The sequence below is a fragment of the Azospirillum endophyticum genome (genome assembly GCF_016595245.1).
Classification (GTDB): domain Bacteria; phylum Pseudomonadota; class Alphaproteobacteria; order Azospirillales; family Azospirillaceae; genus Azospirillum; species Azospirillum endophyticum.
Genome location: NZ_JAENHM010000058.1, coordinates 113,229 through 340,582, shown reverse-complemented (window position 1 = coordinate 340,582; position 227,354 = coordinate 113,229). Strand labels below are relative to the sequence as shown.

Here is a 227,354-nt window from a genome sequence, read left to right as displayed (position 1 = left end):
GGTTTCTCCCGGAGTGGGGCGGCCGTGGCTGCGCGCCCGGTTCCACAGGTCCCAGGCGGGGTCGCGGTGCAACTCCTCGAAGCGCTTGCCGCTCCAGGCGCCGAGGTCGAGTTCGTTCAGCGCCGGTTCGATGGTCAGAGGCAGGCCTTGCCGCTCCGCGATGGGGGTGGCGGTCTCGACCGCCCGCTCCAGCGGGCTGGACAGAACGGCGCTCAGGCGCCGCCCCGACAAGCCTTGCAACGCCAGCCGCTCGGCCAGCGCATCGGCCTCCGCCCGGCCCTGGGCGCTCAGCGTCACGCCGGCCATGCGGCCGCACAGGACCGACCCCAGCCGGTCATGCGAGCCGTGGCGCACCAGGATGAAGATGGTTTCCATGCCGACGCTCACATCAGGCGGGTCGGCTTGGTCCCAGGAGGTTCGCCGGCGATGAAACGCAGCGTGCGCTCCCGCGCCTCGTGGTCGGTGAACTGTTCGGGCGGCGACTTCATGAAATAGCTGGAGGGGCCGACCAGCGGGCCGGCGATGCCGCGGTCGAGCGCCAGCTTGGCGCAGCGCACCGCGTCGATGACGATGCCGGCGGAATTGGGGCTGTCCCAGACCTCCAGCTTCAACTCCACGTTCAGCGGCACGCCGCCGAAGGTCGTGCCTTCCAGCCGGATATGCGCCCATTTGCGGTCGGTCAGCCACGGCACATGGTCGCTGGGGCCGACATGGACGTCGTCGGGGTCGAGCGGAACGTCGAGCTGGCTGGTGACGGCCTGGGTCTTGGAGATCTTCTTCGATTCCAGGCGTTCGCGTTCCAGCATGTTCTTGAAGTCGGTGTTGCCGCCGAAATTCAGCTGATAGGTGCGGTCGAGCCGGACCCCGCGCTCGCGGAACAGGTTGGCGAGCATGCGGTGGACGATGGTGGCGCCGACTTGGCTCTTGATGTCGTCGCCGATGATCGGCAGCCCGCGTTCGGCGAAGCGCCGCGCCCAGACCGGGTTGGAGGCGATGAAGACCGGGATGCAGTTGACGAAGGCGCAGCCGGCCTCCAGCGCCTGTTCGGCGTAGAATTCGGTGGCCTGCTGCGATCCGACCGGCAGGTAAGAGACCAGGATATCGGTACCGCTGCGGCGTAGGCTTTCCGCAACGTTCACAACTGTTCGTTCCGACTCGGCGATGTCGCCGGCAAGATATTTGCCGATGCCGTCCAGCGTCGGGCCACGCTCCACCTGCACGCCGAAGTGCGGCGGCTTGGCAAACCGGAAGGTATTATTGGGAGGAGCGAAGATGGCCTCCCCGACGTCGGTTCCTACTTTCGACGCCGCAACATCGAAGGCGGCAGAAATTTCGATGTCCCCAACGTGATACCCACCGAGATCGACGGTCATAAGTCCCGGGGGTGGCTCATTGGCCTTAGCGCCGGCGTAATAGCATATCCCCTGCACAAAAGATGATGCACAATTTCCGACCCCAGCGATTGCTACCCGGAGCTTTTTCCCAGTCACCGAGATCTCCCATCCTTAAATGCACGTCGATTAACGGAACTCTTATATTTGTAGGCTTGAAATCGATTCATCGGAAGATCTGTCGTAAGGTACTTACCTTTTGGGCAAGGTGCGAAATTTTCCATAGCGGTGTTAAGGTCGACGGTGTAGCTATCGTAGCTGTTCCATTTGGTTGTGCTTTGACTCAGGAATAAAACCGCACAGGGTGCTCTGGGCAGCTTGCGGAGACGGGTGGGCAGTTCGCGGCTTCGAAAGGCCGCGACGGCGCTGCCGCATGTCTTCCGCAGGTCAACGTCAAAAATCTTCAAACTTCTCGGAGGGACTTGTGGGAGAGACCGTTCTCGTCACCGGAGGTGCCGGCTTCATCGGCCGCCACGTCGCCAAGGCCCTGCTCGCCCGTGGCGACCGCGTCCGGGTTCTGGACAGCCTGATCGAACAGGTGCATCCGACGCAGCAGCGTCCCGATGAACTGGATGCGGATGTGGAGTTGCTGGCCGGCGACGTGCGGGACGACGAGATGGTCGCCCGTGCGCTGGAGGGGGTCGATTCGGTGATCCACCTCGCGGCCGAGGTCGGCGTCGGCCAGAGCATGTATGCGGTCGACCGCTACACTTCGGTGAACGATTACGGCACCGCGGTGCTGTTCCAGCGCCTGATCGAGAAGCCGGTCCGCCGGGTCGTCGTCGCGTCGTCCATGAGCATCTATGGCGAGGGGCTTTACCGCACCGCCGACGGCACGCTGATGGAGGATGTCGTCCGCGGCCCCCGCAATCCCGATGGCAGCTGGGATCCGCTCGACCAGCAGGGGCGGCCGCTGGTGCCGGTGCGAACGCCGGAAAGCAAGCGTCCGGCGCTGAAGTCGGTCTATGCCATCGGCAAATATGTGCAGGAACGGCTGACCCTGACGCTGACCGCGCAATATGGGATGGAAGGCTCGGCGCTGCGGCTGTGGAATGCCTATGGGCCGGGACAGGCGCTGTCCAACCCCTACACCGGGGTGCTGGCGATCTTCGCCTCGCGCATCGCCAACGGCCAGCGCCCGATGATCTTCGAGGACGGCCAGCAGCGCCGCGACTTCGTCCATGTCCGCGACGTCGCCCGCGCCTTCCTGCTGGCGCTGGACAACCCGGCCGCCAACGGCGAGGTGTTCAACATCGGTTCCGGCGAGGAGCGCACGGTGGAGGAGGTGGCGCTGATGCAGGCCGCCTCGATGGGCCGGCCGGACCTGACGCCGGAGATCACCGGCAAGGCGCGGGCCGGCGACATCCGCCACAACATCCCCGACCTGACCAAGGCGCGCACCGTGCTCGGCTACGACCGCAAGGAGGACTTCGCCGAGGGTCTGGCCGAGCTGGCGGAGTGGGTCGCCCGGCAGGAGGCGCAGGACCGCGTCGCCGACGCCCGCCGCGAACTGGAAGAGCGGGGTCTGGTGGCATGAGCACGACCAAGAACCCGGTTCTGATCACCGGCGGCGCCGGCTTCATCGGCTCGAATCTTGCCGACCGGCTGGCGTCGGACGGGCATGACGTGCTGATCTTCGACGCGCTGCGCCGTCCGGGGGTGGAGCGGAACCTGCGCTGGCTGCAGGCCCGTCATCCGTCGCGCATCAGCGCCGTCACCGCCGATTTGCGGGACGAACGGGCGCTGGCCGAAGCGGCCAGGGATGCCAAGGCGGTGTTCCATCTGGCCGCCCAGGTCGCGGTGACCACCAGCATGGTCGACCCGGTCGAGGATTTCGAGGTGAACATCCGCGGCACGCTGGCCCTGCTGGAGGCGGTACGCCGCCGGGGCCGGCGGACGCCGGTGATCTTCGCCAGCACCAACAAGGTCTATGGCGACCTCGCCGACGTGCCGCTGGAACTGGTGGACGACGCCTATGCGCCGGTGGACCCGGCCATCCGCGCTCAGGGCGTATCGGAGGCGCGGCCGCTCGACTTCCACACCCCCTATGGCTGTTCGAAAGGGGCGGCGGACCAGTATGTGCTGGATTACGCCCGCAGCTTCGACCTGCCGACGGCAGTCTTGCGGATGAGCTGCATCTATGGCCCGCGCCAGATGGGGACGGAGGATCAGGGCTGGGTCGCCCATTTCCTGATCCGTGCGCTGAACGGCGAACCGATCACAATCTACGGCGACGGCCGGCAGGTGCGCGACGTGCTGTTCGTTGCCGACACGGTGCAGGCCTACGTCTCCGCCTGGGAGCGGATCGAGCAGGTGAAGGGCCGGGCCTTCAATCTCGGCGGCGGGGCGGCGAACGCCATCAGCCTGCGCCAGCTGGTCGCCCACATCGAGCATCTGATCGGCCGCAAGGTGGAGGTGAGCTACGGCGACTGGCGGGCCGGCGACCAGCGCTACTACGTGTCGGATACCCGTGCGGCACGCCAGACCTTGGGTCTGGCCGAGCCGACCGGCTGGAAGCGCGGCGTGGCCCTGCTGGCCGACTGGCTGCGGGCGGAAAAGGGCGGCCTGCCGGAAGCCGCCGAAACGCCTTCGGTGGAGGCGGCCTGATGAGGGTTGCGCTGGTCAATCCGGCCTGGAGCTTCGACCACAGCATCTATTTCGGATGCCGCGAAGCGCATCTGCCGCTGGAGCTGGGATACAGCAAAGCGCTGCTGGAGCGGGCCGGGCATGAGGTGCTGCTGCTCGACGGCGGACTGGCAGGCCTGTCGAACGTGGAGATGGCGGAGCGGGTCGCCGCCTTCGCGGCCGGAATGACCGTGCTGACCACGGCGCCGACCTATCTGTTCTGGCGCTGCGCCCAGCCGGAATTGCGGGTGCCGAAGGAGTTTCTGGCGGCGCTGGACGGCCGGGGCGGGCATACCGTCGCGGTCGGGCCGCATGGCTCCACCACCCCGGCGCCGACCCTGGGCAAGCTCGGCGTCGATCTGGTGGTGCGCGGCGAGTGCGAGGAGATCGTCGCTGAACTGGCTGGCAAGCTGGCGGATGATGGGGCGCTGGACGAGGTGCCGGCGCTGGCCTTCCACCGGGACGGCGATCTGGTGGTGACGGGTCCGCCGCATGCCGCCCGCTTCACCGACCTGCCGGCGCTGTCCTGGCCGGCGGAGTGGCTGCAGCGCCATCCGCACCACCACCACCGCTACGGCACCGAGCCGGTCGGGCCGGGGGCGGAGGTCGAGGCCTCGCGCGGCTGCCCCTACAACTGCAGCTTCTGCGCCAAGATCGATTTCCGCGACCAGTACCGACGGCGCGACACCGCCGTCATCCTGGAGGAGATCGACGGGCTGATCGCCGCCGGCGTGCGCTATGTCTATTTCATCGACGAGATCTTCCTGCCCCGGCGCGACCTGCTGGAAGCGCTGGTGGAGCGGCCGGTCGAGTTCGGCGTGCAGACCCGCATCGATCTGTGGAAGCCGGAGATGCTCGACCTGCTGGGCGCGGCCGGCTGCGTGTCGATCGAAGCCGGGGTGGAAAGCCTGACCGAGGAGGGCCGCGCCTCGCTCGACAAGAAATGCCGGATGAGTACCGACGATCTGGCCGACCGGCTGATCCATGCCCGGCGCAGCGTGCCCTTCGTCCAGGCCAACCTGATCGCCGTGGCTGGCGACGATGCCGGGATGGTCAAGGCTTGGCGCGAAAAGCTGCTGGCCGCCGGGGTGTGGGCCAACGACCCGGTGCCGCTCTATCCCTATCCGGCCTCGCCCGATTACCGCCGCCTATGGGGCGAGCCGGACGACCGTGCCTGGGAGCGGGCGCACGAGCATTATCTCGGCCAGTTCGAACGGCTGAGCGATATCCAGGAGGACGAGCCCTTGCCGCTGACGGAGCTGGAGGCGGCATGCTCCTGCCGCTGACGGGTGCCCAAAAGAAGCCAGTGCCTGCAGAACCGCCTTATGTGCTGATGACGGCCGACAGCGTCGGCGGGGTGTGGACCTATGCGCTGGATCTGGCCCGCGAACTGGCGGGGCAGGGGACGCGGGTGACGCTGGCGGTGCTGGGGCCGTCGCCCCACCCCGATCAGAGCGCCGCCGCCGCGGCGGTGGACGGGCTGGAGCTGATCGACACCGGTCAGGCGCTCGACTGGACCGCGCCCGACGAGGCGGCGGTTCGCCGCACGGCGGAGGCGCTGGGCGATCTGGCCGCAAGGCTCGGCCCGGACGTCGTCCATCTGAACAGCCCGGCCCTTGCCGCCGACGCCGGCTTCACCATGCCGGTCGTCGGCGTCTGCCATTCCTGCATGGCGAGCTGGTGGACGGCGGTGCGCGGCGGCGACATGCCGGAGGATTTCCGCTGGCGGACGGAGCTGCTGCGCCGCGGCTACCAGGCCTGCGACGTGCTGGTGGCGCCCAGCGCCGCCTTCGCCGAGGTGACCGCGATGCTCTATGCGGTAGCGCCGCCGGTGGTGGTGCGCAATGGCCGCTATGCCCGCGAAGCGGGAGGGCGCCGTGCCGTGCCGGCGCGGGAGCGGTTCGTCTTCACCGCCGGCCGGCTGTGGGATTCGGGCAAGAACGTCGAACTGCTGGATGCGGCGGCGAAGCTGCTGGAGGTGCCGGTCTTCGCCGCCGGGCCGCTGGAAAGCCCGACCGGGCACCGGGTGGCGCTGTCCCATGCCCGGGCGCTGGGACGGCTGGACGGCGCCTCGGTCGCCGGATGGATGGAGCGGGCGCCGGTCTTCGCCTCGCTGCCGCTCTACGAGCCGTTCGGGCTGACGGTGCTGGAGGCGGCGCAGGCCGGCTGCGCGCTGGTGCTGTCGGACATCGCCAGTTTCCGCGAGCTGTGGGACGGCGCCGCCCTCTTCGCCGATCCGGGCGATGCCGCGGCGCTGGCCGCGACCCTGTGCCGGCTGCTCGACGACCCGCTGGAGGCGCGGCGGCTGGGCACCGCCGCCCGCCGCCGTTCCGCCCTCTATGACATGGACCGGCTCACTGCCGGGATGCTCGACGTCTACCAGTCGGTGACGCAGCCGGCGCGTTCGGAGGTGATCGCGTGAGGATCGTCTATTTCACCCATTCGCTGGCTTCCTGCTGGAACCACGGCAACGCCCATTTCCTGCGCGGGGTGCTGCGCGACCTGATCGCCCGCGGCCACGACGTGCGGGTGCTGGAACCGGAAGGGGCCTGGAGCCTGGAGAACCTGCTGGCCGACCATGGCGACGCCGGGCTGGACGCCTATCGCAGCGCCTACCCGGAGCTGTCGTCGCGGGTGGTGCCCAAGGGCTTTGATGTGGAAGCTGCCTGCGACGGGGCCGATCTGGTGATCGTCCATGAATGGAACGACCCGGCGCTGGTCGCGGCGGTGGGGGAGGCGCGCCGGCGTGGCGGGCGCTTCACCTTGCTGTTCCATGACACCCATCACCGCGCGGTCAGCGAGCCCGAGGCGATCAATGCCTTCGACCTGTCCGGCTATGACGGGGTGCTGGCCTTCGGCGAGGCGCTGGCGGCAGTCTATCGTCGTTGGGGCTGGGAAGGCCGCGTCTTCGTCTGGCACGAGGCCGCCGACACCCGGCTGTTCCGTCCGCCGGCGGAAGAAGGGCCACGCGCTGGTGCGGTGTGGATCGGCAATTGGGGCGACGGCGAGCGGACGGAGGAGCTGGAACGCTTCCTCTTCGCCCCTGCCAGGGATGCCGGTCTGCCGCTGGAGATCTACGGCGTGCGTTATCCGGCCGACGCGCTGGCGATGTTGAAGCGCTACGGCATCGCCTACCGGGGCTGGCTGCCGAACGCGCGGGCGCCGGAGCTCTTCGCCCGCCACCGCGTTACCGTCCATGTGCCGCGCCGCTTCTACGTCGACCTGCTGCCGGGCATCCCGACCATCCGCGTCTTCGAGGCGCTGGCCTGCGGAATCCCGTTGGTCAGCGCGCCGTGGAGCGATGCGGAAGGGCTGTTCCGGACCGGCCGCGACTTCCTGTTCGCCCGCAACGGCGCGGAGATGGCCCACCATCTGCGCGCCGTCGACCGGGACGAGGGGCTGCGTGCCGAACTGGTCCGCAACGGGCTGGAGACGATCCGCGCCCGCCACACCTGCGCCCACCGCGTGACCGAGCTGCTGTCCATCGTCGGCAGCCTGCGCGGCGATGAAAAAGAACCGGCCCTCGAGGAGTCCGCCCGATGAAGATGGCCTTTTACGGGTCCAGCCTGCTGTCCTCCTACTGGAACGGCGCCGCCACCTATTACCGCGGCATGCTGAGCGAGCTGGCCAGGCATGGCTGGGACATCACCTTCTACGAGCCGGATGCCTTCGACCGCCAGAAGCACCGCGACATCGAACCGCCGGACTATGCCAAGGTCGTCGTCTATGACGCGACGCCCGAGGCCTGCCGCGCGGTGATCGCCGAGGCGGTCAAGGCCGACGTGGTGGTGAAGGCCAACGGCGTCGGCGTCTTCGACGACGAGCTGCTGGACGGCGTGATGGACGCCGCCGACCCGCGGGCGCTGCGCCTCTATTGGGATGTCGACGCCCCGGCGACGCTGGCGGAGTTGCGGCAGGCGCCCGACCATGTGCTGCGCCGTCGCCTGCCGGAGCTGGACTTCGTGCTGACCTATGGCGGCGGGCCGCCGGTGGTCTCGGCCTACGAGGCGATGGGGGCGCCGGTCTGCCGGCCGGTCTACAATGCCCTGGATCCGTCCACCCACCATCCGGTGCCGCCGCAGGAGCGCTTCAAGGCCGACCTGAACTTCCTCGGCAACCGGCTGCCCGACCGCGAGGCGCGGGTCGAGCGCTTCTTCCTGGAGCCGGCGGCGCGCAACCCGCAGGCGCGCTACATCATCGGCGGCAGCGGCTGGGAGACCAAGGGCCTGCCGGGCAACGTCAGCCACATCGGCCATGTCGGCACCGCCGACCACAACGCCTTCAACACCTCGGCCAAGGCGGTGCTGAACATCGCCCGCGACAGCATGGCGGAGGTCGGCTTCTCCCCCGCCACCCGCGTGTTCGAGGCGGCCGGCGCCGGAGCCTGCCTGATCACCGACGCCTGGGAGGGGGTCGAGCTGTTCCTGGCCCCCGACGAGGAGGTGCTGGTCGCCCGCGACGGGCAGGACGTGACCGAGCATCTGCGCACGCTGACCCCGGACCGCGCCCGTGCCATCGGCGAGGCGGCGCGCCGCCGCATCCTGGCCGGCCACACCTATGCCCGCCGGGCGGTCGAGGTGGACCGGCTGTTGCGCGGCGCCTTGGCCGCCCGCCGGGAACGGAGCGCGGCATGAAGCTGGTCGTCCTGGGGCTCAGCCTGTCCTCCTCCTGGGGCAACGGGCATGCCACCACCTTCCGGGCGCTGCTGAAGTCCTTCGCGGCGCGCGGGCATGAGATCCTGTTCCTGGAACGGGACGTTCCCTGGTACGCGAACCACCGCGACCTGCCGAACCCGGGCTGGTGCGAGCTGGCCTTCTACAGCGACCTGGAGGATCTGAAGCGCTTCACCGCCGATGTCGCCGGGGCGGATGCGGTGCTGGTCGGCTCCTATGTGCCGGAGGGGGTCGCGGTCGGGCGCTGGGCGCAGGAGACGGCGCGGGGCGTCGTCGCCTTCTACGACATCGACACGCCGGTGACGCTGGCGAAGCTGGAGCGCGGCGATTACGAGTATCTGGCGCCGGAGGTCATCCCCGGCTACGACGTGTATTTCTCCTTCACCGGCGGGCCGACGCTCGACCGGCTGATGGAGCAATACGGCTCGCCGGCGGCCCGCGCGCTCTACTGCTCGGTGGATGCGGAGGCCTATGCGCCGTTGCCGGTGCCCAAGCGCTGGGACCTCAGCTATCTCGGCACCTACAGCATCGACCGCCAGCCGACCTTGGACCGGCTGCTGCTGGAGCCGGCACGCCGCACGCCGGAGCTGCGCTTCGTCGTCGCCGGGCCGCAATACCCGGACGACATCGCTTGGCCGGCGAATGTCGAGCGGCTGCACCATGTGCCGCCGGCCGACCACCCGGCCTTCTATGCGGCGAGCCGCTTCACCCTGAACGTGACGCGCGAGGACATGATCCGCGCCGGCTACAGCCCCAGCGTCCGCCTGTTCGAGGCGGCGGCCTGCGCCACCCCGATCATCTCCGACATCTGGGACGGCATCGACACGCTGCTGGAGCCGGGTCGCGAGATCATCCTGGCGGAAAGCGCCGACGAGGTGCTGCAGGTGCTGAAGCGCCCGGCGGCGGAGGGCGAGATCGGCGAGCAGGCGCGGCGGCGGATCCTGGCGGCGCATACCGCGGCGCACCGGGCCGAGACGCTGGAGCGCGAACTGGGCGCGGCGATGGAGCGGAGGCTTGCCCCCACCCCAACCCTCCCCCGCTCTTAGCGGACCTACGGTCCGCCTGCCGCGTCAGCACAAAGCGAAGCTTTGTGCGAGAGCTGGGCGGGGGAGGGGGCAGGCGCTTGAACGGGAGAGTGGCGGCAGTCCCTCCCCCGCCCAGCGGGGGAGGTTAGGTGGGGGGCTAACTTCCCTCCACCCCGCAACTTACTTGCTGTAGTCGTAGAAGCCGCGGCCGGTCTTGCGGCCGAGATAGCCGGCGTCGACCATCTCCTTCAGCAGCGGGGCCGGGCGGTACTTCGGATCGTTGAAGCCTTCATAGAAGACCTCCATCACCGACAGCATGGTGTCGAGACCGATCAGGTCGGCCAGCGCGAGCGGGCCGATCGGGTGGTTGCAGCCCGCCTTCATGCCGGCGTCGATGTCCTCGGCGGTGGCGATGCCTTCCTGCAGAGCGAAGATCGCCTCGTTGATCATCGGGCAGAGGATGCGGTTGACGGCGAAGCCGGGGCTGTTCTTGGCGGTGATCGGCGACTTACCGACGCGCTTGGCGAAGGCCATCGCCTTGGCATGGGTGTCGTCGCTGGTCTGGATGCCGCGGATGATCTCCAACAGCGCCATCAGCGGCACCGGGTTGAAGAAATGCAGGCCGATGAAACGGTCCGGACGGTCGGTGGCCGTCGCCAGCTTGGTGATGGAGATCGACGAGGTGTTGGTGGCGACCAGCGCCTCCGGCTTCAGGATCGCGCAGAGATCCTTCAGGATCTTGACCTTCAGATCCTCGTTCTCGGTCGCGGCCTCGATCACCAGATCGCAGGCGGCCAGCTTCGACTTGTCGGTGGTGGCGGTGATGCGCGCGACGGCGGCCTCGCGGTTGGCGGCGGTCATCTTCTCCTTCTTGACCAGGCGGTCCAGGCTGCCGCCGACGGTCGACAGGCCGCGCTGCACCGCGTCCTCGGAGATGTCGGTCATCACCACCGTCAGGCCGGCGACGGCGCAGACCTGGGCGATGCCGTTGCCCATCTGTCCGGCGCCGATGACGCCGATCGTTTCGATCCCCATGCTCTCGGCCATTGTTTCTCGTCCCTATTGGTTGGCTGGTGACTGGTTGGTCGGTGCGTTGGTTCGCAGGTGCAGCATCTTCTACACGGATTTTCGTTGCGCTGCGATGGCTTGTCGTATGCGGCAGGGAGGGCTTTCGCATGGCGCGTCGTCCTGCCGCAGGCCAGCCATCGGCGGAAATCCGCCGATGGCCATGGACGGTCTGGCGGAAATCCGCCGACGCCGCGGGCCACGCGACAGGCTGGATCCAGGGTTTTCAATTGTTTGCGCGGCGAACTGATTATGGCACGCCCCTTGCTCTTCCCAAGCCAACCGCGGCAACGGGCCGCGGACCAAGCCCCAGGGAGAGAAGAGATGCTCCGGAAAAGCCTGCTCGCCGCCACCGCCTTCGCCGCCGCGGCACTCGCCGCCCAGGCCGCCTCGGCCGCCGATCTGGTCCGACTCGGCAATCTGAAATTCGCCCATTACGGCGCGGTCTCCTACATGAAGGAGATCGCCGGCAAATACGACCTGAAGATCGAGGAACGGGTCTTCCCCAAGGGCATCGACATCCTGCCGGCCATCGTGGCGGGTGAGATCGACGTCGCCGCCAGCGCGGTGGACGCCGCCATCGCCGGCCGCGCGTCGGGCGTGCCGATCTATGCGGTGGCCGGCTTCGCCAAGGGTGGCGCCCGCATCGTCGCCAAGCCCAATGCCGGCATCAAGAGCATCGCCGACCTGAAGGGCAAGAAGGTCGCCACCCCGCGCGGCGGCGCGCAGGAGCTGATCCTGCTGGCCGAACTGGCCAAGCATGGGCTGAGCTGGTCCGATCGTTCGGGCAAGGACGTGCAGATCGTCTACATGGCCTACGCCGACATGAATCAGGCCCTGCTGGCCGGCAGCATCGACGCGATGTCGCAGTCCGAGCCGCAGTCGAGCCAGGCGATCAACAAGGGCTTCGGCGTCGAGGTGATCAAGCCCTACGACACCGAGCTGGGCGAGCCGGTGCGGTCGCTGGTCATCACCGAGGATTTCTACAACAAGAAGCATGACGTGGCCGAACGGCTGATCCGCTGCTTCGTCGAGGCGACGGCGACCTTCATCGCCAATCCCGATCTGGCCGAGAAATACGTCCGCGAGCAGATGTTCAAGGGCCAGATCAGCAGCCAGGACTTCCGGGATGCGATCGGCAACTCGCCCTACAGCTACGACATCTCGATCCATCATGTGCAGGTGACGACCGACATGATGCAGAAGTTCGGCGTCGGCCGCATGGAGACCCCGCCGAAGGCCGCCGACTGGGTGAAGCTGGATCTGCTGGAGAAGGCGAAGGCCACCAAGGCCGCCGCAAGCGATGCCGGGGCCGGTGCCGGCACCGTGAAGGCGAACTGAGCCCCACCCAGCGGAAGGAGGACGCCCGATGTCCCAAGCCAATCCCCGTTTCTCGCCCGCCGCTTTGCTGCGCGGCGCCCTGGTGCCGGTCCTGGCCGTCGTTCTGTGGCAGATCCTGTCGACGTCCGGCCTGATCAACCCGGTGGTCCTGCCGTCGCCCGTCGCGGTGGTGGAGCGCTGGTGGGCCTATCTGCTGCCGACCGAGCCCTATGATCCGGCGCAGTCGAGCTGGATCCTGTGGGCGCTGTCGGGCGAAATGCTGTTCGACGCTTGGTCCAGCCTGTACCGCGTGGTGCTGGGCTTCGCCGTCGGCGCCGGGCTGGCGCTTCCGCTGGGTCTCGCCATGGGCGGAAACCCGCGCATCTACGCGCTGTTCGACCCGCTGATGCAGGTGCTGCGGCCGATCCCGCCCATCGCCTACATCCCGCTGGCGATCCTGTGGTTCGGGTTGGGCAACCCGCCGGCCGTCTTCCTGATCGCCATCGGCGCCTTCTTCCCGGTGCTGATGAACACCATCGCCGGGGTGCGCCATGTCGACGGCATCTATCTGCGCGCCGCCCGCAACCTGGGTGCCGGCAAGCTGACCATGTTCCTGCGCGTCATCCTGCCGGCCGCCACCCCCTACATCCTGGCCGGCGCCCGGATCGGCATCGGCACCGCCTTCATCGTCGTGATCGTGTCGGAGATGATCGCCGTCAATTCCGGCCTCGGCTTCCGCATCCTGGAGGCGCGCGAGTTCATGTGGTCCGACAAGATTATCGCCGGGATGTTCACCATCGGCCTGCTCGGCCTCGCCATCGACATCGGCATGAACCGCCTGAACAACCACCTGCTGCGCTGGCACCGCGGGCTCGAGAACTGAGCACCAAAAGATTGACAGGGAGGGGATGGAGATGACGCCCATGCTGAAGACCGTTGCCGACGCCACGCCCGCCGCCGACGCGGCCCCCGTGCAGATCCGCATCCGCGGGGTGGAGAAGACCTTCGCCGTCGGGTCGCAGAAGATCGTCGCCCTGCAGGACATCGACCTCGACATCCGCAAGGGCGAGTTCGTCTGCCTGCTGGGGCCGTCGGGCTGCGGCAAGTCCACGCTGCTGAACGCGGTGGCCGGGTTCCAGCCGCCGACGAAGGGCACCGTCGCCGTCGACGGCCGCACCATCACCGAACCCGGCCCCGACCGCGGCATGGTGTTCCAGGAATATGCCCTGTTCCCCTGGATGACGGTGGCCCAGAACGTCGCCTTCGGCCTGGAGATCAAGGGGATGTCCAAGGCCGACATCGCCGCGCGGGTCGAGTGGCTGCTGCAGAAGCTGCATCTGCAGGATTTCCGCAACCGCTTCCCGAAGGATCTGTCCGGTGGCATGCGCCAGCGCGTCGCCATCGCCCGCGTGCTGGCGCTCGACAGCCCGATCCTGCTGATGGACGAGCCGTTCGGCGCGCTCGACGCCCTGACCCGCCGCACCCTTCAGGACGAGCTGCTGCGCATCTGGGAGGAGGTCGGCAAGACCATCCTGTTCGTTACCCACTCCATCGAGGAGAGCATCTATCTGGCCGACCGCATCGTCGTGATGACTTACCGGCCGGGCACCATCAAGCGCGACGTCGTCGTCGACATGCCCCGTCCGCGCGACGGCTCAGCCCCGGAGTTCAACCGCCTGAAGCGCGAGCTGTCGCAGATGGTGATGGAGGAGCAGCAGCGCTTCAGCCAGGACGAGATCCGGTCGGTCACCGCGGACTAACGAAGGGCTTGGGCGAACGGGAAGGGGCGCCCCGCCGTGGGCGCCCCTTCACGCATCAAAGCTTCGCCGCCTCCTCGCCCATGCGCTGGCGCAGCCAGCCATGGGAGGGGGAGCCGGTGTTGCGACGGTGCCAGATCATCGACACCTCGTAGTCGCCGATGTCGAAGGGAAGCGGGCTGGTGGCGAGGCCGAGCGCATCGGCGCAGAGCCGGGCCAGACGGGCGGGCAGCGAGGTCAGCATCGGCGCCCGCATCAGGATCATCGGGATCGCCAGGAACTGGGTGGTGGAGGCGGCGACGTGCCGGCTCGTGCCGAGCGCCGCCAGCTCGTCGTCGATGAAGCTGGTCAGTCCGCCGCGCAGCGACGGCATCACATGCGGATAGCGGGTGTAATCTTCGAGCCCGATCGGCGGGGTGACCGCGACGAGGTCGGGGTTGAACAGGCAGACATGGGTTTCCCGGTAGAGAACCTGCCGGTCGTGCCAGCGCCGCAGCTCCGGCAGATAGCCGATGGCGAGGTCCAGCGTGCCGTCGTCGAGCGCGTTCAGCATGGCGTCGGGGTCGAGGTTGAGCAGCGAGACCGAGACGCGCAGGTCACCCTCCGCCGCGTCGCGCAGGATGCCGGTCAGCAGCACCGCCTGCATCGAATCGGGGGTGGAGATGGTGAAGTTCCGCTCCTCCCGCTGGGGGTCGAAATCCTCCTCCGCCGACAGGGCGCGGGCGGCGCCGACCAGCAGGTCGCGCAAGGGTTCGGCCAAGCGCTGGGCGCGCGGCGTCGGCTCCATCCGGTTGCCGGTGCGCACGAACAGCGGGTCGCCGACCAGGGTGCGCAGCCGGCCCAGCGCATGGCTGACCGCCGACTGGCTGACCCCCAGCGCGTCGGCGGCGCGGGAGACGTTGCGGGTTTCCAGCAGCGCGTCGAACACCTTGATCAAGTTGAGGTCGAGCGCCGGATTATGAATTGCCTTCATGGCGATATGAACCAAAGTAGCCTAGTTCATTGTGCACTGGACGGTGTATTCTGTCGAGCTAGAGCTGTTCCGGCAGCCGACAATCAAAAAAACAAATCCGTAGTTCCAATTCGTAGCCAAGGCCCGCGACCGGGCAGCGGACCTGTCGTCGTCATCGAGGACCGGCGGTTCCGTTCAGGGAGAAAGAGGCAAGAGCCATGGTTCGCATCAACGTCAACGGCGAGGAGCGTCAGGTCGACGTTCCCGAGGACATGCCGCTCCTGTGGGTTCTGCGGGACGAGCTGAACATGACCGGCACCAAGTTCGGCTGCGGCATCGCCCAGTGCGGCGCCTGCACCGTCCATGTCGACGGCACGCCGACCCGCGCCTGCCAGACCCCGGTCGGCATGCTGACGCCCGACAGCAAGGTCACCACCATCGAAGGCGTGAAGGGCAAGGCCGCCCAGGCCGTCCAGGCGGCGTGGCAGAAGCTGGACGTCGTCCAGTGCGGCTATTGCCAGTCGGGCCAGATCATGAGCGCCATCGCGCTGCTGACCGACAACCAGACCCCGACCGACCAGGACATCGACGCGGCGATGGACGGCAATGTCTGCCGCTGCGCCACCTATGTCCGCATCCGCGCGGCGATCAAGGATGCCGCACAGACGATGAGGGCCTGATCCATGCTGCATCATCTGATCCGCCAAGCCGCCCAGAATGGGTTCGGCGACGGGATGTCGCTCGCGCCGCTGTCCGCCCCCTCGCGCCGCGGCTTCCTGAAGGCCATCGGCGCCGGTGCCGGCGCGCTGGTGATCGGCGCGCATCTGCCGATGCCGGCGCTGGCCGCCGAAGCGGCACCCAAGATCATCGGCCCGGCCGATCCGCGTCCGCACGCCTTCGTCATCGTGGCGCCGGACAACACGGTCACCGTGCTGGCCAAGCATCTCGACAAGGGCCAGGGCATCGTCACCGGCCTCGCCACCATCGTGGCCGAGGAACTGGACGCCGACTGGGCCCAGGTGCGCGGCGCCTTCGCCCCGGCCGACCAGAAGCTCTACGCCAACCACTTCTTCGGCATGCAGGGCACCGGCGGCTCCACCGCCGTCGCCAACAGCTGGGACGAGCTGCGCATGGCCGGCGCCGCCGCCCGCGCCATGCTGGTCGCCGCAGCCTCCGCCCGCTGGAGCGTGCCGGCCGGCGAAGTGACGGTGGCGAAGGGCGTGGTCCGCCATGCCGCCAGCAACCGCAGCGCCACCTTCGGCGAGCTGGCGGAGGAGGCGGCGAAGCTGCCGGTGCCGCAGCAGGTCAAGCTGAAGGACCCGAAGGACTATGTGCTGATCGGCAAGGCCGACCTGCACCGGCTCGACCACGTCAGCAAGACCAACGGCACCGCCATCTTCTCGATGGACATCCGCCGCCCGGGTCAGGTGACGGCGGTGCTGGCCCGCAGCCCGCGTTTCGGCGGCACAGTCAAGAGCGTCGACGATGCCGCCGCCCGCAAGGTGCCGGGCGTCATCGAGGTGGTGAGCCTGCTGGTCGGCGTCGCGGTGATCGCCAGGAACACCTGGGCCGCCATCAAGGGCCGCGAGGCGCTGACGGTCACCTGGGACGATGCCAAGGCCGAGACCCGCGGCACCGACGCCATGCTGGCCGACTACCGCAAGGCGGCGGAGAAGCCGGGGTCGGTCGCGGCGAACAAGGGCGACGCCGACAAGGCCATCGCCGACGCCAAGGCCAAGGGCGGCCATGCGGTGGACGGCGAGTTCGTCTTCCCCTACCTCGCCCATGCGCCGATGGAGCCGCTGAACGCCGTGGTGGCGCTGAACCCGGAAGGTGGCTGCACCATCTGGGCCGGCTCGCAGTTCCAGACGGTCGAGCAGATGGTCGCCGCCCACATCCTGGGCTGCAAGCCGGAGCAGGTGAAGATCGACACCCAATGGGCCGGCGGCAGCTTCGGCCGGCGCGCCACCACCAACGCCGACTACATCGCCGAGGCGGTGATGATCGCCAAGGCCTATCCCAAGGCCCCGGTGCATCTGGTCTGGACGCGCGAGGACGACATCAAGGGCGGCCGCTACCGCCCGCTGTTCCTGCACAAGATCACCGCGGCGGTCGACGCCAAGGGCGAGCTGGTCGGCTGGAAGCAGCGCATCGTCGGCCAGAGCTTCATGGCCGGCACGCCGTTCGAGGCAGTGATGGTCAAGGACGGCGTCGATGCGACGATGGTCGAGGGCGCGTCGGATATGGCCTATCCGGTGGCGAACCTCGCGGTCGACGCCCACACCCTCGCCTCGCCGGTCACCACCCTGTGGTGGCGCTCGGTCGGGCACACCCACACCGCCTATGCCAAGGAGGTGATGATCGACCGCCTCGCCAAGGCGGCCGGCAAGGACCCGGTGGCCTTCCGCATGGGCATGCTGAAGGACCATCCGCGTCTGGCCGGCGTGCTGAAGCTGGCGGCGGAGAAGGCCGGCTGGGGCCAGCCCTTGCCGCAGGGCAAGGGCCGCGGCGTCGCCGTGCATGAGAGCTTCAACACCTATGTCGCCCATGTCGCCGACGTGACGGTCGACGCCAAGGGGCAGATCAAGGTGGACCGGGTGGTGGTCGCCGTCGACTGCGGCGAGGTCGTCAACCCCGACATCGTCAAGGCGCAGATGGAGGGCGGCGCCGGCTGGGGCATCGGCCATGCGCTGCGCGGCGAGATCACCATGACCGACGGCGTCGTCGACCAAGCCAACTTCGACAGCTATCTGCCGCTGCGGATGTCGGACATGCCGGTGGTGGAGGTCCACATCGTGCCGTCGCACGAACGGCCGACCGGCGCCGGCGAACCGGGAGTCCCGACCGTGGCGCCGGCGGTGGCGAATGCCGTCTTCTCGGTGACCGGCCAGCCGCTGCAGACGCTGCCCTTCAGCCGCGGCGGCATCGTCAGCTAAGCGGGGTCAGCCAGCGGGGCGGTCAGGGCGAGCCCTTTTGCGCGGGTGCGACGATCCCCGCCGTCCGCGTGGCGGCGGGGATCGCCGCCAGCGGGCGACCGGGCCAGCCCTGGTCCACCAGCAGCCTCACCGCGGGATCCACCCGCGACGCACCGGCGGGGGCAAGAGTCTCTGCCGGCTCTTTTTTGCGCGGCGCATCCAGGTGCAGAAGCCGGGCGACTCGCCAGGACCGGACGGCCGGAAGGGACGGTGCGGGGAACTGCGGTCCCCAAAGATCGGCTGCTGCGGTCGTGGTTGCCGTCGTCCGCGTCAGCACCGTGAGACGGCAGGCGGCGTACAGCACCCCGGCCAGCAGCAGGACGGCCGATGCCAACACCATCCAATGGCAGCGGCGCAGCCGCCGGGCAACAGGATCGGTCTTCGGCGCGGGTGGTCGATCGTTTTGGATGATGTTGCGGTCCGTGGCGGTCATGCGGCGCACAGCATGGCTCAAGCCGGTCCCGGCATCCCGGCCTTTCCCGGCGAACCGCCGGGGCAGCGGGGTTGCCCCCCGCGTTCCGCCGGGACCGGCCGGGATTCCCCGTCCGGACGGTTATCTCTACCGCCTCCCCAGGAATTGCAGGGCGGCTGCTTCAACGCTCCGCCGATCTCCCGCCGGGCCGCCGCCGCTCGATCTCCGCCCGCACCGTGCGGAACCAGTGCAGCTTTTCCTCGAAGGGCAGGCGGGCGAGGCCGCTCGGCGAGGGCACCACCACGTCGGCGACGCCGTCGAACAGGCTGCGCTGCTGAAGGCCCCAGGGAGCGTCGGGCAGGCCGGTCGCCGCCAGATAGACGCCCTTGCCGGTATAGGCCAGTACCCGCGGCCGGACGAAACCGACGATCCGCGCCAACCGCGGCACGCCGCCGCGCAGTTCGGCCCGCGACAGCTCGGCGGCGCTGGCGGTGGCGCGGGCGACGAGGTTGGTGGAGCCGAGTCCGATGGCCGGCAGGGTCACGTCCTCCTCCGGCCGGTAGAGCCGCGGGGTCAGCCGGGCTTCATGCAGCAGGCGCCAGAACTGGTTGCCGCGCCCGGCATAATGATGGCCGAGCGCCCCCGAGCGCAGGCCGGGATTGAAGCCGACGAACAGGCAGTCGAGCCCCGGCGCCACGATGTCCGGCAACGGCCCGGCGGGCGGCGGCAAACCGTCCGGCGGGGGGGCCGGAACATCGTCGAACAGGTCCATGGCGAACTCCTCTCCGGGGGGGAGAGGAATATAGGACGCCGCGGCCCCGCTCACAGCGAGGCGGCAACCGCGGGGGCTGGCGGGCTGTTCCGTTCGTCCTGCAGCAGGGCGAGGATGCGGTCGGTCATCCGCAGGGCCAGCGCCACGATGGTCATGGTCGGGTGGTCGGCCCCCATGGTCGGGAAGACGGAGCTGCCGGCGACGTAGAGGTTGCCCACGCCATGGACGCGGCCATCGGGATCGACCACGCCATGGCGCGGCGAGTCATGCATGCGGGTGGTGCCCATATGGTGCCAGCACCAGCCGACATCGGCCATCGTCGCCTCGGCCGTGTTCTCCTCGCCTTCTACCGTGATGAGGCCACGGCGCAGCAGGTCTTCGCGCAACAGCCGCTGCGTCTCGGTCGCCCCCCGGCGGTCCTGATCGGTCAGCCGCCAGTCCACCTTCGGCAGGTTGCGGCCGAACGGGTCGGTGGCATGGTCCAGCGTCACCCGGCTGTCCGGGTTGGGCACCGGTTCCAGCACGGTTTCCAGGGTGAAGCGGCGGGGCAGCCAGCCCGGATCGATGGTGCTGTCGAACAGGGCGTGGGCCAGCTGCGGCAGGCTGCGCAGGATGCGCGGTCCGGCGTTGCGCAGCAGGCTCGCCGCCTCGTCCTCCGATACGCCGAAGCGGCGGCAGCGATGGCGGGACGGCAGGAGCCGCAGGTCGCGCATCGCCTTGAAGGCGTCCAGCGCCCCGGAATGGTAGGAGGCGACCAGATAGGTTCGGGAATTCGGCAGCCCGTGGCTTTCCTGGAGATCGGCCGTCGGCGACAGCGCCAGCGCGATCGACGGGTGCGGACGGCGCAGGCGCCGCCGGGCCAGGCACAGGCTGACGTCGTAGAGCCTGCGGTGGTGGCCCTGCCGGGTCAGGCGGATCGGCGAGGTCTTGAAGCGCGGATGGTCGGCGAAATAGCGGCCGACCAGATCGTTGCCGTTGCCCAGCCCCGCCGCCTGCACCTTGTTGGACAGCAGCAGGATGCGCGCATTCTCGATGCCGCCGCAGCCCAGCACGAACAGCCGGGCGCCGACGGTGAAGCCGGGGCCGTCCAGCGTGCGGACCTGCACCCGCTCCACCGCGGTGGCGGACGCATTGGTGTCCAGCCCGGTGACGTTGGCGTTGAGGAAGGCGGTGATGTTGGCGGCCCGCCCGATCTCGGCGCGGTAGGCCTCGCCCATGCGGATCGGCGGGCTGAGCTGGGCGACGCGGTTCTCGAAAGCGCCGCTGCCGCCGCTCCCGGTCTCCACCGGGATCAGCTCGGTCTTCGTTCCACCGATCCGCTCCATCCAATAGTCGTTGTCGTATTCGAAGGGTCCCAGGCCGAGAACGTCGTGGGAGCGCTCGTAATAGGACATCATCGTATCGCGCGGGATCGGCCAGCCGCTGCCGGGCATCCAGGGCCGCTCGGCGAAATCCGTCGGTTCCAGCGGGCGGGAGAAGCCGCCCCAGCAATTGGTGCTGCCGCCGAGATAACGGCTGCGCGCGGTGGTCAGCCGCTCGTAGGGCAGGCCGACGTTGCGGCCGGCATACAGTGCCTGGGAGATGCCGTCGACCTCCAGCCCGCCGCCTTCCAGCAGGACGACGCTCAGGCTGCCGCCTGCGAGTTCGCGGGCGATGGTCAAGCCGGCGGCACCGCCACCGATCACGCACAGATCGCAATCGATATGCGTGCCGTTCAGGACATGGCGGGCGTCACGAAGCAAGCGGGCCTCCGTACCGGGGTCATAAGCCCACCTTTCTGCCCCGGACGCGTGGCGTAGGCCGAGCGCTCATTCGGATATACCCCCGGCGAGGGCGCATCGGCCATTCCGGCACACAAGCGCGGCACCCCGGACGAACCGGATGGCGACGGCGGGCCGGTCGACCCACCAAATCGGCATGACCGTCCGATAGGGAACGACCACCGCGCTCGGCGGTTGAAAAGGCCAAGAACGGTGCTTCGGCCCGGCCGCGGAGTTGGCCGGCGAAGACCGAAAACCATGCAATTCCCCTTGTAGTTCGAGGAGCCGCCGCCATGAAACGTCATCATCTTCTCGCGACCGCCGCCATGATCCTGTTCACGGCCCCCGCATTGTCGCTGGCCCAGACGCCGGCGCCGGCCAAGACGGTGACCGAGAAGGGCCAGCTGGCGCAGCAGGACATGACCTTCGCCCAGAAGGCGGCGGTCAGCGACATGTTCGAAATCCAGGCGGGCAAGCTGGCGCAGGATCAGGCGAAGGACCAGGGCGTCAAGCAGTTCGGCAGCCAGATGGTATCCGACCACACCAAGACCTCCGAAGCCATGAAGGCGATGGCCCAGGAGAAGTCGATGACGCTGCCGACCAAGCTCGATTCCGAGCACCAGCAGAAGCTGGACAAGCTGCGCGGGCTGAAGGGCGACCAGTTCGACTCCGCCTATCTCCAGGGCCAGACGGACGCCCACCAGACCGCCGTCACCCTGTTCCGCCAGCAGGCGGAAAACGGCAAGGACGCCGACCTCAAGCGGTTCGCCGAGCAGACCCTGCCGACGCTGGAACAGCATCTGCGCCATGTCCGCGACATGCGCCCGGGAGTCGCGTCCGCTGCCGGCGGTACCGCCCAGCAGGGCACCAGCTTCGAGAAGATGATTGGCAAGGACGTCTATGGCGAGAACGGCAAGAAGCTGGGCGACGTCGCCGACATCATCCTCGACGCCCAGTCCGGCAAGGCGACCCAGGTGATCCTGAACCGCGGCGGCATTCTGGGGATCGGCGCCAAGCATGTGGCGCTCGACTACAACCTGCTGCGGGCCGACGGCGACCGCGTCGTCGCCCGTCAGGTGACCGAGGACCAGGTCAAGCAGATGGCCGAGTTCAAGTATGACGACAACACCGTTTCGCTGGGCAAGCGCCACGGCGGCACCGCCGACCACAGCGGCATGTCCACCACGGGCGGCACCCAGCCGCGCAATCCCCAGTGATTTCGAGCGGGATCGGGCTTGATCGCCGATCCCGACACCCTGCCCCCGGCGCCGGGGAGTCCTTATCGCGGCGCTGCGGGGCCAACCGACGGAGAACACGCGATGGCGAATGCCAGCAAGAAGCACATGAGCGCCAGCGGGCAGGGCAAGGGCACCGGGGCGGGCGCCACCACCGACCTGCCGGCCGGTTCCATCGGCGACAACGCGGTGCTGTCGAACCGCGACAAGTCCCGTCATTCCGACGCCCGCGGCCTGGACAGCAAGGCCGTGCAGACCGAGCAGATGCAGGATCACGTCGCCAACCACAATCCGGATGACGAGCGTCCCACCGAATAATCACCGGCAACGCTGCAACTTCAGTGCGTCCCGAACGGGACCGGCTTCGCCCGGTCCCGTTTTTTGCTGCCCCGTCTTCGTTTCACAGCACCGCCGGAAGCGCGAGTGCCGGCGCCCGTCAGAATTGCTTTAGCAACCGGTCGATGTAGTTGCGCTCCTCCTGCGGGCGGCCGTATTGCCCGGAGCGGCGGCGGAGTTCGTCGAGGATTTCGCGGGCGCGCTGGAGTTCCGACTGTTCCGGGATCTTCACGTCGTTGGAGTCCTGCATGCCGTAGCCGGACGGCCGGCGGCCCAGCGGGTCGCGGCCGCGGCCCGGGCGGGGCATCTGGCCCTGCTGGCCCATCATCGCCGGGCCCTGGCCCATCATCATCTGCTGGGCCATCTGTTCGGCCATGCCCTGCATGCCCTGCTGGAGCTGTTCCATCGCTTCGGTCTGCGACGGCACGGCGGCTCCGGGGGCGCCCTGCTGCAGCGCCTGTGCGGCGTCGCGCATCGCACGCTCGGCGCGGCCCAGCGGCTGCGGGATCTCGCCGCCCTGCTGCTCGCCCATCCGGCGCATCAGCTCGCCCAGCTGGCGGCGCAGCGCCTCCTGCTGTTCGGCCTGCTTCTGCAGGGTCGGGCTGCCCGGATTCTGCTGCCCGTTCTGTTGCTGGCCGTTCTGGTTGCGGCGCTGGTTGGGCTGGCGGCCGCGGGGCTGCTCGCCCTGCTGTCCCTGCTGGTCCATCGACTCCTGCGACTGGCGGAAGCTCTGGTCGAGGAGCTGCTGCTGCTGCTGGGCCAGCTTCTGCAGCTGCTGCATCATCTCCCAGGACTGGTTCTGCTGCTGCTGGCCGTTCTGCTGGTTCATCTGGGCCATCGCGCCGGAGCGCATGTTCTCCAGCATCTGCTGGAGCTGCGACAGCATCTGGCGGGCGGCATCGCGCGACCCCGTCTGCGCCATCTCGCGCATCTGGTCGAGCATCTGCTGCAGGTCGTTGCGGTCGGTCATCCGGTCGGCCATCTCCGGCGGGACCATCGGGATCTGCTCGCCCCGCTGCAGGGCCTCCATCATCCGCTGTTCCATGGCGTCCATGAACTTGTCGAGCGCCGCCTGCAACTCGTCCATCAGCCGGTTCAGCTCCTCGTCGGAGGCGTTCTTGTCCAGGGCCTCGGACAGCCGTTTCTCGGCGTCGCGCAGATCCTTTTCGGCCAGCGACAACCCGCCGTCCTCGATGCGCAGCGCGGTCTCCCACAACAGCTGCTGGAGGGCGGGGACGGAGTCGGCGCCCTGGTCCAGCATCAGCCGGGCCATGGCGGTGCGCAGCGACAGGAAGGCGACGATATCGTCGCCATAGGTGCCGGGACGCGAGGAAATCTCCGCCAGCGCGCGGGCGACCTGGACCCGCGATCCCTGCGGATTGCGGGTCAGGACCTTGCGCTGGTCGATGATGGCGCGGGCGACGGGATGATTGAAGGTCCGTTCAGGCAGGATGATGGCCGCATCCTCCGACCGGCCGGTCTGGCCGGCGCCGTCGGTCGCGGTCAGCCGCACCGTCACCGGCATGCCGGCCCAGGGATGGGCGGTCAAATCCTGGAAGGCGGTGCCGTGCGCCTCCTTCGGGCGGACGCCGGGCAGCGACAGCGGGAATTCCAGCATCGCGTCGGCTTCGGCCTGTTGCGGGGCTTTCGGCGCAGCCTCGGCTTTTCCCGCGCCGCTGCTCCCCGGGACGGCGGCGGGGGGAACCTCCGGCGCCAGGCGGACCTGCGCCTTCACTTCGGTCAGGCCGTAATCGTCGCGGGCGGCATAGTCCAGCTTCAGCGCGCCGCGTTCGCCGGCGGCGGGCGGCGTGGCGTGGGCGATGATGGGGGTGCGGTCGGGCACCACCTGGATCGGCCAGGAGCCCAGCGTGCGGCCACCCTGGGTGACGGAAATCCGGGTGCCGCCGGTCACCGGCTTCTGCACCTGGAAATTGGCGGAATCCACCGCCTCGAACGGGTCGGTCCGGTCGCTGGCCTCCAGGCTGGGGGTGCCGCTGCCGCCGGTGACGCGGGCCAGGACGAGGCTGCCCTGCGGCACCTGCACCGGCTGGTCGGCGGGTGGCTGCGCGGGGGCGGCGGCAGAACCGGCGGTCTGCTGGGTGGAGGCCTGCTGCGCGGCGGGCCTGGCGGTGGAGCCGGATTTGAGGAAGACCGGCGGCAGGCCGGTGTAGTCGGGCGGGTTGATCCAGAGATCGAGCGTCGCCGCGGCGGTGGCGGTGCCGCCGGCGAATTGCGGGGTCAGGGCGGCGGCGATCCGGGGCCGCCAGTCGCCCCAGGCGGCGGCACCGGCGACCACCAGCGTCAGGATCACCAGCGCGCGCAGGGCGTAGCGGTCGTGCGACGGCACCTCGGTGCCCGGCCAGGCGACGCGCAGGCCGCGCATGGCGGCGCGGGTGCGTTCCTGGTGCAGGCGCCACAGCGCCTGGGCGGTCGGGTCGTTGCCGGCGGGGCGGTCGCGCAGGGTGTGCAGGGGGCGATGGGCAAGTCCGCTGTCCCGCTCCAGCCGGCGGCGGGCCTCGTCCTGCGCCGGGGCGCGGAAGCGGCGGATTCCGATGACGAGCGACAGCAGGAAGGCGGCGGCGAGCACCAGCAGGGCCAGTCCGTGCAGCCAGCCCGGCAGCAGGACCAGCAGGTTCAGCAGCGCGAGCGCCAGGAAGGCGCCCAGCACCGACAGCGGCGCCCACAGCGCCGGCCCCAGCCGTTCCCACGTCAGCGCCGCGCGGGCCTGGGCAAGGCGGACATGGGGTTCCGTCACCCCCGCCGCTCCGTCCTCGGCCGGATCCGCGTCATGACCCTCGTCAGGTCCAGCGCCGCGTCGCTCGTTCTGTTTCATGCCGCCCCCTCCGCGCCGGACTGCAGCCGGTCCGGCGGTTCACCTGCCGCGGCCCGGTCATGCTGCGCGAACCAATCATATAGGCGCCGCCGGCGGCTTTTGCCCACCGACTCCTCACCCGCCCGCCAACTCGTCTCCGGCGGGATGGTACAGCCCATCATCACGCGATGGCGAAACTATGACGTGCGGCGGCAGGCTGAAATTTCGGATGGGAGCGACCGGGTGTCGTCAGTCGTCGCCGTCCCCGGCCGGGAGCGGCTGGGTCACGGTGGTGCGGCGCCGGGTCTCGCGGTGCAGGATGTAGAGGCCGCTCGCCATCACCACGGCGGCACCGGCCGCCATGGTGGCGGTCGGCACCTCTCCCCACAGGAACCAGCCGAAGACGACCGCCAGCAGCAGCGAGGTGTAGTTCAGCGGCGCCACCACGGCGGCCGGCGCCAAGGAATAGGCGCGCGTCAGCATCAACTGGCCGCAGCCGCCGAACAGTCCGGTCGCCAGCAGCATGAGCCAACCGATCGGATCCGGCGTGACCCAGGAGAAGGGCAGGGACAGGCCCAGCAGAAGGGTGGTCAGCAAGGTGAAGTAGAAGACGATGGTGTCCGGCGGCTCGGTCCGGCTCAGCTGGCGGATGGCGATCATCGCCAACGCGTTGGTCAGCGCGCCGAACAGGGCGATGACGGCACCCAGGTTCAGCACGTCGCCGCTGGGGCGGACGATGATGAGCACGCCGACGAAGCCGACCAGGACGGCGCTCCAGCGGTGGATGCCGACCTTCTCGCTCAGCAGCGGCACTGACAGGGCGGTGAGGAACAGCGGGGCGGCGAAGTTCAGCGCGATGGCGTCGCCCAGCGGCAGCAGATGGAAGGACCAGAACATGGCGATCATGGTGGTCAGCCCGATCAGCGACCGCCCCATATGGCCCCAGGGATAGCGGGTGCGCAGCGTCGTCGCGAAGCCCTTGCCGAGATGGATCGCGAGGCAGACCGGGATCAGCGCGAACAGGCTGCGGAAGAACATGACCTCGGTCACCGGGAAGCGGTCCATCAGGAGCTTCGCCAGGACGTTCATCAGCGAGAAGAACAGCACGGATATCAGCATCGATCCGATGCCGAGCGGAGTGTCGTCGACGCGCTTGTGAGGCTTGGGGAGGGGGGGCGGCGGGACGGTCACGATGTACCGACCCTACCAAGCGTTGCCGCCCGCGTCACGGGATCGCGACGCGGGCGGTCATGCCGATGCGGTATGGCGGTGTTGCGTAAACCTTTCCGGGGCCGGACGCCGAGCTGTCGCTTAGACCTTGAACAGGCCGGAGATTTCGGATTCGGCGCGCAGCCAGTGTTCCTGTCCGCGGCCTTCGGGACGGCCGTCCTCTTCCCAGATCTGATAGGCTCGTTCCTGGATCATGCGGTTGCGCTGGCCGCTCAGCAGGCCCTCGGCGATGTTCATGTTCAGGCGGGCGAGCGAGACCAGCTTGCGCGTCTCGATCGTACCCTGGGTCGCCAGCATGGTGGTGGAGACGACGAACTGCGCCAGATTGCGCAGGTTGGCCTTCACCTCGGGCTCGACCGGGCAGTCCTCGTTCAGCAGGACCGCCTTGATGGCGATCCACAGCTTCAGGTTCTGGTCCAGCGCGATGTTGACCTTCTCCGGCGCATCCGACTCCAGCAGGGTGCTGGCCGCCTGCAGCAGGACGATGCTGTCCTGTTCCACCGACGCGAAGTTGGTGCGCAGGATGGTGTCGGCCCAGCTCTCCGCCGGAGCCTCGAACACGGGCGCGGCTGCGGCAGGCGCGGTTGCGGGAGCGGCGGAGGCGGCGGTCTTGCGCTTGGTGGCCATGGTGGATTCCCCGGAGAGCGTTCGGTCCGCGTCCACTTGAGCCAATCATGTTTAAGATGCGGTTAAGGCGCCGCCGTCACGCGCGCATCGCCCGGGCAAGACGCCGCGACACGATGTCCCGACCCTGGTCTTCGTCCGGCGATCGACGTCACGGCCCGCCGAAGGGCAGGCGGTAGTAGAGACCGAAGACGTTGTTGGTGCCGGCCGCCGGATCGCCGGCCGCGGCGTCGTTGACGATGCGGCTGTAACCCAGGCTGAAGCGGGACTTGTTGTCGAACTCGTATCCCAACTCCAGCTGCGAGCGGAACTCGGTGGTGGGGCCTCCTTCGCGCCGGGCGGAAGGCAGGGTGCCGGCGCCGACGCTGGGGGTGAAGACGAAGGAGCCGAGCGGCACGTCGACCAGCACGCCGCCGCTCAACCCTCCGCCCAGTCCGCTGCCCAGCCCGGCACCCAACCCGTTCACCGCCCCGCGCGGGGTCAGGCTGCTGCCCGTGCCCGGCCCGATCCAGGGCTGGATGTTGGCATAGGGTTCGATCTGCGGGAGCAGCGACGAGCCGATCCGGACCTTGCTGTTCAGGACGGTGAGGTTGCTTTCCGCCGGTGGCTGCAGGCTGTAGGCGAGGCCGCCCAACGCCCAGCCGCCGAAACGGCCGTCGGCGTCGATGGACTCCGCCCGCGCCGTTCCGCTTCCCGCCACGGCAAGCCCGATCAGGCCGGCGGCCAGAGCGGCTGGCAGGGAACTCCTCCGGGAACTCCCCCGGGACCTCCTCTGGCGGCTCAACAGGCGGTTCACGGGCACCCCCTCCCGGCGACACGTCGGACCGGACCCATGCGGTCCGGCCACTATAACGATGGGGCGTGGCAACCGACCCATGGCGTATCCGCACTAACCCTATGATGTCGCCATCGCCATCTGCGTTTCAACCATGAAAGCAGAAGCGCTGCGGCGCCCTCCTCTGTTATTCTATGGTCATGACCGCGCATCCCGCCGAACCGTCTCCCGGCCGGTGTTCCGGCCCGGGCCAGCAGGAGGAGGCGATCGCCTTCCTCGGTGATCCGCGCACCCACGGCGGGCGGGCGGTGGAGCGGATCGATACCCATGCCGCGCTTGTGTTCCTGGTCGGCGAGCGGGCGCTGAAGCTGAAGCGCGCGGTGCGCTATCCCTATCTCGACTATTCGACGGTGGAGAAGCGCCATGCCGCCTGCCGGGCCGAGCTGGCGGTCAACCGCCGCACCGCACCGGCGCTCTATCGCGGGGTGGTCGCCATCCGCCGCGGGGACGACGGCCGACTGCGGCTGGACGAGGATGAAAGCGCGGGGGAAGCTGTCGACTGGCTGGTGTCGATGGCGCGCTTCCCGGACGAGGCGCTGTTCGACCGGATGGCGGAGCGGCAGGCTCTGACTCCCGACCTGATGCGACGCCTCGCCGAGCGGATCGCCGCCTTCCATCGTGAGGCCGCCCGGCGGCCGGATGGCGGTGGGGCGGCGGCGATGCGGGCGGTGGCCGCCGGCAATTTCGAGGATCTGCGCGCCACGCCGGATTTGTTCCCCGCGGCGGCGGTGGCGCGGCTGGCGGAGCGCACGGGCGACGCGCTCGACCGGCTGGCGCCGTTGCTGGAGGAGCGGCGACGGACCGGGTTCGTCCGTCACGGCCATGGCGACCTGCATCTGCGCAACATCGTCCTGCTGGACGGCGAGCCGACGCTGTTCGACGCCATCGAGTTCGACGAGGCGCTGGCGGTGGCCGACGTCCTCTACGACCTCGCCTTCCTGCTGATGGATCTGGATCACCGAGGGCTGCGGCCGCTGGGCAACCTGGTGCTGAACCGCTACCTGGAGGAGACGGGGGATTACGCTGGGCTGGCGGCGCTGCCGCTTTTCCTGTCGCTGCGCGCCGCGGTGCGGGCCAAGGTGTCGGCCGCGGCGCTGCGGTTGGGTGGGAAGGCGGAGGGGCTGGCCGACGAAGCGCGACGCTACCTGGACCAGGCCCTCGCCGCGCTGGAGCCGGCGCCGGCGCGGCTGGTCGCGGTCGGCGGGCTTTCGGGTAGTGGCAAGACCCGGCTTGCGCTGGGGATCGCGCCGGGACTGGGGCCGGCGCCCGGTGCGGTGGTGCTGCGCAGCGACGTGCTGCGCAAGCGGCTGTGCGGAGCGGCCGACACCGACCGGTTGCCCTCCGGGGGGTATGCGCCGGCGGTCACGGAGCGGGTCTATGCCGAGCTGTGCCGGCGGGCGGCGGCGGTGCTGGGAGCCGGCCAAGCCGTGGTGGTCGATGCGGTCAGCGCCCGGCCGGACGAGCGCCGCCGGATCGAAGCGGTTGCGGCGGCGGCCGGGTTGCGGTTCGACGGCATCTGGATGGAGGCGCCGCTGTCGGAGCGGATGGAACGTGTGACCAATCGTCGCAATGATGCCTCCGACGCCACCGCCGATGTGGCGGAACGGCAGGAATCCTATGATTTGGGGACCATCGGCTGGACGCGCCTGGATTCTGGCAGGGTTGCGTCGGATGTGCTGGACGACGCCCGGGCAAGCTTGGCCTAATTCCGGGAAGCGACACCATCTTATCAAGGGCTGCGGCCTCCCGTCCCGGGCCGTGGACCGCAGCGACGATGGGGCGAATGAGACGGTACGGTGAAGAATCGTCCGCCGCCCCGGCGGACGGGCCGCCACCGTCGAGGAAGGGCCGCTCGAACGGTCCGGGAGGAGTCCATGACCTACAAGACCATCCTTGTGCCGCTGTGCGGCAGTGACAACGATCCGGTGGCCCTGAAGGGGGCGGTTGCGGTGGCGCGGGACTTCGACGCCCATCTCGTCGGCTTGTTCGTCAGCCTCGACCCGCGCGATGCCGTGCCGATGCTGGGCGAAGGCATGTCCGGCGCCATGGTGGACGAGATCATGCGTGCGGCCGAGACGGAGTCGAACAACCATCGCGCCGCCGCCCGCCGCTCTTTCGACGCCGCCGTCGCCGCGGCCGGGATCGAGATTCGCGAGGTCCCCGGCGGGGTCGAGGCGCCGTCCGCCTCCTGGCGCGAGGTCGTCGGCCGGATCGAGGACGTGGTGCCCGCCGAAGGCCGCCTGTCCGACCTGATCGTCTGCGCCCACACCTCCATCGAGGCGGACACGCAGGGATACACCACCATGGAGACGGCGCTTCTCGGCTCCGCCCGGCCGGTGCTGCTGGTGCCGAAAACCCTGCCGGCGGAGATCGGCCACACCGTCGCCGTCGCCTGGAACGGCAAGACGGAAGCCACGCGCGCCGTCGCCGCGGCCCTGCCCTTCCTGCGCAGTGCCGACCGCGTCCATGTCCTGACCGCCGAAACTTCGGTGACGGACGGCGCGACAGGACGTCGCATTGCCCAATATCTCGCTTGGCAGGGGGTTAACCCTGAGTTAACTATATTGCAACCGGGATCGGAACCCGTCGGGGAGACGGTCACCAAGAAAGCCGTGGAGCTGGGCGCCGACCTGCTTGTCATGGGCGGCTACGGCCACAGCCGGATGCGGGAAATGATCCTGGGCGGTGTCACGCGCTACGTGCTGAACCATGCCGGGCTGCCGGTTCTGATGGCTCACTGATTTTCGCCGGTTTTCGGCCGCGCGGTTTCCCCGTCGCCTTGACTTGGCGGGGTGCCGTGCGGCGTCGGCATTGGCAGGATGGCCGTCTCAGCAGGACCGTCTTCGCATCCTGCCCGCAGGGCAGTCCGGCCGTTCCCGGGAGGAACGCGCCATGTTGACGATCAAGGACTGCATCGCGCTGAGCGATCTCACCGAAGCCGAGATCGACGCGATCGCCGAACACGAGCATCTGCCGGAAATGGTGGCGGTGGAGATGGGCCATTGCCTTGCCCATTGCCCCGGCGGACCCAACCGCATCGCCCACATCATTGCCGACGATATCGCGGAGGCCTGTGCCCATGGGCAGGTCGCCCATGCGGTGGACCTGATGCACACGCTGCGGGAATTCGTGGAAACGCATCCGCAGGGGTGAGGGCGCGGGGCCGGGAACAGTCCGGCCGCGGCGGGGTTCTATTGGCAACCGTTCGACGACTGTCCACGATGACAGCTCCCCCTGACAATTGCCAAGGACCCCGACGATGGCCAGCAAGACCACCGGTACCCAGGCCGACATCTTCGCCCGCATCAAGACCGACCACGACACCATCCGCGGCCTTCTCGACAAGACCGAGAAAGCCAATGGCAGCGGCCGCGCCGTGTTCGAGGAATTGCAGCGCGAGCTGTGGGCCCATTCGAAGGTGGAGGAGGGCGTCTTCTACGCGTCGCTGAAGAAGGCCAAGGAAGCGAAGTCCGAAACCATTGAGGGGTTGAACGAGCATCACCTCATCAACGGCCTGCTGGATGAGTTGAACGCGATGAAGACCACGGACAGCGGCTGGAAGGAAAAGCTCCAGGTGCTGGGCGAACTGGTCCGCCACCACCTGGACGAGGAGGAGGAGGAGCTGTTCGAGGAGGCCAAGGAGGTGCTGGACGACGACCGCGCCGCCGAACTGGGCAGCGCCTACGCCGACCGCAAGACGCACATCATGGCGGGTCTGGCGCCGCTGTAAGGGGATCTCCCTCTCCCGCCCCGGGAGAGGGCCTGCATAGTCCCGTTCGGTTGCCGCCGGCTGGGAAAGGGGCCATATCTGGGGCTTCCTGGAACTGGCCGGCGGTGTCGATGTTCAAGCGTGCAAGCGTCAAGCGGGGGCTTCCCCGGCGAGCCGGGCTGTTCGCCCGCGCCGCGCTGGCGGTGGCGGCCCTTGGGATATCCGCCCTGATGACCTCCGCCGTCGCTGCCCCGGCCCCACCGGCGAAGGACCTGGCACAGAAGACCTGCGCCACGCTTGCGGCGCGTGTCGACGAGGTGTCCGGGCGCGGGCCGCTGTTCCTGCGCAGCTACGACAATTCCTATGCGCCCGGCCCGACCTCGGAGCCGGCGCTGTCGAACGCCGCCTTCACCTATGACAATGCGCTGGCGATCATGGCGCTGACCGCCTGCGGCCAGCGCGACAAGGCCCTGCGCATCGGCGAGGCGCTGCTCGACGCCGTCTCGCTCGACCGCGCCGGCTGGAAGGGGCGGCTGCGCAATGCCTACCGGGCCGGGGCGCAGAAGCAGCGGCCGATCCCGCCCAACGGCTGGTGGGATGCCGTCGGCAACCATTGGGGCGAGGACCCCTATCAGGTCGGCACCGCCACCGGCAACGTCGCCTGGGCCGGGTTGGCGCTGCTGACTCTGGCCGACACCACCGGCGAGACCCGTTTCCGCGACGGTGCGGCGGAACTGGCGCGGTGGGTGGTCGAGCATACCCGCGACCCGCGCGGCCCCGGCGGCTTCAATGGCGGTGTGCAGGGTTTCGACGACGCGCCGCAGCCGCTGACCTGGAAATCGACCGAGCACAACACCGATCTCGTCGCCCTGTTCGGCTGGCTGGCCAGGGATGCGGGTGATGACTTCGCCGGATCGGAGCGCGAGGCGCGCGCCTTCCTCGACACGCTGTGGACGGCGGGCGGCGACCATTTCCCCATCGGCACCGGGCCGGACGGGGTGACGATCAGCACCTCCACCTCCGGCCTCGACGCCCAGCTCTGGCCGCTGCTGCTGCCGAAGGCGCCGGAGGCCTGGCGCGCCGCCCTGTCCTATGCGGAGCGGGCGCATGGCGCCGACGGCGGGTTCGATTTCAACGACGACCGCGACGGCATGTGGGTGGAGGGCACGGCGCAGGCGGCGCTGGCCTACCGCGCCGTCGGCCGCCGCGGCGATGCCGACCGGCTGTTCGGCGAGCTGTTGAAGGAGATCAGCCCCGGCGGCTATCTCTACGCCACCCGGCCGCAGGTCCTGACCACCGGGCTCGCCATCGGGCCGGACAGCAAGACCGACGACTTCCTCTATTACCGCCGCCCCCATCTGGGCGCCACCGCCTGGGCGGCGCTGGCGGCGCTCGGATGGAACCCGTTCACGGGGAAAGCGGTGCCGTAACCAACCGTCTTCCGCGCCTCATCCGGCGCGGATGTGCGAGAGGAAGCCCTCCACTTCGGTATGCATCGCCTCCGACTGCCGGGACAGGTCGCGGGCGGCGGACAGCACCTGGTTGCCGGCATCGCCGGTCTGCGCCGCGACCTCCGTCAGCTCCGACAAGCTGGCCGACACGCTGGCGGTGGCGTGGGAAGCCTGCTGGATGGCGCGGCTGATCTCCTCGGTCGTCGCGTTCTGCTGGGTGATGGCGCCGGAAATGGCGGTGGCGATCTCGTTCATGCGGGCGATGGTGACGCCGATGCCGCGGATCGCCGTCACCGCGGTGCCGGTCACCGTCTGCATCGCCTGGATCTGGGATGAGATTTCCTCGGTGGCGCGGGCGGTCTGGCTGGCGAGGCTTTTGACCTCGGACGCCACGACGGCGAAGCCCTTGCCGGCCTCTCCCGCACGGGCCGCCTCGATGGTGGCGTTCAGCGCCAGCAGGTTGGTCTGGCTGGCGATGTCGTTGATCAACTGCACCACCTCGCCGATCCGCTGCGCGGTCTGGGCGAGGTCGCCGACGACGGCGTTGGTCTGCTCGGCCTCGCGCATCGCCGCACCGGCGACGTCGGTGCTCTGGCTCACCTGACGGGCGATCTCGGCGATGGAGGCGTTCATCTCCTCCGTCGCGGCGGCGACCGCCTGGACGTTGGAGGAGGTCTGTTCCGACGCGGCGGCGGAGCCGGTGGCCTGCTGCATGGATTTCTGGGCGATGCCGCTCATGCTGCGGGCGGTGCTTTCCAGCTCGGTCGCAGCGGAGGCGACGCCGCGCAGGATGCCGGAGATGGCGCTGTCGAAGGCGCGCAGCAGCCCCTCGCGCCGGCTGGCGACGGCGAGCGCCTGTTCGCGCTGGCGGTCGACCTCGGCCTGGACCTCGCGGCCCTTGACCAGATCCTGGCGGAAGCCCTCCACCGAGCGGGCCAGTTCGCCGATCTCGTCCTTGCGGCCGGTGCCTTCCACACTCTTGTCGAGCGCGCCGCCGGCCATCCGCCGGACCTCCTCGATCAGGGCGCGGAGCGGCAGCACCAGCCCGGCGCGCGAGATCATGATGGAGATCAGCAGGCCGACGGCGAGCGCCAGCGCCGCCGCCACCGCCAACGTCATCTTCAGCGTCTCCGCCAGCGTCAGAGCCTCCTGTACGGCAGCCCCGGTACGCTTCGACACATCGCCGTTGTAGGCCTTCACCGCGTCTGTCAGCGCCATCTGTCCGTCACGGCTGGCCTTCAACCCGCCCAGCACCAGCCCGCGGCCTTCGTCGCCGCCCTTGGCCGCCGCCGTCTTCGCGGTGTCGAGCATGGCGTGGACGTTCTTCTCGTAGCTGCCGAAGCTGGAGCGGATGGCGTCGACCTTCCCCATCTGGTCGTTGTCGGACCGCGAACGCAGCGCCGTCAGCCGGTCCTTGATCTCGGCGATCCGCTTGTCGGCCTGTGCAGCGAAGCCCGCTGCCTGGGCGGGATCGTTGCCCAGCTCATATTCCATCCGGCTCAGCGCGATGATGTCGATGCGCATGTCGAAGGCGTCGAGCTGTTCCTTCTGGGTGCGGACCAGATCGCCGACGGCCTGTTCGGTGCGATCCAGCGCGTAGAAGCCGGCTGCGGCCGTCACCACGGAGAAGAGCCCGACGACGGCGGCCGCGGCGGCCATCTTGGTTTGAATGTGCCAGTCGGCCAGCATGGTCCTTCACCTCGATTGGGAGCTGAGCGGGAGGGGGCGGTTCGCACAAGGCGTGATCAGGAAGGGACGGGTGGTTTGGGAACGGCAATCCGGGACACCCGCCGAAACATTATCCCATCACGGTATTATTTAATTTTCTTAAATGCGTGGATCGATGTTTGCGGGGGTCATGGTTTTGTAATGGCAGATTACAAATTTATGACGCTGCCCTTGTGTGCGAAGCTTTCGATATTCACGCGATCCGCAATCGTGCCCGCGCCGTGTTCCGCAGCTTATCCATGGAAATGCTCGTAGAGCTTTCGCGCGATGGCCTCGCTGATGCCGGGGGCGGCCTCCAGATCCTTCAGTCCGGCGGAGGCGACGGCGGTGGCGCTGCCGAAATGATGGAGCAGCGCCTTCTTGCGGGTCGGGCCGATGCCGGGGATGCCGTCGATGCGGCTGTGCGACATCGCCTTCATGCGGCGGGCGCGGTGGCTGTCGATGGCGGTGCGGTGGGCCTCGTCGCGCAGCCTTTGCAGGAAATGCAGGACCGGATCGTTGGGCGCCAGGGTCAGCGGCGGCCGGCCGGGCTGGAAGAAGCGCTCGCGCCCGGCATTGCGGTCCGGCCCCTTGGCGATGGCGACCAGCGGGATGTCGGTGATCTGCAGCATCGCCAGCTCGTCCTTCACCGCGTTCAGCTGGCCCAGCCCGCCGTCGATCAGCACGAGGTCGGGCCACTGCCCCGAATCGCGGCCGGACTCGCTGCTGCGGTGGAAACGGCGGGTGAAGGTCTCGCGCAGCATGGCGTAATCGTTGCCGGCGGCGTCGGGATCGCGGATGTAGAAGCGGCGGTAGGCGTTGCGCTGGAACCCGTCGGGCCCGGCCACCACCATGGCGCCGACCGGGAAGGAGCCCTGGATGTGCGAGGTGTCGTAGATCTCGACACGGCGTGGGGGAGCGGGCAGGCCGAAGACGCGGGCCACCCCCTCCAGCAGGGTCGCCTGGGTGGAGCGCTCGGCCAGCCGGCGGCCCAGCGCGTCGCGGGCGTTGGTCTGCGCATGCTCGACGGCGCGGCGCTTCGGCCCGCGCTTGGGGCATTCCACGGCGACGCGGTGGCCGGCGGACAGGCCCAGCGCCTCCTCCAGCAACTCCGGGGCTTCCACCGGGTCGCTCAACAGCAGCAGGGCCGGTGGCGGGGTGTCGGCATAGAGCTGGGCGGCGAAGGCGGTCAGGATGTCTCCGGGCTCCTCCTCCGCATCGACGCGGGGGAAGAAGGCGCGGGTGCCCTGGTTGCGGCCGCCGCGGAAGAAGAAGGCCTGGACGCAGGCGGCGCCGCCCTCGCGGTGCAGGGCCAGCACGTCGGCGTCGCCCAGCGTGTCCTCCAGATTGATGTCCTGGCGGCTCTGCAAGGCGGTGAGCGCGCGGATGCGGTCGCGCCAGCGGGCGGCGTCCTCGTATTCCAGCCGGTCGGAACTGTCGAGCATGTGGCGGGCGAATTCCGCCTGGACCTCGGCGCTGCGGCCGGACAGCACGTCGCGCACGCCCTGGACCTGGGCGGCATACTCCTCCTCGTCGACGCGGCCGACGCAGGGAGCCGAGCAGCGCTTGATCTGGTGTTGCAGGCAGGGCCGGGTGCGCGAGGCGAAGACGCCATCGTCGCAGGTCCGCAGCAGGAAGGCGCGCTGCAGGGCGGCGATGGTCATGCCGACCAGATGCGGCGAGGCGTAGGGGCCGAACAGGTCGGAGTCCCGGCGGTTGCCCTTTCCCGGAGTGCCGCGCCGTTCGGCGCTGCCGCGATGCTGCATCAGGCGGGGGAAGTCGTGACCTTTCCCGATCACGATGTAGGAGAAGGACCGGTCGTCCTTCACCAGGATGTTGAAGGGCGGCAGCAGGCTGCGGATCAGGTTCGCTTCCAGCAGAAGCGCCTCGGCCTCGGTGTGGGTGGTGACGAACTCCATCGAACGAGTGAGCGCCACCATCCGCCGGGTGCGGTTGGGCAGCCCGTCGGTCCGGGTGTAGCTGGCCACCCGCCGTTTCAGGTACTTCGCCTTGCCGACATAAAGCACCGACCCGTCGGCCGCCAGCATCCGATAGACGCCTGGCGTGTCCGGCAGGGTCGGCAACTGGGCGCGGATCACGTCCGCTCCGCTGCCGGGCACCCCGTCCATGTGCACTCTCGTTCCCGCAAAGCTCCGATTCGCCGTTCACCCAATCAGTAGAACGGAACGGGACCAAGAGACAAGAATCGGACGGGGTCGCCGGCAGGGATCTGCCATGCGGCAGGGGCGGAAGGTCAGCCCCCGAACACCGTGTTCAGCTGGGCGCCGACGCGGACGAAGGTGGTGCGTTTCGGCACTTCCTTCAGCCGAGTGGCGCCGATGTAGGTCATCATGCTGCGCACGCCGCCCATGATCTCCTGCATCGTGTTCTCCACCGGGCCGCGATAGGGGAGTTCCACCGTCTTGCCTTCCGAGGCGCGATAGGAGGCGACGCCGCCGGCATACTTGTGCATCGCGGTGTCCGACGACATGCCGTAGAAGGTCATGGCGACGGGGACCCGGCTGCCGTCGCGGTCCTCGTAGCGGATGTCACCCTCGCACTCGTCATGGCCGGCCAGCATCCCGCCCAGCATGACGAAGTCGGCCCCGGCGCCGTAGGCCTTGGAGATGTCGCCCGGCACGGTGCAGCCGCCGTCGCCGCAGACCTGTCCCTTCAGCCCATGGGCGGCGTCGGCGCATTCGATGATGGCGGAGAGCTGGGGATAGCCGACGCCGGTCATTTTGCGGGTGGTGCAGACCGATCCCGGTCCGATGCCGACCTTGACGATGTCGGCGCCGGCCAGCAGCAGCGCCTCCGTCATGTCGCCGGTGACGACGTTGCCGGCCATGATGACGGCATCCGGGTTTTCCAGGCGCAGGCGGGCGATCACCTCGACGAAGCGTTCGGTATAGCCGTTGGCGACGTCCAGGCAGATCTTTCCAACCGGCGCCTTCGCCTTCACCGCCTGGAACTTGTCATGGTCGGCGTCGGCGATGCCCATCGAATAGAAGACGTTGGAGAGTGCGGCGGACTCCTCTTCCGCCCGGAAGAAGGCGACCAGCTCCTCCGTTTTGTAATGCTTGTGCAGGGCGGTCATCGCGCCGAAGCGCGACAGCGCGCGGGCCATGCCCATGCTGCCGGTGACGTCCATGTTGGCGGCGATCAGCGGGAAGCCGGTCCAGTCGCGCTGGGTGTGCAGGAAGGTGAAGGTCCGGTTGACGTCCACGTCGTTGCGGCTCTGCAGCGTGCTGCGTTTCGGCCGGATCAGCACATCCTTGAAGTCGAGCTTGAGGTCGCTTTCGATGATCACCGCACACCTGTCCCATCTGTTTGCCGGGCCAACCATATGCGCAAGGCCCGACTTCACAGAGTGGAGGCGATGTCCCGGTTCGGCAAGCGACATCGGGGCCGCAGCCAGGGCCGCGGCGGGGGTGCCGCGTTTGAAACTGTTTCGCCGAATCCAGTCCCTCGGCCCTATTCCTCCGCATCCTCCCCGTCGCCGTTGACCGCTTCGCTGCCGTCGGCAACATGGACCTGGCAGTCGGCGTTGCCCAGCACCTCCATCAGTTCCGGCGGCGGCAGGCGGTCGGTGAAGAGCGCGTCCAGCACGCGGACGTCGGCCATGCGGATCATCGCGTTGCGGCCGAACTTGGTGTGGTCGGTGACCAGGAAGACCCGGCGCGAGCTTTCGATGATGGCGCGGGCGACGCGGACCTCCTGCTCGTCGTAGTCCAGCAGGTCGCCTTCGGAATCGATGCCACTGATGCCGATGATCCCGATGTCGACCTTGTAGCGGCGGATGAACTCCACCGTCGCCTCGCCGATGATGCCGCCGTCGCGCTCGCGCACCAGACCGCCGGCGATCGACAGGGCGAAGTTGGTGTTCTTGTGCAGGATGGTGGCGACGTTCAGGTTGTTGGTCAGCACCCGCAGCCGCTTGTGGCCGAGCAGGGCCTGGGCCACCGCCTCCGTCGTCGTGCCGATGTTCAGGAACAGCGAGGCGTCCTCCGGCACATGGCGGGCGACCATGTCGGCGATGCGGCGCTTCTCTTCCGCCATCAGGGTCTGGCGGGTGGAATAGGCGATGTTCTCGACGCTGGACGGGACGGTGACGCCGCCGCGGAAGCGGCGGACGGCGGACTGGCCGGCCAGATGTTCGATGTCGCGGCGGATGGTCTGGGGCGTGACGTCGAAATGCTCGGCCAGCCATTGGATCTGCACCATGCCCTTGGCATGGACCAGGGCCACGATCTCCTGCTGGCGGCGTTCGGCGTCCAGGCGCGCATCCATCGGGGGGCTGTCTCCGGTCGGTAAGGGCGGGGCGGCAGTGAATCAGATGCGCGGAATGGGTCAAAGCGAAAAGCGGCCGACGGGAGTTCGGATGCGGTGCGCGCCAGCCCGTCAAGTCGGAACGGCGAATGATAGGGCGGCAACCTGATTGATGGCAACACAAACATGTATCAATGCGAAAGTCCGTTGGTTCTATCGAATGATCGAACAGGGCGATCAGGCGAACAATCGGACCACCATGACCGCCGCAGCGATGAAAAGCGCGGTCTTCAGCACCATGCGGACGACCTCGTCGCGGCGGCGCTTTCTCCAATAGCTTTCGCATCGCCGTTCGAATTCCTCAACCAGCGAGATGCATTCCCGTTCGCTTTCCGCGATTTCGGCAAGGTCCATGGTCGGTTTGGGCTGCATCACCACCGCCGGCGTCTCTTCGTAACCGTGGACGGTGCAGGTGTAATTGCCCCGGTGTGCCTTACCTTTGACGTAACGCGCGCCAAGGACGGCGGTAGCGCCAAGGCTGTGAGCCAAATCGGCCAAAGCGGCCCGTGCCTCGTCCGGAGAGGATTTGCCTTCCACGTCGATCAGACTGCCGAGGGCGATAGCCTTGCAGACTCTCACCTCCATGTCCTTGAGGAACAGGAAGCGGTCTGGTCGAACCCACCGGATCCCTTGCTTCTCTTCGTATCTGACCTGACGCGCCGCCAAGCCCTTCGGCGTTGGATGAGGCGTAAAGGTGACGAGCGCACCTTCGACCAGCGCGTCTTGTGGGGGCGGGCTGACGAAACTGTTCAAATGGACGAAATAGCTCTTTCCGTCACGCCCATCTGCGAAGCCGAACCGCTTCTCCTGAACAAAGGAGCGTATCGTTCCCTCGATCCGCATAGCGACATTCTATCCATACATGAATGGCCTGGAAGGATGGCCCGCAAGGTGTAGATAGCATGGCTCACCTGACCAGTCACGTGCAGCACCCGACCAGCCTCCTTCGTTTCGTCGGTCGTGCAAGGCAGATTTCCCCCCTTTTCAGTGCGGGAGGCCGGTCAGCGATCGCACGATCTGTTCAGAGAGGCACTCCTTCGTGACGTGCCATCATTTTCCATAGGCGAGAAGCCGAATCCGGCGTAGCCTCCAAAACATGGTCCGCTGAACAAACATTTTCCTTTTCAGACGCGAACGAACATTCTATGTTCCGAAACGAAAGCGGCTGGGTTCGCAAGGAACCGCCGCGGTACGGAGAGGAACCCATGGCAAACGAGTCCGCGGTGACCGACCTTCTGATCGTCGGCGGCGGCGTGAACGGGGCGGGGATCGCTCGCGACGCGGTCGGGCGTGGGATGTCGGTGGTGCTGTGCGAACAGGGCGACCTTGCGGGCGCCACCTCGTCGGCCAGCACCAAGCTGATCCACGGCGGCCTGCGCTATCTCGAATATTACGAATTCCGTCTGGTGCGCGAGGCTCTGCAGGAGCGCGAGGTCCTGCTGCGCGCCGCTCCGCACATCATCTGGCCGCTGCGTTTCGTCCTGCCGCACGACCACAACCAGCGTCCGGCCTGGATGGTGCGCATCGGCCTGTTCCTTTACGATCATCTGGGAAAGCGCAAGCTGCTGCCCGGCTCGCACGGGGTCGACCTGACCAGGTCGCCGGCCGGAAAGCCGCTGGCGGGCGGCTTCACCAAGGCGTTCGAATATTCGGACTGCTGGGTCGAGGACAGCCGGCTGGTCGTGCTGAACGCGATGGATGCGCGGGCGCGCGGGGCGGAGATCCTGACCCGCACCCGCTGCGACAAGGCGGAAAGGCGGGACGGGCTGTGGGAAGCGACGCTGGTCGACGTGTACACCGGCGCGACGCGCACCGTCCGCGCCCGCGCGCTGGTCAATGCCGCCGGTCCCTGGGTGCGCGAGATGATCGCCAAGCGTACCGGCGTCACCGTCGACAAGTCGGTCCGTCTGGTCAAGGGCAGCCACATCGTCGTGCCGAAGATGTTCGAAGGCGACCATGCCTACATCTTCCAGAACGACGACCGCCGCATCGTCTTCGCCATCCCCTACGAGCGTAATTTCACCCTGATCGGCACCACCGACCTCGATTATTCGGGCGATCCCGGCGCGGTGGCGATCAGCCCGGAGGAAATCGCCTATCTGTGCCGGGCGGTATCGCGCTACTTCGCCAAGCCGGTGCGCGAAAGCGACGTGGTGTGGACCTATAGCGGCGTCCGGCCGCTGTTCGACGATGCCAGCGGCAACGCCTCGGCCGTAACCCGCGACTATGTGCTGGAGATGGACGAGCCGGCCGGCGACGCGCCGATGCTGTCGATCTTCGGCGGCAAGATCACCACCTTCCGTCGGCTAGCGGAGGAGGCGACCGAGAAGCTGGGCAAGGCGCTCGGCAAGGGCGGCGTCACCTGGACCGCCGACGTGGCGCTGCCCGGCGGCGACATCGCCGGCGCCGATTTCGCCAGCTTCCTGGCGGGCCTGAAGCGCAGCCGGCCCTGGCTGCCCGATGCGCTGGCCCTGCGGCTGGCGCGGGCCTACGGCACTCGGGTCGAGCGGCTGCTGGGCGACGCCGAGGGGCTGGGCGATCTGGGCATCGATTTCGGGGGCGGCGTTTACGAGGCCGAGCTCGATTATGCCGCGCGGGAGGAGTTCGCCGTGACCGGCGACGACTTCCTGTGGCGGCGCTCCAAACTTGGGCTGCACCTGGACGCAAATGTCCGGGAGGCCATCGGCGGCTGGTTCGACCGGCGCCGCGAAGCAACGGCCAACAGGGATTCGAGCGGCGATACCGCCACCCTGCGGTCGATGGGAGGAACGCGGTGACACTCACACTGGAAGGCGTGGCGAAGCGCGTCGGCGCCGAGCAGCATCTCCACCCGCTGTCGCTGGAGCTGCAACCCGGCAGCTTCAACGTCCTGCTGGGGCGGACGCTGGCCGGCAAGACGACGCTGATGCGGCTGATGGCCGGGCTGGACGCGCCGACCGCCGGGCGCGTGCTGGAGAACGGCCAGGACGTCACCGGCAAGTCGGTGCGCCATCGCGACGTGGCGATGGTCTATCAGCAGTTCATCAACTACCCGGCGATGACGGTCTACGAGAACATCGCCTCGCCGCTGCGCCGCCAGGGCAAGGACAAGGCGGAGACCGACGCCAAGGTGCGGCGGACCGCCGCCATGCTGCGGATCGAGCCCTATCTCGACCGCCTGCCGGCCGAACTGTCGGGCGGCCAGCAGCAGCGCTGCGCCATCGCCCGCGCGCTGGTCAAGGGCGCCGGCCTGCTTCTGCTCGACGAGCCGCTGGTCAACCTCGACTACAAGCTGCGTGAGGAGCTGCGCGCCGAGCTGCGGGAGATCTTCGCCGACGGCAAGACCACCGTCGTCTACGCCACCACCGAACCGCAGGAGGCGCTGATCCTCGGTGGCAACGTCACGGTGCTGCATGAGGGGCGGATGCTGCAGACCGGGCCGACCGGCGCGGTGTTCCACACGCCGGCCTCGCTGGAATGCGCACAGGTGTTCAGCGACCCGCCGATGAACGTGGTGGACGCGATCCTGACCAACGACCGCGTCGCCCTGTCCGACGGCACCGGCCTGCCGCTGTCGGCCCATGACCGCAACCTGCCGGCCGGCCCCTGCAAGGTCGGCATCCGCGCCAACCACCTGACGGTGCTGCGGCGGAACGAGCGGCTGGTGCCGATCCGGGGAAAGGTCGCCCTGTCGGAGATCAGCGGGTCGGAGACCTTCGTCCATCTGCGCCACGGCGACACCACGCTGATCGCGCGCGAGGAGGGGGTGCACAGCCATCCGATCGGCAGCGACATCCAGGTCTATGCCGATCCCGACCGCATCTTCGTCTTCTCCGCCGCCGGGCAACTGGTGGCGGCTCCCAACTGGCGGCGCGGCGCGCTGCGCAACATCGCTTAAGGGGGCGGGAGCGATGGCGACCATCCAATTCGACAATCTCGGCCACTCCTACCACCCGCACCCGAACAGGCCTGAGGACTACGCGCTGCGCCGCCTGTCGCAGGAGTGGGAGGACGGCAAGGCCTATGCGCTGCTCGGTCCGTCGGGCTGCGGCAAGTCCACGCTGCTGAACATCATCTCCGGCCTGCTGGTGCCCAGCGAGGGGCGGGTGCTGTTCGACGGGCTGGACGTCACCCGCTGCACGCCGGAAGAGCGCAACATCGCCCAGGTGTTCCAGTTCCCGGTCATCTACGACACCATGACGGTGTACGAGAACCTCGCCTTCCCCCTGCGCAACCGCAAGGTTCCGGCCGCCGACGTCGATCGCCGCGTGCGGCAGGTGGCCGAGGCGCTGGACCTGACCGCCGATCTGAAGAAGCGCGCCCAGCGGCTGACGCCGGACGCCAAGCAGAAGATCTCCATGGGCCGCGGATTGGTACGGTCGGACGTGGCGGCCATCCTGTTCGACGAGCCGCTGACCGTCATCGACCCGCACACCAAGTGGATCCTGCGCCGCAAGCTGCGCCAGATCCATGAGGAATACCGCCTGACCATGATCTACGTGACCCACGACCAGGTGGAGGCGCTGACCTTCGCCGACAAGGTCGCGGTGATGTACGAAGGCGCCATGGTCCAGCTCGGCACCCCGCAGGAGCTGTTCGAGAACCCGCAGCACACCTTCGTCGGCTACTTCATCGGCAGCCCCGGCATCAACCTGATGCCCTGCACGCTGGGCAACGACCATGCGCTGGTCGACGGCATCGCTATCCCACTGCCCGACCGTGCCGTGCCTTCGGTCGGCGGCAAGTTCGAGCTGGGCATCCGCCCGGAATTCCTGGAACTGACCCGCAGCGGCAGCGCCGGAGCCATTCCGGTGCAGGTTACCGGCGTCGACGATCTCGGCACCTCGAAGCTGGCGACGGTGCGTCTGAACAACCACACCTTGAAGGTGCGGCTGAGCGAAGAGCAGGAAATCCCGGCGCTGGACGCCGCCATCCATTTCCCCACGCGGTGGACCAAGCTCTACCGCGACAGCCATCTGGTCGGTTGAAGGAGGCACGAAGCCATGGATAAGGTCCAGGACAACCGGGCTTGGTTCCTGATCATCCCGGTCTTTCTGATCGTCGCCTTCAGCGCCGTGATCCCGCTGATGACGGTGGTCAATTATTCGGTGCAGGAGATCTTCGGCCCCGGCCAGACCTTCTTCGTCGGTACCGAATGGTTCGAGGCGGTGCTGAAGGACGACCGTCTGCACGACGCGCTGGTCCGCCAGATCATCTATTCGCTGGCGGTGCTGGCGATCGAGATCCCTTTGGGCATCGTGATCGCGCTCGGCATGCCCGGCGGTCGCAGCGCTAAGACGTCGCTGACGCTGGTGCTGCTGGCCCTGCCGCTGCTGATCCCGTTCAACGTGGTCGGCACCATCTGGCAGATCTTCGGCCGCGGCGACATCGGCCTTCTGGGTGCCACCTTCCGCGCCATCGGCATCGACTACAACTACACCAACAATTCGGCCCATGCCTGGCTGACCGTGCTGGTGATGGATGTCTGGCACTGGACCAGCCTGGTAGCGCTGCTGTGCTACGCCGGCCTGCAGTCGATCCCGCCGGCCTTCTATCAGGCGGCCAAGATCGACGGCGCCTCGAAATGGGCGGTGTTCCGCTACATCCAGCTGCCGAAGATGCGCGGCGTCCTGATCATCGCGGTCCTGCTGCGCTTCATGGACAGCTTCATGATCTACACCGAGCCGTTCGTGCTGACCGGCGGCGGCCCCGGCAACTCGACCACCTTCCTCAGCCAGTATCTGACGCAGATGGCGGTGGGCCAGTTCGACATCGGCAAGGCCGCGGCCTTCTCCATCGTCTACTTCCTGATCGTGCTGCTGTTCAGCTTCATCTTCTACACGATCATCACCCGCACCGGCGAGGGAGAGAAGAAATGAGCAAGGCCGCGGTTCTCGCTCCCGGTGCGCTGGCGGCGCCGGCCAACATCCGCCGCTCCTCGGCACGGGTGTCGAACAGGACGATCGTTCTCGTCTGCTACATCGTCTTCCTCATGCTGCCCATCTACTGGATGGTCAACATGTCGTTCAAGACGAACGAGGAGATCCTGTCGGGCCTGACGCTGTACCCACACAATCCGACGCTGCGCAACTACGCCGTCATCTTCACCGATCCCAGCTGGTACAGCGGCTACATCAACTCGATCTACTATGTGACGCTGAACACCATCATCTCGCTGACGGTGGCGCTGCCGGCGGCCTACGCCTTCTCGCGCTACCGATTCATCGGCGACAAGCACGTCTTCTTCTGGCTGCTGACCAACAAGATGGCGCCGCCGGCGGTGTTCCTGCTGCCCTTCTTCCAGCTCTACCAGACGGTCGGGCTGTTCGACACGCACATCGCGGTGGCGCTGGCCCACTGCCTGTTCAACGTGCCGCTGGCGGTCTGGATCCTGGAAGGCTTCATGTCGGGCGTGCCGCGCGAGATCGACGAGATGGCCTACATCGACGGCTACAGTTTCCCGCGCTTCTTCGGCACGGTGTTCCTGCCGATGATTCGGGCCGGCGTCGGCGTCACCGCCTTCTTCTGCTTCATGTTCAGCTGGGTCGAGCTGCTGCTGGCCCGCACGCTGACCTCGGTCGACGCCAAGCCGATCGCCGCAACCATGACCCGCACCGTCAGCGCGTCGGGCATGGACTGGGGCCTGCTGGCCGCCGCCGGCGTGCTGACCATCCTGCCGGGCGCGCTCGTGATCTGGTTCGTCCGCAACTACATCGCCAAGGGCTTTGCCCTGGGCCGGGTCTGAGGAGATCGCCTCATGGATATGGACTGGATGGCGTGGACCGCGCCGACCGCGATCTTCTTCCTCTGCATCGCCCTGATGCTGGCCGGCATGACGGTGTGGGAGGTGGTGTCGCCGACGGTGGAGGCCAAGGGCCTCCTGCCGATGCGCACCACTCGCGGCGACCGCCTGTTCATCGGCCTGCTCGGCAGCGCCTTCATCCATCTGGGCTGGCTCGCCGCGACCGACGCGTCGCTGTGGGGCGCCTCCGCGGTCTCGCTGGTCTGGATCGCCCTGGTCATCCGCTTCGGCTGATCCGGTCCGGGTGGGGAGAAGACAAGGTTTTCAAGGAATCCGTTCCCCCGCGGGGCTGCGGGGACGACGGGAAGAGCGGTGGTTTCCGCTGGTAAGGGCAATACGAAACGTCAACCCGACACCAAGTCGATCAAGTGGGAGGAAACATGCTTCAGCACCAGACTTCGCGTCGCTCTCTGCGGCGCCGCCTGACCGGGGCCGTGATGGCCGGCGGCATCGGCGTCCTGCTGGCGATGGCCTCGGCCGGCCCGTCCGCCGCCATGACGCCGGACCAGGAAGCGGTCGCCAAGCGCATCATCGAGGAACTCCAGCCCTCCACGCTGTCCAAGGACGAGCAGATGAAGGAGCTGGAGTGGTTCGTGAAGGCCGCCGAGCCCTACAAGGGCATGGACATCAACGTCGTTTCCGAAACGCTGACGACGCACGAGTTCGAATCGAAGACGCTGGCCAAGCTGTTCAGCGACCTGACCGGGATCAAGCTCAAGCACGACCTGATCCAGGAAGGCGACGTCATCGAGAAGTTGCAGACCCAGATGCAGTCGGGCCGCAACGTCTACGACGCCTACATCAACGACAGCGACCTGATCGGCACCCATGTCCGCTACGGGCAGGCCATCGCGCTGTCCGACTACATGGCCGGCGAGGGCAAGGACGTCACCCTGCCGACGCTGGACGTGAAGGACTTCATCGGCACCAGCTTCACCACCGGTCCGGACGGCAAGCTGTACCAGCTTCCCGACCAGCAGTTCGCCAACCTCTACTGGTTCCGCGCCGACTGGTTCGCCCGTCCCGACCTCAAGGAGAAGTTCAAGGCCAAGTACGGCTATGATCTGGGCGTCCCGCTCGACTGGTCGGCCTACGAGGACATCGCCGAGTTCTTCAGCAACGACGTCAAGGAGATCGACGGCGTCCGCGTCTACGGCCATATGGATTACGGCAAGAAGGACCCGTCGCTCGGCTGGCGCTTCACCGACGCCTGGCTGTCGATGGCCGGCGCCGGCGACAAGGGCCTGCCGAACGGCCTGCCGGTCGACGAGTGGGGCATCCGCGTCGAGGGCTGCCGCCCGGCGGGCGCGTCCGTCGCGCGCGGCGGCGACACCAACGGCCCGGCGGCGGTCTATTCGCTGACCAAATACATCGACTGGCTGAAGAAATACGCGCCGCCGGAAGCCGCCGGCATGACCTTCTCCGAATCCGGCCCGGTGCCGGCGCAGGGCGCCGTCGCCCAGCAGATCTTCTGGTACACCGCCTTCACCGCCGACATGACCAAGCCCGGCCTGCCGGTGGTCAACGCCGACGGCACGCCGAAGTGGCGCATGGCCCCCTCGCCGCACGGGCCCTACTGGGAGCAGGGCATGAAGCTCGGCTACCAGGACGTGGGGTCGTGGACGCTGCTGAAGTCTACCCCGGCGGAGCGCCGCAAGGCCGCGTGGCTCTACGCCCAGTTCACCGTGTCGAAGACCGCGTCCTTGAAGAAGACGCTGGTCGGCCTGACCCCGATCCGCGAAAGCGACATCAAGTCCGACGCGATGACGCAAGCGGCGCCCAAGCTCGGCGGTCTGGTCGAGTTCTACCGCAGCCCGGCCCGCGTGGCGTGGTCGCCGACCGGCACCAACGTGCCGGACTACCCGAAGCTGGCGCCGCTGTGGTGGCAGAACATCGCCGAGGCGGTGACGGGTGAGCGCACCCCGCAGCAGGCGATGGACAACCTCGCCGAACAGATGGAGCAGGTGATGGCCCGCATGGAGCGCGCCAACATCGGCGGCGACTGCGCGCCCAAGCTGAACCCGAAGAAGGACCCCAAGGAGTGGTTCGACGCGCCCGGCGCCCCGAAGGCCAAGCTGGCCAACGAGAAGCCCAAGGGCCAGACCATCGCCTATGACGACCTGCTGAAGGCCTGGAAGGAAGGCCGCGCCCAGTAACGACGGGTTCGGTCGTCGGGTCAGCCTCCGGCATCTGTCCTGGTTGTGCCGGAGGTGAGCCTGGGGCGGCGGCATGGTTTCGAAAGACTGGCGCCGCCCCATTTTTATTTTTCTGAAGGTTCCCTCTCCCGTCCCGGGAGAGGGAAGGGGCCCAAGCAAGGCTTGGGAAGGGTGAGGGGCGATCCAAGGAACAGGCGTATCGATCCTTGCCCGACCCCTCACCCTCCCGCCTTCGGCGGGTCCCTCCCTCTCCCGGGACGGGAGAGGGTATTAAGCCCAAGACTCCATGAGGGAACGCTTCCATGAGCAAGGCCGGCCATATCCTCGCCATCGACCAGGGCACCACCTCGTCGCGGGCGATCCTGTTCGACGGCCGGGGGACGCCGCTAGCCGAAGCCCGCCGCGAGTTTCCCCAGCATTATCCCGGCGACGGCTGGGTCGAGCATGATCCGGCCGACATCCTGCGCGACGTCCGCACCGTGGCGCGCGAGGCGGTGGAGAAGGCCGGGATCGACGTCTCCGCCATCGCCGCCATCGGCATCACCAACCAGCGCGAGACCACCGTGGTGTGGGACCGCGCCACCGGCGAGCCGATCCACCGCGCCATCGTCTGGCAGGACCGTCGTACCGCCGCGCTCTGCCAGGAGCTGGTGGCGGCCGGCAATGCCGAGCTGGTGCGGTCCAGGACCGGCCTGCTGATCGACGCCTATTTCTCCGCCACCAAGATCGCCTGGATCCTCGACCATGTGCCGGGCGCCCGGGCGCGGGCGGAGCGGGGCGAGCTGTGCTTCGGCACCATCGACAGTTTCCTGATCCATCACCTGACCGGGCGGCAGGTGCATGCGACCGACGCGACCAACGCCTCGCGCACCATGCTGTTCGACATCCATGCCCAGGACTGGGACGACGAGCTGCTGGCGCTGTTCCGGGTGCCGCGCGCCATGCTGCCGCGGGTGCTCGACAGCTCCGACGATTTCGGCGTCACCGAGCCGGAGCTGCTCGGCCGGCCGGTCCCGATCGCCGGGGTGGCGGGCGACCAGCAGGCGGCGGCCTTCGGACAGGCCTGCCTGACGCCGGGCATGGCGAAATCGACCTACGGCACCGGCTGCTTCGCGCTGATCAACACCGGCGAGACGCCGGTGGTGTCGAAGAACCGGCTGCTGACCACCGTCGCCTACCGGCTGAACGGCAGGACGTCCTACGCACAGGAAGGCTCGATCTTCGTCGCCGGCGCCGCCATCAAGTGGCTGCGCGACGGCATCGGCATCATCACCCATGCCAGCCAGACCGACGACATGGCGACCCGCGTGCCCGACAGCCATGGCGTCTATTTCGTTCCGGCCTTCGTGGGCTTGGGCGCGCCGCATTGGGATTCGGCCGCCCGCGCCGCGATCTTCGGCATGACCCTGGACGTTGGCCCGGCTCACATCGCCCGCGCCGCGCTGGAGGCGGTCGCCTTCCAGACCCGCGACCTGATGGAGGCGATGGCCGGCGATTGGGGCGGGACCATCAACGCCCTGCGCATCGACGGCGGCATGGCCGCCAACGACTGGCTCTGCCAGTTCCTGGCCGACCTGCTGAACATGCCGGTCGAACGCCCGAAGGTGATCGAGACCACGGCGCTCGGCGCCGCCTGCCTCGCGGCGCTGAAGGTCGGCGTATTCGACGGGCTGGAGTCGGTGTCCGATGCCTGGCGCAGCGAGCGCCGCTTCGAACCGCGCATGGAGCAGGACAAGCGCGACCGCCTCTATGGTGGCTGGCGCGACGCCGTGGCGCGGGTGCGGTCGGAGCGTTGAGGATTTCGATGGCGGAAATTCGCAGATAGTCCGGCGCAGACGGGCAAGTCGGCCCGATCGTCTGCCGGTACTCTGATTTCGGTTGCGCGCTCCTCCCTCGGGTGCGTCGTCCTCGCCGGTTCAGCGGGGACACTGGGCCGGATGGTCGATACCGTCCGGCCCGCTTCTTTTTTCCGCACCAACGAATGCACAGGCTTGCGTGCCGGGCGTCGGCATGGAATGAGAGAACAGGGCCGGCGCAAGACAATCTGGTTGTCTATTGACAACCAGGCGCGCTGCCCGATACTCATGCGTCGGAGACGGGCGTGACGCGGAGCAGACACCCGAAAAAGGAAATCGAGGAGGCCGTCCTCTACGCGGAGAGCCGCGGCTGGACCTGCTTCAAGGGACACAGCCATTGTTGGGGCTTGCTGCGCTGTCCGTACAACGAATCCGACTGCCGGTGCGGGGAGTTCTGCCAACTCTCAGTCTGGAGCACGCCGAGAGTGCCGGAGAACGAGGCGCGCAAGATCCGCAGGGCAGTCGACGGTTGTATCTATGCGGACCACGAAGGCCCAGGCAAGCCGTAGGGAGTGGATGCAAGATGTGGGAGTTCGTCCTGAAATTCCGCCTGCCGCTTGGACAAGAAGAGCCGACGGCGTGGCTGGATGCGCTGTTCGAAGCCGGCTGCGATGATGCCACCGTCGGCACGGGGCGACGCGGGTCCATCGCGTTGGACTTCTCGCGAGAAGCGGTTTCGGCTGAAACGGCGGTCCGCTCCGCCATCGCCGATGTGCTGAAAGCAATTCCAGGTGCGCTGTTGATCGAGATTGCGCCGGATCTGGTCAATCTCGCCGATCTGGCGGAGATCGTCGGCTGCTCGCGACAGAACATCCGGAAATACGCGGCCGGCGAAATCAGGGCGGTGGCGGCCGCTTTTCCCGATCCTGTCTATACCGGCAATCCCAGCCTGTGGCGCTTGGTCGAGGCGCTGATCTGGCTCGAGCGCAACACCGACATTCACCCCGATCCGAGGTCGGTCGAGCTTGCCCGCGTCGCGTCGGAGGTCGGGGCCGATATTCAGCATCGGCGGCTGACCGGGTTGATCGCCGCCGAGTGAACGCGCCGGGGACGGAAGAGCACCGCCCCCGGCCTTGTGCGGTTACACCTCTTCGCGGTCGGCCAGCATGTGGCGGATCTCGCTCTTCAGCAGCTTGCCGGTGGCGGTGTGGGGCAGGCTGTCGACGAAGCGGACGTCGTCGGGGATGCACCATTTCGCCACCTTGCCGTCGAAGACACCCAGCAGATCCTCGCGGGTGACGGCGGCGCCGGGCTTGCGGACGACCACCAGCACCGGGCGCTCGCCCCATTTCTCATCCGGCACGGCGACGGCGGCGGCCTCCTGGACGCCCGGATGGCCGATGGCAATATTCTCCAGGTCGATGGAGCTGATCCACTCCCCGCCCGACTTGATGACGTCCTTGGTGCGGTCGACGATCTGGATATAGCCGTCGGCATCCATCGTCACCACGTCGCCGGTCTCGAACCAGCCCGGCACCGCCTGATGGGCGGCGCTGTCCTCGACGCCGAAATAGCCGGAGCAGACGGTCGGGCCGCGCACCAGCAGCCGGCCGAAGCTGGTTCCGTCCTGCGGCACGTCGTTGCCCGATCCGTCGACCACGCGGAACTGCACGCCGCAGATCGGCCGCCCCTGCTTGGAGGCGAGGGCCAGCGCCGTCTCGGCATCCATGCCGCGATGCTTGCCCTTCGGCGTGTTGGCGAGGCCGAGCGGGCTGGTCTCCGTCATGCCCCAGGCATGCAGCACCTCGACCCCCATCTCCTGGAAGCGCTGGATCATCACCGGCGGGCAGGCGGAGCCGCCGATGGCGATGCGGCGCATGGTGGTCAGTTTCCTGCCATTGGCGTCCAGCCAGTTCAGCAGGGCGAGCCATACGGTGGGCACGCCGGCGGTGTTGGTGACCTTTTCGCCCTCGAACAGCTCGTAGAGGCTGGCGCCGTCCAGCTTGCCGCCGGGGAAGACCAGCTTGGCGCCGACCATCGGCGCCGCATAGGGAGTGCCCCAGGCATTGACGTGGAACATCGGCACCACCGGCAGCACCACGTCCGACGCCGACAGGCCCAGCACGTCCGGCAGGCAGGCGGCCAGGGCATGCAGATAGGAGGAGCGGTGGCTGTAGAGCACGCCCTTCGGGTTGCCGGTGGTGCCGGAGGTATAGCACATGCCGCAGGCCGTGTTCTCGTCGAGATCCGGCCAGTCGAAGCTGCCGGGCTGGTCGGCCAGCAGATCCTCGTAGCACAGCAGGTTCGGCAGGCTGGAGGCCGGCATGTTGGCGCGGTCGGTCAGCACGACGATGCCCTTCAGCCCGGTCAGCTCCCCGGCGATGCCCTCCAGCAGCGGCACGAAGGTCAGGTCGGTGAACAGCAGCCGGTCTTCGGCGTGGTTGACGATGTAGGCGATCTGTTCCGGAAACAGGCGCGGGTTGATGGTGTGGCAAACCATGCCGGAGCCGCCGATGCCGTAATAGCATTCCAGATGGCGGTAGCCGTTCCAGGCCAGCGTGCCGACGCGGTCACCCGGCTGCATGCCCAGCGCCGCCAGCGCATTGGCCAGCTTCTGTGCCCGGACCCAGGCGTCGGCATAGGTGTAGCGGTGGATCGGCCCCTCGGTGGTGCGCGACACGATCTCGGTATCGGCATGGTAGAGCGCCGCGTGACGCAGGATCGACGTCACCAGCAGGGGGCCATTCATCATCATTCCGCGCAGCATCGCTTCACTCCCGGTTCGGTCGCTTCTGGTTTTGGGCGGTCTGGTTTCAGGTCGTCGTCATGCATGCAGGTGGCGAGCCGCTCTTCGGCGTCGGCCTCCATGGCTTTCAACGCGCCGATCACCTCGGCGATTTCGGACTGCATCCGTTCAAGCTCGCCGAGGCGGGCGCGGATCTTGCGCAGACCGTCGCGGTACTGCCCGGCGCTGGACCGGCCGGAGCGGTAATGGGCGAGGTATTCCGCGATCTGCTCCAGCGTGAAGCCGACCCGGCGGAATTTCAGGATCAGCATCAGCCGCGCGCGGTCGCGGTGGGTGAACACGCGGCGCCCACCGGCCCGCTGCGGTTCGAGCAGTCCTTTCTCCTCGTAATAGCGCAACGCCTGTGGCGTGAGATCGAACTCCGCCGCCAGTTCCGTCACGCCATACACGTGTTTCCGTTCAGCCATGGACAATCCCCTGAGCCGACGATTTCGCCATGGAGCGAGGGGGGAAGTCAACGTCAGTGAGCTAAAGCAGGCTTTATGTCGCGCCGGATCTTTCTTCCGCCTGTTCGACCGCCGGACTACGGACGGCGCGGTGCGACCGTGGCAGAGATTTCACATGACAAGCCGGGGCTGCCGGTGCTTCCTGCGGTCGGACCACGGGGTATGTTCGGACGGCAAGCGGGGGATCGGGTGGGGGGAGCGACCAGCGTTTTGCGCCGGCTGATCGGTGAGCCGTGGGACCTTGCCGCGGCGTTGGGAATGCTGGTGTTGCCGGTGCTGGTCGCGGTCACCTTCCGGCACTACGGCATCTCCAACGACGAGGAGGTGCAGCATGTCTATGGCGCCAAGCTGATCGACTGGTACCGCAGCGGTTTCGTCGACGAGTCCGCCTTCAGCTACAAGAACCTCTATCTCTATGGCGGGCTGTTCGACATGGCGGCGGTGGCGCTGGCACCGCTGTTGCCCTTCGACCCCTATGAGACGCGGCATCTGTTGTGCGCCCTGATCGGGGTGGCGGGGATCGCCGTGGCCTGGGGCGTCGGCCGCCGGTTGGCCGGGCCGCGGGCCGGTTTCCTCGCCGGGGCGCTGCTGGCGCTGTGCGGCCCCTGGTATGGCGGGCTGTTCAACCACACCAAGGACGTGCCCTTCGCCGTGCTGATGATGGCTGCGGTGGGGCTGCTGATCCGGCTGGCAGGACAGATGCCGCGGCCGCGCTGGGGAACGGTGCTCGGATTCGGCGCCGTCGCCGGATTGGCGCTGGGGATCCGGGTCGGGGCGCTGCTGCTGGCCGGATACATGGCGGCGATGCTGGTCGGGTGGGTGCTGGTGCAGGGCTTTTCCGGCGCCCGGCTGCGCGAGGCCGGCCGGGGAGCGCTGCGCCTGCTGCCGGCGCTGCCGGTGGCCTATGGGTTGATGGCGGTCTTCTGGCCCTGGGCGGTGCTGGAGCCGCTGAACCCGCTGCGGGCGCTGGCCGATTTCTCGCATTTCCACTATCCGATCCGCACCATGCTGGGCGGCACCGAATATTGGATGTACGAGGTGCCGCGCGGCTATCTGGCCCGGTATCTGGCGGTCAAGCTGCCGCTGGTGATGCTGGCCGGAGCGATCCTGGGGCTGATGGGGCTGCCGGCGATCCTGCGCCGCGATGGGCTGGCGGACGGGGAGGGGAGGACCCGTGCGGTCGGCTGCGGGCTGGTGGCGCTGGCGGCGCTGTTCCCGGTCGTCTGGTTCACCGTCACCCATGCCCCCGGCTACACGGCGATCCGCCATTTCCTGTTCGTGCTGCCGCCTTTGGCGGTGCTGGGCGGCATCGGGCTCGACCGGCTGCTCGGCTGGGCCGGCGCCTGGAGGTTCGGCGTGTCGCAGCGAAGCGGGCGGGGATTGTCGGCCGCCGCGTTCGCCGGCGTCGCGCTGGCGCTGGCGCTGGGCCGCGAGGCGGCGGTCCTGGAGTCGCTGCACCCCGACGAATATGTCTATTTCAACGAATTGGTCGGCGGCGTCGCCGGCGCGGTGCGCAAATACGATGTCGATTACTGGGCCAACAGCCTGCCGGAAGCGGTGGAGGACCTGTCGGAGGTGATCGCCGCCGAGGAGGCCCGCACCCACCGTCACCGCAGCTACAGCGTCGCCGTCTGCGCCGAGCCGCTGGCCTTCGAGAAGCTGGCGCCGGCCAATCTGCATTGGGTCACCGATTGGACCCGCGCCGACTTCTTCATCGCGCCGACGCAGGAGGATTGCGACGCGCTGATGACCGGCCCGACGGTGGCGGAGGTCGAGCGCGACGGCGCCCTGCTGGCGGTGGTGAAGGATCTGCGCAAGCCGGTGGAGCCGGCCGAAATGGTCGAGGTCGCCCGCCTGCGCACCGGCCGCCAGCAGCGTCACTGGTGGTGAGCGGCGGTCAGCCGCGGGGCAGGAAGCGCGTGCGGTCCAGCCCGTGGCGCGCCATCTTCTCGTTCAGGGTCCGGCGCGGGATGTCCAGCAGGTCCATCACCGACTTGATATCGCCCTTGCAGCGCTCCAGCGCCTGTTCGATCGCCCGTTTCTCGAAGGCATCGACCTGATCGGCGAGCGCGCGCGGCGGCGATGCCGCCTCCCCGCCCAGGGTGCGGCGGCGCAGCAGGCCGGCGACGCCGCTGCGTCCCACCGACAGGACATGGCGTTCGGCGAGGTTGCGCAGTTCCCGCACATTGCCGAGCCAGTCATGGGCCAGCAGCGCATCGAGGTCGGCGGGCTCCAGCGGCCGCGACTCGCGGCCGTGGCGGGCGGCGAAGTCGGCGGCGAAATAGTCGAACAGCAGCGGAATGTCCTCCACCCGTGCCCGCAGCGGCGGGATATGCAGCTCCGCCACGTTCAGCCGGTAATAGAGGTCGGCGCGGAAGCGCCCCTCCTCGCTGAGGTCGAGCAGGTCGATCTTGGTCGCCGCCACCAGCCGCAGGTCGACCGGCACCTGCTTGTTGGAGCCCAGCCGTTCGATGGTGCGTTCCTGCAAGGCCCGCAGCAGCTTGACCTGGATGGCCATCGGCATGCTCTCGATCTCGTCGAGGAACAGGGTGCCGCCGCTGGAATGTTCCAGCTTGCCGGCGCGGCGCTGGGTGGCGCCGGTGAAGGCGCCGGGCTCGTGCCCGAACAGCTCGCTTTCCGCCATGCTGTCGGGAATGGCGCCGCAATTGACGGCGACGAAGGCGCCCTTCTCCCCGCCCCTTGAGCCTCTGGCGCCGAAATCATGCAGGCAGCGGGCGACCAGCTCCTTGCCCGTGCCGGTCTCGCCATGGATCAGCACGCTGGCGCTGGTGGCGGCGAGGTCGAGCAGGTCGCGCCGCAATTCGGCGATGCCGGGGGAGGTCCCGATCAGCCGGGTCTCGATCCCGCCGCTGCCGGCAAGGCGGCGCAGGCCGCGGTTCTCCAGCACCAGGCGGCGCTTCTCGGCCGCGCGGCGGAGGACGGTGACCAGATGGTCGGGTTCGAAGGGCTTTTCGATGAAGTCGTAGGCGCCGCGCCGCATCGCCTCGACCGCCAGCGCCACGTCGCCATGGCCGGTCACCAGGATCACCGGCAGGTCGGCGTCGCGTTCCAGCGCCCGTTCCAGCACCGCCATGCCGTCCATCCGCGGCATCCGCACATCGGTGACCAGCACGCCGGGAAAATCGGGAGACAGCAGGTCGAGCGCCGGCTGCGGCGTCTCAAAGCCCTGCGCGGCGAAGCCGGCCAGTTGCAGCCATTGCGTCACCGACACGCGCATCGCCAGCTCGTCGTCGATGAACAGGACGGGTGTGGCAAGCGGATCGGTCTTCATCTCGGTCCTCGCTCTGCATCAGGGGATAAGCAGGTTTTCCGAACTCCGCCCACAGATGGGCGGGCTCGGAAAACCTGCAAAACCATAGAGTCCGCAGGTTTCTCCAGGCCGGGCCTGTAGCCCGATCTGGAGAAACCTGCTTAGGCGTCCGGCAGCTGGATGACGAAACAGGCGCCGCCGTCGACATTGTTCTCCGCCCGCAGCATGCCGCCGAAATCCCGCACGATGCCATAGGACAGCGACAGCCCGAGCCCGAGCCCCTGCCCGACCTCCTTGGTGGTGAAGAAGGGATCGAACAGCTGGAACTGGTGCGCCTCGGCGATGCCGGTGCCGGTGTCGCGGATGCGGATCTCCCAGCCCCCGGCATTGCGGGCGGCGGTCAGCGTCAGGCGCCGATCCTCGCAGCCGGCCATGGCATCGGCGGCATTGCGCAGCAGGTTGACGAAGACCTGTTCCAGCCGGACCGCGTCGCCGCGCACGCGGGCGTCGGGCGGAATCGCCTGTTCGACCCGCACCTCCTCCTCGCGCAGGCGGGGGACCAGCAGGGAGAGCGCGCGGTCCATGGCGCGGGCGACCGGCACAGCCTCCACCCGCGCCGGCCCCTTGCGCGCGAACTCCTTCAGATGGCCGGACAGCATCGACATCCGCTCCGCCAGATCGCCGATCATAGCGAGGTTGTCGCGGACCATCGCCGTTTCCCCCCGTTCGGCCAGCAGCCGGGTGGAGGCGACGAAGGTGCGGATGGCGGCCAGCGGCTGGTTGATCTCATGGGCCAGCGCCGCCGACATCTGGCCGAGCGCCGCCAGCTTGCCGGCCTGCACCAGCTCCTCCTGCGCCTCGCGCAGGACGCGGTTGGCGGTCACCAGCTCGGCCGTGCGCTCCTCCACCCGGCGTTCCAGCGTCACCCGCGCCTCGCGCTGGAGCCGCAGGGTCTGGCGCCGCTGCCAGCCCAGCGCCAGGGCGGCGACGAGCAGCAGGATGCCCATCGCGGTCAGCACCGCCGCACCGGCCGCCTGGGCCTTCACCGGCTCCAGTTCGGAGAGGAAGCGGATGGTCCAGCCGAATTCGGGAAGACTGAGTTCCTGCATCAGGTAGGCGCGACGGGCGCCGGGGGAGAGCGGATCGGGCAGGCTGATCCGCCGGGCGCCGTTCTCCGCCACCGGGGCGTCATGCAGGCCGAGCGGTGTCGGGTCGCTGCGGTCGTACTGACGGGTCAGCGCCAGCCGGGCCTTCACCGCATCGGGCAGCGGGCGCAGCGCGCGGTACTTCCAGTCGGCATGGCTGGACAGGAAGACGATGCCGTTCTCGTCGGTCACCAGCACCCGCTCGCCGCCCGCCGCCCAGTCGCGCTGCAGCGGTTCCAGGTCGATCTTGACCACGGCGACGCCGATCAGCCTCTCCCCCAGCCGCACCGCATGCGACAGGAAGAAGCCGGGCAGGCCGGTGGTGACGCCGATGCCGAAGTAGCGGCCGCTGCCGGCTTCCACCGCCTGACGGAAATAGGGACGAAAGTCGTAGGTATGGCCGACGAAACTCTGTGCCGGATCGGCCCAGTTGCTGGACGCCAGCGCCAAGCCCGAACGGTCCACCACATAGAGCGCCGCCGATCCGGCCGCCGCATTCGCCGTCTCCAGCCGCCGGTTCACGGCATCGCGCCGCAGATCCGATGGCGCGTTCAGCAGATCCAGCACCTCATGGTCGCGGGCCATCAGGAAGGGCAGGTAATCGTAGCGGCCGACCGCGTTGCGGATGCTGCTGGCGTAGAGGCCGAGCCGCTGGTCGCCGTTCAGGATCAGCGCCGCCCGCGCCTCGGCCTCCGCCCAGAAATAGGCGCCCCAGGACGCCAGCGCCGTCACCGCAGCCAGCGCCGCGAGGAGGATCGCCAGCCTGCGGCGGCGCAGCGGACGGGGGAAAGCGGGATCGGCCATCGCCTGTCTATGGAGCCGGGGGAGCGAGGCTGTCCAGCCTGTTTTGCGGCCGATGGCTTCTACGTCCGAATGACGCCCGTTCTTAAATGAACGTTCAATCAAAAAACAAATGGAAAATATCCAAACAAATCATCCCTTCGGCTATGCCAAATGAATGGACGCGACCAGAGTGATATTGTCCGGTGTCTGTTGTTTGCGTCACTTTCATGACGTGCGAAAGCCGGTTATGGTGCGCCGCCGCCGGCTTTGGCTTGGCCTTTTGGTACCTGCCGGAAACGGGATCGAGAAGGGGGAACAGGATCATGGATGCCGAATCCATTCGCGCCGCTTACCGCCGCTATGCCGGATTCTACGACCGCGTGTTCGGGGTGCTTCTGGCCTCCGGCCGGCATGCGGCGGTGGAGTGGCTGAACCGCCGCGGCGGCCTGCGAATCCTGGAAGTCGGCGTCGGCACCGGCCTCTCCTTGTCCGACTACCGCAAGGACAACCGCGTCGTCGGCATCGACCTGTCCACCGACATGCTGAAGGTCGCGCAGGACCGGGTGGAGCGCGAAAAGCTCGACCATGTCGAAGGGCTGCTGGAGATGGATGCCGGCAAGCTGGCCTTTGCCGACGGCAGTTTCGACGTGGTGGTCGCCATGTATGTGATGACGGTCGTCCCCGACCCCCAGGGCACGATGGCGGAGCTGGAGCGGGTCTGCAAACCCGGCGGCGACATCGTCATCGTCAACCATTTCGCCGCCCCCCGGCCCGGCGTCCGCCGCGCGGTGGAGGGCTGGCTGTCGCCCCTGTCGAAGAAGCTCGGCTGGCGGCCCGACTTCACGCTGGACGCGATGATGGCCGGATCGCGGCTGGCGGTGGAAAGCATCCGCACCCTGCCGCCCTTCGGGCTGTTCAGCCTGCTGCACTGCCGGCGGGGTCAAAGGGTGTGAGAGGGGGACGGAGGTCGCAATGAGTCAGGCTGGGACACGGCGGGTGCGGGCAGCCTGACGGAGGGCGCGGCTCCGCCTGCCGAACAGGATCGCCGGTCGCTCGACCGTGAGGTGGACGAGACTGGCGACCGCCAGGACCAGGACGCCGGCGCCCGCAAGGATCAGGACGTAGAGCGGCTCCTCCTCTCCGATGACGGCGCGCAGCGGGGCGTTGGCGGTGATCACTGTCCAGATCACGATGCCGTGCAGCAGATAGACGCCGTAGCTGATCTCGCCCAGCCAGAGGACCGGTTGCCGGGTCAGGACGCCGCGGAAATCCTGCCCTGCCGCGACGACGACGAAGAACAGGCCGAGCCCGAGGACGGGCAACGGCGCGTAGGCGCCGGAAAAGCCGGCCACGGTCGCCGACAGGGCTGCAAGCGCCAGGAGCAGCCCGCGGTCCGACCGGGCGAAACGGACGAACCCAGGGCGGCGGATGGCATAGGCGCCGGCGATGCCGCCCAGGAAACACTCCAGCACCGCAAGGCTGAAATTGCGGAAATAGAGCAGCAGCGCCAGCGTGAGGGCGAGGGAGACGAGTGCCGGCCGCAGCTTCCGCGTCGGTAGGAGCGAGAAAGCCAGCGCGGGCAGCGCCGCGTAGAAGAGCAGTTCGTAGGGCAGGGACCAGGTGGCGTAGGCGACGATCTGCCCGGCATTCTCCATGCCGTTGATCGGCGGCGCCTTGAAGCTGGCCCAGCCGATCAGCCGATCAGCCGGCGCAGCAGGTCGAGCGGTCCGGTCCTGAGTTCGAAGCCCGTCGCCGCGAGCGTCAGGACAACGGTCAGGACGACGGCGACCGCATAGACCGGATAGACGCGGTAGAAGCGGGACGAGACGAATTCGCGCCAGTCCATCCCCGGCCCGGCCTTCAGCAGCTTGTCCCAGAACAGGAAGGCCGTAACCATGAAGAACAGCGCGACGCTGCTCTGGCCCAGATGGGTGTAGAGCCGGGACGGCGGCAGCGCCCAGAGGCCGCTGTGCAGATATTGCCAGGTGATGACGCCATGGTGGATGAACACGGCATAGGCCAGCAATCCGCGCATCCCGTCGATGGCGGCGTAGCGGCCGTCGGAACCGGCCTGCGGGCGCAACGGCAGGGGAACGAAGCGCAGAATCGCCCATGATGCGCAGGCCGCCGCCGCATAGAGGAGGATTACCAGGAGCGCAGACGCGACCATACCGTCATTCCAGCCATCGCCAGGGGACAGGAGCAAGCCGGGGGACGGGAGACTTTGTCGTCAAGCTTGTCAAGGTCGTTCGGAGGGGCGCCGGGGCAATCGCATTTGGGAAATTCGATCCTACACAGGGAAACTTGTCATTCTGCGGCGGCGGGAATCCAGCCATTTCGGCAATTTTCCACCGGAGTTTCCCGGATCCTCGCCTTCGCGCTGTGCGATGCGTTGGTCCCATGCCTGCCTCTCTATGCCAAAGGCACAGGATACCGACGGCAAATCAGCGGGTTTCCGGAGGGAAATCATCAAATGAGGGCTCTGGACACCGCCTCCACAGCGCCATGCGTTTCATATCAAACGCATGGCGCTGTGGGCTTATGTTTGACAATCGGATTCACGCGTCAAATCGCTTCCGATTTTACGTGATCCGATCTGATGTCGACTTCGGGATGGAAGCACGCCGCCGCATCCGGCTCCTTCAAGGCGCCGAGCGAGGCCGCAGGAACCAGTCAAAGTGTTTTACAATCAACGGGCTCACAACGAAGACGATGAGAAATACTGTGATCGGCGTCAAAATCAGTGTTTGATGCCAAATAGCCCAGTTACCGGCCAGAGGGTTCAGAGTGTAGGGCAGAAACGTTACAATGGGGTAAACGAATATAATCATGATGATTGCCACTCTAAATTTTGATGTTTTGATAGGAACGACGATAGAGCCGTCGCATGGCTCCATATTATTCGAATCGCAGGCCGTAGCCTTAAGCTTTTTCAAGTCACCAGCCTCTTAGTATTCGGCACTTGGCCGCTGACGAAACTTCTTGTACCAGACGTCAAGGCGCGGATGAGCGGAGCCGAAGGCTTGGTCGAACCTCTCCCGGCATGTTTGAAAAATTGGGAATACCGTGCAGTCTGCAATCGTAGGCCTGTCTCCTGCCAGGAACTCGTGATCTCCGATCGTCGCCTCCAGGACATCCAGTATTTCAGTGACGTACCCAAAGAGCTTGGTAGCGGTGTCCGGCGAAGGCGACGGCTCCTTGGCGGAAAAGGATTGGGTGACATTCCAAAGCCAAAGCTGAGACCGAACCACCAGATCGGTTCCCAGGCGCTCAAGCGAGCGTATTTTCGCACGAGAAATGGCATCCGTCCCGATCATTGGCTTCTCGGGATAGAGTTCCTCCAGATACTCGACAATGGCGGCCGATTCTGTAATCGCCACACCTTCATCCGTGACAAGTGTCGGCGCTCGTCCGCTGGGATTGATTGCAAGGTATTCGCGCGACTTGTGCTCTCCTCCCGCGTAATCGAGTTCATATCGCGGAACGTCGATACCTTTTTCATTCAGGTAGATGATAACGCGCCGCGGATTCGTTCCCTTTTGAAACTGGTATAGCAGCATTCCGTTTAACCTTCCGTTCTCGGCATTTGATCACTGGGTATGTCCCAACGGTCTACCGACAAGTTATCGTGTTACAATGGAGTTTTTATGCTATTACTAAAGCGATGCCTTGCGAGGTGAGAAATGGCGTCTGATCGTTTGACGCGCGTACCGGCCAGACAGGCGCTGGCGGATTTCATCCGCCAATGTCGTGAACGCATTTCTCCAGAATCGCTTGGTTTGCCGCAGGTGCGCCGTCGTCGAACCAGAGGCCTTCGCCGTGAGGAAGTCGCCGCGTTGGCTGGTGTCGGTTTGACGTGGTACACTTGGTTCGAGCAGGGACGCGATATAGCGGTATCCGATGATTTCCTTCATCGATTGGCGCGAGGACTTCGGCTCGACCGAGCCGAGCGGGAGCACCTTTTTGCACTGGCCGGCCGCGAGACATTGGCGGATGGAGATGAAAGTGTCGAGCTTCCTCAGTCGCTCGTAAGAATGATCAATGCTCTCGATCAAGCCGCCTACATAATGAACAGCTCTTGGGATGTCCTGGCCCATAACGAGGCGGCCAGGATCCTGTTTGAGGACTTCAAGTTACCGCAGCCGAACTTGATCCGCATTGTCTTCTTCTCCGACCACTATCGACAGAGTATTCAAGATTGGCAGTTCGCCGCGAGGCTTGTCCTGCTCAAGGCACGCCATGACTATCTGACGGGCGGAAAGAGCCCGGTTTTAAGGTCCATCCTCAACGAGGTCCTTCAAACCTTTCCACAAACTATGGAATGGTGGGATGACCCCGAAATCCTCCCGATCGGTGATACGGACATTACGTTCTGCGATGCACAGGGTCTTTGGCGAAGCTATCGCCTCAATATCCTCGTCTCCAAAGATAGGCCCGGACTTCGCATCGCCTTCTATGATGAAAAACTACGTGCTTGAGGTAGTTCCGGCATTCATCAGGCGTATAGAGGTTGCAGATTGAGCCGACGGATCCCCACGACTCTTCAATGGTTTGGGCACCAATGCGCCGGAGATGGGCCTTGAGCTTGGCGAAAGCTATCTCGATGGCATTGAGGTCGCCGGAGTAGAACAGCACGCGCTTGCCGCCGTCGCCGGACGGGGCGCCGGAGAGCAGAGGCGCCTTGAGATGGTTGAACGCCTTCACGACGCGCGCGCCAGACACCAGATCGGCCACCAACTCCGACGAGGACCGTTCGCCAGGGGTACGGGCTTGAACAGCGGCGCCTCGATCGGGTTGTTGGCGTCGATGACGATGCGCCCCGCCCAATCGGGGAAGCCGGCGAGGAGCGCTGTCGCGACGGTGCGGCCGATGTTGTCGGCGCCGATGATGTTGATGCTGGTCATGGACCATGCTCCTGCCCGGAAGGGAAGGGGGATCGGGCGATCCGGCCGCCGTCCACAGTGAGGACCGTGCCGGTGACCATACGCGAGGCGGCGCTGCCTGGGCTGGGCATCACGCTGCTGGCGGCGCCGGACGTGCTCTCGCATCTCGAACGGGGCGACCTGCAGGCGTTCCGCCGCAACTGTCTCGCCGAACGTTTCGCCGGCAGCTTGGGATGAGGTGCGGGGTGGAGGGTGGCCGCAGCCCTACCGGGGCTGCGCCCTTGGTTCAGGATCGGATCCACGCTTCAAATCGATTCCGGTTTGATGCGATCCCATCTAGTGTCGGATGCCGCCGGTCCGGCCGTGGCCGCGGCGGCGCAACCAGGGGAGCGGGATATGTCTGAAAAGACGGTCGGGATGGGCGGCGATCTGGCGGGAAAGCGGATTCTGGTGCCGGAAAGCCGGGACCTCGACCTGTTCGCCGGCATGATGGAACAGCATGGGGCCGAGACGATCCGTTGCCCGTTGGTGAAGATCCTCGACCTCGACGATCCGGCACCGGCACGGGCCTGGCTGGAGCGGCTGCTGACCGAGGGTTTCGACGACATCGTGCTGCTGACCGGCGAGGGGCTGCGGCGCCTGATGACCGTCGCCCGAGCCATGGAACGGGAGGCCGACGTGGTCGCCGCCATCGGCCGCGCGCGTGTCTTCGTCCGCGGTCCGAAACCGGTGAAGGCCCTGCGCGAGATCGGCTGCGCCCCCTACAAATCCGCCCCCGCCCCGACCACCGACGGCGTCATCGCCATGCTGGCGGAAGAGGATCTGACCGGCCGCCGCGTCGGCGTCCAGCTCTACCCCGACAACCCGAACGAACCGCTGCTGGAGGCGGTGCGGGCGCGGGGCGGCCTGCCGGCGGCGGTGACCCCCTACCGCTACGCCAACGATTCGGAGACCGGATCGGTCCAGACGGCGATCCGCGACATGGCGGACGGCCGCATCGACTTCGTCGCCTTCACCGCCTCACCCCAGGTGCGGCGCCTGCAGGAGGTGGCGGAGGCCTGCGGCCTCGGCGACGCCTTCCGCCAGGGCTTCGCCAGGACGCGCATCGCCGCCGTCGGCCCGGTGGTTGCCGAGGCGGTGGAGGCGGCCGGCGGCACCGTCGCGGTTTCCCCGGAATCGACGTTCCACATGAAGCCGTTGGTCAACGCCATCCGCCGGCTGTTGACGGAGGGAGAAGGGCAGGGAGCCGGCCCGACAACCTGACGGGCCAGCGACCTTTCGCCCCACCCTCCTTTCGCGCGGGCCGATTGATAACAATTCTCACTCTCGATTAACCTCTGACGCTCAGTGTCGGAGCCGGCCACCGGGCGCATCCCCGGGTGGCCGTCCGTCGTCAGGAGCGTCATCATGCCCGTCAGCCTTTCCTCCCTGTCCCGCCGCCTGCTTGCGCCGACGTTTCTGTCGGCCGGCATCGTCGTCGGCGGCTCCGTCCTTGCCGCGGATCTGTCGACCAAGGAGAAGCTGGGAGAGGCGCTGTTTTCCGACCCCGCCCTGTCGGCCAACCGTAGCCAGTCCTGCGCCGATTGCCACAATCCGGACTTCGGCTTCGCCGATCCGCGCACCGGTGGGGCGGGCGGGGCGGCTTCGGTCGGCGACAACGGCAAGTCGGTGGGCGACCGCAACGCGCCGACGGCAAGCTATGCGGCCTTCACGCCGTCCTTCCACATCAAGGCGGATGGCAAGGTGGTCGGCGGCCAGTTCTGGGACGGCCGCGCCGCGACCCTGAAGGACCAGGCCGGCGGCCCGCCGCTGAACCCGGCGGAGATGGGGCTGACCTCCAAGGAACAGGCGCGTGGGAGGCTGGCGGAGAATCCCGACTATGCCCGTGCCTTCGTGGCACTCTACGGCGCCGGCGTGCTCGACGATGCGGAGCGTGCCTACGACGCGATGAGCGACAGCATCGCCGCCTTCGAGAAGACCGACCGCTTCGCGCCCTTCGATTCGAAATACGACCGCTCTCTGCGCGGCGAGTACAAGATGACGCCGGAGGAGGACCTGGGCATGACCCTGTTCTTCTCCACCCAGTTCACCAACTGCAACCAGTGCCACAAGTTGAAGGCGATGCCGGCCGCCGCCGGCGAGATGTTCACCAACTACGAACATCACAACATCGGCGTGCCGGCCAATCCGGCCTTGCGCGAAGCCGCCGGCAAGCCGGGCTTCGCCGACCGCGGGCTGCACGACAATCCGGCCGCCGCCAAGCCCGCTTACGAGGGGAAGTTCAAGACGCCGACCCTGCGCAACGTCGCGGTGACCGGTCCCTACATGCACAACGGCGTCTTCAAGGATCTGGAGACCGTCGTCCGCTTCTACGACCACTACAACAACCGGACGGAAAAGGCGGCGCTGAACCCGGAAACCGGCAAGCCCTGGGGTCCGCCGGAAGTGGCGGCGAACCTGTCGTCGAAGGAACTGGAATCGGCTCCGGCACTGGACAGCCGGCGCGTCAAGGCGCTGGTCGCCTTCATGAAGACGCTGACCGACGCGCGGTATGAGCACCTGCTGAAATAGGACTGAGCATCGGCCTGACCGATGACCTGGTCAGTGGCCGATGTCGATGCGGAAGAGTTCCAGATCCAGCAGTTCCATCGATAGGCGGCGGCCTTTGCCAGACTTGCGGGAAGCCAGCTTTCGAGTCAACGGCCGGCTGAGCCAAGCAGTGCGGGCGCGGTCGAACAGGGCGGTGCAGCGGTGGGACAATGTGGCGTTCATGGCTGGTCGGGCTCTCTTGCGCAGGGGGAATGGGTCGGCGGCAGCATGGCTCCTGTGAGCAGTTGCAATAAGAATGTCCTGGCACTGTGACAGTTTCCACCGCCCTAACGTCTAGTCCCTAGGCCATAGGGCCAAGTTTCGGGCCGATTTTCCCACCGATTCGACGAAAGGAGGACACGATCAAAGCACCACGCCCACCAGCCGCCGCAACGCGTCGCGCGCCTCGCCGTCCAGAACGGGCACGCCGTTGCGGGCCTCCAGCATATAGGCGCCGGGGTCGGACAGGGTGCGCATGGCGAAGCCGACCACCACGGGTGGTTCGGTGCTGAGCGGCGGCTGTTCGTAAACGGGGGTGAAACTGCAGCCGCCGAGCAGCGCGCGGATCATCAGCGCCTCGTCCGAGGTGGCGCCGGCCGCCGGCGTGTTGATGCCGAACAGCAGGCGCTCCGCCTCCGCCTCGGTCACCAGCCCGCGTTCCAGCAGGATGTCGACCATGGCGGAACTGGTCATCACCGGCGCCGCCCGGCCCTTCCAGCAGAAGCGGCCATCGTCCCAGCCGACGTCGAGGCTGCGGAAGACCATGTGCGGCTCGCCGCCGCCGGGAGCCCCGGCGACGATGTAATTGACCCGCAGAAGCCCGTTCCATGCGCCGGCCGGGGCGACGATGCAGGACAGTCCGCTGCGTGTCAGGCGGAGATAGGTGTCGTTGATGCCCGACGGTTCGAAATCGAAAAGCATGGCGCCTTCACCTCTCTGCCGACCGGCGGGGGCGGCATCGCCGTTGCCCAGCCTTCGTTCCGTTGAGTCAGGTGAGTGGCATCCGGGCTCGCGCAAACTGTCCATGCGGGTGCTCCCCCTTTGCGCAGACGCACGAAAGGCGGTAGGCCGATCCGCCGGCCACCGCCTTTCGTTCCGCTGCCAAGGGCGCAGGGACGATCAGTTCGCCGGCCCCAGGAACACGCTGTCGTGGCTGTTCTTCTCGCTCGTTCCGGTGTCGGACAGCCGGAAAGTCAGCGGCAGCGAGGTGGCGGTGACCGCCGCGCGCGGGGCCGTCACATAGACGCGGTAGGTGGCGACGCTGTCCGGCTCGGCCGAGAGGGTGGCGGTGTGGGCGGCCGATTCGTCCTCCGCTTCGCCGATCACCTTGATCTCGGCATTGGGCAGGCCGGCGAGGCTGAGGGTATAGGAACGGTTCTGCCGCGTCTTGTTGGCGACCTTGAAGGTGTAGGCGTTGCGGATCGAGCCGTCCGACAGCGTCACGAACAGTGGGGCGCGGTCGCGCAGGACGGTGATGTTCAGGCTGGGGCGCAGTGCGAAGCTCCAGGCCATGGCACCGCCGATGACCAGCATCAGCAGCGCATAGACGATCACGCGCGGGCGGACCAGGCGCCATTGATAGCTCTTGCCGGAGGCGCGGGTATCCTGGGCAGCCAGGCTGTCGAAGGCGATCAGGCGGGTGGGCAGCCCCTGCTGGATCATGATGCTGTCGCAGGCGTCGACGCACAGGCCGCAATTGATGCAGTCGGCCTGCTCGCCGGTGCGCACGTCGATGCCCATCGGGCAGACCTGGACGCATTGGCCGCAGTCGATGCAGTCGCCGAAGCCTTGGGCGCGCCGCTCGTCCCAACTCTGGGACTTGCGCTTCGGGCCGCGGTTGTCGCCACGGTCGGCCTGATAGGTGACGACCAGCGAATGCTCGTCCAGCATGGCGGTCTGGATGCGCGGCCAGGGGCACATGTACATGCACATCTGCTCGCGGGCCCAGCCGGCCATCACATAGGTCATGCCGGCGAAGATGGCGAAGAAGGACACCGCCTCGTAGCTGGCCTGGAAGGTAACCAAGTCGTGCAGCAGCACGGGGGCGTCGGTGAAATAGGCGAGGAAGCCGAAACCGGTCACCAGGCTGAGCGCCAGCCAGCCGGCATGCTTGCCGGCCTTGCGCAGGATCTTGCGCGCCGTCCAGGGCTGTTTTTCCATGCGGATGCGTTCCGCCCGGTCGCCTTCGAAGATGCGCTCGATCCAGACGAACAGGTCGGTCCACACCGTGTGCGGACAGGTGAAGCCGCACCAGACGCGGCCGGCCAGCGCCGTCGCCAGGAACAGACCGAGCGCCGCCACGATCAGGATGCCGGTGAGGTAGTAGATTTCCTGCGGCCAGATCTCGATCCAGAACAGGAAGAATCGCGGCGTGGTCAGGTCGAACAGAACCGCCTGCGCCGGGGCGTCGGGTCCGCGCTCCCACCGGATCCAGGGAGCGATGAAGAACAATGCCAGAAGAACGGAGAAGGTGATGGTCTTCAGACGGCGATAGAGACCCTTGACCGCCTTCGGATGAATCGTTTTCTGGCTTTCATACAGCGGGACCTTGGCGGTTTGGGCTGCGCCCTGCTGTACGATGCTTCCGTCTGGCATGTCGATGCGCCTGATTTCCGGTTCCACGTTGGCGCGGAGCATAGTCGACCACCGGTGCGGCGTGTTTGACCTCTGTCAAACATCGTCGATATTCCAAAAAGCCCTTTTGGATTCGAGGCTTTTCACGGGTTCGAGGGGTCCGCGTTCCAGAGTCGGTAATACTGTGACGGATGCCGGATCCACAAGATCATTATTGTTCAATGAACGGCAGTATCACGCACAATACTGAAACTATACTGCATTATATTGCTACAATCAGCATAACGTATCGTCCCAGCTTGCCGACCGTCACCAGCAGCAGGAACAGGCGCAGGTCGACGCGCAGGATGCCGGCCACCAGGGTCAGCGGATCGCCGATCACCGGCATCCAGGCCATCAGGAGCGACCAGACGCCGAAGCGCTGGTACCAGCCGGTCGCCCGCTCCACCAGCCGGCGCGAGATGGGGAACCAACGGCGATCCTGGAAATGCATCAGGTAGCGGCCGAGCGCCCAATTGATCGTGGAGCCCGCGACGTTCCCGGTGGTCGCCACCAGAATCAGCAGTCCATCGTGATAGTTGCCGGACGCATGCAGCCCGGCGAGAAGGATCTCGGACTGGGCGGGAAAAATCGTCGCTGCGGCCAATGCTACCAGGAAAAGGCTGCCATAGGCCGCCGCATCCGTCATCGTGCAAATCCTTTCTGGGACGCCTAAGCAGGTTTCTCCAGATCGGGCCACAGGCCCGGCCTGGAGAAACCTGCGGACTCTATGGTTTTGCAGGTTTTCCGAGCCCGCCCATCTGTGGGCGGAGTTCGGAAAACCTGCTTAGCGCCCTGAAATCCTTTCCTCCACAACGGCTTGACCATCGCGGCCCCGGGCAGGCGCAGGATTAGGCTTCGCTGCGGCGTAAAATCAAGAGGCGCGCCGGCTGAAATCGGGGCGGCCGGCCGTGCAAAGGCGCTTGCCCGTCAACCGCCGAGAGACAAGAATGTGACGCGCGGTTCACGCAGCGTGTCCGAAGGCCGGGTCCTTCCCATCCGGCCGCGCGCCGGCCGTCGGACGCAGATGCGTTCGGCCGTGGAAGCGTCCACCGGGTCAGCGGAGGGAGTAGGCACGGGCATGGGAGAAACCGGGTTCGCCCGCTTCGACGCCGACGAACGTCTGGTCTGGGCCAACGACGCCTTCGCGGCCCGGTTTGCCGTGCCTGCCGATGCGACGCTGGACGCACTGTTCGGCAGCCTGCTGGGCGCCGCGGCGGTCGCCGAACTGCGCCATGGATGTGCCACGACGCGGAGGCTTCCCGACGGCAGCGCCGTGACCTTGGCGCTGGGCTCCGGCGGACCGGGCGAATGCCTGCTGATGGCGGTCGACGCGGTCGCCGTGGCGGGGGGACCGACGGAGCGGGATCCCTGGGCGAAAACCAGTTCGGTGCTCGACTGCCTCAGCCAGGGGGTGATGGCCTTCGACCATGAGTTGCGCCTGGTCGCCTGGAACCGGCGCGTCCTGGAACTGCTCTACATCGATCCGCGGTTCCCGCGCTATGGCCAGCCCTATGAGGCGGTGGTCCGCCACATCGCGGAGCAGGGCGGCTATGGCGGCGGCGGCATCGACGATCTGGTGGCGCAGAGGCTGGACTATATCCGCAAGGCCTCCTGGCCCTTCTACAACGAGCGGGTGCGGCCCGACGGCGTCGTCGTCGAAACGGTGACCCTGCCGCTGCCCGACGGCGGCTTCGTCACCACCTACACCGACATCACGCAGCGCAAGCGGGCGGAACGGGAACTGGCTTCCAGCCGGGAGCTGTTCGAACTGGCGATCCGGGCGGCGCGCGAAGGCATCTCGCAATGGGATCTGCGCACCGGGGAGGTGTGGTTCTCCCCGCAATGGTGGGGTTTGCTGGGCTATTCCGAAGCGGAGATGGACAACAGCCGCCGCCGCTGGGAAGAACTGATCCACGCCGAAGACCTCGACGCCGCACTGGAGATGGTCGAGGAGCTGGCGACCGGCCGGCGGTCGGAGGGCCGGCTGCTGCAGCGTTTCCACCATCGCTCCGGCGAGACCATCCTTTTGGAAACCCGCGTGCTCGCCGTGGCCGGCAGTGACGGGTGGATCTTCCGCATCGTCGGTTCCCACACCGACGTCACCGAAAGCGTGCGCGCCGCCGAAGCCATCCGTGCCGCCAAGGAGGAGGCCGAACATGCCCTGCAGGATCTGAAGGAGGCGCAGGTCCAGCTGATCCAGGCGGAGAAGATGGCGGCACTGGGATCGCTGGTGGCGGGTGTGACGCATGAAATCAACACACCCGTCAGCATCGCCCTGACCGGCGCCTCGCTGCTGGCGGAGAAGACCCGCGCCCTGCGCCACCTGTTCGAGACGGGCGCCCTGCGGCGCGGCGATTTCGCCGAGTTCATCGACATCGCCGACGAGGCGACGCAGTTGATGCTGCTGAACGTCGAGCGCGCCACCCGCCTGATCCAGAGTTTCAAGCAGATCGCCGTCGATCAGGCCAGCGAGGAACGCCGTGTCTTCGAACTGAATCATTACATCCACGAGATTCTGCGCAGCCTGGGCATGCGCCTTCGCCGCAGCGGGCATTCGATCGCCATCCATTGCCCGGACGACCTGACGCTCGACAGCTATCCCGGGGTCTTCGGCCAGATCCTGACCAATTTCGTCATCAACTCCCTCCTGCACGGCTACGGTCCCGGCGTGCGCGGAAGGCTGACGGTCACGGTCACGGTGGCGGGCGGAGAGGTGGAACTCGTCTATGCCGACGATGGGCGCGGCATCCCGGCCGACATGCACGGCAAGGTCTTCGAGCCCTTCTTCACCACCAGCCGCGACCGCGGCGGCAGTGGGCTGGGGCTGAGCATCGTCTACGCGCTGGTCACGCGGACGCTGCGCGGCCGGCTGCGGCTGGACAGCGCGCCGGGGGCGGGAACCGCCTTCACGCTGCGCTTTCCGCGCGTGACCCCGGCCGATCCGCTGCCGCTCTAAGCAGGTTTGTCCGGATCGGGCCACAGATGGCCCGGCCCGGACAAACCTGCGGACTCTATAGTTTTGCAGGATTTCCGAGCCCGTCCATCTGTGGGCGGAGTTCGGAAATCCTGCTTGGACGGAGCGCTCGGATCGATCCGATCTGCCGGCGGCGCCATCCAGTCCGCCGGCAAGGTTTCGCGCAACGCCTGCCGGATGATCGCCGCGAGATGATCGCCGATCGGATTCGGTCCCTTGCCGGACTGCAGAAGCCTGAGGCCGAGCGAGGGAAGTTGCGGCAGGCCATGGGCCATGGGGTCCAGCATGCGCACCGCGGACGGCCGGCCCATCGGCGTCCGCAGGGCGATGCCGAGGCCCGCGGCCGTCGCTGCCCAGAGGCCGCCCAGGCTCGGGCTGACGAAGGCGATGCGCCAGGCAAGCCCCTGCCGGTCCAGATGGTCGCAGGCGATGGAGCGCAGGAGGCAGGGAGCCTCCAACGCGGCAAGCGGCAGAGGCTCGCGTCCCTCGGCCCGCCAGATCGGCGGCCCCTCCGCCGGGCCCAGCCAGCACAGCGGCAGCGAGGCGATCCGGTCGCTGGATGGCGCGGTGCCGTCATCCCATGCCAGGGCCAGATCGAGATGGCCGGAAGCGATCTTCTCGGACAATTCGCCGTTGCGGGCGATGCGTCCCTCGACCCGGACCTTCGGGTGGGCGCGGGCGAAGCGACCGAGCACCTGCGGCAGCACGGTCTCGCCGAAATCCTCCTGGATGCCAAGACGGATCCAGCCCTCCAGCTCGGCTCCGCGAACAGCGCTCATCGCCTCGTCATTGAGGGTCAACAGGCGTCTGGCATAGGACAGCAGCACTTCGCCGCCATCGGTGAGCGTCAATCCGCGTCCCGATTTGCGGACCAGCGCCGTTCCGGCCTGATCCTCCAGCTTCTTGAGCTGGGCGCTGACCGCCGAGGTCGAACGCCCAAGCCGGTCGGCGGCCCGGGCGAAAGATCCGGCGTCGATGCCGGTCACGAAACTGCGTAGCGCATCCATGTCGAAATTGGTCAGACGCATCGCTACCATCCCATAAATCAGGATCAAATATTTCAAATAATCTGATTATCGGGACGATGGTGCCGGTCCATACTGGCTCCTGTCAAACGTTTTCATAGGAGCGGCACGCCATGCCCTTCACGCGGATTTCCTTGCTCGCGGGCAAATCCACCCCCTATCTCGCCGCCGTTTCCGACAGCCTCGACCGCGCATTGGTCGCGTGTTTCGATGTCCCGGAAAATGACCGCTTCGCCGCGATCCACCAGCACCAGCCGGAGGAATTGATCTTCGATCGGACCTATCGCGGCGGTCCCCGCTCGGACGATTTCATCGTCTTCCACATCACGACGGGAAAGGCGCGGTCGCCGGATACCAAGGCCCGCTTCTATCGGCGGCTGGTCGAGAATCTCGCGGTATCTCCGGGCGTCCGGCCCGAGGACGTCATGGTCGTGATCGCCAACTCGACCTTCGAGGATTGGTCTTTCGCATCCGGTGTTTCCGCTGCGGACTTGCCGGCGGCGGAGGCCTCCCGATGACCGGTTCCTTCGAGATGCAATCGTCCTGCCCCTCGGCCATGACCATCCGACGCGCCGGAGACGGCATCGCCGCGGCGCCCGCGGGGGTTTCCAACGGTTCCTTTCTGGTCCAGATGCTGCTGTCGAGCCGGACCGACGGCGAGATGACGGCGATGCGCACCTTCATCCCGCCGGGGGTGGTGACCAATTGGCACAGCCATCCCTGCGGGCAGCTTCTGTTCGTGCTGGATGGCGTCGGCATCGTCCAGCGCGACGGCGGCGATCCGGTCGAGGTCCGCAGCGGGGACTCCGTCTGGTTCGCACCCGGCGAACGCCACTGGCATGGCGCGGCACCGTCCAGCCCGTTCGGCTATCTCAGCGTCCAGCCGGTCCGGCTCGGGACCGCCGTCCATTGGATGGAAGCCGTCGACCAGGGAGATCTTTCGCGATGATCGCGATGCAATACAGTTTCGTCCTGCCGGCCGACTACGACATGACGGTCATCGATCGCCGCATCCAAGAGAAGGGCCCCCTGCTCGACGGCTTTCCACGCCTGCGTTTCAAAGCCTATCTAGCCGCCAGAAAGGCGGATGCCGGCTTTGGCGGCGCCGAGAATCTCTATGCGCCCTTCTATCTGTGGGATGAAGCGGGCGGGGTGGACGGCTTTCTTTCCAGCCCCGGCTTCTCAGCGGTGACGCGTGATTTCGGCTGGCCGTCGGTGCAGACCTGGCTGGTCTGGCATGCGGAGCTGACGGCGGACCTGAAGGCCGCGACGCACGCCACCCGCAAGATCCAGCCGATCGCGGCCTATTCGGATCTGGCGGCGCAGCGGGACGGCGCCATTGCGGATGCGGGGGCGGCGGTCGCGGCCGGCGCGTTGGCCGCCGTTGCCGCCTTCGATCCGACGAGATGGTCGATGGTGCATTTCACGCTTTGGCCGAAACTGCCGACCCTGTCGACGGAGGCGATGCAAATCTACACCGTCGGGCATGTCTCGTTGCCGAAGGAGCGATAAAACCGCCGAGCGGCGGTACGGGACCGTTCCGAGCGAGGGCGACGCACCGAGTTGCGGCGAAGTCTGCGACGCCGCGTTTCTCGGAACCACTATTTTCGTGGGATTGGTGGAAGGGGCTGGATTCGAACCAGCGTACGCTAACGCGGGCAGATTTACAGTCTGCTGCCTTTAACCACTCGGCCACCCTTCCATCGGGGCGCAGAGGATTAGCCTTTCGATCGGGGGTGCGTCAAGCCCCTTTTGCGCGGGATCTTTTGCCGGCGGTGCAAGCGAGGCCTCGACAATGAAAAACCTCCGTTCCCGGCCGGGAACGGAGGTTTTTCAAAGAGGATTTTTCAAACCCGCTTTTTCAAAGCCCGCTCAGTTCGGGCGGCGCGACGCGCGATGCGCGGGGATCGGGATCGGACGGATCGCCTGCTCCTCGCGACGGCTGGCCGACATGTCGATCTCCACGCGGGCGAGCGCCTTGCGCAGTTCATGAACGGTGTCGGACAGGGCCTGGATCGCCGCCTCGCTGGGTTGCTGACGCCAGCCGCGATAGGCGGAAATGCAGGCCTTGGCGGTGTCGCGCAGGCGGCCTTCCACCGCATCCACCGGCAGTGACGGCTGTCCTGCCGCACGCGGGGCCTCCGGTGCGGCCGGCGCCGGCGTGGCAGCCGGGGCCGGGGCGGGAGCCGGCTCCTGCCGGTTCAGGCGCAGCGTTTCCGTCGGTGCCGGAGCGGGTGCCGGTGCCGCAGCGGGCGTATCGGCAGGGACCTGCTCGGCCGCCGGTTCCGTCCGCGGGGCACGGGTCAGCGTGGTCCGGCCGGTGCGGCCGGCTGCACGGCGGGGTTCCACCGGGGCTTCGGAGGCCGCCGGAGCGGCCGCCGGCGCTTCGGGTGCGGCCGGTGTCACGGGTGCGGACTCGTCGCCGGCCGCAACCTGTGAGGCGGGGGCCGGCGAAGCGGGGATGTCTGCCGCCTGCACCTCGTTCTGCGCCGCTCCGCCCTGGTCATCGTCGGCATGGCCGGCATCGCCCCGGCTCGCCTCGCCCTGATCGGCCTCGGCCTGGCCGCTCGCGGCCTCGGCCTTCTTGATGATGTAGGAGATCGCGCTGGGCGTGCATTCGAATTCGCGCGCGATGGCCGAAAGCGTTGCTCCGCTGCGGTAACGTTCAAGAATTTGGGGCCATGCCGACTGCGGAATGCGCCCACGCTTCTTGGGAGACTCCGGTTCGCTCCCGGTTTCTGCGTTCATTATATCGCTCGGTTGCCAAAGTGAATTTTCAGTCATTCGTCAGCATGTCCACCCGGACCGCACGCTTCCGACGCGGGACCACGCGGGCGCGTGCGTCAGCAGCATCGAGGCTTCACGCTGGCGGGCGATGTTTTCGGTACGGACGACTATCGGAAACTCTTCTCAAAAATGCCAGCATAACTTTGCGTGGAATCGTGATTTTGTACCCGGTGTCACAACAAGGCACGATGCTTGGTGGAAGCCCGTGCTTTTAAAAACCGCAGTCGGCAGCAAACCAATGGTGGTGGACCTTTTTCGTCACCGCCTTTTAAAAACATGCCATGGACCCCGGACGGGGGTTCCGGTGTTTCCAGTTGCAGAACAATCCCGGCCAGGGCCTTGCACCCGCCGCCGGGAGCCGTCGCCTGGGGGTTGGCCGCTGGTCCGGCCAGCATCTGCCCATTCTGTCCTGGCCCAACCGTTTTTTGCGGAGACCGTCCATGCCGCATGCGTCCGTGCCGCGTTCGTATCCTCCCCTCCGGCGCCTTCCGGCCGCGGCGCTGTGCGCGCTGCTGTCCGGAGCAGTCCTTTTGCCGGTATCGCCGGCAGCCGCACAGGACGCCGCACAAAACACCGTCGCCGCGGGTTCTCAGCCGGGAGCCAGCAGGACCTACTCGCCGCCATCCTTCCGCGACCTTGCCCGGACGCAGATCGACACGGTCGTCAACATCTCCAGCACCCAGGCGCCGCAGGCGTCGGCCGGCGGCCGTTTGCCGGAAGGGATGGACGTCCCGCCCGGCTCGCCGCTGGAGGAATTCTTCCGGGAATTCCGCAAGAGGCAGAGAGGCGGGCAAGAAAATGGTCCGGGCAGCGGTCAGGAGGGAGCCTCGCCCGACGCACCGCAGGGCTTGCCGAGCATGGCTCTCGGCTCCGGCTTCATCATCGATCCCGCGGGTCTGATCGTCACCAACAACCATGTCGTCGCCGACGCGGCCGAGATCGCCGTCACCCTGCATGACGGCACCAAGCTGCCGGCCAAGCTGCTGGGATCCGACGCGCCGACCGATCTCGCGCTGTTGAAGGTCGAGAGCGCGAAGCCGCTGGCCGCCACCCATTGGGGCGACAGCGAATCGGTGGAGGTCGGCGACTGGGTGGTCGCCATCGGCAATCCCTTCGGGCTCGGGGGGTCGGTGACCGCCGGCATCCTGTCGGCCCGCGCCCGCGACATCCAGCAGGGCCCCTACGACGAATATCTGCAGACCGACGCCGCCATCAACCGCGGCAATTCCGGCGGCCCGCTCTATGACGCCGGCGGTGCGGTGATCGGCATCAACACCGCGATCTATTCGCCGACAGGCGGATCGGTGGGCATCGGCTTCGCCATTCCGTCGTCGCTCGCCAAGCCGATCATCGACCAGTTGAAGGACGGCGGGAAAGTGCGGCGCGGCTGGCTGGGCGTCCAGGTCCAGCGGGTGACGCCCGACATCGCCGAAAGCCTGGGGGCGGACGGCACCGGCGGCGCGCTGGTCACCAGCATCTCGCCCGACAGCCCGGCCGCCTCCGCCGGCCTGCGCCAGGGCGACGTCATCACCGCCTTCAACGGCGACCCGCTGGAACAGATGCGCCAGCTCCCCCGCCTGGTCGCCTCCACCGAGATCGGCCGGACCGTCCCGATGACCTTGCTGCGCGGCGGCAAGGAGCAGTCGATCCAGGTGACGGTCGGCGAGCTGCGCGACGAGCCGCAGCAGCTGGCGATGTCCGGGTCGAGCGGCGCCCCCCGCTCGGCCCAGCCGGAGGAGAGCAAATCGTCGCTCGGGCTCAAGCTGGCACCGCTGACCCCGGGTCTGCGCCAGACCTTCTCGATTGCCGAGGACATCGACGGGTTGGTGGTGACCGAGGTCGATCGCGACAGCGCCGCGTCGCAGCGCGGGCTCGACCTCGGCGACGTCATCGTCGAGGCGGGACAGGAGCCGGTGGCGACCGCCGCCGATCTGGAAACCCGCATCGCCAAGGCGAAGGAGCAGGGACGCAAGACCCTGCTGATGCTGGTCAGCCGTGGCGGCGACCTGCGCTACGTCCCGCTTCCGCTGGACGGGCGGAAGGGGTAATCCCGCCACCCAAGCACCGGATGGGACGGAAGCGGGGATCTGCCCCGCTTCCGTCCCATCCTTTTCCGCTACCGTTCGCCGCGCCGCGAGAGTAATTTGCCGCCCGTTTGGCGAATGGGATGGCAAACCGTGAGCATTTATCCGGAGAGCGGCCAGCCGGTGCGGCTGTCGGTCGTTGTCCCCGTTTTCAACGAGGCCGAGAATGTGCTGCCGCTGCTCGAAGAGATCGAGCGGGCGCTGGTTCCGGTCGGCGGTTTCGAGATCATCTTCGTCGACGACCAGTCGGAGGACGACACGCAGGCGCGTCTCGTTCCCGCGGTGGAGGCCGGCCGTCTGCGCGTGCTGCGCCACCTCCGCCGCTCCGGCCAGAGCGCGGCGGTGCGCAGCGGCGTCAAGGCGGCGCACGGCGAATTCGTCGTGACGCTCGACGGCGACGGCCAGAACGACCCGGCCGACATTCCGGCGCTCTATGCCCTGGTGTCGGCGGGAGAGGCCGGGGCGCCGGTGCTGGTCGGCGGCCTGCGCCGGAAGCGGCAGGACACCCTGTCCAAGCGCTGGGCCTCCAGGATCGCCAATGCCGTGCGCCAGTCCTTCCTGCAGGACGGCTGCACCGACAGCGGCTGCGGGCTGAAGCTGTTCCGCCGCGACGCCTTCCTGGACCTGCCCTTCTTCGGGGCGATGCACCGGTTCCTGCCGGCGCTGTTCCGCGCCCATGGCCATCCGGTGGCCTATGTGCCGGTGAACCATCGCCCACGCGAGCGCGGCGTGTCAAAATACAACAACTGGCGGCGCGGGCTGATCGGCGTCGTCGATCTGCTGGGCGTCTACTGGCTGAAGCGGCGGACCAAGCTATCGCCGGTTTCCGAACGCCTCTGACCGACCTTTAGCGACCCAATTCGGGATAGGATTTCAAGATGCTTGAGCGCGCCGCAGCGTGGTTCCAGGGGCAAAGCACCACCGACCTGATCTGGGTCGGCATCGGCTTCTTCGCCCAGATCATGTTCACCATGCGCTTCCTGGTGCAGTGGATCGCCAGCGAAAAGGCGCGCCGCAGCGTGGTGCCGGAGATGTTCTGGTACTTCTCGCTGGGCGGCGGCGTCCTGCTGTTCGCCTATGCCTTCTACCGTTTCGACCCGGTCTTCATGCTGGGGCAGGGCATGGGTCTGGTGATCTATGCCCGCAACGTCTATTTCGTCTGGTCCCACAAGCGGTCGCAGGCCGCCGGCGACGCGGTGCCGAGCAAATCGTGACCGTGCCTTCCCTGCCGCGGAGCCGCCTTCCGATCTGGGCCTATGCGCTGCTGGCGCTGATCGCCGCGGTGCTGTTCCTGCCGGGCTTCACCGTCCTGCCGCCCTTCGACCGGGACGAGGCGCGCTTCGCCCAGGCGTCCTCCCAGATGCTGGACAGCGGCAATTTCGTCGACATCCGCTTCCAGGACGAGACGCGCTACAAGAAGCCAGTCGGCATCTACTGGCTGCAGACCGCGGCGACCGCCGCGGCCGATGCGCTGCGCGGGGTTCCGGTCGGGGCCGAGAAGGTCATCTGGACCTACCGCATCCCGTCCTTCCTTGGGGCGATCCTCGCCGTGCTGGCCAGCGCCTGGACGGCGGCGCGGCTGTTCGGCGGCCCGGCCGGCTTCGTGGCCGGGCTGATGATGGCGTCCTGCGTCGTGCTGGGGGTCGAGGCGCGGATGGGCAAGACCGATGCCGTCCTGCTCGCCACCGTGGTGGTCGGGCAGGCGGCGCTCGCCCATCTCTATCTCGGCCGCCGCGACCCTGCCCCCGCCGGGCGTGCCGCCTGGACCATCCCTCTGGTCTTCTGGATCGCCGCCGGCATCGGCGTGCTGGTCAAGGGGCCGATGGTCCTGCTGGTCTCCGGCAGCACCGCGCTGGTCCTGGCCCTTTGGGACCGCGAGGCCGGGTGGCTGAAGCGGCTGAAGCCGCTGGCCGGGCTCGGCATCGTCGCCGCCATCGCCGCCCCCTGGCTGATCGCCATCGCCATCAAGAGCAAGGGCGCCTTCTTCGCCGAATCCGTCGGCCACGACATGCTGGGCAAGGTGTCGGGCGGGCAGGAGGGCAAGGGGCTGCCGCCCGGTTATTATCTCGGCACCTTCTGGGTGACCTTCGCCCCCTGGTCGCTGCTGGCCCTGCTGGCGGTTCCCTGGGTCTGGGCGCGGCGCCGGCTGGATGCCGTCCGCTTCTGCATCGCCTGGATCGTCCCGAGCTGGCTGGTGTTCGAGGCGGTGCCGACCAAGCTCCTCCATTACACCCTGCCGGTCTTCCCGGCCGTCGCCGCCGTCGCCGCGGCGGCCCTGCTCGACGGTTTCGACCGCAGCCGCGAAAAGCCGCGCCGCTGGCTGGTCGCGGCGGCGGTGGCGCTCGGCGTGATCGGCTTCGGCGCCCTGACGCTGGCGGTAGCGGTGATCCCCTGGCTGGTCGACCGCCGGATCGATCCGGTTGGGGTGGCGCTGGTGCCGGCGGTGGGCGGCCTCTTCGCCCTTTCCCTGCGCTCGCTGCTGCGCGGCGAGCGGCGGACCGGCCTCGCGGCCGGGGTCGGCGCCGCGGCGCTGCTCTATGCCGGAACCTATGCCGCCGTGCTGCCGAACATCGACGGCGTGTGGATCAGCCGGCAGGCCGCCCGTGCGGCGGCGCAGGTCCGTCCCTGTCCGGACAGCGTTGTGGCCGCTGCCGGATATTCGGAACCGAGCCTGGTCTTCCTCCTCGGCACGCCGACCAAGCTTGTCCATGGAGCGGGTGCCGCGGCGCATCTGACGGCGGACCGGGCCTGCGGGCTGGCCCTGGTGGAGGACCGGGAGGCACCGGCCTTCCTCGACGGCCTGGGCGTCGCCACGCCGCTGCCGCTGGCCGAACTGTCCGGCTTCAACTACAACACCGGCAAGCGCCTCCACCTGACGCTCTACCGTCTGCCTGCCCCATGACCATGCCCGACGTTCGGCCTGTTCCCCGGCCTGTATCATAAGGACCCGGGCATGCCCCGCTTGGGGATGTGGCGACCGGGGTGGGTAACGCGCCTCCGCATTGGACGGCGCGGGCGCTTTCCGCTCGACTGAGCCTTCGGATCCGTTTTCCCGGACGAAAGGTGTCTGTTCGATGACCCGCGTTGCCTTCTCTGCCCAGACCATCGCCAGGACCGCCGTCGCTGCCGTCGCCTCTGCCCTGGCGATGGTAGCCCTGTCGCTGCCTGCCCATGCCCAGAAGCAGGAATATGCACCCTGGGTGTACGATCAGATGGTTCCGACCGGGCCCCTCCTGCGCAATCTGGATCAGGCCCAGCCGCTTCCCGGTCCGGCGCCGTCCCACTGGGGGGCGACCAAGGCGGGCAAGGACCGCGCCGGCATGACGCGCTACGGCACCGACGTGAAGAAGACGAGCCAGCATTATTCGGCCTCCCATTCGCTGACTCCGCCGCCGGTCGATCCCGCCGCGGCCAAGCGGGGAGCGGCAGCGCCGCGCAGCGCCGATGCCCCGCCGGCTCCGCGGACGGCGCGGCCCGAATAGGGCAGCGTCGCCCTTCCGCTCGTCAGCTTGCGTTCGGCAACTCTCCCGGCAGCTCCCCGGGGCGCCACAGCCACGCGGCGCCGCGCACGCCACTGGAATCGCCGTGGCGGGCGCGGCGCACCGGCGTGTCCAGCCGGTCGCTGAAGGCCCAGGGCTGCATCGCCGCCGGCAGCCGCTGGTAGAGCAGTTCCGCGTTCGACAATCCGCCGCCCAGCACGATGACGTCGGGATCCAGCAGGTTGGCGACGGCGGCCAGACCGCGGGCGAGCCGGCCGACCAGCCGGTCCGCCGTCGCCCGGCATCCGGCGTCGCCCGACGGATCGGCGGCGCGGGCCAGGATCGTCGCGGCGTCCAGCCTCTCGCCGGTGTTCGCGAGATGGTCCGCGGCGACCGCCGGCCCGGACACGAAGGTCTCCAGGCAGCCATACCTGCCGCAATAGCAGGAGGGTCCCGGCCGCTCCGCGTCGGTCGGCCAGGGCAGCGGATTGTGTCCCCATTCACCGGCGATGGCGTTGCGTCCGCCCAGCACCCGGCCATGCACGACGATGCCGGCGCCGCAGCCGGTGCCGAGGATCGCCGCGAACACCACGCCGCATCCGGCCCCGGCGCCGTCGGTCGCCTCGGACACCGCCAGGCAGTTGGCGTCGTTCTCGATCCGCACCGGCCGGGCGAGCGCCTGCGTCAGGTCGCGCGTGAAGTCGCGTCCGTTCAGCCAGGTGGAGTTGGCGTTCTTGACCAGTCCGGTCGCCGGCGAGATGGCGCCCGGTATGCCGAGCCCGACCGTCGCCTTTCCACCGGCGGGGATTGCGCCCTCCAACCGGTCGACCAGAGCGCGGATCGTCGCCACGGTACCGCCATAATCACCTTTCGGCGTAGGAACTCTGTGGCGCGCCAACTGGTTTCCCTGTCGGTCGAGCAGGATGCCCTCGGTCTTGGTGCCGCCCAGATCGATGCCGATGCGGTGCCCGCTCGCGTAGCCTGTTGCGGCTTCTGTTCCGGCCCCCGTGCCGGCCGACTGCGATCCGGTGGCTGCCATGCCCTGTCACCTGTCCGATTGCCTGGGACCCATCCATAGCGTCGCCGGACCAGCGCCGTCCAGCGGCGGGAGCGGCGACTGCCCGAAGGGACATGACCCTGTCGCGGACCGGTGTCCGGAGAGTCGTTGCTCCCCCGCTGCGGTGATGGGACAAAACGCAAGCAGCGGGCAAATCCCATTGACCCGTCACGGCGTTCGGGTAGAAGGTCGCCGACTGTCGGGCGACGCCGATCCCCGCCCGAACCCGTCCTGTCGTACCGCGCCACCGGAGCCCCTGATGAGTCGCCAGCGCGCCGCCCTCCGCCTTTCCCTGAAAGCCCTGACCGGCGCCGCCGTCCTCGGCGCGCTGTTCGCCCTGCCGGTGCCCGCCAGCGCCGCCGCCAAGGAGGCTGCGAAGCCGCCGGCGAAGACGGCCGCCGCGAAGGCCCGCCCGGCCAAGTCGAGCGGCCCGGCCACGCCCGCCTGCTACAACCATGCTGAGCATGCGGCCGAGCAGTTGATGCGCATGCACACCGAGATGATGGTGGTCGGCCTGACCTGCCGCACGGTGATGCCGGACAAGAAGCCCTTCGACCTCTACCAGGACTTCTCGGTCAAGAACCGCACCCTGCTGTCCAGCTCGGAAGCGTCGCTGATCGCCTTCTACAAGCGGTCGGGCGCCGGCGGCAACGCCACGCGCCAGTTCGACATGTTCCGGACCGAACTGGCGAACGAGATCAGCCGCCGCGCCGCCACCATCGGCATCCCGCAATATTGCGCCAACTTCGTCGACCGCTCGGCCGCCGCCAAGGACCTGACGGCCGACGACCTGCGGACCCTGACGAGCGACGAGAAGGGCGCCGGCCTGATGCATCTGGCCAGCCGTCCGCTCTGCGACGTCAAGGTGGTCAGCAATCCGGACCCCGTTATCGCCGTCGCGTCGGCCGCTCCGGCCGCTACGCCGAAGGCCACGACCGCCAAGGCGAAGCCGGCCAAGGCTCCGGCCAAGCCGAAGCAGAAGGTCGCCGCCGTCCCGGCCAAGCAGTCCGTCGCCGTCCGCTGACGCTTCCGCTCTCCAGCGTCCACCCAACGAAACGCCCCGCCGGCAACCCCGGCGGGGCGTTTCGTTTTTCGCGCCCCGGTTTGGTCGCCTTGGGTTGTCCCGGCCGATCACGCATGCGGACAACACAAATCTGTCTTGCAAAAATCCGTCAGGCTGGTACTACCGAAAAGGTCAGGAGAGGCGCTTGCACGACGGCCCGGCCGGATCGCGGGAGCCTCCTTCGAACAGGAAAAATCATGGTCCGTCAGGCCAATAGACGGAAATCCCGATGATACGGCATTCCGTTTGGTGAATGGACGGGCTGCACCAGACAGAGTGCACCAGACAGGGGGGCTGCTGTTGCGAGACCGGTGTGCCGAGTGTGCCCGTGCCGCCGCACCCTGCCTTTGCGCCGTGCTGAAGGTGGGATGAGGACATGGACTATTTTCTTCAGCAATTGATCAACGGCTTGTCGCTCGGTGCGATCTACGGCCTGATCGCGATCGGCTACACGATGGTGTACGGCATCATCGGCATGATCAACTTCGCCCATGGCGAGATCTACATGATCGGCGCCTTCGTCGCGCTGATCACCTTCCTGGCCATCGGCGCGCTCGGCATCACCTGGGTGCCGCTGGCTCTGCTGATCATGCTGGTCGCCTCCATGCTGTTCACCAGCGTCTATGGCTGGACGGTGGAACGCATCGCCTACCGGCCGCTGCGCTCCTCCCCCCGCCTGGCGCCGCTGATCTCCGCCATCGGCATGTCGATCTTCCTGCAGAATTACATCCAGATCCTCCAGGGCGCCCGCTCCAAGCCGCTGCAGCCCATCCTCCCCGGCAACCTCACCCTGATGGACGGCGCCGTCTCCGTCAGCTACGTGCGCCTCGCCACCATCGTCATCACGCTCGTCCTGATGGTCGGCTTCACCATCCTGATCAACCGCACCTCGCTCGGCCGCGCCCAACGCGCCTGCGAGCAGGACAAGAAGATGGCGGGCCTGCTCGGCGTCAACGTCGACCGCGTCATCTCGCTGACCTTCGTCATGGGCGCAGCACTCGCCGCCGTCGCCGGCATGATGGTGCTGCTGATCTACGGCGTCATCGACTTCTACATCGGCTTCCTCGCCGGGGTGAAGAGCTTCACCGCCGCCGTGCTCGGCGGCGTCGGCTCGCTGCCCGGCGCCATGCTCGGCGGCGTGGTCATCGGCCTGATCGAGGCCTTCTGGTCGGGCTATGTCGGCTCCGAATGGAAGGATGTCGCCACCTTCTCCATCCTCGTCCTCGTCCTGATCTTCCGGCCCACCGGCCTGCTCGGCCGGCCCGAGATCGAGAAGGTGTAAGCGCCATGACCAGCCACTCCAACACCCTCTCTGCCGGGAGCGCCAAGACGCGCGGCGTCGATTGGGCCGCCACCATCAAGGACGCCGGCCTCGCCGCCTTCGTCGCCTTGCTGCTGACCGTGCCGCTGGTGGGCCTGCGCACCGTCGACCGCCCCACCGGGCTCGGCATCGAGGCCCGGCCGGAGGAGGTCATCGCCTCCCTCGTCCTCGTCTTCCTCGGCCGCCTCGGCCTCGGGCTGATCCGCCAGGGCCTGGCCCTGCCAGTGCTGGTCGTCGCGCTGGTCTGCGCCGGCGTCGGGCTGGTGCTGCCGATGCCGACCCAGGTGCTGCGCCTGGTGCTGGTGCTGGGCGGCGGCGTCATCGCGCTGCGCGCCGCCATGACGGTCGCCACCGGCCGCTCCAAGCTCAGCCAGGCCGACCGCGACAAGCGGATGGACCGCGTCGCCGCCAAGGTGCAGCACGCCAGCCGCTACATCGGCCCGGTCGCCGTGGTCTTCGCCGCCATCCTGCCGCTGACCCCGCTGGCCGACCGCATGCTGCTGGACATCGGCATCCTGCTGCTGACCTACATCATGCTGGGCTGGGGGCTGAACATCGTCGTCGGCCTCGCCGGCCTGCTCGACCTCGGCTATGTCGCCTTCTACGCCGTCGGCGCCTACAGCTACGCCCTGCTCGCCCATTACTTCGGGCTGAGCTTCTGGCTCTGCCTGCCGCTGGCGGGGCTGCTTGCCGCCTGCTCGGGCGTGCTGCTGGGCTTCCCGGTGCTGCGGCTGCGCGGCGACTATTTCGCCATCGTGACGCTCGGCTTCGGCGAGATCATCCGCATCATCCTGGTCAACTGGTACCAGTTCACCGGCGGCCCGAATGGCATCTCCGGCATCCCGCGGCCGAGCTTCTTCGGCATCGCCGACTTCTCCCGCAGCCCGGCCGACGGCATGCCGGCCTTCCACGAGATGTTCGGGCTGGAATTCTCGCCGCTCNCCGCATCATCCTGGTCAACTGGTACCAGTTCACCGGCGGCCCGAATGGCATCTCCGGCATCCCGCGGCCGAGCTTCTTCGGCATCGCCGACTTCTCCCGCAGCCCGGCCGACGGCATGGCCGCCTTCCACGAGATGTTCGGGCTGGAATTCTCGCCGCTCCACCGCATCATCTTCCTCTACTACCTCATCCTGGCCCTGGCGCTGGTGGTGAACCTGTTCACGCTCAGGGTGCGCAAGCTGCCGCTGGGCCGGGCCTGGGAGGCGCTGCGCGAGGACGACATCGCCTGCGCGTCCTTGGGCATCAACCGCACCAACATGAAGCTGGCGGCCTTCGCGATCGCCGCGATGTTCGGCGGCTTCGCCGGGTCCTTCTTCGCCACGCGCCAGGGCTTCATCAGCCCGGAGAGCTTCACCTTCATCGAGTCGGCGATCATCCTGGCCATCGTGGTGCTGGGCGGCATGGGCAGCCAGATCGGCGTGGTGGTCGCCACCCTGCTGGTGATCGGCCTGCCCGAGGCGTTCCGCGAGCTGGCCGACTACCGCATGCTGGCGTTCGGCGCCGGCATGGTGGTGATCATGCTGTGGCGTCCACGCGGCCTGCTGGCCCACCGCGACCCGACCATCCTCCTGCATGGCGGCAAGAAGCCCGCCGCGGGAGCCGCGAAATGAGCGCCGCGATGAATACCGACAAGCCTTTGCTGAGCGTCGAACACCTGACCATGCGCTTCGGCGGTCTGGTGGCGAACAACGACGTGTCCTTCGAGGCGCGGGCGGGCGAGATCACCGCGCTGATCGGCCCGAACGGCGCCGGCAAGACGACGCTGTTCAACTGCGTCACCGGCTTCTACACGCCCACCGTGGGGCGGCTGACGCTGCGCCACCCGGAGGGCAAGGAGTTCCTGCTGGAGCGGATGCCGGGCTACCGCATCGCCCAGCTGGCCGGCGTGGCGCGCACCTTCCAGAACATCCGGCTGTTCGGCGGCATGAGCGTGCTGGAGAACCTGATCGTCGCCCAGCACAACAAGCTGATGCGGGCGTCGGGCTTCGCCATCGCCGGCTTGCTCGGCCTGCCCGGCTTCCGCAAGGCCGAGCATGAGGCGGTGGAGCTGGCGAAATACTGGCTGGACCGGGTGCGGCTGACCGAGTTCGCCGACTGGGGGGCCGGCAATCTGCCCTATGGCGCCCAGCGCCGGCTGGAGATCGCCCGCGCCATGTGCACCGAGCCGGTGCTGCTGTGCCTGGACGAGCCGGCGGCCGGGCTGAACCCGCGCGAGTCGGGGGAGCTGGCCGAGATCCTGACCTTCATCCGCGACGTGCAGACGCCGCAGGGCCACCGCACCGGGGTGCTGCTGATCGAGCATGACATGAGCGTGGTGATGCGCATTTCCGACCATGTGGTGGTGCTGGACTATGGCCGGAAGATCTCCGACGGCGATCCGCAGCATGTGAAGAACGACCCGGCGGTGATCCGCGCCTATCTCGGCGAGGACGAGGACGAAGCCTTGCCGCCGGAGGTCGCCGCCGACCTCAACCTCGCCCAGAAGGGAGCCTGAGCCATGCTGAAGGTATCGGGCGTCCACACCTTCTACGGCGCCATCGAGGCGCTGAAGGGGATCGACATCGAGATCGGCGCCGGCGAGATCGTGTCGCTGATCGGCGCCAACGGGGCGGGCAAGTCGACGCTGCTGATGACGATCTGCGGCAGCCCGCGGGCGCGCCAGGGCCGGGTGTTCTTCGAGGGCGAGGACATCACCGACCTCCCCACCCACGAGATCGTGCGGCGCGGCATCGCGCAAAGCCCGGAAGGCCGTCGCATCTTCCCGCGGATGACGGTGCTGGAGAATTTGCAGATGGGCTCGATCGTCGCCCAGCCCGGCAGCTTCGAGCGCGAGCTTGAGCGGGTGCTGACGCTGTTCCCGCGTCTGAAGGAGCGCATCAACCAGCGCGCCGGGACGATGTCGGGCGGCGAGCAGCAGATGCTGGCGATCGGCCGGGCGCTGATGAGCCAGCCGCGCCTGCTGCTGCTGGACGAGCCGTCGCTGGGCCTGGCGCCGCTGATCGTGAAGCAGATCTTCCAGGTGATCCGGGAGATCAACCGGGAGCAGAAGATGACGGTGTTCATGGTCGAGCAGAACGCCTTCCACGCGCTGAAGCTGGCGCACCGGGCGTATGTGATGGTGACGGGGAAGATCACGATGACGGGGACGGGGGCGCAGCTGCTGGCCGACCCGGAGGTGCGGTCTGCGTACTTGGAAGGGGGACACTGAGATGGAGACGATCCTGGGGTCTTCGCTTCCGGTGTTCGTGTTCCTGACGGTGCTGGTGTTCGGCGGCTGCGGCGTGCTGACCGGGCAGACGCTGGCGGAGGGCTGGAAGCCGGTGTCCAGCGTGGCGGCCTACTCGCTGCTGCTGGGGGCGGGCGACCGCTTCCTGGCCTGGGGCCTGTTCGGCGAGCAGCTGCTGTCGGTGTGGGGCTTCATCGTCCACACCCTGGTGATCGGGCTGATCACCTTCACCGCCCACCGCATCGCCATCGCCCGCCGCATGGTCAACCAGTACCCGTGGCTCTACGAGCGCGCCGGCCCCTTCGCCTGGCGCGACCGCAGCGGAGCCGGAGTCGGCGAATAAGACAACAGGAATAGGCCGTACAGCTGATTGGTGCCCGCGAAACTGTCGCACACTGCGCCACTTGGGGTATGGTAATCTGGAAACCGCCGGAGGGGACCCGGCGGCAAGGCCCGCAAGGGCCGGGGGTATGTTGCAACAGGGACCACTCACAGAACAGGGAAGCACACCCATGAAATTCAAGCTGTCCCTTCTCGCCGCCATCGCGGCGACCGCGCTCTCCGCCACGGCCGCCAAGGCCGACATCTCGGTGGCCACCGCCGGTCCGATCACCGGCCAGTACGCCACCTTCGGCGAGCAGATGAAGAAGGGCATGGAACAGGCCGTCGCGGACATCAACGCCGCCGGCGGTGTCCTGGGCCAGAAGCTGAAGCTGGAAGTCGGCGACGACGCCTGCGATCCCAAGCAGGCCGTCGCCGTGGCCAACCAGCTGGCCAAGGCCGGTGTGAAGTTCGTGGCCGGCCACTTCTGCTCGGGCTCGTCGATCCCGGCCAGCCAGGTCTATGCCGAGGAAGGCATGCTGCAGATCTCCCCGGCTTCGACCAACCCGAAGCTGACCGAGCAGGGCCTGAAGAACGTCTTCCGCGTCTGCGGCCGTGACGACCAGCAGGGCCTGATCGCCGGCAAGTACCTGCTGGAGAAGTACAAGGGCAAGAACATCGCCATCCTGCACGACAAGTCGGCCTACGGTAAGGGCCTGGCCGACGAGACGCAGAAGGCGCTGAACGGCGGCGGCCAGAAGGAAGCCATCTACGAAGCCTACACGGCCGGTGAGAAGGACTATTCCGCCCTGGTGTCGAAGCTGAAGCAGGCGAACGTCGACGTCGTCTATGTCGGCGGCTACCACACCGAGGCCGGCCTGCTCGCCCGCCAGATGAAGGACCAGGGCATGAAGGCCCCGATCGTGTCGGGCGACGCGCTGGTGACCAACGAGTACTGGGCCATCACCGGCGACGCCGGCGAGGACACCATGATGACCTTCGGCCCGGATCCGCGCGAGAAGCCGGACGCCAAGGCGGTCGTCGAGAAGTTCCGCAAGGCCGGATACGAGCCGGAAGGCTACACCCTGTACACCTATGCCGCGCTCCAGATCTGGGCCAACGCGGTGAAGCAGGCGAACTCGACCGACGCGGCCAAGGTCGCCGATGTGATGCGCAAGGGCAGCTACGAGACCGTCATCGGCAAGATCGGTTTCGACGCCAAGGGCGACGTCACCAGCCCGGCCTATGTCTGGTACAAGTGGCACAACGGCCAGTATGCCGAAGTGAAGTAAGCGAAACGCATCTGCGCTCCGCGAAAGGGGGCCGGCACGCTGTGCCGGCCCTTTTTCAATGGGGTTTGAAAATCCGTTCGCGGGCTGGCCCGGTTTCCGGCGGTGCCGCTATTGGCTTGCCGGAAACCGGGTCAGGGAATAGGTCGGGGAACATGCGCGACCTTGTGCAGAGTTCCGGTCGGTTGCGCTGCGGCAATCGTCGAGGCGGAGAGCCCGGCCGGCAGACGCCGGCCGGACCGTTCGCTCAGCAACCGTTCGGAGGTGCGCATCACATCCCGCCAGAAGGCGGCGGCGCGGGTGTGATTGGCGGCCGTGAGTTCGACAAGACGAACACGGCTCATTCGAATCGCGGTCTCGCCCAGTTCATCAACCAGGCGGGTCGCGAAGACAAGCACGTCGAGATCGGTGTTCATGACCTCTATGAACCCACAGCGAGGGCCATTGTTCCAGCTTGAAACCGCAGTGCGGCAAAGGGTCATCGGGGGTGCCCCCGTCGTGCCGCGTCGCAGCATAGCGAATGCAGCATCGGTAAAGGGTCACCGAACGGACACTCGCCACGGCAGGGGTGTTTTGTGCTTCAATGGCGCCCTTCGCGGCGGCCGTGACGGCCGCCGGTACGGGATGGGTTTTGGAGAACGAAAATGCGCAGGAAGCGCGAGGTGGTTGAGGGACAGATTTATCGCAAGCTGTCCCCCAGCGGCGGCTATTGGGAAGTAATCGCCATCCGCAAGGACGGCATGGGCACCCAGCATGCCCAGATGAAGCGCACCGACGATCCGAAGACGTTGAAGACCTTGTCGGTGACGACCCTGCTCGATCCCCATGAGTTCGAGATCGTCACCGAGTGAGCTTGGTCAGGCCGACGCCGGGGCGCCGGTCCGGCGGTACAGGTCGACGACCGGTTCCCTTGCCGGCCCCCTTGCCGGCTCCCCGGCCGGCATTCCGGGAACTCGGCTGGGGATCCGTTCCAGCCGTCCCTTGCGGATGAGGTGGTTGAGGTGCGCCACCGCCTCTCCCACGGCGAAGAGCAGCTGTTGCGGATCGAGCGGGCGCGGGAACAATGCCCGCGTCACCGCCGCCGCGGTCCGGGGTTCCGCACACAGGGCTTCGATTTCCGCCAGCCGCTCCGCATGGTGGAAAGCCAAATCCCGGGCGCGGGGGTGCAGGCCGCGGAAGGGCCGGCCGTGGGAGGGCAGAACCAGCGTGTCCGCCGGCAGGAGGGCCCAGCCTTCCAGACTGTCGAGATAGTCGGCGAGCGGATCGGCAGCCGGCTCCGTCGGCCAGACGCTGATGTTCGGGCTGATCCGTGGCAGGATCTGGTCGCCGGAAATCAGCAGGTCCGGACCATTCTCATCGGCCGGACGGTGGAGGCTGACCGGTTCCACCGTGTGGCCGCTGCCGCCGATCACCGTCCAGTGGCGGTCGCCCACCGGCAGCCGGTCGCCTGCCCGCAGGCGGGTCAGCGTCGCCGGCACGCCGGGTACGGCGCGGCTGTAGGCTCCCTTGCGGGCGAGCAGCGCGGCCAACGCATCCGGTTCGAGCCCGCAGCGGCGATAGAAGCGCTCGGCGACCGCCTCGGTGGCGTCGCCGCCGCCGGCCGTTAAAGTGCGGGCGACCAGCCATTCGGTCAGAGAGGTGGCGAAATCGGCCCCGGTCCGCTCCACCAGCCAGGCGGCGGCGCCGATATGGTCGGGGTGGAAATGGGTGACCACCACCCGTTCCACCGGCCGTCCGCCCAGCGCATCGCGCAGCAACGCTTCCCAGACCGTGAGGCTGCGCGGATCGCCCAGCCCGCAGTCGACCAGCGTCCAGCCGGCCGCTCCGCCGTCCAGCGCCCAGACATTGATATGGTCGAGCTGGAAGGGAAGGGACAGCCTGATCCACAGCACGCCGGGAGCCACCTCCTGCCAGCTGCCGGGCTCCGGTGTGGTGCAGAAGGGGTAATCAACCGAGTCGTCCGGGGTAGAAGGCATCGGGGTGTGTGTCCAACTCATTGTTATCGTGTGAGAAAATGCCTTCGGCGTCCCTGAGGCAAAACTGCAACAGGATACATGGGCTTGCGCGCCCGGGATTGGAAGCCGTGGCGGCGGATTCCATTGTCGGGGCTGGAGCCCGTTCTGGCGCGCAAACCGCCGCAGGCCGGGATGTCCCGATCCGCCAACGCCGTCAACCATGGGAACAAGAACATGACGATGCGTGGGATTTTGCTGGGCACGGCACTGGCCGTCGCCATTCCTTCACTGGCCGCTCCGGCCGTCGCCTTCGCCGGTACGGAAGGCTTCTACGTCGGCGCGGGGGCCGGCGTGAACTGGACCGAGGATGCCGACCTCAGCAGCTATCCGGCCCCGGGCCTGGGCTTGAAGGAAGAGTTCAAGATCGGCGGCATCGGCGACTTGTCGGTCGGCTACGCCACCGCCATGGGCCTGCGCGCCGAGCTGGAGGCCGCCTGGCGTTGGCGCAACAGCATCGACAGCACCAGCAGCGCCACCCCCGGCTCGAACGGTCTGGGCGGCAGGACGAGTTCGATCGCCTTCATGGGCAACCTGCTGTACGACATCGACATCGGCCTGCCGATCACCCCCTATATCGGCGCCGGCGCCGGTATCGCCGGCGTGAAGCAGTCGCTGAACGGCGCCAGCGACCGCGACTGGGTCTTCGCCTATCAAGGCATCGTCGGTGCGTCCTATGCGATCAACGACAATGTGGCGCTGACGTTGGACTACCGTTACTTCGCCACCGTCGATCCGGAGTTCGAGCTGGGTCCGGTCACCTCGAAGGGCGAGTACCGCAACCACACCATCCTGGCCGGCCTGCGCTACACCTTCGGCGGACCGTCGCGCGCCACGCCGGTCGCCGCGCCCGCCCCGGCCGCTCCGCCGATGGTCGCCCAGCCGCAGGGCGAGTACCAGGTGTTCTTCGACTGGGACAAGTCGGCGATCACGCCGAATTCCGACAAGATCATCGCCGATGCCGCGGACGGCGCCAGCCGGGCCCGCGCCGTCCGCATCCAGGTGATCGGCCACACCGACACCTCCGGCGCGCCGTCCTACAACCAGCGCCTCTCGCTCCGCCGGGCCGAGGCGGTGCGCCAAGCGCTGGTCAGGCACGGCACGCCGGCCAACATCATCTCGATCGAAGGCGTCGGCGAGAACCAGCTGATGGTCCCGACCGGTCCGAACGTGCGCGAGCCGTCGAACCGCCGCGCCCAGATCATGATCAAGATCTCCTGACGATCATCGGCCGAACGGTCCGGCATCTCCCGGATGGCCGTCGCCGGGGGAGGGGCAGGTGCCTCTCCCTTGGCGACGGCCCGTGACCCTTCCGGCCCGGCGTGCGAAGGAGGTAGCGCGGACCGTTGCGTCAGCGTATGACGGTAAGGTACGCAGGCATCTTGGGTCCGAGACGTTACATGCAGGTTCTGATCGCCGACGATCATTCCATCGTCCGCAGCGGCTTGACCCATCTGGTGGGCGAACTGGACGAACAGGCCACCGTGGTGGCCGCCACCAGCTTCAGCCAGTTGAACGCCATCCTCGACACGTCTGTGCAAGACGGGGCCGTGCGAGACGAGGGGACCGCGTTCGACCTCATCATAATGGATTTGCGCATGCCCGGGCTCGGCGGGCTGGACGATGTCGAAGCGCTGGTCAAGCGCGTGGCGCCGGTTCCGGTCGCCATCTTCTCGATGATCGAGTCGCCGGACGAGATGCGCGCGGTGCTGTCGCGCGGTGTCCGTGCCTTCATCCCGAAATCGACCGACGACGTGCTGGTGGTGAACATCCTGCGGCTGGTGATGGCCGGTGGGTCCTATGTGCCGCCGGTGCTCGGCATGCCCGGGGCGCCGGCCCCCGCCGCCGGCGCGACCGCGCGGGGCGGGGCGCCCGGCATCTTCGACGGGCTGACCCGCCGCCAGCTGGAGGTGCTGGACCTGCTGGCCCAGGGCCTGTCCAACCAGGAGATCGGCGAGCGGCTGGGGCTCAACCTGTCCACCGTGAAGACCCACGTCACCGGCGTCCTGAAGGCGCTGGGGGTCGGCAGCCGCACCCAGGCGGTCCTGCTGGTCAAGGAAACCGGGCGCGACCGGCTGGTGTGACCGGCCGGCGCCATGACTGGTGGAGTTATGGCGGACGCGTCTACAGAATGGCGTTCAGCAGCGATCCGCGGCCGCCATAGCTGCCGCCGGATCCGCCCAGCAGCATCGAGGCCGGGTTGAGCGAGGCGCTGCCGGCTCCGAGGATCGAGGCCAGACCCTGGAGCTTGGTGTTGCCGCCGAAGGGGTTGTCGCCCTTGGCCGGCTGCTTGGCGACGGTGTCGTAGTCCTTGCTGTAGTTTCCCATGCGCAGCTGGACGCCGTAACTCTTGGCATCCTTGACCGGGACGTCCTTGTCGCGGGCGACGCGCAGGGTGTAGTCGCCCTTGTCCAGCGTCATCTGGCCGGATTTCAGCTTCTGGAAGGCGTCGTAGCTGGCGCCGGCATCCTTGTTGCTGTCGGCGATGATCTTGCCGCCGCGGTCCATCAGCTGCAGCCGGACGCCGGCGTCGCCGACCGTTCCCAGCGTCACGGCGCCGGAGGTGGTGACGTTGAACTTGTAGAAGTCGGCCGGGTCGTTGGAAGCCAGGGAACTGAAGACGTTCAGCCGGCTGGTGTCCTTGACCAGCGTGCCGATGCTGGTGGCGAAGGGGGCGGCGTTCATCGCCGACTTGTTGACGTTCTGCTCGTATTCCTGGACCTTGCCGGTCGCGCCGCCATTGCCCGCCGCCTGCTGCTGCACGCGCTTGACCGCGGCATCGATCGACTGCTGCAGGCTTTGGGCCATGCTGCCGACATCGGAGTAACTGGACAGGCCGACCATGACGCGCTCCTCTCGTTCCGCATTCCCGTCAAGGAACGCGATCGAGACGTTTGCAGGATGCGGGCCAGAAGCGTTCCGTTGGTGAATAAAGGCTTTACAGGTGGGGAAGAGCTGCCGGGCGGCAGCTTTGGCCCTGCCGTTCCGCATCGAACGGCAGGAATTTCCCATTGCGGCCGCGCCGATGGGCTGATTACGTCCCCGGCACGACCCGTTGCAGGGCGAGCGTCGCCGGGAAGCACAGGGCGGCCAGCAGCACCGCCCAGCCGGTGGCGCCGGCCGCGGCGACCAGCACCGCGTCGTACAGCGCGATGGCGGCGATCAGCAGTCCGACCGCCTTCGGCACGTCGCCCGGCGAGCGGCGGAACAGGCGGAATAGCGCCACCGCCACCGCGCCCAGCAAGACCAGCCACAGCACGAGCCCGGCCAAGTCGCCGCCGCGCAGCCACAAGGTGGCGGCCAGCGTGCCGAGCAGCGGCAGGGCGAGCACCGCCAGCGGCCAGGCGCGCTCCAGCCGGTCGTAGGCCTCCTGCTTGGCTGCATAGGTCAGCCCGACGACATGGGCGAACAGCCCGCCGGCCCCGAGCACCAGCGCCAGCCCGGCCGGGGCGCCGGCCATCGCGGCTGCGGTGGAATAGGCGAAGAAGCGGCAGGCGCCCATGATCGCCGGGGCCAGCGCCGTCCGCTTGTGGACCACGTCGTAGAGCAGGATCGCCGCCCCCAGCGCCGCGCCGTTCATCGCACCGGCCGGGCCGCTGCGCGCCGCCAGCGCCACCCCCAGCGCCAGCAGCGCGAAGCCGGCGACGAACACGGCGATGCGGGAGGCGTCGCCGCTCGGAATCGGCCGGCCCGGTCGTTCCCGCGCATCGACGGCGGCGTCGAAGGCATCGTTCAGATACATGCCGCCGACATAGAACAGAGCCAGCGCCACCGACGTTTCCAGCAGCGGCCCCAGCAGCGGCCCGCCCGACATGCCGACCCCGGTCAGCGTGAGCCCGGCCAGCGCGTCGCTGACCATTGTCGGCAGGTTGGACACGCGTCCCAGCACCAGCGCGGCCCGCGGCCGGATCAGCCAAGCCGTTGAAGCACCCATCGCAATTCCTTTTCGATACCCTCGGTGACGTCGATGCCGCCCATCTCCCGCGGCAGGACCGACCAGGTGTAGGTCTCCACCTCCAGATGGGGGGTGAAGGGCCGGTTGCGATGGAGGAACAGCAGCCGCTCCAGCGAATCGGCGGTGGAAGCCAGCGGCGCCGCCGGATCGGCGAAGAGCGGGACATGGACGTGGATGCGCCATTCCTCACCGTCCGCGGCCGCGCCGCGCGCCAGCGCCTGCGGCAGGTCGAGCGAAGGCAGCACCGCGCCGTCGGTGCCGCGCGCCATCGTCTGGTGCAGATAGACGCCGTCCTGGAAGGCCGCCGCCCGCCGCCGCGCATCGGCGTCCAGCCGCGGAATGCGCAGGGCGGCGCTGACCTGCATCTTGTGGATCGGGATGCCGGCCGCGGCCAGCGCGGCGAGGGTCGCCTCCGGCTCCTCGAACATCACCGCCATGTGGCAGGCGTCGAGGCAGAGGCCGAGATGGCGGGGCAGGGCATCCGCAGCCTCGCCGGCGCCGAGCCCGGTCAGCGCCGCCAGCCGCCGGGCCGCCGCCGGGGTGAACAGGTGGCTGCCGAAGAAGGCGACGGCGTCGGCTGTGGTCTCCAGCAGGCAGAAGGGTTCCGGCTCGAGCGCCAGGGCGACGCGGCGGCCGGTCTCCCGCTCCAGCCGGACCAGCCCGGCGGCGGCGCGCAGCAGCCCGTCGGCCACCGCGGCCTCCCGCCCGCGCGTCCGCGGGGCGAAGCCGCCGGGCACGGTGCTGATCGTCGCCACCGCTCCCCTAGCCTCTGCCCCCGTCTTCTCCCAAGCCGGCACCAGGGCCGCCATGATGGCCGCGAGATCCAGCGTATAAGCCAGCCGCTCCGGCGTGGTCCAGTCCGGTTCGTAGACCGCCTCCTTCACCGGCACGCCATGGAAGGGGCCGTAGGGGAAGCCGTTCATGGTGTAGGCGGCAAAGCCTTCGTCGCGGAAGAGCGCGGCCAGCTGTGCCGCCGCCTCCGGCCGGGCTGCCGCCTCCGCCGACAGGCGCAGGCCGACGGCGAAGGGAGCGTCCGGGCAGAGCCGGCGCTTGATCGTCCGCACCGGTCCCAGCAGGGCGGCGCGCACCTCCGCCAGGGTCTGGGTCGGATGGACGTTCAGGCAGTAGCCGAGCGTCCCGCGCCCGCCGGGCAACCTCATCGGTTCCGCTCCCGCATCAGCCCTGCTCCCGCAGGGCGAGCCAGCCGATGGCGCGTTCGACCAATGCCGGGTCCATCTCGTTCACCTCCACGCCGTGGCCGATGCCGGCCAGCAGGGTGATGGTCAGCCGGCCGCCGAGATGCTCGCGGAACTCTTCCAGCCCGGCCAGCACCAGCGGCCGGCCGTCCTCGCCCCGGCGCGCCAGGGCCGGATGCCACAGGCGGAATCCCAGATGCTCCAGCAGCACGGCGACGCGCAGATCCTCGCCCTCCGGCAGCAGGCCGGCCAGCACCGAATAGCGGGTGTCGAGCGCGACGCCGATCGCCACCGCCTCGCCGTGGCGCAGGTGGTTGCGGGTCAGCGTCTCCAGCTTGTGGGCCGACCAGTGGCCGAAATCGAGCGGACGGGCGCTGCCCTGCTCGAACGGGTCGCCGCCTTCGGCGATCTGACGCATGTGCAGCTCGGCGCAGCGGCGGATCAGATGCTCCACCGCCGGGATCTCGAACAGGGCGAGCGCGTCGGCGGAGCGCTCCAGCCAGTCGAAGAAGGCGCCGTCGCGGATCAGCGCCACCTTGACCGCTTCCGCCATGCCGGCCAGCCGGTCGCGTGGCGGCAGCGTGTCGAGGAAGGCCGAGTCGTTCACCACGGCCCAGGGTGGGGCGAAGGTGCCGATCTGGTTCTTGGCGCCGTTGCGGTTGATCGCGCTCTTCACCCCGACGCCCGAATCATTCTGGGCCAGCACCGTGGTCGGCACCCGCACCAGCCGCACCCCGCGATGGGCGGTGGAGGCGGCGAGCCCGACCGCGTCGAGGAAGGCGCCGCCGCCGACCGCCACCACGTAGGAGTGGCGGTCGATGCCGGCGCCCAGGATGACGTCGTGCATCTGCCCGATCAGCGCCGGATCGTTCTTCACCGCCTCGCCCCCCGGCAGGACGACGGGCGCGCGCACCAGGGGCGGCAGATCGTCGCGCCCGGCGAAATGGGCGGAGATGGCGGCAGGGAGTTCCGGATGGCCCGACAGCACGCCCAGGTCGACGAAGGCGACGCAGCGCGGACGCGGCGCGCCGTCCCCCATCGCGGGGCCTTCCATCACCGAGGCGAGGGCGCCGTTGGCGGGATCGAAGGCGTCGCGGGTGAAGGCGACGGCATAGTCGAAGGCGACGGTGAAGCGCTGGCGGTGGATTTGCCCGCTGTCGGGCCTGCTCCCGGCATCCGCCGGGGGCGTGGTCGGAATGGGCATCTGCATATGCTCCGCCTTGCCGTGGATGGTGTTGCCATTCCATTTCCGCGATATTCTGACGGGAAATGCGCCTTATGGGACGATGGACTCTAGCGGTGCATCCTGGCGGTCGCAATAAATCTGTTCAAATCATATTGTCTTTGATACAGACTATTGCCTGCGCGGCAGCAGTAAGAGTGCAGCCGTAGGGCAATGGAAGACTGAATATCTGCGTATGCAGCATGAACAATGCGGCAGCGAACAAGCACGTATACTCTGTTTTCATCCTGTAATGACTGAAACGAATTGATTCATACGCCGCGCTCTTGCGCGCCGGCATGGAGGAGCGTCCGCATGTCCTATCTGACCGGGCCTCGGCTGGCCTTTACGGGCAAATTCATCGCCGACGTCTCGACGGTGAACAACCACGACTACGCGTACAAGGAAGACAAGCGCTACACGGCGGAGGATTACGCCAGCTGGAAGATCGGTTACTGGAATCCCTACGGGACCGGGGTGTGGCGGCTGACGGACTGCCGGGTCACCGGGGCGGTGACGGCGGACGGCCGGCCGGTCTCGGGTGATCCGGTGATCGGCATGGCGGTGACCGACGCCAACGATCGCCCGCCGGCCAAGATGGTCGACCTCGATACCGACCAGCAGATGGTCTCGGCGATCTGGGGCCTGCTGGTGCGGCTGACCGGGACGGACGGGGTGGAGCTGCTGCGCGGCGATTTCGACGTCGCATCCTTCACCGACCTGTGGGCGCGCAACTGGTCGCCCGGCAAGAGCTTCGAGCACCCGCCGCATCCGCCGGCCTATTTCGGCGCCAGCTTCCAGTCGGTTCTGCGGGAGCTGGCGTGGGGCGACGTCTCCGCCTCCGCCTTCCTGACCGTGCTGAAGGAGGCGGCGGCCGACGGGCTGCTGTCGATCAAGTTCAACGTCACCGGCTACAACGCCGGCTACGGCGTCAACCCGCCGGACAACATCCGCTACCTTCCCAACCCGCCGGACTTCACCACCGGCGTGCTGACCGGCAGCATCGGCGTCGCCCGCAAGGACGAGCCGCGCTTCTTCGCGCTCGGCCGCCGCATCCAGCCGGTGATCAGCGACGGCAATGCCGGCGGCCCGGTGCCCTTCTCTTACGCCAGCGCCGCGGTCGACGACGCGGCCAAACGGCTGAGCATCGACCTCGGCAATTCCATTCCGTTCAAGGAATGGCGCGGCGCGATGGTCGATGCGCCACTGCAGGTCGGCTATTTCGGCGATGCCCAGAGCTTCGTCAAGCTGGCGGACGTGACGCCGGGCAATGCGTGGTACGAGACCACGGCCGGCATCGTCGACGTCGCGCTGACCGACGACCAGCTCGCCGCCGTCGGCTCCAGCCCGCTGGCGGTCTATTCGCCCGCCCTGAAGACGATCCTCGGTCAGGAATCCCCCGACGGCCGGGTGGTGAAGGCCGACGAGTTCGTCTTCCGCATGAGCCCCGGCGACGAGGCGCCGGTCACGCTGTGGGCGACGAAGTTCGGCAAGCCGCTGGTGGGGGCGCAGATCGCGGTGGCGCTCGACCCGACCGGGCTGTCGGGCTATGGCGGCTCGCCGGCGGTCGGGGTGCCGGAGAACGCGCTGACCTTTCCCGGCACGCTGACCACCGATGCGAACGGCAGGGCGGAGCTGGTGCTGACCGGCGGCGACCCCGGCGAGCCGCGCAAGGCCGACGACATCGACGGCCAGGTCTACGGCGTCCGGCCGGCCTTCGCCGACGCCACGCCGCTGTCCTACTACGATGCCTACGACTTCATCAGCGTCCTGCTGTGGAGCCCTTATGCGGTGCCCGAAGCGCCGATCTGGGAGCAGGACATCGAGCCGATCCTGTTCCAGTACGCCAACCTCTACCCGGTGATGCTGCCGGTGCTGGACATGGCCGACTATGACAGTGTCCGCAAGCATCTCTATTCGCTGCAGACCGCCATGTCGCTGCCGGTCGAGGATCCGAACTACATGCCGGTCGTGCGCGACCTGTCGCCGGCCAAGCGAGAGGCGGTCCTGAAATGGGCGGCCGACCCGGTCCGCGGCGAGGGGAAGGCGCCCCTGCCGCCGCGGCCGACGGCGGTCTCGCCGGAAGTGCAGGAGGCGCTGAGCTGGCTGGCCACCAAGCCGATCAGGCCGCCTTTCCTGCGCAAATGACGCACCATCCCCGATTCCGCCCCCGATTCCGCCCGATGGAGCCCATGCCATGACCACCGATGCCAGCCAGGCGGAGGCCGTCGCGGTGCCGGTCGCCGGCACCAAGGCGACCGACATCGCCAAGCCCGCCTCCAACACCCTGTTCGTGAGGGCCAAGCGGCCGGTCACGATCGAGGATGTCCGCTACAACCTCCAGCTCGCGGTCGAGCTGGAGCATGCGACCCTGCCGGTCTATCTCCAGGCCGCCTATTCGCTGGACGACGCCAAGAACGGCGTCATCGCCGACATGATCATCGGCGTGGCGATGCAGGAGATGGAGCATTTCTGCCAAGCCGCCAACATCCTGGTCGCCGTCGGCGGCCATCCGGCCATCGACGCCCCGAAATTCGTGCCCAGCTATCCCGGCGGCCTGCCCAAGGAGATCGGGACCCAGCCCGGCCAGGCCGAGTTCGTCGTGCATCTGCGTCCCTTCTCCAAGGACCAGATCAAGAGCTGCTTCATGGTGATCGAGGAGCCGGCCGACCCGGTCGACATCAAGGATACCGGGCTGCTGAGGGCGGCCTCCGACATCGAGGACAACTACCGCACCATCGGCGAATTCTACGAGGACATCGCCAAGGCGCTGGCCGGCCTGGGCGACGGCGTCTTCTCCGGCAAGCCGGACGGGCAGGTCTACGGCATGTTCGGCATCAAGCCGATCCTCGGCCTCGCCGACGCGCAGGCCGCCATCGAGCGGATCATCGTCGAGGGCGAGGGCACGCCGACCGAGCCGACCGAGGACGGCACCGGCGACATGGCCCACTATTACACCTATTACGAGATCTACAAGGGCCGGAAGATCGCCAAGCAGGGGGATGACTGGGTCTTCACCGACGAGACCATCCCCTTCGACCCGACCGGCGTCGCCGACATTCCCGACGACCCCAGGCAGGAAGACTACGCCCCCGGTTCGGCGGCGGCGATCCAGTCGCAATCCTTCAACACCTATTACTCGAACCTGCTGAAGGCGCTGCACCTGTCGTTCAACGGCAATCCCGACAAGATCAACGACGCCATCGCCCTGATGTTCGATCTGAAGATCCAGGCGAAGAGCCTGATGCAGACGCCGCTGGACGACGGGTCGGGCAAGTGCGCGGCGCCGACCTGGCAATATGTCCCCTGACCCTGTTTCGACGCACCAAGGATCATTCGACATGACCGGATTCCTCCGCACCATCGCGGCCGGTGCCGCTGCGGCGGGTGCCGCCATCCTGGGGCTGACCGCCCTGGCCGGCGCCGCCCAGGCACGCGATTTCGGCAACATCTATGCCACCTTCGGCGTCCACAACCCATCCTGGGTCAGCAATTGCCCCTGGAAGGGCTGCGTCGTCCCGCGCACCGCCGGCGAGCCGACCGACCCGCTGTATCCGGTCTTCTGGTCGACCAACTGGACCATGTACCGGGTCTTCAACAAATATGCGGAGAACCCGCCGCCCTATGACGGCAAGCCGCCGGCCGCCTTGAAGGAGGGCGAGGATTACGAGGTCTCCTACGGCTCGACCTACTATGACAGCACGATGGCCGGCCCGATGGGCAAAGGCGCGATGATGGAGCATTACGAAAAGCGCTGCCTGCCGATCTTTCCCGGCAGCAACCAGTTCACCTGCTCCTTCGTCTCGCTCGGCGACCGCGCCTTCTTCCTGACCTACGAGCAGGACCGGCCGGCAGGGATGCCACCCTGCTGCAGCTTCTCGCCGTTGAACCACCCGCCGCGCCGCGACTTCATCAAGCATCTGCCCTACAGCACCGGCGACAGCGCCCGGCTGGACTACCGGATCCAGGGCTACTCGATCTGGGTCGGCACCAACGGCGGCCCGGCGCAGACCGGCGTCAGCCCCGACCAGACCGCCAACGGCGGCATCATGTTCGGCTACGCTTTCAACGCCAAGGCGGTACCGGATACCGAAGGGCTGACCGACGAGCCCTACCGCTACCCGCCCAACGTCCCCCCGGCCAAGCCCGGCAAGCCGGTGCCGTCGGAAGGCGCCTCGGCCGAGCCCTACCGCAAGCCGCAATCCTTCTATTTCTCCGGCGTGCCGAAACAGGCGGCGGCGCTGCCCGACGCGCCGATCGTCAGCCAGAATTTCGCCAACTTCGCCCAAGTCCGTCCGGATCCGGCGAAGACCTGGGATCTGATCGGCAAGATGTGCGTCGGCGAGATCCCGAACTGCGAGCTGTTCAACCGTCCGGCCGAGAATCCGCCGGCCACCGCCGTGGTCAACGCGCCCCCGCCGGCGGGCGGGGCCGCCACGGCGGTCGAAACGGTCACGCCGGTTCCGGGAACCTGGGGCGGCATTCCGGTGAAGTGAATCGGGGGGAGGGTAGGGGCGTCATCGCCCCTGCCCCCGCCCCTGTCCTCGTCCCGGCCCTGCGCGGTCAGTCGAACAGGTGGGCCAGGATCAGCCCCTTGACCGCTTCCGCCGGGATCGGCCCGTCCGGCAGCAGGGCAGGGTCGGAGGAGATCAGCAGCGGTCCTGCCTCCGCCCGGTCGGTGGGGCGGCCGTGGGAGCCCTTCACCAGCCCGCCGTCCAGCGGGATCAGGTCCATCAGGGTGCGGAAGCCAAGCGCCTTGCGGGCCAGCCGCCAGCCGATGGCCAGCTTCGGCCAGCGGATCGCCGGGTCGATGAACAGCTCCGCCGGGTCGTAGCCGGGCTTGCGGAAGATCTCCACCGTGCGGGCGAAATCGGGGGCGCGGCCGTCGTCCAGCCAATAGGGATAGCTGAACCAGCGGTCGGCCCGGCTGACCGCCACCAGATCGCCGGAACGCGGATGGTCGATGCCGGCGGCGTGCTGGTCGGCGCGGTCCAGCACCCGCTCCACCCCGTCCAGCCCGGCGACGAGATCCCGCACCTCCGCCACCCGGTCGGGACGGGCGACATGGATGTGGGCGATCTGGTGATCGGCCACGGCGAAGGCCTCCGAAGCGCCGGGGTCGAGCAGTTCGCGACCCTGTTCGGTGCGCACCGCGATCAACCCGGCCTGGCGCAGGGCGCGGTTGATGGCGACCGGGCCGGCAACCTTCGTGATGCCGTATTCCGACAGCACGATCACCCGCATGCCCTCGCGTTCCGCCCGGTCGATCAGCGGGGCGCACAGCGCATCCACCGCGGCGACCTGGGCAGGAATGCGCGGGTCGTCGGGGCCCAAACGCTGGAGGTCGTAGTCCAGGTGGGGCAGATAGACCAGCGACAGGCTGGGACGCATCCGCCGTTCCACCTCCGCCGCGCAGTCGGCGATCCAGCGGCTGGAGACGATGTCGGCCGCCGGTCCCCAGAAGCGGAACAGCGGGAAGGGGCCGAGCCGCCGGATCAACTCGTCCCGCAATCCCGCCGGGCGGCTGTAAATGTCGGGCAGCTTGCGGCCGTCGGCGCAATAGACCGGGCGCGGGGTGACGCTGACGTCCGCTCCGGAATACATGTTGTACCACCAGAACAGCTTGGCCCCGGTGAAGGACGGGTCGCGCCGGCGTGCCTCGTCCCACAGGGTTTCGCCGGATACCAGGCGGTTGCTCTGCTTCCAGAACAGGATCTCCGACAGCTCGCGGTCGTACCAGCCGTTGGCGACGCAGCCATGGCCCGACGGCGTCCGTCCGGTCAGCATGGTGGCCTGGACGGTGCAGGTCACCGCCGGCAGCGGCGGCACCAGCGGCCGGACGCCGCGTGCGGCGAGCGTCGACAGGGCAGGGGCGTGGGGCAGCAGGTCGGCGGTCAGGCCGACCACGTTCAGGACCAGGGTCCGGTGGGTGATCGTCATGCCGAGCCGGGCATCGCCGGTTCGCGGATCGCCGATTCTGAAAGCGCCGCCTCGACCATGGGCTTCTGGCCGCGCAGCACCGTGTTGCCCTCGAACAGCAGGCGCTGGTCGACCGGCAGAGTCCGTTCCAGCTCATCCGGGTCGAGGCGGCCGCTTTGGGCGTAGAAGGCGATCGGGTTGCGCCAGACGATGGTTTCGATGGTGGCGGCGGGAATGCCGGCCTCCTCCATCGCCGCCACCGTCTTCGGCACCTTCAGCGGGTCGCTGATCCCCCAGTCGGCCGAGCTGTTGACCATGATCCGCTCGGCCCCATAGGCCTGGACCAGCCCGACCATCCGCGGCTCGTCCATCTTGCTGCCTGGATAGATGGTGTGGCCGGCCCAGCAGCCGCTGTCGAGGGTGATCGGCAGCGTTTCCTCGTTGTTGTGGTCGATCAGCACCCTGTGCGGCGGCACCCCGGCCTCGCGCAGCAGGTCGATGGTGCGCCGCGTGCCGGCCTTCTTGTCGCGGTGGGGGGTGTGGACCATGATCGGCAGGCCGTGGCGCATCGCCATTTCGACCTGGCGGGACAGGATGTCGTCCTCGGCCGGGGTCATGTCGTCATAGCCGATCTCGCCCACGGCGACGACGCCGTCCTTTTCCAGATAGAGGTCGACCAGGTCCAGCACCGGATCGACGAGGTCGGGATTGTTGGCCTCCTTGGGGTTGAGGCCCAGCGTGCAGTAATGGCGGATGCCGAACTGGCTGGCGCGGAAGCGCTCCCAGCCGACCAGCGACAGGAAGTAATCCTCGAAGCTGCCGGCATGGGTGCGCGGCTGGCCCAGCCAGAAAGCCGGTTCGGTCACCGCGACGATGCCGGCCCGCCGCATGGCGGCATAATCGTCGGTGGTACGCGAGGTCATGTGGATGTGCGGATCGAACAGCTTCATGGCGTGGGGATTCCGTCGAGGGAAGGGGCGTCGAGAAGAAGGTCGAGGTCGGCCGGCACCACGCGACCGGCGGCGCGGCGTTCGCTGCGGAAATCGCCGGCCATGCGGCGCAGGGCGGGGGTGGTCCGCTCCGCCAGTCCGACGATCCGGGCGAGCGGCATGCCGGTGAACACCGCCTTCAGCACCATCTGGTTGAAGACCGGCTCGGCCAGATGGGCCGCCGGGAAGCCGTTGTCGCCGGCGATCGCCTCGAACACCGGCTGTACGCTGGATCGGCAGGCGTCCGCGGCCAACGCCGTGAAGCGCGCCGGATCGGGCAGCAGCATCAGCGCCTGGAGGATCGTCGCCCTCTCCTCGGTGTCCGAGGTGCGGAAGGCCGAGGTCAGCCCGGCCGGCGCCTCCCCGCCCGCGGCCTCGACGGCGGCGGCGAGCAGGGCGGCGCGCAGCAGTCGCGGCCCGCTCCACAGCGCGGGCGTCGCGATGCCGAGCGCCATGAGGGCCGGCACCTCGTCGCCCCCCGGCGGCGGAGCGTCGCGGAGCCGGCGGCCGGCGGCGGCGAAGACGCGCATGAAGGCGGGGGTGCCCGGCAAGGGCGGCGACGCCAGCGCGGCGTCAAGCCACGCGGCGCAGCCGGGGTCGCGGGCGGCGATGAGGGCCGGGAGAAAAGCCATCGTTGCGCTGCGTTCTCTCGGTTGATGAAATGCATCGTCCTGCAATCATATACGCGAGAAACCAGGAGAGGGAAGTCGGAATTCCCGTGCGCAAGCCAAGTGTTTCACCCGGATCCCCAGGTCTCCGAAGGGGAGACCGCCGGAAGCCCGCGATGCTCAGACGATCGACAGCATCGCCGCCGCCGGCGCATCGATCGCGTCGGCGAGCGCGCGCAGGCCACGGGCGGCCTCGTCGCGGCTGCGCGGCATGCACAGGCCGATGCGCACCGCATGGGGCGCACTGGCGCGGCCGACGGCGAAGGCGTCGGCACCGGTGACGATCACCCCGCGGCGGCGGGCCTCGCCGATGAAATCCTCGCGGCGCCATGGCTCGGGCAGGACCAGCCACAGATGCTGGGCCGCCGGGTGGCCATAGACGGTTTCGGCGGGCAGGATGGAGCGGGCGAGCCGCTGGCGGGCCAGATCCTCCTCCCGCTGGGTGGCGACGATGCGGTCGGCGGTGCCGTCCTGGATCCAGCGCGCCGCCACCTCCGCCGGCAGGGCGGGGGCGGAATATTGCAGGGCGCGGATGGCGGTCTCGACACGGGTGCGCAGTTCCGGCGGGGCGACGACGAAGCCCAGCCGCAGCCCGGCGGCGAGGCTTTTCGACACGCTGGACACATAGAGGGTGATGTCGGGCGCCATGGTCTGAATCGGCACGGCATCGGGCACCATGAAGCCGAACACGTCGTCCTCGATCAGCATCACGCCATAGCGGCGGGCGATCTCGACGATCTCGTGCCGGCGGGCGGTGGGCATGACCACCGCCGTCGGATTCTGCAGGGTCGGCACCAGATAGACCGCCTTCGGCCCCAGCCGGCGGCAGGCGCTGTCGAAGGCGTCGGGCACCAGCCCGTGTTCGTCGATGGCGACTCCTTCCAGATGGTAGCCCTGGGTCGCCGCCAGCGCCTTGGTGCCGATGTTGGTCAGCCGTTCCGCCAGGATGACGTCGCCGGGACGGGCGATGGCGGCCAGCGATACGGCCAGCGCGTTCTGGGCGCCGGTGGTCAGCAGCACCGAATCGGCCGTCGCCTTCACCCGGTGCTGGCGTTCCAGCCAGGCGGCGGCGGCGGCGCGATGGTCGGGCAGGCCGGCATGCGGACCGTAACCGATCAGCCTCGCCGCGTGTCCGGAGGCGGCGATGGCGCTCAGCGTCTGGCCGAAGGTCTGCACGGCCACGGCATGCTCGGGATGGACCGTCGTCATGTTGACGATGGCGGGACCGGCTGAGATCTCGCCGGCCGGCGGCCAGCCGAGCGGCAGGGGCGTCGGCGGCGGACGCTGGCCCTGGACGAAGGTGCCGCGCCCGACCTCGCCACCGATCAGGCCACGCTTCTCCGCCTCGGTATAGGCGCGCGTCACCGTGCCCACCGTCACGCCGAGACGGAAGGCGAGGTCGCGGTGCGTCGGCAGCCGCGTGCCGACCGGCAGCGCTCCCTCTGCAATATCGTCGGCCAGTGCGTCGGCGATGAGGCGATAGAGCGGGCCGGGACGGCCCTCCAAGTTCGGGGTCCAATTTGTCATGGGGACAAATGTGGCATTGTCCCGACGCACTGGCAAGTTCCGCGCGATTGTCACCGTTGATGACTTTCGGTTGCCGGCACAATGTGCAACGTCCCTGCGCAAGTCCGTTACGCACGACCTTGTGTCAAATTGGCGGAACCGATAGCTTCGGTGTGGGGCGTGGCAGACAATCCGCCACCCATCGCAGTCCGGTACGGGGGACAATGCACACCATCGCGGTGGTCGACGACGATCCCATCACCCGCGAGACCCTGAAGGCCTACCTGGAAGGGGAGGGCTACCGGGTGATGCTGGCGCGGGACGGCGACCAGTTGTCGGCGCTGCTGGCGCGCGGGCGGGTCGACCTGCTGCTGCTGGACATCCGGCTGCCGGGCAAGGACGGTCTGTCGGTGACGCGGGACCTGCGCGCGGCCTCCAACATCGGCATCATCCTGATCACCGGACGGTCCGACCGGATGGACCGGCTGATCGGGCTGGAGCTGGGGGCCGACGACTACATCACCAAGCCGTTCGAACCGCGCGAGATTCTGGCCCGCACCCGCAGCCTGCTGCGCCGCATCGCCAAGCCGGCCCGGCCGGCCGGCGGCCGGGTCAAACGGTTCGACGGGTGGGAGCTGCATCTGGACAAGCGCCGGCTGCGCGACCCCGGCGGGGAGGACGCGCGCCTGACCTCCGCCGAATTCGAACTGCTCGCCGCTTTCGTCGACAATCCGGGACGGGTGCTGAGCCGGGACGATCTGCTCGACCTGACGCTGCGCGGCGATTCGGTGCCGTACGACCGCTCCATCGACCGGCTGGTCCGTCGCCTGCGCCGTGTGGTGGAACCGGATCCCGCCGATCCCACCCGCATCGTCACCGTGCATGGCATGGGGTACATGTTCCAGGGTGCCGTGGACTGATCGGCAGTCCCGGCCGGCATTCGTGGGCAATCAGGACTGCGGCGATCAGGACTGCGCCGGCGAGGCCCGGCGCTGCGGGCGGCCGACCGTGGCGTCCTCTTCCGGCTTGCCCGGCTTGCGGAAGGTGCTGAGTTCCGAGATGCGGTTGACGGTCAGCCCGTTCAGGCGGCAGCCGGCAACCTCCAGAATCTCGAATCCGGCTTTGCGGGGATAGCGGGCGGCGACCCGTTCGCGTGCCTCGCGGTCGTTGTCGGCGACCAGCAGGAAACGGCGGATTCCCATCCAGCCGCGATAGCCGCGCTGATCGGACAGGCTGACGCCGGAGGAGTGGAAACGGACCGCGATCTCCCAGAACCGGCCGGGACGCGGCTCATTGCGGTCGAAGACGAAATAGCGCTCCATGGCGGCAGACTTCTTCTGGTCCAATTCCACGATGGCGGCCTGCAGGTCGACCTCCGCTTTCTGGACCCGCTTTTCCATCTCCGCCTGGTGCTGTGCCAGTTGGGCATAGTCGGACGCGATGTCGGCGACCTCCCTGGTCACGTCCTCCACCTTTTCTTTCAGCTTGGACATGGCGACCCGCGTCAGGACCAGCTGACGGCGCCAGTAGCGGTTGGACAGGACGGTCAGCACCATCAAGCCCAGCGCGAAATACAGCATCATGCCGGTCATGCCGCCGTGGCCTCGATTTCCGGGTCGGGGGCGAGCGCCAGCGGAACCACCGGCGAGGAGATCAGGCCGTTGCGCTGGGAAAAGCTGGCCCGCACCGTGGCATGGGCCAGTTCGGCCGACGGGGCGGTGATGTGCGCGACGTTGCGGTATTCCCAGCTCTGGCGGGAGAAGACGATGTCCTTGCGATCCAGCTCGTTGAAGTTGGGCCCTGCCGCCAGCTGCGCCCAATAGACGTCGCCGTCACCATCCTGGTCCCCCAGTTCGTGAACCAGCTCGATCTTCGAATATTCCAGCGCCTTCAGTTCGGTCATCGCCTTCTGGCGCCGGCCGTTGAACTCGGTCAGGCGGGCCTGCAGCGTGGTCAGGTCGACGCGCTTGCGCTCCGTCTTCTGGCGCCATTCGGCGAGTGCCGCGCGCTTCTTGTCGTACTGGCGCTGGTTCATCGCTTCCCGTGTCTTTTCGGCGCTGACGCGGCCGACATCGACGACGATGGAAAGTCCGAGCGCGGCGGCGCTGGCGATCAGCAGCAGCATCCCCAGGAATTCGGTCGAAATGACCATTGGCCCTCCGCCAGCCGCACCGAATGCCCGTGCCGCCAATTGCCTGTACCGGCATGACGGCGCGTGGTGCCACGGTCGGCGAAGGGCAGGAATGCCCTCGCGGCGACCCGCCGCACGGGGGCGATCATACCATCGCGCTCCCGTGTCAGGGTTGTCATTTTTAGCCGAAATAAGGGTAAACCCACCTTTTTCAGAAGGGTTTATGACCGGGCGCCCGACAGGCCGGATAGGGCCGGCGCCCGGTCATAGTCCTGCCGGTCAGTCGGATTTGGCCGCCGGGTCGAAGGTCATGGCGACCCCGTTCATGCAATACCGCTTGCCCGTCGGCTGCGGCCCGTCGTCGAAGACATGGCCCAGATGCCCGTGGCAGGCCGCGCAATGCACCTCGGTGCGCGGGTAGGCCAGCTTATGGTCGGTGGAGGTCTCGACCGCTCCCGGCAGCGGTTCCCAGAAGCTGGGCCAGCCCGATCCGCTTTCATATTTGGTGTCGCTGGCGTACAGGGGCTGGCCGCAGCCGGCGCAGTGATAGACGCCCTGCCGCTTCTCGTCGTTGAGCGGGCTGGTCCCCGGGTATTCGGTCGCGTGCTCGCGCAGCACCTTGTACTGGTTGGGTGACAGGTCCCGCTTCCAATCCTGCTCGCTCCGGTCCGATTGAGTCCTATCCGATTCGGGCATGCCGCCGGTCTCCCATGCTGATGGTCGAGGTCGTGAGCCCACTATATTGGTCGGCGACCGGCTCCTCCCAAGCCGCGGCGGCGGCGATCACGCGGTCGTGACCGGCGAGTCGGCCTATGTCGGATCGAAAAAGCCCCTGCAACAAAAGATTATTGCCGATCCGACGAAGGTGCGACGGCTCATGCCTTCCGAAATTCAACCGGTTTCGGTAACATCCCGGCAGCCAACAGTCCGGGACAGCGTGTCCGGGACCGCAATGCCGGGGCAACGCGCGCCGCATGATGGATGAACGCTACCTCCGGGCGGTTCGCGACGCGCTGGTGCGGCACCAGCAATGGCTGCTGCGCGATCCGGCGGGGCGGGGGCGGCGTGCCAACCTCAGCTTCTACGATCTGGCCGGGCTCGGCCTCAACCGCGTCAACCTGTCGGGCGCCAAGCTGACCGGGGCCAGCCTCGCGCGGGCGCGGATGGCCGGTACCCTGCTGTCCAAGGCCGACCTCTACGGCGCCGACCTGTCGAAGGCCGACCTTACCGATGCGCAACTGCAGGGCGCCGACCTGCGCGGGGCCAGGGTCGACGGCGCCAGGCTGCAGAACGCCAACCTGCAGGGAGCCGACCTGCGGCGCGGCATGGTGCTGGACGGCGGCGAATTCCGCGCGGCCGGCAACAGCGACGGCAGCACCACCTTCGTCGGCTGCAGCCTGTCCAAGGCGGTCCTGACCGATTGCCGGATGGCGCAGTGCGACTTCAGCGGCAGCGACCTGTCCGGCGTCGATTTCAGCGGCAGCGACCTCAGCGGCGCCATCCTGATCGGGGCGGACCTGACCGGTGCGATCATGCGCAAGGCGACGCTGGACGGCGTGCTGATGTGCGGCGCCCGGCTGAACGACGAACTGCGCACGGCGCTGGAGCGGCATGGGATCGACGTCGACGGCACCGGACTGACCACCACCGCGGCCCGCATGAGCGAGTTGATCGCCGAGCACCAGAGCTGGGTCGACAAGCTGGGCAAGGGCGGGGAGCGCATCGAGTTGCAGCGGGTCGACCTGCGCGGCTACAATTTCGCCAACCAGCTGCTGTGCGGGGCGGTGATGCGGTTCTGCGGGCTGCGCGGGGCGGATTTCTCCGGCGCCAAGCTGATGATGGCGGATCTGTCCTACAGCGACCTGCGCGATGCCGACTTCACCAGCGCCGATTTGTCGGGCTGCAACCTGGAAGGCGCCAATCTGGCCGGAGCCAAGCTCTGGCGGGCCAAGTTCCGCAAGGTTGATCTCAGCGGCGACGGCAGCCGGCTGTGGCCGACCAGCTTCGCCAGGGCCCGGCTGAACGGCGCCGACCTGCGCGATGCCAGTCTCGCCGGCGTGGTGCTGCGCGGCACCGACCTGACGGCGATCAAGACCAGCTTCGCCACGCTGAAGGGCGCCGACCTGTCGGCCGCCCGCGGCTGGCAAGCTTCCGTGGCGCCGGCGTAACGGCGACCAGGCTTTCGGTTGAGCGGCCCGATCAGCTTCCGTCCGTCACCGGGATGCGGCCGGCGACGATGGCGCGGCGTGCGTCCTCCACCGCCTCCAGCATCGCCGGGGTCAGCAGAGTCCGGTTGTTCTCATCCAGCGCATAGTCGACGGCACCCTCCGCCAACCCGAGCGCCACGGTTCCGGCGTTCCACTTGCCTTGGCGGGCCGCCTCGAAGCTCGATTCCACCGCCAGATCGACCCGCTTCAGCATCGAGGTCAGGATGGAGCCGGGATAGAGATAGTTCTGATTGCTGTCGACGCCGATCGCCAGCCGTCGGGCCTCGCTGGCTGCGGCGAAGATGCCGAAATTCGACACGCCGGCTCCGGCGAACACCACGTCGGCCCCGCGCTGGAACTGGCTGCGCGCCACCTCCGCCCCGGCGGTGGGATCGTTGAAGGCGGCCGGCGTGGTGCCGACGAAATTCACCAGCACCTTGATGTCGCCGCGGGCATGGCGGGCGCCCTGTTCGAAGCCGGCGATGAATTTGCGGATCAGCGGGATGTCGAGCGCGCCGACGAAGCCGACGGTCCCGCTTTTCGATGCCAACGCCGCCAGCACGCCGACCAGAAAGGATCCCTCCTGCTCCTTGAAGGTCACGCAGCGGATATTCGGCCCTTCGGCCAATGCATCGACCAGGGTGAAGCGCACCGCCGGGTGGGCCGGCGCCAGGCGGGCCAGCGGCGTCGCATAGTAGAAGCCGATGGCGACCAGGTCGGTCACTCCGCGCCGCAGCAGCGATGCCGCGGCCTGATCGAACTGTGACGGGCTGGACGGCAGATATTCGGTGACCGGAATGCCGGTAGCCGCCTTGAACCGCTCCGCCCCGGCGAAGGCACCCTCGTTGAAGCTCTTGTCGAATTTCTGTCCTGCCGCATAGAGCAGTCCCGGCTGGATCGCCGCCGCCTGAGAGCGTTGCGGCCGCAGCGCCAGGATGGTCCCCGCGGCACCGAGGGACAGGATCGACCGGCGGGTGGGGTGCGGCATGGCGCGGCCTCTGGCTGGGTAAGACCATGGTCCGGATCTAATTTTAGCCATGCTTCCGTGGCTTGAACCAGAATTTTGTTGCGCCCAGGCCAATGGCCGCATTGAAGCCGTTGGAATCCTCGCACCGCACGGATCGTCGCGGTGTCCCGACGTCGCGTCATGCTCAGGGCTGCCATGCCGAGACAGGACTTTGCGTCGGACGGGAGACGGATCAGCTTAAAAGCTGCGGACTCCGTCCGGCCGATTCCCCCCTCCCCTCATATCCGGATTTTCTGATGCTCGCGCGCCTTGCCGCCGTCCGTTCCCGTTCGCCTGCCGAAAGCCCGTTCTTCATCGCGGCGCTCGGCGTGCTGATGTCGTTCGGGCCGATGGGCACCGACATGTATCTGCCCGGCATGCCGGCGATCGGCCGCGAACTGCATGCGGCGCAGGACGAGGTGCAATGGACCCTGTCGGCCTTCTTCCTGGGGTTCGGCGTCGGCCAGTTGCTGTGGGGGGCATTGAGCGACCGCTTCGGCCGGCGGATCCCGGTGGCGACCGGCATCCTGCTCTATGCCGTCGGCTGCGTCGGCTGTTCGCTGACCGTCGATGTCGGCCATCTGGCGGCCTGGCGGTTCGTGCAGGCGGTGGGGGCCTGCGCCGGGCCGGTGCTGGTCCGCGCCATGATCCGCGACGTGTTCGAGCGCGACCGCGCCGCCAGCGTGCTGTCGATGATGATGCTGGTGATGGGCGCCGCCCCGATCATCGCGCCGCTGATCGGCGGCCAGATCCTGATCTGGGCGAACTGGCGCTGGATCTTCGGGGCCCAGGCGGCCTTCGGCTTGATCGCCATGCTGGCGCTCGCCAGCCTGCCGGAAACCCATCCGGAGACGCGGCGGACCAGCCTGCGACCGATGGTGCTGGCGGAGTCCTACCGCAAGCTGCTGACCGACCGCCGTTACCTCGGCTATGCGCTGGGGTCGTCCTTCCTCTATGCGGGGATGTTCGCCTTCATCTCCGGCTCGCCCTTCGTCTATATCGAACTGTTCGGCGTGCGGCCGGAGAATTACGGCTTCCTGTTCGGGCTGAACATCGTCGGCATGATCATCGTCAACACGCTGAACAGCCGCGCGGTCATGCGCTTTGGTTCCGACGTCATGCTGCGGATCGGCGTCTGGCTGTCCGCCGCCAGCGGCATCCTGCTGGTCACCTGCGTCCTGGCCGGCTGGGGCGGGTTGTGGGGGTTGGTCGGCTGCCTGTTCCTGTTCATGTCGCTGACCGGCTTCTGCTTCGCCAACTCCATGGCCGGCGCGCTCCAGTCCTTCCCGCAGATGGCCGGTACGGCGTCGGCGCTCGCCGGCATGCTGCAGTTCAGCAGCGGCGCGGTGTCGGGCTGGATGGTCGGCCTGATGGCGGACGGCACCGCCCTGCCGATGGCGGGGGTGATCGGGGGAGGTGCCCTGGTCGGCTTGGCGCTGAACCTGTGGCTGGTCCGCCCGGTCCGCCGCCGCCGGCTGCCGGCCGGCTGATAAAGCAAGAATATAGTGTGGTTTGGATGGCTTGTCTGATTGGGCTCGGCGTGAATTGAATTCCGCCGCCGGGCGCACTAGGCTTGTGCGGCAAAAGGAGGCTCTTCATGCCGCAGAACCCGCCGTCCAGGCAGCGTTTCGATCTCACCCAACCGATTGCCCACCCGGTCACACGACGTGATGTTCTGGTGGGGGCCGCAGCCCTTGGCGTCGCCGCCGCCACCGCATCCTTGCCGCTGCCGGCCTTCGCCGCGACGAGCCTGCGCGTCGGTTACATCCCGATCATTCCGATGACCCAGCTCTACGTGATCACGGGCGAGGGCTGGACCAGGGATGCCGGCCTCAGTCTGCAGACCACCAGCTTCCAGTCGGGACCGGCGATGATCCAGGCGCTCGCGTCGGGCACGCTGGATGTCGCCTATGTCGGCATCGGCCCGGCGCTGATCGCCCGGTCGAAGGGCGTGAAGCTGAAGGTGGTCGCCGCCAACGTCATCGATCAGGTGGCGCTGATCGGTCGCGGTCCGCTGGCGAAGGCGATGACCGGTGCCGCCACCCCGGCCGAGGGCATCAAGGCCTTCCGCGCCGCCAACGGCCGGCGGCCCAAGATCGGCTCGCTGCCGGCCGGCTCGGTGCCGGACATCGTGCTGCGCTATTGGATGGCGGAGGTCGCCCATATCGCCTCCGACGACATCGAAATCGTCGGCATGGGCGAGCAGCCCCTGCAGCAGGCGCTGCTGACCGGGGCCATCGACGGCGCTTCGATCCTGGAACCGATCCTGACGCTGGTGCAGTCGCGGCTGCAGGATGCCGCGATCATCGCCAAGGCCGGCAGCATGTTTCCCAAGCAGCCGGGCGCCGTGCTGGCGGTGACCGAGGAGGCCATCGCCAGCAACCGCGATGCCGTCGCCGCCCTGGTCAAGCTGCATGTCCGTGCGACCGCCTTCACCAAATCCAATCCGGACCGCACGGCGGAACTGGTGACCGAGATCATCGGCAAGGGGCTGGTGGAGCGCGACGTGATGCGGGCGGCGCTGACTTCCGACGCGACGACCTTCGTCGACGACCCGCGGGTGATCCTCGACTCCACCAAGCGGATGCAGGCCTTCCAGCAATCGCTGGACCAGATCACCGAGCCGGTGGATGTCGACGCGCTGTTCGACTTCTCGTTCCATGACGCGGCGACCCGGAAATGACGACGATCACCTCTCCCCTGCGGCTGGTCATCCATGCCCCGACCCCCGGCGCACTGGAGCGGGCGCGGAACAATGCCCGCAACCTGCTGAAGATCCGCCCCGATGCCGAGGTGCGCATCGTGGTCAATGCGGCTGCCGTCGCGGCGGCTCTCGACGGCCCGGATGCGGAAACCGACCGGCTTCTGCGCGTGTGCGGCAACACGCTGGCGAAGACCGGCCGGACCGCCGACGGGCTGACGGTGGTCGCCGCCGGCGTCCTCGACATCGCCGAGGCGCAGGCGGAAGGCTGGGGCTACATGCGGGCGTGAGCCGGCGTCAGCCTATGCCCCAGCCGCCGGTGTCGGGGAAGGGCGCGGCCGGCGGCGGGACTGCGGCAGCATGGTCGGCGACGATGCCGCGCGGCAGGGCGGGTGCGCCGGGCGGGGTAGGGCGCAGGCGGGTCGGCCTGACCCACCAGCCGGGCGCCGCCGCCGCGATGGCTTGGGCCGCGGACTCCGCCGCCGCCGCGGTGGCGTAGAGGCCGAAGCAGGTGGCGCCGCTGCCGGACAGGCGGGACAGCAGGCAGCCGGCACTGCGCTCCAGTGCCGCCAGCACGTCGGCGATCATCGGCGCCACCGTCAGGGCGGGGGCGGTCAGGTCGTTGGTCCGCTCGATCAGCAATGCCGCGAGGCCGGCGGCATCGGCCGGCCCGCGGGTGAAGCGGGCAGGGGTGGAGAAGGCGCCGCCGCCGGCGGCCCGTGCGGCGGCCATCGCCTTGAACACCGCGGGGGTCGGCACCGGCAGGTTCGGGTTGACCAGGACCACATGGGTTTCCGGCAGTTCCGGCGCCTCGTCCAGCACATCGCCGATTCCGCCGAAATAGCAGCTGCGCCCCGCGACGCAGACCGGCACGTCGGCACCCAAGCCGGCGGCCACCGCGAACAGCGCCGGGTCATCGGCCGGCACCCGCCACAGCCGGGCGAGCGCCCGCAGGCAGGCGGCGGCGTCGGCCGATCCGCCGCCGATCCCCGAGGCGACCGGCAGCGCCTTGGTCAATGCGATCATCACGTCCGCCTGCCGGCCGAGCCGGGCGGCCAGCGCATGCGCCGCGCGCATCACCAGGTTGTTCGCCGGGTTCTCGGTCATCAGGGCTGGGCCGAAGGGGCCGGCGATGGCCAGGCGTGGGCCGGCCGGCGGCAAATCGGCCCCGCGCAGCGTCACCCGCGCGACACCCGGCGTCAGGGCGAGGCCGTCGCCGAACTCGGTGAAGGCGACGAGGCTGTCCAACTCGTGATAGCCATCGGCGCGCCGGCCGGTGACATGCAGGTAGAGATTCAGCTTGGCCGGGGCGGCCTCGACGATGGAAGTGCCGGTCATAAGATCCAATCCGCTGGCGCGCGCGACGACGTCCCCTGTGTCGCACCCTTTCGTCCGCAGCGGCAAGGGGGCGGTTAGAGCTGCGCCAGCAGATCCTTCAGCAGGGTCTCGCCCATCGGCCAGGGACCGTGGCCGCTGGCGCCGTTGATGTGGCCAACCTCGCCGGCATCGATGAAGTCGGCGCCCCACAGCGCGGCGAAGCCGCAGGCGCGGGCGGCGGTGCAGTAGGGATCGTTGCGGCTGCCGACCACCACGGCGGGGAAGGGCAGGGGATCGGTCGGCACCGGGGCGAAGCGCTGCGCCTCGACCGGCACGAGGTCCGGCGCCTCGACGTCGGGCGGGGCGACCAGCAGGGCGGTGGCGACCTTGCCGGCCGAATCGGTGGCCACCGCCCAGCGGGCGACCAGGATGCAGGCCAAGCTGTGCGCGACCAGCACGACCGGGCCGGGGGCCTCGCGCACCGCCTGATCGAGCCGCGCCACCCACAGGTCCGGTTCCGGTGCGTCCCAATTGCCGAGATCGACGCGGGACAGTGCCGGCAGCCGGCCTTCCAGCCAGGTCTGCCAATGATCGGGACCGGAGTTGCCAAGGCCGGGAAGCACCAGAACGGTCGGCTGGGTCATTCTTTTCAACTCATTGTTCTTGGGCGATGCGCAGAGGTGTTCCCTCGGGACCGATCAGGTCCGCGGATAAGGCTGCTGGCAATCCACGGAGTCGCCGCCGGCGATCGTGGTGCGGGTGCTGGCGCTTCGGGCGGCAGGCGCCGCGCCGCCCGGCAGCGGCACGATCAGGCGGCGCTTGACCGGCTGCTGGGCCGCCCGGCGCGATACGCCGGCGAAGATCTGCTTCGATGCCTCGATCATCGTCACCCCGGCGAAGGCCTTGAACCAGCGGCCGCCGACCTCTTCCCAGGCCGGCGCCGTCTTCTGCAGGAAATGCGAGCGCAGCGGCGGCATGAACAGGGCGTGGCGGGTGCGCTCGGGCACGAACATGGTGTCGCGCAGCACCTGCTTCAGTTGCGAGGCGGAGTAGGGGAAGCCATGGCCGAACGGCGTCCAGTCGGCACGCGCCCACAGGCCGCGGCGGTTCGGCACCACCGCCAGCACCCGGCCGCCGCCGGCCAGCACGCGCCAGATCTCGCGCATCATCGGCCGCAGCTGTTCGGTGCCCTCCAGTCCGTGGACGAGAAGCACGCGGTCGATGGTGTTGTCGCCGAAGGGCAGGTCGGCCTCGTCGCCCAGCGCCACCATGCCGGGCCCTTCCGCCGGCCAGAAGCTGACGCCCTGGCTGGCCGGCATCACCGCCACCACCCGGTCCGCCTCGCCCATGAAGGGGCGCAGGTAAGGCGTGGTGTAGCCGACGCCCAGCACGATCTGGTCGCGCACGTCGGGCCAGATGGTGCGGATGCGCCGCCGGATCATGCGCTGGGCCGTCCGCCCCAATCCGGACTCGTAGAACTCCCTCAGATCGACGATATCTGTGTACATGGTATCCCAACCGTAACACGGGTTTCGTATCGCAACAGCAGGGAGTCCGCTGCCGTGGAGGTCATTCTCGTTCCGGCTTTCGCCGACAACTATATCTATGTGCTGCGCGACGCGGCATCCGGCAAGGTCGGCGTGGTCGATCCCGGCGAGGCCGCCCCGGTGCAGGCCGAGTTGGAGCGGCGCGGCTGGTCCTTGACCCACATCTTCCTGACCCACCATCATGACGACCACATCGGCGGCGCCGCGGAGCTGAAGGCCCGCCATCGCGCCAGCGTGGTCGGCGCCCGTGCCGACGCCCACCGCATCCCCGGCCTGGACGTGGCGCTCGGTGACGGCGACCGCACGGTCTTCGGCGAGCAGACCGCCCGCGTCTTCGCCGTCCCCGGCCACACCAGCGGCCACATCGCCTTCTGGTTCGAGGCGGCCGAGACGCTGTTCAGCGGCGACACCCTGTTCTCGCTGGGCTGCGGCCGGCTGTTCGAGGGCACGCCGGCGCAGATGTGGGAGTCGCTGCAGAGCCTGCGCGCGCTGACCGACCAGACCCGCGTCTATTGCGGGCACGAATACACCCAGTCCAACGGCCGCTTCGCCCTGACCGTCGATCCGGCCAACGCAGCGCTGCACCGGCGGATGGAGGAGGTCGCGGCGCTTCGCGAGCGCAACCAGCCGACGATCCCCACCACCGTCGGGATGGAGCGCCGCACCAACCCCTTCCTGCGCGCCGATGATCCCGGCGTCCAGGCCGCCATCGGCATGGCCGGCGCGCCGGCGGTCGAGGTCTTCGCCGAATTGCGTCGGCGCAAGGACCATTTCCGCGGGTAAGGGTTGCCGGCCGGGTGGTGGACCGGCAACCCTTACCCACGTCAGTGTCTTGTCGACTGGTCAAAAGCCGAAGGAATGTTCATGCTGAAGCTACGCTGGAGCCCCACCTCGCCCTATGTTCGCAAGGTGATGGTGATGCTGATCGAACGCGGGCTGGAAGACCGGGTGGAGCGGGTGGCGACCGATCCCTGGTCCGCCGACACCGATCTGCCGACGGACAACCCGCTGGGCAAGGTGCCGGCCCTGACGCTGGAGGACGGCACCACCCTGTTCGACAGCCCGGTGATCGTCGAATATCTCGATTCGCTGGGCGACCGGGCGCCGCTGCTTCCGCCGGCCGGCCCGGCCCGCTGGACGGCGCTGCGGTTGCAGGCCGTCGCCGACGGCATCTGCGACGCCGCCATCCTGCGCCGGCTGGAATCCATGCGGCCCGACGGCGAGAAATCCGCCAACTGGATGGAGCGCCAGCGCAAGGCGGTCGCCCGCTCGCTCGACCTTCTGGAGGCGGAGGCGGCGTCGCTGGAGGGGGAAGCCACCATCGGCGGCCTGTCGGTGCTGGTGGCGCTCGGCTACCTCGACTTCCGCTTCGGTCACGAAGATTGGCGGGAGGGCCGGCCGAGGCTTTCCGCTTGGTTCGCAAAGGCGTCCCAACGCGAGAGCCTGCAGCGGACGGCGCCGCCGGTGTAACGCCGTCCGCGAGGCCGATGCCCTGCAGTGACGACGCCCAGTAAAGCGGCGCCCGGCATGGTCGGGCGCCGTTTTTGACTTCTCCGCGGTTTACCTTCGATTCACCATAACTGCCCGGTTGCCGGCTCCTGACCACGGCCCGGAGAGGTGATTTCCCGCGCGCAGCATTCTTTCGATTGTGCGTCGCGAAAACTTCATCCAACCGTCACCAATTCATCCAACCAGAAGGGCTACCCATGGCGTCGGCCGGCTCGCGGAGAACCGCGGGCGCGGTACGGACAACCTCCAAGCCATGGGTGGCCCATATGGCAAAGCCTATCGACCAGCGACGGCGGTCCGGCATCAAGTCGAAGATGCTGATGGCCTTCGGTGTCGTTGCGGCGCTGCCCTGCATCGCGGCCGTGGTCGGGTGGATGTCCTACGGCGCGGTCCGCGACCATGTCGCCGACATCACCGGCACGCAGGTTCCGGTGCTGAGCGCCGCCCATGGCCTCGCCACGACGACGGCACGGGTGCTGGCGCTGGGACCGCTGATCGACGCCGCGTCCTCCGACGAGGATCTGACCCGGCTGCGCAGCGCGGTGGATGCGCAGCGCGGGGCGCTGAACGGCCAGCTCGCCCAGCTGGCCGGCGGGTATGGCAATACCGGGGACCGTACCGCCGGCGATGATGCCGGCCGCCTTGCCGAGCTGACCAACACAGCCCGCTCGCTGCTCGGCACCATCGATGCGCTGGGCAAGGCGACCGGCCAGCGGCTCGCCCTGCAGGACCGGCGCAGCGGCCGGCTGGTGGAGCTGAGCGACGCCCATGCCCGCCTGCTCGCCGCGCTGAAACCCGACATGCAGGCCTCGCGCGAGCAGCTGGCCCAGGCGATCTCCGCGATGGTGGAGGCGACCTCGCAATCCTCCGCGGTGATCGGCGGCGAGCTGGGGCAGACGGTGATCCCGCTGTTCCAGCTGCGCGGAGCGGAAGCCGCCCTGGCCAAATCGCTGCTGATCGGCGCCTTCGAGACCGAGCGGTCCAAGGTGATGTCGCTGTCCACCGACTTCGATTCCGCCCTGTCCGACCTGCAGGGCGCGCTGCGCCCGCTGGCGAAGAGCGAGGCGGCGGCCCCGGTCGTGTCGACGATCAACGAACTGGCGGGGTTCGGCGACGGCGACCACAGCGTCTACACCCGCCGGGTGCGCCAGCTCACCCCCGGCATCCCGGAGGCCGAGGCGCGCAAGCTGGCCGAGTCGCTGGCCGCCAGCGTCGACGACATCATCCAACTGGATCGCGATGCCAACGCCCGCATGCTGCCGCTGATGCTGAACTCGCGCGGCCGCATCGCCGAGGCCGGCAACGCCATCGCGGAGCGGATGCAGGATCTGTCCACCAACACCGTTCCGGCGGCCCAGCACCGCTACACCGTGCTGAGCGGCCTGATGGCCGACGCCAACCTGCTGGCCGGCAAGCTGGCGGAGGCCGGCAATGCGGAAACGCCGGCCCGTCTGGCCGCAGCCCGCCGCACGCTCGACCCGCTGGCGGCGACGATGCGCAGCACTCTGCAGGACTCGCAGGACGATCTGGGCGCGGAGGTCCGCCGGCTGGCGGAGCGGCTGCTGGATCTCGGTTTCGGCAATGACGGCATCCTGGCGCTGCGGACCGGCGAGCTTGCCGCCTATGCCGAGAATGCGGCGCTGATCGACAGCAACCGCAGCACCGGTGCCACCCTGACCGCCATGGTCGACGGGCTGGTCCAGTCGGCCGAACGGGCGACCGCCGACGGCGCTTCCGCCGCCCATGACGCGCTGGAGCGCACCAACGAAATCCAGTTCCTGCTGGCGACGGCCGGCGTGCTGCTGGCCGGGCTGATCGTCTCGCTCTATGTCGGCCGCCGCGTCGTCGGCCGGATGGAGGCCCTGGCCGCCGCCATGCGCCGGGTCGCCGACGGCGACCTGACGGTGGAGCAGAAGGCCGAGGGCAACGACGAGATCACCGACATGGCCCGTGCGCTGCTCGTCTTCATCGCCAACGCCAAGGCGATGGAGGAGGCGCATGAGAAGGTGGAGATCGAACGCCGGAACGCCGCCACGGCCCGCCGGACCAGCATGCTGGAGATCGCCGACCAGTTCGAGCGCAACGTGCTGAGCAGCGTGGAGACTCTGGCCGATGCCGCCCGCGTGATGGCGGCGCGCGCCCGCTCGCTGACCGACATCGCCGCCAACGCCAACGACCGCGCCGACGCCGCGATGCAACTGTCCGGCGAGATGGCGGCGGGGATCCAGCAGGTGGCGACAGCCGCGTCGGAAATCTCGCAGTCGATCGCCGAGATCAGCAAGCGCACCGGCGAGTCGGCCCGCATCATCGGCGACACCGCCGCCGGGGCGGAGCAGGTGAAGGCCACCGTCGCCGACCTGTCGAGCACCGCGGGGGAGATCGGCACCGTGGTCGGGCTGATCGACGAGATCGCCGGCCAGACCAACCTGCTGGCGCTGAACGCCACCATCGAGGCGGCGCGGGCGGGGGAGGCGGGCCGTGGCTTCGCCGTCGTCGCCGGCGAGGTCAAGGCGCTCGCCGGCCAGACCGCCCAGGCCACCGCCGAGATCGCCCGCCAGATCGCCGCGACCCAGGCGGCGAGCCGGCAGACCGCGGAGGTGGTGGCGACCATGACCGGCAGCGTCCAGCGCATCGAATCCAACGCCTCGGCCATCGCCGCGGCGGTGGAGGAACAGGCGGTGATCACGTCGAGCATCGTCGACAGTTCCCACCGCGTCGCGGTCGGCACCCAGGCGGCGTCGGACCATGTCGCCGGCCTGTCGGAAGCCGCCGCCAAGGTCCGCACCCAGGCCGGCGACGTGCTGCAGGTGGCGGAAAGCCTGTCGCACGAGGCGACCAATCTCGGCTCCGCCGTGCATCTGTTCCTCCAGGAAATCCGGGCCGCGCGATGATCGGCGCTGCCCCGGGCAAGAACGGGTCGGTTTCATAAAACTGACACGTAAACAAAACAAACCCGTCACCGGCGGCGGCTATGGTCACCGCGACGAAGAAGGCGGGTTACGACCTCCGGCCAAGGCCGGGCTTTTCCAAAACCCAACGACACCGTCCAAACCTATCGGGAGTTTAGCCGTGAAAACCATGACCTCGGCGTTCGTTCGTTGCGCCGCCTTCGGTGCCCTGGCCGTTCTGTCCGTGTCGGTCGCCCCGCTGTCGGTCGCCTCGGCCGCCGACATCTCCGGCGCCGGCGCCACCTTCCCGTATCCGATCTATGCCAAGTGGGCCGACGCCTACAAGAAGGAGACGGGCACGGGCCTGAACTACCAGTCGATCGGTTCGGGCGGCGGCATCAAGCAGATCAAGGCCAAGACGGTCACCTTCGGCGCTTCCGACATGCCGCTGAAGCCGGAAGAGCTGGAGCAGGCCGGTCTGATCCAGTTCCCGATGATCATGGGCGGCGTGGTTCCGGTCGTGAACCTGAAGGGCATCAAGGCCGGCGAGGTCAAGCTGTCGGGCACCGTTCTCGCCAACATCTACATGGGCGAGATCACCAAGTGGAACGATGCGCAGATCAAGGCGCTGAACCCGAACGTCAACCTGCCGAACACCGCCATCGCCCCGGTCTACCGCTCTGACGGGTCGGGCACCAACTTCCTGTTCACCGACTACCTGTCGAAGACCAGCCCGAAGTTCCAGACCCAGATCGGCGCCAACACCTCCGTCCAGTGGCCGGCCGGCATCGGCGCCAAGGGCAACGAGGGCGTGGCCAACATGGTCAAGCAGACGGACGGCTCGATCGGCTACGTCGAATACGCCTACGCCAAGCAGAACAACATCACCCACCTCGACCTGCAGAACAAGGACGGCAAGACCGTCTCGCCGAAGATCGAGGCCTTCCAGGCCGCCGCCGCCAACGCCGACTGGGCCAACAGCAAGGGCTACTACGTCCTGCTGACCGACGAGCCGGGTGCGGAGAGCTGGCCGATCACCGGTGCCAGCTTCATCCTGATGTACAAGACCCCGCAGGACGCGGCGTCTTCGGCCGAGGCGCTGAAGTTCTTCGACTGGGCCTATAAGAACGGCTCGAAGATGGCGACCGAGCTGGACTATGTCCCGATGCCGGAAGCGGTGGTGTCGCTGGTCCAGAAGACCTGGTCCCAGACGATCCAGGCCGACGGCAAGCCGGTCTGGACCGCGTCGGCCAAGTAACGACGGCCAACCGACCCCGGGCGGGCCGCTGGTCGGTGCGCCCGGGGGCATGATCGCCGGTGGGGACGGAAATTGCGCCGTCCCCATCGCACGCCTCACGGAGCGGCCATGACCGAGATCGCGCTGACTTTGACCGACGCACACGCCTCCACCGCCCGACGGGCTCGCCGCCAGCGCCTGCAGGATGCGGCCTTCCGCAACGCCACCCTCGCATTCGCGCTGCTCGTCCTGCTGATCCTGGGCGGCGTCACCGTTTCCCTGATCGACGGCGCGCTTCCGGCACTGCGCATGTTCGGCTTCGGCTTCGTCGGTACCGAAGTCTGGAACCCGGTGTCCGAACAGTTCGGCGCGCTCGCCCCCATTTACGGCACGCTGCTGACCTCCATCATCGCCATGGCTGTCGGCATTCCCGTCAGCTTCGGCATCGCCCTGTTCATCACCGAGATGTGCCCCGCCTGGCTGAAGCGCCCGCTCGGCGTCGCCATCGAGCTGCTCGCCGGCATCCCCAGCATCATCTACGGCATCTGGGGCCTGTTCGTCTTCGCCCCCTTCATGCAGTCGACGATCCAGCCCTTCCTGATCGCGACGCTGGGCCAGATCCCGGGCATCGGCAACCTGTTCATGGGGCCGCCCTACGGCATCGGCATCCTGACCGCCGGCCTGATCCTCGGCATCATGGTGCTGCCCTTCATCACCTCCATCACCCGCGACGTGTTCGAGACCGTGCCGCCGATGGTGCGCGAATCCGCCTACGGGCTGGGCGCCACCACCTGGGAAGTGGTGTGGAACGTGGTGCTGCCCTACACCCGCACCGGCGTGGTCGGCGGCGTCATGCTCGGGCTTGGCCGTGCGCTGGGCGAGACGATGGCGGTGACCTTCGTCATCGGCAACGCGCACCGCATCAGCTCCTCGATCATGGCGCCCGGAACGACGATCTCGGCCTCCATCGCCAACGAGTTCACCGAGGCGGTCGGCGACGTCTACACCTCGTCGCTGGTGGCGCTGGGCCTGATCCTGTTCCTGATCACCTTCGCCGTCCTGTCGATCGCCAAGCTGATGCTGCTGCGCCTGCAGCGCAAGGCCGGAGTCTGAGGCCCATGACGATGTCCAATTCCGCGACGCTGGCGACCCCCATCGGGGGGCTCTACCACCGCCGTCGCATTGCCAACAAGGTGGCGCTGTCCCTGGCGCTGGGGGCAGCCGGCTTCGGCCTGTTCTGGCTGGTCGCCATCCTGTGGACGCTGCTCTACAACGGGCTGTCGGCGATCAACCTCAGCCTGTTCACCGAGAACACCCCGCCGCCGGGCGGGGAGGGCGGCCTGCTGAACGCCATCTTCGGCAGCGTCGTCATGACCGCGGTCGCCACCGCGGTCGGCACGCCGGTCGGTGTCATGGCCGGCACCTACCTGGCCGAGTTCGGCCGCGGCACCAAGCTGGCCGAGGTGGTACGCTTCATCAACGACGTGCTGCTGAGCGCGCCGTCGATCATGGTCGGCCTGTTCGTCTACGAGGTGCTGGTCGTCCGCATGGGCCATTTCTCGGCCTGGGCCGGCGCCATGGCGCTGGCGGTTCTGGTCATCCCGGTCGTCGTCCGCACGACCGAGGACATGCTGAAGCTGGTGCCCAACAGCCTGCGCGAGGCCGCCGCCGCGCTCGGCGCGCCGCAGTGGAAGGTGATCACCTTGGTCGCCTACCGTGCCGCCCGCAACGGCATGATCACCGGCATGCTGCTGGCCGTCGCCCGCATCAGCGGCGAGACCGCGCCGCTGCTCTTCACCGCGCTGAACAACCAGTTCTGGAGCGCGGACATGAACGCGCCGATGGCCAACCTGCCGGTGGTCATCTTCCAGTACGCGATGTCGCCCTATGAGGACTGGCGCCAGCTGGCCTGGGGCGGCGCGCTGCTGATCACGGTCGCCATCCTGCTCCTCAACATCGGCGCCCGGCTGCTGGCCGGTCTCGGCACGACGAGAAAGTAACCATGACGATGACCCACATGGACGCCAACAGCCCCGCCCACGGCAGCCACCCGATGCCCCCCGGCATGCTCGCCGGGACGGCCGCGGATCGCGCAATCGCCGGTGCCGGCCTGCCCGAGAAGATCAGCGTCCGCAACCTGGAATTCTTCTATGACGGCTACCGGGCGCTGAAGAACATCTCGCTGCCGCTGTACGACCGTCAGGTCACCGCCTTCATCGGCCCGTCGGGCTGCGGCAAGTCGACCCTGCTGCGCATCCTGAACCGGATGTACGACCTCTATCCCAAGCAGGTCGCCACCGGCGAGGTGCTGCTGGACGGCACGAACATCCTGTCGCCCAAGCAGGACCTCAACCTGCTGCGCGCCCGCGTCGGCATGGTGTTCCAGAAGCCGACGCCGTTCCCGATGTCGATCTATGACAACATCGCCTTCGGCGTGCGGCTGTACGAGAAGTTGTCCCGCGCCGAGATGGAGGAGCGGATCGAGTTCTCGCTGCGCCGCGCCGCGTTGTGGGACGAGGTGAAGGACAAGCTGCGCCAGAACGGCATGAGCCTGTCCGGCGGCCAGCAGCAGCGCCTGTGCATCGCCCGCGCCATCGCGGTGAAGCCGTCGGTCCTGCTGCTCGACGAGCCGACCTCGGCGCTCGACCCCATCTCCACCGCCAAGTGCGAGGAGTTGATCGACGAGCTGCGCTCCGACTACTGCATCGCCATCGTGACCCACAACATGCAGCAGGCGGCCCGCATCTCCAACTTCACCGCCTTCATGTATCTGGGCGAGCTGATCGAGTTCGGGAACACGGAAGAGATCTTCACCAACCCGACCAAGGAAAAGACTTCCGAATACATCACCGGCCGGTTCGGCTGACGCCATCGGTGCCAAGCCCGGCAAAGCGAAACGGCTCCCGTCACCGACTGGTGGCGGGAGCCGTTTCGTTTCGCGTCACCGCCTTCAGTGCCGATCCGGGCGGAAGGCGGCGGGATCGGTGAAGGGCGTCTCGCCGCCCATCAGTTCGGCCAGCAGCCTGCCGGTCGCCGGCCCCAGCGTGAAGCCCTGGTGGCCATGGCCGAAATTCATCCACAGGCCGCGATGCCCCGGCGCCTCGCCAATGACCGGCAGCATGCCGGGCAGGCAGGGCCGCGTTCCATGCCAGGGCTGCGGCTCGACCGGCAGGCCCAGGTCGAGCAGCCCCTCGGCCCCCAGCTCCGCCCGTTCGAGCTGGACCGGGTCGGCGGGAGCGTCGGCATGGGTGAACTGCGCGCCCGTCGTGATGCGCAGGCCGCGCTTCATCGGGGCGATCACATAACCGAAGCCGGTGTCCAGCAGGGGAAGCGACAGGCCGCCGCCGGTGTAATGGCGGTGATAGCCCCGCTTGCGGACCATCGGGAAGCGCAGGCCGAACGGCCGCAGCAGCTCCGGAGACCAGGGTCCCAGCGCCACGACGGCGGCGTCGGCTTCCAGCCGTCCGTCCGCGGTTTCAACGGCCCATCCCCCCTGCGGCGTGGCCGTCAGGCTGCGGGCATCCCCCTCCAGCAGCCGGCCGCCGGCCTCGACGAAGCGCCGTCCGTAGGCGGCGACCAGGGCGCCGGGGTCCGACACCGTCCAGGGGTCGAGCCAGTGGATGGCACCGACGCCCGTCTGTTTGAGGGCCGGCTCGGCCCGTGCCAGTTCGCCGGACGTCAGGGCCTTGAAACGGACTCCCCAGCGCTTCCGGTTTTCTTCGGCGGCGGCCAGCGCCTTGTCGAACAGGGACTCGCGCCGGAACAGGGTCCGGTAACCGTCGCGCCGCACCAGACCGTCCATGTCCCCGTCGGCCGGACGGTCCCGCATCAGGTCCTCGTGCGTGGCTGTCGCCTGGACGATCAGCCGCGCATAGGCATCGGAAATGCGGGCGTGGCGGTTTTCGGCGGAATGCCACCAGTAGCGGGCCAGCGCCTCGGCGTGGTCGGGCATGGCTGCGGCATGGTAATGGACGTCGTTGGTCCGTCCCGTCGCGACGGCGGCCAGGGTGCCGATATCGCGCGGCATCGGATAGGGGCGGACCGCCTCGCACTGGATGATGCCGGCATTGCCATAGCTTGTCTCTTCGCCCGGACCGCGGCGGTCCACCACCGTCACCGTCCAGCCCCGTTTGCGGAGTTGGAGGGCGGTGGAAATCCCCACCATGCCGGCGCCGAGAACGAGTGCCTGTTTCATGACGTCACGCCTGGGCCTTGGCGGTCGCGGTGATCCGGATACAGGCCTTGCAAAAGGGAAGGGTGGGGATGGGCAAGATGAACTCCATGATTTTCAGAGGGGCGTGCGGTTTCTTGACCTGCGTCAGGCGACGCTGGCGGCAAGGCGCTGCTGGCCGGTCCGCAGCGTCGAGGCGACCGCCACCGACAGGGCGGTCATGACGATCAGGAAACCAAAGGCGGTGTCGAAGGATCCGCTGGCCGATACCAGGAAACCCATCACCATCGGCGCGACGAACCCGGCGATCTGCCCGCCCAGATTGACCATGCCGATGCCGGTGCCGATCTGGCTTTCGTGCAGCACCTTGGTCGGCAATGCGATGACGGTCGCCAGGACGAAGGACTTGAAGAAGTAGACGAAGGACTGGAAGACGATCAGCGCCGCGACGGTCTCCGACCGGTACATGGCGAAGAGGAAGATCCCGGTCAGCAGGGCGCTGCCGACCAGCAGGTATTTTTCGCGGTCGGCGAAGAAGCGGGTCATCACCCAGCCGCCGATGGCGGTGGCGATGGTGGCGAGCAGGAAGGGGATCGGCACGAGAACGCCGACCGACTTGAGGTCGAGGCCGCGCTGCTGCAGCAGATAGAGCGGCATCCAGGAATCCAGCCCCTTGTTCACGCAGCTCAACCCGAACCAGACGACGACCAACTGCCAGAGGAACGGAGTCTTCAGCAGCATGCGGGTGGTGGCCCAGTCGATCCGCTTGGCCGACGCGGCATGGCGATACCCCTGCCCGGACTCGGACTTGGGATCGTTGGGAACCAGCAGGACATAGGCGACGGCGAAGGCGATCCCGGCGAAGCCGATGACTTCGAAGGCATGGCGCCAGCCAAGGCCGAGGATCAGCGGCGCCATCACCAGCGGCGCGATCATGCTGCCTGCATAATTCGACGAGGTCAGGAAAGCCGTCATCTTCGGCTTGTTGTCCTTGCTGAACATCTCCGCCACCGCCTTGATGGCGGCCGGCGGGAAGCCGCCTTCGGCGATGCCGAACACCAGCCGGATGGCGATCAGCGACCCCAGGGACCAAGCGAAGCTGGTGGACACCGTGAAGACGGACCACAGGGCGATCGAGATCACGATCACGTATTTGGAGCCGAAGCGGTCGGCCAGCCAGCCGCCCGGAATCTGCATCAGCGAGTAGCCGAGGAAGAAGACGCTGATCACCACGCCCAGCTCGGAGGCCTGGAGATTGAAGTCCTTCCCGATCTGCCCCAGTGCGATCGAGATCGCCGCCCGGTCGATGTAGGAAATGCAGAATGCCAGATAGAGGAGCGAGAAGCCGATGATGCTGGTCTTATGCGTCTTGAGGGCGGACATGCGAGAACTCCGTCAGATGTAGAGGAAGCTCGGCTCCATCGGTTTTCGGTGGGGTTTGCCGGAGCGGCAGGCAAAGCGGGGGCAAGGGGCGGGCGTTGCGGCGGGGCGGATTGCCGGCAGCCGGGTCGGCGATCGACGTCGGAACGAAGAAGATTCGGCTGAAGGGCCGCTCAGTCCCAGGCGCGGAAGCCGGGGGTCTCGGACAGGGGTGGCGCCGCTGCCAGCTTCCGCAGGTCCGGCACCGGCCGGCACAGGGCCGGATCGTCGGCGAAGGCCGCCTCCAGCGCGGCCGCCGCGGAAAGCACCAGCGCGTCGCCGCCGCGCGGGCCGACGATCTGCAGACCGAAGGGCATTCCGGATTCATCCAGCCCGACGGGCAGGCTCACTGCCGGATGGCCGGCCAGCGTCACGCCATAGGCCAGGGCCAGCCAGTGGAAATAGGAGCGTGTCGGCCGACCATCGATCTCCCGTGGGTAAAGCTCGCTCCAGGGGCGCGGGCTGAGGGTGAGGGTCGGGCTGATCAGCAGGTCGTGGGTCTCGAAGAAGGACTGGAAGGAGCGATAGATCCGCGTCTGGGTCGTCGCGGCACGGGTATAGTCCTCCAGGCTGTAACCCAGCCCCTCCTCGATGTTGGCGCGGACATTGGGGCCGAGCATGTCGGGGCGCTCGCGGAAGGTCCTGGCATGCATCGCCAGGAACACCGAGGCCCGCAGCACCGCGAAGGCGTCGTCGGCGCCCGTGCAGTCCGGCGTCGCGTCCACGCAAGCGCCGGCGAGCGGCGCGATGTGGCCGACCCGGTCGCGGAAGGTGCGGCGGATGTCCTGCGCCGTCGGAGCGAAGCCGAAATCCTCGGTCGCGGCGATGCGCATCCGGGACAGGTCGGCGGGACCGACGGGGAACCAGCGTTCCGCCCGGCCGCGGACCGGTTCGCCCGGCAGGCTGTAGGCGAGCGGGTCGCGGCTGTCGTCGCTGGCCATGACGGACAGCATCAGGGCCAGATCAGCCACGTTGCGGGCCATCGGGCCGTCGGTCGACAGGTTCGACCAGCCGATGGCCCGGCGCTCGCTGGCGACCAGCCCGGGGGAGGGACGCATCCCAACGATCCCGGCATAGCCCGCCGGGTTGCGCAGGCTGCCGCCGGTGTCCGATCCGGTCGCCAGCGGCGCCATCCCGCAGGCGAGCGCCACCGCCGACCCGCCCGACGAGCCTGCCGCCGAGCGCGACGGGTCGAAGGGATTGCCGGTCGCGCCGTAGACCGGGTTCCGGGTGTTTCCCCCCGCCGCCCATTCCGGCGTGTTGGTCTTGCCGACGATGATCGCGCCGGCGGCGCGCAGCCGGGCGACGGATCCCTGGTCGGCGGCCGGCACATGGTTTGCGAAGAGTGGGCTGCCATAGGTGGTGCGGAGGCCGGCGGTGTCCTGGGTGTCCTTGACCAGAAGCGGGATGCCATGCAGTGGGCCGACATCGTCGCCACGACGGATCGCCGCCTCGGCCTGTTCCGCGGCCTTCCGGGCAGTGTCGACGTCGAGCGCCACGACGGCGTTGACCGCCGGGTTGACGAGATCGATCCGGGCAAGGCAGGCTTCCAGCAATTCGACCGGCGACAGGCTTTTCCCGGCGATCCGGCGGCGCATCTCCAGAAGGGAGAGATCGGCAAGGCTGGCCGTGGACAGATCGGGTTTGGGCAAATCGGGCATGGCGGAGACATCCGTCCGTCTTCAATTTGACATATCGTCACAGGATTTAGCGCATCGGTCAAATAGTTTATATGATCAGCAAATGGGCGCCTGTCTTGCTGCACTGCGCAAACATGTGGCAAAACAGGAACTCGGCGGCCGGCTTGCTGAAACGGTCCGTGAAAACTGTTTAGCGTATGCAATAAAGCCTGCCTGGAAAATTGGCAGCACCGGTGGCAGGGAAGCGGGAAGGGGCGATGCAGGATCACGATGGGTTGGCCAACACCACGTCGCGGCTGGGTGTTTGCCTGAAGGCCGCCCGCCGGGCGCGGGGCTTGACATTGAAGCAGGTGGCGGAACGTACCGGAATGGCGCTGTCGACTTTGTCGAAGGTGGAAAACGGTCAGATGTCGCTGACCTACGACAAGCTTCTGCAGCTGACCGCCGGACTGAAGATCGAAATCGCCGAGCTGTTCGAACCGGCCGGCTCACGGCCGGAGCGCCGGGAGGTCGTCACGGCCCGCCGCAGCATCAGCCGGGCCGGACAGGGACATCTGGTGGATACGACCTTCTATTCCTACCGGTATCAATGCACGGATCTGGTGGGAAAGCAGATGGTACCGATCCTGGCCGAGATCCGGGCGCGCACGCTGGAGGAGTTCGGAGCGCTCCTGCGGCATGCCGGTGAGGAATATTTCTATGTCACGTCCGGCCGCGTCGCTGTCCATACCGAATTCTACGAGCCGGCGATCCTGGAGGTCGGCGACGGCATCTATCTCGACAGCAGCATGGGACACGCCTATCTGAACGCCGGCGAGGAACCGGCCCGTGCCATCTGTGTCTGCACCAGCGAAGAGCCCGATCTTTATCAGAAACTGCGCTCCATTTCCGAAGCCGAGGCGAGACCCGTGGACGCGTGAGGGTCCGCAAAGCAATATTTCCATAATCGAGGTTATGCGTTTTCAGCCTTGGATTGAAAAATAGGGATAGAGACCATCGCCACCGCTCGCGTCCGTCGCCTGCCGGAATCGTCAGAAAATCAAATTCTCCCCACGCAAGCTCCGGAACCACGATGAAGCCGTTGCATATCGAGACGCCCCTGATCGAGTCCCGCCCGCTTTCCGCCCATGCCGGGCGTGGGGTCTGGCTGAAGATGGAAGCGGCGCAGCCGTCCGGATCGTTCAAGCTGCGTGGCATCGGCCGCGCCTGCCAGGACCATGCGCGGCGGGGAGCGACGCGCTTCGTCTCCTCGTCGGGGGGCAATGCCGGCATCGCGGTCGCTTATGCCGGCCGCCGGCTCGGCATCCCGGTGACCGTCGTGGTGCCGGAGACGACATCGGACCACGCGGTGGCGTTGCTGCGGCAGGAGGAGGCCGACGTCGTCGTGCATGGCCCCTCCTGGCAGGAAGCCAATGCCCATGCCCAATCGCTGATGGGAGGCCATGACGCGTTCCTGCATCCGTTCGACGACGAGCTGTTGTGGGACGGGCATGCCGGCATGATCGACGAGGTCGCACGGACGGGATGGCGCCCGGACGCGGTGGTGGTGTCGGTCGGCGGCGGCGGGCTCATGTCCGGCGTGATCCAGGGGCTTCGCCGCAACGGCTGGCCGGGCGTGCCGGTGATCGCCGTCGAAACGCATGGCGCGGAGTCCCTGGCTCAATCCGTCGCGGCGGGACACCGCATTGAACTGCCCCGCATCACCAGCATCGCGACCTCGCTGGGCGCGCGGCAAGTCTGCGCCAGGGCGTTCGATCTTGCCATGGACCATCCGGTGGTCAGCGTGGTGGTCACCGACGGCGAGGCCGTCCAAGCCTGCCTCCGCTTCCTGCACGACCACCGCGTGCTGGTGGAGCCGGCTTGCGGTGCTTCGCTGGCCCTGGCCTATGGTGGGCATGCCGCTTTGCAGCCGTTCGAAAAGATCCTCGCGATCGTCTGCGGCGGAGCGACCACGACCATCGAGACGCTGCAGGCGTTCTCCGGCTGACCAAGGCGGTCGGTCTCCGCCGGTTCACCGGGTTGGATCACCGGGCGCCGCCGGGTGGGCGGTACTGTCCGCGCCGGGAGACGATCCCCCGGCGCGTGGCAGTCCACTCGTCCGTTGGGAAGCCGTCCATCAAAGTTCGGCCGATCGTCGTCAGAAGCCTGGAGAGCCGGCGGTTCCGATGGCTGCAGATCGCCTGCTCCAGCCAGGCGGGATCGAAACCCGCCCATTCGCCGGTCGGGTGGAGCAGGTTCGGGAGGCATATGGGGTGGACCTCGTCCCGCAGGATGGAGTCCATTTGATCCAGGCTGTAGCGCGATGCCGCAAGAACCCGGACGCGCCAGTCGCGGGACGAAGACACGTCGGTGTCCAGGTACATCGACGACAGCGCATCCCAGACCGGGCGGCGGTCTTCCAATTCCGATTGGGAAAAGCGGATGTCGTCGTTCATCGCGATGACGGACGATAAGGACGGATGATTTCGCCAGCCTGCCGGATCCCGTGGCGCCGTCGCGGATGTCGGGCGCTTGCCGCGGAAGCCGTCCGACAGATTATGTGCCCGGCGGGAGATCGTCAACGCGGTCCGGCGAAGTCGACGGGATGTGCAGAATTGTCCAACCCGGTCCCGAAGCGACAAGACCCTGGCCACGGCGGTCGCCGATACTGCTCCTTCACCCAAGAAGAACAGCAGGAAACGACAGCCATGTCCGCACCGGCCGCATCCGGCACCTCTCCCCTGCCCTGGCTCCTGCTGCTGTTGTCGGTGACGACGGGGCTCGTCGATGCCATCAGCGTTCTCGGCCTGGGCAAGGTCTTCACCGCCAATATGACCGGCAACATCGTCTTTCTCGGCTTCGCCGCCGTCGGCACGCCGGGCTTCCGGGTCCTGCCGGCGGTGGCGGCGCTGCTGTCCTTCCTGACCGGCGCCCTGATCGCCGGCCGGCTCGGCAAGACTTTCGCCGGCCGGCCGATGCGGCATTGGCTGCTGTCCGCCGCCCTGTTCGAAACGGCCTTGTTCTGGATCGCCGCAGCCGTCGCCACCGGCTTCGACGTCGGCGCGCAGGCCCCCGCAACCGGTCTGTATGCGATCATCGTCCTGACCGGCTTCGCCATGGGCTTCCGCAATGCCACGGTCCGGCAGATGAAGGTTCCCGACCTGACGACGACGGTCCTGACCCTGACCCTGACCGGACTGGCCGCCGATTCCAGCCTGGCCGGCGGCGCGAATCCCAACGCGCGGCGCCGGATGGCCAGCGTGGCGGCGATCTTCCTCGGTGCCGCCGTCGGCGCCGTCCTGGTGATGCAGAGCGGGCTGGTGCTTCCCCTGGTCGTCGCCGGCGCCCTGGTGCTGGCCGGCACCGCGCTCTGCGCGCTTCATCCGGCCTCGACCGCGCCGGCGGCGGCCTGACGGTAGCGGCGGGGTTGGTCAGAGGTCGGTGAAGCCATCCTCCTCATGGTCGCCGGCTCCCAGTTGGACGAACTGGGCGAGCAGCCAGGAGGCGGCCGGGCCGGGTGGGGTGTCGCGGCGCCAGACGCCGGAGAAGCGATAGGTGCCGCCGGGATGGTCGGGCATGGCGAGCCGCACAAGGGTCCCGGCGACGAGGTCGGCTTCGACCATCGGCAGCGGCATGTTGCCCCAGCCGATCCCCTCGCGCAGCAGCGCGTGCTTGGCGCCCAGATCGGCGAGCCGCCAGGTGCGGGGGCTCATCACCGAGAAATCCTGCCCTTCGGTGGCGCGCGACCGGTCGGTGAGGACCAGCTGCACATGGTCGCGTCCGGCACCGGGGGCGATCCGCGCCATGCGGCCCAGCGGGTGATCGGGGGCGGCCACCGGCACCATCGGCACCGATCCGGCGGTCGTCCGGTCCAGCCCGTCCATTCCGGCGGCCACCGGGCCGGAGATGCCGAGCACCGCCCGGCGGTCGAGGACCAGGGCGGCGACCGCACCGAGGGTCTCGACATGCAGGCGCAGCGAGACCGTCGGGTAGTCGCGGGCGAAGTCCCGCAGCACCCGGCCCAGCCGCTCGGCCGGCAGCATCACGTCGACGGCGAGGTCGACCTCCGCCTCCAGCCCGTCATGCAGGCCCCTGACCTTGGCGCGCAGGCTGTCCATCCCCTGCGCGATCGTCCGGGCTTCGGCGAGCAGCGCCCGCCCCGCGGCCGTCAGCGTCGGCTTGCGCGACCCTTCGCGGTCGAACAGCGGTAGCCCGAGTTGGGCTTCGAGGTTGGCAATGCCATAGCTGATGACGGAGACCGCCCGGTTCAGCCGCCGCCCCGCCCCGGCGAAGCTGCCGGCATCGACCACGGCAAGGAAGATGCTGAGCTGGTCGAAGCTGGGAGTTCCGGGGTTCGTCATCGCTCAAACTTCGTCGTTCAACTTTCTTGAACATCTTGTGCCGATTTATAGGGGTAAACCTGAAAGGCGCCAAGCGCTATTGTCCTCTCAAGCGAAACACGGCGGCCGACGCGGTACGGACCCTTCGGCCGCACACTCAGGAGACGGACCATGATCGAACTGCGTCCCTTCGACACTCTGGGCGGCGAAAACCACGGCTGGCTCGATGCCAAGCACCACTTCTCCTTCGCCAACTATCATGATGGCAAACGGATGAACTGGGGCAACCTGCGGGTCTGGAACGACGACACCATCGCCCCCCACACCGGCTTCCCGCCGCACCCACACCGCGACATGGAGATCATCACCTATGTCCGCGAGGGCGCCATTACCCACCAGGACAATCTGGGCAACAAGGGCCGTACCGAGGCGGGCGACGTCCAGGTGATGTCCGCCGGCACCGGCATCGCGCATTCCGAATACAATCTGGAGGACGTCACCACCCGCATCTTCCAGATCTGGATCATGCCGACCCGCAGCGGTGAGAAGCCGGGCTGGGGCAGCAAGCCCTTCCCCAAGGGCGATCGCGGCGGCAATTTCATCACCCTGGCCTCGGGCTATGCCGATGACGGCGACGCCCTGCCGATCCGCACCGACGCTCGCGTGCTGGGAGCGACGCTGAAGGCCGGCGAGACGGCGTCCTACCCGCTGGGCAAGGACCGCCGCGCCTATCTCGTCCCGGCCAGCGGTGCCGTCGAGATCGACGGGGTGCGGGTGAACGCCCGCGATGGTGCTGCGATCGCCGACCTCGACACCCTGACGGTGACGGCGCTGGAGGACAGCGAGATCGTCATGGTGGACGCCGCCTGACCGCAACCGATGCCGTGCCGGGGCTTCTCCGCCCCGGCACGGCATCCTCTGCAAAGACTGGGGATCGGGCCATGAAGACCGGCCGGTTGGAAGCGTTCACCGACGGGGTGGTGGCGATCGCCATCACCATCATGGTGCTGGAGTTGAAGGTACCGGAGGACGGCAGCCTCGCCGCCCTGGCGGAGCGCGTCCCGATCCTGCTGGCCTATGTGCTGTCCTTCATCAATGTCGGGCTCTACTGGAACAACCACCATCATCTGCTGCAGGCGACCACGCGGATCGACGGGCGGGTGCTGTGGGCCAATTTGTTCCTGCTGTTCTGGCTGTCGCTGGTTCCCTTCGTCATCCGCTGGCTCGATGCCAGCGACTTCTCGCCGGTGGCGACGGCATCCTACGGCGTCGTCCTCGGCATGGCGGCCATCGGCTACAGCCTGACCGAACGCGCGATCATCGCCTGCGGCGGCGGTGACTCGGCGGTGGCGCGCGCCATCGGGACCGATCGGAAGGGCAAGATCAGCCTGGCGCTCTATGCCCTGGCCATTCCGGTTGCCTTCATCCTGCAATGGCTGTCCATCGTCCTGTACGTCCTGGTGATCCTGCTGTGGCTGGTGCCGGACCGGCGGATCGAACGCATCCTGGAGGAATGACGGAGCGAAGGAATGGAATGGTGGGACAATCGGATAAGCATCCGATATCGGAAATATTCCGCTTGCGATCTTCGGCCCGGACGCTTATATGTGCGGCTTGGGTGTTTCGGCGTCGGCCTGCTCTTTCCGGCTGCGCTTCCTGTCCTCCCGTTCCGGTCTTCCAAGGTCCCCCATGTCTCCCGTCCTTCGTCCGCGCAAGGCCGCCATGGCCTTCATCCTCGTCACCGCGGCGCTCGACATCGTCGCGATGGGCATCGTCATTCCGGTGCTGCCGTCGCTGATCGAGCAGTTCGTCGGGGCCGATGCGCAGGCGGGCACCATCAACGGGGCGCTGGTGGCGCTGTGGGCCTTGATGCAGTTCTTCTGCTCCCCGGTGATCGGGTCGCTGTCCGATCGTTTCGGCCGGCGGCCGGTGATCCTGCTGTCGACACTCGGCCTCGCGGCAGACTATGTGCTGATGGCGGTGGCGCCGAACCTGTGGTGGCTGGTGATCGGCCGGGCGATCGCCGGCGTCACCTCCTCCAGCTTCACCACCGTCTTCGCCTATATGGCCGACGTGACCCCGCCGGAGCAGCGCGCACGCGCCTATGGGCTGATCGGGGCCGCCTTCAGCGCCGGCTTCATCGCCGGCCCGCTGCTGGGCGGGCTGCTGGGTGAACTGTCGCCGCGCGCTCCCTTCTGGGCGGCAGGGCTGCTCAGCGGCCTGGCCTTCCTCTATGGGCTGGTCGTTCTGCCGGAATCGCTGGCGCCCGAAAACCGCATGGCCTTCTCCTGGCGCCGGGCCAACCCGTTCGGGGCGCTACGCCTGCTGCGCTCTCATCCCGAGTTGTCGGGACTGTCGCTGGTCAATTTCATGCTGCATTTCTCCCATCACGTCTTCTCGGCCGTCTTCGTGCTCTATGCGGGGCATCGCTACGGCTGGAGCGCCTGGGATGTCGGGCTTCTGCTGGCGATGGTCGGGGCGCTCGACATGGTCATGCAGGGGCTGGTGGTGTCGCGCGTGGTGAAGTGGCTGGGCGACCGCGGCACGATGGTCGCCGGCCTGTTCGGCGGGGCCTTCGGTCTGGCCTGCATGGGGCTGGCGCCTGATGGCGGCTGGTTCGCCTTCGCCGTCGTGCCCAACGCGCTGTGGGGGCTGGCGATGCCGACCATCCAGTCGCTGATGACGCAACGGGTCTCGCCGTCCGAGCAGGGCCAGCTGCAAGGGGCCAACATGAGCGTGGCGAGCGTCGCCGGTATCCTGTCGCCGGTCTTTTTCGGGACGGTCTATTCCGCGTCGGTGGGCAACGAACCGCTGTTCCCGTACCCGGGTTCCGCCTTCCTGATCGCGGCGCTGGTGCTGCTGGCCGGCGCGCTGACCGGCTGGGTGGTGGCGCGCCGCAACGGCCGGACCGTCGGGGCGGACGGCGTCGCGGCCTGACGCGGCCACCCTGCCCTGCGACCCGTCCCATGGCTGGCGGCCCTTGCACCGGCTGTGGGGCGTCCCACATAGCTGTCGCGCCACCGTGTCCAATGGCCCGCACAATGTCCCATTGCTCCGCTGCGTTATCAGCGGTGGGAATTTGTCGGCCGACAGGGTAAGACTGTCGGCTTATCCATCCGCATTGTTGATCGAGACCCGGAGAACGCGATGCTCGCGGCCGCCAACCTGTTCGCCCACCGCCCGGACCGGAGCGTGCGCCCCAAGGCCGCACCCTTCCTGCCGATGTCGCGTGCGGAAATGGACCGGCTCGGCTGGGACCAGTGCGACGTCATCGTCGTCACCGGCGACGCCTATATCGACCATCCCAGCTTCGGCATGGCGATCATCGGCCGGCTGCTGGAATCGCAGGGTCTGCGCGTCGGCATCATCGCCCAGCCGGACTGGAGCAGTGCGGAGCCGTTCAAGATCCTCGGCAAGCCGCGGCTGTTCTGGGGTGTGACCGGCGGCAACATGGATTCGATGGTCAACCACTACACGGCCGACCGCCGCCTGCGCCACAACGACAGCTACACGCCGAACGACGAGGGCGGCAAGCGGCCGGACCGTGCCGTCATCGTCTATTCCCAGCGCTGCCGCGAGGCCTTCAAGGACGTGCCCATCGTCCTGGGCGGCATCGAGGCGAGCCTGCGCCGCATCGCCCAGTACGACCATTGGAGCGAGAAGATCCGCCGCTCCGTCCTGGTCGATTCCAAGGCCGACATGCTGGTCTACGGCAACGCCGAACGCGCTATCATCGAGATCGCCCAGCGGTCGCTGAAGGGGGAATCGCCCAAGGCGATGACCGACATCCGCGGCACCGCCATCATGCGCTCGTCCCTGCCGGACGGTTGGACGGTGGTGGACAGCAGCTCCATCGACGATCCGTCCGCCCCGGTGTCGCCGCGCGCTGCCGGCGCCGACCGCATGGCGGTGCGCCTGCCGAGCTTCGAACAGGTGACGGCTGACAAGGTGCTCTACGCCCATGCCAGCCGCGTGCTGCACCAGGAGAGCAATCCCGGCAACGCCCGCGCGCTGGTCCAGCGCCACGGCGACCGCGACGTCTGGCTGAACCCGCCGCCGATCCCGCTGGAAACCAACGAGATGGACGGCGTCTACGACCTGCCCTATGCCCGGGCGCCGCACCCGTCCTATGGCGACGCGCGCATCCCGGCCTGGGAGATGATCCGCTTTTCCGTCAACATCATGCGCGGCTGCTTCGGCGGCTGTTCCTTCTGCTCGATCACCGAGCATGAGGGGCGCATCATCCAGAGCCGGTCGGAAGGGTCGATCCTGCGCGAGATCGAGCAGATCCGCGACAAGACCAAGGGCTTCACCGGAGTCATCTCCGATATGGGCGGGCCGACCGCCAACATGTACCGGCTCGCCTGCAAGGACAAGGAGACGGAATCGGTCTGCCGCCGCCCGTCCTGCGTCTTCCCCGATATCTGCAAGAACCTGAACACCGACCATTCCTCGCTGGTCCAGCTCTACCGCAAGGCCCGCGCGGTTCCGGGGGTGAAGAAGATCCACATCGCGTCCGGCCTGCGCTACGACCTCGCCGTCCGCAATCCGGAATATGTCAAGGAACTGGTGACCCACCATGTCGGCGGCTACCTGAAGATCGCACCGGAACACACCGAGCCGGGGCCGCTGGCGAAGATGATGAAGCCCGGCATGGGCGCCTATGACGACTTCAAGCGGATGTTCGAGAAGGCGGCGAAGGAGGCGGGCAAGAAGCTCTACCTGATCCCTTATTTCATCGCCGCCCACCCCGGCACCACCGACGAGGACATGATGAACCTCGCCTTGTGGCTGAAGCGGAACGGCTTCAAGGCGGATCAGGTGCAGACCTTCCTGCCCTCGCCGATGTCGCTGGCGACCGCCATGTACCACAGCGAGCGCAATCCGCTGCGCCCGGTGCGGCGTGTCGGGTCGGAGATGGTGTCGTCGGCGAAGGGGTTGAAGCAGCGCCGCCTGCACAAGGCCTTCCTGCGCTACCACGATCCGGAGAACTGGCCGATTCTGCGCGAGGCGCTGAAGCGCATGGGTCGCGAGGATCTGATCGGCGCGGGCGAGGAGCATCTGATCCCGGCCTGGCAGCCGGTGGGTGCCACCGCCAAGCCGCGGGACAAGGGGGGCAAGACCTTCCTGACCCAGCAGGCCGGCCAGGGCCGCCGCGTCGTGCCGCCGGTCGGCAAGGCGCCGGGGGCGAAGCCGGCCGCGGCTGGAGGCAAGCCCTCCGGCATGAAGCCGCGCCAGACGAACCTGAAGGGGCGGTAACGCTGACGTAAGCCTCCGAATTGCCCTCTCCCGTCCCGGGAGAGGGCGGGGACCCGCCGCGAAGCGGTGGGGAGGGTGAGGGGTGACCCAAGAATCCCGAAGCGCATGGTTTCGTACCTGACCCCTCACCCTTCCCATGCTCCGCATGGGCCCCTTCCCTCTCCCGGGGCGGGAGAGGGAATTTAACGCCGCATTCTTCGATGGCTCCTTTGGCAGAGCCGCCGCCTGCGTGGCCGGCCCTGCCCCGGTTGGATTCCCATGGCTCGATCGAAACGCACCCCGCGCCCGAACGCCATCCGCAGCGTTCTGGCTTTCACCTTCCGTCACTGGCGCCGCCAGACGCCGCTGGCCGTCGGCATCGCCGGGGCCATCGCCCTGTCGACCCTGGCCGACGTCTTCATGCCGCTGTTCGCCGGCCGGCTGGTCGACGCCCTGACCCTGCTGCCGGGCGACCGTGACGCGGCCCTGCAGGCGGCGCTGACCGCCTTCGGCGCCATGGTGGGGCTGGGCGTCGGAATGGTGGTGATGCGGCACCTCGCCTGGAGCGGCATCATCCCCTTCACCCTGCGCATCATGGCCGATGTCGGCCAGGACAGCTTCCACCGCATCCAGCGCTTCTCCACCGACTGGCACGCCAACAGCTTCGCCGGGTCGGTGGTGCGCAAGATCACCCGCGGCATGTGGGCGCTCGACACGCTGGACGACACGCTGCTGCTGGCGCTGTGGCCGTCGCTGGTCGTGCTGATCGGCACGATGGTGACGCTGGGGCTGCATTGGCCGGTGATGGGACTGGTGATCGCGTTCGGCACCGCCGTCTACATCGCGATGACGGTGATGTTCTCCACCCTCTATATCGCGCCCGCCGCCCGGCTGTCGAATGCCTGGGACACCAAGCTGGGCGGGACGCTGGCCGACGCCGTCGGCTGCAACGCCGTGGTCAAGGCCTTCGGCGCCGAGCCGCGCGAGGATGACCGGCTGGCCGGAATCGTCTGCAAATGGAGCCGCCGCACCCACCGAACCTGGACCCGCCACACCCGCCACAGCACCGTCCAGCTGGTGGTGCTGCTGCTGATCCGCAGTGCCGTGGTGGCGACCGCGCTGTGGCTGTGGTGGCGGGGACAGGCGACGCCGGGCGACGTCGCCTATGTGCTGACGACCTATTTCGTCGTGCATGGCTATCTGCGCGACATCGGCATGCACATCAACCACCTCCAGCGCTCGGTCAACGAGATGGAGGAGCTGGTGGCGATCCACGCCGAGCCGCTGGGGGTGGAGGACCGGGCCGATGCCGTCCCCATCCGCATCAAGGCAGGCGAGGTGCGCTTCGACCATGTCACCTTCCAATATGGCGGCCACACCACGCCGCTCTACCGCGACCTGTCGCTGACGATCAAGGCGGGGGAACGGGTCGGTCTGGTCGGCCCGTCGGGATCGGGCAAGACGACCTTCGTCAAGCTGATCCAGCGCTTGTATGACGTGACCGGCGGCCGCGTGCTGATCGACGGGCAGGAGGTGGCGGGGGCGACGCAGCAGTCGCTGCGCTCGCAGATCGCCATCGTCCCGCAGGAGCCGATCCTGTTCCACCGCACGCTGGCGGAGAACATCGCCTATGGCCGCCCCGGCGCATCGATGGCGGAGATCGAGCGGGCGGCAGAACTCGCCAACGCCCACGACTTCATCGCCCGCCTGCCGAAGGGCTATGCGACGCTGGTCGGCGAGCGCGGCGTCAAGCTGTCGGGCGGCGAGCGGCAGCGGGTGGCGCTGGCCCGCGCCTTCCTGGCCGACGCGCCGATCCTGATCCTGGACGAAGCGACCTCCAGCCTGGATTCGGAATCGGAGGCGCTGATCCAGGAAGCCATCGAACGGCTGATGCAGGGCCGCACCGCCATCATCATCGCCCACCGCCTGTCCACGGTGCGCACGCTGGACCGTATCCTGGTCTTCAACCAGGGCCGGGTGGTCGAGGAAGGCAGCCACGCCGCCCTGCTTCATCGGGCCGGCGGACTCTATCGCCGCCTGTTCGAACAACAGTCCGCACCGGCTCCGGTCCGCCTGATCGGCGGTTGACCGGGGGAGCAGCTGTCAAGCAGGAAATGACGATCAAGGGAAAAAGATGACCTTCCCACAACCAGAGTGCCTCTATACCACTTTTGAGAGGAGATTTCCGCCGCTCCACACTCCTATCAGCAGTACCCGTCCTGCCAAAGTCAGCACGAGGACATTATGCCGATCGTCCAAGCCAATGTGATTGCGCAGCCGCTCGCCAACGATCCGGGGGCATTCCTCAGGCAAAACATCGTCACCTTCTACATGCCGGACGGCATCGGCGTCGGCGACTGGAGCCAACGATACGGCGGGGCGACCGTCGGCGGCGGGGTGCACCGGCCCCATTATTTCCGCGTCGAGCATGTCAATGCCGTGAACGTCCGGTACCGTGGATACCTTTACGGCTGGTACGCCAACGGCAGCATGTATCAGGTCAGGCCGGACAACAATGGCGACGGCACGGCCTATTTCCTGCCATGGAACGTCGACAGCGGGTATTCGCTGACCATCGGGGCCAATGCCACCCTGTTCTTCAATGCCATGATGAACGGCTGCTCCTTCGGCTGGAGCGCCGGAAACGGCATCGTCCGGGTTGCCCACCACAACATCCAGGATGCGAACGGCGCCACCGACAACGGGGCGATGCTGCAGTCGCTGTCCGGCTATGCCGGGCGCTACATGCGCAACGACTACCGCCTTATGGGGGGCGGTACCGGGCAATCCACCGTCGTCGGCGTCCGGGTCAACGGCCAATGGCAGATCTGGGCCCAGGTCATCACGACCGACGGCGGCGGGACCTTCGACATCCAGTCCGTGCGCCGCCTGCTGTAGGGACGCCGCCCCGGGTCAGGCCGCCGGACGAGCAACTCCATCGTCTTTCAGACGAGCAACTCCATCGTCTTTCAGACGAACAGCTCCATCGTCTGCGGTACGTTGCGCGGCGTCTCCCCCGCCAGTATGGCGCGGGCGACGTCGACGGCGGCGAGCAAGCCGCTCTGGGTGAAGGGCTTGGGCAGGCAGCCGATGCCGGTGAGCGGGCCGTCCTTCTTCAGTTCGTCCCGGAAGGAGGTGATGAACAGGCAGGGCACGCCCATCTTCGTCAGCCCCCGCGCCGCGTCGATGCCGTTGGAGCCCAAGCCCAGATGCACGTCGACCAGAGCCAAGTCGGGCTTGTCGGCCAGGGCGATCTCGACCGCTTCGGCCGCGGTGATCGCCGGACCGATGATGCTGTGCCCGACATTTTCCAGGTAGAGCTGCTGTTCCAGCGCGATCAGCACCTCGTCTTCGACCAGCAGGATCTTCATCCTTCGATCTCCTCGGTGGAGGAGGTTTCCAGCAGCGGCACCGCGTCGGGCACCGGCAGCTCGATCCGGAAGGTGGTGCCCTGCGGCGTGGTGTCGATGTCGACACTGGCCCGGATCTGGCCGGCAAGGCTTGAGATCAGGCGCATGCCCAGGCTTCGGCTCTTGCGGATGTCGAAGTTCGACGGCAGGCCCGGGCCGCGGTCGGAGACGGTCAGGGCAAGCTGGTCGGCCGCACGCCGAAAGGTCACCGTCACCCGCGCCGGTCCGTTGCCGCGGTGCTTGACCGCGTTGGTGATCAACTCGTTGGCGATCAGGCCGAGCGGTGCGGCATGATCGATCGGCAGATCGATCACGTCCGACCGTACGACGATGTCACACATGCTGTCGCCGCCCGATGCGCGGGCCAGATCCTCGCACAGCTCGTTCAGGTAGGTGCCGAACTCGATGGTCTGGAACTGGTCGGCTTGGTAGAGCCGGTTGTGGACGCGGGCGATCGCCTCGATGCGACTGCGGGCATCCTGGAAATGCACCCGCATCCCCTCGTCCGGCAGGCTGAGCGTCTGCAGGGTCAGCAGGCTCGACACCAGCTGCAGGCTGTTCTTGACGCGGTGGTTGACCTCGCGCAGCAGGGTCGATTTCTGGCCGACCAGCTTGCGCAGGGCGGCCTCCATCGACTTGATCTCCGTCACGTCGATGTGCATCAGCACGGTGCCGCCGAAGGGGCCGGCCGGCATCGGGGCGGCGAGGCAGCGGTACCAATGCTGGTTGTTGGTGACATATTCGGCCGAGACCGGCGGGCCGCCCTCGCTCAGCAGAGTCCGCAGCCCCTCCATCACGCTGTCCGCCCGCGGGTCGGCGGTCTCGCCCCGGCCGCAATGGTCGAGGTAATCGTCGCCGACGATGCAGCCCTGTCCGAGGAAGGTGGTTTCCGGCCCTGCTTCCGCCCAGGCGCGGTTGACCGAGACGATGCGGCCGGAGCGGTCGAGCACGGCGATGAAGGCCGGCAGCGCGTCCAGCGTCGCCTTGGTCTGTTCGGCCAGCTGCCGCATGGCGAGCGCGCTTGTCCGCAACTCCTCGCGGGTGCGGCGGCGTTCGGTGATGTCGCGCAGGATGCCGGTGATGAAGCTTCGTCCCTCCGACTCCCAGCGCGCCATCGACAATTCAAGGTCGATGTGGCTGCCGTCACGGCGACGGCCGGACAGTTCCACCGGCTGGGTGGCAGCCTCCGGGCCGCCGGACTCGGCCGGGCCGCTGTGCTCCGCCATGGCGACCCAGTCGGGCGCGTCGTCGCCCAGCAGCACGGCGACATTCTGGCCGATCAGCTCGTTCGGGTGGTAGTCGAACTGGCGGGTCGCGGTCCCGTTCATCCATTGCACCATGCCGCGGGTGTCGGTGGTGACGATGGCGTCGGGCGCGGTGTCGACGATGGCGCGGTAACGGGCGTCGCGCTGTTCGCGCAGCACCCGTTCGCGGTTCACCGACGCGGTCACGTCGGTCACCTGAATCAGGCACCGCGCCTCGCTGCCCGCCTGCTGGGCGTGGGCCGACTGCGAAAAGGCCGGTTGGGCATGGGAGGGCAGCGGGCGGATCACCACGTTGTGCACCATCCGCCGTCCGTCCGGCAGCCGCAGGGGGAACAGCATCGGGTTCAGCGTGTGCGACAGCACACCGGGCGCGCCGGTGGCCAAAGTATCGCGCACCGCGATGTGGAGACGGGATTCGCGCAGATTGGGCAGTGCGTCGAACAGGTCGTGGCCCAGCATTTCCCGGACCGTCAGGGTGGAGGCCTGCTCCATCCAGTTGTTCCAATACAGGACTCGGCAATGGCGGTCGAGAAGCAGGATGCCGGCATCCAGCGCGCCGAGGACATCGAGGGCCCAGGTGGGTTGTTCAGGCATTCTGGGAGCCATACGACGTTCCGGCGGATGAGGGTTCTTCGGACGCGATGCCTTCGATGAAGGCATGGATCAGTTGTTTCAGCGACTGCAGGGAGGAAACCCCCATCAACAGGGCAATGTAACCGCGGATACTGCGGCTGCGGATCGTGAAATCGATGTAGAGGAACAGCACCAGTTCGTCGGAGCTTCCGCCCTTGTCCTTCAGGATGTTGGCGCCGTCGCCGCGAAGAACCGCCGGCAACGAGATGGTCAGCCGGTCCTTCAGCGCGTTGGCGACGATGACGAGACAGCCGTTCAGGATGATGTTGCCGATCTCGGCCAGGGCATCCTGCTCCAGATCCACGATCTCCGCCAGGGTCAGGTCGCCGCCCAGCACCGCCCGGGCCAGTTCCAGGCTGTTGGCCTCGGGAAAGATCAGCATGGCGCGCCCGTCGAAGGAGCCCTGGAACTGCTGCTCCACCGCCACCAGCCCGGTGCGCTCGCGGGCGGTCAGGAAGTCGGACGCCTCCTGCCGGCTGACGATGTCCACGGTCGGCACGGACAGCAGGACCTGGTCGTTGACCATGCGGCTGAGATGGGTGGCGGCGCGGCCGACCCCCATGTTCACCAACTCGGTCAGCGCATCGCGCTCCAGGTCGGTCAGTTCCACCATCTCTCGGCGCCTGTTCATGCTTGGTCTCGGCTTCCCAACCGGCGCCGCCGGGCGGTCGCACCACGAATGTGGCCTATCGGTCTGGAAAAAGGCACCCCCGTCAATGTCATATGTTAAGCCGACGACGCCATAGCCGATATAGCCGCCCCCTATTCCCACAATGGTCAGGCCGACATCCGCCGTCCAAAGAGCCGCATTCGGAACCTTCAATACATCGCCGCCGGCCTTGCGCGATATTGCTGGAAACCCGGAACAGAAATACCGGCTCCAGCGTATGGACAGAGGAGAAGGCCGGGGTGGAAAATGCGGTCGCGCCATCCCACGGGGACTTGTCCGGCAAGGGGCGGTGACTCCACATCAGGAATGGCGCCCGCGCGACGGGTGCCAAGTTTAGGAGACGTCGATGACTCCCGAGGAACGCACGCTTCTGTCCGATCTGTTTCGCCGCCTGCGCGAGGTGGAGTCCCAGCCGCGCGACGCCGAAGCGGAGGACTTCATCCGCCGGTCGGTGCAGGACCAGCCGCTGTCGTCCTATTACATGGCGCAGACGGTGCTGGTGCAGCAGCAGGCATTGGCTGCGGCCCAGACCCGGATCGAGGAGCTGGAACGGCAGCTGCGGGACCGTCCGGCCCAGCCGGCCCAGTCCGGCGGCAGCTTCCTGTCCAATGCGCTCGGCATCGGCCGCAGCCCGTGGGGCCGCGGCGCCGAACCTCCCCCTGCCCCACGGCCGTCCGAACCGCAGCCCGCCCAGGTCCAGCAGCCTGCGGGCCGCAGCCCCTGGGCTGCCGCGCCCGGTGCCGCCTATCCGCCGCAACAATACAGCCCATCCCCCTTCCCGCAGCCGGGCATGGCTCCGCGCGGCGGCGGATTCTTCGCCGGGGCGGCGCAGACCGCGGCGGGGGTTGCCGGCGGCATGCTGGCGGCGAGCGCCATTTCCTCGCTTTTGAATCATTCGCCCGGCCCCTTCGGAACGGCGATGGCCCAGCCCCTGGGCGGCGAAACGATCAACGAGACGGTGATCAACAACAATTACTATGGCGACGACCAGGGGCCGCAGGGCGACTCCGCGCCGGACGCGGCCCAGGACGCTTCCCATGATCCGGACCCGCCGCCGGCCGACGACGTGTCGTATGACGATGCATCCTTCGACGACGGCGGCAGCGGCGGGGACGATTCCTGGGTCTAGGTCCGGTTTCGGGGGGTGGAACGGTTTCTCCGCCCCCTGAACCCTCCAGGCTGTGAGGAATGGCGGCGGTGCATGCGCAGGCTATTTTCGGTACCGTTACGCTGAAATGTCTATGCCGGGACACGGCAGAAAATTGGAGTTCCCCCGTAAGGATCTGTCAACCACACTGCAGTATGGTTTGTCTGCCAAGCAGTGTGGGTCGGAATCAATTCCCGTCATGGGGATCCCCTCGCGCGGCCGGCAGGAATGAACAAAACGGGCAAGAAGCCCGGCCTGACGCATTTTCCGGGGAGCTGGACCCTTATGACGATGGATGTGCGCGACGACACCTCGATGCCGGGCCGCCAGGACGGCACCCGGAACGGACGCCGGTTGGGCGTCCGCGGCAAGCTCCTGTTCGCCTTCGCCGGCATGGCCGGCATGACGGTCGCCGCCAGCGGGGTCGGACTGATCTCCTTCTCCGCAGTGGAAAGGCCGTTGACGCAGATCGTCGGCACCGGACTGCCGGAGATGGAACTGGCGAAGCGCCTGTCCGGCGAAAGCAGCGGCATCGCCGCCGCCGCCCCGGTGTTGGCCGCCGCGGAAAACCAGGGCGAGCGCGAGCGCGTCTATGGCGAGATCATGGGCAACGGCAAGACGCTGGGCACCCTGGTGGAGGAGCTGGCGGCCCGCCGGTCCGGCGACCCGCGGATCGGCGAGCTGCGCGGCAAGACCCGCGACCTGATCGCCACGCTGGAGCGCGGCAACGCCGCAGCCAACCTGCGGTTGTCGGTCCGCGGCACCCGCGAGGCGATGGCCGTCGATCTGGCGAAATCCTATGATGCCTTCCTCACCGAGCTCGCCCCGCTGACCGAGCGGGCCGGCACCACCCTGCGCAACAAGGGCGAGACGCTGGACAGCAGCACCGAGCGCGACATGAACGCGCTGGGCGATGCCGTCCGCTCGCTGATCACCATGTATGAAGTGCGCGGCGACCTGGCGGTGGCATCGGAGTCGCTGACGCGCGCCGGCAGCGCCGAGACCGCCTTCGCGGTCACCCAGTTCCAGCAGAACTATCTGGAAGCCGCCGCCCGCATGGTCAGCGCCACCGCACAGGTCGGCACCCGCCTGAGCAAGGAGACCTCCGACGGGCTGGACGCCTTCTTCCAGCTGGGCGACGGCGCCACCGGGGTCTTCGACATGCGCCGGAAGGCGCTGGAGCTGCCGGCCGGCGCTGGCGAGCAGGAAACGCTGCGCCAGAAGACGGCCGATGTCCTGGCCGACGCCGCACGCCGCCAGACGGCTCTGCTGGATCAGATGGAATCGCCGCTGATGCGGCTGAAGGCGGAAATCAAGCTGGCCAGCGTCAATATCCGTTCGCAGACCCGAGATTCCATGCAGGATCTGCTTGGCGACGGGCTGGCCCGCTTCCGCAGCTACCTGGAGTTGTCCACTTACGCCGCCTCGACTGTCGGCGCGCTGAACGAGGCGACGCAGGCCCCCAGCGCCGACCGGCTGGCGATGCTGGAAACCCGCTTCTCCACCGCCGCCAAGGCGATGGACGAGCGGCTGAAGGCGCTCCGTGGCGGGGGCGACATCGGCCTGCCGAAGCTGATGACGAGCGCGGAGGCGCTGGCCGGCTTCGGCAAGGGTGACAACAGCCTGTTCAAGCTGCGCCGGTCGGAGCTTGACGCCGCCGCCGAGAATGAGAAGGTCCTGGCCGAGAATCGCCAGATCGCCCGGCAGTTCGCCGGCATGGTCGACGGCCAGATCGCCGCGATGAAGCAGGAAGCGGACGCCGCCGCCGCCGGAGCGACGGACGCGCTGTCGGCCGGCCGCAAGATGCTGATCCTGTTCGCCGCCGCCAGCCTGATCGGTGCCGCCGCACTGGCCTGGTTCGTGGTCGGCCGCAACATCGTCGCCCGCATCAGCCAGCTGTCGGATGCCATGCGGGCGATCGCCGCCGGCAACCTGAACGCACCCATCCCCGCCGCCGGCCGCGACGAGATCGGCGACATGACCCGGGCCCTGACGGTCTTCCGCGACACCGCCAACGAGGCGAGCGCCGCGAATGCCCGGGCCGAGGCGGAGCGCAGCCGCGCCGCCGGCGAACGCCGCCGCGCCATGGTCGAGATGGCCGAGAATTTCGAAAGCAGCGTCCGCGGCGTGCTGGACCGCGTCGCCCGCGCCGCCGGCGAGATGCAGGACATGGCCCAGCGCATGAGCCGCAACGCCGAGGCCACCACCGGCGAGGCCGCGACCGCCGCCAGCACCTCCCAGCAGGCGGAAGGCAGCGTCAAGGCCGTTGCCGCGGCGACGGAAGAGCTGTCGGCTTCGATCCAGGAGATCGGCAGCCAGGTCCATGCCTCCAGCCAGATCGCCCGCAAGGCCGCCACGGAGGCCGAGCGCACCGACCGTACGGTGGAGGGGCTGTCGCAATCCGCCAATAAGATCGGCGAAGTGGTGCAGCTGATCAACGACATCGCCAGCCAGACCAACCTGCTGGCGCTAAATGCCACCATCGAGGCCGCCCGTGCCGGCGAGGCCGGCAAGGGCTTCGCCGTGGTCGCCAGCGAGGTGAAGAGCCTTGCCAACCAGACCGGCAAGGCGACGGAGGAGATCTCCAGCCAGATCCAGGCGATGCAGGCGGTGACGCAGGATGCGGTGGACGCCATCCGCTCCATCGCCGGCACCATCCGCGAGATCAACGAGATCGCCGCCACCGTCGCCGCCGCCGTCGAGCAGCAGAGTTCGGCCACCCGCGAGATCGCCCGCAACGTGGGCGAGGCCGCCGACGGCACCCAGCATGTCCGGCGCAACATCGACTCCGTTGCCCGCGCTGCCGCGGAGTCGGGCGAATCCGCCACCCGCGTGCTGACCGCCTCCTCCACCGTCGCCGACGAGGTGCGCTCGCTGGGCTCGCAGGTCGACGGCCTGGTCAGCCGCATGCGGGCAGGCTGATGGCCCAGCCGAAGGCGTGATCGCAAAAGAAAGGGCCCTCCCCGTTTTACGGGAGAGGGCCCTTTCTTTTACGGGAGCCGTCGCTTAACGCCGCGTCTCGACCGTGACCGGCCGCCAGATCACCGCTGCGCCGGCACCGGCGCCGCAGGCGCCGCCGAAGAATTCCTCTTGAACGTCGGTGGCGCCGCCCTGGGTGGTCGCGGTTCCGCCCTGGGTGCCGGTGGCGGCCCGCGCCTGTTGCTGCTGGGCCATCTGCTGCTGTTGGGACTGAGTGGTCATACCATTTCTCCTCTCGGGGAGGCATGAGGTATCAAAATATTCGCAGCGGATCAACTGTGATTTTCGGCCGATCCGTCGTGACTTATTTGGGATTTACACGGGAAGACCTTCATTTGTTTTGCGGTGCCGAAGAGTTGTGCGTGCGGCGCACAAGAAGAGGGCAAGGCGGACCAAGCCGTTCGGCCAAAAATATAAAACGCCCTTCCTCAAGGCGGAGGAAGGGCGTTCTTATCGGCGCCGGTGCGGCGGAATGCCGCCCGGCGCTGCAGTGCGATACTGCGTCAGCCGCTGTTGCGCAGGCCGGCGGCGATGCCGTTGATGGTCAGATGGATGCCGCGGGCGATCTGCTCGCCGCTGTCGCTGGTGCGGTGACGCTTCAGCAACTCGACCTGGACATGGTTCAGCGGGTCCAGATAGGGGAAGCGGTTGCGGATCGAACGGGCCAGCAGCGTATTCTTCTCCAGCAGGGCCGATTGTCCGGTGATCGCCAGCAGGGCGTCGATGCTGTCCTGCCACTCCGCCCGGATGCGCGAGAAGATGGCGTCGCGCAATGCAGGGTCGGACACCAGCCCGGCATAGCGGGACGCGATGGCGATGTTCGATTTCGCCAGCACCATGTCCATGTTGGACAGCAGCGTGCTGAAGAAGCCCCAATCGCGGTTCATGGCGCGCAGCCGTTCCATCCCGTCCGGATGCTGGGCCAGATAGTCCTTCACCGCCGACCCGAAACCGTACCAGCCCGGCAGCATCAGGCGGCATTGCGCCCAGCTGAACACCCAGGGGATCGCGCGCAGATCCTCGATGCTGGTCGATTTCTTGCGCGAGGCCGGCCGGCTGCCGATGTTCAGGTTGGCGATCTCGCCGATCACCGTCGATTCCCAGAAATACTTCTCGAAGCCCTCGGTTTCGTAGACCAGGCCGCGATAGGCCTTGAAGGCATGCTCCGACAGCTCCTCCATGGTCTGCAGGAACAGGTCGGTGCAGGGGGCCGCCGATTCCGGATGCAGAAGCGTGGCTTCGAGCGTCGCCGCGGCGAGCGTCTCCAGGTTGCGGCGGCCGACCTCGGGGTTGGAATATTTGCCGGCGATGACCTCGCCCTGTTCGGTGATGCGGATGGCGCCCTGAACGGCGCCGGCCGGCTGGGCCAGGATCGCCTGGTAGCTGGGACCGCCGCCGCGGCCGACCGAGCCGCCGCGGCCGTGGAACAGGCGGAGGCGCACGCCATGCTTGGCGAACACCTCGACCAGCGCGATCTCGGCCTTGTACAGCTCCCAGCCGGAGGTGAGGAAACCGCCGTCCTTGTTGCTGTCCGAATAGCCGAGCATCACCTCCTGCAGATTGCCGCGGCTTTCCAGGAAGCGCCGGTAGGTCGGGATCGACAGCAGCCGGTCCATGGTGGCGGCGCAGTTGCGCAGATCGCCGATCGTCTCGAACAGCGGCGCGATGTTGAGGTCGAGCGTGCCATCCTTCGGCCGCAGCAGTCCGGCTTCCTTCAGCAGGACTGCGACCTCCAGGATGTCCGAAACGCCGTCGGCCTTGGAGATGACGCAGTTCACCACCGCATCGGCGCCGAAGCGGGCCCGGGCATCGGCCGCGCTGCGCAGGATGTCCAGTTCCGAGCCCGTCTCTTCCGAATAATCGGCATAGCCGGAGGCCAACGGACGGTTGGTTTCCAGTTCCCGCACCAGCAGGTCGATCCGCTCGTCCTCCGACAGTGCCGTGTAATCGACGCCGGCGTCGGCGAAGGACAGCAGTTCCGCCACCGAACGCTCATGCACGTCGGAGTTTTGGCGCAGGTCGATGCTGGCCAGATGGAAGCCGAACAGGTCGACGGCGCGGCGCAGGTGGCGGAGCCGGCCCTTGGCGAGGGCCGCCGAGCCGTTCACCGTCAGCGAGCGGTCGATGACATCGAGATCGGCGCCGAACTCCGCCGGCGTTCCGTAGGCCGGCGCATCGCCGACGGCGTGAAGCGGTGCGTCGAGCCCGTCCAGGTTGCGCATCGTCGCGGCCAGCCGGGCATAGATGCCGGAGATGGCGCGGCGGTAGGGCTCCATCTTGCGGTGCGGCGACGGGTCGGGCGAGCGTTCGGCAAGCTGGCGCAGCGGCTCGGACACGTCGATGACCCGGGTGCTGAGCGACAGCTCGGCGCCCAGCGTGTGCAGTTCCTCCAGATAGAACTGCAGGGCGCGGGTGCTCTGCATCCGCATCGCCTGGCGCAGCACCGGCGCGGTGACGAAGGGGTTGCCGTCGCGGTCGCCGCCGATCCAGCTGCCCATGCGCAGGAAGGACGGCAGTTCCGTCGTCGCCCAGGACGGGTCGGTCTTGCGCAGATGGTCTTCCAGCTGGGCGTAGAAGCGCGGCATCTCCCGCAGGAAGGTGTAGTCGTAGAAGGTCAGGCCGTTCGCCACCTCGTCGGTCACCGCCAGCTTGGTGGGACGCAGGATCGCGGTCTGCCACAGGGTCAGCACGGCGCGCTGGAGCGATTCGAGGTTGGTCTCCTCCTCCTCCGCCGTCATCGGGCCGAGGTCGCGCTCGGCCAGCAGCTTGGCGACCGTCATCTGCACGGTGAGGATGCTCTTGCGCTGCACCTCGGTCGGGTGGGCGGTCAGCACCGGGCTGACCAGCGCGCCGTCGAAGAACTCCTTCAGCTGCTGGGTGGTGATCCCGGCCTTCGCCGCCTCGTCCAGCGCATGGCCCATGGTGCCTTCGCGCGGCGCCGAGCCGGCGAGCGCATGCGCACGGGTACGGCGGATGTGGTGCTGGTCCTCGGCGATGTTGGCGAGATGCGAGAAGAAGCTGTAGGCCCGCACCACCCGCGCCGTCTGCGGCGGCGACAGGCTGTTCAGGATGGCCTCCAGCTCCTTGCGGGCGCCCTGGTCCTCCTCGCGGTGGAAGCGGATGGAGGTCTGGCGGATGCGCTCGACGATGTCGAACACCGCCTCCCCTTCCTGGCTGCGCACGGTGTCGCCCAGGATGCGCCCCAGCAGGCGGATGTCTTCGCGGAGCGGCTGGTCCTTCGTCTCGGAATTTTCCTGCAGCAGGATGGCGGACATGGGCGACGGTTTCCTGGTCGAGGATGGACGGATACGGGTCGATGCGCGAACGGGGATGATCAAATTCCGGGCAGGAGAGCCCCCTGCACGCGACGTGGTCAGACCATCGGCGACAGCATGCCGATTCTGTCGAAAGTTTCAACCGTCCGTGTGCTGGTGCGAAATGATTTCCATAAGTCGCAGCGCTGAGAAATGCGACGTCGCATAAGCCATGCCCGCTCCGGCCCGTTTCGCCGGAATGGCGAGAGGCCGGATCGTTCGCGCTGTTTGCCCAAATCCATGATTTTCCTTCAATGCCCGGCCCTCCGCTCCTACTGTTGAACGGCAGGGTTGCGCAGGTTTCGGTGCTCCCCGTCCCGCACCCGCCGACCTACCGACCGGAAAGCCGAAAGCAAACGATGAAACCCGCTCCTCCCTTCAAGGTCGCCGGGCTGTTCGTCTGTCATGTCCGTTCCGAACGGATCGAGCGACATTTCCAGCGCCTCGTCGATCAGACGAAGCACAGGATCGACTGGCATTTCATGTTCAATCCGGACAACCGGGCGGAACCGCAAGTCGATTTCGCCTATCGGCCGTCGGAAGCCTGCATCCCGGCCCGCCATCGCGAGATGGAGGCGCATGGTGGCGTGCAGCGGGGCTATTTGGATGTGGCGATCATTCCCTGCGTCCTGGCCCTCGACGCCGATTTCGTCTGGGTGGTGGAATATGACGTCGATTATTCCGGTGACTGGACACAGCTTTTCGATCAGTTCAGTGGAAACGCGGCCGATCTCCTGACGACGACCGTCCAGCCGCTCGCGGCCAGTCGAGGCTGGTATTATTGGCAGTCGGCGGCCATTCCGGCATCGGTCAGTCCCGACCTCGTCCACCGGGCGTTTCACCCGATCATGCGCTTGTCCCGCCACTTCGCGCGGACCTATGCGCTGGTCATGTCCATTTCCGGCTGGCGCGGCCATTACGAGTTCACCTTGCCGACCGTTGCGTTCGCCGGCGGCTTCACCGTCGAAGACATCGGCGGGTATGGCCCGGCTTGCCCCTCCACCCGGCTTGGAGCCAATTATGAGAACACCCCCCAGGACGAATGCCTGCAGCCGGGTACGCTGATATGGCGGCCCTCCTGGCCGCGCTATTTCGCCGAGGATCCGAGCCGGTTCGGCCGGAGGAACATGATCTATCATCCGGTTAAACCGGATGTTGCGGATTGGGATACGCTCCCGTGATGAAAATGCCCCGCGAATTTCCGCCTAATCCCAAAGACGGAAACTTGACGTGAACATTTGGAACGGTGATTATCCTGGCCTTGAAGGATATTACTGTCAAGCCTTCGCCTGAATTTGCCCTGTAACTGAGGAATGAAAAATATGTCTTTCACCATTGAAGACGATCTGCCTCTTGGCCCCCCTCCCCCGCCGCCGTTTCCCCCTTCTGCTTGATAGTTCCATCTTCTGACTTTCCTCTCCTCGCATATGCAGGCTGAGGTTGTGGGCCATGGCTTTGCCATGGCCTCACTATTTGAATGCAGGGTTGGCGTCCGGTTGCATATCGGATCCGCTGATCCGGCTCGCCGTTGAAGTCAAGAAGGGTGGCCGTGCTTTTTCAGACCCGTTCGGTCATAGGCACTGCAGACGACGACAGCCTGCTTCCCAGACAAGCGTTTTGAACTCGGCTCCCTCGGGGCCGAAGCCCTTTCAATCGGCCTCTCAGCACGGCGTATCGATCGCTTGCATCGCCTCGCTCCAGCGCCGTCTCGCCAGCATCTGGGTCTCGCGGCGCTTCAGCCAGGGATCCGGGACATAATTGCCGAGAAAGGGATTGGTGTTGATCTCGAACACCACGGTTCCATCCGGCGTGACGGCATGGTCTGCGCGTCCGTACTCGATCGCGGCGATCTCGAACGCCGGCCTAAGCTGCATCTCGAACCGATTGTCCGATACGGCGTCGAACTCATCGGAAACGACATCCTCCGTAAGGCAGTCATGGCGGCCGTACTTGACCATCCACCGATCTTCGACGGCGACATGTTCGACGATGATCCGGTCCCCGATCCGCCAACTGCCCCATTTGGCCCAGAGGGTGTCGTCGTACTTCGCATCGATTTTTTCCAGGACCACAAGGCCCCGCATGGGCACGCCATTCCGGCGTTGGGCGGCGAGAGCCTCGTCGAGTTCGTTTTGGTTGGAATAGAGGGCGTCCGACGGCATCTCATGCTCATCTTCGAGGCGGAGGAAGACGGGGAAGCGCGATGGCCTGGGGCACATGTCCGCCCGATGGACTTGGATGGGATTGCCGGTCTTTTCGCCGAGATTGATCAGAAGCTCCACCCGGCTCATCGCGCAGGCAGGGTCGTTCAGGCAGCGCACGCCGAGGTCGCGCAGTTTCCGGTACAGGCCGGCGGCGCGTCTCAGGCGGGAGGCCGAAAGCCTCTCCAGGTCCGCAAAGATATAAGTTGCCTTCGGCAATGTGGAGGCGGCAAAGACTTGATCGTAAGTCAGGGACCGGATATCCGGGACCGGCACGCCGAATTGGCCTTCGGCGACGCTACGAAGCGTGTATTGATGTTCCGGCGTCGTCAGAAGAATGATCATGTGAAGGTCATCGCTGCGTGCAGAAGGTCGGTTGGACACATATTGCTGAGGATTTCATTAAAAATTCCTCGATTTTCATAGATCCTGATCCAGTTTATGTCAAGTAAACGTGGATGCCGCGTTCGAATTCGATCCGAATTCTTGAGAGCGCGGTGCCTGGACGGAACAGGCCGACCAACCGATCTATTCTGTTGCGCAATCCGTGATTGTTGCGGGCGAACCGATGCCTGCGCATCACGCCTTGTTTGCCGTCCCGGTCGAACAGCGTCAATGCACGGGTATGGGCATCGACGATACCCTCAACGGAATAGCTCTCCATCCGAAGGATTGGAAGGGAGTGTTGATCGTGTCGTGGAATGACCAAATCAAGGTCGGGGAAATCAGGCGGAACGACAGGAACAAGACCACATGCCAGGGCGTCAAACAGACGTTGCGAGATATCATTTTTCAATGGCAGATTAAGGCTGACCTTGTGAGAGGCCCAGTCGAACAGCCTCTGTTCTGGACTATATGAAAAATATATCGACCTTTTATCCAAACTAAGGGTGAATACATGCTCTTCCGGACACCGAACTCGATATGACCGGATCAACTCCTCTCGTTCCGCCGCATCTGCATGGTTGAAAAATCCGCCATACAGCTTATCGCATCGTTCCGCAGAAACGATCCTCTGCTCCATCGAAGTCAGGAAATCGCTGCTCCATTGCGTGATGCACAACGGAAGATGCGGCGCTATGAGGGTGGCTGCATTCGCCATGTCATCATGTGCGAACCAATGGGCAGGGAACACCGCGTCGGCTATCATGGCCGCTTGGATATTGAGAATCGGTTCATGATGATTGTCCCATGCCCAAAGCGCGACAAAAGGTTGTCTTGGAATGGTTTGCAGTTTCCAGGAAAATATCTCTTCGTTCTTTAAGTGACCGCAGAGAATTATAATATCAAAATCAAAATTTTCTCCTTCAATTATCGATAGGTCGGATGATACAACGATATTGTAGTAAGAGTTGGAAAAATCTTTGTGGAAATCATGAGATATCAGAAATTTATTCTCTGTGAAGAAAAGAACATTTATTGATTGCTTCCCGATTATTCTCCTTAATTTTCCGAGAGAATTCTCTATTTTTGCGCTACTTATTTTTGGTATTGCGTTCATTTATTCTAATCCGGTCTGCAGAATTTTGAAACATGTCACTAATAAAAATGGCGACATATCGGGCGATGTAAGCCTTGCGATAGAATTATCCGTTCATTCAGTTTATGAACTAAGCAGAAATTACAACATGAAGCTAACATAATTATTTCTATTTGATATTTAAATTCATGTGAACTTCTTCTTGATAAGACCTGATATTCCAAAAATATCTTACTCATTATCTGTTCCGGAAATCCAACTCATCCATCGTGTCGAGGTTCGAATCGGCCGGAAACTTAACCATAGCATGCCGGCACATGAATTCGGAGCATTCATGTGCCGGCATGGAGTCGTCTTCACAGCTTGACATTGTGAGGCGGCCACGGGGCTCAAGCCGCCGTCGCTCCATGTTCCATCGGTGTCGCAGAGCACCCTTCCCTGCCGTGCCCAACTCGCCATGGACTACCATACGAGTTTCCGCTTGCGGACCTGGAACTACCATACTAGCATTCGGCCTAGTCACCAATTATCCGCATCTACCGCGAACCTGCTCATCGTCCGGTCCCGTCAGGCAAACCGCCATGGCTCCCCGGCCGCCTCAGTATGTCCACCGCAGTTTGAAATGCGCAAAAACGGGAGGAAACCTATGATCGACCACGGGATTTCACGACGCGGCTTCCTCGCGGCGTCCGCCGGGACCGCCGGGCTGCTGGCGGCCGGCCGGCCGGTGTTCGCGGCCTTGCAGAAGCCGGCGAGCCCGGTCACGCTGAACGTGGTGGATGTCGCCGGCAACCTGGCGCTGACCCAGAAGGCGATCGAGAACTACCGCAAGGCCAAACCCGATTGGGCCTCGCGCATCGTCTTCTCCAAGGCCCCGGCGCCGGAACTTCCCGGCAAGCTGAAGGCGCAGCAGGATGCCAACCGGGTCGACATCGATCTGGTGCTGACCGGCACCGACGTGCTGTCGGCTGGCATCGACCAGAAGCTATGGGTCAATCTGCTGCCGGAGCGCGCCGGCGACCTGCCGAAGCTGTCCGACATCTATCTGGAGCCGGCCGCCCGCATGCAGGGCCTCGCCGAGGGTCAGGGCGTCGTCGTCACTTACTATCCCTCCGGCCCGCTGTTCGAATATGCGCCGGAACGGGTGAAGCAGGTGCCGAAGACGGCGGCGGAACTGCTGGCCTGGGCCAAGGCCAACCCGAAGCGCTTCGCCTATGCCCGCCCGGCCAATTCCGGCCCCGGCCGCACTTTCCTGATGGGACTGCCCTACATCCTGGGCGACAAGGATCCCAAGGATCCTGTCAACGGCTGGGAGAAGACCTGGGCCTATCTGCGCGAACTCGGCGAGACCGTCGAGGCCTATCCGGCCGGCACCACCCCGACCATGAAGGCCCTGGGCGAGGGCTCGCTCGACATCATCGTGTCGACCACCGGCTGGGACATCAACCCGCGCGTGCTGGGCGTGGTGCCGAAGTCGGCCGAGGTCTTCGCGGTGGAGAATTTCCGCTGGGTCGCCGACGCCCACTACATGTGCATTCCCAGAGGCGTGTCGGCGGAGAAGCTGGCCGTCCTGCTCGACCTGATGAACCATCTGCTGACCCCGGCGCAGCAGGCCTACACCTATGACGAGGGCTATTTCTATCCCGGTCCGGCGGTGAAGGGCGTGACGCTGGCGATGGCGCCGAAGGAAAGCCAGGACGCCATCGCCGAGTTCGGCCGCCCGTCCTACGACAAGCTGATCGCCGACCATCCCATCGAGCTTCCGCTCGCCGCCGACAAGCTGGTCCAGGCCTTCCGCCGCTGGGACGAGGAGATCGGCGGGCGCAAGGGCAAGTGATCGGCGCTCCCACCCGGTAACCGCAACCCAGCCCACGACGTGACAGGCAGAAGCCCTTCCCCCGGTATCGGGAGACCGGTACCGGGGGAAGAACCTTCGGCGACAGAGCCTCATCCAGCCACAGGACACCGGAATGACCGTCGGATCCACCACCTTCAAGCAGCTGCATCTTCAGGGAGTGAGGCGGGAATTCGACGCCTTCACGGCGCTGAAGGGGCTGGACCTGACCGTCGAGCGGGGCGAGTTCATCGCCCTGCTCGGTCCGTCCGGCTGCGGCAAGACGACTGCGCTGAACTGCATCGCCGGCCTGCTGCCGGTCAGCGGTGGGCGCATCATGCTGGATGACCGGCGGGTCGACGTGCTGCGGCCGGAAGAGCGCGGCTTTGGCATGGTCTTCCAGAACTATGCCCTGTTCCCGCACATGACCGTGCGCAAGAACATCGGTTTCGGCCTGCGCATGCGCGGCGTGCCGAAGCCCGAATTGGAAAAGCGCGTCGACGCCGCACTGGCGGCGGTGCGCCTCGAATCGCAGGCGCAGAAGCTGCCCGGCCAGTTGTCCGGCGGCCAGCAGCAGCGCGTCGCCATCGCCCGCGCCATCGTGGTGGAGCCGCCGCTGGTGCTGATGGACGAACCGCTGTCCAACCTGGACGCCAAGCTGCGGCTTGAGATGCGGCAGGAAATCCGCCGCATCCACCAGTCGCTCGGCTCCACCACCATCTACGTCACCCACGACCAGGAGGAGGCGCTGTCGCTGGCCGACCGCATCGTGGTGCTGCGCGACGGCGCCATCCGGCAGGTCGGCACCCCGGCGGAACTCTATGCCCTGCCGGCCCATCTCGATGTCGCCGACTTCATGGGCTTCCGCAACCGGGTCGACGGAGAACTGGTCGGGATGGAGGGTGAAAACGCCCTGCTCGACATCGAGGGCACGGTGATCCGCGGCCGGATGCGGACGGCGCCGGCAGGCGGTGCTGCCGCCGGGAAGGCCGCCGTCGCGGCGATCCGACCCGACGACCTCGAACCGACCGGCACCGCCGATGGCATCCCGGTGCGGGTGGAGGCGGTGGAGTATCGCGGCCGCGGCTTCCACGGCGTCGGTGTCACCGCGTCGGGGACCGAACTGCATTTCGCCTCGCCCCATCCGCTGGAGCGGGGCGCCGCCATCCGGCTCGGCGCCGATGCCGGCCGCGTCCTGGTGTTCGGGGACGCGCGATGAGCGCCGTCATGGAAGGCCGCGCCGACGGGCCGACCCTGCGCCAGCGACTGGCCGCCCGCGGCATCGACGGCGCCACCCTGCTGGTGCTGCCTTGCGTCGCCTTGATCCTGGGGTTGTTCATCTACCCGTTCCTCTACGGGCTGATGCTGTCCTTCGAGCCCAAGGACGGCTCGCTGTTCGGCAACTATGCCAGGTTCTTCAGCGAACCTTTCCTTTACGGCACCATCTTCAAGACGCTGCGGCTGGCCTTCCCGGTAACGCTGCTGAACCTGCTGATCGCGATCCCCATCGCCTTCCGGGTCAGGCTGCTGCGGCGCCAGCGGCTGCTGACCACACTCCTGGTGCTGCCGATCACGCTCGGCACCGTGCTGGTCGCCGAAGGCATGCTGTTCTATTTCGGGCCGCAGGGCTGGTTCAACCGCAGCCTGATGGCGGTCGGGCTGCTGTCCACCCCGGTTTCGGTGCTGAACGGCTATTGGGGCGTCTTCATCTCGCTGGTGCTGACCGGCTTCCCCTTCACCTTCCTGCTGACGCTGTCCTATGTCAGCGGCATCGACCCGTCGCTGGAAAACGCGGCGGCGACGCTGGGAGCCGGGCCGGCCGCCCGCTTCCGCGAGGTCTTCCTGCCGCTGCTGGTGCCGGGCCTCGCCATCACCTTCTGCCTGTCCTTCGTCCAGGCCTATTCGGTGCTGCCGTCGGCGGTGCTGGTCGGCGATCCGGCCAACGTCACCCGCGTCATCTCGATCGCCGCCTATCAGGCGGCGTTCGAGGAATACGACTACTCCATGGCCTCGGCGATCGCGATGATCATGGGGGCGGTGCAATTGCTGGTGGTCGTCGCGGTTCTGGGCTGCCGGTCACTGTTCTACCGCGGCCCCGCCGCGGGCGCCAAAGGCTGAAGGGAAGCGGCGATGCAGAAATCCGTGATGTCCCGCCTGTGGATCTTCGCCGTCTGGGCGATGATCGGGCTGTTCCTGATCAATCTGATGGGGTTGATCGCTTCGGTGCTGACCTCCTCGGTGGCGACGCGCTGGCTCGGCACCTGGCTGCCGGCGGGGTTCACCACCCGCTGGTACTTCGCCGCCTGGGACGAGTTCCAGCTGGGCGACGTGCTGTGGGTCACCTTCCAGGCGGTCGGGGCGGTGGTCGTGCTGTCCGGCCTGCTCGGGGTGCCGGCCGCCTATGCGCTGGCGCGGCGCGAGTTCCCGGCCAAGCGGTTCGTGATGCTGCTGCTGCTGCTGCCCCTGCTGGTGCCGCCGATCACCTACGGCATCCCGCTGGCGACAGTGCTCTACAAGGCGGGGCTCGGCGGCACGCTGACCGGCGTGATCCTGGCCAACCTGGTGCCGACCGTGCCTTTCGTCGTGCTGGTGATGATCCCCTTCATCGAGCAGATCGATCCCCGCACCGAAGCGGCGGCCCGCGTCTTCGGCGCCAACATCTTCCAGATGTTCGTCCATGTGCTGGTTCCAGTCCTGATGCCGGGCGTTCTGGCGGCGCTGCTGCTGGTGCTGGTGCGGACCATCGGCATGTTCGAGCTGACCTTCCTGGTTTCCGGACCCGGCAGCCAGACCCTGGTCGTGGCACTCTATTACGCCGTCTTCGCCTCCGGCGTGCGGGCGGTGCAGTCGATCGACGCCATGGCGGTCATCTACATGGTGACGACGCTGGTCTGGCTGATCGTCGCGCTGCGCTTCGTCAACCCGACGCAGATCGTCGGACGGGGTAAGCGCCCCGCGTCCTGACCACGGCCTTCCCGGCCGGCCGGATATGGGCGGACCGTCGAGAACCAGACAGTTATTGGCGGTCCCCGGTCAGAATTCGTTGCCACCTACCGGCCGTGTAACCGGAAGTCGTTTGTGGAACTCTGGTCTATAGTTCTTATCCTGATCGTGCTTACTCTGAACGATGCGACGCCCTATCCATCCAGACCGGCGACAAATACTCTTGCCTTGACTTTGGTATGGTAGTATCCTGATTGATCAGGGATTCTCCTTCGGGCTAGCTTCGAGGCGCCACCAACCATGACGTGCCGATGCTGAACAAGATCGATGTCGACTCCGGCGAACCGATCGCGCGCCGCGTGTACCGGGTGCTGCGGCAGGCCATCGTCACGATGGAATTCAGCCCCGGGCAAGCCCTGTCGGAGCAGGAAATCGCCGATCAGCTCGGGGTCAGCCGCCAGCCGGTACGCGAGGCCTTCATCAAGCTGAGCGAAGCCGGGCTGCTGACCATCCGGCCGCAGCGCGGTACCTTCGTCGTCAAGATCTCGGTCAAGCAGGTGCTCGACGCCCGCTTCGTGCGCGAGGCGGTGGAAACCGCCGTGGTCCGCAAGGCTTGCGAGACCATCACCGCCGCCGGTCTCGCCGAATTGCGCGACAACATCAAGGCGCAGTGGGACATTGCCGACGAGCCGGTTCCCGTCCGCTTCCTGGAACTGGACGAGGCCTTCCATCGCACCATCGCCATCGGAGCGGAGTGCGATTACGCCTGGCGCATCGTCGAGGAGACGAAGGCGCAGATGGACCGGGTGCGTTATCTCAGCGTGCCCTACGCCACACCGATCCGCCGGCTGATCGCCCAGCACCAAGCCGTCCTCGATGCCATCGTCGCCCGCGACCCGGTCAAGGCCGAAGCGGCGATGGGCCTGCACCTGCGCGAGATCCTGACGTCGCTGCCCGAACTCGAGGGCAAGTTCCCCGACCTTTTCGCGGCTGAGGACGGCGCCGGTCCGCTTCCGTCGAAAATGCCGTCCAAGGCCCCGTCGCGCAGCCGGTCGCGTGCCGCCGCCCTGCGCTGATCAGCCGCATTTGATTCACGGATAGAACAATCCGGGTTGCCCTGCCCTGCTCGTATTGGCATACTACCATACAAGAATGCGGGCTTCGGCTTGCCAGGGAGGACCATACCCATGCCTATCGCCGCCTCCGTCAAACGCCTGACCGCGGCCAGCCTGCCCACCCTGCCGGCGGCAGTGGAAAAGCCGGCCTATGACCGTGCAAATCTCGAGATCGGCATCGTCCATCTCGGTGTCGGCGCCTTCCAGCGCGCTCACCAGGCGGCTTACACCGAGGCCGTGCTGGAGACGCAATTCGGGCCCTGGGGCATCGCCGGCGTCAGCCTGCGCAGCCCCGACACGCGCGACGCGCTTGAGCCGCAGGACGGGCTCTACACCGTCGCCGTGCGCGACGCGGAAGGGGAGCGGCTGCGGGTGATCGGCTGCCTGCTGGAGCTGCTGGTGGCGCATGAGGATCCCGAGGCGGTGCTGGAGCGGATGTGCCGTCCGTCGGTGCGCATCGTCACCCTGACGGTGACGGAAAAAGGCTACTGCCACGACCCGGCGACCGGCGCGCTGAACGAAGACCATCCCGACATCCGCCACGACCTGGACCAGCCGACCAAACCGCGCACCGCCATCGGCTTCCTGGTGGAGGCTCTGGCCCGCCGCCGTGCTGCCGGGCTGGCGGCCTTCACCGTGCTGAGCTGCGACAATCTGCCGAGCAACGGCGACACCGTCGCCCGCATCCTGCACCGCTTCGCCGAACTGCGCGATGCCGGCCTCGGCGCCTGGGTGGCGGCGACCGTCGCCTGCCCCAACAGCATGGTCGACCGCATCGTCCCTGCCACCACCGAAGCCGACCGCGCCCGGGTGTCCCAGGCGCTGGGCGTGCAGGATGCCTGGCCGGTGGTGACCGAACCCTTCACCCAGTGGGTGGTGGAGGACCGCTTCCCCGCTGGCCGGCCGGCTTGGGAGACGGTCGGGGTCGAACTGGTCGCCGACGTCCATCCCTATGAGACGATGAAGCTGCGGCTGCTGAACGGTAGCCATTCCACCATCGCCTATCTGGGCTATCTGGCCGGCTACGAGACGGTGTCGGACACCATGGCGGACCAAGCCTTCGCCACGCTGGTCCGCAACCTGATGGACCGCGAGACCGGTCCGACCCTGCACATGCCACCCGGCGCCGATATGGCGCAGTACAAGGACGCGCTGATCACCCGCTTCCGCAATTCGGCGCTGCGTCACCGCACTTGGCAGATCGCCATGGACGGCACGCAGAAGCTGCCGCAGCGCCTGCTGAACCCGATTCGCGACCGGCTTTCCGCCGATCAGCCGATCGACCGGCTGGCGCTGGCCGTCGCCGCCTGGATGCGCTACGTCGCCGGCACCGACGAGACGGGCCAGCCCATCGACGTGCGCGATCCGCTGGCGCCCCGGCTGGCGGAGATCGCCGCTTCCACCGCCGGCGACCCCGACCGGCTGGCCGAGGCGCTGTTCGGCCTGACCGCGGTGTTCGGCGAGGATCTGCCGCGCGACCCGCGCTTCACCGGGCCGGTTACCGCCGCACTGAAGCGCCTGTTCGCCGAGGGCGCCCGCGCCGTGGTCGCCGTCACCGCCTGAACCCGCTTTCACAGCATCGTCTTCTAGAGGGAGTGTTCCCGTGGTTGCCCTGACCGTCGAAAAGCCGCATGTGCTGGCCCTGCGCTCCGACAGCGCCCCCGCCGCCGGAGCGGTGAAGCCGGGAGAGGTGCTGGTCCGCGTCCAGCGTGCCGGCATCTGCGGGTCCGACCTGCACATCTATCACGGTTCCAACCCCTTCGCGGTCTATCCGCGCGTGATCGGCCATGAGTTCAGCGGCACGGTCGAGGCGGTCGGCGAGGGCGTGGCCAATGTCGCGGCCGGCGACCATGTGGTGGTCGATCCGGTGGTGTCCTGTGGCCATTGCTATGCCTGCCGGGCCGGGCGCACCAATGTCTGCGCCAATCTGGAGGTGTTCGGCGTCCATCGCGACGGTGGATTCCGCAACCATGTGCTGGTCCCGGCGGCCAATGCGGTGAAGGTGCGCTCCGATCTGCCCTTCTCCATCGCCGCACTGGCGGAACCCTTCTCCATTGCCGCCAACGTGCTGTCGCGCACCGGGATCGGTGCCGACGACACGGTGCTGGTCTACGGCGCCGGCACCGTCGGGCTGACGGTGGTGCAGGTCGCCAAGCTGCACGGCGCCCGCTGCATCGTCGCCGATCTGGACGACAGCCGGCTGGAGCGGGCGAAGGAATTCGGTGCCGACGTCGTCCTGAATTCGGCGCGGGTGTCGGTGCCGGACGCGGTGCGCGACGAGAATGACGGGCTCGGCCCGACCGTGGTGATCGACGGCGCCGGCGTGCCGGCCCTGCTGGAGGAGGCCTGCCGCCTCGCCAGCCCGGCCGGGCGCATCGGCCTGCTCGGCTTCTCGCCCGCCCCCTGCAACATCAGCCAGCAGGAGATCGTGAAGAAGGAGCTGACGCTGGTCGGGTCCCGCCTGAACCGCCGCCTGCTGCCGCAAGTCATCGACTGGCTCGAAAGCGGCAAGCTGAAGCCGGCGGCGATGATCACCCAGGTTTTCCCGATCGCCGACGCGGCGAGCGCCTTCTCGCTGATCGAGACCGATCCGTCCAGCACGATCAAGGTCCAACTCGACTTCGAAAGCTGACCGCCGGCCGCAATCCACCGATCGACCGAACAGCAGTGCAAGCAAGGGCGGTCCGATCCGCCCCAAACGGAGGAACACCAGGATGAACAGCAAGACCCCGATCTCCCGCCGCACGCTCGCCAAGAGCATCGGTCTCGGTGCCGGCATCGCCGCCGGGGCGACGCTGCTGGGCGGCATCGCCGCTCCGGCCATTGTCCGTGCCCAGGCCAAGACGACGCTGAAGCTCGGCCACCTCGCCAACGAGGAGAATGTCTGGCACAAGGCCTCGCTGGTCTTCGCCGAGGAAGTCGCCAAGCGCACCAACGGCGCGGTCGAGGTCAAGGTGTTCCCCAACGAGCAGCTCGGCAAGGAAACCGACCTGATCAAGGGCATCCAGCTCGGCACCATCGACTTCACCATCACCGGTGAATCCCTGCAGAACTGGGCGCCGGCCGCGGCATTGCTGGCGGTCCCCTACGCCATCCGCGACCTCGACCATCTCGACAAGGTCGTCAGCGGCGAACCGGGCAAGAAGATCGCCGACGCCATCGAGCAGAAGACCCAGCTGGTCCCGCTGACCTATTTCGCCCGCGGCCCGCGCAACCTGACCAGCAAGCGCCCGATCAAGTCGCCGGACGAGTTGAACGGCCTGAAGATGCGCGTTCCCAACGTGCCGCTGTTCGTGTCCTTCTGGCAGGGTCTGGGCGCCAAGCCGACGCCGATGGCCTTCTCGGAGGTGTTCACCGGCCTGCAGAACGACACCATCGAGGCGCAGGAGAACCCGCTGGCCCTCATCAAGTCGGCGAGCTTCTACGAAGTCCAGAAATACGTGAACCTGACCGAGCACGTCATCAGCTGGATCTATCTGGTCGGCGGTTCGAAAAAGCTGGGCAAGCTGCCGGCCGAACAGCGCGCCGCCATCATGGAGGCCGCCAAGGCTGCGCAGGCCGCCGAGCGCAAGCTGTTCATCGAGGACGAGGCCAAGCTCGCCGCCGACCTGAAGGCCAAGGGCATGGAGTTCATTGCGGTCGACAAGGCTGCCTTCGCCGAGAAGGGCCGCCCGGCGGTCGTCGCGGCGCTGTCGCCGGAGATCAAGCCGATCTACGACGAAATCCTCGCGGTGAAGTGAGGGGAGAGACCCTAGCCCTCTCCCGCCCCGGGAGAGGGAGGGGACCCACGAAGTGGGGAGGGTGAGGGGAAATCCAAGACTGCCGAACCGCATGGTTCCTTGGATCACCCCTCACCCCTCCCACCGCTTCGCGGCGGGCCCCTCCCCTCTCCCGGGGCGGGAGAGGGTGTACTCCTCCCTCCAACTGCAAGAGCCTTTCCAATGCGCAACGCCTTTGCCGCCGCGGTTTCGGCCGTCTCCGCCCTCTGCCGCTGGGGAACCCTGGCGGCGATCGGCGTCCTCATCCTCGTCGTGACCATCCAGGTGCTGGGCCGCGTGCCCGGCTTCCCCTCGCCGCCCTGGACGGAGGAGGTGGCCCGCTTCGCGCTGGTCCATCTCGTCGCCTTCTCCTGCGGGCTGGCGCTGCTGCGCGGCGAGCTGGTGAACGTCGACATGTTCATCCTGCTGCTGCCCAAGCCGCTGCAGACCGCCGTCGCCCGGCTGGTCGACGTGGCGATCCTGGTCTTCGCCGTCGCGATCATCCCCGGCGCCTGGGACTATGTCGTCGGCAGCATCGGCGAGCGGGCCCGCTCCATCAACGTCCCGATGATCTGGGTCTATGTCGTGACGCTGATCATCCCGGTCTCGCTCGCCTTCTTCTCGATCGCCCGGCTGGCCGGGCTCGGGCGCGACTCCGCGCCGCCCAGCCATGGGGAAACCGTCTGATGGTCACCGCACTGTTCCTCACCTTCGCCATCCTGCTGATCCTGGGCGCGCCGGTGGGCATCGCGTTGGGCGGCGCGTCGGCGGTCTATCTGGTCGGCAGCGACATCGACCTCGCGGTGGTGCCGCAGTTCATGTATGCGGGCATGGACAGCTTCGTCCTGCTCTGCATTCCCGGCTTCGTGCTGGCCGGCAACCTGATGAACGGCGGCGGCATCACCGACCAGATCGTGCTGTTCAGCAACCGGCTGGTCGGCCATATCCGCGGCGGCCTTGGCCTTGCCAACGTCACGGGATCGATGGTGTTCGCCGGCATCTCCGGCACCGCGGTGGCGGAAACCGCCTCCATCGGTGCCGTGATGATCCCGGCGATGCGCAAGTCGGGCTATGACGCACCCTTCGCCGCCGCGGTGACCGCCGCCGCCTCCACCGTCGGGCCGATCATCCCGCCCAGCGTGCCGATGATCATCGTCGGCACCCTGACCGGCCTGTCGGTCGGCAAGATGTTCATGGCCGGCGCCGTTCCGGGCCTGCTGCTCGGCCTCGGCATGATGCTGACGGTCTGGATCCTGGCACGGGCGCGCAACTATCCCCGGGAGCCCTGGCAGGGCTTCGGCGCGCTGGTCCGCGCCAGCCGCGGTGCCTTCTGGGCGCTGCTGATGACGGCGATCATCCTGTTCGGCATCGTCGGCGGCTATTTCACCCCGACCGAGGCCTCGATCGTCTCGGCGATCTACGCCTTCGTCATCGGGCTGTTCGTCTACAAGGGCTTCACCCTGCGCCAGCTGCCCGGCATCCTGCTGGAAAGCGCCATCGGCTCGGGCGGGCTGATCCTGCTGGTGGGGCTGGCCAACGTGTTCGGCTGGATCCTGACCAGCGAGCAGATCCCGCAGGCCATCGCCGCCTCGATGCTGGCGCTGACCACCAACAAGTACCTGATCATCCTGCTGATCAACATCCTGCTGCTGATCGTCGGCACCTTCATGGAGACGATCGCGGCGCTGATCATCCTGTTCCCGCCGCTGCTGGCGGTGGCGACCCAGGTCGGCATCGACCCGATCCATTTCGCCACCTTCGCCGTGCTGAACCTGATGATCGGCCTGACCACCCCGCCGGTTGGCGTCTGCCTGTTCGTCGCGGCGAACATCGCGAAGATCTCGCTGGGGGCGATCACCAAGGCGATCTGGCCCTTCCTGCTCTGCAACATCCTGATCCTGTTCCTGGTCTCCTACGTGCCGGCCCTGTCGCTGTGGCTGCCGAGCCTGCTCTTCCGCTGACGCTCGTCGGCAACCACCCAAGTCCAAAGCCCCTCTCATCCAAGGAGTTTGCAGCCATGGAACAATCCTGGCGCTGGTTCGGCCCCGAAGACGCGATCAAGCTGAACCACATCCGCCAAGCCGGCGCCACCGGCGTGGTCACCGCCCTGCATCACATCCCCTACGGCGTCGTCTGGTCGGTCGAGGAGATCCAGAAGCGCAAGGCGATGATCGAGTCCGACAAGGAGCTCGGCCTCAGCTGGACGGTCACCGAAAGCCTGCCGGTGCACGAGGCGATCAAGATCGGCGAGGGCGACCTGACCGAGCTGTTCGACAACTACCGACAGTCGATGCGAAACCTCGCCGCCTGCGGCGTGACCACCATCTGCTACAACTTCATGCCGGTGCTGGACTGGACGCGGACGGAGCTCGCCGCGGCGCTGCCGGGCGGCGGCACCTCGCTGCGCTTCAACGCCCATGAGCATGCCGCCTTCGACGTCTACATGCTGGAGCGGCCGGGTGCGGAGGAAGACCACTCCCCCGAGGTGCTGGCGAAGGCCAAGGAGTGGTTCGACCGCTCGTCGGAAAGCGACCGGGCCAAGCTGCTGACCAACATCATGGCCGGCCTGCCGGGCGCCTATGACCGCTACGACATCCCCGGCCTGCGCAAGATGATCGCGCGCTTCAACGGCATGTCCGCCGACGGTCTGCGCGACACGCTGGCCCGCTTCCTGCGCGAGGTGATCCCGACGGCGGAAGAGGTCGGCATCCGCATGGCGATCCACCCCGACGACCCGCCCCGCCCGCTGTTCGGCCTGCCTCGCATCGTCAGCACCGAGGACGACCTCGCCCACCTGATCAACGCCGTGAAGTCGCCCAACAACGGCCTGACCTTCTGCACCGGCTCGCTGGGCGCCGGCCAGACCAATGACGTGCCGGCGATGGCCAAGCGCTTCGTCGAGGACATCCACTTCGTCCATCTGCGCAACGTCGCCAAGGATCCGGACGGCTCCTTCGAGGAGGCCGACCATCTCGGCGGCGACGTCGACATGGTGTCGGTCGTCACCACCCTGCTGGAGGAGCAGAAGCGCCGCCAGGACGCCGGCAACGACAACTGGCGCCTGCCTTTCCGCCCCGACCATGGCCACGAGCTGCTGGATGACGTCGGCAAGCCGACCCACCCCGGCTATCCGATGATCGGCCGCCTGCGTGGCCTGGCCGAAATCCGTGGCGTGATGACCGCCGTCGCGGCGATGAAGCGGCTGCCGGTGTGATGAATGCGCGCCGGCCTCACCTGCCGGCGCGCATCCCCAGCCGGGCGAGCTTCTTGTAGAAGGCGGCGCGGGAGATGCCGAGCGCCCGTGCCGCCTCGGTCGCCCGGCCGCCGCTGCCCGCGAGCGCGCGGCCGAGCAGCGCCCGCTCGAACTCGTCGAACGCCTCGTCATAGCCGGGCAGGGGCGGGGGGGGCTGCTCCGCCCGGACCGGGACCGGGGCCGGGATCGGCAGTGCTCCCGCCGGTTCGGCTTCACCCGAATCAGGCAACGCTTCGTGCAGATCGGCTGCGGTCAGGCGGCGATTGTCGGTCAGCAGACACGTGCGCTCCAGCACGTTGCGCAGTTCGCGCACATTGCCGGGCCAGCGGTGGCGGCCCAGCGCCTCGACCGCTTCCGGGGTCAGGCCGCGCAGCGGCTGACCGGTGCGGGCGGCGATCTCCTGCAGGATGGATTCGGCGATGGCCTCCAGTCCGCCGGCCATTTCCGCCAGGGCCGGCAAGCGGATCGGCAGCACGTTCAGCCGGTAATAGAGGTCGGAGCGGAAGCGCCCATCGCGGATCCGCCGCTCCAGATCGACGTTGGTGGCGGCGATCACCCGGACATCGACCTTGACCGGCCGGTCGGAGCCCAGCGGTTCGATCTCCTGCTCCTGCAGGGCGCGCAGCAGCTTGGCCTGCAGACCCAGCGGCATGTCGCCGATCTCGTCCAGGAACAGGGTGCCGCCATCGGCGGTCTTGAAGCGCCCTTCCCGTCCGCGGCGATCCAATCCGGTATAGGCGCCGGGCACCGCACCGAAGAATTCAGCCTCCAGCAGCGTCTCCGGGATCGCAGCCACGTTGACGCCGACGAAGCAGCGGCCGCTGCGCGCCGACAGGCCGTGGATGGCCTGGGCGATCAGCTCCTTGCCGGTGCCGGTCTCGCCCAGCAGCAGGATCGGCGCGTCGGTGCGCGCGGCGACGCGGGCCTTGCGCTTGACCTCCAGGCAAACCGGGCTGTCGCCGACATAGCTTTGCAGCGTGTAGCGCGGCTGGCGCCCCTCGTCGAGCCGGCGCTTGGTCGCCGCCAGTTCGGCCTCCAGGCGCGACAGCTCGGCCAGCAGGGGTTTCAGCCGGTGCAGGCTGTCATACAGGACGAAGCCGACAGCACCGATCACGGCGCCCGCATCGTCGGTCAGCGGAAAGCGCGTCACCACCAGGCGCTGGGTTCCGAACAACATCAGGTCGAGCAGGATCGGCTGGCCGGTCGCCAGGACCTGACGCATCTGCGAATGGGGGATGATCTCCTCCACCTCGCGGCCGATGGCCTCGGCCGGATCGGAGATGCCCAGCATGCGGGCGTATTTGGCGTTGATCCACACCACCCGCGCATCGCGGTCGACCGCCACGGTGCCCTCGGACTGGGTTTCCAGCGCCTCGAACAGCGAGGGGATCGCCCGGCTGCGCAGCAGGGCCACGCTGTCGGGCACCGCGTCGAGAAAGCGTCCGTCATCCCGATCCGCCACGCCGTTCGTCCTCGTCCAGTTCGATCATGCCCCGTTATCGGACGCCCCGTTATCGGATGCTACGGCGGCAACCGCAACCGTGCCGCGCTTGTCCGTTTCGTGGTGCGGCCTTGCGCCGGCTCGGCCGGAGGGTTCATTCTTCGGCCGCTCCCTTTCCCTTGCCGAGCCTGCCGCAATGACCTCTTCGCGATGAGCCTGCCGTCCGTCCTGCTTCTGGGCGCGGTCCTGGCAACCCTCTGGATCGCCGCCCGCAGCTGGACCCTCCCCGTCTTCCCCGGCCGTACCGATTTCGTGCTCATGCAGCTCTCGGCCGCCTGGTGGTCGACGGCCGTGGCGGTCGAGAGCATGGTTCCGGCCCCGGCCGACAAGCTATTCTGGGCCGAAATGGCCTGGATGGGCATCGTCTGCACGCCGAGCCTGTGGGCCTTCTTCCTGTGGTCCTACACGAGGGGCGAGTTGCCGGCACGCTGGCGGCTGGTGCTGGTGGGGGTCGGACTGGTTACCTGGGCCGCGGCCCTGACCAACGACGCCCATCACCTGTTCTACACCGCGATCCGCCCGGTCGACGCCGAGCCGGGCGCCGCGCTGGTCTACAGCCACGGGCTGCTGTTCTACGCCATCACCGTCTACATCTACGCCTTCATGGTGATGAGCATCGTCGTCACCGCCAGCGGCATCCACCGGGCGACGCCGGCCTACCGTACCCATTACCTGGGCTTCCTGGTGGTGATGGCGGTGCCGTGGGCCGCCAATGCCGGCTATGTCTTCGGCAACCTGACCCTGTTCGACCTGGATCCGACCGCCTTCAGCTTCCTGATGATGGACGGGATCTTCTATTGGCTGATCACCCGGCGACGCCTGTTCGAACTGCTGCCGGTTGCCCGCGACGCGCTGCTGGACGCCGTGCCGGATCCGGTGCTGGTGCTGGACGGCGACGGCACCGTGGTGGAGGCCAATCCGGCGGCGCAGGCGCTGGCCGGCGACCATGCGGCGATCGGGCGGCGGCTGGCCGACCTGCCCGGGCTGTCCGCCCTTTCCACCATGGCCTTCGCGATATCGGCCCCGGTATCGCTGACGCTGGACTGCGGCGGCACCCCGCGCAGCTTCGAGGTGACGTGGGTGCCGCTGACGGCGGGCGGCGGCGGGCGCAAGGTCGGCCGTCTCCTGATGCTGCGCGACGTCACCCATCGCCGTCAGGCCGAGATGCGCCTGGAGGACACCGTGCGGCGCCTCGACATCGCCCGGCTGGAAGCGGAGGAACGGCTGGTGGCGGAACAGGAGGCGAAACGGGCGCTGAACGGCTTCCTGTCGATGGCGGCGCACGAGTTCAAGACGCCGCTCGCCATCATCGACGGTGCCGCCCAGATCCTGCTGCTGGATGCGGAGGTGAAGGCTCCCGGAATGCTGCCCCGGCTGGAGAAGATCCGCCGCGCCGTCCGCCGTCAGGTCAATATCCTGGAAACCTGCCTCGCCGACGATCGCCTGAACGACCCGGGCTTCGCCTTGCGGCGCGACCGGCTGGAGGTCCCGGCCCTGCTGCGCGCCGCCGCCGCGGCCCAGAGCGACGCCGCTCCCGGCCGGCGGATCGAACTCGACCTGGGCGACTGTCCGGAGCGGATGACGGGCGACGGCCCGCTGTTGGAGCTGTGCGTCCACAACCTGCTGAACAATGCGCTGAAATACTCGCCCACCGGAACCCCAGTGCGGCTGCGGGCATGGAGCGAGGGCGAACCGGACGGAAGATCGCATTTGGCGCTGTCGGTCGCCGACCAGGGCATCGGTATCCCGGACGATGAGCTGGAACGGGTGTTCGACCGTTTCTTCCGCGCCTCCAACACCGGGGCGGCGGCGGGAAGCGGCGTCGGGCTGAACATGGTCCGCCGCATCGCCGCGCTGCATGGCGGGATGGTGACGGCGGACAGCCGGCTGGGTGGGGGCAGCGTCTTCACGCTGCGGCTCCCGCTCTGCGAAGTGGCGCTCTGCCAAGACGGGATGGCCGGCATGTCTGCGGACTAATCCGTCCGAGAGATCGTTTCTTGCATTGATTGACCGGTGAAGGGAATAATCCCGCTCCCTCCATCTGGACCCTGGCAATATGAGCGATCACGACCCCACCGTCGTCCGGCCGGTGCCGAAACCCCGCGTCCCCCTGGGCATCGAAGAGGTGCTGGTCGCCATCACCATGGCGGTGGTGGCCCTGATCACCTTCGCCAACGTCGTGGTGCGCTACCTGACCGACGTTTCCTTCGCCTTCACCGAGGAATACTCGATTGCGCTGATGGTGATCCTGACCTTCCTCGGCGCCTCGGCCGCGGTGGTGAAGGACCGGCACATCCGCATCACCTTCATCACCGACAAGATGTCGCCCGCGAACCGTCGCCGGGCCGAGCAGTTCGCCATGGCCTGCGTCGCACTGATGTACGGGCTGCTGCTGGTCTATGGCGCCTGGACCACCTGGGACGACTACCGGTTCGAGGTGACCTCTCCGGCACTCGGCCTGCCGCAATGGATCTATACGATCTGGCTGCCGGTGCTGTCGCTGGTGGTGCTGGCCCGCACGGTCGGCCGCATGATCCGCATCCACAATGGCACCGAGCCGCTCGAAACCGGCCATATCCCGGAGGGGGAGCCGTGATCACCACCCTGCTCTTCGGTTCCTTCATGGTCATGATGCTGCTGGGCGTGCCGATCGCCGCCGCCCTGGGGCTGGCCGGCACCGCCGCCATCGCCTTCGCCCATCTCGGCGTCATCTCGGTCCCGACCAGCGTCTATACCGGCATCGCCAAATATCCGCTGCTGACCATCCCGATGTTCGTGCTGGCCGGCACCATCTTCGACCGGTCGGGCGTGGCGCAGAAGCTGGTGCGCTTCGCCACCGCCATCGTCGGCCAGGGCAAGGGCGCGCTGGCGGTCATCGCCGTGGTCGTGGCGATGATGATGGGCGGCATCTCGGGCTCCGGTCCGGCCATCGCCGCGGCGGTCTGCGGCGTCATGGCGCCCAGCATGATCCGCGCCGGCTATCCGCGCCCCTACATCGCCAGCGTCATCGCCGCGGCGGCTGCCACCGACATCCTGATCCCGCCGTCGGTGGCGCTGATCATCTACAGCGTCCTGGTGCCGGCCGCCCCGACGACATCGATGTTCGCCGCCGGCATCATCCCCGGCACGCTCGCCGGCCTGGCCCTGATCATTCCAGTCTTCTGGCTGGCGCGGAAACACAATCTGGGCGCCAAGCTGTCGCATGAGGCGCGCCCGCCCTTCTGGCGCAGCCTGTGGGATGCGGCACTCGGCCTGTTCGCCAAGGTCATCATCCTGGGCGGCCTGCGGCTCGGCATCTTCACCCCGACCGAGGCGGCGGTGATCGCGGTCGCCTACGGCCTGCTGCTGGGCATGGTGGTCTATCGCACCATCCGGTTCCGCGACCTCTATTCCATGCTGGTGGAGGCTGCGGAGATCTCAGCCATCATCCTGACGGTGATCGCACTTGCCAGCGTGTTCGGCTGGGCGCTGAGCACCCTGTCGGTGATCGACCCCATCGCCGATGCCATCATCAACTCCGGCCTGGGCGAATATGGCGTGATGGCCCTGCTGGTGGTGATGCTGACCATCGTCGGCACCTTCCTGGACGGCATCTCGATCTTCATCATCCTGCTGCCTCTGCTGATCCCCATCGCCACCGCCTACAAGTGGGACCTGACCTGGTTCGGCGTCATCCTGACCCTAATGATCGCCGTCGGCCAGTTCACCCCGCCGATGGCGGTCAACCTGATGGTGGCCTGCCGGATGACCGGCTGCACGATGGAAAGCACACTTCGCTGGGTGATGTGGCCGTTGGTCACCATGCTGCTGGTGGTGGTGGCGGTGATCGTCTTTCCGGAATTGGCGCTGTGGATGCCGCGGCAGATGGGGTTCTAAAGCAAGCGGGCGACGTCGCGGCTGGTCAGATGCAGGCTTGCCACGGCGTCGTAGCCGCGCCGAGCGATCTTGCCGGCCGCGGCAGCCTCGAACGCGGCCGCATGGGTTGCGGCATAGGCGAGGCAATCCTCAGGCGCCGGTTCCCGCCGACCGAGCAAGGCACGGAAGGCCAGCCGGTGGACCGCGCACCAGCCGTCATGCTCCTGCGGGCGGAACACCAGCGCATCGATGTCCGCCCGCCAGGAAAAGCAGCCGGCCGTCATTCGCGCAACCCGAGCCGCCGGGCGAGGCGAAACAGGTTGCTGCGGTCGAGCCCGAGCGACCGCGCCGCCTGCGCCCAATTGCCGTCATGACGGGCGAGATGCTCGCGGATCATCCGGCGTTCCAAATCCTCCACCGCATCACGCAACGGCAGGTCCGGCAACTCCGGCAGCCCCGGCCGGTTGGCGCGCTGCGCCGGCATTGCCGCGGACCCGGCCTTCCCCTCCTCCGGCCCCCGATCCGTCAAACCCAAATCCGCCAAACCCAGATCCGCGGGCGTCAGGGTCAGCACGCCGCCGTCGGGCGGGTGGGCGACGCGGGCACGGATGGCACCGCGGCCGATGGCGTGCTCCAACTCGCGCACATTGCCGGGCCAGGGATAGGCCAGCATGCGCTGTTCCGCCGCCGGGGAAAGGCGCAGGTTGCGCAGGCCCAGGCGCGCCCGGTTGCGCTCCAGGAACAGGCCGGCCAGCCGCAGGATCTCGGTGCCGCGGTCGCGCAGCGGCGGCACCCGCAGCGGATAGACGCTGAGCCGGTGGTAGACGTCGGCGCGGAAGCGACCCTCCCGCACCTCCGCCGCAAGGTCGCGGTTGGTGGCGGCGATCACCCGCACGTCGACGGTGATGTGGCGGTCGGAGCCGACGCGCTGGATCTCGCCGTTCTGCAGCGCCCGCAGCATCTTGGCCTGCACCGCCAGCGGCAGTTCGCCGACCTCGTCCAGGAACAGGGTGCCGCCGCCGGCCAGTTCGAACTTGCCGCGCCGGTCGGCCACCGCACCGGAGAAGGCGCCGCGCACATGGCCGAACAGCTCGCTTTCCACCAGCGCGTCCGGCAGGGCCGCGCAATTGACATGGACCAGCGGCCCGGTGGCGCGGGGCGAGCGGGCATGCAGCCGGCGCGCCACCAATTCCTTTCCCACCCCGGTCTCGCCCAGCACCAGCACGACGAGATCGCTGGCCGCCACCGTGTCGATTTCCGCCAGCAGGGCCGCCATCGCCGGGCTGCTGCCGATCGGGTCGAGGTCGAGCCCCTGCGCCGGATCGTCGAGACTCCGCAATGCCGTGCCGCCATCATTGCCGCCCGGTGCCGCGCGCCGTTCCACCGCGGCGGCGAGCTCGGCGGCGAGTCCCGCCCAGGCGGCGATCGCCCCCTCCCACCCGTCGAACCGCCCCTCGTTCAGCGCGTCGAGCGTCAGCATGCCCCATGGGCGTCCGTCCACGCTCAACGGCGCCCCGACGCAATCATGGACGTGCAGCCGCTGGCGCAGGTCGGGGATCAGCCCGTCATACGGATCGGGCAGCTCACACCCGGTGGGAAAGCGCAGCGGCCCGCCCTCCGCCTCGGCAATCGCCCGCAGCCGGGGATGCTCCTCCAGTTCGAAGCGCCGGCCGAGCGTATCCGGGCTCAGCCCGCGCGTGGCGAGCGGAACCAGAAGCCCCTCCCCCGCCTTGCCGCCGTCGAAGCGGCTGTCCCGCCGCAGCAGGGCGCAGGCATCGCAAGGCAAATGGCGCGCCATCAGGTCGAGCAGCAGGGGCCAAAGCCGGAATGGGTCGTCCAATGCCCGCAGCAGTGCCCCAACCTCGTCCAACGGAAGGAGCGCTGTCGAAATGACTACATCGTTGTCCATTCGACATCATACCCGACGCAGTCTTTTTGACAACACCCCTTCCATCCGGCGCGGAATCCCAGGCTGCGTCGCTTTGGCACAGGGTTTGCCATTCGGTTGCGACATCGTGACGCGCAAAAGGATTGCCCTCTTCATGCTGACGCCTGCCCAGATCGCCGTCATCAAGGCCACCGCCCCGGCCGTCGCCGCCAATGCGAATCGGATCACCGGCACCTTCTATCCGCTGATGTTCGAGCGCTTCCCCGAAGTGCGCGCCGTCTTCAACCAAAGCCACCAGCGCAGCAGCGCCCAGCCGGAAGCCCTGGCCAACGCCATCATCGCCTATGCCTCCAACATCGACCGGCTCGAGGTCCTGGGGCCGGCGGTGGAGGGGATCGTGCAGAAGCACGTCTCGCTCAACATCACCCCCGACCAATACAAGATCGTCGGCACCTGCCTGATGGAAGCCATCGGCACGGTCCTCGGCGACGCGGTGACGGCGGAGGTCGCCGACGCCTGGGGAGCGGCCTACTGGCAGCTTGCCGAGTTGCTGATCGCGGCGGAGGAGAAGGAATATGCCCGCAAGGCGGCGCTGACCGGCGGCTGGCGCGGCGCCCGCCGCTTCCGGATCGTCGAGAAGACGCCGGAAAGCGCGGTCATCACCTCGTTCAGGCTGGCCCCGGTGGACGGCGGGCGGGTGATGGACTTCCATCCCGGCCAATATCTCGGCCTGCGCCTGACCGTCGACGGCGATACCGTCCACCGCAACTACAGCCTGTCGGCCTCGCCCAACGGCCGGGATTACCGCATTTCGGTGAAGCGGGAGCCGCATGGGCTGGTCTCCGGCTTCCTGCACGACCGCGTGCAGGTCGGCGACGAGATCGACGCCTATCCGCCCGCCGGCGAATTCGTGCTGCGCGAGGGCGGCGGCCCGCTGCTGCTGATCACCGGAGGCGTCGGTCAGACCCCTGCCCTGCCGCTGGCCGAGCAGGCGCTGGCCGCCGGCCGCAAGGTGATCTATGTGCATGCGGCCCTCAACGGCTCTGTCCACGCCTTCCGCCGGCAGGTCGATCAGTTGGCCGCCCTGAACGACGCGCTGAAGCCGGTCTACTGCTATGCCGAGCCGCAGCCGGGCGACCAGCCGCACATGGTCGGCCTTCTCGACCAGGAGCGGCTGGCCGACCTGCTGCCGAAGGAACCGGGCGTGGCCGCTTACGTCGTCGGTCCGAAGCCCTTCATGGCCGCCGTCGTCAAGGCGCTGGCCGCGCTGGGCCTGCCGGAATCGGCCATCGTCCATGAGTTCTTCGGCCCGCGGGAAGCGCTCGCCTGACACGGGGTCGACTCAAGCCTTGCCTCCAACTCGACGGGCCGGCCTTTCGCAAGGCCGGCCTCTTTTTTGCCAGCCTCTTTTTTGCCAGCCTCTTTTTTGATTGACCCGCCCCATCCAGTGCCACCGCGTCCGCCGGTTGCGAGTAAATCTGGTATATCACCTAATCCATATGCGGCCGGCACCGCCCAGTGCCGTCATTCGGTTCGGCGTTCGGTGGGACGCGCCATCTTCCTCCAACTTGTCTCATGGCGCATGCCTGCCATTCACTGCGCTGCGGCATGTTGCGCCATGCCATCGGGAAGAATCGTGGATTCTCCTTATTTCTTTCTTAGCGATTTTGGCGCTTTCCTAATCCTGGAACGGTAGGATTATTTGCAATCGTTCCTTTCCCGTGACATCGCCGACGGCCGTCCCGGGATGGGGACGGAGAAAGCGATTGTGTGGCGAGAGCCGGAACGGCCAGCCGCCGGGACGCATGGAGTGTGGTGCCCGAGAGCACCGAGGGGGAGGACGGAATGTTGAAGAATAGCCAGAGCACGACGCCCCAGGGCGCGCCCGCGAGGGGCGGCGCCTGGTATTCCGGCCTGCGCGCCAAGCTGATGATCGCCATCGGCGTGGTGCTGTCCGGCACGTTGGTCGCCGCCGCCGTGGCGCTGATCGGATATGCCAATGTCCGCACCACCATCGACGCCATCGTCGGCGAAGCCGTGCCCGCGATGACCGAGGGCATGGCGGTGGCCCAGCAGGCCGAGCGGCTGGTGGCGCTGGCCCCTGCCCTGACCTCCGCCGACAGCGCCGCCGCCCGTGAGGCGGTGTCCGCCCGGATCGCGACGGCCAAGGACGAGTTCAACACGCGGCTGGCCCGGCTGCGCGCCACCGGTTCCGCCGGCGCGCAGCTCGCCGCCATCGAAGAGGCGTCGAAGGGGCTGCTCGGCAACCTCGTGCAGCTCGACCAGGCGGCGGCCGAGCGGGTGGCGCTCGGCGCCCAACGGGCGGCGACGATCCCGAAGGTCATGGCGGCCGAGGCGGAAATCCAGAAATTCGCCGCCCCCTGGACCTCCGTCCTGAACAATGACGAGGAGCAGGCCCGCTCCATCCTGGCCGAGCCGGACGCCGATCCTGCCACGATGCGCGAGGCGGCGGCCACCCTGATCCGGGTCATGTCCCAGAAGAAGCCGTTGAACGCCGTCACGGCCGAGGCGGCCAATGTCCGCAACATGCTGATGGAAGCGGCGACCACCAGCGACGACCAGCGGCTGGCGATCATCGAGACGCGCGTCGGCGTGTCGCTCGCCGGCCTCTCGAACGGTGCCCAGCTGCTGCCGGAACGGCTGGCCGCCGTCGCCACCAAGCAGGCGGAGCTGTTGAGCGGCTTCGCCACCGGCGAGACGTCGCTGGTCACCCTCCGTCAGAAGGAACTGACGATCCAGGGCTATTTCATCCAGCTTCTGGAGAGCAACCACGCCCTGACCACCACCTTGTCCAATGGCATCGCCACCCTGGTCGAGGGTCAGAAGAGCAACATCGCCAACGCCAGCGGCGCCACCACCCGCATGCTGGACAACAGCCGCCTGACCCAGATCGCCGTCGCAGGCGTCAGCATCCTGGTGTCGATCCTGGTGGTCTGGCTCTATATCGGCCGCGTCGTCATCCGTCGGATGATGGCGCTCAAGACCGGCATGGGTCGGATCGCCGCCGGTGACCTGGATGCCGAGATCACGCTGACCGGCCATGACGAGATCGCGGAAATGGGGGCGGCCCTGCTCGTCTTCCGCGACACTGCGCGCGAGGTGGAGACCACCCGCGCCGCTGCGGAGGCCGAACGCCAGCGGGCCGCCGGCGAACGCCGCCAGACCATGCTGTCGCTGGCCGACCAGTTCGAGAACGGCGTGAAGACGGTGGTGGAGACGGTGTCCGCCGCCGCCACCCAGATGCACCAGACCGCCGCCGGCATGGTGGCGACCGCCGACGACACCTCCCGCCAGGCCGGCAGCGCTGCCGAGGCGGCGGAGACCGCGTCGGTGAATGTCGACGGCGCCGCGTCCGCCGCGCATGAGCTGTCGCAGTCGATCAGCGAAATCGCCCGGCAGGTGACCGAATCGGCGACCATCGCCGCCAAGGCCGCCGGCGAGGCCGATCGGACCGACAGCACCATGCGGGACCTGAACGAGGCGGCCAGCCGCATCGGCGCCGTGCTCGACCTGATCTCCGACATCGCCGGCCAGACCAACCTGCTGGCGCTGAACGCGACGATCGAGGCGGCCCGCGCCGGAGAGGCCGGAAAGGGCTTCGCCGTGGTGGCGCAGGAGGTCAAGCAGCTGGCCAGCCAGACCGCGAAGGCCACCGACCAGATCGCCGGGCAGATCGGCGCGATGCAGCAGGCGACCGGCGAGGCGGTGAACGCCATCCGCAGCATCGGCCTGACCATCGGCCGCCTGAACGACATCGCCGCCAGCATCGCGGCGGCGGTGGAGGAACAGGGCGCCGCCACCTCGGAGATCGCCCGCAACGTCCAGCAGGCGGCGGGCGGCACCGCCCAGGCCTCCCAGAACATCGGTCAGGTCCGGACCGCCGCCGGCCAGACCGGCCAGTCGGCACAGGAAGTCCTGTCGGTCGCCCAGGAGGTTTCGACCCAGACCGGCCGCCTCCAGCAGCAGATCGACCGCTTCCTCAGCCAGGTGCGGTCGGCCTGAGGCGGGCCGCAGTTCCTCTTGCGAAAGAGCCCCTCCTCCGAAAGGAAAGAGGGGCTTCTTTTTTCTCAGCCCTGGACGACCGTCTGGCGCTGGGTGCCCAGCCCTTCGATGCCCAGTTCCACCACGTCGCCGGCCTTCAGGAAGACCTGCGGCTTCTGCCCCATGCCGACGCCCGGCGGGGTGCCGGTGGAAACGATGTCGCCCGGCTGCAGGCTCATGAAACGCGACAGGTACGACACCAGGTAGCGCACGCCGTAGACCATGGTGGCGCTGCTGCCGTCCTGCCGGCGGTGGCCGTTGACCTCCAGCCACATCTTCAGGCTCTGCGGATCCTCGACCTCGTCGCGGGTCACCAGCCAGGGGCCGGTCGGGCCGAAGCTGTCGCAGCTCTTGCCCTTGGTCCACTGGCCCTGACGCTCGGTCTGGAAGGCGCGCTCGGACACGTCGTTGACGATGCAATAGCCGGCGACATGGTCCATCGCCTCGTCTTCCGAGACATATTTGGCGGTCTTGCCGATGACGAAGGCCAATTCGACCTCCCAATCGGTCTTCTCGGAGCCGCGCGGCAACTCGATCGGATCGTTCGGGCCGACGATTGCGCTGGTCGCCTTCATGAAGATGATCGGCTCCGGCGGCACCGCCATCCCCGTCTCCGCCGCATGGTCGGAGAAGTTCAGGCCGATGCAGACCATTTTGCCCACCTGCCCGACGCAGGGGCCGAGGCGAGGATCGCCCTCCACCAGCGGCAGGGACGCCGGGTCGATGGCCCGCAGCCGGTCCAGCCCCTGCGGCAGCAGCGTCTCGCCCGCGATGTCGCCGACATGGGCGGACAGGTCGCGGATGCGGCCTTCGGCATCCAGCAGGCCCGGCTTTTCCTGGCCCGGCGGGCCGTAGCGCAGCAGTTTCATGAAAACCCTTCCTGATTGAAAGCTTGGAACAGGATGTCGGCCCCGGCAGAACGGCGGCGCCTGCCGATCCTGACCGGAGGTCGCGGAACCTATAAGGGCGCGCGCGAACCAATTGTAGCATTCCTTCACAGATCGGTCGACAAGGCGGCGCATCTGTAGTAAAACTACATTCGGTTCCAATCGTCCCTTCGGCAGCCACGCTGGCCCTTCCATGCTGGACATCATCGCCACCTCACTCGACAGCCTCCGCCGTGCGGAAGCCGCGGTGGCGCGCACCGTGCTGGCCGATCCGCAGGCGGCGGTCCGCGACAGCTTGGCGCAGCTTGCCGGCAAGGCGGGGGTCAGCGAGCCGTCGGTCCTGCGCTTTTGCCGCTCCGCCGGTTTCGGCGGCTTCCAGGAATTCAAGATCTCGCTGGCCCAGCATCTGGCGGCCTCCGCCGCGCGGGAGGAGGCCGGCGACCGCCCGACCCCGCTGGTGCGCGACCTCACCCCCGGCGACAGCGTCGCCAGTGCGGCGGAAAAGGTGCTGAACCGGTCCATCGACGCGTTGGTCCGCCTGCGCAGCCGGCTCGACAGCATGGCGCTTGAGAAGGCGGCCGGCGTCCTGGCAAACGCACGGCGGGTGCAGATCGTCGGCGTCGGCGCGTCGGGCGCGGTGGCGCTGGATGCGCATCACAAGCTGTTCCGCCTGCTGCCCCAGGTCACCGCCAGCACCGACGCCCATCTGCAGGCGATGGCGGCGGCGACGCTCGGCCCCGGCGACGCGCTGCTGGCGATCTCCAAGACCGGCACCAGCGACGAGATCTTCGACGTCGCCGCCATCGCCCGCGACGGCGGGGCGACGGTGATCGCCATCACCGCTTCGGCCACGCCGCTGGCCGAGCGCGCCGACATCCGCCTGACCGTCGACGTCGACGAGGACACCGCCGTCCATACCCCGATGGCCTCCCGGCTGGCCCAGCTGGCGCTGATCGACGTTCTGACCGTCGCCGTCGGGCTGCAGGCCCCGCCGGGCCTCGACCGCCGCTTGGCGCGCATCAAGGCCGTGCTGGCCGGGCACCACCGCGTGCCGGAACGGCCAACTCCCCTTTCCACGCCAGCGCCTTCCACCACCCTCAAGAACATCCCTCCAAGAAACATCGAGGAATCCTGATGTCCGCCACCCAGAGCCCCGCCGAAATCCTGGACCAGCTCGTCGCCTACGGCGTCGTTCCCGTCATCCGCAACAGCTCCGCCGATCTGGCCCGCACCGCCGTGACCTGGCTGCGCGAAGCGGGTTACGGCACCTTCGAGATCACCATGACCACCCCCGGCGCCGTCGGCCTGATCGAGGAGCTGTCGGCGGAGGGCGGCGCCCTGATCGGCGCGGGCACCGTCCTGACCCCCGCCGCCGTCGCTGACGTGGTCAAGGCCGGGGCCCGTTACGTCGTGTCGCCCTGCGTCCTGCCGAAGGTGGCGGCCGCCTGCCGCGACCATGGCGTGGCCTGCCTGATGGGCGCCCTGACTCCGACCGAGGTCCATGCCGCCATCTCGGCCGGCGCCGACGCCATCAAGATCTTCCCGGCCTCCACCGTCGGCCCGGCGCACATCAAGGCTCTGAAGTCGGTCTTCCCCGGGGTCCGCTTCGTTCCCACCGGCGGGATCGACGCCACCACCGTCGCTTCCTACGTCGCGGCCGGCGTGGCCTGCGTCGGCGCCGGCGGCAAGCTGGTCGATGAGACCCTGGTCAAGAAGGGCGACCGCGAGGGAATCCTCGCCGCCGGGCGCCAGTTGATGGAAGCCTATCGCGCCGCCAAGGCGGCGTGAGGACTTGACGCGAGGCGGGGCATCCCCCCGCCTCAAACCCCCTCCAGCATCCCCCGCGCCGTGTCCATCGCCGCGAGTCCGCGGCTGAACGCCGACTCCGCGGTGGCGGCCAAGTCCTGGGCCTCCGCCCGGCGGCCTTCGCGCATGCCGTCCTCCACCGCCCGCATCAGGCCGACGAAGCCGGTCAGACCGAAATGGCTGGCGGCACCGGCGAGCCGGTGGGCGATGTCCTCGATCTCGTCGTCGGAGATGTCGGCGGCGGTCAGACGGGGAAGCCCCTCCTGGGCCGACTCCAGCAGCAGGCCTCGGATGGTGGCGAAACGCGCCGGGCCAAGGGAGCGGATATAGCGTTCCAGGATCTCCTCGTTCACGTCGTCCTCCATCACCGGCGGCCGCGTCGGCGGTTCCGCCGATCTTCCGGCTTCCGGTTCCTCGCCATCGTCGGACCGCAAGTCGACGGCGTTCGACAACAGGTGCATCAAGCGCTCCGGGAAGATCGGCTTTTCGATCACCGCATCGATCCCGGCGGCGAGATAGCGGACGCGGTCGGCGGCAAAGACGTTGGCGGTCACCGCGACGATCGGCACCGCCGCCCGATCGGGGTCGGCCAGGGCCCGGATGCGGCGGGCCACCTCCGGTCCGTCGATGTCGGGAAGCCGGATATCCAGCAGGACGGCGTCGAACCGACGCCGTGTCGCCAGTTCCAGCGCCTTCTCGCCGGTTTCGGCGACGGTGATGCGATGGCCGGCGTCCGACAGCAGACCAAGCGCCACTTCGCGGTTGATCGCATCGTCTTCCACCAGCAGCAGCGCCAGCGACCGCACCCGGCTGATCGGCAGGAGCCGGCCGGGCCGGGCCGGCAGGGCCGGCTCCTGCACCCGCCGCAGGGGAATGGCGACGGTGAAGACGCTGCCCAGCCCCTCGACGCTGTCGACGCGGATGCTGCCCTGCATGGCGTCGAGCAGATGGCGCACGATGGCCAGCCCCAGCCCGCTGCCGCCGAAGCGTCGGGCGATGGTGGGATCGGCCTGTTCCAGCTTTTCGAAGATGGCGGCACGGCGATGGGGCGGCACGCCGATTCCGCTGTCGCGCACGGCCAGACGCAGCATCTCCTCCATCATTCCGGTTCCGGACCGTTCCGAAGCCGGTTCGATGTCGACGCGCAGTTCCACGCCGCCGCGCTCGGTGAACTTCACCGCGTTGCCGACGAGGTTCACCAGGATCTGGCGCAACCGCTGGCGATCGACCACCACCAGCTCCGGCACCTCCGGCGCGATGTCGAGGTCGAGGTCGATCCCCTTCTCGTTCGCCAGTCCTTCCACCGTCGCAACGACCTCTTCCAGCACCGGCAGCAGGGCGCAGGGAGCGGGATCGAGGTCCAGCTTGCCGTCCTCGATCTTGCGCAGATCCAGGATGTCGTTGACCTGATCGAGCAGCCCATGGCCGCAGCGCATGATCGACATGGCATAGCGCCGTTCGCCGGCATGAAGCTGCCCGGTCAGCAGAAGCCGGCAGAGGCCGAGGATGCCGTTCAGCGGCGTGCGCATCTCGTGGCTGACGGTGGCGAGGAACTCGGTCTTGGCGGCGTCGGCCCGCTCCGCCCGCTCCTTGGCCTGCCTCAGTTCCTCGCGTGCCCGGCGCGAGGCGGTGATGTCGTTGGCGACGCAGATGATGCGGCAGCGCCCGTCGCCCGACCATTCGAAGGGGTGGCGCTGCAGGGCGAACACGGCATTTTCGCCGTTGCGGGGAAGCACCAGCTCCTCCACCCCGAGCGACCGCATCGATCCGGGATCGCCGCCGGCGAGCGCGCGGCCGGTCTCCGGCCCCAGCACCTCGGCCAGGGTGCGGTTCTCGATGTCGGCGCGGCGGGTGCCGAAGCAATCCTCCGCCGCCCGGTTCCACAGGACGACGCGGCCGCTGTCGCCGTCCAGCACATAGAGGACGCTCGGCACATTGTCGATCACCGCGTCGAGGAAGGCCTGGGTCCGGCGCAGCAGCTCCTCCGCCTCGCGGCGGCGGGTGATGTCGACCACCGAACTCAGCAGCACCTCCTCCCCCTGGAATTCGAAGGCGATGCCCGACAGCAGGCCCCACAGCCGGCGTCCCGACCGGGTCACCAGCTCCGTCTCGACATCGAGGGCCGAGCCGCTGGTGAAGACGTCGCGAACGAACTCCTCCCGCACCTGCGGGACGTACCAGACGCTGGCGGCAGGGCGGCCCAGCAGCTCGCCGGCCTCCTCCACTTCGAACAGGTCGGCGGCACGGCGGTTGACGAAACGGATCTGGCCGTCGGCGCGGCCGGCGATCACCAGCGGGACCGGTGCGGCCTCCAGCACCGTGCGCAGCCACTGTTCGTTGCGGCGGAGCGCCTCGCTCTTGTCCTCCGTCTCCTGGATGTAGAAGCGCAGGGCGCGGGCGAGCTGTCCGATCTCGTCGGCGCCGGTCACCGGCACCTCGGCTTGGCCACCGCCGGTGCGATCGCGGATCGCCTCGCTGACCGCCCACAGGCGGGCCAGCACCTTGCGCCGCACATACAGCACCGACAGCACCATTCCCAGCACCACCACGCCGACCGAGGCGAAGAACAGCCGGGTGTAGGTGGTGGACACCTCGATCACCTGCTGGCGGCTCTCCTCCGCCGCCTTGGTCTGCTCCACGAAGATGCCGGTGTTGAGGCCGGTGTTGATCAGCGACACCTGATTGGCGCGGTCGACCAGCCCGTTCAACATTTCCGACGCCTGCAGCTCGGCCTGCCGCTGGCGGAAGACGGACCGGTCGCCTTCCACCACCGACCGCATGCCCTCGGCCAAGCGGGCCAGCCGGTCCGATATGCCGTCCGCCACGGCGTCCACCCCGCCGGCCGGGACCGATCCGGCCAGCGCCGCCAGCTGTGCCGCGGCACTGTCGGCCAGCCGGGCGAGGGCGAAGCTGTTCTCCGCCTGATGGACCGAGGCGATGAGGAACAGCAGGCGCTCCGCCATCGCCAGCCAGCGCTGGACGCCGGCGTCCTCCACCCCACGCAAGGCCGGTTCGGCCAGGGCGTCGGCCATCCGCCGCACGTCGCGGGTGCGGTCGGCCAGGGCGCGCCGGGCGGTGATGCGGGCGGCAACGCCCTGGTCGATGGCATCGCGCAACCGCAGGATTTCGTCGCGCTGCAGCTTCAGCCCGGCGATCCGCTGCGCCTGCCGGCTATCGGAGCCTGCCATCTCGGCCAGCAACCGATCATAGCCGTTCAGCTGATCGGCCAGCCCCTGCTTGATCGTTTCGCGTCCGAAATTCTCGTCCGACAGAGCCAATTGTTCCAGGGTCCGCATGATCCGCTGATGCTGGCGCTCCAGCTTGGCGGAAGCGACGACGGCTGGAAACTGCTCCGACGTGACCTTGGTGATGCCGGCATGCAGCCCGTCGAAGGCGATGTAGGCACCAAGCCCGATCAAGAAGGCGACCAGGCCATTGAAGGCGAGCGCCCCGAACAGCCGTGCGCCGACGCCGATCCTCACCACGCCGGCCTTGCCCGTTCCAGCATCGCCAGCCCCACCGTCGTCCGCCATTCCTATCCCTGCTTCTCCGGCCTCGATTACCTGCTCGGGGCGCCCCGATCATTTGCGCGATGCCGCCGGCAGCGTATCATAGCCCGGCGGTCGGATAAGGGGAGAAGGATGGGGTTGAAGCCTGTTGCCGTCGCGTTCGGCCTGCTGCTCGCGCTGTGGCGGCTGTCGCCTGCCGACGCTGCCACGGCACAGCCGGACGCCGGCTCCGCGCGCGCCGGCGACCGGCCGGTGCTGGCGGAAATCGAACGGCGCGGGGTCGTGCGCTGCGGGGTATCCTTCAATCCCGGATTCGCCGCCAACGACGGGGGCGGCCGGCCGGTCGGCTTCATGGTCGATCTGTGCCGGGCGCTGGCCGCCGCGGTGCTGGGCAAGGCCGACGCCATCGAGATCCGCCGCCTGTCCAAGCCGCAGGAGTTCGCCGCCGTCGCCGACGGCGAAGTCGATGTCTCCTTCGCGCAGACCTCCTGGACGCTGACCCGCGACGCCACCTATGCCGTCGATTTCGGGCCGCCGATCTTCTACGACGTCCAGGGGATCGCCGCCTGGCGGCTGGCCGACGGCCGGTCGGCGCTCGACGGCGGGGAGTTGACGATCTGCGTGCCGGCCGGCACCACCACGCAGGCCGAGCTGGAAACCCTGATCGCGGGCGGGAAGCGGCCCTGGAAGATCCGCAGCTTTCCCGGCTGGCCCGACGCGCTGGAGGCCTTTCTCAGCCGCGATTGCGCGGCGCTCAGCGCCGACCGCGCCCTGCTGGCCACCGCGCTGCCGATGCTCGACGCGCCGCAGGAGGCGCTGGAAATCGCCGACGCCCCCCTGCCCTCGCGCGAGCCGCTGGCCCCGATGACGCCGAACGGCGACCGCATGTGGATGGCGGCGGTACGCTGGACCATGTTCGCCCTGTTCCTGGCCGAGGATGCCGGCGTCACCGGTGCCAACGCCAATTTCCAGCGCATCACCGGCAGCAGCGAGATGCGGCGCCTGCTGTCCGGACTGCCCGACGTGGCGGCGAAGGCCGGGCTACGCCCGGACTGGGCCTATCAGGCGGTGGTTCAGGTCGGGAATTACGGCGAAATCTTCGAGCGCAATCTGGGCTCCCGCTCCCCGTTCAAGCTGGAACGCGGGCCGAACCGCCCCTGGACGCAGGGTGGGCTGCTCTATGCCCCGGTGTTCCAGTAGCGGAAACCCGGCAGGACGAGAAATCACCCTCGGCACATGCCGGAAAACCCATCGCCGACCGAAGGCCGATCTCTTGCCCTGGACACCGGGCCGATCATCCCGGGACGTCTTGCATGGTTTGCTGCCGAAGCGGATTACCCCATACTGGGGTAGGATCGGCCACCGCGGGCCGTACCGCCGGCACCCTTTGGAGGATCATTTGAAGAACTATGCCCAGATCGTCGCTTCTGCGGCCGACGACGTCCGGCAGGCGATCGTCTATGCCGCCCTCCGCCCCATGCCGGCCGTCAAGCTGGGAGAGGGGATCACCGCCATGGATCGGCTCTACTTCGCTGCCGACCCGGTGCAGACCGCGTTGAAGCGGCTGAAGATGGTGCTGTTTCCCTGGATGGTCAGGGATTTCCGCGGCTCGCCGACCAAGACCAAGGCGATCTGCATCTTCGACATGTTCCTCGGCAACGGCAACGAGAAGGACGAGAATTACAGCCGCCTGATGGGGCGGATGAACACCGTCCGGCAGGACTCCGAACTGGCCAAGAGCATGAGCTGGTTCAAGCGGGTCTCCACCTCCAGCGGCCGCAAGGTCGATGCCGGCATCTTCGACGACATGTATTGCCTCCACATGCTGGGGACCTCGAACGATTTCACGTTCAAGGCCGCCCATCAGGAGCTTTTCCACCAGATCATGAGAACGCCGCCAAGGACGAGCTTCAGCAGCGAACTCTCCGCCGCCGTGCGGGAGATCCGGGAGACGTGCAAAGCCGCCGGTTTCCCTCTGAAGAAGCTGGGGCTGAACGACAGCTTCGCCTGACCTGCACAAAAGATCAGTGTAGCCCATTACCGCAGCTCCCCGTACCCCCGACCATGGTCGGGGTGACGCGAATTGTTCGTGCACCACACAATGCGTCGGATAAGCAAGAGCCGGGCCCGGTCGACAGTCCACAAGACCGGAAAGCACCGCTCGCCAAAAGCCGACCAAAATGCAGGAACTTTCACTTGGGAGGGTGAAACAATGGCCTATGCGGCTTCGACGGCCGACGCCGTCCGACCGATGACAGGCGAGGAGAAGAAGGTCATCTTCGCGTCCTCGCTCGGAACCGTCTTCGAATGGTACGACTTCTATCTCTACGGATCGCTCAGCGCGGTCATCGCCGCGCAGTTCTTTTCCGGCGTCAACCCGACCGCCGCCTTCATCTTCGCACTGATGGCGTTCGCCGCCGGCTTTGCGGTCCGGCCCTTCGGCGCCCTGGTCTTCGGCCGTCTCGGCGACATGATCGGCCGCAAATACACCTTCCTGGTCACCATCCTCATCATGGGCCTGTCGACCTTCATCGTCGGCATCCTGCCCAACTACGCCTCCATCGGCATCGCCGCCCCGATCATCCTGATCGGTCTGCGCCTGCTGCAGGGCTTGGCGCTGGGCGGCGAATATGGCGGTGCGGCCACCTATGTCGCCGAACATGCGCCGCATGGCCGCCGCGGCAACTACACCTCCTGGATTCAGACCACCGCGACGCTCGGACTGTTCCTGTCGCTGCTGGTCATCCTGGGCTGCCGCGTCGCGATGTCGCCGGAGGACTTCAACGCCTGGGGATGGCGCATCCCGTTCCTGATCTCCATCGTGCTGCTCGGCATTTCGGTGTGGATCCGCCTGATGCTGAACGAATCGCCGGCCTTCAAGAAGATGAAGGATGAGGGCAAGCATTCCAAGGCGCCGCTGACCGAGTCCTTCGGCGAGTGGAAGAACCTGAAGATCGTCCTGCTCGCCCTGTTCGGCCTCGTCGCCGGCCAGGCCGTGGTCTGGTACACCGGCCAGTTCTACGCCCTGTTCTTCCTGACCCAGACGCTGAAGGTCGATGCCCAGGCCGCCAACCTGATGATCGCGGCGGCCCTGCTGATCGGCACCCCCTTCTTCGTGATCTTCGGCACGCTGGCCGACCGGATCGGCCGCAAGCCGATCATCATGGCCGGACTGCTGCTCGCCTGCCTGACCTATTTCCCGCTGTTCAAGGGCATCACCCACTACGCCAACCCGGCGCTCGAGGAAGCCATCGCCACCGCGCCGGTCGTCGTGGTCGCCGATCCGAACGAGTGCTCGTTCCAGTTCAACCCGGTCGGCACCAGCCAGTTCACCAGCTCCTGCGACATCGCCAAGAGCGCCCTGGTGAAGCGCGGCATCCCCTACACCAACGAAGCGGCCGCGGCCGGCACCGTCGCCTCGATCAAGGTCGGCAGCACGGTCATCCCCAGCTATTCCGCCCTGCCCCAAGCCAACACCACCGTGTCGCTGAGCCACGGCCCGGCCACCGCCGCCACCCCGACCGACGCCAAGGCGGCCGGCGCCTCCTTCGACAAGGGGCTGGGCGACGCGCTGAAGGCCGGCAACTACCCGCCGAAGGCCGATCCCGCCCGCATCGACACGGTGATGGTCGTCGCCCTGCTGACGGTGCTGGTCATCTACGTGACCATGGTCTACGGCCCGATCGCCGCCATGCTGGTGGAGATGTTCCCGACCCGCATCCGCTACACCTCGATGTCGCTGCCCTACCACATCGGCAACGGCTGGTTCGGCGGCTTCCTGCCGACGACCTCCTTCGCCATCGTCGCGGCGACCGGCGACATCTACTCCGGCCTCTGGTACCCGATCGTCATCGCCGCCGCGACGCTGGTGATCGGTGTGCTCTTCGTCCGCGAGACCAAGGACGTGGACATCTACGAGCACGACTGAGTTCGGCTGCGCTCCGACTGAGGTCCGGCTGAAATGGCGGGCGGAGGGTTTCCCTCCGCCCGTCCACGCAATTTTGTGATAACATCCACCGCCATAGGGAGAAGAAATCCAAAAGCGGGATGCGAAAAGCCCCATGGAAAGCTGGTTCATCCTGGCCGCGTCGATGGCCTATCTGCTGTCGCTGTTCGCCATCGCCTGGTACGGCGACCGGACCGGCAGCCATGGCGGCGAGCGGCGCACACCCTGGCTCTATGCGCTGAGCTTCGGCGTCTATTGCACGTCCTGGACCTTCTATGGGGCGGTCGGCCGGGCAGCCACCGGGGGCTTCTACTTCCTGCCGATCTATATCGGGCCGATCCTGATGATCGGGCTCGGCTGGCCGATCTTGGCCCGCATCGTCCGGGTGGCGAAGTCGGAGAACGTCGTCTCGATCTCCGACTTCCTGTCCGCCCGCTACGGCAAGAGCCGGAGCCTGGCGGCCCTCGTCACCATCGCCGCCGTCATCGGACTGCTGCCTTACATCGCCCTGCAATTGAAGGCGATCAGCGTCAGCTTCGAAATCCTGGCCGGTGCGTCGCTGGGCACCGATCTCAGCCAGATGCCCGGCGGGACGGCGCTGATGGCGGCGCTGCTGATGGCGGCCTTCGCCATCCTGTTCGGCGTGCGCAGCGTGTCGGCCAACGAGCACCACCGCGGGCTGATGATGGCCATCGCCGCCGAATCGGTGGTGAAGCTGGCGGCGGCACTGGGGGTGGGCGGCGCCATCGCCTTCTCCGTCTTCGGCAACCCGGCGACCTTCGTCGACGCCGCCGTCCGCCATCCGGGCTTCCTGGAACTGATCCGGATCGACACAATCGGCACCGACTGGTGGGTGGCCTGCCTGCTGTCCGGGCTGGCGATCCTCTGCCTGCCGCGCCAGTTCCACGTCGCGGTGGTCGAGAACACCCATGGCGGCGACGTGCGGTCGTCGGCCAAGCTGTTCCCGGCCTATCTGGTCGCCATCAACCTGTTCGTGCTGCCGGTGGCGCTGGCCGGGCTGATGCTGTTCCCCGACGGCACCACCAACGCTGACACCTTCATGGTGTCGATTCCGCTCAGTCAGGGCTGGCCGTGGCTGGCGCTGGCCGCCTTCATCGGCGGGCTGTCGGCCGCCACCAGCATGATCCTGGTGGAGATGGTGGCGCTCAGCACCATGATCTGCAACGACGTCGCCGTCCCGCTACTGATGGCGCTGCGCCCGGCCGACCGCCGGCTGCGCGACGATCCGGCGGGGATCCTGCTGCTGGTGCGGCGGTCAGCGGTGATCGTGCTGGTGCTGCTGTCCTATGGCTGCTACCGGCTGATCGGCCCGGCCTTCCCGCTGGCGACCATCGGCATGATGAGCTTCACCGCGGTGGCCCAGTTCGCCCCCGCCCTGCTGGGCGGCCTGGTCTGGAGCCGCGCCAGCCGCAGCGGCGCCTTCGCCGGGATCTGCGCCGGGTTCCTCGGCTGGGCCTACACCATGCTGCTGCCGTCCTTCGCCGATGCGGGCTGGCTGGCGTCCAGCGCGCTGCGCGAGGGACCGTTCGGCCTGACCGGCCTCAGCCCGGTGGCGCTGGCCGGCATCGCCGGCATCGATCCGCTGACCAATGCCGCGCTGTGGAGCCTGGGGCCGAACATCCTGCTGTTCGTGCTGGTCTCGCTGCTGACCCGCCCGTCGACGCTGGAACGCCAGCAGGCCGCCCGCTTCATGAGCCTGCGCCGCGCCTCCGACGGCGAGCCGCATGGGCCGCGCGGCGCCACGCTGGCCGACCTGCACGACCTTGCGGTCCGCTATGTCGGGCAGCCGCGCGCCGACGCCGCCTTCCGCCGCTTCACCGGGGTGGCCGATGGCGACCTGCGCACCGCCCTGCTGACCCGCACCGACGGCGAGGCGATCCAGCTGACCGAACGGCTGCTGGCCGGCGCCGTCGGCTCGGCGTCGGCCCGCGTGGTGGTGGCCGGGCTGCTGTCGGACCGCCGGCTGTCGCGGACCGATGCGCGGTCGATCATCGACGAGGCATCGCGCGCCATCCTGAAGCAGCACGAGCTTCTGCGCGCCACCGTGGAGAATGTGCCCCAGGGCATCGCCGTGTTCGACGACGACTGGCGCGTCGCCACCTGGAACAACCAGTTCCTGGTCCTGCTGGACCTGCCGGACGGCTTCGTTCAGGTCGGCACCTCGTTGCAGGACATCGTCGGGTTGATCGCGCGGCGCGGCGAATACGGTCGCAACGGCGAAATCGAGACCCTGCTGGAGCGCCGCTCCGACCCACGCCGCCGCGGCAAGCCCGACGTCTACGAGCGGGTGCGGCCCGACGGCACGGTGCTGGAGATCGCCACCAACCCTATGCCGGGGCCGATGCCGGGTGGCGGCTTCGTCGCCGTCTACACCGACGTCACCGAACGCCACCGCGCCGCCGCTGCCCTGCGTGAAGCCAACGAGACGCTGGAACGCCGCATCGAGGAGCGCACCCACGCCCTGTCGGAGGCGAAGGCGGAGGCCGAGCGCGCCAACCGCGGCAAGACCCGGTTCCTGGCCGCCGCCAGCCACGACCTGCTGCAGCCGCTGCACGCCGCCCGGCTGTTCCTGTCCGCCCTGTCCGAACGCAACGGCGACAGCGCCATCCGCCAGATCGACGCCTCCCTGCGCTCGGTGGAAACGATCCTGGGGGATTTGCTAGACGTGTCGAAGATCGACAGCGGCGTGGTGAAGCCGAACCCGGTGCCGATGCGGATAGAAGAGCTGCTGAAGCCGCTGGGCGAGGAATTCACCGTGCTGGCCAGCCGGCACGGGCTGGGACTGCGGGTGGTCGACTGCTCCGCCATCGTGCGCAGCGACCCGACCCTGCTGCGGCGCATCCTGCAAAACTACCTCGCCAACGCGGTGCGCTACACCCGAACCGGCCGCATCCTGCTGGGCTGCCGGCGGCGGGGGAATTACCTGTCGATCGAGGTGTGGGACACCGGGCCGGGTATCCCCGAGCACAAGGTACCGGAAATCTTCATGGAGTTCCGGCAGCTCGACAATGAGGGCGACGACCGCGGCAAGGGGCTGGGGCTGGGGCTCGCCATCGTCGAGCGTCTGGCCGGCATTCTCGGCCACACGGTCCAAGTGCGCTCGAAGGTTGGGCGGGGCAGCGCCTTTTCCGTGCTGGTGCCGCTGACCGACGAACCGGTGGCCGCCCGCGCCGTGGTGGTCCGCCCGCGTGGCCGGGATCTGCGCGGCGTCCTGGTGCTCTGCCTGGAAAACGAACCGGCCATCGCCCGCGCGACCGAGGATCTGCTGTCGAGCTGGTCCTGCCGCGTCGTCACCGCGGTCGCCCCCGACCTCGCCCTGGCGAAGCTGGAGGGGCGGATTCCCGACGTGATCCTGACCGACTACCACCTCGACCGCAGCCTGACCGGCGTGGAGGCTTTGGCGACCTTGCGGGCGTCCCTGGGTAGCGACATCCCCGCCGCCGTCGTCACCGCCGACCGCGACGCCGCCGTGCGCGAGGACATCGAGGCTGCCGGCTGCCGGCTGCTCTACAAGCCGGTACGTCCAGGGGCACTAAGGGCGTTGTTGGGGCAATTGCTGGCGGAAGGGCAGCGGATGGCGGGGTGAGACCCCCACTCCGCGGACAGGCGACACTCACTCCACCGGCGGCGGCGCGGCGGACAAGGCGAGCTGGCTCGCCAGCACTGCCGCCTGGGTGCGGGTCAGCACGCCCAGCTTGCGCAGGATCGTCGTGACATGGGCCTTCACCGTCGTCTCGGCGACGTTCATCTCGTAAGCGATCTGCTTGTTCAGCTTGCCCTCGGCGATGCCGGCCAGGACGCGGAGCTGCTGCGGCGTCAGGGTGGCGGCGCGCCGGGCCGGGTCGGGGGCGTCGGTCTCGGGGCCACCGTTGATCTCGGGCAGCCACAGCTCGCCGTCCAGAACGGCGTGGATCGCCTCGACGATCTGACCGTTGGGAGCGGATTTCGGCACGAAGCCGGAGGCGCCATAGTCGATGGCGCGCTGGATCGTCACCGGGTCCTCCGACGCCGACACCACGATCACCGGGATCGCCGGATGCTCGGACCGCAGCATCATCAGCCCGATCAGCCCGCTCATCCCGGGCATGTGCAGGTCCAGCAGGATGACGTCCGGCGGCTCGCCCGCGTCCAACAGGGGCTTGATCTGATCGAAGCGCGCGGCCTCCAGGATTTCGGCGCCGGGGATCGCCTGCCCGATGGTCTGGGTCAGGGCGGTGCGCATCAGCGGATGGTCGTCGGCGATCAGAATGCGGTGAGACATGGACAGTCCGGGATTAAAACCATTCCAGCAGTATCCTCCCGCAACCGCACCTTGACAACTGCGCCCAATGCCGCGCGTCGATCTTTCTGACGGGTGCTTCCGGTTGAGCTGTCCCTCATCCGTCCGCGGACGGAATGGCACCGGCGCTGGTGCGTTCGTGGATGGCCTGGCGGCGGAAGCGGTACAACTCCGCGGGCCGGCCGCCGGTCTGGCTTTCGTACCGGCCGGTCGGCTCGACGAAACCGCCGGAGATCATCAGGCGGCGGAAATTCTGCTTGTGCACCCGCTCGCCCGACAGCGCCTCCACCACCAGCTGGAGCTGGTGCAAGGTAAAGGTGGGCGGCAGCAGTTCGAAGACGATGGGGCGGTAGCGCAGCTTGCCGCGCAGCCTTTCCAGCGCCGTCGCCAGGATGCGCCGGCCGTCGCGCGCCATCGGCCGGCCGAGAGCCCGCGGCATCGGTCCGCCGACAGGCACCGAAGGGTCGATCCGTGCCGCGAGATCGCGGTCGCGGAAGGATTCCACCACCAGCCCGGCCTCGTAGAGCAGTTCGAACCGCTCCAGCACGCGCTCCATGTCCCAGTCGGCGCCGTCCAGCCCAAAGGCCATCTGGGCACGCTCGGCCCGGCGCAGGCGGGCTTCGCCATCGGGCGCCGAGGCGATCCAGCCGCGCAAGGCGGGGGCGATCACCCCATCCAGCAGCGGCGGGCGCTGGTCGCGCCAATCCTCCCACGGGAAATGATCGTAGAGGTCGCGCCATTCGGCCGAGGCGTCGCCGCCCAGCGGGCCGTCGCGGACCAGCGCCAGGTAGCCGACGACCACCGAGCGCGGACCACCGAACAGCTCATGCGGGTCGCGGTGGCGGTCACCGAAGGTGTAGAGCTGTTCGACATAGCGCAGAGCCAATCCCGACGAGCCTTCGGCCACCGCGCGGACACCATCCTGCAAGGTCCGGAAACGCTCGGGCTCGAAGGGCGCGCCGGGCAGCGCGTCGCGATGCGGCAACGGCTCGTCGCCGCGCCGGTGATCTTCCGGCACGGTGAAGCCGCTGCGCACCGTCACCACGCGCGGCGTCCCGCCGGTCACCGCGACGACGGCGACCGACAGGCCGAGCTGGAGGGGCTGGGTCACGGCGCACTTGCCATTCCCCCTCTCCCCCCCGGGGAGAGGGGCGGGGTGAGGGGGGAGCACGGCGGGACCTTCGCAAAGATGCTGAAATGGATCCCCCTCACCCTAACCCTCTCCCCGGGGGGGAGAGGGGATTGGAGGCGGAGATGGGCTACTGCCGTCAACGCTTGTCCAGCGGGACGAAGGGGCGGGCGGCGTAGCCGGTGAAGAGCTGGCGGGGGCGGCCGATCTTCTGGGCCGGATCCTCGATCATCTCCTTCCACTGGCTGATCCAGCCGACGGTGCGGGCCAGCGCGAACAGCACGGTGAACATGCTGGTCGGGAAGCCCATCGCCTTCAGGATGATGCCCGAATAGAAGTCGACGTTCGGATAGAGCTTCTTCTCGATGAAATACTCGTCCGACAGGGCGATCTTCTCCAACTCCATCGCAATGGCGAGATGCGGCTCGTCCTGGATGCCCAGGCGGTCGAGAACCTGATAGCAGGTCTCGCGCATGATCTTGGCGCGCGGGTCGTAGTTCTTGTAGACCCGGTGGCCGAAGCCCATCAGGCGGAAGCTGTCGTTCTTGTCCTTGGCGCGGCGGACGAACTCGGGGATGCGCTCGACCGAGCCGATCTCCTCCAGCATCTTCAGCACGGCCTCGTTCGCACCGCCATGGGCCGGACCCCACAGGGCCGCGATGCCCGATGCGATGCAGGCGAAGGGGTTGGCATGGGAGGAGCCGGCCAGACGGACAGTGGACGTCGAGGCGTTCTGCTCGTGGTCGGCATGCAGGATAAAGATCTTGTCCATCGCCTCCGACAGGACCGGATCGACCTTCCAGTCCTCGCACGGCGTGCCGAAGGTCATGTAGAGGAAGTTTTCCGCATAGGACAGGTCGTTGCGCGGATACATGAAGGGTTCGCCGACCGTGTATTTGTGGGCCATGGCGGCCATGGTCGGCATCTTGGCGATCAGGCGGTGCGCCGCGATCTTGCGCTGCACCGGATCGAAGATGTCGGTGGAGTCGTGGTAGAAGGCCGACAGGGCGCCGACGACGCCGCACATGATCGCCATCGGGTGGGCATCACGGCGGAAGCCGCTGTAGAACTTGGCAAGCTGCTCGTGCACCATCGTGTGGTAGGTGATGGTGCGCTCGAAATCGGCCTTCTGCTGCGGGTTGGGCAGTTCGCCGTTCAGCAGCAGGTGGCAGACCTCCAGGAAGTCGCAGTTCTCGGCCAGATCGGCGATGGCATAGCCGCGGTGCAGCAGCACGCCCTCGTCGCCGTCGATGTAGGTGATCGCCGAATCGCAGGCGGCGGTGGAGGTGAAGCCGGGATCGTAGGTGAAATAGCCGGTTTCGGCATAGAGCTTGCGGATGTCGATCACATTGGGACCGGTGGACCCGCCGAGCAGCGGCAGTTTCAGCGTCTTGCCGGTGGCGTCATCGGTCAGCGTGACGGTGCCGACCTGTGTCACATCGCCATGCGGCGCGTGCTTGCTCGATTCCATGACCTTTTCACACTCCTTGCTGGCCGGCTGGGCGGCGGCTCGCGGCCTCCGCTGCCGGACCTTGGTGGTTGGCCCGTCTTCGGCGCGCTCAGGAAGACGTGCTTCGGCATCCTGCGGCGCGGTGCCGTCTTCTCCCGGTCCGACGCAAGGACAGAGCCCGGGAGCGGAACCCCCACCCGTCCTGGTCGTTGACTCCTCCAGAAGATAGCAGAGGACATCATGACCGACACACCTCAAACACGCACCCCCTCCGAAGGAATGCCCCAGCCGAAGAAATCCGGCGCGGACACCCATGACCAGACGCCGGCCGGCGAGCGCTCCCCGCGCGAGGACCTGACCAAGACGCCCGGAGACGGCACGCTGCAGGACGCCACCCCGGCCGGCCTGTCGTCGAAGGAATTGCTGGAGCGGGCGGAAGACACCGAGGGCTCGACCCAGCCCGGCACCGGCTGACGGCGGCCGGCAGGGCGCTCAGGCCGCCGGCAGCCCTACGCCGGTGTGATCGCGCAAAGCGCGTTCCAGCCGGACGGCACCGCGCAGCAGCACCGGCAGGAGCCGGGCAGCCTGGTCCCTGTCGCCGTTGCGGCAGAGAACCTCCATCCGCCAAGCGAGGTGCATGACCGCCATCCCGCCGAAGCTGCCGGCGAGACTGGACAGATCATGCGCCTCGCCCGCCAGCGCGCGCAGATCGGCGCTGCCGGCCGCTACGGCCTCCGCCATCGCCGAGAGACGTTCCAACCGGCGGGAGACGTCGTCGAGGAAACTGTCGATGATCGGCGCCAGATCGTCGGCACCCACCGTTTCCACCAGATCGGCCAGCACCGCCTCGTCCAGCGCCTCGCCGCCGTCGCCGCAATCCCCACCGCCGCAATCGCCGTCAACGGACTCCGCCGATGCGGCGGGAGAGGCCTTCTCTCCCAACCAGGGGTCCAGCGCCGACAGCAGGCCGGCACGGCTGATCGGCTTGGTCAGATAATCGCTCATGCCGGCGCGCAGGCACAGCTCGCGCGTGCCGGGCATGGCATCGGCGGTCAGGGCGATGATCGGCAGGACGGCCAGCGCATCGCCGCGCGCCCGGATGGCCTGCGCGGCCTCCAGCCCATCCATCCCCGGCATCTGAACGTCCATCAGCACCAGATCGAAGCCGCCGCGGCAAGCCGCCACCACCGCCTGCTCGCCGTCCTCGGCGACATCGACGGCGTAGCCGAGCTTGCGCAGCAGCGTGCTGGCGAACAGCTGATTGGTGCGGTTGTCCTCCGCCAGCAGGATGCGGCCACGGCGCAGCCCCTCTTCCTGCCGCCCGGCGGCCGGAGCGGTCGGGGGAGCGGGAACAGCGATGGCGAAAAGTCCGCTCAGGCAGCGCGCCAGTGAACTCTGGCGCAACGGCCGGTTCAGAGTGGCATGGATCACCCCGGGGTTCGATCCGGGCGCCGGTCCGCCGTCGGTTCGCGCCGCCGGCCCCGGCATGACGATCAGCACGCGCTGCGTCTTCGCCAGCGCCGGGTCGCCGGCGACCGCCGCCAGCAGCGCGTCGCCGGCCATGCCGGGCATCGTCTGATCGGCCAGCACCACATCGAAGGGCCGGCCACCGGCCGCCGCGCGTTTCAAAGCCTCGAACGCGTCGGCTCCGTTCTCCACCGCCGTCGGCCGGGCGCCCAGGTTGTCGAGCATCGAAGCCAGCACCCGGCGATTCACCCCCAGATCGTCCACCACCAGGGCGCGCCGCCCCGCCAGCGGTCGTTCGGCCGGCGGCAGCACCTCGTCCGGCAAGGCCAGCGGCAGATCGACCAGGAAGCGGCTGCCGGCGCCCGGACTGCTGTCGACGGAGATGCCGCCGCCCATCAGTTCCGACAGCTGGCGGCAGATCGCCAGCCCCAGGCCGGTGCCGCCGAATTTGCGGGTGATCGACCCATCCACCTGCTGGAATTTATTGAACAGCGTCGGCAGCGCCTCGGCCGGGATGCCGATGCCGGTGTCCGTCACCGTGATCCGCAGGACAAGATGGGCGTCCGTGGCGTCCAGCACCTCCAACTCCACCGCCACCGAACCGTGCTCGGTGAATTTCACCGCATTGCCGACCAGGTTGACCAGGATCTGCCGGATGCGCGTCGGATCGCCCAGCAGCGTGCGGCGCAGCGGCGGATCGATGTAAAAGCCGATCTCGATCCCCTTCTCGTGGGCGCGCGGGATCAGCAGTTCCACCACACCCTCGACCAGATCGGCCGGGTCGAAGGGCAACGTCTCGATGGTGACGCGGCCGGCCTCCAGCTTGGAGATGTCGAGGATGTCGTTGATGATGGTCAGCAGCGCGTTCGAGGAGCTGCGGATGGCCTGGGCGAACTGCCGCTGCTCCTCGGTCAGGGCGGTATCGAACAGCAATTCGGTCATGCCCATGATGCCGTTCATCGGCGTGCGGATCTCATGGCTCATCGCCGCCAGGAATTCCGACTTCGCCTGGGTCGCCGCTTCGGCGCGGGCACGCAGGGCGTCGGCCTCCTCGCGGGCGGCGTCGAGCCCTTCGGCCAGCGCGCACATGTCGGCGGCCTGACGCTGCAGCTCCGCCTCGAAGCGCTTGCGTTCGGTGATGTCGGTGCGGGTGCAGACCAGCGCGCCGCTGGCGGTGCGGTTCTCCGCCACCACGATCCAGCGGCCGTCAGGCAACTGTCGCTCGAAAGGCGGCCCGGGATTGCGGTGCTGGGTCAATTCGGCCTGGATCCAGGCCTCGTCGCTGACGCGGTCCGGGTTGCCGGCGAACTCGCCGTTGGCGATGGCGGCGCGCAGGATGTCCTCGAACGATCGCCCCGGGGTCAGCAGCGGCGAAGTCAGCGGATGAGCCTCGCGGTAGCGCTCGTTGCACAGGATCAGCCGGTCGCCGGCATCGAAATAGGCCAGCCCCTCCGGCACCGCCTCGATCGCGTCGTCCAATGTCTGCTTGGCGAGCCGCAGTTCCTCTTCCGTCAGCTTCTCGCGCGTGATGTCGGTGTGGGCGCCGACCATGCGCACGACCCGGCCGTCGGGGTCGCGGATGTGGATGGCCCGGCTGAGGATGTAGACGGTATGGCCCTGCTTGTGGCGGAAGCGCTGCACCGCCTCGAACTTCGGGACCAGCCCGGCATTGTAGGCGCGGACCATCTCCAGCGCCGCGATCCGGTCCTCCTCGAAGATCAGGCCGGCCCACATGTCCAGGCTGTTTTCCAGCTCGCCGTCGCGATAGCCGAGCTGTTCCTTCCAGGTGGGAGAGAACCAGATCCCGCCGCTTTCCAGGTTCCAATCCCAGATGCCGTCCCGCGTCGCCTGGACCGTCAGGTCCAGAAGCTCGCGATTCGACCGCAGTTCCGCCTCTTCCCGCTTGGCTTCGGTGATGTCCTGGACGACGCCGAGCAGGCCGGAGGGCCGGCCGTCGTCCCCGCATTCGGTCACGCCGCGGACGAAGACATGGCGCATCGCCCCGTCCGGCCGGATGACGCGCGCCTCGACCGAAAACCCCTCGCCGGTCGTCCGCGCCCGCTCGACCAGGTCGGCCAGACGCGGGCGGTCGTCCGGATGATAGCAGGCGCGCGACAACTCGACCGTCGGCAATTCCTGCTGCGGCGTCAGGCCCAGGATGCGATAGACCTCGTCCGACCAGCGTCGGGCACCGGTGACGAAGTCGATGTACCAATGGCCGAACTGGCCGATCTCCTCGGCGAGGGTCAGCAGGCGCGAGCGGTCGCGCAGCTCCGCTTCCGCCTGTTCGCGCCGTTTCACCTCACGGCGCAGCGCCAGTTCGTCCATCACCAGCCGGGCGAGCTGGGCCAGCGTCTCCGCGTCGCGGGCATCGAAACCGGCACGGGGCGCGTCGTCGATGACGCACAGGGTTCCCATCCTCCGGCCGTCCGCCACCAGCGGCGCGCCGGCATAGAAGCGGATGCCGGGCGCCCCGGTGACCAGCGGATTGCCGGCGAAGCGCGGGTCCAGCGTCGCGTCGGGCACCACCAGCACGCTATCCTGCAGGATGGCGTGGGCGCAGAAGGCAAGGTCGCGGTGCGTCTCCGCCGCTTCCAGGCCGATCCGGCTCTTGAACCATTGGCGGTCGCGGTCGATCAGGGAGACGAGCGCGATGCGCGTGCGGAAGAAATGCCGGGCAAGCCGGGTGATGTTGTCGAAGCTCGGTTCCGGCGGGGTATCGAGGATGCGGAAGGAGTCCAGAACCGCCTGCCGCAGGCTTTCGTCGGCCGGCAGGGCCGCGGGTACCGCGCCCGCCGCCAGGATTTTGGATACCCCGCTCATGCGGCCTCCTCGCCGGCACCGCCACGTTCGGCAGCGCGCCACTGCTGAAGCTTGCGGTAGATGGTGGACGGGCTGATCTCCAGCATCAGGGCGGCACGCGGCACATCGTCGCCGGACAGCCGCAGCGCCTTCCGGATCATGTCCCTTTCGACCTGCCACAGCGGCCGCACGGCGCCATCCTCCTCCAGAGTATCGGCAACCGGCAAAACCCCGCCGGCACGGGGGATGGCGCCTGTCTCCGGACCACCCATCGGCGGCAGCATGTCCAGCGTGACCTGCGGTCCGTCGTTCAACACCACGACATGGCGGACGACATTCTGCAACTGCCGCACATTGCCCGGCCAGTCATGGGCGCGCAGCCGCGCCTCCACCTCCGGCGAGAAGGCCGTCAGCGCCTTCCCCTCCTCCCTTGCATAGTCGACCAGGAAGGAGCGGGCGATCTCGATCACGTCGCCGCCGCGATCACGCAGCGGCGGCAGGGCCAGCGGAATGACGTGCAGACGATAATAGAGATCCTCGCGGAAGCGGCCGGCCTGCACCTCCGCCAGCGGATCGCGGTTGGTGGCGGCGACGAAGCGCACGTCCACCCGCTCCTCCCGCCCGCTGCCGACCGGGTTGACCGTGCCGGTCTGGACGAAACGCAGAAGCTTGCTCTGCAGGTCGAACGGCATCTCGCAGATCTCGTCCAGGAACAGCGTGCCGCCGTCGGCCTGCAGCGCCGCCCCCGGCCGGTCGCCCGTCGCCCCGGTGAAAGCGCCCCTCACATGGCCGAAGATCTCCGATTCCAGCAGGTCCTTTGGAATTGCGGCACAATTCAGCGCAATGAAGGCGCCGTCGCGCCGCGGGCTGGCACGGTGGATCGCCTGGGCCGCCACTTCCTTGCCGGTGCCGCTTTCGCCGGTGATGAAGACATTGGCGCGGCTCGCCGCAACGCTTTCGATCGTGCGGTAGACCGCCTGCATGTCCGGCGAACTGCCGATGAAGCCATGGAAACGCCCGCGGTCCAGGTCCTTGCGGTATCCTTCCACCATCCGTGCCAGCGTCCGCCGTTCCAGCGCGTTGCGCAGGGTCAGGTTCAGCCGGTCGGCATTGAAAGGCTTCACGATGAAGTCGAAAGCGCCCAGCCTCATCGCCTCCACCGCCAGATCGATGGAGCCGTGGGCGGTGATGATGACCACCGACACCGCGGGATCACGGGCGTGCAACGCCCGCAGCACCTCCAACCCGTCCATGTCCGGCAGCTTCAGGTCCAGGATCACCGCGTCGGGCGACGACGCGGCGGCGGCGTCCAGCGCCTCCCCCCCGCGGGTGCACTGTACGACCTCGAGGGCCTCCGCACGCAGGAACTCGACATAGAGCTTGGCGAGCGGGGCCATGTCCTCGATCAGCAGGACACGGCGCGTCTTGGCAGAGGACAGCTTGGAAGAGGACACCTTGGAGGAGGACACGGGGGCGGCACTCGGATGGGCGGTGAGCGGAGCCGTCGATGACGGGGGAATTCCCGCACACTGTACCCCGGCTATTCCCATGCAGCCAGTCGGGTTTAACCTACCCGCATATGACTTTCGGGGCAGAACGCAGATGGAACGGCGCCCTTTCCCTCACACTCCGCTGTCGATGAGGTCGGTCCGTCCGATCCGGCGCAGAGAGACCTGGACGCGGGCATTGTGTTCCCGGATCTCGCGCAGGGTCTGCAGCGTGAACTCCACATGGGCCTCCGCCGCCGTGCTCGCCGCCGCCGCGTCGCCGGCCAGCACCGCATTGGCGATGGCGAGGTGCTGCTGCAGCAGCAGTTCGCGCACCCCCGGCCGGGAATAGAGGTCGGTGCGGTTGTAGAACACGTCGTTGCGCAACAGGTCGGACAGGGTCCGCATGATGTGCAGCATGACGACGTTGTGCGCCGCCTCGTAGATCGCCAGATGCAGGTCGGCGTCGGAGTCGGCCTCTTCCGAACTGTCGTCCTTGCCATGGGCGGTTTGCATGCGGGCGATGATGGCGCGGATGCCGTCGCGGTCGAGATCGGTCGCCCGCTGCGCCGCCAGCCCGGCCGCCGCCGCCTCGATGGAACGGCGGAACTCCAGATAGTCGAAAGACGCATCCGGCTTGTTGCGCATCAGCGTCATCAGCGGATCGGCGATCTGCGACAGGAAGCTGGCGACATGGGTGCCGCCGCGCCCGGTGACCAGCAGGCCACGTTCCTCCAGCTTGGCGATCGCGTCGCGCAGCGACGGGCGCGACACGTCCAGCTTCACCGCCAGCTCGCGTTCGGCCAGCAGCTTCTCGCCCGGACGGAGCGCGCCTTCCAGGATCAACCGTTCCAGATGCTCGGCAATGGCGTCGGCCAGCTTGGCCGGTTTGATCGTTCCCTGCATTGGGTAGGCGGCCTCTCCCTGCACGTCTCGATCCTCTTCAATAACGATGGACGCAACAGGCGTCCAGAGCGGCGGCCGACCGGGAGCAACACCCCCCCTACCAAAGTTGGTCGATTGGCAAACGATTCAGCCGTTGCACAGTTTGGTAAAATATTTTATCCAACGCACACCGTATGGATAAGAGATGTCCACCGCCGCCGTATGGCAAGGGGTCTTCCCCAAAGCCGCCGGGACGGAAAGTGCATCCACACGTACCGGGACAGGACGGACCAGCAGCCCGCAAGGGCGCATCCGCACCGCAAGACTGGGGCCGCAGAACCCCGGCGGCGGTGAACGCCTCCGCTTTGCCGAACGCCCGGCCTTCCACCCGCGCCGCCAATCCGGCGCAGGAAGGCCGGGCACGGGCAAACGCGGCCAGCACCTGCCCGGCACACCGTTCGGACCGACATCACTCCCCGAGAAGGAGACCCCTGACGATGAGCTGGTCGCAAGTCTACGACCCGATGAACAACATCTGGCTGTCGACGCTGTTCGCGTCGCTGCCGGTCCTGGTGATGCTGGGCGGTCTCGGCATCTTCCACATGAAGGCGCACCGCGCCGCCCTGCTGGGTTTGGCGACCGCGCTCGCGGTCGCCGTCGCCGTGTTCGGCATGCCGGTGGCGATGGCAGGAAAGACCGCGCTGCTGGGTGCGGCTTACGGCCTGCTGCCGATCGGTTGGATCGTCGTCAACATCATCTTCCTCTATCACCTGACCGAGCAGCGCGGGCAGTTCAAGATCCTGCAGGAAAGCATCACCGGCATCACCAACGACCGAAGGCTCCAGCTCCTGCTGATCGCCTTCTGCTTCGGCGCCTTCTTCGAGGGCGCGGCCGGCTTCGGCACGCCGGTCGCCGTGACCGGCGCCATGCTGATCGGGCTTGGCTTCACGCCGCTGGCGGCGTCGGGCCTGTCGCTGATCGCCAACACCGCCCCGGTCGCCTATGGCGCGCTGGGCACGCCGGTTCTGGCGCTGGCGGCGGTCACCGGCCTGCCGCTGCTCGACCTGTCGGCGATGATCGGCCGCCAGCTGCCGTTCTTCTCGGTGCTGGTGCCGTTCTGGCTGATCGTCGCCTTCGCCGGCTGGCGCGGCATGCTCCAGATCTGGCCGGCCATCCTGGTCGCCGGCGTGTCCTTCGCCGTCCCGCAGTATCTGGTGTCGAACTATCACGGCCCCTGGCTGGTCGACGTCGCCGCCGCCATCGTCTCGCTGGTCTGCGTCACCCTGTTCCTGAAGGTCTGGCACCCGAAGGCGATCTGGCACACCGCCGGCGGCGCCTCCGCCATGACGCAGTCCGCCGGTGCCGCCGTGGTCGAGGGCGAGGCGCGCCGCAGCCACGGCTACAGCGCCGCCGAAGTCCGCCGCGCCTGGACGCCCTGGGCCATCCTCAGCGTCCTGGTCTTCCTGTGGGGCATCCCCGAGGTCAAGGCCTTCCTCGACGGCGTGTCGATCTTCAAGTTCCCGATCGACGGCCTGCACAACATGGTGATGCGCGTTCCCCCGGTGGTGGCGAAGGCCCACCCGGAGGCCGCCGTCTACACGCTGAACTGGCTGTCGGCCACCGGCACCGGCATCTTCATCGCCGCCGTCCTCTCCGGCTTCCTGATGGGCTATTCGCCGGTCGCGATGGTGAAGACCTATGGCCGCACCCTCTATGCCATCCGCAACTCGCTGCTGACCATCTCGGCGATGCTGGCGCTGGGCTACACCACCCGCTATTCGGGGCTGGACACCACGCTGGGCCTCGCCTTCGCCAATTCCGGCTTCTTCTACCCGTTCTTCGGCACCTTCCTGGGCTGGCTCGGCGTGGCGCTGACCGGGTCGGACACGGCGTCCAACGTGCTGTTCGGCAGCCTGCAGAAGGTGTCGTCGGAACAGCTCGGCCTGCCGCCGACACTGATGGCCGCGGCCAACAGCTCCGGCGGCGTGATGGGCAAGATGATCGACGCCCAGAGCATCGTCGTCGCCGCCGTCGCCACCAAGTGGCATGGGCATGAGGGCAAGATCCTGCGCTTCGTCATCTGGCACTCGCTGGCGCTGACGGCGCTGGTCGGCCTGCTGGTGATGGCGCAGGCTTATCTGTGGCCCTTCACGCTGATGGTGATCGGCCGCTAATCGGCCGGTCCTTCCACCTCCACGTCCTCCTCCCCCAAGCAGGAGCCGCCGCCAATGCTGCCCGCCCCTTACGACCGTGTGCTGGCCGAGCTTCAGTCCGTCCTCCCGCAGGCGAGGCTGGTCACCGATCCGCTGCGCACGCTGGCCTACGGCACCGACGCCAGCTTCTACCGGCTGATCCCGAAGATCGTCGCGCTGGTGGAGACGGAGGAGGAGGTGGTGCGGCTGCTGCGCATCACCCGCGGGCATAGCGTGCCGGTGACCTTCCGCGCCGCCGGCACCAGCCTGTCGGGACAGGCGGTCAGCGACAGCGTACTGGTGGTGCTGGGCGACGGCTGGCGCGGTTGCTCCATCGGTCCGGCCGCAGTCACGGTCACCCTGCAGCCCGGCGTGATCGGGGCGGAGGCGAACCGGCGTCTCGCCCCGCTGGGGCGCAAGATCGGTCCCGATCCCGCCTCCATCGCCACCGCCAAGATCGGCGGCATCGCCGCCAACAACGCCAGCGGCATGTGCTGCGGCACCGCGCAGAACAGCTACCGCACGCTGGAGTCGATGCGCCTGGTGCTTGCCGACGGCATGGTGCTGGACACCGCCGACCCGGCCAGCCGCGCCCGCTTCCAGGACAGCCACGGCGCCCTGCTCGGGCGGCTGGCGGCGCTGGGATCCCGTACCCGCGCCGACGAGGCGCTGGCGGGCCGCATCCGCGACAAGTTCCGCATCAAGAACACCACCGGCTACAGCCTGAACGCCCTGGTGGATTATGAGGACCCGGTCGACATCCTCCAGCACCTGATGATCGGGTCGGAGGGAACGCTGGGCTTCATCTCCACCATCACGCTGCGCACCGTGCCGGAGCATCCGCACAAGGCCAGCGCCCTGCTGTTCTTCCCCGACATCGCCGAGGCCTGCCGTGCGGTGGCCCTGCTGAAGGCCGCCCCGGTCGATGCCGCCGAACTGATGGACCGCGCCTCGCTCCGCTCCATCCAGGACAGGCCCGGCATGCCGCCGCAAATCAAGGGGTTCGACCCCGAGGTGGCGGCGGTGCTGGTGGAGACGCGCGCCGAGAGCGCCGCGGCGCTCGACGCCAACGTGGCGGAGATCGCCGCGGTGCTTGCCGGCTGCGTCACCATCGGCGACACGAGCTTCACCACCGACGCCAAAGCCTGCGAAGGCTTCTGGAAGATCCGCAAGGGCCTGTTCCCGGCGGTCGGCGCCATCCGCCAGTCCGGCACCACCGTCATCATCGAGGACGTCGCCTTCCCCCTGCCCCGGCTGGCCGAGGCGACGCGCGACCTGCAGGCGCTGTTCGTCCGCCACGGCTATCACGAGGCGATCATCTTCGGCCACGCGCTGGAAGGGAATCTGCACTTCGTCTTCACCCAGGCCTTCGACACCCAGGCGGAGATCGACCGCTACCGCCGCTTCATGGATGACGTCGCCGTGCTGGTGGTCTCGCGCTACGACGGCTCGCTGAAGGCGGAGCACGGCACCGGCCGCAACATGGCCCCCTTCGTCGAGATGGAGTGGGGTCCGCAGGCCTATGGGCTGATGAAGGAGATCAAGGAGCTTTTCGATCCCGACGGGCTGCTGAACCCCGGTGTCATCCTGAACGGCGACCCGCAGGCCCATCTGAAGAACCTGAAGCCGCTGCCCCCGGCCGATCCGCTGGTCGACACCTGCATCGAATGCGGTTTTTGCGAGCCGACCTGCCCGTCCCACCGCCTCACCCTGTCGCCGCGCCAGCGCATCGTCGGCCGGCGCGAGATGGCCCGGCTGGAGGCCGTCGGCGGCGACGCCCCCCGCCTGGCCGAGATCGCCGCCGCTTATGACTATGAAGGCATCGACACTTGCGCGGCCTGCGGCCTGTGCGCCACCGCCTGCCCGGTGGGGATCGAGACCGGGCTTCTGATCAAATCCATGCGCGGCGAGCGGCGCGGCGCGGTGGCCCGCAAGGCGGGCGCGCTGGTCGCCGACCATATGGAAGGCACGCTTGGCGTCGCCCGTGCCGGGCTGCGTCTGGCCGACCTCGCGCGCCGCACCATCGGCCATGGCGCCACCCAGGCAGCGGCGCGCGTGCTGACCGGCGGCGCCCTTCCGGCCCTGTCGCACAACTTGCCCACTGCCGCGACCTTCGCGCTGAAATCGGAGCCGGACGCGAGCGACGACCAGCCGACGGTGGTCTACGCCCCCAGCTGCGTCAGTCGGACCATGGGCCCCGCCGCCAGCGACCCGCAACAGCGCCCGCTGCCGCAGGCCGTGGAGTCGGTGATGCGCAAGGCCGGCTTCCGCATCCTCTATCCGGAGGCGGCGGACGGCCAATGCTGCGGCATGCCGCTGGAAAGCAAGGGCTTGATAGAAGCCGCGGACGCCAAGGCCGACGCCATGCTGGCTGCCCTGTCGAAGGCCAGCCGGGGCGGCCGTTACCCGGTGGTGATGGACACCAGCCCCTGCGCCCTGCGACTGAAGAAGCGCCTGACCGATGCGGGCCTGCGCATCCTCGACGTGGCGGAGTTCCTCGGCGAGTTCGCCCTGCCACGCCTCGACATCGCCAGGACGGCGGAACCGGTGATGCTGCATCTCACCTGCTCCACCCGCCGCATGGGCCTGGACGGCGCGCTGACCGCGGTGGCGAAGGCCTGTGCCGAGACGGTGGTGGTGCCGCCCGATGTCGGCTGCTGCGGCTTCGCCGGCGACAAGGGCTTCACCACGCCGGAATTGAACGCCCACGCGTTGCGCCACCTGCCGGCCGCCGTGCCGGACGGCTGCGCGTCGGGCTACTCCACCAGCCGCACCTGCGAGATCGGCCTGTCCGACACGGCGGGCGTGCCCTACCGCTCCATCGTCTATCTGGTCGATGCCTGCGCGACGGCGAAGGTGGAGGAGAAGGCGCGGGTGGCCGAGCCGGCTTTTTGAGGGGGACACTTGCCCCCACCTAACCTCTCCCGCTGGGCGGGGGAGGGACTGCCGCCAGAGCGCCGACAAGCTCCTGCCCCCTCCCCCGCCCAGCGGGGGAGGGTCGGGGTGGAGGCAATAACTGACACGGTGATGAAACGCCCATGGACCACCAGCCCCCCAAACCCACCCGCGTCTATTACTTCGGCACCTGCCTGGTCGACCTGTTCTTTCCGGATGCCGGCATGGCGGGAATCGAGCTGCTGCAATCCCAGGGGCTGACCGTCGTCTTCCCGCAGGGGCAGAGCTGCTGCGGCCAGCCGGCGTATAATTCCGGCTACCGCGCCGACGCCCTGAAGGTGGCGCGCGCACAGCTGGACCTGTTCCCCGGCGGCGACCCCATCGTCGTGCCATCCGGGTCCTGCGCCGGCATGATGAAGAAGCACTGGCCCGACCTGTTCCGCGGCGAGCCGGACGAGGCCAAGGCGGTGCAGGTGGCGGGGCGTGTGTGGGAGCTGACGCAGTTCCTGGTCCATGTGCTGGACGTCCGCCTGACCGACAAGGGCGAGCCGGTACGCGTCACTTGGCACGCCTCCTGTCATGCCCAGCGCGAGATGGGCGTGGTCGATGAGCCGAAGGACCTGCTGCGCCAGCTCGCCAACGTGGAACTGGTCGAGTTGAAGCGGGAGAAGGAATGCTGCGGCTTCGGCGGCACCTTCGCCGTGCGCCACCCGGAGATCTCCGCCGCGATGGTCGGCGACAAGGTGGCGGACATCGAGGGCACCGGCGCCGCCCGCGTGGTGTCCGGCGACTGCGGCTGTCTGCTGAACATCGGCGGCGCGCTGGAGGCCGGAGCCAAGGCCGCGCGCGGCCAGCACATCGCCCAGTTCCTGAAGGAGCGCATCCATGGACGCTAACGCACCGGATTTCGCCGCCGCCTCGCGCGCGGCGCTGGCCGATCCGCAGCTGCGCGGCAATTTCCGCCGCGCCATGGACGGCTTGATGGGCAAGCGCGCCGCCCAGTTCGCCGACGCGGGCGAGTGGCACGGCGTGCGGGCGCTGGCCGCCGCGGTCCGGCTGCGCGCCCTGGCGAAGCTGCCGGAACTGTTGGAAAAGCTGGAGGAAAACTGCACCCGCAACGGCATCACCGTCCATTGGGCCGCCACGACGGATGACGCCAACGCCATCGCGCTCGACATCCTGCACAGGGTCGACGCCAAGCTGGTGGTCAAGGGCAAGTCGATGGTGACGGAGGAGATGCACCTGAACGCCGTCCTGGAAAGCGACGGCATCGAGGTGCTGGAAAGCGACCTCGGCGAATACATCGTGCAGTTGGACGGCACCATGCCGTCGCACATCATCATGCCGGCGATCCACCTGAACACCAAGCAGATCGCCCATCTGTTCAAGCGCAAGCTCAAGGATGCCGAAAGCCGGGAGGATGCGGCCTACCTGACCGATCTCGCCCGCCGGGTGCTGCGCGCCAAGTTCCAGGCCGCCGATGTCGGGATGTCCGGAGTCAACGCCGCGGTGGCGGAGACCGGTACCCTCTGCCTGATCGAGAACGAGGGCAACGGCCGCATGTGCACCACGGTGCCGCCGGTCCACATCGCCTTCATGGGACTGGAGAAGGTGGTGGAAAAGCTGGAGGACGTGCCGCCGGTGATCAGCCTGCTGCCCCGCTCCGCCACCGGCCAGCCGATCACCACCTACGTCAACATGATCTCCGGCCCGCGCAAGGACGGCGAGAAGGATGGCCCGCGCGAGGTGCATCTGGTCATCCTCGACAACGGCCGCTCCGGCATCTACGCCGACCCGGAACTGCGCGACACGCTGCGCTGCATCCGCTGCGGCGCCTGCATGAACCATTGCCCGGTCTACACCAAGGTCGGCGGCCATGCCTATGAGGCGCCCTACCCCGGCCCCATCGGCAAGATCCTGGTGCCGCAGATCGAGGGGTTGGAGAAGCGCGGCGCCATGCCCCACGCCTGCACCATGTGCAACGCCTGCGTCGAGATCTGTCCGGTGAAGATCCCGATCGTCGAGATCATGGGGCGTTTGCGGGTCGAGGCGGTAAAGCCCGGCGGTGCGGTGAAGGACGGCGGCGCCAAGGCCAGCCGGGCGGAAAGGATGGTGTGGAGCGGCTGGGCGGCGATGAACGCCTCGCCCACCGCCTACCGCATCGCGACGGCGGCGATGAGCAGGCTCGGCAACGCGGCGCCGTCGTCTCTGCCGATGCTGAAGGAGTGGACCAACGTCCGCACCAAGCCGCGCTTCGCCGGCCGTACCCTGCACGACCTCGCCCGCGCCAAGGGGATTCCCGATGCCTGATGCCCGCGATTCGATCCTGACGAAACTGCGCAAGACGCGCGACGTCCATCCGCTGACCCCGCCCGCGTCGGACTTCGCGCCGATCGAGGCGAAGCGCTGGGCGGACGAGGAGCGCCTGCCCCGCATCCGCCGCCTGATGGAGGCGGTGCATACGGAGTTCATCGACGCGACAGAAGCCGACTGGCCGGCGGTGCTGCGGGAGTTCCTGGCGCAGGAGGGTGTGGGGTCGCTGGTCTACGCGCCGGAGACGGAGGCGGGGAAGCAGTTGGTCGAGGGGTGGGGCGTCGCTTCTCCCGCATCCAATTCCCCCTCTCCCCCCCGGGGAGAGGGTCGGGGTGAGGGGGACGCATCGCATGATTCCCCCGAAGGTCCCGCCGCGCATCCCCCTCACCCTAACCCTCTCCCCGGGGGGGAGAGGGGACGGACGCCGGCCCCCACCCTCATCCCCTACGACCGGCCCCTCGAAGACCTCAAGCCGCAGCTTTTCGAGTCGATCGAAGCCGGTCTGACCGCCACCCGCGGCGCCATCGCCGAGACCGGCAGCCTGATCCTGTGGCCGACGGCCGAGGAGCCGCGCACCCTCTCGCTCGTCCCGCATATCCACATCGCGCTACTGCGCACCGACGCTCTCTACGACACCTTCCTGCAAGCCATGCGTGACCAGGGATGGGCGCAGGCGATGCCGACCAACGTGCTGCTGGTGTCAGGTCCCAGCAAGACCGCCGACATCGAGCAGACTTTGGCCTACGGCGTTCACGGCCCGAAGCGGCTGATCGTCCTGGTGGTGCACCCGTGACCGCCCGCTCGACGAACGAGCCTGCGACCCGGCTCTACGAGGCGATCCTGCATCTCCGGCGCCTCGGACACCGGGTAGAGAAATGCGAAGGGCGGCGCGGGCGACATCGGCTCGATGGGGCCGAGATCGCCGACGCCGCCCTTCTCGAGCTGGCGATGACCCGCGTCCGCCGGGCGGCGCGGGTCCCCTTGTCCCGTCAGGCCGGACGCACCGCCGCCGGGCGCGACACCGCCACCGACGGCTTGCGGCCATAGCGATCGACGCTGAGGCCTTCCATGTCGATGTCGGTCCGGCGGCCGCCGACCACGTCGGCCAGCACGCGGGCCGAGCCGGCGGACATCGTCCAGCCCAGCGTGCCGTGGCCGGTGTTGAGATACAGGTTGCGGATGTGGGTCGGCCCCAGGATCGGCGTGCCGTCCGGCGTGTTCGGGCGCAGGCCGGTCCAGAACTCCGCCTTCGACAGGTCGCCGCCGTTCGGGAACAGGTCGCTGACCACATGGTCCAGCGCCCCGCGGCGGCCCTGGCGCAGCGTCAGGTCGAAGCCGGCCAGCTCCGCCGTGCCGCCGACGCGGATGCGGTCGCCGAGCCGGGTGACGGCGATCTTGTGCGTCTCGTCCATCACCGTCGATTCCGGCGCACGGGCGGCGTCGGTGATCGGCAGGGTCAGCGAATAGCCCTTCACCGGATAGACCGGCAGGTCGATGCCCAGCGGCTTCACCAGCTTGGGCGAATAGCTGCCCATGGCGACGATGTAGCTGTCGGCGGTCAGCGTGCCCTGGTCGGTCTGCACGCCGGTGATCCGGCGCCCGTCGCTCTCCAGGCCGCGGATGGAGACGCCGTAGCGGAACTCCACCCCGCGCTTGGCGGCGTAATCGGCCAGCTTGCCGGTGAACTGGAAGCAGTCGCCGGTCTCGTCGCCCGGCAGGTGCAGCGCGCCGACCAGCTTGTCCTTCACATGGGCCAGCGCCGGCTCGACCGAGGTCAGGCCGTCGCGGTCGAACAGGCTGTAGGGAACGCCGTAGCGCTCCAGCACCGCCATGTCGTAGCCGGCGGCGTCCATCTGCTTCTGGGTGCGGAAGACCTGCAGCGTGCCCTGGGTACGCTCGTCATAGGTGATGCCAGTCTCGGCGCGCAGGGCCTTCAGGCAGTCGCGGCTGTATTCGGCGACGCGGACCATCCGGCTCTTGTTCAGCTGGTAGCTCGCCTCGTTGGCGTTGGCCAGCAGCTTCAGGCACCAGGACCACATCGCCGGATCCAGCTTCGGCCGGATCACCAGCGGCGAATGCTTCATCATCATCCACTTGGCGGCCTTCAGCATCAGCCCCGGCGCCGCCCAGGGGGCGGAGTAGCCCGGCGATACCTCGCCCGCGTTGGCGTAGCTGGTCTCCAGCGCCGGACCGGTCTGGCGGTCCAGCACGGTCACCTCATGCCCGGCGCGCGCCAGATAATAGGCCGTGGTGACGCCGATGACGCCGCTGCCCAGAACGATCACGCGCATGAGACTGGCTCCCCGAGGGATGAAGGACTTTCGCTTGTCCGAAGACACAGCAAAGGGCATGCCAAAGGCTCGGATGGCGGATTTCCTGCGGTTGTGGCGACGAGGTCGGCGCCTGGGTGTATGCCGATGTTTACACAACCGAAGCGGCATGGAGAAAAAACGTTGAATGGCAAGGGAATGGTCGGGTGTAAAGATTTTGACACGGCGTAACGATATCTGTACAGTGAGCACCGGAAGCTCCCTGCCCGATCCCCGTTCCCATGCGCATCGAAGTCACCTTCGCCGACCGCGTCGGCATCGCCCATGAGATCCTCGCCGTCCTGGCCCTCCGCCGCCTCAACGTGGTGGGCGTCGAGGTCGATCCGCCGCTGATCCACATCGACGCACCCGGGCTGGATCCGGCGGCGCTGCCGGCCCTGTCCGATGCGCTGCGCGCCATCGCCGGGGTGCGGTCGGTGGCCGCCATCGACATGCTGCCGGGCACGCGGCGGCGGCTGCATCTCGACGCGCTGCTGGCCGCCCTGCCCGACCCGGTGCTGGCGGTCGACCGCAAGGCCCGGGTGGTGGTGGCGAGCGCCGCCGCCGCCGAGGTCGCCGGGCTGCCGGAATCGCAGTTGGCCGGTTTCGACATCGGCGAGCTTTTCGGCGAAGCGGAGTTGACCCGTGACCTGACTGCCGGCGGCTTCCGCATGTCGGGCCGCGAGGTGACCCTGAACGGCCAGCCCTTCCTGCTGGAGGTGACGCCCATCGTCGATGTCGAGGCCGCGGGCGCCGTCGTCACCCTGTTCACCCCGTCGCGTCTGGGCGAGCGTCTCGATGCGATCCAGAACCTCGACGAGTTGGGGGCTGGTGGCGGCTTCGCCCGCATCCTGGGCGAATCGCCGCCGGTGCGGGCGTTGAAGGCCCGTGCCGCGCGGGTCGCCGCGATGGAAGCGCCGCTGCTGATCCTGGGCGAGACCGGCACCGGCAAGGAGCTGATCGCCCATGCCTGCCACCGCGCCAGCCCGCGCCGCGACAAGCCGTTCCTGGCGCTGAACTGCGCCGCCGTGCCGGAAAATCTGGCGGAGAGCGAACTGTTCGGCTACGCGCCCGGCTCCTTCACCGGGGCACAGCGCGGCGGCAAGCCCGGCCTGCTGGAACTGGCCCATGGCGGCACCGTCTTCCTGGACGAGATCGGCGAGATGTCGGCCTATCTCCAGGCCAAGCTGCTGCGCTTCCTCAACGACGGCAGCTTCCGCCGGATCGGCGGGGAACGCGAGCAGAAGGTGGACGTGCGCGTCATCAGCGCCACCCACCGCTCGCTGGAGGCGATGGTCGCCGACCACAGCTTCCGCGAGGATCTGTTCTACCGCCTGAACGTGCTGACGCTGATCGTCCCGCCGTTGCGCGAGCGCGGGCAGGACATCCTTCTGCTGGCCCGTCACTTCATCGCGCGTGCCGCGGCCCAGGCCCGTCGTCCACCCGGCCGCCTGACCCCGGCAGCCGCGGCGGCGCTGCTCGCCAACCGCTGGCCCGGCAACGTGCGTCAATTGGAGAACGTCATCTTCCGCGCCGTGACCATGAGCGACGGCGGCGTGCTGGACGCGGCCGACCTGGAACTGGCCGGAGCCGGCATGCAGTCGGCCGAATTGCCGGCAGAGGAGGCCGACAGTTGGGAGAGCGCGGTGGAGGGATTCGAGCGGACGCTGCTGCGCCGGCTCTACCCGCGCTTCCCGTCAAGCCGCAAACTAGCGGCGCGGCTCGCCACCTCGCACACGATGATCGCCAACAAGCTGCGGAAATACGGCATCCCGGAACGGTGACGCCACCGGTCTTCGAGGGGATCAGTGGCCGGCAGGCTTGGCCGGAGCGGCATGCTTTTCGGCGGCCGGCTTGGCGGCTGCGGGCTTCTCCGGCACCTTCTCGGCCGGCTTCCCGGCCGCCTGTGCATCCAGGCCGGGCGGCGGACCGCCGAAGGTGACGGTCACCTCGGTCACCGGGCCGGGATCGGGCTGGCTGTGATGGAAATTCGCCGCCGCGCCTGGACCCAGCGTCTCTGCCGACGGTTCGATGGTCCAGCTCTGCAGCAGCTTGTGCTCGGGCCCGAAGGTGATGACGCGCAACGGCGGCAGCGTCCGTTCGGCATCGGTGCCGTTGGCGACCTCGCCGTCCAGCAGCAGGACGGTCGTCCCGCCCTCGACCTTCTGCTCGGAGCGGATGTTTCGCAGCTCCAGCCCGAAGCCCGGCGGTTCGGCCGGCATGCCGATGGTCTCGTAGAGCAAGGCGGCGGGCGGCCAATTGCGAACGACGGCATCGCGGCCGAAATAGCCACCGGCGGCGGAACCGGCGACCAGAAGTCCCAGCAGGGCGAAGCCGATCACCGTGCCGCGCGACGGCTTGGCGCGCGGGGCCGTGGACTGCTTGACCTTGGCTTTGACACCAGACTGGGTGGCCGTCTTTGCCGGGGTGGCCGGCCGGAGTTCCGTCGGCGCGTCCGGGATCACCGGCTCGAGCTCGGTCCGGTCCGGCATCTGCCACCAGGTGTGGCCGCAACGGGCGCAACGAACCTTACGGCCATCCTGGCCGAGCGACTCGTCGGACAGGGTGTAGCGCGTCGAACAGGTCGGACAGGAAACGATCATCGCGCCGTCGCAGAAAGGTTGCCGCCTGCCTTATAGATAGGAGTGGCCCACGGCGCAACCGACACCCGCGGGCCGGCCCCGGTCATCCTTCCGCATGCGGCTCTCGGCACGCGCTGCCCCCCTCCGACCCGCCACGACGCCATCGGAGAGGGGGCCGCGCCCCCGTTACATTCCGCCCGGATAGTTCGGCCCCCCGCCGCCTTCCGGCACGACCCAGTTGATGTTCTGGGTGGGGTCCTTGATGTCACAGGTCTTGCAGTGGACGCAGTTCTGCGCGTTGATCTGCAGCCGGGGATCGCTGCCGTCGTCGTTGCGGACGATCTCGTACACGCCGGCCGGGCAGTAGCGCTGCTCCGGCGCGTCGTAGAGCGCCAGGTTGACGCTGATCGGGACCGACTTGTCCTTCAGCGTCAGGTGCGGCGGCTGGTCTTCCTCGTGGTTGGTGTTCGACAGGTAGACCGACGACAGGCGGTCGAAGGTGATCTTCCCGTCCGGCTTGGGATAGGCGATCTTCGGCGCCTCGCCGGCCTTCACCAGGGTGGTGTTGTCAGCGTGGTGCTTCAGCGTCCACGGCGATTTGCCCTTCAGCGCCGTCTCGTAGGCGGCATTGGCCAGGCCGGCCCACAGGCCTTTCTGGAATCCGGGGCGGATGTTGCGCACGGCGTGCAGCTCCGGCCAGACCCAGGACTGCTTCAGACGCTCCGGATAGGCGATCACTTCCGCGTTGTCGGCACCGCCGGTCAGGTGGTCGAACACCGCCTCGGCCGCGACCATGCCCGACTTCATGGCGGTGTGGTTGCCCTTGATCTTCGGCACGTTCAGGAAGCCGGCGCCGTCGCCGATGATCAGGCCGCCGGGGAAGGTCAGCTTCGGGATCGACTGGAAACCGCCTTCCGACAGGGCGCGGGCGCCATAGGCCAGGCGGCGGCCGCCTTCGAAGGTCGGACGGATCGCCGGGTGGGTCTTGTAGCGCTGGAACTCCTCGAACGGGCTCATGTGCGGGTTCCAGTAGTCGAGGCCGACGACGAAGCCGACCGACACCAGATTCCCTTCCATGTGATACAGCCACGACCCGCCATAGGTCTTGGGATCCATCGGCCAGCCGATGGTGTGGACGATCAGGCCCGGCTTCGACTGCGACGGGTCGACCTCCCACAGCTCCTTGATGCCGAGGCCATAGGTCTGCGGCTGGCAGTCGCGGCGCAGGTCGAATTTCTCGAACAGGGTCTTGGTCAGCGAGCCGCGGCAGCCCTCGGCGAAAATGGTCTGCTTGGCATGCAGCTCCATGCCGGGCGTGTAGTTGCCGGTCCTCTCGCCGTCCTTGCCGATGCCCATGTCGCCGGTGGCGACACCCTTCACCGCGCCCTTGTCGTCGTACAGCACCTCGGCGGCGGCGAAGCCGGGGTAGATCTCGACCCCCAGCTCCTCGGCTTGGCTACCCATCCAGCGGGCCAGATTGCCCAGGCTGATGATGTAGTTGCCGTGGTTGTTCATCTGCGGCGGGGCGAAGGGCGACTTGTAGGCCTTCGTTTCCGTCAGATAGAGGAAATGGTCCTCACGCGCCGGGGTGGTGAGGGGCGCGCCCTTTTCCTTCCAGTCCGGGATCAGCTCTTCCAGCGCGTGCGGTTCGAAGACGGCCCCGGACAGCAGGTGGGCGCCCACCTCCGACCCCTTCTCGATCACGCAGACGCTGAGCTCCTGCCCGGTCTCGGCCGCACGCTGCCGCAGACGGATCGCCGCGCTCAGGCCCGATGGGCCGGCGCCGACGATCAGAACATCATACTCCATGACCTCGCGCGGTTCGCGTTCCATCTCCACACTCCCCCACCGTCTTGTTTTGGTACTGTTTCCCTCGGGACGCCCTATGGTGTTTTTGCGGGCGCGTGCTTGTAGCACGGTTTGCACCGCACCCAAATTGGGTATCTGGACATGTAAGACCACACGATCTGTGGTAAGGTCAAACGATGATTGACGTATGCGACATCCTCGACGCGCTGCGCTGGCATGCCGACATCGGCTGCGACGAGGCCATCGGCGACGAGCCGACCGACTGGGCCGCCCTCACCGCCCGGCCGGTGGCGCGGACGCCGGCTTCCGGCATGCCCGCAGCCGGCATGGCGCCCGGCGGCGCCACTGCACGGGGACCCGCAGTGGCCAGGGCACCGGCCCCGGCAGGATCCGCCGCGGCGCCCCCTGCCGCCGCGCGGCCGGCAACCCTCTTCGCCTCTCCCGACCAGCCGCTGGGCGCCAGCGAGGCCGGGATACAGGCCCGCGCCCGGGCCGGGGAGGCGCAAACGCTGGAAGCGCTGGAAGCGGCTCTGCGGAGCTTCGACGGCTGCCCGCTGAAGGCCACCGCGATGAACACCGTCTTCGCCGACGGCAACCCGCAGGCCCCGGTCATGCTGATCGGCGAGGCACCGGGCGAGGACGAGGACCGGCAGGGCAAGCCCTTCGTCGGCGTCAGCGGCAAGCTGCTGGACCGGATGCTGGCCCAGGTCGGACTGGACCGCAGCAAGGTCTATATCTCCAACATCCTGCCTTGGCGCCCGCCCGGCAACCGCAGCCCGACCCAGGCGGAGGTCGCCGCCTGCCTGCCCTTTCTGGAACGGCATGTTGAACTGGTGCGGCCGAAGCTGCTGGTGGCCCTGGGTGGCGTTTCCGCCAAGACCCTGCTGAACCGGGCGGAGGGCATCACCCGCCTGCGCGGCCAATGGCGCAGCTATGAAGGCACGGGCACCCCTATCCCCCTGATGCCGATGCTCCATCCGGCGTACCTCCTGCGCAACCCTATCGCAAAACGGGAAGCGTGGCGGGACATGCTTGCGCTGCAACAAAGGATGAGCGAAGAAGGGATCAAATAATCCTAGTAATAGAGGCGATGTCACAGCGTCGCCGAAATCGTTCGTATGGTCGCCGCCGCCACGCAGCACAAATGTTATCAGACCTTGCCGAAAGGCTCCTTCCCAACGAGCTAGAGCCTTTTTCCCAGGATTGTTAAGCCGTTGTAACATCTGCCGATCACCGGCTTTGACACAATCCGCGTAAATCCGTTGCTTGCGGTTCTCGCGACCATGGGGTATCCCGGAGCCATGCTCCGGATATTTTGCAATGCAGCATACCGGGCCGCGATCGCGGCCCCGCTGCGGCGGAACCTTCTGGGGGTGCTGGGTCTCGCGGTGGCTTACACCCTGGGACCCGACGGTGCGGTCGGGCTCCGGCCCGCTTGTGCTGCCCTCATCATCCACGCGCCGGACGGTCACGCCGTCGTCCCGCCCGGCTGGGATTCCGTGCCTGACCCCGACAGCCCCGTTTTCGGTGACGCGCCAAGCGAGTCCGCCGCGGAGCTCCCCGAAACTCCCGTTCCCATCCTCCCGGCTCCCGGCTCCGTCGCCGCCGGCAAACCGGCACCGGAACCGGCGGCGGACCCAGCCACGGATGCGACCGCCGCGACGGCGACGGATACGGCGGCGGACGAGTCCCCCGGACCAGCCGACATGCCGCTGCTGCTCGCAGCAGACGACGAGGCCCGCGCCATCCAGCTGGACGCCGAGGATGCCGCCCGATACCGCCGCATCTTCGCAGCCCAGGAACGGGCGGAATGGGACGCCGCCGATGCGGAGGTGGCGAAGCTGAAGGACCGCCGGCTGATCGGCTATGTCCTGCGCCAGCGCTATCTTCACCCCGACCGCCGCGCCAGCTACGAGGAACTCGCCCGTTGGATGCAGGATTACGGCGACCTCGCCGGAGCGGAGCGGGTGCACAGCCTGGCGCAGAAACGCCAGCCCGCCGGCCAGCGCGCACCGAAGCCTCCTCGGGGGGAGGAGCGCGTTCGCCTGGTCGGGTCGTTGGAACGGCTGGGCGGCCTGCGCACCGTCGCTGCCGGCGAAGACGATGACGACGACGGCGTCACCGTTGCCCCGCGCAGCCGCACCATGTCCCGCGCCCGCAGCGACCGCGCGGCGGTGGCCCGGGTGGAGGATCTGCTGCGGTCCGGCCGTACCGCCGGCGCCTTGAGCCTGCTGGGCCAGGACGAGTTCGGCGGCAAGCTCGATACCGTGCAGTATGACGCCGCCCGCGCCCGCATCGCCACCGCCCTCTATTATTCCGGCGATATAGCCCAGGCGCTGACGCTGGCCTCGGCCAGCGCCGCGCGATCCGGCGAGATGCTGCCGGAAGCGCACTGGATCGCCGGGCTCGCCGCTTGGCGGCTGAAGCAGACCGACCGCGCCGCCCGCCATTTCGAAGGCATGGCGGCTGCCGGACCGCGCTCCCCCTGGAAGGCCGCCGCGGCCGATTACTGGGCGGCGCGCGCGCTGGCCCGCAAGGGCGGCAAGGAGAAGGAAGCGGCGGCGCATCTCGCCGCCGCCGCCCGCTACCCCCACACCTTCTATGGGCTGATCGCGCTGCGCACCCTGGACAGCCTGGGCGAGGTGCGCTGGCAGGCGCCGGATCTGACCGGCCGGCAGCTGGCGGCGATGGCGGCCAAACCGGCAGGCGCCCGTGCCATCGCCCTGCTCCAGGCCGGCCAGCGCGAGCTGGCGGGAATGGAATTGCAACGGATCGATCCGCAGGGCGACCAGCTGGTCGAACAGGCGATGGTGGCGTTGACCGACCGGGCCGGGGTGGCTTCCCTGGCGTTGCGGCTGGGCAATGCGGTCGCCGGTCCGGACGGCGCCCCCTATGCCGCGGCACTCTACCCGCTGCCCCATTGGAAGCCGCGCGACGGCTTCGCGCTGGACCGCGCGCTGGTCTTCGCGGTGATGCGCCAGGAATCACGCTTCGACCCCCGGCTGGTCAGCTCCGCCGGGGCGGCCGGGTTGATGCAGATCCTGCCCAGCACCGCCCAGCATGTGCGCGAGCGCAATGCCGACATCGGCAGCGACGATGCCAACCGCGACGCGCTGTTCGACCCATCCCGCAACATGGAACTGGGCCAGCGCTACCTGTCCGAGCTGCTGGGCATGCCGGATATCGACGGCAACCTGTTTCTGGCCGCCGCCGCCTACAATGCCGGGCCGGGCACGCTGGCGCGCTGGCGCCGTGATCTGAACGACATCACCGACCCGCTGCTGTTCATCGAAAGCCTTTCCTTCGGCGAGACGCGCGACTATGTGGAGAAGGTGATGGCGAACTTCTGGATCTACCGGCTGCGGCTGGGCCAGGAGACTGCCTCGCTCACTGCCGTCGCCGATGGGAAATGGCCGGCCTACACCGCGGTGGAGGCCCGCCCGGCCCAGGTCGCGACCCGTCCGGATCCGCTGCCCGCGGTGAAGCCGGCGACTCCGGTTCCGGTGGAAACGGTGGCGGAGCGGGGAGAGGCCAGCCCGATACCCTGACCGTCGGAGCGCCTATGTCGGGCTCCGGCCCGACATGAGGACATGCCTGCCGCCATGCCGAAAATCGACGAGAGCCGTCCCTTCCTTCCCGTGAACATCGCCGTGGTGACGGTGTCCGACACCCGCAGCGCCGCCGACGACCGGTCCGGCGATGCGCTGGTGGAACGGATCGCCGGGGCCGGCCACAAGGTCGCCGCCCGGACCATCGTGAAGGACGACGTCGCGGCGATCCGCGCCCAAGTCCAGGCCTACATCGCCGATCCCCAGATCGACGTGGTGCTGACCACCGGCGGCACCGGCGTCACCGGCCGCGACGTGACGCCGGAAGCGGTCGAGGCGCTCTATGAAAAGGCGATCCCCGGCTTCGGCGAGCTGTTCCGTTACCTCAGCTATGCCAAGGTCGGCACCTCCACCATCCAAAGCCGGGCAACCGGCGGCGTCGCCAACGGCACCTATATCTTCGCCCTGCCCGGTTCGCCCAGCGCCTGCCGCGACGCCTGGGACGACATCCTGGTCTGGCAGCTCGACAACCGCCACCGCCCCTGCAACCTGGTGGAGCTGATGCCCCGCCTGCGCGAGCACATGGCGTGAGCGGACCTGCCAGCTTCTCGATGGAGGCGCTGCACGCCGCCCTGATACGGCTTCCGCGCCTTGCCGACCTGCCCGCCGATGCGCTGGAACCGATGCCGCTGAAGGGTGTCGCCCACGACCATGTGCGGCTGCGCGGCCGGCGGCTGATCGCCCGCATTCCGCGCTGGAGCCAACTCGGCCTCGACGCCTGGACGGCGCTGGACCGGCAGGCCGCCGCCTTCCGGCGGGCGGAAATGTCGGGACACACGCCGCGTTTCGCCGGCCTGCTGCCGCCGGGCGAGGGGTTGCCGCTCGGCGGCCTGGTGGTCGGCGAGGTGGAAGGGCGTTCCCCCGTGCTGCCCGACGACATGCCGGCCATCGCCCGTGCGCTCGCCGCCCTGCACCGCATGCCGCCACCGGATTTCCACGAACCGCTTCCGGCCCCGCCCGACCCCGTCGCCGCCTTGCTGGCGCAGGTCGAACGGCAGGCGGACTGGTTCGACCGGGCAGACCTGTCGCCGGAAGCCCGGGCCCTGATCGCGGAAGAGCTTGCCGCCGCCCGTGCCGGCGACCTCGCCCCGCCGCCTGCGACCCCGGTGCCGCTGACCGCGGTCGGAGTCGACGTGCATCCGGGCAATTTCCTGATCGATCACCATGGCAAGGCATGGTTCACCGACTTGGAGAAGCTGCAATACGGCCACCCGGCCGGCGATCTTGCCCATGCCAGCCTCTACACCTCGACCAAATGGGATCCGGCGGTGAATGCGGAACTGGCACCGGCCGACGTCGACTCCTTCGTCGCAGCCTGGGCGATGGCGGTGCCCGGCGACCTCGCCGACGAGGTGCGGCCATGGCTGAAGCCGCTGCGCCGGCTGACCTGGCTGCGCACCCTGTCCTGGATGGCCCGCTGGTCGGTCGAGGGAGCCACCCTGTCGCCAGGCATGCCCGAGATCCTGCGCGCCCATATGGACGCCCACGCCACCGACATCCTGCGCCCGGAGCGCATCGAACAGGTGCGGCGGGAGTGGCGTTAGCGGATGCGAAAAGGGGAAGCGGGCGAAAGTCTCTTGCCCGTGCCCTGCCGAAGATGATGGGATACCGACTCGGAAAACGAGGTGACGAGAGCATGACGAGTTTCCGACGCCGGTTGCTGCCGATCTCCCTGGCCGTCCTGATGGCCGGGCCCGCTCTGGCTCCCGCCTACGCCGCCGGTCCGGGCGCCGGCCCGGACGCGGATGGCGCCGGTTCCGCCACCGGCAGCTATCTGGCCGGCCGCTACGCCCAGCATCAGGACGACTGGACCGCGGCGGCGCGCTTCACCGCCCAGGCGCTGGCCGCCGATCCCGACGACCCCGCCCTGCTGCGCCGCAGCTTCCTGCTGCGGCTGGGCGAAGGGCGGATCGACACGGCGATCGACTATGCCGGCCGGCTGCTCGACGAGCAGGGGGAGCCGCAGATGGCGCTGACCCTGCTGGCCGCCGACGCGCTGGCCAAGGGCAAGCTGGACGAGGCCGACGGTTATGCCGCCCGCCTGCCGGCCGATGGACTCGGTCGCTTCCTGACGCCGCTGACCCGCGCGTGGCTGGCGGCCGCCCGCGGCAAGACGGACGAGGCGCTGGCGGCGCTGCAGCCGCTGTCCACCGCCAAAGGCTTCGAGGCGCTCTACAGCCTGCATGCCGCACTGATCCTCGACCTCGCCGGCCGCAACGACGAGGCGGCGGCGCGCTATGCCAAGGTGACGGAGACCGACGCGCCGCTGCGGGTGGTGCAGATCGTCGGCAACTTCATGACTCGCACCGGACGGAAGGACGAGGCCCGCAAGCTCTACGAAGCCTTCCAGGGCACCAATCCCGACGGGCTGCTGGTGGAGCCGGCGCTGGCCGCCATGGCGAACGCCCCCTCCGACGCCCGTCCGGTCCCCGATGCACGCTCCGGCCTCGCCGAAGCGCTATTCGACCTGGGCAGCGCCCTGCACCACGAGAATGCCGACGAGCCGGCGCTGCTGTTCGGCCGGATCGCGCTGCACCTGCGCGACGATCTGGCGCTCGCCCATCTGATGATCGGCGACATTACCGCCTCGCGCGATCATCATGAGGAGGCGCTGGCCGCCTACAAGCGGCTGGAGACGGATCCGCTGCTGGGCTGGACCGCCCGCATGCGCGAGGCCGATAGCCTCGCCCGCATGGAACGCAACGACGAGGCCATCGCGATCCTCAAGGATCTCGCCGCCGAACGGCCGGAGCGCACCGACGCGATCACCCGCCTGGGCGATATCTATCGCTACGCCAAGCGCTACGCCGAGGCGATCCCCGCCTATACGACCGCGCTGGAGCGGATCGGCACGCCGCAGGACCGGCACTGGCCGCTGCTCTACGCCCGCGCCATGTGCTACGAGAAGACCAAGCAGTGGCCGCAGGCCGAAGCCGATCTGCAGACGGCGCTGACGCTGCGGCCGGACGAACCGTCGCTGCTCAACTTCCTCGGCTATGGCTGGATCGACCGCGGCGAGCATCTGGACAAGGCCAGGACGATGGTCGAGCGGGCGGTGGAGCTGCGCCCGCGCGACGGCTACATCGTCGACAGCCTGGGCTGGGCGCTCTACACGCTGGGCGACTACGAAGCGGCCGTTTCCAAGCTGGAGCGCGCGGTGGAACTGAAGCCGGGCGATCCGACCATCAACGACCATCTCGGCGACGCCTACTGGCGGGCGGGCCGCCGCAACGAGGCCCGTTTCCAGTGGATGCGCGCGCTGCGCAGCGCCGACGACGACACGGACAAGGCGGCCATCCAGAACAAGCTGGACAAGGGTCTTCCCGACCAGAAGGCGGCCGCGAAGCAGTGACCGAAGCTCCCTCTCCCGTCCTGGAAAAGAGAAACTCCATGCCCTACGCCTTCACCCCCACATAAGGCTTGTACAGGCTGTCCGTCTGCTGGATGTGCTCGATGAACCAGTCCTTCAGCAGCAGGATCAGGTCCATGCGCAGCATGGTGGGATTGTCGCCCTCGAAGTCGCGGGCGAGCTTTTCCACCTCGTCGGCGAAATACCGGTGGGCAGCGAGATGGCCGTCCAACTCGGGATAGCCGCAATGCTCCAGCATCGCCTCTTCGCGTGCGAAATGGACGGCGACATAATCGCGGAGGCTGGTGAGAAGGCTGGACAGTTCCTCCCGGTTGGCAGGAGTGATCCCGCTTTCCAGAAGGCCGTTGAACAGGTCGAGGAGGCGCCGATGCTCGTCGTCGAGGACAGGGACGCCGACGCTCATGGATTCGTCCCAGACGACGTGGCTCATCGCAGCGACCTCCCTTTGGCGCCCCGCGATCGCCGGCGCATCCCACGAAACAACGCGGTTACCGCCGGCCATGGCTGGGTTGTGGACATCTTGACAGGGATCCTAAAACCGGCAACCGTGCCCGTCCAAGCGGCAAATCCCCGCAGGGGACGTCGAAGGGAGCCCGGCAAGACGCACGGCGCGCCATGCTTTCCCCTGTCGGCCCCTTCCCGGCGCCCTCCCCAGCCATAAGCGACAGAGTGACCGATGGCCCTGCTCGACGAGATCGCGGAGAAGAAAAGGGCGCTGGACGCCGCGCGGCCGCTGCCGCAAGAGGTTGTCCACGGCATCGCCGACCGGTTCGAGCTGGACTTGACCGTCGCCGCCGTAGCGTTGGAGGAGATCCCGGTCAAGCGCGCCGACGTCAAGGCGATCCTGGAGCGCGGCAGCATCCTCCGCCACCGCGCGGTGGACGAGCAGCGCTTCGTCCTGAATCACCGCGCGGCCTTGGAACTGATGGCGCGTCTGTCCTTCGATCCATCCGGCGCCGTCACCGAACGCACCGTCACCGCCTTCCACAGCGTGCTCCAGCGCGGGATCGAGGATGAGGCCGGCAAATATCGTGACGGCCCGCCGAAGGACGACACCGGGGAGACAGCTCCCGACCCGGCGAAGCTGCGCGTGTCGATGTCGGCACTGTCGACCTGGATGCGCAAGTCGGATGCCGGTCCCGACACGGCGTTCGAGGCGCATCACCGGCTGAGCGCCATCCGCCCCTTTCATGCCGGCAACCGGACGACGGCGCTGCTGCTGTGCAACCTGATCCTGAACCGCGCCGGCTATCCGCCGGTGGTGGTGCAGGCAGACGACCGCAGCCTCTATCTCGACCTCGTCGAACGGGCCTGGTCGGTCGGCGACAAGACGCCTTTCCGCGACCTGATGATGCGCCTCCTGTCCCAGAGCCTGGACTTCTGCCTGGAGGCGGCGGGTCAAGGTGGAGACGGGGCGGGCGGGGAGAAAGCCCCTTAGCCCGGGGCAGGCGATCCGGCCGGCAAGCGGAGGCGCGACGGCCGGTCCGGACCGCTGTGGATCAGCAACGTGATCGGCAGCGCATCGACCCGGCGGGTCTCGCCCGGCTCCGCCCCCGTGCCGGGATTGACCGGATAGGCCGGGAAGCAGGACCCGGCCAGGCTGAGGCG

Annotated in this window: 192 protein-coding genes, 1 tRNA gene and 2 pseudogenes (2 of these 195 cut by a window edge); 117 read left to right on the top strand and 78 right to left on the bottom strand. The window is 67.9% G+C overall.

Annotation, left to right across the window (positions count from 1 at the left end):
- Together JHL17_RS19975 and JHL17_RS19970 are read right to left on the bottom strand one after the other, a co-directional pair.
- A protein-coding gene (locus JHL17_RS19975) for a histidine phosphatase family protein (RefSeq protein WP_200195709.1) crosses the window boundary here: on the bottom strand, positions 1-375 show its 5' portion. Its footprint begins 249 nt before the window's first position; the window shows 375 of its 624 coding nt (coding positions 1-375); the start codon lies at positions 373-375; its stop codon lies beyond the left edge, outside the window.
- Positions 376-383: 8 nt separating this feature from the next.
- On the bottom strand, positions 384-1,373 hold the full coding sequence (locus JHL17_RS19970) for an inositol-3-phosphate synthase (RefSeq protein ID WP_211113476.1): 990 nt from the start codon (positions 1,371-1,373) through the stop codon (positions 384-386).
- Between the two features lie 442 nt (positions 1,374-1,815).
- Between JHL17_RS19970 and JHL17_RS19965 the strand changes: the two genes are divergently transcribed.
- The 7 genes from JHL17_RS19965 to JHL17_RS19935 are packed head-to-tail and all read left to right on the top strand — an operon-like array spanning position 1,816 to position 9,735.
- Complete coding sequence (locus JHL17_RS19965) at positions 1,816-2,928, top strand: SDR family NAD(P)-dependent oxidoreductase (RefSeq protein WP_200195705.1); 1,113 nt, start codon at positions 1,816-1,818, stop codon at positions 2,926-2,928.
- Positions 2,925-3,998 (top strand): SDR family NAD(P)-dependent oxidoreductase, encoded by a 1,074-nt coding sequence (locus JHL17_RS19960; protein ID WP_200195703.1) that lies wholly within the window; start codon positions 2,925-2,927, stop codon positions 3,996-3,998. Before JHL17_RS19965 ends, JHL17_RS19960 begins: the two co-directional genes overlap by 4 nt.
- Positions 3,998-5,302 carry a TIGR04295 family B12-binding domain-containing radical SAM protein gene (locus JHL17_RS19955; RefSeq protein WP_200195701.1) on the top strand — a complete coding sequence of 435 codons (1,305 nt, stop codon included), beginning with the start codon at positions 3,998-4,000 and terminating at the stop codon, positions 5,300-5,302. Before JHL17_RS19960 ends, JHL17_RS19955 begins: the two co-directional genes overlap by 1 nt.
- Positions 5,287-6,438, top strand: coding sequence for a glycosyltransferase family 4 protein (locus tag JHL17_RS19950; protein ID WP_200195699.1), 1,152 nt, complete (start codon positions 5,287-5,289; stop codon positions 6,436-6,438). Before JHL17_RS19955 ends, JHL17_RS19950 begins: the two co-directional genes overlap by 16 nt.
- Positions 6,435-7,559, top strand: coding sequence for a glycosyltransferase family protein (locus JHL17_RS19945; protein WP_200195697.1), 1,125 nt, complete (start codon positions 6,435-6,437; stop codon positions 7,557-7,559). Before JHL17_RS19950 ends, JHL17_RS19945 begins: the two co-directional genes overlap by 4 nt.
- The gene (locus tag JHL17_RS19940; protein ID WP_200195695.1) at positions 7,556-8,650 is read left to right on the top strand and encodes a CgeB family protein; all 1,095 of its coding nucleotides are present in this window, start codon (positions 7,556-7,558) and stop codon (positions 8,648-8,650) included. The genes JHL17_RS19945 and JHL17_RS19940 overlap by 4 nt, the downstream gene beginning before the upstream one ends.
- Positions 8,647-9,735, top strand: a complete 1,089-nt coding sequence (locus JHL17_RS19935) for a CgeB family protein (RefSeq protein ID WP_200195693.1) — start codon at positions 8,647-8,649, stop codon at positions 9,733-9,735. The genes JHL17_RS19940 and JHL17_RS19935 overlap by 4 nt, the downstream gene beginning before the upstream one ends.
- Positions 9,736-9,894: 159 nt before the next feature.
- Here JHL17_RS19935 and JHL17_RS19930 read toward each other — a convergent pair whose 3' ends face one another.
- On the bottom strand, positions 9,895-10,761 hold the full coding sequence (locus JHL17_RS19930; RefSeq protein WP_200195691.1) for a 3-hydroxybutyryl-CoA dehydrogenase: 867 nt from the start codon (positions 10,759-10,761) through the stop codon (positions 9,895-9,897).
- Positions 10,762-11,103: 342 nt separating this feature from the next.
- Here JHL17_RS19930 and JHL17_RS19925 point away from each other — a divergent pair, with 342 nt between their 5' ends.
- From JHL17_RS19925 to JHL17_RS19915, 3 genes are read left to right on the top strand one after another with little or no spacing between them, the layout of a single operon-like run.
- Complete coding sequence (locus JHL17_RS19925) at positions 11,104-12,120, top strand: ABC transporter substrate-binding protein (protein WP_200195689.1); 1,017 nt, start codon at positions 11,104-11,106, stop codon at positions 12,118-12,120.
- Between the two features lie 28 nt (positions 12,121-12,148).
- Positions 12,149-12,982, top strand: coding sequence for an ABC transporter permease (locus JHL17_RS19920; RefSeq protein ID WP_200195687.1), 834 nt, complete (start codon positions 12,149-12,151; stop codon positions 12,980-12,982).
- A 40-nt stretch (positions 12,983-13,022) separates the two neighbouring features.
- Positions 13,023-13,859 (top strand): ABC transporter ATP-binding protein, encoded by an 837-nt coding sequence (locus JHL17_RS19915; RefSeq protein ID WP_247893671.1) that lies wholly within the window; start codon positions 13,023-13,025, stop codon positions 13,857-13,859.
- Between the two features lie 55 nt (positions 13,860-13,914).
- Here the strand turns inward: JHL17_RS19915 and JHL17_RS19910 are convergent, their stop codons facing one another.
- Positions 13,915-14,829 (bottom strand): LysR family transcriptional regulator, encoded by a 915-nt coding sequence (locus tag JHL17_RS19910; protein ID WP_200195685.1) that lies wholly within the window; start codon positions 14,827-14,829, stop codon positions 13,915-13,917.
- A gap of 197 nt (positions 14,830-15,026) precedes the next feature.
- Here JHL17_RS19910 and JHL17_RS19905 point away from each other — a divergent pair, with 197 nt between their 5' ends.
- Both JHL17_RS19905 and JHL17_RS19900 read left to right on the top strand, forming a co-directional pair.
- Positions 15,027-15,488 (top strand): (2Fe-2S)-binding protein, encoded by a 462-nt coding sequence (locus JHL17_RS19905; RefSeq protein WP_200195683.1) that lies wholly within the window; start codon positions 15,027-15,029, stop codon positions 15,486-15,488.
- Positions 15,489-15,491: 3 nt separating this feature from the next.
- Positions 15,492-17,744 (top strand): xanthine dehydrogenase family protein molybdopterin-binding subunit, encoded by a 2,253-nt coding sequence (locus tag JHL17_RS19900; RefSeq protein ID WP_200195681.1) that lies wholly within the window; start codon positions 15,492-15,494, stop codon positions 17,742-17,744.
- A gap of 22 nt (positions 17,745-17,766) precedes the next feature.
- Here JHL17_RS19900 and JHL17_RS19895 read toward each other — a convergent pair whose 3' ends face one another.
- The 3 genes from JHL17_RS19895 to JHL17_RS19885 form a co-directional block, all read right to left on the bottom strand.
- Entirely contained in the window at positions 17,767-18,216 is a 450-nt protein-coding gene (locus tag JHL17_RS19895) for a hypothetical protein (RefSeq protein WP_200195679.1), read from the bottom strand.
- A gap of 160 nt (positions 18,217-18,376) precedes the next feature.
- Complete coding sequence (locus JHL17_RS19890) at positions 18,377-18,967, bottom strand: mismatch-specific DNA-glycosylase (RefSeq protein ID WP_200195676.1); 591 nt, start codon at positions 18,965-18,967, stop codon at positions 18,377-18,379.
- A gap of 50 nt (positions 18,968-19,017) precedes the next feature.
- Positions 19,018-20,709 carry an FAD-dependent oxidoreductase gene (locus JHL17_RS19885; RefSeq protein WP_200195674.1) on the bottom strand — a complete coding sequence of 564 codons (1,692 nt, stop codon included), beginning with the start codon at positions 20,707-20,709 and terminating at the stop codon, positions 19,018-19,020.
- Positions 20,710-21,020: 311 nt separating this feature from the next.
- Here JHL17_RS19885 and JHL17_RS19880 point away from each other — a divergent pair, with 311 nt between their 5' ends.
- Together JHL17_RS19880 and JHL17_RS19875 are read left to right on the top strand one after the other, a co-directional pair.
- Positions 21,021-21,944: a DUF4142 domain-containing protein gene (locus JHL17_RS19880; protein WP_211113473.1), complete on the top strand. Its 924-nt coding sequence runs from the start codon at positions 21,021-21,023 to the stop codon at positions 21,942-21,944.
- A gap of 102 nt (positions 21,945-22,046) precedes the next feature.
- The gene (locus JHL17_RS19875) at positions 22,047-22,280 is read left to right on the top strand and encodes a hypothetical protein (RefSeq protein ID WP_200195672.1); all 234 of its coding nucleotides are present in this window, start codon (positions 22,047-22,049) and stop codon (positions 22,278-22,280) included.
- A gap of 118 nt (positions 22,281-22,398) precedes the next feature.
- Here JHL17_RS19875 and JHL17_RS19870 read toward each other — a convergent pair whose 3' ends face one another.
- From JHL17_RS19870 to JHL17_RS19855, 4 genes are all read right to left on the bottom strand, one after another.
- Complete coding sequence (locus JHL17_RS19870) at positions 22,399-25,131, bottom strand: TIGR02302 family protein (RefSeq protein WP_200195670.1); 2,733 nt, start codon at positions 25,129-25,131, stop codon at positions 22,399-22,401.
- 228 nt (positions 25,132-25,359) lie between these two features.
- Positions 25,360-26,301 (bottom strand): EamA family transporter, encoded by a 942-nt coding sequence (locus JHL17_RS19865; RefSeq protein WP_200195668.1) that lies wholly within the window; start codon positions 26,299-26,301, stop codon positions 25,360-25,362.
- A 120-nt stretch (positions 26,302-26,421) separates the two neighbouring features.
- A complete protein-coding gene (locus JHL17_RS19860) occupies positions 26,422-26,967 on the bottom strand; it encodes a DUF2934 domain-containing protein (protein ID WP_200195666.1) in 546 nt (181 codons plus the stop codon).
- Positions 26,968-27,115: 148 nt separating this feature from the next.
- Positions 27,116-27,760 (bottom strand): hypothetical protein, encoded by a 645-nt coding sequence (locus tag JHL17_RS19855; protein WP_345773843.1) that lies wholly within the window; start codon positions 27,758-27,760, stop codon positions 27,116-27,118.
- Positions 27,761-27,939: 179 nt separating this feature from the next.
- On the opposite strand from JHL17_RS19855, the gene JHL17_RS19850 reads away from it, so the two are divergent.
- The 5 genes from JHL17_RS19850 to JHL17_RS19830 all read left to right on the top strand — a co-directional run bounded on the left by JHL17_RS19850 (position 27,940) and on the right by JHL17_RS19830 (position 32,938).
- The gene (locus JHL17_RS19850) at positions 27,940-29,505 is read left to right on the top strand and encodes a bifunctional aminoglycoside phosphotransferase/ATP-binding protein (RefSeq protein WP_200195662.1); all 1,566 of its coding nucleotides are present in this window, start codon (positions 27,940-27,942) and stop codon (positions 29,503-29,505) included.
- A gap of 168 nt (positions 29,506-29,673) precedes the next feature.
- On the top strand, positions 29,674-30,540 hold the full coding sequence (locus tag JHL17_RS19845; RefSeq protein ID WP_200195660.1) for a universal stress protein: 867 nt from the start codon (positions 29,674-29,676) through the stop codon (positions 30,538-30,540).
- 151 nt (positions 30,541-30,691) lie between these two features.
- Positions 30,692-30,952, top strand: coding sequence for a hypothetical protein (locus tag JHL17_RS19840; protein ID WP_200195658.1), 261 nt, complete (start codon positions 30,692-30,694; stop codon positions 30,950-30,952).
- A gap of 106 nt (positions 30,953-31,058) precedes the next feature.
- Entirely contained in the window at positions 31,059-31,529 is a 471-nt protein-coding gene (locus JHL17_RS19835; RefSeq protein ID WP_200195656.1) for a hemerythrin domain-containing protein, read from the top strand.
- A gap of 110 nt (positions 31,530-31,639) precedes the next feature.
- Positions 31,640-32,938: a hypothetical protein gene (locus JHL17_RS19830; protein WP_200195655.1), complete on the top strand. Its 1,299-nt coding sequence runs from the start codon at positions 31,640-31,642 to the stop codon at positions 32,936-32,938.
- An 18-nt stretch (positions 32,939-32,956) separates the two neighbouring features.
- Here JHL17_RS19830 and JHL17_RS19825 read toward each other — a convergent pair whose 3' ends face one another.
- From JHL17_RS19825 to JHL17_RS19805, 5 genes are all read right to left on the bottom strand, one after another.
- Positions 32,957-34,648: a methyl-accepting chemotaxis protein gene (locus JHL17_RS19825; RefSeq protein WP_200195654.1), complete on the bottom strand. Its 1,692-nt coding sequence runs from the start codon at positions 34,646-34,648 to the stop codon at positions 32,957-32,959.
- A gap of 272 nt (positions 34,649-34,920) precedes the next feature.
- The gene (uvrC, locus tag JHL17_RS19820) at positions 34,921-36,795 is read right to left on the bottom strand and encodes an excinuclease ABC subunit UvrC (protein WP_200195653.1); all 1,875 of its coding nucleotides are present in this window, start codon (positions 36,793-36,795) and stop codon (positions 34,921-34,923) included.
- Between the two features lie 125 nt (positions 36,796-36,920).
- Entirely contained in the window at positions 36,921-37,976 is a 1,056-nt protein-coding gene (locus JHL17_RS19815) for a GMP reductase (protein ID WP_200195652.1), read from the bottom strand.
- Between the two features lie 164 nt (positions 37,977-38,140).
- A complete protein-coding gene (locus JHL17_RS19810; RefSeq protein WP_200195651.1) occupies positions 38,141-38,956 on the bottom strand; it encodes a DeoR family transcriptional regulator in 816 nt (271 codons plus the stop codon).
- Between the two features lie 216 nt (positions 38,957-39,172).
- Positions 39,173-39,838, bottom strand: coding sequence for a cold-shock protein (locus JHL17_RS19805; RefSeq protein ID WP_200195650.1), 666 nt, complete (start codon positions 39,836-39,838; stop codon positions 39,173-39,175).
- A 362-nt stretch (positions 39,839-40,200) separates the two neighbouring features.
- Between JHL17_RS19805 and glpD the strand changes: the two genes are divergently transcribed.
- The 9 genes from glpD (at position 40,201) to JHL17_RS19760 (ending at position 50,827) form a co-directional block, all read left to right on the top strand.
- On the top strand, positions 40,201-41,772 hold the full coding sequence (gene glpD / locus JHL17_RS19800; protein WP_200195649.1) for a glycerol-3-phosphate dehydrogenase: 1,572 nt from the start codon (positions 40,201-40,203) through the stop codon (positions 41,770-41,772).
- Entirely contained in the window at positions 41,769-42,872 is a 1,104-nt protein-coding gene (locus JHL17_RS19795; protein WP_200195648.1) for an ATP-binding cassette domain-containing protein, read from the top strand. The genes glpD and JHL17_RS19795 overlap by 4 nt, the downstream gene beginning before the upstream one ends.
- Positions 42,873-42,885: 13 nt before the next feature.
- A complete protein-coding gene (locus JHL17_RS19790) occupies positions 42,886-43,962 on the top strand; it encodes an ABC transporter ATP-binding protein (protein WP_200195647.1) in 1,077 nt (358 codons plus the stop codon).
- A 15-nt stretch (positions 43,963-43,977) separates the two neighbouring features.
- A complete protein-coding gene (locus JHL17_RS19785; RefSeq protein WP_200195646.1) occupies positions 43,978-44,853 on the top strand; it encodes a carbohydrate ABC transporter permease in 876 nt (291 codons plus the stop codon).
- Entirely contained in the window at positions 44,850-45,719 is an 870-nt protein-coding gene (locus JHL17_RS19780) for a carbohydrate ABC transporter permease (protein ID WP_200195645.1), read from the top strand. The genes JHL17_RS19785 and JHL17_RS19780 overlap by 4 nt, the downstream gene beginning before the upstream one ends.
- 12 nt (positions 45,720-45,731) lie before the next feature.
- The gene (locus tag JHL17_RS19775; protein WP_247893670.1) at positions 45,732-46,010 is read left to right on the top strand and encodes a DUF2160 domain-containing protein; all 279 of its coding nucleotides are present in this window, start codon (positions 45,732-45,734) and stop codon (positions 46,008-46,010) included.
- 146 nt (positions 46,011-46,156) lie between these two features.
- Positions 46,157-47,932, top strand: coding sequence for an ABC transporter substrate-binding protein (locus JHL17_RS19770; protein WP_200195643.1), 1,776 nt, complete (start codon positions 46,157-46,159; stop codon positions 47,930-47,932).
- Between the two features lie 302 nt (positions 47,933-48,234).
- Complete coding sequence (glpK, locus tag JHL17_RS19765) at positions 48,235-49,728, top strand: glycerol kinase GlpK (protein WP_200195642.1); 1,494 nt, start codon at positions 48,235-48,237, stop codon at positions 49,726-49,728.
- 583 nt (positions 49,729-50,311) lie between these two features.
- Positions 50,312-50,827, top strand: a complete 516-nt coding sequence (locus JHL17_RS19760) for a DNA-binding protein (RefSeq protein WP_200195641.1) — start codon at positions 50,312-50,314, stop codon at positions 50,825-50,827.
- 42 nt (positions 50,828-50,869) lie between these two features.
- Here JHL17_RS19760 and JHL17_RS19755 read toward each other — a convergent pair whose 3' ends face one another.
- The gene (locus JHL17_RS19755; RefSeq protein ID WP_282189334.1) at positions 50,870-52,495 is read right to left on the bottom strand and encodes a 3-(methylthio)propionyl-CoA ligase; all 1,626 of its coding nucleotides are present in this window, start codon (positions 52,493-52,495) and stop codon (positions 50,870-50,872) included.
- Positions 52,480-52,941, bottom strand: coding sequence for a MerR family transcriptional regulator (locus tag JHL17_RS19750; protein WP_200195640.1), 462 nt, complete (start codon positions 52,939-52,941; stop codon positions 52,480-52,482). The genes JHL17_RS19755 and JHL17_RS19750 overlap by 16 nt, the downstream gene beginning before the upstream one ends.
- A 201-nt stretch (positions 52,942-53,142) precedes the next feature.
- On the opposite strand from JHL17_RS19750, the gene JHL17_RS19745 reads away from it, so the two are divergent.
- Positions 53,143-54,870, top strand: coding sequence for an ArnT family glycosyltransferase (locus JHL17_RS19745; protein WP_200195638.1), 1,728 nt, complete (start codon positions 53,143-53,145; stop codon positions 54,868-54,870).
- A 7-nt stretch (positions 54,871-54,877) separates the two neighbouring features.
- On the opposite strand, the gene JHL17_RS19740 is transcribed toward JHL17_RS19745, so the two are convergent.
- From JHL17_RS19740 to JHL17_RS19730, 3 genes are all read right to left on the bottom strand, one after another.
- The gene (locus tag JHL17_RS19740) at positions 54,878-56,272 is read right to left on the bottom strand and encodes a sigma-54-dependent transcriptional regulator (protein WP_200195637.1); all 1,395 of its coding nucleotides are present in this window, start codon (positions 56,270-56,272) and stop codon (positions 54,878-54,880) included.
- A gap of 140 nt (positions 56,273-56,412) precedes the next feature.
- Positions 56,413-58,200, bottom strand: coding sequence for a sensor histidine kinase (locus tag JHL17_RS19735; protein WP_200195636.1), 1,788 nt, complete (start codon positions 58,198-58,200; stop codon positions 56,413-56,415).
- Between the two features lie 94 nt (positions 58,201-58,294).
- Positions 58,295-58,504 carry a hypothetical protein gene (locus JHL17_RS19730; RefSeq protein WP_200195635.1) on the bottom strand — a complete coding sequence of 70 codons (210 nt, stop codon included), beginning with the start codon at positions 58,502-58,504 and terminating at the stop codon, positions 58,295-58,297.
- On the opposite strand from JHL17_RS19730, the gene JHL17_RS19725 reads away from it, so the two are divergent.
- Positions 58,503-59,132 carry a class I SAM-dependent methyltransferase gene (locus JHL17_RS19725; RefSeq protein ID WP_200195634.1) on the top strand — a complete coding sequence of 210 codons (630 nt, stop codon included), beginning with the start codon at positions 58,503-58,505 and terminating at the stop codon, positions 59,130-59,132. The genes JHL17_RS19730 and JHL17_RS19725 overlap by 2 nt on opposite strands.
- A 24-nt stretch (positions 59,133-59,156) precedes the next feature.
- Here the strand turns inward: JHL17_RS19725 and JHL17_RS37705 are convergent, their stop codons facing one another.
- The 3 genes from JHL17_RS37705 to JHL17_RS19710 all read right to left on the bottom strand — a co-directional run bounded on the left by JHL17_RS37705 (position 59,157) and on the right by JHL17_RS19710 (position 61,739).
- Positions 59,157-59,834, bottom strand: coding sequence for an acyltransferase family protein (locus JHL17_RS37705; protein WP_200195632.1), 678 nt, complete (start codon positions 59,832-59,834; stop codon positions 59,157-59,159).
- A gap of 38 nt (positions 59,835-59,872) precedes the next feature.
- Positions 59,873-60,349: an acyltransferase family protein gene (locus JHL17_RS37700; RefSeq protein ID WP_200195631.1), complete on the bottom strand. Its 477-nt coding sequence runs from the start codon at positions 60,347-60,349 to the stop codon at positions 59,873-59,875.
- A 778-nt stretch (positions 60,350-61,127) separates the two neighbouring features.
- Positions 61,128-61,739, bottom strand: a complete 612-nt coding sequence (locus JHL17_RS19710; protein WP_200195630.1) for a glutathione S-transferase family protein — start codon at positions 61,737-61,739, stop codon at positions 61,128-61,130.
- Between the two features lie 123 nt (positions 61,740-61,862).
- Between JHL17_RS19710 and JHL17_RS19705 the strand changes: the two genes are divergently transcribed.
- The gene (locus JHL17_RS19705; RefSeq protein ID WP_200195629.1) at positions 61,863-62,657 is read left to right on the top strand and encodes an MmyB family transcriptional regulator; all 795 of its coding nucleotides are present in this window, start codon (positions 61,863-61,865) and stop codon (positions 62,655-62,657) included.
- Between the two features lie 222 nt (positions 62,658-62,879).
- Here JHL17_RS19705 and JHL17_RS19700 read toward each other — a convergent pair whose 3' ends face one another.
- Positions 62,880-63,083 (bottom strand): hypothetical protein, encoded by a 204-nt coding sequence (locus JHL17_RS19700; protein WP_200195628.1) that lies wholly within the window; start codon positions 63,081-63,083, stop codon positions 62,880-62,882.
- Positions 63,084-63,155: 72 nt separating this feature from the next.
- Between JHL17_RS19700 and JHL17_RS19695 the strand changes: the two genes are divergently transcribed.
- From JHL17_RS19695 to JHL17_RS19685, 3 genes are all read left to right on the top strand, one after another.
- Entirely contained in the window at positions 63,156-63,299 is a 144-nt protein-coding gene (locus tag JHL17_RS19695) for a hypothetical protein (RefSeq protein ID WP_200195627.1), read from the top strand.
- Positions 63,300-63,458: 159 nt separating this feature from the next.
- A complete protein-coding gene (locus tag JHL17_RS19690; RefSeq protein WP_200195626.1) occupies positions 63,459-64,325 on the top strand; it encodes a uroporphyrinogen-III synthase in 867 nt (288 codons plus the stop codon).
- Positions 64,326-64,469: 144 nt separating this feature from the next.
- A complete protein-coding gene (locus tag JHL17_RS19685; RefSeq protein WP_200195624.1) occupies positions 64,470-65,633 on the top strand; it encodes a cytochrome-c peroxidase in 1,164 nt (387 codons plus the stop codon).
- A 30-nt stretch (positions 65,634-65,663) separates the two neighbouring features.
- Here the strand turns inward: JHL17_RS19685 and JHL17_RS19680 are convergent, their stop codons facing one another.
- From JHL17_RS19680 to JHL17_RS19665, 4 genes are all read right to left on the bottom strand, one after another.
- Entirely contained in the window at positions 65,664-65,834 is a 171-nt protein-coding gene (locus JHL17_RS19680; RefSeq protein ID WP_200195623.1) for a hypothetical protein, read from the bottom strand.
- Positions 65,835-66,014: 180 nt separating this feature from the next.
- Positions 66,015-66,572 carry a hypothetical protein gene (locus tag JHL17_RS19675; protein WP_200195622.1) on the bottom strand — a complete coding sequence of 186 codons (558 nt, stop codon included), beginning with the start codon at positions 66,570-66,572 and terminating at the stop codon, positions 66,015-66,017.
- 198 nt (positions 66,573-66,770) lie between these two features.
- Complete coding sequence (gene ccoG / locus JHL17_RS19670) at positions 66,771-68,246, bottom strand: cytochrome c oxidase accessory protein CcoG (protein WP_247893669.1); 1,476 nt, start codon at positions 68,244-68,246, stop codon at positions 66,771-66,773.
- A gap of 241 nt (positions 68,247-68,487) precedes the next feature.
- Positions 68,488-68,913: a YqaA family protein gene (locus JHL17_RS19665; RefSeq protein ID WP_200195620.1), complete on the bottom strand. Its 426-nt coding sequence runs from the start codon at positions 68,911-68,913 to the stop codon at positions 68,488-68,490.
- Positions 68,914-69,345: 432 nt separating this feature from the next.
- Between JHL17_RS19665 and JHL17_RS19660 the strand changes: the two genes are divergently transcribed.
- On the top strand, positions 69,346-71,223 hold the full coding sequence (locus tag JHL17_RS19660; protein WP_200195618.1) for a PAS-domain containing protein: 1,878 nt from the start codon (positions 69,346-69,348) through the stop codon (positions 71,221-71,223).
- Here JHL17_RS19660 and JHL17_RS19655 read toward each other — a convergent pair.
- On the bottom strand, positions 71,220-72,269 hold the full coding sequence (locus JHL17_RS19655; protein ID WP_200195617.1) for a LysR substrate-binding domain-containing protein: 1,050 nt from the start codon (positions 72,267-72,269) through the stop codon (positions 71,220-71,222). The two genes, JHL17_RS19660 and JHL17_RS19655, sit on opposite strands and share 4 nt — an antisense overlap.
- 110 nt (positions 72,270-72,379) lie before the next feature.
- Between JHL17_RS19655 and JHL17_RS19650 the strand changes: the two genes are divergently transcribed.
- The 3 genes from JHL17_RS19650 to JHL17_RS19640 are packed head-to-tail and all read left to right on the top strand — an operon-like array spanning position 72,380 to position 73,778.
- Positions 72,380-72,784, top strand: a complete 405-nt coding sequence (locus JHL17_RS19650; RefSeq protein ID WP_200195615.1) for a tautomerase family protein — start codon at positions 72,380-72,382, stop codon at positions 72,782-72,784.
- A complete protein-coding gene (locus JHL17_RS19645; protein WP_200195614.1) occupies positions 72,781-73,215 on the top strand; it encodes a cupin domain-containing protein in 435 nt (144 codons plus the stop codon). The genes JHL17_RS19650 and JHL17_RS19645 overlap by 4 nt, the downstream gene beginning before the upstream one ends.
- On the top strand, positions 73,212-73,778 hold the full coding sequence (locus JHL17_RS19640; RefSeq protein WP_200195612.1) for a DUF4865 family protein: 567 nt from the start codon (positions 73,212-73,214) through the stop codon (positions 73,776-73,778). The genes JHL17_RS19645 and JHL17_RS19640 overlap by 4 nt, the downstream gene beginning before the upstream one ends.
- Positions 73,779-73,882: 104 nt before the next feature.
- On the opposite strand, the gene JHL17_RS19635 is transcribed toward JHL17_RS19640, so the two are convergent.
- Together JHL17_RS19635 and JHL17_RS19630 are read right to left on the bottom strand one after the other, a co-directional pair.
- A tRNA-Tyr gene (locus JHL17_RS19635) sits at positions 73,883-73,968 on the bottom strand.
- Positions 73,969-74,138: 170 nt separating this feature from the next.
- Positions 74,139-75,014 (bottom strand): hypothetical protein, encoded by an 876-nt coding sequence (locus tag JHL17_RS19630; protein ID WP_200195610.1) that lies wholly within the window; start codon positions 75,012-75,014, stop codon positions 74,139-74,141.
- 569 nt (positions 75,015-75,583) lie between these two features.
- Between JHL17_RS19630 and JHL17_RS19625 the strand changes: the two genes are divergently transcribed.
- The 5 genes from JHL17_RS19625 to JHL17_RS19605 all read left to right on the top strand — a co-directional run bounded on the left by JHL17_RS19625 (position 75,584) and on the right by JHL17_RS19605 (position 80,619).
- A complete protein-coding gene (locus tag JHL17_RS19625) occupies positions 75,584-77,101 on the top strand; it encodes a DegQ family serine endoprotease (protein WP_247893668.1) in 1,518 nt (505 codons plus the stop codon).
- Positions 77,102-77,215: 114 nt separating this feature from the next.
- Positions 77,216-77,977 (top strand): glycosyltransferase family 2 protein, encoded by a 762-nt coding sequence (locus JHL17_RS19620; protein WP_200195606.1) that lies wholly within the window; start codon positions 77,216-77,218, stop codon positions 77,975-77,977.
- Positions 77,978-78,015: 38 nt separating this feature from the next.
- Positions 78,016-78,351, top strand: a complete 336-nt coding sequence (locus JHL17_RS19615; RefSeq protein ID WP_200195604.1) for a lipid-A-disaccharide synthase N-terminal domain-containing protein — start codon at positions 78,016-78,018, stop codon at positions 78,349-78,351.
- On the top strand, positions 78,348-80,039 hold the full coding sequence (locus tag JHL17_RS19610; protein WP_200195602.1) for a glycosyltransferase family 39 protein: 1,692 nt from the start codon (positions 78,348-78,350) through the stop codon (positions 80,037-80,039). Before JHL17_RS19615 ends, JHL17_RS19610 begins: the two co-directional genes overlap by 4 nt.
- A gap of 172 nt (positions 80,040-80,211) precedes the next feature.
- Entirely contained in the window at positions 80,212-80,619 is a 408-nt protein-coding gene (locus JHL17_RS19605; RefSeq protein ID WP_200195600.1) for a hypothetical protein, read from the top strand.
- A gap of 22 nt (positions 80,620-80,641) precedes the next feature.
- Here the strand turns inward: JHL17_RS19605 and JHL17_RS19600 are convergent, their stop codons facing one another.
- Positions 80,642-81,655 carry an ROK family protein gene (locus JHL17_RS19600; protein ID WP_247893667.1) on the bottom strand — a complete coding sequence of 338 codons (1,014 nt, stop codon included), beginning with the start codon at positions 81,653-81,655 and terminating at the stop codon, positions 80,642-80,644.
- A 277-nt stretch (positions 81,656-81,932) separates the two neighbouring features.
- Between JHL17_RS19600 and JHL17_RS19595 the strand changes: the two genes are divergently transcribed.
- From JHL17_RS19595 to JHL17_RS19560, 8 genes and pseudogenes are all read left to right on the top strand, one after another.
- Positions 81,933-82,697 carry a hypothetical protein gene (locus JHL17_RS19595; RefSeq protein WP_247893666.1) on the top strand — a complete coding sequence of 255 codons (765 nt, stop codon included), beginning with the start codon at positions 81,933-81,935 and terminating at the stop codon, positions 82,695-82,697.
- A 415-nt stretch (positions 82,698-83,112) separates the two neighbouring features.
- Entirely contained in the window at positions 83,113-84,018 is a 906-nt protein-coding gene (locus JHL17_RS19590; protein WP_045585061.1) for an ABC transporter permease subunit, read from the top strand.
- A gap of 5 nt (positions 84,019-84,023) precedes the next feature.
- Positions 84,024-84,923: pseudogene (locus tag JHL17_RS19585) on the top strand (ABC transporter permease subunit); the annotation flags it as partial.
- Between the two features lie 74 nt (positions 84,924-84,997).
- Positions 84,998-85,669: pseudogene (locus JHL17_RS19580) on the top strand (ABC transporter permease subunit); the annotation flags it as partial.
- Positions 85,666-86,553 carry an ABC transporter ATP-binding protein gene (locus tag JHL17_RS19575; protein WP_247893665.1) on the top strand — a complete coding sequence of 296 codons (888 nt, stop codon included), beginning with the start codon at positions 85,666-85,668 and terminating at the stop codon, positions 86,551-86,553. The pseudogene JHL17_RS19580 and the gene JHL17_RS19575, both read left to right, overlap by 4 nt.
- A 3-nt stretch (positions 86,554-86,556) precedes the next feature.
- Positions 86,557-87,267, top strand: a complete 711-nt coding sequence (locus JHL17_RS19570; RefSeq protein ID WP_200195596.1) for an ABC transporter ATP-binding protein — start codon at positions 86,557-86,559, stop codon at positions 87,265-87,267.
- Position 87,268: 1 nt separating this feature from the next.
- Positions 87,269-87,628 carry a DUF6867 family protein gene (locus JHL17_RS19565; RefSeq protein ID WP_200195594.1) on the top strand — a complete coding sequence of 120 codons (360 nt, stop codon included), beginning with the start codon at positions 87,269-87,271 and terminating at the stop codon, positions 87,626-87,628.
- 169 nt (positions 87,629-87,797) lie between these two features.
- On the top strand, positions 87,798-88,898 hold the full coding sequence (locus JHL17_RS19560) for a branched-chain amino acid ABC transporter substrate-binding protein (protein ID WP_200195592.1): 1,101 nt from the start codon (positions 87,798-87,800) through the stop codon (positions 88,896-88,898).
- A gap of 131 nt (positions 88,899-89,029) precedes the next feature.
- Here the strand turns inward: JHL17_RS19560 and JHL17_RS19555 are convergent, their stop codons facing one another.
- Positions 89,030-89,311: a hypothetical protein gene (locus tag JHL17_RS19555; protein ID WP_200195590.1), complete on the bottom strand. Its 282-nt coding sequence runs from the start codon at positions 89,309-89,311 to the stop codon at positions 89,030-89,032.
- A gap of 228 nt (positions 89,312-89,539) precedes the next feature.
- Here JHL17_RS19555 and JHL17_RS19550 point away from each other — a divergent pair, with 228 nt between their 5' ends.
- Entirely contained in the window at positions 89,540-89,746 is a 207-nt protein-coding gene (locus JHL17_RS19550; RefSeq protein WP_098735275.1) for a hypothetical protein, read from the top strand.
- 6 nt (positions 89,747-89,752) lie between these two features.
- Here JHL17_RS19550 and JHL17_RS19545 read toward each other — a convergent pair whose 3' ends face one another.
- Positions 89,753-90,871: an MBL fold metallo-hydrolase gene (locus tag JHL17_RS19545; RefSeq protein WP_200195588.1), complete on the bottom strand. Its 1,119-nt coding sequence runs from the start codon at positions 90,869-90,871 to the stop codon at positions 89,753-89,755.
- Between the two features lie 213 nt (positions 90,872-91,084).
- Here JHL17_RS19545 and JHL17_RS19540 point away from each other — a divergent pair, with 213 nt between their 5' ends.
- Positions 91,085-92,128: an OmpA family protein gene (locus JHL17_RS19540; RefSeq protein ID WP_200195586.1), complete on the top strand. Its 1,044-nt coding sequence runs from the start codon at positions 91,085-91,087 to the stop codon at positions 92,126-92,128.
- Between the two features lie 179 nt (positions 92,129-92,307).
- Positions 92,308-92,991 (top strand): response regulator transcription factor, encoded by a 684-nt coding sequence (locus tag JHL17_RS19535; RefSeq protein WP_200195585.1) that lies wholly within the window; start codon positions 92,308-92,310, stop codon positions 92,989-92,991.
- A 40-nt stretch (positions 92,992-93,031) separates the two neighbouring features.
- Here the strand turns inward: JHL17_RS19535 and JHL17_RS19530 are convergent, their stop codons facing one another.
- The 4 genes from JHL17_RS19530 to JHL17_RS19515 form a co-directional block, all read right to left on the bottom strand.
- Entirely contained in the window at positions 93,032-93,751 is a 720-nt protein-coding gene (locus JHL17_RS19530) for a hypothetical protein (RefSeq protein ID WP_200195583.1), read from the bottom strand.
- Between the two features lie 190 nt (positions 93,752-93,941).
- A complete protein-coding gene (locus JHL17_RS19525; RefSeq protein ID WP_200195581.1) occupies positions 93,942-94,841 on the bottom strand; it encodes a UbiA family prenyltransferase in 900 nt (299 codons plus the stop codon).
- Positions 94,817-96,022, bottom strand: a complete 1,206-nt coding sequence (gene eboE, locus JHL17_RS19520) for a metabolite traffic protein EboE (protein ID WP_200195579.1) — start codon at positions 96,020-96,022, stop codon at positions 94,817-94,819. The genes JHL17_RS19525 and eboE overlap by 25 nt, the downstream gene beginning before the upstream one ends.
- A gap of 16 nt (positions 96,023-96,038) precedes the next feature.
- The gene (locus JHL17_RS19515) at positions 96,039-97,262 is read right to left on the bottom strand and encodes a 3-dehydroquinate synthase (protein ID WP_200195577.1); all 1,224 of its coding nucleotides are present in this window, start codon (positions 97,260-97,262) and stop codon (positions 96,039-96,041) included.
- Positions 97,263-97,595: 333 nt separating this feature from the next.
- On the opposite strand from JHL17_RS19515, the gene JHL17_RS19510 reads away from it, so the two are divergent.
- Genes JHL17_RS19510 through JHL17_RS19500 form a run of 3 tightly spaced genes read left to right on the top strand, consistent with a single transcriptional unit; the run spans position 97,596 to position 101,776 of the window.
- Positions 97,596-99,428, top strand: a complete 1,833-nt coding sequence (locus JHL17_RS19510) for a hypothetical protein (RefSeq protein WP_200195575.1) — start codon at positions 97,596-97,598, stop codon at positions 99,426-99,428.
- 49 nt (positions 99,429-99,477) lie between these two features.
- On the top strand, positions 99,478-100,590 hold the full coding sequence (locus JHL17_RS19505; RefSeq protein WP_200195573.1) for a ferritin-like domain-containing protein: 1,113 nt from the start codon (positions 99,478-99,480) through the stop codon (positions 100,588-100,590).
- A 31-nt stretch (positions 100,591-100,621) separates the two neighbouring features.
- The gene (locus JHL17_RS19500; RefSeq protein WP_200195571.1) at positions 100,622-101,776 is read left to right on the top strand and encodes a hypothetical protein; all 1,155 of its coding nucleotides are present in this window, start codon (positions 100,622-100,624) and stop codon (positions 101,774-101,776) included.
- 67 nt (positions 101,777-101,843) lie between these two features.
- On the opposite strand, the gene JHL17_RS19495 is transcribed toward JHL17_RS19500, so the two are convergent.
- The 4 genes from JHL17_RS19495 to JHL17_RS19480 all read right to left on the bottom strand — a co-directional run bounded on the left by JHL17_RS19495 (position 101,844) and on the right by JHL17_RS19480 (position 106,362).
- Positions 101,844-103,220: an alkaline phosphatase family protein gene (locus JHL17_RS19495; protein ID WP_200195569.1), complete on the bottom strand. Its 1,377-nt coding sequence runs from the start codon at positions 103,218-103,220 to the stop codon at positions 101,844-101,846.
- Positions 103,217-104,149, bottom strand: coding sequence for a TatD family hydrolase (locus JHL17_RS19490; RefSeq protein WP_200195567.1), 933 nt, complete (start codon positions 104,147-104,149; stop codon positions 103,217-103,219). Before JHL17_RS19490 ends, JHL17_RS19495 begins: the two co-directional genes overlap by 4 nt.
- Complete coding sequence (locus tag JHL17_RS19485; protein WP_200195565.1) at positions 104,146-104,820, bottom strand: EboA domain-containing protein; 675 nt, start codon at positions 104,818-104,820, stop codon at positions 104,146-104,148. Before JHL17_RS19485 ends, JHL17_RS19490 begins: the two co-directional genes overlap by 4 nt.
- Positions 104,821-104,976: 156 nt before the next feature.
- Positions 104,977-106,362, bottom strand: coding sequence for an aminotransferase-like domain-containing protein (locus JHL17_RS19480; RefSeq protein WP_247893664.1), 1,386 nt, complete (start codon positions 106,360-106,362; stop codon positions 104,977-104,979).
- A gap of 224 nt (positions 106,363-106,586) precedes the next feature.
- Here JHL17_RS19480 and JHL17_RS19475 point away from each other — a divergent pair, with 224 nt between their 5' ends.
- Positions 106,587-107,282 (top strand): response regulator, encoded by a 696-nt coding sequence (locus JHL17_RS19475; protein ID WP_200195561.1) that lies wholly within the window; start codon positions 106,587-106,589, stop codon positions 107,280-107,282.
- A 45-nt stretch (positions 107,283-107,327) separates the two neighbouring features.
- Here JHL17_RS19475 and JHL17_RS19470 read toward each other — a convergent pair whose 3' ends face one another.
- The 3 genes from JHL17_RS19470 to msrB all read right to left on the bottom strand — a co-directional run bounded on the left by JHL17_RS19470 (position 107,328) and on the right by msrB (position 109,189).
- Positions 107,328-107,954, bottom strand: coding sequence for a hypothetical protein (locus JHL17_RS19470; RefSeq protein ID WP_200195559.1), 627 nt, complete (start codon positions 107,952-107,954; stop codon positions 107,328-107,330).
- The gene (locus JHL17_RS19465; RefSeq protein ID WP_200195557.1) at positions 107,951-108,514 is read right to left on the bottom strand and encodes a hypothetical protein; all 564 of its coding nucleotides are present in this window, start codon (positions 108,512-108,514) and stop codon (positions 107,951-107,953) included. Before JHL17_RS19465 ends, JHL17_RS19470 begins: the two co-directional genes overlap by 4 nt.
- A gap of 258 nt (positions 108,515-108,772) precedes the next feature.
- The gene (gene msrB / locus JHL17_RS19460) at positions 108,773-109,189 is read right to left on the bottom strand and encodes a peptide-methionine (R)-S-oxide reductase MsrB (protein WP_200195555.1); all 417 of its coding nucleotides are present in this window, start codon (positions 109,187-109,189) and stop codon (positions 108,773-108,775) included.
- 278 nt (positions 109,190-109,467) lie between these two features.
- Between msrB and JHL17_RS19455 the strand changes: the two genes are divergently transcribed.
- Positions 109,468-110,661: a pentapeptide repeat-containing protein gene (locus tag JHL17_RS19455; protein WP_200195553.1), complete on the top strand. Its 1,194-nt coding sequence runs from the start codon at positions 109,468-109,470 to the stop codon at positions 110,659-110,661.
- Positions 110,662-110,692: 31 nt separating this feature from the next.
- On the opposite strand, the gene JHL17_RS19450 is transcribed toward JHL17_RS19455, so the two are convergent.
- The gene (locus tag JHL17_RS19450) at positions 110,693-111,688 is read right to left on the bottom strand and encodes a BMP family lipoprotein (protein WP_200195551.1); all 996 of its coding nucleotides are present in this window, start codon (positions 111,686-111,688) and stop codon (positions 110,693-110,695) included.
- 275 nt (positions 111,689-111,963) lie between these two features.
- Here JHL17_RS19450 and JHL17_RS19445 point away from each other — a divergent pair, with 275 nt between their 5' ends.
- From JHL17_RS19445 to JHL17_RS19435, 3 genes are all read left to right on the top strand, one after another.
- Entirely contained in the window at positions 111,964-113,196 is a 1,233-nt protein-coding gene (locus JHL17_RS19445) for a Bcr/CflA family multidrug efflux MFS transporter (RefSeq protein WP_200195549.1), read from the top strand.
- Positions 113,197-113,303: 107 nt separating this feature from the next.
- A complete protein-coding gene (locus tag JHL17_RS19440) occupies positions 113,304-114,389 on the top strand; it encodes an ABC transporter substrate-binding protein (protein ID WP_200195547.1) in 1,086 nt (361 codons plus the stop codon).
- On the top strand, positions 114,386-114,697 hold the full coding sequence (locus tag JHL17_RS19435; protein WP_200195545.1) for a DsrE family protein: 312 nt from the start codon (positions 114,386-114,388) through the stop codon (positions 114,695-114,697). The genes JHL17_RS19440 and JHL17_RS19435 overlap by 4 nt, the downstream gene beginning before the upstream one ends.
- Before the next feature lie 7 nt (positions 114,698-114,704).
- Here the strand turns inward: JHL17_RS19435 and JHL17_RS19430 are convergent, their stop codons facing one another.
- From JHL17_RS19430 to JHL17_RS19420, 3 genes are all read right to left on the bottom strand, one after another.
- Complete coding sequence (locus tag JHL17_RS19430) at positions 114,705-115,745, bottom strand: 4-(cytidine 5'-diphospho)-2-C-methyl-D-erythritol kinase (RefSeq protein WP_200195543.1); 1,041 nt, start codon at positions 115,743-115,745, stop codon at positions 114,705-114,707.
- Positions 115,746-115,819: 74 nt separating this feature from the next.
- Positions 115,820-116,368 (bottom strand): RBBP9/YdeN family alpha/beta hydrolase, encoded by a 549-nt coding sequence (locus JHL17_RS19425; protein WP_200195541.1) that lies wholly within the window; start codon positions 116,366-116,368, stop codon positions 115,820-115,822.
- A gap of 54 nt (positions 116,369-116,422) precedes the next feature.
- The gene (locus JHL17_RS19420; RefSeq protein ID WP_200195539.1) at positions 116,423-117,232 is read right to left on the bottom strand and encodes a methyltransferase domain-containing protein; all 810 of its coding nucleotides are present in this window, start codon (positions 117,230-117,232) and stop codon (positions 116,423-116,425) included.
- A 54-nt stretch (positions 117,233-117,286) separates the two neighbouring features.
- Here JHL17_RS19420 and gloB point away from each other — a divergent pair, with 54 nt between their 5' ends.
- The 7 genes from gloB to pstB all read left to right on the top strand — a co-directional run bounded on the left by gloB (position 117,287) and on the right by pstB (position 125,771).
- Positions 117,287-118,054, top strand: a complete 768-nt coding sequence (gloB, locus tag JHL17_RS19415; protein ID WP_200195537.1) for a hydroxyacylglutathione hydrolase — start codon at positions 117,287-117,289, stop codon at positions 118,052-118,054.
- 81 nt (positions 118,055-118,135) lie between these two features.
- Positions 118,136-118,741, top strand: coding sequence for a glutathione S-transferase N-terminal domain-containing protein (locus JHL17_RS19410; RefSeq protein ID WP_200195535.1), 606 nt, complete (start codon positions 118,136-118,138; stop codon positions 118,739-118,741).
- 305 nt (positions 118,742-119,046) lie between these two features.
- Positions 119,047-121,671 carry a methyl-accepting chemotaxis protein gene (locus JHL17_RS37695; RefSeq protein WP_282189333.1) on the top strand — a complete coding sequence of 875 codons (2,625 nt, stop codon included), beginning with the start codon at positions 119,047-119,049 and terminating at the stop codon, positions 121,669-121,671.
- A 187-nt stretch (positions 121,672-121,858) separates the two neighbouring features.
- Positions 121,859-122,926: a phosphate ABC transporter substrate-binding protein PstS gene (gene pstS / locus JHL17_RS19400; RefSeq protein WP_200195923.1), complete on the top strand. Its 1,068-nt coding sequence runs from the start codon at positions 121,859-121,861 to the stop codon at positions 122,924-122,926.
- 108 nt (positions 122,927-123,034) lie between these two features.
- The gene (gene pstC / locus JHL17_RS19395; RefSeq protein ID WP_200195531.1) at positions 123,035-124,018 is read left to right on the top strand and encodes a phosphate ABC transporter permease subunit PstC; all 984 of its coding nucleotides are present in this window, start codon (positions 123,035-123,037) and stop codon (positions 124,016-124,018) included.
- Positions 124,019-124,023: 5 nt separating this feature from the next.
- The gene (gene pstA, locus JHL17_RS19390) at positions 124,024-124,905 is read left to right on the top strand and encodes a phosphate ABC transporter permease PstA (RefSeq protein WP_200195529.1); all 882 of its coding nucleotides are present in this window, start codon (positions 124,024-124,026) and stop codon (positions 124,903-124,905) included.
- Between the two features lie 2 nt (positions 124,906-124,907).
- Positions 124,908-125,771, top strand: a complete 864-nt coding sequence (pstB, locus tag JHL17_RS19385; protein ID WP_200195526.1) for a phosphate ABC transporter ATP-binding protein PstB — start codon at positions 124,908-124,910, stop codon at positions 125,769-125,771.
- Between the two features lie 84 nt (positions 125,772-125,855).
- Here pstB and JHL17_RS19380 read toward each other — a convergent pair whose 3' ends face one another.
- The 3 genes from JHL17_RS19380 to JHL17_RS19370 all read right to left on the bottom strand — a co-directional run bounded on the left by JHL17_RS19380 (position 125,856) and on the right by JHL17_RS19370 (position 130,156).
- Complete coding sequence (locus tag JHL17_RS19380) at positions 125,856-127,100, bottom strand: NAD(P)/FAD-dependent oxidoreductase (RefSeq protein WP_200195524.1); 1,245 nt, start codon at positions 127,098-127,100, stop codon at positions 125,856-125,858.
- Between the two features lie 123 nt (positions 127,101-127,223).
- Entirely contained in the window at positions 127,224-128,459 is a 1,236-nt protein-coding gene (locus tag JHL17_RS19375; RefSeq protein WP_200195523.1) for an MFS transporter, read from the bottom strand.
- A 170-nt stretch (positions 128,460-128,629) separates the two neighbouring features.
- Entirely contained in the window at positions 128,630-130,156 is a 1,527-nt protein-coding gene (locus JHL17_RS19370; RefSeq protein ID WP_200195522.1) for an amidase, read from the bottom strand.
- A gap of 236 nt (positions 130,157-130,392) precedes the next feature.
- Between JHL17_RS19370 and JHL17_RS19365 the strand changes: the two genes are divergently transcribed.
- Together JHL17_RS19365 and JHL17_RS19360 are read left to right on the top strand one after the other, a co-directional pair.
- Positions 130,393-131,055 (top strand): helix-turn-helix domain-containing protein, encoded by a 663-nt coding sequence (locus JHL17_RS19365; RefSeq protein WP_211113471.1) that lies wholly within the window; start codon positions 130,393-130,395, stop codon positions 131,053-131,055.
- 152 nt (positions 131,056-131,207) lie between these two features.
- Positions 131,208-132,122, top strand: coding sequence for a pyridoxal-phosphate dependent enzyme (locus JHL17_RS19360; protein WP_200195520.1), 915 nt, complete (start codon positions 131,208-131,210; stop codon positions 132,120-132,122).
- Between the two features lie 37 nt (positions 132,123-132,159).
- On the opposite strand, the gene JHL17_RS19355 is transcribed toward JHL17_RS19360, so the two are convergent.
- Positions 132,160-132,570, bottom strand: a complete 411-nt coding sequence (locus tag JHL17_RS19355; RefSeq protein WP_200195519.1) for a DUF7079 family protein — start codon at positions 132,568-132,570, stop codon at positions 132,160-132,162.
- A 252-nt stretch (positions 132,571-132,822) separates the two neighbouring features.
- Between JHL17_RS19355 and JHL17_RS19350 the strand changes: the two genes are divergently transcribed.
- A complete protein-coding gene (locus JHL17_RS19350; protein WP_200195518.1) occupies positions 132,823-133,527 on the top strand; it encodes a YoaK family protein in 705 nt (234 codons plus the stop codon).
- Positions 133,528-133,545: 18 nt separating this feature from the next.
- Here the strand turns inward: JHL17_RS19350 and JHL17_RS19345 are convergent, their stop codons facing one another.
- The gene (locus JHL17_RS19345; RefSeq protein ID WP_200195516.1) at positions 133,546-134,475 is read right to left on the bottom strand and encodes a LysR family transcriptional regulator; all 930 of its coding nucleotides are present in this window, start codon (positions 134,473-134,475) and stop codon (positions 133,546-133,548) included.
- A gap of 150 nt (positions 134,476-134,625) precedes the next feature.
- On the opposite strand from JHL17_RS19345, the gene JHL17_RS19340 reads away from it, so the two are divergent.
- From JHL17_RS19340 to JHL17_RS19315, 6 genes are all read left to right on the top strand, one after another.
- Positions 134,626-135,324 (top strand): pirin family protein, encoded by a 699-nt coding sequence (locus JHL17_RS19340; RefSeq protein ID WP_200195514.1) that lies wholly within the window; start codon positions 134,626-134,628, stop codon positions 135,322-135,324.
- 71 nt (positions 135,325-135,395) lie between these two features.
- The gene (locus JHL17_RS19335; RefSeq protein WP_200195512.1) at positions 135,396-135,971 is read left to right on the top strand and encodes a TMEM175 family protein; all 576 of its coding nucleotides are present in this window, start codon (positions 135,396-135,398) and stop codon (positions 135,969-135,971) included.
- Between the two features lie 172 nt (positions 135,972-136,143).
- A complete protein-coding gene (locus JHL17_RS19330; RefSeq protein WP_200195511.1) occupies positions 136,144-137,391 on the top strand; it encodes a TCR/Tet family MFS transporter in 1,248 nt (415 codons plus the stop codon).
- A gap of 210 nt (positions 137,392-137,601) precedes the next feature.
- On the top strand, positions 137,602-139,713 hold the full coding sequence (locus JHL17_RS19325; protein ID WP_200195509.1) for a YgiQ family radical SAM protein: 2,112 nt from the start codon (positions 137,602-137,604) through the stop codon (positions 139,711-139,713).
- Positions 139,714-139,971: 258 nt separating this feature from the next.
- Entirely contained in the window at positions 139,972-141,780 is a 1,809-nt protein-coding gene (locus tag JHL17_RS19320; protein ID WP_200195507.1) for an ABC transporter ATP-binding protein, read from the top strand.
- Positions 141,781-141,936: 156 nt separating this feature from the next.
- Complete coding sequence (locus JHL17_RS19315) at positions 141,937-142,590, top strand: hypothetical protein (RefSeq protein WP_200195505.1); 654 nt, start codon at positions 141,937-141,939, stop codon at positions 142,588-142,590.
- A gap of 71 nt (positions 142,591-142,661) precedes the next feature.
- Here the strand turns inward: JHL17_RS19315 and JHL17_RS19310 are convergent, their stop codons facing one another.
- Genes JHL17_RS19310 through JHL17_RS19300 form a run of 3 tightly spaced genes read right to left on the bottom strand, consistent with a single transcriptional unit; the run spans position 142,662 to position 145,631 of the window.
- On the bottom strand, positions 142,662-143,063 hold the full coding sequence (locus tag JHL17_RS19310; RefSeq protein WP_200195503.1) for a response regulator: 402 nt from the start codon (positions 143,061-143,063) through the stop codon (positions 142,662-142,664).
- Positions 143,060-144,961 carry a sensor histidine kinase gene (locus JHL17_RS19305; protein WP_247893663.1) on the bottom strand — a complete coding sequence of 634 codons (1,902 nt, stop codon included), beginning with the start codon at positions 144,959-144,961 and terminating at the stop codon, positions 143,060-143,062. Before JHL17_RS19305 ends, JHL17_RS19310 begins: the two co-directional genes overlap by 4 nt.
- Entirely contained in the window at positions 144,954-145,631 is a 678-nt protein-coding gene (locus JHL17_RS19300; protein WP_247893662.1) for a chemotaxis protein CheX, read from the bottom strand. The genes JHL17_RS19305 and JHL17_RS19300 overlap by 8 nt, the downstream gene beginning before the upstream one ends.
- Before the next feature lie 385 nt (positions 145,632-146,016).
- Here JHL17_RS19300 and JHL17_RS19295 point away from each other — a divergent pair, with 385 nt between their 5' ends.
- The gene (locus JHL17_RS19295) at positions 146,017-146,799 is read left to right on the top strand and encodes a DUF2076 domain-containing protein (protein WP_200195499.1); all 783 of its coding nucleotides are present in this window, start codon (positions 146,017-146,019) and stop codon (positions 146,797-146,799) included.
- Positions 146,800-147,102: 303 nt separating this feature from the next.
- Positions 147,103-149,739, top strand: a complete 2,637-nt coding sequence (locus JHL17_RS19290; RefSeq protein WP_200195497.1) for a methyl-accepting chemotaxis protein — start codon at positions 147,103-147,105, stop codon at positions 149,737-149,739.
- Positions 149,740-149,823: 84 nt separating this feature from the next.
- Here JHL17_RS19290 and JHL17_RS19285 read toward each other — a convergent pair whose 3' ends face one another.
- Together JHL17_RS19285 and ppc are read right to left on the bottom strand one after the other, a co-directional pair.
- Positions 149,824-150,018: a hypothetical protein gene (locus JHL17_RS19285; RefSeq protein ID WP_200195496.1), complete on the bottom strand. Its 195-nt coding sequence runs from the start codon at positions 150,016-150,018 to the stop codon at positions 149,824-149,826.
- A 281-nt stretch (positions 150,019-150,299) separates the two neighbouring features.
- Entirely contained in the window at positions 150,300-153,071 is a 2,772-nt protein-coding gene (ppc, locus tag JHL17_RS19280) for a phosphoenolpyruvate carboxylase (protein WP_200195494.1), read from the bottom strand.
- Between the two features lie 398 nt (positions 153,072-153,469).
- On the opposite strand from ppc, the gene JHL17_RS19275 reads away from it, so the two are divergent.
- Positions 153,470-154,291, top strand: coding sequence for a hypothetical protein (locus JHL17_RS19275; RefSeq protein ID WP_200195492.1), 822 nt, complete (start codon positions 153,470-153,472; stop codon positions 154,289-154,291).
- A gap of 480 nt (positions 154,292-154,771) precedes the next feature.
- On the opposite strand, the gene JHL17_RS19270 is transcribed toward JHL17_RS19275, so the two are convergent.
- Together JHL17_RS19270 and JHL17_RS19265 are read right to left on the bottom strand one after the other, a co-directional pair.
- A complete protein-coding gene (locus JHL17_RS19270) occupies positions 154,772-155,656 on the bottom strand; it encodes a hypothetical protein (protein ID WP_200195491.1) in 885 nt (294 codons plus the stop codon).
- 94 nt (positions 155,657-155,750) lie between these two features.
- On the bottom strand, positions 155,751-156,812 hold the full coding sequence (locus tag JHL17_RS19265; RefSeq protein WP_200195489.1) for a hypothetical protein: 1,062 nt from the start codon (positions 156,810-156,812) through the stop codon (positions 155,751-155,753).
- A 625-nt stretch (positions 156,813-157,437) separates the two neighbouring features.
- Here JHL17_RS19265 and JHL17_RS19260 point away from each other — a divergent pair.
- From JHL17_RS19260 to uxuA, 11 genes are all read left to right on the top strand, one after another.
- Entirely contained in the window at positions 157,438-158,628 is a 1,191-nt protein-coding gene (locus JHL17_RS19260) for an extracellular solute-binding protein (RefSeq protein ID WP_200195488.1), read from the top strand.
- 133 nt (positions 158,629-158,761) lie between these two features.
- On the top strand, positions 158,762-159,844 hold the full coding sequence (locus tag JHL17_RS19255; protein WP_200195487.1) for an ABC transporter ATP-binding protein: 1,083 nt from the start codon (positions 158,762-158,764) through the stop codon (positions 159,842-159,844).
- A complete protein-coding gene (locus JHL17_RS19250) occupies positions 159,841-160,743 on the top strand; it encodes an ABC transporter permease (protein ID WP_200195486.1) in 903 nt (300 codons plus the stop codon). Before JHL17_RS19255 ends, JHL17_RS19250 begins: the two co-directional genes overlap by 4 nt.
- Before the next feature lie 12 nt (positions 160,744-160,755).
- Positions 160,756-161,589, top strand: a complete 834-nt coding sequence (locus JHL17_RS19245) for an ABC transporter permease (RefSeq protein ID WP_200195485.1) — start codon at positions 160,756-160,758, stop codon at positions 161,587-161,589.
- Between the two features lie 290 nt (positions 161,590-161,879).
- The gene (locus JHL17_RS19240; protein WP_247893661.1) at positions 161,880-162,644 is read left to right on the top strand and encodes a GntR family transcriptional regulator; all 765 of its coding nucleotides are present in this window, start codon (positions 161,880-161,882) and stop codon (positions 162,642-162,644) included.
- Between the two features lie 111 nt (positions 162,645-162,755).
- The gene (locus JHL17_RS19235) at positions 162,756-164,246 is read left to right on the top strand and encodes a mannitol dehydrogenase family protein (protein WP_200195484.1); all 1,491 of its coding nucleotides are present in this window, start codon (positions 162,756-162,758) and stop codon (positions 164,244-164,246) included.
- Positions 164,247-164,286: 40 nt separating this feature from the next.
- On the top strand, positions 164,287-165,315 hold the full coding sequence (locus JHL17_RS19230) for a Zn-dependent oxidoreductase (RefSeq protein ID WP_200195483.1): 1,029 nt from the start codon (positions 164,287-164,289) through the stop codon (positions 165,313-165,315).
- Positions 165,316-165,397: 82 nt separating this feature from the next.
- Positions 165,398-166,423 carry a TRAP transporter substrate-binding protein gene (locus JHL17_RS19225; protein WP_200195481.1) on the top strand — a complete coding sequence of 342 codons (1,026 nt, stop codon included), beginning with the start codon at positions 165,398-165,400 and terminating at the stop codon, positions 166,421-166,423.
- A gap of 201 nt (positions 166,424-166,624) precedes the next feature.
- Positions 166,625-167,128, top strand: a complete 504-nt coding sequence (locus JHL17_RS19220; protein WP_200195479.1) for a TRAP transporter small permease — start codon at positions 166,625-166,627, stop codon at positions 167,126-167,128.
- Positions 167,128-168,402 (top strand): TRAP transporter large permease, encoded by a 1,275-nt coding sequence (locus tag JHL17_RS19215; protein WP_200195477.1) that lies wholly within the window; start codon positions 167,128-167,130, stop codon positions 168,400-168,402. Before JHL17_RS19220 ends, JHL17_RS19215 begins: the two co-directional genes overlap by 1 nt.
- 56 nt (positions 168,403-168,458) lie before the next feature.
- Positions 168,459-169,655 carry a mannonate dehydratase gene (uxuA, locus tag JHL17_RS19210; RefSeq protein ID WP_200195475.1) on the top strand — a complete coding sequence of 399 codons (1,197 nt, stop codon included), beginning with the start codon at positions 168,459-168,461 and terminating at the stop codon, positions 169,653-169,655.
- Between the two features lie 16 nt (positions 169,656-169,671).
- Here uxuA and JHL17_RS37900 read toward each other — a convergent pair whose 3' ends face one another.
- On the bottom strand, positions 169,672-171,156 hold the full coding sequence (locus JHL17_RS37900) for a sigma-54 interaction domain-containing protein (protein ID WP_345773842.1): 1,485 nt from the start codon (positions 171,154-171,156) through the stop codon (positions 169,672-169,674).
- A 189-nt stretch (positions 171,157-171,345) separates the two neighbouring features.
- Here JHL17_RS37900 and JHL17_RS19200 point away from each other — a divergent pair, with 189 nt between their 5' ends.
- From JHL17_RS19200 to JHL17_RS19190, 3 genes are all read left to right on the top strand, one after another.
- The gene (locus JHL17_RS19200; RefSeq protein WP_200195473.1) at positions 171,346-173,172 is read left to right on the top strand and encodes a sensor histidine kinase; all 1,827 of its coding nucleotides are present in this window, start codon (positions 171,346-171,348) and stop codon (positions 173,170-173,172) included.
- Between the two features lie 79 nt (positions 173,173-173,251).
- Entirely contained in the window at positions 173,252-173,791 is a 540-nt protein-coding gene (locus JHL17_RS19195; RefSeq protein ID WP_200195470.1) for a TRAP transporter small permease, read from the top strand.
- Positions 173,788-175,071, top strand: coding sequence for a TRAP transporter large permease subunit (locus JHL17_RS19190; protein WP_200195468.1), 1,284 nt, complete (start codon positions 173,788-173,790; stop codon positions 175,069-175,071). The genes JHL17_RS19195 and JHL17_RS19190 overlap by 4 nt, the downstream gene beginning before the upstream one ends.
- On the opposite strand, the gene JHL17_RS19185 is transcribed toward JHL17_RS19190, so the two are convergent.
- Positions 175,068-175,334 (bottom strand): hypothetical protein, encoded by a 267-nt coding sequence (locus JHL17_RS19185; protein WP_200195466.1) that lies wholly within the window; start codon positions 175,332-175,334, stop codon positions 175,068-175,070. The genes JHL17_RS19190 and JHL17_RS19185 overlap by 4 nt on opposite strands.
- On the bottom strand, positions 175,331-176,959 hold the full coding sequence (gene norR / locus JHL17_RS19180; protein ID WP_200195463.1) for a nitric oxide reductase transcriptional regulator NorR: 1,629 nt from the start codon (positions 176,957-176,959) through the stop codon (positions 175,331-175,333). The genes JHL17_RS19185 and norR overlap by 4 nt, the downstream gene beginning before the upstream one ends.
- Before the next feature lie 133 nt (positions 176,960-177,092).
- Here norR and hmpA point away from each other — a divergent pair, with 133 nt between their 5' ends.
- Together hmpA and JHL17_RS19170 are read left to right on the top strand one after the other, a co-directional pair.
- Positions 177,093-178,268 (top strand): NO-inducible flavohemoprotein, encoded by a 1,176-nt coding sequence (gene hmpA, locus JHL17_RS19175; protein ID WP_200195461.1) that lies wholly within the window; start codon positions 177,093-177,095, stop codon positions 178,266-178,268.
- A gap of 515 nt (positions 178,269-178,783) precedes the next feature.
- Entirely contained in the window at positions 178,784-180,961 is a 2,178-nt protein-coding gene (locus JHL17_RS19170) for a methyl-accepting chemotaxis protein (protein ID WP_200195459.1), read from the top strand.
- A gap of 65 nt (positions 180,962-181,026) precedes the next feature.
- Here the strand turns inward: JHL17_RS19170 and JHL17_RS19165 are convergent, their stop codons facing one another.
- Entirely contained in the window at positions 181,027-181,869 is an 843-nt protein-coding gene (locus JHL17_RS19165) for a fumarylacetoacetate hydrolase family protein (protein ID WP_200195457.1), read from the bottom strand.
- A gap of 211 nt (positions 181,870-182,080) precedes the next feature.
- On the opposite strand from JHL17_RS19165, the gene JHL17_RS19160 reads away from it, so the two are divergent.
- Together JHL17_RS19160 and JHL17_RS19155 are read left to right on the top strand one after the other, a co-directional pair.
- Positions 182,081-183,022: a MurR/RpiR family transcriptional regulator gene (locus tag JHL17_RS19160; RefSeq protein ID WP_200195455.1), complete on the top strand. Its 942-nt coding sequence runs from the start codon at positions 182,081-182,083 to the stop codon at positions 183,020-183,022.
- On the top strand, positions 183,022-183,675 hold the full coding sequence (locus tag JHL17_RS19155) for a bifunctional 4-hydroxy-2-oxoglutarate aldolase/2-dehydro-3-deoxy-phosphogluconate aldolase (protein WP_200195453.1): 654 nt from the start codon (positions 183,022-183,024) through the stop codon (positions 183,673-183,675). The genes JHL17_RS19160 and JHL17_RS19155 overlap by 1 nt, the downstream gene beginning before the upstream one ends.
- 32 nt (positions 183,676-183,707) lie before the next feature.
- Here JHL17_RS19155 and JHL17_RS19150 read toward each other — a convergent pair whose 3' ends face one another.
- Positions 183,708-187,226 carry an ATP-binding protein gene (locus tag JHL17_RS19150; RefSeq protein ID WP_200195452.1) on the bottom strand — a complete coding sequence of 1,173 codons (3,519 nt, stop codon included), beginning with the start codon at positions 187,224-187,226 and terminating at the stop codon, positions 183,708-183,710.
- Between the two features lie 108 nt (positions 187,227-187,334).
- Between JHL17_RS19150 and JHL17_RS19145 the strand changes: the two genes are divergently transcribed.
- From JHL17_RS19145 to JHL17_RS19130, 4 genes are all read left to right on the top strand, one after another.
- Complete coding sequence (locus tag JHL17_RS19145; RefSeq protein ID WP_200195451.1) at positions 187,335-188,402, top strand: amino acid ABC transporter substrate-binding protein; 1,068 nt, start codon at positions 187,335-187,337, stop codon at positions 188,400-188,402.
- 199 nt (positions 188,403-188,601) lie between these two features.
- Positions 188,602-189,213: a hypothetical protein gene (locus JHL17_RS19140; protein ID WP_200195450.1), complete on the top strand. Its 612-nt coding sequence runs from the start codon at positions 188,602-188,604 to the stop codon at positions 189,211-189,213.
- A 201-nt stretch (positions 189,214-189,414) separates the two neighbouring features.
- Complete coding sequence (locus tag JHL17_RS19135) at positions 189,415-191,130, top strand: MFS transporter (RefSeq protein WP_200195448.1); 1,716 nt, start codon at positions 189,415-189,417, stop codon at positions 191,128-191,130.
- Between the two features lie 133 nt (positions 191,131-191,263).
- Complete coding sequence (locus JHL17_RS19130) at positions 191,264-194,755, top strand: hybrid sensor histidine kinase/response regulator (RefSeq protein ID WP_200195447.1); 3,492 nt, start codon at positions 191,264-191,266, stop codon at positions 194,753-194,755.
- A 27-nt stretch (positions 194,756-194,782) separates the two neighbouring features.
- Here the strand turns inward: JHL17_RS19130 and JHL17_RS19125 are convergent, their stop codons facing one another.
- The 3 genes from JHL17_RS19125 to gltA all read right to left on the bottom strand — a co-directional run bounded on the left by JHL17_RS19125 (position 194,783) and on the right by gltA (position 198,048).
- Positions 194,783-195,430 carry a response regulator gene (locus JHL17_RS19125; RefSeq protein WP_200195446.1) on the bottom strand — a complete coding sequence of 216 codons (648 nt, stop codon included), beginning with the start codon at positions 195,428-195,430 and terminating at the stop codon, positions 194,783-194,785.
- Between the two features lie 115 nt (positions 195,431-195,545).
- The gene (locus JHL17_RS19120; RefSeq protein WP_200195445.1) at positions 195,546-196,559 is read right to left on the bottom strand and encodes an NrtR DNA-binding winged helix domain-containing protein; all 1,014 of its coding nucleotides are present in this window, start codon (positions 196,557-196,559) and stop codon (positions 195,546-195,548) included.
- Between the two features lie 157 nt (positions 196,560-196,716).
- Positions 196,717-198,048, bottom strand: a complete 1,332-nt coding sequence (gene gltA, locus JHL17_RS19115) for a citrate synthase (protein WP_200195444.1) — start codon at positions 198,046-198,048, stop codon at positions 196,717-196,719.
- A 219-nt stretch (positions 198,049-198,267) separates the two neighbouring features.
- Here gltA and JHL17_RS19110 point away from each other — a divergent pair, with 219 nt between their 5' ends.
- Positions 198,268-198,501 (top strand): hypothetical protein, encoded by a 234-nt coding sequence (locus JHL17_RS19110; RefSeq protein WP_200195442.1) that lies wholly within the window; start codon positions 198,268-198,270, stop codon positions 198,499-198,501.
- A gap of 18 nt (positions 198,502-198,519) precedes the next feature.
- Here JHL17_RS19110 and JHL17_RS19105 read toward each other — a convergent pair whose 3' ends face one another.
- From JHL17_RS19105 to JHL17_RS19095, 3 genes are all read right to left on the bottom strand, one after another.
- Positions 198,520-202,317: a response regulator gene (locus JHL17_RS19105; protein ID WP_200195441.1), complete on the bottom strand. Its 3,798-nt coding sequence runs from the start codon at positions 202,315-202,317 to the stop codon at positions 198,520-198,522.
- Entirely contained in the window at positions 202,314-203,693 is a 1,380-nt protein-coding gene (locus JHL17_RS19100) for a sigma-54-dependent transcriptional regulator (RefSeq protein WP_425599636.1), read from the bottom strand. Before JHL17_RS19100 ends, JHL17_RS19105 begins: the two co-directional genes overlap by 4 nt.
- 225 nt (positions 203,694-203,918) lie before the next feature.
- Positions 203,919-204,689, bottom strand: coding sequence for an FCD domain-containing protein (locus JHL17_RS19095; RefSeq protein WP_200195440.1), 771 nt, complete (start codon positions 204,687-204,689; stop codon positions 203,919-203,921).
- A gap of 476 nt (positions 204,690-205,165) precedes the next feature.
- Between JHL17_RS19095 and JHL17_RS19090 the strand changes: the two genes are divergently transcribed.
- From JHL17_RS19090 to JHL17_RS19060, 6 genes are all read left to right on the top strand, one after another.
- On the top strand, positions 205,166-206,842 hold the full coding sequence (locus tag JHL17_RS19090) for an L-lactate permease (RefSeq protein ID WP_200195439.1): 1,677 nt from the start codon (positions 205,166-205,168) through the stop codon (positions 206,840-206,842).
- A 54-nt stretch (positions 206,843-206,896) separates the two neighbouring features.
- The gene (locus JHL17_RS19085; protein ID WP_200195438.1) at positions 206,897-209,755 is read left to right on the top strand and encodes an FAD-binding and (Fe-S)-binding domain-containing protein; all 2,859 of its coding nucleotides are present in this window, start codon (positions 206,897-206,899) and stop codon (positions 209,753-209,755) included.
- Between the two features lie 143 nt (positions 209,756-209,898).
- The gene (locus JHL17_RS19080; RefSeq protein ID WP_200195437.1) at positions 209,899-210,651 is read left to right on the top strand and encodes a (Fe-S)-binding protein; all 753 of its coding nucleotides are present in this window, start codon (positions 209,899-209,901) and stop codon (positions 210,649-210,651) included.
- Positions 210,641-212,065 (top strand): LutB/LldF family L-lactate oxidation iron-sulfur protein, encoded by a 1,425-nt coding sequence (locus JHL17_RS19075; protein ID WP_200195435.1) that lies wholly within the window; start codon positions 210,641-210,643, stop codon positions 212,063-212,065. Before JHL17_RS19080 ends, JHL17_RS19075 begins: the two co-directional genes overlap by 11 nt.
- Entirely contained in the window at positions 212,058-212,861 is an 804-nt protein-coding gene (locus JHL17_RS37145) for a LutC/YkgG family protein (RefSeq protein ID WP_247893660.1), read from the top strand. The genes JHL17_RS19075 and JHL17_RS37145 overlap by 8 nt, the downstream gene beginning before the upstream one ends.
- Positions 212,858-213,115 (top strand): hypothetical protein, encoded by a 258-nt coding sequence (locus tag JHL17_RS19060; RefSeq protein ID WP_200195433.1) that lies wholly within the window; start codon positions 212,858-212,860, stop codon positions 213,113-213,115. Before JHL17_RS37145 ends, JHL17_RS19060 begins: the two co-directional genes overlap by 4 nt.
- Here the strand turns inward: JHL17_RS19060 and JHL17_RS19055 are convergent.
- Positions 213,058-214,359, bottom strand: coding sequence for a D-amino acid dehydrogenase (locus JHL17_RS19055; RefSeq protein WP_200195431.1), 1,302 nt, complete (start codon positions 214,357-214,359; stop codon positions 213,058-213,060). The two genes, JHL17_RS19060 and JHL17_RS19055, sit on opposite strands and share 58 nt — an antisense overlap.
- 260 nt (positions 214,360-214,619) lie before the next feature.
- Here JHL17_RS19055 and JHL17_RS19050 point away from each other — a divergent pair, with 260 nt between their 5' ends.
- Positions 214,620-216,161: a sigma 54-interacting transcriptional regulator gene (locus tag JHL17_RS19050; RefSeq protein ID WP_200195429.1), complete on the top strand. Its 1,542-nt coding sequence runs from the start codon at positions 214,620-214,622 to the stop codon at positions 216,159-216,161.
- Positions 216,162-216,182: 21 nt separating this feature from the next.
- Here JHL17_RS19050 and JHL17_RS19045 read toward each other — a convergent pair whose 3' ends face one another.
- Positions 216,183-216,980 (bottom strand): MJ0042-type zinc finger domain-containing protein, encoded by a 798-nt coding sequence (locus JHL17_RS19045; RefSeq protein ID WP_200195427.1) that lies wholly within the window; start codon positions 216,978-216,980, stop codon positions 216,183-216,185.
- A 165-nt stretch (positions 216,981-217,145) separates the two neighbouring features.
- Entirely contained in the window at positions 217,146-218,792 is a 1,647-nt protein-coding gene (locus JHL17_RS19040) for an electron transfer flavoprotein-ubiquinone oxidoreductase (RefSeq protein ID WP_200195425.1), read from the bottom strand.
- Between the two features lie 152 nt (positions 218,793-218,944).
- Between JHL17_RS19040 and JHL17_RS19035 the strand changes: the two genes are divergently transcribed.
- From JHL17_RS19035 to JHL17_RS19015, 5 genes are all read left to right on the top strand, one after another.
- Positions 218,945-219,841, top strand: coding sequence for a uracil-DNA glycosylase (locus tag JHL17_RS19035; RefSeq protein WP_200195423.1), 897 nt, complete (start codon positions 218,945-218,947; stop codon positions 219,839-219,841).
- 633 nt (positions 219,842-220,474) lie between these two features.
- On the top strand, positions 220,475-222,316 hold the full coding sequence (locus JHL17_RS19030; RefSeq protein WP_247893659.1) for a lytic transglycosylase domain-containing protein: 1,842 nt from the start codon (positions 220,475-220,477) through the stop codon (positions 222,314-222,316).
- Positions 222,317-222,370: 54 nt separating this feature from the next.
- Entirely contained in the window at positions 222,371-222,907 is a 537-nt protein-coding gene (moaB, locus tag JHL17_RS19025; RefSeq protein ID WP_200195419.1) for a molybdenum cofactor biosynthesis protein B, read from the top strand.
- Complete coding sequence (locus JHL17_RS19020) at positions 222,904-223,920, top strand: phosphotransferase (RefSeq protein WP_345773841.1); 1,017 nt, start codon at positions 222,904-222,906, stop codon at positions 223,918-223,920. Before moaB ends, JHL17_RS19020 begins: the two co-directional genes overlap by 4 nt.
- A 92-nt stretch (positions 223,921-224,012) precedes the next feature.
- Positions 224,013-225,728 (top strand): tetratricopeptide repeat protein, encoded by a 1,716-nt coding sequence (locus tag JHL17_RS19015; protein ID WP_200195417.1) that lies wholly within the window; start codon positions 224,013-224,015, stop codon positions 225,726-225,728.
- 43 nt (positions 225,729-225,771) lie between these two features.
- Here the strand turns inward: JHL17_RS19015 and JHL17_RS19010 are convergent, their stop codons facing one another.
- Positions 225,772-226,176, bottom strand: coding sequence for a bacteriohemerythrin (locus tag JHL17_RS19010; protein ID WP_200195415.1), 405 nt, complete (start codon positions 226,174-226,176; stop codon positions 225,772-225,774).
- Between the two features lie 246 nt (positions 226,177-226,422).
- On the opposite strand from JHL17_RS19010, the gene JHL17_RS19005 reads away from it, so the two are divergent.
- Positions 226,423-227,184, top strand: coding sequence for a Fic family protein (locus JHL17_RS19005; RefSeq protein ID WP_200195413.1), 762 nt, complete (start codon positions 226,423-226,425; stop codon positions 227,182-227,184).
- On the opposite strand, the gene JHL17_RS19000 is transcribed toward JHL17_RS19005, so the two are convergent.
- Positions 227,181-227,354, bottom strand: partial view of a CocE/NonD family hydrolase gene (locus JHL17_RS19000; RefSeq protein WP_247893658.1) — the final stretch only. 1,584 nt of this gene lie beyond the right edge of the window; 174 of the gene's 1,758 nt are visible here — the last part of the coding sequence; the start codon falls outside the window, past its right edge — the gene reads right to left on this strand; the stop codon is at positions 227,181-227,183. The genes JHL17_RS19005 and JHL17_RS19000 overlap by 4 nt on opposite strands.

What these genes read in the sequence shown, in the direction of transcription:
- JHL17_RS19970 (WP_211113476.1), bottom strand. Translation starts at nt 1,373, where the DNA reads ATGACCGTCGATCTCGGTGGGTATCACGTTGGGGACATCGAAATTTCT.
- JHL17_RS19960 (WP_200195703.1), top strand. Translation starts at nt 2,925, where the DNA reads ATGAGCACGACCAAGAACCCGGTTCTGATCACCGGCGGCGCCGGCTTC.
- JHL17_RS19955 (WP_200195701.1), top strand. Translation starts at nt 3,998, where the DNA reads ATGAGGGTTGCGCTGGTCAATCCGGCCTGGAGCTTCGACCACAGCATC.
- JHL17_RS19950 (WP_200195699.1), top strand. Translation starts at nt 5,287, where the DNA reads ATGCTCCTGCCGCTGACGGGTGCCCAAAAGAAGCCAGTGCCTGCAGAA.
- JHL17_RS19940 (WP_200195695.1), top strand. Translation starts at nt 7,556, where the DNA reads ATGAAGATGGCCTTTTACGGGTCCAGCCTGCTGTCCTCCTACTGGAAC.
- JHL17_RS19935 (WP_200195693.1), top strand. Translation starts at nt 8,647, where the DNA reads ATGAAGCTGGTCGTCCTGGGGCTCAGCCTGTCCTCCTCCTGGGGCAAC.
- JHL17_RS19930 (WP_200195691.1), bottom strand. Translation starts at nt 10,761, where the DNA reads ATGGCCGAGAGCATGGGGATCGAAACGATCGGCGTCATCGGCGCCGGA.
- JHL17_RS19925 (WP_200195689.1), top strand. Translation starts at nt 11,104, where the DNA reads ATGCTCCGGAAAAGCCTGCTCGCCGCCACCGCCTTCGCCGCCGCGGCA.
- JHL17_RS19920 (WP_200195687.1), top strand. Translation starts at nt 12,149, where the DNA reads ATGTCCCAAGCCAATCCCCGTTTCTCGCCCGCCGCTTTGCTGCGCGGC.
- JHL17_RS19915 (WP_247893671.1), top strand. Translation starts at nt 13,023, where the DNA reads ATGCTGAAGACCGTTGCCGACGCCACGCCCGCCGCCGACGCGGCCCCC.
- JHL17_RS19910 (WP_200195685.1), bottom strand. Translation starts at nt 14,829, where the DNA reads ATGAAGGCAATTCATAATCCGGCGCTCGACCTCAACTTGATCAAGGTG.
- JHL17_RS19905 (WP_200195683.1), top strand. Translation starts at nt 15,027, where the DNA reads ATGGTTCGCATCAACGTCAACGGCGAGGAGCGTCAGGTCGACGTTCCC.
- JHL17_RS19900 (WP_200195681.1), top strand. Translation starts at nt 15,492, where the DNA reads ATGCTGCATCATCTGATCCGCCAAGCCGCCCAGAATGGGTTCGGCGAC.
- JHL17_RS19895 (WP_200195679.1), bottom strand. Translation starts at nt 18,216, where the DNA reads ATGACCGCCACGGACCGCAACATCATCCAAAACGATCGACCACCCGCG.
- JHL17_RS19890 (WP_200195676.1), bottom strand. Translation starts at nt 18,967, where the DNA reads ATGGACCTGTTCGACGATGTTCCGGCCCCCCCGCCGGACGGTTTGCCG.
- JHL17_RS19880 (WP_211113473.1), top strand. Translation starts at nt 21,021, where the DNA reads ATGAAACGTCATCATCTTCTCGCGACCGCCGCCATGATCCTGTTCACG.
- JHL17_RS19875 (WP_200195672.1), top strand. Translation starts at nt 22,047, where the DNA reads ATGGCGAATGCCAGCAAGAAGCACATGAGCGCCAGCGGGCAGGGCAAG.
- JHL17_RS19870 (WP_200195670.1), bottom strand. Translation starts at nt 25,131, where the DNA reads ATGAAACAGAACGAGCGACGCGGCGCTGGACCTGACGAGGGTCATGAC.
- JHL17_RS19860 (WP_200195666.1), bottom strand. Translation starts at nt 26,967, where the DNA reads ATGGCCACCAAGCGCAAGACCGCCGCCTCCGCCGCTCCCGCAACCGCG.
- JHL17_RS19850 (WP_200195662.1), top strand. Translation starts at nt 27,940, where the DNA reads ATGACCGCGCATCCCGCCGAACCGTCTCCCGGCCGGTGTTCCGGCCCG.
- JHL17_RS19845 (WP_200195660.1), top strand. Translation starts at nt 29,674, where the DNA reads ATGACCTACAAGACCATCCTTGTGCCGCTGTGCGGCAGTGACAACGAT.
- JHL17_RS19840 (WP_200195658.1), top strand. Translation starts at nt 30,692, where the DNA reads ATGTTGACGATCAAGGACTGCATCGCGCTGAGCGATCTCACCGAAGCC.
- JHL17_RS19835 (WP_200195656.1), top strand. Translation starts at nt 31,059, where the DNA reads ATGGCCAGCAAGACCACCGGTACCCAGGCCGACATCTTCGCCCGCATC.
- JHL17_RS19830 (WP_200195655.1), top strand. Translation starts at nt 31,640, where the DNA reads ATGTTCAAGCGTGCAAGCGTCAAGCGGGGGCTTCCCCGGCGAGCCGGG.
- JHL17_RS19825 (WP_200195654.1), bottom strand. Translation starts at nt 34,648, where the DNA reads ATGCTGGCCGACTGGCACATTCAAACCAAGATGGCCGCCGCGGCCGCC.
- uvrC (WP_200195653.1), bottom strand. Translation starts at nt 36,795, where the DNA reads ATGGACGGGGTGCCCGGCAGCGGAGCGGACGTGATCCGCGCCCAGTTG.
- JHL17_RS19810 (WP_200195651.1), bottom strand. Translation starts at nt 38,956, where the DNA reads ATGGATGCGCGCCTGGACGCCGAACGCCGCCAGCAGGAGATCGTGGCC.
- JHL17_RS19805 (WP_200195650.1), bottom strand. Translation starts at nt 39,838, where the DNA reads ATGCGGATCGAGGGAACGATACGCTCCTTTGTTCAGGAGAAGCGGTTC.
- glpD (WP_200195649.1), top strand. Translation starts at nt 40,201, where the DNA reads ATGGCAAACGAGTCCGCGGTGACCGACCTTCTGATCGTCGGCGGCGGC.
- JHL17_RS19790 (WP_200195647.1), top strand. Translation starts at nt 42,886, where the DNA reads ATGGCGACCATCCAATTCGACAATCTCGGCCACTCCTACCACCCGCAC.
- JHL17_RS19785 (WP_200195646.1), top strand. Translation starts at nt 43,978, where the DNA reads ATGGATAAGGTCCAGGACAACCGGGCTTGGTTCCTGATCATCCCGGTC.
- JHL17_RS19780 (WP_200195645.1), top strand. Translation starts at nt 44,850, where the DNA reads ATGAGCAAGGCCGCGGTTCTCGCTCCCGGTGCGCTGGCGGCGCCGGCC.
- JHL17_RS19775 (WP_247893670.1), top strand. Translation starts at nt 45,732, where the DNA reads ATGGATATGGACTGGATGGCGTGGACCGCGCCGACCGCGATCTTCTTC.
- JHL17_RS19770 (WP_200195643.1), top strand. Translation starts at nt 46,157, where the DNA reads ATGCTTCAGCACCAGACTTCGCGTCGCTCTCTGCGGCGCCGCCTGACC.
- glpK (WP_200195642.1), top strand. Translation starts at nt 48,235, where the DNA reads ATGAGCAAGGCCGGCCATATCCTCGCCATCGACCAGGGCACCACCTCG.
- JHL17_RS19760 (WP_200195641.1), top strand. Translation starts at nt 50,312, where the DNA reads ATGTGGGAGTTCGTCCTGAAATTCCGCCTGCCGCTTGGACAAGAAGAG.
- JHL17_RS19755 (WP_282189334.1), bottom strand. Translation starts at nt 52,495, where the DNA reads ATGCTGCGCGGAATGATGATGAATGGCCCCCTGCTGGTGACGTCGATC.
- JHL17_RS19750 (WP_200195640.1), bottom strand. Translation starts at nt 52,941, where the DNA reads ATGGCTGAACGGAAACACGTGTATGGCGTGACGGAACTGGCGGCGGAG.
- JHL17_RS19745 (WP_200195638.1), top strand. Translation starts at nt 53,143, where the DNA reads ATGTTCGGACGGCAAGCGGGGGATCGGGTGGGGGGAGCGACCAGCGTT.
- JHL17_RS19740 (WP_200195637.1), bottom strand. Translation starts at nt 56,272, where the DNA reads ATGAAGACCGATCCGCTTGCCACACCCGTCCTGTTCATCGACGACGAG.
- JHL17_RS19735 (WP_200195636.1), bottom strand. Translation starts at nt 58,200, where the DNA reads ATGGCCGATCCCGCTTTCCCCCGTCCGCTGCGCCGCCGCAGGCTGGCG.
- JHL17_RS19725 (WP_200195634.1), top strand. Translation starts at nt 58,503, where the DNA reads ATGGATGCCGAATCCATTCGCGCCGCTTACCGCCGCTATGCCGGATTC.
- JHL17_RS19730 (WP_200195635.1), bottom strand. Translation starts at nt 58,504, where the DNA reads ATGATCCTGTTCCCCCTTCTCGATCCCGTTTCCGGCAGGTACCAAAAG.
- JHL17_RS37705 (WP_200195632.1), bottom strand. Translation starts at nt 59,834, where the DNA reads ATGGAGAATGCCGGGCAGATCGTCGCCTACGCCACCTGGTCCCTGCCC.
- JHL17_RS37700 (WP_200195631.1), bottom strand. Translation starts at nt 60,349, where the DNA reads ATGGTCGCGTCTGCGCTCCTGGTAATCCTCCTCTATGCGGCGGCGGCC.
- JHL17_RS19710 (WP_200195630.1), bottom strand. Translation starts at nt 61,739, where the DNA reads ATGCTGCTATACCAGTTTCAAAAGGGAACGAATCCGCGGCGCGTTATC.
- JHL17_RS19705 (WP_200195629.1), top strand. Translation starts at nt 61,863, where the DNA reads ATGGCGTCTGATCGTTTGACGCGCGTACCGGCCAGACAGGCGCTGGCG.
- JHL17_RS19700 (WP_200195628.1), bottom strand. Translation starts at nt 63,083, where the DNA reads ATGACCAGCATCAACATCATCGGCGCCGACAACATCGGCCGCACCGTC.
- JHL17_RS19690 (WP_200195626.1), top strand. Translation starts at nt 63,459, where the DNA reads ATGTCTGAAAAGACGGTCGGGATGGGCGGCGATCTGGCGGGAAAGCGG.
- JHL17_RS19685 (WP_200195624.1), top strand. Translation starts at nt 64,470, where the DNA reads ATGCCCGTCAGCCTTTCCTCCCTGTCCCGCCGCCTGCTTGCGCCGACG.
- JHL17_RS19680 (WP_200195623.1), bottom strand. Translation starts at nt 65,834, where the DNA reads ATGAACGCCACATTGTCCCACCGCTGCACCGCCCTGTTCGACCGCGCC.
- JHL17_RS19675 (WP_200195622.1), bottom strand. Translation starts at nt 66,572, where the DNA reads ATGCTTTTCGATTTCGAACCGTCGGGCATCAACGACACCTATCTCCGC.
- ccoG (WP_247893669.1), bottom strand. Translation starts at nt 68,246, where the DNA reads ATGCCAGACGGAAGCATCGTACAGCAGGGCGCAGCCCAAACCGCCAAG.
- JHL17_RS19665 (WP_200195620.1), bottom strand. Translation starts at nt 68,913, where the DNA reads ATGACGGATGCGGCGGCCTATGGCAGCCTTTTCCTGGTAGCATTGGCC.
- JHL17_RS19660 (WP_200195618.1), top strand. Translation starts at nt 69,346, where the DNA reads ATGGGAGAAACCGGGTTCGCCCGCTTCGACGCCGACGAACGTCTGGTC.
- JHL17_RS19655 (WP_200195617.1), bottom strand. Translation starts at nt 72,269, where the DNA reads ATGCGTCTGACCAATTTCGACATGGATGCGCTACGCAGTTTCGTGACC.
- JHL17_RS19650 (WP_200195615.1), top strand. Translation starts at nt 72,380, where the DNA reads ATGCCCTTCACGCGGATTTCCTTGCTCGCGGGCAAATCCACCCCCTAT.
- JHL17_RS19645 (WP_200195614.1), top strand. Translation starts at nt 72,781, where the DNA reads ATGACCGGTTCCTTCGAGATGCAATCGTCCTGCCCCTCGGCCATGACC.
- JHL17_RS19640 (WP_200195612.1), top strand. Translation starts at nt 73,212, where the DNA reads ATGATCGCGATGCAATACAGTTTCGTCCTGCCGGCCGACTACGACATG.
- JHL17_RS19630 (WP_200195610.1), bottom strand. Translation starts at nt 75,014, where the DNA reads ATGAACGCAGAAACCGGGAGCGAACCGGAGTCTCCCAAGAAGCGTGGG.
- JHL17_RS19620 (WP_200195606.1), top strand. Translation starts at nt 77,216, where the DNA reads ATGGGATGGCAAACCGTGAGCATTTATCCGGAGAGCGGCCAGCCGGTG.
- JHL17_RS19615 (WP_200195604.1), top strand. Translation starts at nt 78,016, where the DNA reads ATGCTTGAGCGCGCCGCAGCGTGGTTCCAGGGGCAAAGCACCACCGAC.
- JHL17_RS19605 (WP_200195600.1), top strand. Translation starts at nt 80,212, where the DNA reads ATGACCCGCGTTGCCTTCTCTGCCCAGACCATCGCCAGGACCGCCGTC.
- JHL17_RS19600 (WP_247893667.1), bottom strand. Translation starts at nt 81,655, where the DNA reads ATGGCAGCCACCGGATCGCAGTCGGCCGGCACGGGGGCCGGAACAGAA.
- JHL17_RS19595 (WP_247893666.1), top strand. Translation starts at nt 81,933, where the DNA reads ATGAGTCGCCAGCGCGCCGCCCTCCGCCTTTCCCTGAAAGCCCTGACC.
- JHL17_RS19590 (WP_045585061.1), top strand. Translation starts at nt 83,113, where the DNA reads ATGGACTATTTTCTTCAGCAATTGATCAACGGCTTGTCGCTCGGTGCG.
- JHL17_RS19575 (WP_247893665.1), top strand. Translation starts at nt 85,666, where the DNA reads ATGAGCGCCGCGATGAATACCGACAAGCCTTTGCTGAGCGTCGAACAC.
- JHL17_RS19570 (WP_200195596.1), top strand. Translation starts at nt 86,557, where the DNA reads ATGCTGAAGGTATCGGGCGTCCACACCTTCTACGGCGCCATCGAGGCG.
- JHL17_RS19565 (WP_200195594.1), top strand. Translation starts at nt 87,269, where the DNA reads ATGGAGACGATCCTGGGGTCTTCGCTTCCGGTGTTCGTGTTCCTGACG.
- JHL17_RS19560 (WP_200195592.1), top strand. Translation starts at nt 87,798, where the DNA reads ATGAAATTCAAGCTGTCCCTTCTCGCCGCCATCGCGGCGACCGCGCTC.
- JHL17_RS19555 (WP_200195590.1), bottom strand. Translation starts at nt 89,311, where the DNA reads ATGAACACCGATCTCGACGTGCTTGTCTTCGCGACCCGCCTGGTTGAT.
- JHL17_RS19550 (WP_098735275.1), top strand. Translation starts at nt 89,540, where the DNA reads ATGCGCAGGAAGCGCGAGGTGGTTGAGGGACAGATTTATCGCAAGCTG.
- JHL17_RS19545 (WP_200195588.1), bottom strand. Translation starts at nt 90,871, where the DNA reads ATGCCTTCTACCCCGGACGACTCGGTTGATTACCCCTTCTGCACCACA.
- JHL17_RS19540 (WP_200195586.1), top strand. Translation starts at nt 91,085, where the DNA reads ATGACGATGCGTGGGATTTTGCTGGGCACGGCACTGGCCGTCGCCATT.
- JHL17_RS19535 (WP_200195585.1), top strand. Translation starts at nt 92,308, where the DNA reads ATGCAGGTTCTGATCGCCGACGATCATTCCATCGTCCGCAGCGGCTTG.
- JHL17_RS19530 (WP_200195583.1), bottom strand. Translation starts at nt 93,751, where the DNA reads ATGGTCGGCCTGTCCAGTTACTCCGATGTCGGCAGCATGGCCCAAAGC.
- JHL17_RS19525 (WP_200195581.1), bottom strand. Translation starts at nt 94,841, where the DNA reads ATGGGTGCTTCAACGGCTTGGCTGATCCGGCCGCGGGCCGCGCTGGTG.
- eboE (WP_200195579.1), bottom strand. Translation starts at nt 96,022, where the DNA reads ATGAGGTTGCCCGGCGGGCGCGGGACGCTCGGCTACTGCCTGAACGTC.
- JHL17_RS19515 (WP_200195577.1), bottom strand. Translation starts at nt 97,262, where the DNA reads ATGCCCATTCCGACCACGCCCCCGGCGGATGCCGGGAGCAGGCCCGAC.
- JHL17_RS19510 (WP_200195575.1), top strand. Translation starts at nt 97,596, where the DNA reads ATGTCCTATCTGACCGGGCCTCGGCTGGCCTTTACGGGCAAATTCATC.
- JHL17_RS19505 (WP_200195573.1), top strand. Translation starts at nt 99,478, where the DNA reads ATGACCACCGATGCCAGCCAGGCGGAGGCCGTCGCGGTGCCGGTCGCC.
- JHL17_RS19500 (WP_200195571.1), top strand. Translation starts at nt 100,622, where the DNA reads ATGACCGGATTCCTCCGCACCATCGCGGCCGGTGCCGCTGCGGCGGGT.
- JHL17_RS19495 (WP_200195569.1), bottom strand. Translation starts at nt 103,220, where the DNA reads ATGACGATCACCCACCGGACCCTGGTCCTGAACGTGGTCGGCCTGACC.
- JHL17_RS19490 (WP_200195567.1), bottom strand. Translation starts at nt 104,149, where the DNA reads ATGAAGCTGTTCGATCCGCACATCCACATGACCTCGCGTACCACCGAC.
- JHL17_RS19485 (WP_200195565.1), bottom strand. Translation starts at nt 104,820, where the DNA reads ATGGCTTTTCTCCCGGCCCTCATCGCCGCCCGCGACCCCGGCTGCGCC.
- JHL17_RS19475 (WP_200195561.1), top strand. Translation starts at nt 106,587, where the DNA reads ATGCACACCATCGCGGTGGTCGACGACGATCCCATCACCCGCGAGACC.
- JHL17_RS19470 (WP_200195559.1), bottom strand. Translation starts at nt 107,954, where the DNA reads ATGACCGGCATGATGCTGTATTTCGCGCTGGGCTTGATGGTGCTGACC.
- JHL17_RS19465 (WP_200195557.1), bottom strand. Translation starts at nt 108,514, where the DNA reads ATGGTCATTTCGACCGAATTCCTGGGGATGCTGCTGCTGATCGCCAGC.
- msrB (WP_200195555.1), bottom strand. Translation starts at nt 109,189, where the DNA reads ATGCCCGAATCGGATAGGACTCAATCGGACCGGAGCGAGCAGGATTGG.
- JHL17_RS19455 (WP_200195553.1), top strand. Translation starts at nt 109,468, where the DNA reads ATGATGGATGAACGCTACCTCCGGGCGGTTCGCGACGCGCTGGTGCGG.
- JHL17_RS19450 (WP_200195551.1), bottom strand. Translation starts at nt 111,688, where the DNA reads ATGCCGCACCCCACCCGCCGGTCGATCCTGTCCCTCGGTGCCGCGGGG.
- JHL17_RS19445 (WP_200195549.1), top strand. Translation starts at nt 111,964, where the DNA reads ATGCTCGCGCGCCTTGCCGCCGTCCGTTCCCGTTCGCCTGCCGAAAGC.
- JHL17_RS19440 (WP_200195547.1), top strand. Translation starts at nt 113,304, where the DNA reads ATGCCGCAGAACCCGCCGTCCAGGCAGCGTTTCGATCTCACCCAACCG.
- JHL17_RS19435 (WP_200195545.1), top strand. Translation starts at nt 114,386, where the DNA reads ATGACGACGATCACCTCTCCCCTGCGGCTGGTCATCCATGCCCCGACC.
- JHL17_RS19430 (WP_200195543.1), bottom strand. Translation starts at nt 115,745, where the DNA reads ATGACCGGCACTTCCATCGTCGAGGCCGCCCCGGCCAAGCTGAATCTC.
- JHL17_RS19425 (WP_200195541.1), bottom strand. Translation starts at nt 116,368, where the DNA reads ATGACCCAGCCGACCGTTCTGGTGCTTCCCGGCCTTGGCAACTCCGGT.
- JHL17_RS19420 (WP_200195539.1), bottom strand. Translation starts at nt 117,232, where the DNA reads ATGTACACAGATATCGTCGATCTGAGGGAGTTCTACGAGTCCGGATTG.
- JHL17_RS19410 (WP_200195535.1), top strand. Translation starts at nt 118,136, where the DNA reads ATGCTGAAGCTACGCTGGAGCCCCACCTCGCCCTATGTTCGCAAGGTG.
- JHL17_RS37695 (WP_282189333.1), top strand. Translation starts at nt 119,047, where the DNA reads ATGGCAAAGCCTATCGACCAGCGACGGCGGTCCGGCATCAAGTCGAAG.
- pstS (WP_200195923.1), top strand. Translation starts at nt 121,859, where the DNA reads ATGACCTCGGCGTTCGTTCGTTGCGCCGCCTTCGGTGCCCTGGCCGTT.
- pstC (WP_200195531.1), top strand. Translation starts at nt 123,035, where the DNA reads ATGACCGAGATCGCGCTGACTTTGACCGACGCACACGCCTCCACCGCC.
- pstA (WP_200195529.1), top strand. Translation starts at nt 124,024, where the DNA reads ATGACGATGTCCAATTCCGCGACGCTGGCGACCCCCATCGGGGGGCTC.
- pstB (WP_200195526.1), top strand. Translation starts at nt 124,908, where the DNA reads ATGACGATGACCCACATGGACGCCAACAGCCCCGCCCACGGCAGCCAC.
- JHL17_RS19380 (WP_200195524.1), bottom strand. Translation starts at nt 127,100, where the DNA reads ATGAAACAGGCACTCGTTCTCGGCGCCGGCATGGTGGGGATTTCCACC.
- JHL17_RS19375 (WP_200195523.1), bottom strand. Translation starts at nt 128,459, where the DNA reads ATGTCCGCCCTCAAGACGCATAAGACCAGCATCATCGGCTTCTCGCTC.
- JHL17_RS19370 (WP_200195522.1), bottom strand. Translation starts at nt 130,156, where the DNA reads ATGCCCGATTTGCCCAAACCCGATCTGTCCACGGCCAGCCTTGCCGAT.
- JHL17_RS19365 (WP_211113471.1), top strand. Translation starts at nt 130,393, where the DNA reads ATGCAGGATCACGATGGGTTGGCCAACACCACGTCGCGGCTGGGTGTT.
- JHL17_RS19360 (WP_200195520.1), top strand. Translation starts at nt 131,208, where the DNA reads ATGAAGCCGTTGCATATCGAGACGCCCCTGATCGAGTCCCGCCCGCTT.
- JHL17_RS19355 (WP_200195519.1), bottom strand. Translation starts at nt 132,570, where the DNA reads ATGAACGACGACATCCGCTTTTCCCAATCGGAATTGGAAGACCGCCGC.
- JHL17_RS19350 (WP_200195518.1), top strand. Translation starts at nt 132,823, where the DNA reads ATGTCCGCACCGGCCGCATCCGGCACCTCTCCCCTGCCCTGGCTCCTG.
- JHL17_RS19345 (WP_200195516.1), bottom strand. Translation starts at nt 134,475, where the DNA reads ATGACGAACCCCGGAACTCCCAGCTTCGACCAGCTCAGCATCTTCCTT.
- JHL17_RS19340 (WP_200195514.1), top strand. Translation starts at nt 134,626, where the DNA reads ATGATCGAACTGCGTCCCTTCGACACTCTGGGCGGCGAAAACCACGGC.
- JHL17_RS19335 (WP_200195512.1), top strand. Translation starts at nt 135,396, where the DNA reads ATGAAGACCGGCCGGTTGGAAGCGTTCACCGACGGGGTGGTGGCGATC.
- JHL17_RS19330 (WP_200195511.1), top strand. Translation starts at nt 136,144, where the DNA reads ATGTCTCCCGTCCTTCGTCCGCGCAAGGCCGCCATGGCCTTCATCCTC.
- JHL17_RS19325 (WP_200195509.1), top strand. Translation starts at nt 137,602, where the DNA reads ATGCTCGCGGCCGCCAACCTGTTCGCCCACCGCCCGGACCGGAGCGTG.
- JHL17_RS19320 (WP_200195507.1), top strand. Translation starts at nt 139,972, where the DNA reads ATGGCTCGATCGAAACGCACCCCGCGCCCGAACGCCATCCGCAGCGTT.
- JHL17_RS19315 (WP_200195505.1), top strand. Translation starts at nt 141,937, where the DNA reads ATGCCGATCGTCCAAGCCAATGTGATTGCGCAGCCGCTCGCCAACGAT.
- JHL17_RS19310 (WP_200195503.1), bottom strand. Translation starts at nt 143,063, where the DNA reads ATGAAGATCCTGCTGGTCGAAGACGAGGTGCTGATCGCGCTGGAACAG.
- JHL17_RS19305 (WP_247893663.1), bottom strand. Translation starts at nt 144,961, where the DNA reads ATGCCTGAACAACCCACCTGGGCCCTCGATGTCCTCGGCGCGCTGGAT.
- JHL17_RS19300 (WP_247893662.1), bottom strand. Translation starts at nt 145,631, where the DNA reads ATGAACAGGCGCCGAGAGATGGTGGAACTGACCGACCTGGAGCGCGAT.
- JHL17_RS19295 (WP_200195499.1), top strand. Translation starts at nt 146,017, where the DNA reads ATGACTCCCGAGGAACGCACGCTTCTGTCCGATCTGTTTCGCCGCCTG.
- JHL17_RS19290 (WP_200195497.1), top strand. Translation starts at nt 147,103, where the DNA reads ATGACGATGGATGTGCGCGACGACACCTCGATGCCGGGCCGCCAGGAC.
- JHL17_RS19285 (WP_200195496.1), bottom strand. Translation starts at nt 150,018, where the DNA reads ATGACCACTCAGTCCCAACAGCAGCAGATGGCCCAGCAGCAACAGGCG.
- ppc (WP_200195494.1), bottom strand. Translation starts at nt 153,071, where the DNA reads ATGTCCGCCATCCTGCTGCAGGAAAATTCCGAGACGAAGGACCAGCCG.
- JHL17_RS19275 (WP_200195492.1), top strand. Translation starts at nt 153,470, where the DNA reads ATGAAACCCGCTCCTCCCTTCAAGGTCGCCGGGCTGTTCGTCTGTCAT.
- JHL17_RS19270 (WP_200195491.1), bottom strand. Translation starts at nt 155,656, where the DNA reads ATGATCATTCTTCTGACGACGCCGGAACATCAATACACGCTTCGTAGC.
- JHL17_RS19265 (WP_200195489.1), bottom strand. Translation starts at nt 156,812, where the DNA reads ATGAACGCAATACCAAAAATAAGTAGCGCAAAAATAGAGAATTCTCTC.
- JHL17_RS19260 (WP_200195488.1), top strand. Translation starts at nt 157,438, where the DNA reads ATGATCGACCACGGGATTTCACGACGCGGCTTCCTCGCGGCGTCCGCC.
- JHL17_RS19255 (WP_200195487.1), top strand. Translation starts at nt 158,762, where the DNA reads ATGACCGTCGGATCCACCACCTTCAAGCAGCTGCATCTTCAGGGAGTG.
- JHL17_RS19250 (WP_200195486.1), top strand. Translation starts at nt 159,841, where the DNA reads ATGAGCGCCGTCATGGAAGGCCGCGCCGACGGGCCGACCCTGCGCCAG.
- JHL17_RS19245 (WP_200195485.1), top strand. Translation starts at nt 160,756, where the DNA reads ATGCAGAAATCCGTGATGTCCCGCCTGTGGATCTTCGCCGTCTGGGCG.
- JHL17_RS19240 (WP_247893661.1), top strand. Translation starts at nt 161,880, where the DNA reads ATGCTGAACAAGATCGATGTCGACTCCGGCGAACCGATCGCGCGCCGC.
- JHL17_RS19235 (WP_200195484.1), top strand. Translation starts at nt 162,756, where the DNA reads ATGCCTATCGCCGCCTCCGTCAAACGCCTGACCGCGGCCAGCCTGCCC.
- JHL17_RS19225 (WP_200195481.1), top strand. Translation starts at nt 165,398, where the DNA reads ATGAACAGCAAGACCCCGATCTCCCGCCGCACGCTCGCCAAGAGCATC.
- JHL17_RS19220 (WP_200195479.1), top strand. Translation starts at nt 166,625, where the DNA reads ATGCGCAACGCCTTTGCCGCCGCGGTTTCGGCCGTCTCCGCCCTCTGC.
- JHL17_RS19215 (WP_200195477.1), top strand. Translation starts at nt 167,128, where the DNA reads ATGGTCACCGCACTGTTCCTCACCTTCGCCATCCTGCTGATCCTGGGC.
- uxuA (WP_200195475.1), top strand. Translation starts at nt 168,459, where the DNA reads ATGGAACAATCCTGGCGCTGGTTCGGCCCCGAAGACGCGATCAAGCTG.
- JHL17_RS19200 (WP_200195473.1), top strand. Translation starts at nt 171,346, where the DNA reads ATGAGCCTGCCGTCCGTCCTGCTTCTGGGCGCGGTCCTGGCAACCCTC.
- JHL17_RS19195 (WP_200195470.1), top strand. Translation starts at nt 173,252, where the DNA reads ATGAGCGATCACGACCCCACCGTCGTCCGGCCGGTGCCGAAACCCCGC.
- JHL17_RS19185 (WP_200195466.1), bottom strand. Translation starts at nt 175,334, where the DNA reads ATGACGGCCGGCTGCTTTTCCTGGCGGGCGGACATCGATGCGCTGGTG.
- norR (WP_200195463.1), bottom strand. Translation starts at nt 176,959, where the DNA reads ATGGACAACGATGTAGTCATTTCGACAGCGCTCCTTCCGTTGGACGAG.
- hmpA (WP_200195461.1), top strand. Translation starts at nt 177,093, where the DNA reads ATGCTGACGCCTGCCCAGATCGCCGTCATCAAGGCCACCGCCCCGGCC.
- JHL17_RS19170 (WP_200195459.1), top strand. Translation starts at nt 178,784, where the DNA reads ATGTTGAAGAATAGCCAGAGCACGACGCCCCAGGGCGCGCCCGCGAGG.
- JHL17_RS19165 (WP_200195457.1), bottom strand. Translation starts at nt 181,869, where the DNA reads ATGAAACTGCTGCGCTACGGCCCGCCGGGCCAGGAAAAGCCGGGCCTG.
- JHL17_RS19160 (WP_200195455.1), top strand. Translation starts at nt 182,081, where the DNA reads ATGCTGGACATCATCGCCACCTCACTCGACAGCCTCCGCCGTGCGGAA.
- JHL17_RS19155 (WP_200195453.1), top strand. Translation starts at nt 183,022, where the DNA reads ATGTCCGCCACCCAGAGCCCCGCCGAAATCCTGGACCAGCTCGTCGCC.
- JHL17_RS19150 (WP_200195452.1), bottom strand. Translation starts at nt 187,226, where the DNA reads ATGGCGGACGACGGTGGGGCTGGCGATGCTGGAACGGGCAAGGCCGGC.
- JHL17_RS19145 (WP_200195451.1), top strand. Translation starts at nt 187,335, where the DNA reads ATGGGGTTGAAGCCTGTTGCCGTCGCGTTCGGCCTGCTGCTCGCGCTG.
- JHL17_RS19135 (WP_200195448.1), top strand. Translation starts at nt 189,415, where the DNA reads ATGGCCTATGCGGCTTCGACGGCCGACGCCGTCCGACCGATGACAGGC.
- JHL17_RS19130 (WP_200195447.1), top strand. Translation starts at nt 191,264, where the DNA reads ATGGAAAGCTGGTTCATCCTGGCCGCGTCGATGGCCTATCTGCTGTCG.
- JHL17_RS19125 (WP_200195446.1), bottom strand. Translation starts at nt 195,430, where the DNA reads ATGTCTCACCGCATTCTGATCGCCGACGACCATCCGCTGATGCGCACC.
- gltA (WP_200195444.1), bottom strand. Translation starts at nt 198,048, where the DNA reads ATGGAATCGAGCAAGCACGCGCCGCATGGCGATGTGACACAGGTCGGC.
- JHL17_RS19110 (WP_200195442.1), top strand. Translation starts at nt 198,268, where the DNA reads ATGACCGACACACCTCAAACACGCACCCCCTCCGAAGGAATGCCCCAG.
- JHL17_RS19105 (WP_200195441.1), bottom strand. Translation starts at nt 202,317, where the DNA reads ATGAGCGGGGTATCCAAAATCCTGGCGGCGGGCGCGGTACCCGCGGCC.
- JHL17_RS19100 (WP_425599636.1), bottom strand. Translation starts at nt 203,693, where the DNA reads ATGGCCCCGCTCGCCAAGCTCTATGTCGAGTTCCTGCGTGCGGAGGCC.
- JHL17_RS19095 (WP_200195440.1), bottom strand. Translation starts at nt 204,689, where the DNA reads ATGCAGGGAACGATCAAACCGGCCAAGCTGGCCGACGCCATTGCCGAG.
- JHL17_RS19090 (WP_200195439.1), top strand. Translation starts at nt 205,166, where the DNA reads ATGAGCTGGTCGCAAGTCTACGACCCGATGAACAACATCTGGCTGTCG.
- JHL17_RS19085 (WP_200195438.1), top strand. Translation starts at nt 206,897, where the DNA reads ATGCTGCCCGCCCCTTACGACCGTGTGCTGGCCGAGCTTCAGTCCGTC.
- JHL17_RS19080 (WP_200195437.1), top strand. Translation starts at nt 209,899, where the DNA reads ATGGACCACCAGCCCCCCAAACCCACCCGCGTCTATTACTTCGGCACC.
- JHL17_RS19075 (WP_200195435.1), top strand. Translation starts at nt 210,641, where the DNA reads ATGGACGCTAACGCACCGGATTTCGCCGCCGCCTCGCGCGCGGCGCTG.
- JHL17_RS37145 (WP_247893660.1), top strand. Translation starts at nt 212,058, where the DNA reads ATGCCTGATGCCCGCGATTCGATCCTGACGAAACTGCGCAAGACGCGC.
- JHL17_RS19055 (WP_200195431.1), bottom strand. Translation starts at nt 214,359, where the DNA reads ATGCGCGTGATCGTTCTGGGCAGCGGCGTCATCGGCGTCACCACGGCC.
- JHL17_RS19050 (WP_200195429.1), top strand. Translation starts at nt 214,620, where the DNA reads ATGCGCATCGAAGTCACCTTCGCCGACCGCGTCGGCATCGCCCATGAG.
- JHL17_RS19045 (WP_200195427.1), bottom strand. Translation starts at nt 216,980, where the DNA reads ATGATCGTTTCCTGTCCGACCTGTTCGACGCGCTACACCCTGTCCGAC.
- JHL17_RS19040 (WP_200195425.1), bottom strand. Translation starts at nt 218,792, where the DNA reads ATGGAACGCGAACCGCGCGAGGTCATGGAGTATGATGTTCTGATCGTC.
- JHL17_RS19035 (WP_200195423.1), top strand. Translation starts at nt 218,945, where the DNA reads ATGATTGACGTATGCGACATCCTCGACGCGCTGCGCTGGCATGCCGAC.
- JHL17_RS19030 (WP_247893659.1), top strand. Translation starts at nt 220,475, where the DNA reads ATGCCGCTGCTGCTCGCAGCAGACGACGAGGCCCGCGCCATCCAGCTG.
- moaB (WP_200195419.1), top strand. Translation starts at nt 222,371, where the DNA reads ATGCCGAAAATCGACGAGAGCCGTCCCTTCCTTCCCGTGAACATCGCC.
- JHL17_RS19015 (WP_200195417.1), top strand. Translation starts at nt 224,013, where the DNA reads ATGACGAGTTTCCGACGCCGGTTGCTGCCGATCTCCCTGGCCGTCCTG.
- JHL17_RS19010 (WP_200195415.1), bottom strand. Translation starts at nt 226,176, where the DNA reads ATGAGCCACGTCGTCTGGGACGAATCCATGAGCGTCGGCGTCCCTGTC.
- JHL17_RS19005 (WP_200195413.1), top strand. Translation starts at nt 226,423, where the DNA reads ATGGCCCTGCTCGACGAGATCGCGGAGAAGAAAAGGGCGCTGGACGCC.